At 67.0% G+C, this 198,352-nt stretch carries 175 protein-coding genes and 1 pseudogene; 96 read left to right on the forward strand and 80 right to left on the reverse strand.

Annotated features, from left to right (window positions below):
• Window positions 1-473 (forward strand): amidohydrolase family protein (locus AU192_RS23165; protein ID WP_242657006.1); only part of this gene is annotated, 473 nt, incomplete at its 5' end.
• Between the two features lie 18 nt (window positions 474-491).
• Here the strand turns inward: AU192_RS23165 and AU192_RS23170 are convergent.
• Entirely contained in the window at window positions 492-2,009 is a 1,518-nt protein-coding gene (locus tag AU192_RS23170; protein ID WP_174522699.1) for a class I adenylate-forming enzyme family protein, read from the reverse strand.
• A 106-nt stretch (window positions 2,010-2,115) separates the two neighbouring features.
• Between AU192_RS23170 and AU192_RS23175 the strand changes: the two genes are divergently transcribed.
• Window positions 2,116-2,982: an SDR family NAD(P)-dependent oxidoreductase gene (locus AU192_RS23175; protein WP_064399885.1), complete on the forward strand. Its 867-nt coding sequence runs from the start codon at window positions 2,116-2,118 to the stop codon at window positions 2,980-2,982.
• Window positions 2,983-2,985: 3 nt separating this feature from the next.
• Here AU192_RS23175 and AU192_RS23180 read toward each other — a convergent pair whose 3' ends face one another.
• A complete protein-coding gene (locus tag AU192_RS23180) occupies window positions 2,986-3,804 on the reverse strand; it encodes an enoyl-CoA hydratase/isomerase family protein (RefSeq protein ID WP_064399886.1) in 819 nt (272 codons plus the stop codon).
• A gap of 89 nt (window positions 3,805-3,893) precedes the next feature.
• On the opposite strand from AU192_RS23180, the gene AU192_RS23185 reads away from it, so the two are divergent.
• The 7 genes from AU192_RS23185 to AU192_RS23215 all read left to right on the forward strand — a co-directional run bounded on the left by AU192_RS23185 (window position 3,894) and on the right by AU192_RS23215 (window position 11,557).
• Complete coding sequence (locus AU192_RS23185; RefSeq protein ID WP_064399887.1) at window positions 3,894-5,153, forward strand: hotdog family protein; 1,260 nt, start codon at window positions 3,894-3,896, stop codon at window positions 5,151-5,153.
• A 6-nt stretch (window positions 5,154-5,159) separates the two neighbouring features.
• A complete protein-coding gene (locus tag AU192_RS23190) occupies window positions 5,160-5,966 on the forward strand; it encodes an enoyl-CoA hydratase/isomerase family protein (protein ID WP_064399888.1) in 807 nt (268 codons plus the stop codon).
• Window positions 5,963-7,210: an acyl-CoA dehydrogenase family protein gene (locus AU192_RS23195; protein ID WP_064399889.1), complete on the forward strand. Its 1,248-nt coding sequence runs from the start codon at window positions 5,963-5,965 to the stop codon at window positions 7,208-7,210. Before AU192_RS23190 ends, AU192_RS23195 begins: the two co-directional genes overlap by 4 nt.
• On the forward strand, window positions 7,207-8,019 hold the full coding sequence (locus tag AU192_RS23200) for an enoyl-CoA hydratase/isomerase family protein (RefSeq protein ID WP_064399890.1): 813 nt from the start codon (window positions 7,207-7,209) through the stop codon (window positions 8,017-8,019). Before AU192_RS23195 ends, AU192_RS23200 begins: the two co-directional genes overlap by 4 nt.
• Window positions 8,016-8,816, forward strand: coding sequence for an enoyl-CoA hydratase/isomerase family protein (locus tag AU192_RS23205; protein ID WP_064399891.1), 801 nt, complete (start codon window positions 8,016-8,018; stop codon window positions 8,814-8,816). The genes AU192_RS23200 and AU192_RS23205 overlap by 4 nt, the downstream gene beginning before the upstream one ends.
• Complete coding sequence (locus AU192_RS23210) at window positions 8,813-10,285, forward strand: class I adenylate-forming enzyme family protein (RefSeq protein ID WP_064399892.1); 1,473 nt, start codon at window positions 8,813-8,815, stop codon at window positions 10,283-10,285. Before AU192_RS23205 ends, AU192_RS23210 begins: the two co-directional genes overlap by 4 nt.
• 138 nt (window positions 10,286-10,423) lie before the next feature.
• Window positions 10,424-11,557 carry an amidohydrolase family protein gene (locus tag AU192_RS23215; protein ID WP_064400034.1) on the forward strand — a complete coding sequence of 378 codons (1,134 nt, stop codon included), beginning with the start codon at window positions 10,424-10,426 and terminating at the stop codon, window positions 11,555-11,557.
• Between the two features lie 21 nt (window positions 11,558-11,578).
• Here AU192_RS23215 and AU192_RS23220 read toward each other — a convergent pair whose 3' ends face one another.
• Genes AU192_RS23220 through AU192_RS23240 form a run of 5 tightly spaced genes read right to left on the reverse strand, consistent with a single transcriptional unit; the run spans window position 11,579 to window position 15,437 of the window.
• Window positions 11,579-12,130: a hypothetical protein gene (locus AU192_RS23220; protein WP_064399893.1), complete on the reverse strand. Its 552-nt coding sequence runs from the start codon at window positions 12,128-12,130 to the stop codon at window positions 11,579-11,581.
• Between the two features lie 13 nt (window positions 12,131-12,143).
• The gene (locus AU192_RS23225) at window positions 12,144-13,100 is read right to left on the reverse strand and encodes an LLM class flavin-dependent oxidoreductase (RefSeq protein ID WP_064399894.1); all 957 of its coding nucleotides are present in this window, start codon (window positions 13,098-13,100) and stop codon (window positions 12,144-12,146) included.
• Between the two features lie 8 nt (window positions 13,101-13,108).
• A complete protein-coding gene (locus AU192_RS23230; RefSeq protein ID WP_082695118.1) occupies window positions 13,109-13,942 on the reverse strand; it encodes an SDR family NAD(P)-dependent oxidoreductase in 834 nt (277 codons plus the stop codon).
• Window positions 13,939-14,340 carry a nuclear transport factor 2 family protein gene (locus AU192_RS23235; RefSeq protein WP_064399895.1) on the reverse strand — a complete coding sequence of 134 codons (402 nt, stop codon included), beginning with the start codon at window positions 14,338-14,340 and terminating at the stop codon, window positions 13,939-13,941. Before AU192_RS23235 ends, AU192_RS23230 begins: the two co-directional genes overlap by 4 nt.
• Window positions 14,337-15,437, reverse strand: coding sequence for a zinc-binding dehydrogenase (locus tag AU192_RS23240; RefSeq protein ID WP_064399896.1), 1,101 nt, complete (start codon window positions 15,435-15,437; stop codon window positions 14,337-14,339). Before AU192_RS23240 ends, AU192_RS23235 begins: the two co-directional genes overlap by 4 nt.
• Before the next feature lie 81 nt (window positions 15,438-15,518).
• Here AU192_RS23240 and AU192_RS23245 point away from each other — a divergent pair, with 81 nt between their 5' ends.
• Window positions 15,519-16,373 (forward strand): helix-turn-helix domain-containing protein, encoded by an 855-nt coding sequence (locus tag AU192_RS23245; RefSeq protein WP_242657007.1) that lies wholly within the window; start codon window positions 15,519-15,521, stop codon window positions 16,371-16,373.
• Here AU192_RS23245 and AU192_RS23250 read toward each other — a convergent pair.
• Genes AU192_RS23250 through AU192_RS23265 form a run of 4 tightly spaced genes read right to left on the reverse strand, consistent with a single transcriptional unit; the run spans window position 16,336 to window position 21,241 of the window.
• The gene (locus AU192_RS23250; protein WP_064399898.1) at window positions 16,336-17,871 is read right to left on the reverse strand and encodes a class I adenylate-forming enzyme family protein; all 1,536 of its coding nucleotides are present in this window, start codon (window positions 17,869-17,871) and stop codon (window positions 16,336-16,338) included. The genes AU192_RS23245 and AU192_RS23250 overlap by 38 nt on opposite strands.
• Window positions 17,871-19,070: an acyl-CoA dehydrogenase family protein gene (locus AU192_RS23255; protein ID WP_064399899.1), complete on the reverse strand. Its 1,200-nt coding sequence runs from the start codon at window positions 19,068-19,070 to the stop codon at window positions 17,871-17,873. Before AU192_RS23255 ends, AU192_RS23250 begins: the two co-directional genes overlap by 1 nt.
• Window positions 19,067-20,041, reverse strand: a complete 975-nt coding sequence (locus tag AU192_RS23260) for an acyl-CoA dehydrogenase family protein (protein WP_064399900.1) — start codon at window positions 20,039-20,041, stop codon at window positions 19,067-19,069. Before AU192_RS23260 ends, AU192_RS23255 begins: the two co-directional genes overlap by 4 nt.
• 6 nt (window positions 20,042-20,047) lie before the next feature.
• On the reverse strand, window positions 20,048-21,241 hold the full coding sequence (locus tag AU192_RS23265) for an amidohydrolase family protein (RefSeq protein WP_064399901.1): 1,194 nt from the start codon (window positions 21,239-21,241) through the stop codon (window positions 20,048-20,050).
• Window positions 21,242-21,443: 202 nt separating this feature from the next.
• Between AU192_RS23265 and AU192_RS23270 the strand changes: the two genes are divergently transcribed.
• Both AU192_RS23270 and AU192_RS23275 read left to right on the forward strand, forming a co-directional pair.
• Complete coding sequence (locus AU192_RS23270; protein WP_064399902.1) at window positions 21,444-22,562, forward strand: acyl-CoA dehydrogenase family protein; 1,119 nt, start codon at window positions 21,444-21,446, stop codon at window positions 22,560-22,562.
• Window positions 22,563-22,576: 14 nt separating this feature from the next.
• Window positions 22,577-23,473, forward strand: coding sequence for a TIGR03619 family F420-dependent LLM class oxidoreductase (locus AU192_RS23275; protein ID WP_064399903.1), 897 nt, complete (start codon window positions 22,577-22,579; stop codon window positions 23,471-23,473).
• Here AU192_RS23275 and AU192_RS23280 read toward each other — a convergent pair.
• Entirely contained in the window at window positions 23,463-23,900 is a 438-nt protein-coding gene (locus AU192_RS23280; RefSeq protein ID WP_064399904.1) for a nuclear transport factor 2 family protein, read from the reverse strand. The two genes, AU192_RS23275 and AU192_RS23280, sit on opposite strands and share 11 nt — an antisense overlap.
• Before the next feature lie 50 nt (window positions 23,901-23,950).
• Here AU192_RS23280 and AU192_RS23285 point away from each other — a divergent pair, with 50 nt between their 5' ends.
• The 3 genes from AU192_RS23285 to AU192_RS23295 all read left to right on the forward strand — a co-directional run bounded on the left by AU192_RS23285 (window position 23,951) and on the right by AU192_RS23295 (window position 26,338).
• Entirely contained in the window at window positions 23,951-24,583 is a 633-nt protein-coding gene (locus AU192_RS23285) for a cysteine hydrolase family protein (protein ID WP_064399905.1), read from the forward strand.
• Window positions 24,584-24,671: 88 nt separating this feature from the next.
• Complete coding sequence (locus AU192_RS23290) at window positions 24,672-25,868, forward strand: amidohydrolase family protein (RefSeq protein ID WP_064399906.1); 1,197 nt, start codon at window positions 24,672-24,674, stop codon at window positions 25,866-25,868.
• Window positions 25,865-26,338: a MaoC family dehydratase gene (locus AU192_RS23295; RefSeq protein ID WP_064399907.1), complete on the forward strand. Its 474-nt coding sequence runs from the start codon at window positions 25,865-25,867 to the stop codon at window positions 26,336-26,338. Before AU192_RS23290 ends, AU192_RS23295 begins: the two co-directional genes overlap by 4 nt.
• Before the next feature lie 113 nt (window positions 26,339-26,451).
• Here AU192_RS23295 and AU192_RS23300 read toward each other — a convergent pair whose 3' ends face one another.
• Entirely contained in the window at window positions 26,452-28,839 is a 2,388-nt protein-coding gene (locus AU192_RS23300) for a CaiB/BaiF CoA transferase family protein (RefSeq protein ID WP_064399908.1), read from the reverse strand.
• An 88-nt stretch (window positions 28,840-28,927) separates the two neighbouring features.
• Window positions 28,928-30,385, reverse strand: a complete 1,458-nt coding sequence (locus AU192_RS23305) for an aldehyde dehydrogenase family protein (RefSeq protein ID WP_064399909.1) — start codon at window positions 30,383-30,385, stop codon at window positions 28,928-28,930.
• A 278-nt stretch (window positions 30,386-30,663) separates the two neighbouring features.
• On the opposite strand from AU192_RS23305, the gene AU192_RS23310 reads away from it, so the two are divergent.
• The 9 genes from AU192_RS23310 to AU192_RS23350 all read left to right on the forward strand — a co-directional run bounded on the left by AU192_RS23310 (window position 30,664) and on the right by AU192_RS23350 (window position 38,061).
• Window positions 30,664-31,836 carry a cytochrome P450 gene (locus AU192_RS23310; RefSeq protein ID WP_064400036.1) on the forward strand — a complete coding sequence of 391 codons (1,173 nt, stop codon included), beginning with the start codon at window positions 30,664-30,666 and terminating at the stop codon, window positions 31,834-31,836.
• Window positions 31,836-33,017, forward strand: coding sequence for an acyl-CoA dehydrogenase family protein (locus AU192_RS23315; RefSeq protein ID WP_064399910.1), 1,182 nt, complete (start codon window positions 31,836-31,838; stop codon window positions 33,015-33,017). The genes AU192_RS23310 and AU192_RS23315 overlap by 1 nt, the downstream gene beginning before the upstream one ends.
• A gap of 15 nt (window positions 33,018-33,032) precedes the next feature.
• The gene (locus AU192_RS23320; protein WP_064399911.1) at window positions 33,033-33,590 is read left to right on the forward strand and encodes an FAS1-like dehydratase domain-containing protein; all 558 of its coding nucleotides are present in this window, start codon (window positions 33,033-33,035) and stop codon (window positions 33,588-33,590) included.
• A 3-nt stretch (window positions 33,591-33,593) separates the two neighbouring features.
• Window positions 33,594-34,007 (forward strand): Zn-ribbon domain-containing OB-fold protein, encoded by a 414-nt coding sequence (locus AU192_RS23325; protein ID WP_064399912.1) that lies wholly within the window; start codon window positions 33,594-33,596, stop codon window positions 34,005-34,007.
• A 17-nt stretch (window positions 34,008-34,024) separates the two neighbouring features.
• The gene (locus AU192_RS23330; RefSeq protein ID WP_064399913.1) at window positions 34,025-35,137 is read left to right on the forward strand and encodes an acyl-CoA dehydrogenase family protein; all 1,113 of its coding nucleotides are present in this window, start codon (window positions 34,025-34,027) and stop codon (window positions 35,135-35,137) included.
• Entirely contained in the window at window positions 35,134-35,586 is a 453-nt protein-coding gene (locus tag AU192_RS23335; RefSeq protein ID WP_064399914.1) for a MaoC family dehydratase, read from the forward strand. The genes AU192_RS23330 and AU192_RS23335 overlap by 4 nt, the downstream gene beginning before the upstream one ends.
• Window positions 35,583-36,755, forward strand: coding sequence for a lipid-transfer protein (locus tag AU192_RS23340; protein WP_064399915.1), 1,173 nt, complete (start codon window positions 35,583-35,585; stop codon window positions 36,753-36,755). The genes AU192_RS23335 and AU192_RS23340 overlap by 4 nt, the downstream gene beginning before the upstream one ends.
• A 29-nt stretch (window positions 36,756-36,784) precedes the next feature.
• Window positions 36,785-37,387: a TetR/AcrR family transcriptional regulator gene (locus AU192_RS23345; protein ID WP_064399916.1), complete on the forward strand. Its 603-nt coding sequence runs from the start codon at window positions 36,785-36,787 to the stop codon at window positions 37,385-37,387.
• Window positions 37,388-37,491: 104 nt separating this feature from the next.
• Entirely contained in the window at window positions 37,492-38,061 is a 570-nt protein-coding gene (locus AU192_RS23350) for a hypothetical protein (RefSeq protein WP_064399917.1), read from the forward strand.
• Between the two features lie 9 nt (window positions 38,062-38,070).
• Here the strand turns inward: AU192_RS23350 and AU192_RS23355 are convergent, their stop codons facing one another.
• From AU192_RS23355 to AU192_RS23365, 3 genes are all read right to left on the reverse strand, one after another.
• Window positions 38,071-39,300 (reverse strand): cytochrome P450, encoded by a 1,230-nt coding sequence (locus AU192_RS23355; RefSeq protein WP_064399918.1) that lies wholly within the window; start codon window positions 39,298-39,300, stop codon window positions 38,071-38,073.
• On the reverse strand, window positions 39,297-40,517 hold the full coding sequence (locus AU192_RS23360; protein ID WP_064399919.1) for a CaiB/BaiF CoA transferase family protein: 1,221 nt from the start codon (window positions 40,515-40,517) through the stop codon (window positions 39,297-39,299). Before AU192_RS23360 ends, AU192_RS23355 begins: the two co-directional genes overlap by 4 nt.
• A 72-nt stretch (window positions 40,518-40,589) precedes the next feature.
• Entirely contained in the window at window positions 40,590-41,120 is a 531-nt protein-coding gene (locus AU192_RS23365) for a nuclear transport factor 2 family protein (protein ID WP_064400037.1), read from the reverse strand.
• A 136-nt stretch (window positions 41,121-41,256) separates the two neighbouring features.
• On the opposite strand from AU192_RS23365, the gene AU192_RS23370 reads away from it, so the two are divergent.
• Window positions 41,257-42,867 carry a class I adenylate-forming enzyme family protein gene (locus tag AU192_RS23370; protein WP_064399920.1) on the forward strand — a complete coding sequence of 537 codons (1,611 nt, stop codon included), beginning with the start codon at window positions 41,257-41,259 and terminating at the stop codon, window positions 42,865-42,867.
• A gap of 172 nt (window positions 42,868-43,039) precedes the next feature.
• Window positions 43,040-44,119 (forward strand): NAD(P)H-dependent amine dehydrogenase family protein, encoded by a 1,080-nt coding sequence (locus tag AU192_RS23375; RefSeq protein ID WP_064399921.1) that lies wholly within the window; start codon window positions 43,040-43,042, stop codon window positions 44,117-44,119.
• Here the strand turns inward: AU192_RS23375 and AU192_RS23380 are convergent.
• A complete protein-coding gene (locus tag AU192_RS23380; RefSeq protein WP_064399922.1) occupies window positions 44,116-44,898 on the reverse strand; it encodes an SDR family NAD(P)-dependent oxidoreductase in 783 nt (260 codons plus the stop codon). The two genes, AU192_RS23375 and AU192_RS23380, sit on opposite strands and share 4 nt — an antisense overlap.
• Before the next feature lie 89 nt (window positions 44,899-44,987).
• On the opposite strand from AU192_RS23380, the gene AU192_RS23385 reads away from it, so the two are divergent.
• On the forward strand, window positions 44,988-45,800 hold the full coding sequence (locus AU192_RS23385) for a mycofactocin-coupled SDR family oxidoreductase (protein WP_064399923.1): 813 nt from the start codon (window positions 44,988-44,990) through the stop codon (window positions 45,798-45,800).
• Here the strand turns inward: AU192_RS23385 and AU192_RS23390 are convergent.
• From AU192_RS23390 to AU192_RS23400, 3 genes are read right to left on the reverse strand one after another with little or no spacing between them, the layout of a single operon-like run.
• Window positions 45,797-46,894: a dihydrodipicolinate reductase gene (locus AU192_RS23390; protein WP_109395598.1), complete on the reverse strand. Its 1,098-nt coding sequence runs from the start codon at window positions 46,892-46,894 to the stop codon at window positions 45,797-45,799. The two genes, AU192_RS23385 and AU192_RS23390, sit on opposite strands and share 4 nt — an antisense overlap.
• 60 nt (window positions 46,895-46,954) lie before the next feature.
• Complete coding sequence (locus AU192_RS23395; RefSeq protein WP_064399924.1) at window positions 46,955-48,019, reverse strand: spirocyclase AveC family protein; 1,065 nt, start codon at window positions 48,017-48,019, stop codon at window positions 46,955-46,957.
• A gap of 1 nt (window position 48,020) precedes the next feature.
• A complete protein-coding gene (locus AU192_RS23400) occupies window positions 48,021-49,247 on the reverse strand; it encodes a cytochrome P450 (protein WP_064399925.1) in 1,227 nt (408 codons plus the stop codon).
• 155 nt (window positions 49,248-49,402) lie between these two features.
• Between AU192_RS23400 and AU192_RS23405 the strand changes: the two genes are divergently transcribed.
• From AU192_RS23405 to AU192_RS23415, 4 genes are read left to right on the forward strand one after another with little or no spacing between them, the layout of a single operon-like run.
• Window positions 49,403-50,044: a hypothetical protein gene (locus AU192_RS23405; protein ID WP_064399926.1), complete on the forward strand. Its 642-nt coding sequence runs from the start codon at window positions 49,403-49,405 to the stop codon at window positions 50,042-50,044.
• Window positions 50,044-50,238, forward strand: coding sequence for a (2Fe-2S)-binding protein (locus AU192_RS25290; RefSeq protein WP_082693544.1), 195 nt, complete (start codon window positions 50,044-50,046; stop codon window positions 50,236-50,238). Before AU192_RS23405 ends, AU192_RS25290 begins: the two co-directional genes overlap by 1 nt.
• Window positions 50,235-50,993 (forward strand): SDR family oxidoreductase, encoded by a 759-nt coding sequence (locus tag AU192_RS23410; protein WP_064399927.1) that lies wholly within the window; start codon window positions 50,235-50,237, stop codon window positions 50,991-50,993. Before AU192_RS25290 ends, AU192_RS23410 begins: the two co-directional genes overlap by 4 nt.
• Before the next feature lie 13 nt (window positions 50,994-51,006).
• Window positions 51,007-51,810: an SDR family NAD(P)-dependent oxidoreductase gene (locus tag AU192_RS23415; RefSeq protein WP_064399928.1), complete on the forward strand. Its 804-nt coding sequence runs from the start codon at window positions 51,007-51,009 to the stop codon at window positions 51,808-51,810.
• 25 nt (window positions 51,811-51,835) lie between these two features.
• On the opposite strand, the gene AU192_RS23420 is transcribed toward AU192_RS23415, so the two are convergent.
• Window positions 51,836-52,678 (reverse strand): SDR family oxidoreductase, encoded by an 843-nt coding sequence (locus AU192_RS23420; RefSeq protein ID WP_064399929.1) that lies wholly within the window; start codon window positions 52,676-52,678, stop codon window positions 51,836-51,838.
• Between the two features lie 160 nt (window positions 52,679-52,838).
• Between AU192_RS23420 and AU192_RS23425 the strand changes: the two genes are divergently transcribed.
• On the forward strand, window positions 52,839-53,867 hold the full coding sequence (locus AU192_RS23425; protein ID WP_064400039.1) for an NAD(P)H-dependent amine dehydrogenase family protein: 1,029 nt from the start codon (window positions 52,839-52,841) through the stop codon (window positions 53,865-53,867).
• On the opposite strand, the gene AU192_RS23430 is transcribed toward AU192_RS23425, so the two are convergent.
• Together AU192_RS23430 and AU192_RS23435 are read right to left on the reverse strand one after the other, a co-directional pair.
• Window positions 53,864-54,916: an NAD(P)H-dependent amine dehydrogenase family protein gene (locus tag AU192_RS23430; RefSeq protein ID WP_064399930.1), complete on the reverse strand. Its 1,053-nt coding sequence runs from the start codon at window positions 54,914-54,916 to the stop codon at window positions 53,864-53,866. The two genes, AU192_RS23425 and AU192_RS23430, sit on opposite strands and share 4 nt — an antisense overlap.
• Window positions 54,917-54,927: 11 nt before the next feature.
• Window positions 54,928-56,166, reverse strand: a complete 1,239-nt coding sequence (locus tag AU192_RS23435) for a cytochrome P450 (RefSeq protein ID WP_064399931.1) — start codon at window positions 56,164-56,166, stop codon at window positions 54,928-54,930.
• Between the two features lie 125 nt (window positions 56,167-56,291).
• Between AU192_RS23435 and AU192_RS23440 the strand changes: the two genes are divergently transcribed.
• A complete protein-coding gene (locus tag AU192_RS23440) occupies window positions 56,292-57,380 on the forward strand; it encodes an NAD(P)H-dependent amine dehydrogenase family protein (protein ID WP_064399932.1) in 1,089 nt (362 codons plus the stop codon).
• Window positions 57,381-57,418: 38 nt separating this feature from the next.
• Here AU192_RS23440 and AU192_RS23445 read toward each other — a convergent pair whose 3' ends face one another.
• Window positions 57,419-58,564: an ABC transporter substrate-binding protein gene (locus AU192_RS23445; protein ID WP_064399933.1), complete on the reverse strand. Its 1,146-nt coding sequence runs from the start codon at window positions 58,562-58,564 to the stop codon at window positions 57,419-57,421.
• 39 nt (window positions 58,565-58,603) lie between these two features.
• On the opposite strand from AU192_RS23445, the gene AU192_RS23450 reads away from it, so the two are divergent.
• The 8 genes from AU192_RS23450 to AU192_RS23485 all read left to right on the forward strand — a co-directional run bounded on the left by AU192_RS23450 (window position 58,604) and on the right by AU192_RS23485 (window position 66,859).
• A complete protein-coding gene (locus AU192_RS23450; RefSeq protein ID WP_064399934.1) occupies window positions 58,604-59,236 on the forward strand; it encodes a TetR/AcrR family transcriptional regulator in 633 nt (210 codons plus the stop codon).
• A gap of 121 nt (window positions 59,237-59,357) precedes the next feature.
• A complete protein-coding gene (locus tag AU192_RS23455) occupies window positions 59,358-60,146 on the forward strand; it encodes an SDR family oxidoreductase (protein ID WP_064399935.1) in 789 nt (262 codons plus the stop codon).
• Window positions 60,147-60,173: 27 nt separating this feature from the next.
• A complete protein-coding gene (locus AU192_RS23460) occupies window positions 60,174-61,628 on the forward strand; it encodes an aldehyde dehydrogenase family protein (RefSeq protein WP_064400040.1) in 1,455 nt (484 codons plus the stop codon).
• Complete coding sequence (locus tag AU192_RS23465) at window positions 61,629-62,789, forward strand: NDMA-dependent alcohol dehydrogenase (protein WP_064399936.1); 1,161 nt, start codon at window positions 61,629-61,631, stop codon at window positions 62,787-62,789.
• Window positions 62,790-62,941: 152 nt separating this feature from the next.
• Window positions 62,942-64,600 (forward strand): PP2C family protein-serine/threonine phosphatase, encoded by a 1,659-nt coding sequence (locus AU192_RS23470; protein WP_064399937.1) that lies wholly within the window; start codon window positions 62,942-62,944, stop codon window positions 64,598-64,600.
• Window positions 64,597-65,682, forward strand: coding sequence for a cobalamin B12-binding domain-containing protein (locus AU192_RS23475; protein ID WP_064399938.1), 1,086 nt, complete (start codon window positions 64,597-64,599; stop codon window positions 65,680-65,682). Before AU192_RS23470 ends, AU192_RS23475 begins: the two co-directional genes overlap by 4 nt.
• Window positions 65,679-66,035, forward strand: a complete 357-nt coding sequence (locus tag AU192_RS23480; protein WP_064399939.1) for an STAS domain-containing protein — start codon at window positions 65,679-65,681, stop codon at window positions 66,033-66,035. The genes AU192_RS23475 and AU192_RS23480 overlap by 4 nt, the downstream gene beginning before the upstream one ends.
• 5 nt (window positions 66,036-66,040) lie before the next feature.
• Window positions 66,041-66,859 (forward strand): MOSC domain-containing protein, encoded by an 819-nt coding sequence (locus tag AU192_RS23485; protein ID WP_064399940.1) that lies wholly within the window; start codon window positions 66,041-66,043, stop codon window positions 66,857-66,859.
• Here AU192_RS23485 and AU192_RS23490 read toward each other — a convergent pair.
• On the reverse strand, window positions 66,816-67,700 hold the full coding sequence (locus AU192_RS23490; protein ID WP_064399941.1) for a LysR family transcriptional regulator ArgP: 885 nt from the start codon (window positions 67,698-67,700) through the stop codon (window positions 66,816-66,818). The two genes, AU192_RS23485 and AU192_RS23490, sit on opposite strands and share 44 nt — an antisense overlap.
• Before the next feature lie 70 nt (window positions 67,701-67,770).
• On the opposite strand from AU192_RS23490, the gene lysE reads away from it, so the two are divergent.
• From lysE to AU192_RS23540, 10 genes are all read left to right on the forward strand, one after another.
• Window positions 67,771-68,370 carry an L-lysine exporter gene (gene lysE, locus AU192_RS23495; protein ID WP_064399942.1) on the forward strand — a complete coding sequence of 200 codons (600 nt, stop codon included), beginning with the start codon at window positions 67,771-67,773 and terminating at the stop codon, window positions 68,368-68,370.
• 47 nt (window positions 68,371-68,417) lie between these two features.
• Window positions 68,418-69,227 (forward strand): SDR family oxidoreductase, encoded by an 810-nt coding sequence (locus AU192_RS23500; RefSeq protein ID WP_064399943.1) that lies wholly within the window; start codon window positions 68,418-68,420, stop codon window positions 69,225-69,227.
• Between the two features lie 169 nt (window positions 69,228-69,396).
• The gene (locus AU192_RS23505; RefSeq protein ID WP_064399944.1) at window positions 69,397-70,509 is read left to right on the forward strand and encodes a YeiH family protein; all 1,113 of its coding nucleotides are present in this window, start codon (window positions 69,397-69,399) and stop codon (window positions 70,507-70,509) included.
• 13 nt (window positions 70,510-70,522) lie between these two features.
• Window positions 70,523-71,440, forward strand: coding sequence for an ABC transporter substrate-binding protein (locus AU192_RS23510; RefSeq protein ID WP_064399945.1), 918 nt, complete (start codon window positions 70,523-70,525; stop codon window positions 71,438-71,440).
• 12 nt (window positions 71,441-71,452) lie between these two features.
• On the forward strand, window positions 71,453-72,136 hold the full coding sequence (locus AU192_RS23515; RefSeq protein WP_064399946.1) for a queuosine precursor transporter: 684 nt from the start codon (window positions 71,453-71,455) through the stop codon (window positions 72,134-72,136).
• Window positions 72,137-72,211: 75 nt separating this feature from the next.
• A complete protein-coding gene (locus AU192_RS23520; RefSeq protein WP_064399947.1) occupies window positions 72,212-72,892 on the forward strand; it encodes a 5-oxoprolinase subunit B family protein in 681 nt (226 codons plus the stop codon).
• Entirely contained in the window at window positions 72,889-73,776 is an 888-nt protein-coding gene (locus AU192_RS23525) for a 5-oxoprolinase/urea amidolyase family protein (protein ID WP_064399948.1), read from the forward strand. Before AU192_RS23520 ends, AU192_RS23525 begins: the two co-directional genes overlap by 4 nt.
• 26 nt (window positions 73,777-73,802) lie before the next feature.
• On the forward strand, window positions 73,803-74,372 hold the full coding sequence (locus tag AU192_RS23530; RefSeq protein ID WP_082695119.1) for a GNAT family N-acetyltransferase: 570 nt from the start codon (window positions 73,803-73,805) through the stop codon (window positions 74,370-74,372).
• 186 nt (window positions 74,373-74,558) lie between these two features.
• Window positions 74,559-75,707, forward strand: coding sequence for a uroporphyrinogen-III synthase (locus AU192_RS23535; protein ID WP_064399949.1), 1,149 nt, complete (start codon window positions 74,559-74,561; stop codon window positions 75,705-75,707).
• Entirely contained in the window at window positions 75,704-76,384 is a 681-nt protein-coding gene (locus AU192_RS23540; protein WP_064399950.1) for a sirohydrochlorin chelatase, read from the forward strand. Before AU192_RS23535 ends, AU192_RS23540 begins: the two co-directional genes overlap by 4 nt.
• An 85-nt stretch (window positions 76,385-76,469) precedes the next feature.
• Here AU192_RS23540 and nirD read toward each other — a convergent pair whose 3' ends face one another.
• Both nirD and nirB read right to left on the reverse strand, forming a co-directional pair.
• Entirely contained in the window at window positions 76,470-76,817 is a 348-nt protein-coding gene (nirD, locus tag AU192_RS23545) for a nitrite reductase small subunit NirD (RefSeq protein WP_064399951.1), read from the reverse strand.
• A complete protein-coding gene (nirB, locus tag AU192_RS23550; protein WP_064399952.1) occupies window positions 76,814-79,369 on the reverse strand; it encodes a nitrite reductase large subunit NirB in 2,556 nt (851 codons plus the stop codon). Before nirB ends, nirD begins: the two co-directional genes overlap by 4 nt.
• 209 nt (window positions 79,370-79,578) lie before the next feature.
• Here nirB and AU192_RS23555 point away from each other — a divergent pair, with 209 nt between their 5' ends.
• Complete coding sequence (locus tag AU192_RS23555) at window positions 79,579-80,013, forward strand: Hsp20/alpha crystallin family protein (RefSeq protein WP_064399953.1); 435 nt, start codon at window positions 79,579-79,581, stop codon at window positions 80,011-80,013.
• Window positions 80,014-80,064: 51 nt separating this feature from the next.
• Here the strand turns inward: AU192_RS23555 and AU192_RS23560 are convergent, their stop codons facing one another.
• Complete coding sequence (locus AU192_RS23560; protein WP_064399954.1) at window positions 80,065-80,358, reverse strand: hypothetical protein; 294 nt, start codon at window positions 80,356-80,358, stop codon at window positions 80,065-80,067.
• A gap of 10 nt (window positions 80,359-80,368) precedes the next feature.
• A complete protein-coding gene (locus AU192_RS23565; protein ID WP_064399955.1) occupies window positions 80,369-81,127 on the reverse strand; it encodes an isocitrate lyase/PEP mutase family protein in 759 nt (252 codons plus the stop codon).
• Between the two features lie 112 nt (window positions 81,128-81,239).
• On the opposite strand from AU192_RS23565, the gene AU192_RS23570 reads away from it, so the two are divergent.
• The 5 genes from AU192_RS23570 to AU192_RS25765 all read left to right on the forward strand — a co-directional run bounded on the left by AU192_RS23570 (window position 81,240) and on the right by AU192_RS25765 (window position 85,543).
• Window positions 81,240-81,533: a hypothetical protein gene (locus AU192_RS23570; RefSeq protein ID WP_064399956.1), complete on the forward strand. Its 294-nt coding sequence runs from the start codon at window positions 81,240-81,242 to the stop codon at window positions 81,531-81,533.
• A 45-nt stretch (window positions 81,534-81,578) separates the two neighbouring features.
• Entirely contained in the window at window positions 81,579-82,418 is an 840-nt protein-coding gene (locus AU192_RS23575) for a hypothetical protein (protein ID WP_064399957.1), read from the forward strand.
• Window positions 82,419-82,451: 33 nt separating this feature from the next.
• Window positions 82,452-84,368 carry a fumarate reductase/succinate dehydrogenase flavoprotein subunit gene (locus AU192_RS23580; RefSeq protein WP_064399958.1) on the forward strand — a complete coding sequence of 639 codons (1,917 nt, stop codon included), beginning with the start codon at window positions 82,452-82,454 and terminating at the stop codon, window positions 84,366-84,368.
• Window positions 84,365-85,117 carry a succinate dehydrogenase/fumarate reductase iron-sulfur subunit gene (locus tag AU192_RS23585; protein ID WP_064399959.1) on the forward strand — a complete coding sequence of 251 codons (753 nt, stop codon included), beginning with the start codon at window positions 84,365-84,367 and terminating at the stop codon, window positions 85,115-85,117. Before AU192_RS23580 ends, AU192_RS23585 begins: the two co-directional genes overlap by 4 nt.
• A gap of 264 nt (window positions 85,118-85,381) precedes the next feature.
• A complete protein-coding gene (locus tag AU192_RS25765; protein WP_090344556.1) occupies window positions 85,382-85,543 on the forward strand; it encodes a hypothetical protein in 162 nt (53 codons plus the stop codon).
• A gap of 53 nt (window positions 85,544-85,596) precedes the next feature.
• Here the strand turns inward: AU192_RS25765 and AU192_RS23590 are convergent, their stop codons facing one another.
• Window positions 85,597-86,085 (reverse strand): flavin reductase family protein, encoded by a 489-nt coding sequence (locus AU192_RS23590; protein WP_064399960.1) that lies wholly within the window; start codon window positions 86,083-86,085, stop codon window positions 85,597-85,599.
• A 183-nt stretch (window positions 86,086-86,268) separates the two neighbouring features.
• On the opposite strand from AU192_RS23590, the gene AU192_RS23595 reads away from it, so the two are divergent.
• A complete protein-coding gene (locus AU192_RS23595) occupies window positions 86,269-86,937 on the forward strand; it encodes a GAP family protein (RefSeq protein ID WP_064399961.1) in 669 nt (222 codons plus the stop codon).
• A gap of 14 nt (window positions 86,938-86,951) precedes the next feature.
• Here AU192_RS23595 and pe read toward each other — a convergent pair whose 3' ends face one another.
• From pe to AU192_RS23615, 4 genes are read right to left on the reverse strand one after another with little or no spacing between them, the layout of a single operon-like run.
• Window positions 86,952-88,085: an acyltransferase PE gene (gene pe, locus AU192_RS23600; RefSeq protein WP_064399962.1), complete on the reverse strand. Its 1,134-nt coding sequence runs from the start codon at window positions 88,083-88,085 to the stop codon at window positions 86,952-86,954.
• Window positions 88,082-89,794 carry an AMP-binding protein gene (locus tag AU192_RS23605; protein WP_064400042.1) on the reverse strand — a complete coding sequence of 571 codons (1,713 nt, stop codon included), beginning with the start codon at window positions 89,792-89,794 and terminating at the stop codon, window positions 88,082-88,084. Before AU192_RS23605 ends, pe begins: the two co-directional genes overlap by 4 nt.
• Window positions 89,795-89,820: 26 nt before the next feature.
• Window positions 89,821-92,829: an MMPL/RND family transporter gene (locus AU192_RS23610; protein ID WP_064399963.1), complete on the reverse strand. Its 3,009-nt coding sequence runs from the start codon at window positions 92,827-92,829 to the stop codon at window positions 89,821-89,823.
• Window positions 92,830-92,856: 27 nt separating this feature from the next.
• Window positions 92,857-94,278, reverse strand: a complete 1,422-nt coding sequence (locus AU192_RS23615) for a condensation domain-containing protein (protein ID WP_064399964.1) — start codon at window positions 94,276-94,278, stop codon at window positions 92,857-92,859.
• A gap of 170 nt (window positions 94,279-94,448) precedes the next feature.
• On the opposite strand from AU192_RS23615, the gene AU192_RS23620 reads away from it, so the two are divergent.
• Window positions 94,449-105,314: a type I polyketide synthase gene (locus AU192_RS23620; RefSeq protein ID WP_064399965.1), complete on the forward strand. Its 10,866-nt coding sequence runs from the start codon at window positions 94,449-94,451 to the stop codon at window positions 105,312-105,314.
• An 87-nt stretch (window positions 105,315-105,401) separates the two neighbouring features.
• Here AU192_RS23620 and AU192_RS23625 read toward each other — a convergent pair whose 3' ends face one another.
• A complete protein-coding gene (locus tag AU192_RS23625) occupies window positions 105,402-106,484 on the reverse strand; it encodes an NAD(P)H-dependent amine dehydrogenase family protein (protein ID WP_064399966.1) in 1,083 nt (360 codons plus the stop codon).
• 238 nt (window positions 106,485-106,722) lie between these two features.
• On the opposite strand from AU192_RS23625, the gene AU192_RS23630 reads away from it, so the two are divergent.
• Entirely contained in the window at window positions 106,723-108,558 is a 1,836-nt protein-coding gene (locus AU192_RS23630) for an acyl-CoA dehydrogenase (protein WP_064399967.1), read from the forward strand.
• 233 nt (window positions 108,559-108,791) lie between these two features.
• On the opposite strand, the gene AU192_RS23635 is transcribed toward AU192_RS23630, so the two are convergent.
• A complete protein-coding gene (locus AU192_RS23635; RefSeq protein ID WP_235629641.1) occupies window positions 108,792-109,724 on the reverse strand; it encodes a TIGR03564 family F420-dependent LLM class oxidoreductase in 933 nt (310 codons plus the stop codon).
• Window positions 109,725-109,792: 68 nt separating this feature from the next.
• On the opposite strand from AU192_RS23635, the gene AU192_RS23640 reads away from it, so the two are divergent.
• Window positions 109,793-110,908 (forward strand): TDT family transporter, encoded by a 1,116-nt coding sequence (locus AU192_RS23640; protein ID WP_064399969.1) that lies wholly within the window; start codon window positions 109,793-109,795, stop codon window positions 110,906-110,908.
• A 139-nt stretch (window positions 110,909-111,047) separates the two neighbouring features.
• Here the strand turns inward: AU192_RS23640 and AU192_RS23645 are convergent, their stop codons facing one another.
• Window positions 111,048-112,346 carry an acetyl-CoA C-acetyltransferase gene (locus AU192_RS23645; RefSeq protein WP_064399970.1) on the reverse strand — a complete coding sequence of 433 codons (1,299 nt, stop codon included), beginning with the start codon at window positions 112,344-112,346 and terminating at the stop codon, window positions 111,048-111,050.
• A gap of 46 nt (window positions 112,347-112,392) precedes the next feature.
• On the opposite strand from AU192_RS23645, the gene AU192_RS23650 reads away from it, so the two are divergent.
• Window positions 112,393-113,772 carry a 3-oxoacyl-ACP reductase gene (locus AU192_RS23650; RefSeq protein ID WP_064399971.1) on the forward strand — a complete coding sequence of 460 codons (1,380 nt, stop codon included), beginning with the start codon at window positions 112,393-112,395 and terminating at the stop codon, window positions 113,770-113,772.
• A 1-nt stretch (window position 113,773) separates the two neighbouring features.
• The gene (locus tag AU192_RS23655; protein ID WP_064399972.1) at window positions 113,774-114,625 is read left to right on the forward strand and encodes a MaoC/PaaZ C-terminal domain-containing protein; all 852 of its coding nucleotides are present in this window, start codon (window positions 113,774-113,776) and stop codon (window positions 114,623-114,625) included.
• Between the two features lie 20 nt (window positions 114,626-114,645).
• Here AU192_RS23655 and AU192_RS23660 read toward each other — a convergent pair whose 3' ends face one another.
• Window positions 114,646-115,290 (reverse strand): TetR/AcrR family transcriptional regulator, encoded by a 645-nt coding sequence (locus AU192_RS23660; RefSeq protein WP_064399973.1) that lies wholly within the window; start codon window positions 115,288-115,290, stop codon window positions 114,646-114,648.
• An 82-nt stretch (window positions 115,291-115,372) separates the two neighbouring features.
• Window positions 115,373-116,539, reverse strand: coding sequence for a glycoside hydrolase family 3 N-terminal domain-containing protein (locus AU192_RS23665; protein WP_165593344.1), 1,167 nt, complete (start codon window positions 116,537-116,539; stop codon window positions 115,373-115,375).
• 108 nt (window positions 116,540-116,647) lie between these two features.
• On the opposite strand from AU192_RS23665, the gene AU192_RS25295 reads away from it, so the two are divergent.
• Complete coding sequence (locus AU192_RS25295; RefSeq protein WP_066810839.1) at window positions 116,648-116,821, forward strand: DUF2613 domain-containing protein; 174 nt, start codon at window positions 116,648-116,650, stop codon at window positions 116,819-116,821.
• 43 nt (window positions 116,822-116,864) lie between these two features.
• Window positions 116,865-121,022: a DUF3367 domain-containing protein gene (locus tag AU192_RS23670; protein ID WP_423202731.1), complete on the forward strand. Its 4,158-nt coding sequence runs from the start codon at window positions 116,865-116,867 to the stop codon at window positions 121,020-121,022.
• On the opposite strand, the gene AU192_RS23675 is transcribed toward AU192_RS23670, so the two are convergent.
• The gene (locus AU192_RS23675; protein ID WP_064399976.1) at window positions 121,015-122,610 is read right to left on the reverse strand and encodes an MFS transporter; all 1,596 of its coding nucleotides are present in this window, start codon (window positions 122,608-122,610) and stop codon (window positions 121,015-121,017) included. The genes AU192_RS23670 and AU192_RS23675 overlap by 8 nt on opposite strands.
• Before the next feature lie 75 nt (window positions 122,611-122,685).
• Here AU192_RS23675 and AU192_RS23680 point away from each other — a divergent pair, with 75 nt between their 5' ends.
• A complete protein-coding gene (locus AU192_RS23680; RefSeq protein ID WP_064399977.1) occupies window positions 122,686-123,657 on the forward strand; it encodes a phosphotriesterase family protein in 972 nt (323 codons plus the stop codon).
• Between the two features lies 1 nt (window position 123,658).
• On the forward strand, window positions 123,659-125,128 hold the full coding sequence (locus AU192_RS23685) for an AMP-binding protein (protein WP_064399978.1): 1,470 nt from the start codon (window positions 123,659-123,661) through the stop codon (window positions 125,126-125,128).
• Here AU192_RS23685 and AU192_RS23690 read toward each other — a convergent pair.
• Window positions 125,097-126,209, reverse strand: coding sequence for an acyltransferase family protein (locus AU192_RS23690; RefSeq protein WP_064400043.1), 1,113 nt, complete (start codon window positions 126,207-126,209; stop codon window positions 125,097-125,099). The genes AU192_RS23685 and AU192_RS23690 overlap by 32 nt on opposite strands.
• A gap of 214 nt (window positions 126,210-126,423) precedes the next feature.
• Between AU192_RS23690 and pgfA the strand changes: the two genes are divergently transcribed.
• From pgfA to AU192_RS23705, 3 genes are read left to right on the forward strand one after another with little or no spacing between them, the layout of a single operon-like run.
• Window positions 126,424-127,620, forward strand: coding sequence for a cell envelope lipid trafficking protein PgfA (pgfA, locus tag AU192_RS23695; protein WP_064399979.1), 1,197 nt, complete (start codon window positions 126,424-126,426; stop codon window positions 127,618-127,620).
• Window positions 127,621-127,634: 14 nt separating this feature from the next.
• A complete protein-coding gene (locus AU192_RS23700; protein WP_207544982.1) occupies window positions 127,635-129,305 on the forward strand; it encodes an MmpA family trehalose lipid delivery protein in 1,671 nt (556 codons plus the stop codon).
• A 55-nt stretch (window positions 129,306-129,360) separates the two neighbouring features.
• On the forward strand, window positions 129,361-130,833 hold the full coding sequence (locus tag AU192_RS23705; protein WP_082695125.1) for a DUF222 domain-containing protein: 1,473 nt from the start codon (window positions 129,361-129,363) through the stop codon (window positions 130,831-130,833).
• 42 nt (window positions 130,834-130,875) lie between these two features.
• On the opposite strand, the gene AU192_RS23710 is transcribed toward AU192_RS23705, so the two are convergent.
• On the reverse strand, window positions 130,876-132,036 hold the full coding sequence (locus tag AU192_RS23710; protein ID WP_064400045.1) for a glycosyltransferase family 4 protein: 1,161 nt from the start codon (window positions 132,034-132,036) through the stop codon (window positions 130,876-130,878).
• 46 nt (window positions 132,037-132,082) lie between these two features.
• Here AU192_RS23710 and AU192_RS23715 point away from each other — a divergent pair, with 46 nt between their 5' ends.
• Entirely contained in the window at window positions 132,083-132,844 is a 762-nt protein-coding gene (locus tag AU192_RS23715) for a class I SAM-dependent methyltransferase (protein ID WP_064399980.1), read from the forward strand.
• 54 nt (window positions 132,845-132,898) lie between these two features.
• A complete protein-coding gene (locus tag AU192_RS23720) occupies window positions 132,899-134,374 on the forward strand; it encodes an aldehyde dehydrogenase (RefSeq protein ID WP_064399981.1) in 1,476 nt (491 codons plus the stop codon).
• Here AU192_RS23720 and AU192_RS23725 read toward each other — a convergent pair.
• Entirely contained in the window at window positions 134,371-136,206 is a 1,836-nt protein-coding gene (locus AU192_RS23725) for an acyl-CoA dehydrogenase (protein WP_064399982.1), read from the reverse strand. The two genes, AU192_RS23720 and AU192_RS23725, sit on opposite strands and share 4 nt — an antisense overlap.
• Before the next feature lie 257 nt (window positions 136,207-136,463).
• On the opposite strand from AU192_RS23725, the gene AU192_RS26180 reads away from it, so the two are divergent.
• Both AU192_RS26180 and AU192_RS23730 read left to right on the forward strand, forming a co-directional pair.
• On the forward strand, window positions 136,464-136,595 hold the full coding sequence (locus tag AU192_RS26180) for a hypothetical protein (protein ID WP_278183976.1): 132 nt from the start codon (window positions 136,464-136,466) through the stop codon (window positions 136,593-136,595).
• 74 nt (window positions 136,596-136,669) lie between these two features.
• Window positions 136,670-137,242 carry a TetR/AcrR family transcriptional regulator gene (locus AU192_RS23730; protein WP_064400046.1) on the forward strand — a complete coding sequence of 191 codons (573 nt, stop codon included), beginning with the start codon at window positions 136,670-136,672 and terminating at the stop codon, window positions 137,240-137,242.
• On the opposite strand, the gene AU192_RS23735 is transcribed toward AU192_RS23730, so the two are convergent.
• The 8 genes from AU192_RS23735 to AU192_RS23770 all read right to left on the reverse strand — a co-directional run bounded on the left by AU192_RS23735 (window position 137,218) and on the right by AU192_RS23770 (window position 143,857).
• A complete protein-coding gene (locus AU192_RS23735) occupies window positions 137,218-137,760 on the reverse strand; it encodes a dihydrofolate reductase family protein (protein WP_064399983.1) in 543 nt (180 codons plus the stop codon). The genes AU192_RS23730 and AU192_RS23735 overlap by 25 nt on opposite strands.
• Before the next feature lies 1 nt (window position 137,761).
• Window positions 137,762-138,682, reverse strand: coding sequence for a helix-turn-helix domain-containing protein (locus AU192_RS23740; RefSeq protein WP_423202732.1), 921 nt, complete (start codon window positions 138,680-138,682; stop codon window positions 137,762-137,764).
• A gap of 52 nt (window positions 138,683-138,734) precedes the next feature.
• The gene (locus tag AU192_RS23745; protein WP_064399984.1) at window positions 138,735-139,580 is read right to left on the reverse strand and encodes an arylamine N-acetyltransferase family protein; all 846 of its coding nucleotides are present in this window, start codon (window positions 139,578-139,580) and stop codon (window positions 138,735-138,737) included.
• Window positions 139,581-139,661: 81 nt separating this feature from the next.
• The gene (locus tag AU192_RS23750) at window positions 139,662-139,997 is read right to left on the reverse strand and encodes a DUF8129 domain-containing protein (protein WP_064399985.1); all 336 of its coding nucleotides are present in this window, start codon (window positions 139,995-139,997) and stop codon (window positions 139,662-139,664) included.
• A gap of 11 nt (window positions 139,998-140,008) precedes the next feature.
• Window positions 140,009-140,206 (reverse strand): hypothetical protein, encoded by a 198-nt coding sequence (locus AU192_RS23755; RefSeq protein WP_131805075.1) that lies wholly within the window; start codon window positions 140,204-140,206, stop codon window positions 140,009-140,011.
• A 46-nt stretch (window positions 140,207-140,252) separates the two neighbouring features.
• Window positions 140,253-141,035, reverse strand: coding sequence for a crotonase/enoyl-CoA hydratase family protein (locus AU192_RS23760; RefSeq protein ID WP_064399987.1), 783 nt, complete (start codon window positions 141,033-141,035; stop codon window positions 140,253-140,255).
• Window positions 141,036-141,056: 21 nt separating this feature from the next.
• Entirely contained in the window at window positions 141,057-142,553 is a 1,497-nt protein-coding gene (locus tag AU192_RS23765) for a protein kinase family protein (protein WP_133148057.1), read from the reverse strand.
• Window positions 142,554-142,651: 98 nt separating this feature from the next.
• Window positions 142,652-143,857, reverse strand: a complete 1,206-nt coding sequence (locus AU192_RS23770) for a serine/threonine-protein kinase (protein ID WP_064399989.1) — start codon at window positions 143,855-143,857, stop codon at window positions 142,652-142,654.
• Between the two features lie 108 nt (window positions 143,858-143,965).
• Here AU192_RS23770 and AU192_RS23775 point away from each other — a divergent pair, with 108 nt between their 5' ends.
• Together AU192_RS23775 and AU192_RS23780 are read left to right on the forward strand one after the other, a co-directional pair.
• Window positions 143,966-144,775: a lysophospholipid acyltransferase family protein gene (locus AU192_RS23775; protein WP_064399990.1), complete on the forward strand. Its 810-nt coding sequence runs from the start codon at window positions 143,966-143,968 to the stop codon at window positions 144,773-144,775.
• Window positions 144,776-144,817: 42 nt separating this feature from the next.
• Window positions 144,818-146,098: an alpha/beta hydrolase gene (locus AU192_RS23780; RefSeq protein WP_064399991.1), complete on the forward strand. Its 1,281-nt coding sequence runs from the start codon at window positions 144,818-144,820 to the stop codon at window positions 146,096-146,098.
• Between the two features lie 19 nt (window positions 146,099-146,117).
• On the opposite strand, the gene AU192_RS23785 is transcribed toward AU192_RS23780, so the two are convergent.
• Both AU192_RS23785 and AU192_RS23790 read right to left on the reverse strand, forming a co-directional pair.
• The gene (locus AU192_RS23785) at window positions 146,118-147,536 is read right to left on the reverse strand and encodes a WS/DGAT/MGAT family O-acyltransferase (RefSeq protein WP_064399992.1); all 1,419 of its coding nucleotides are present in this window, start codon (window positions 147,534-147,536) and stop codon (window positions 146,118-146,120) included.
• Window positions 147,537-147,562: 26 nt separating this feature from the next.
• On the reverse strand, window positions 147,563-148,786 hold the full coding sequence (locus tag AU192_RS23790) for an alpha/beta hydrolase (RefSeq protein ID WP_064399993.1): 1,224 nt from the start codon (window positions 148,784-148,786) through the stop codon (window positions 147,563-147,565).
• Window positions 148,787-148,935: 149 nt separating this feature from the next.
• Here AU192_RS23790 and AU192_RS23795 point away from each other — a divergent pair, with 149 nt between their 5' ends.
• Window positions 148,936-151,104, forward strand: a complete 2,169-nt coding sequence (locus AU192_RS23795; RefSeq protein ID WP_064399994.1) for an acyl-CoA dehydrogenase family protein — start codon at window positions 148,936-148,938, stop codon at window positions 151,102-151,104.
• Here the strand turns inward: AU192_RS23795 and AU192_RS23800 are convergent, their stop codons facing one another.
• The 4 genes from AU192_RS23800 to AU192_RS23815 are packed head-to-tail and all read right to left on the reverse strand — an operon-like array spanning window position 151,105 to window position 152,916.
• On the reverse strand, window positions 151,105-151,539 hold the full coding sequence (locus tag AU192_RS23800) for a hypothetical protein (RefSeq protein WP_064399995.1): 435 nt from the start codon (window positions 151,537-151,539) through the stop codon (window positions 151,105-151,107). It abuts the gene before it with no gap.
• Entirely contained in the window at window positions 151,536-152,228 is a 693-nt protein-coding gene (locus tag AU192_RS23805) for a helix-turn-helix transcriptional regulator (protein ID WP_341271767.1), read from the reverse strand. Before AU192_RS23805 ends, AU192_RS23800 begins: the two co-directional genes overlap by 4 nt.
• Window positions 152,195-152,386 carry a ferredoxin gene (locus tag AU192_RS23810; protein ID WP_064399996.1) on the reverse strand — a complete coding sequence of 64 codons (192 nt, stop codon included), beginning with the start codon at window positions 152,384-152,386 and terminating at the stop codon, window positions 152,195-152,197. The genes AU192_RS23805 and AU192_RS23810 overlap by 34 nt, the downstream gene beginning before the upstream one ends.
• A gap of 26 nt (window positions 152,387-152,412) precedes the next feature.
• Entirely contained in the window at window positions 152,413-152,916 is a 504-nt protein-coding gene (locus tag AU192_RS23815; RefSeq protein WP_064400049.1) for a hemerythrin domain-containing protein, read from the reverse strand.
• 100 nt (window positions 152,917-153,016) lie between these two features.
• On the opposite strand from AU192_RS23815, the gene AU192_RS23820 reads away from it, so the two are divergent.
• Window positions 153,017-153,919: an alpha/beta hydrolase gene (locus tag AU192_RS23820; RefSeq protein ID WP_064399997.1), complete on the forward strand. Its 903-nt coding sequence runs from the start codon at window positions 153,017-153,019 to the stop codon at window positions 153,917-153,919.
• A gap of 1 nt (window position 153,920) precedes the next feature.
• Here AU192_RS23820 and AU192_RS23825 read toward each other — a convergent pair whose 3' ends face one another.
• The 3 genes from AU192_RS23825 to AU192_RS23835 are packed head-to-tail and all read right to left on the reverse strand — an operon-like array spanning window position 153,921 to window position 157,384.
• Window positions 153,921-155,225 carry an amidohydrolase family protein gene (locus tag AU192_RS23825; protein ID WP_064399998.1) on the reverse strand — a complete coding sequence of 435 codons (1,305 nt, stop codon included), beginning with the start codon at window positions 155,223-155,225 and terminating at the stop codon, window positions 153,921-153,923.
• Entirely contained in the window at window positions 155,219-156,346 is a 1,128-nt protein-coding gene (locus AU192_RS23830) for a CoA transferase (protein ID WP_064399999.1), read from the reverse strand. The genes AU192_RS23825 and AU192_RS23830 overlap by 7 nt, the downstream gene beginning before the upstream one ends.
• A gap of 45 nt (window positions 156,347-156,391) precedes the next feature.
• Window positions 156,392-157,384, reverse strand: coding sequence for a MaoC family dehydratase (locus tag AU192_RS23835; protein ID WP_207544983.1), 993 nt, complete (start codon window positions 157,382-157,384; stop codon window positions 156,392-156,394).
• A gap of 31 nt (window positions 157,385-157,415) precedes the next feature.
• On the opposite strand from AU192_RS23835, the gene AU192_RS23840 reads away from it, so the two are divergent.
• Both AU192_RS23840 and AU192_RS23845 read left to right on the forward strand, forming a co-directional pair.
• Complete coding sequence (locus AU192_RS23840; protein WP_064400001.1) at window positions 157,416-158,564, forward strand: acyl-CoA dehydrogenase family protein; 1,149 nt, start codon at window positions 157,416-157,418, stop codon at window positions 158,562-158,564.
• Between the two features lie 3 nt (window positions 158,565-158,567).
• Window positions 158,568-159,305 carry a GntR family transcriptional regulator gene (locus AU192_RS23845; protein ID WP_064400002.1) on the forward strand — a complete coding sequence of 246 codons (738 nt, stop codon included), beginning with the start codon at window positions 158,568-158,570 and terminating at the stop codon, window positions 159,303-159,305.
• A gap of 52 nt (window positions 159,306-159,357) precedes the next feature.
• Here the strand turns inward: AU192_RS23845 and AU192_RS23850 are convergent, their stop codons facing one another.
• Together AU192_RS23850 and fadD4 are read right to left on the reverse strand one after the other, a co-directional pair.
• Window positions 159,358-160,242 carry an enoyl-CoA hydratase/isomerase family protein gene (locus AU192_RS23850; protein WP_064400003.1) on the reverse strand — a complete coding sequence of 295 codons (885 nt, stop codon included), beginning with the start codon at window positions 160,240-160,242 and terminating at the stop codon, window positions 159,358-159,360.
• Window positions 160,239-161,765 (reverse strand): fatty-acid--CoA ligase FadD4, encoded by a 1,527-nt coding sequence (gene fadD4, locus AU192_RS23855; RefSeq protein ID WP_064400004.1) that lies wholly within the window; start codon window positions 161,763-161,765, stop codon window positions 160,239-160,241. The genes AU192_RS23850 and fadD4 overlap by 4 nt, the downstream gene beginning before the upstream one ends.
• A gap of 114 nt (window positions 161,766-161,879) precedes the next feature.
• Here fadD4 and AU192_RS23860 point away from each other — a divergent pair, with 114 nt between their 5' ends.
• On the forward strand, window positions 161,880-164,537 hold the full coding sequence (locus AU192_RS23860) for an ATP-binding protein (protein WP_064400005.1): 2,658 nt from the start codon (window positions 161,880-161,882) through the stop codon (window positions 164,535-164,537).
• Between the two features lie 93 nt (window positions 164,538-164,630).
• Here AU192_RS23860 and AU192_RS23865 read toward each other — a convergent pair whose 3' ends face one another.
• The 3 genes from AU192_RS23865 to AU192_RS23875 form a co-directional block, all read right to left on the reverse strand.
• Complete coding sequence (locus AU192_RS23865) at window positions 164,631-166,454, reverse strand: phosphoenolpyruvate carboxykinase (GTP) (protein ID WP_064400006.1); 1,824 nt, start codon at window positions 166,452-166,454, stop codon at window positions 164,631-164,633.
• Between the two features lie 210 nt (window positions 166,455-166,664).
• Window positions 166,665-168,095 carry a hypothetical protein gene (locus AU192_RS23870; RefSeq protein ID WP_064400007.1) on the reverse strand — a complete coding sequence of 477 codons (1,431 nt, stop codon included), beginning with the start codon at window positions 168,093-168,095 and terminating at the stop codon, window positions 166,665-166,667.
• Window positions 168,092-169,099, reverse strand: coding sequence for a P-loop NTPase family protein (locus tag AU192_RS23875; RefSeq protein WP_242657009.1), 1,008 nt, complete (start codon window positions 169,097-169,099; stop codon window positions 168,092-168,094). The genes AU192_RS23870 and AU192_RS23875 overlap by 4 nt, the downstream gene beginning before the upstream one ends.
• Window positions 169,100-169,241: 142 nt before the next feature.
• On the opposite strand from AU192_RS23875, the gene trmB reads away from it, so the two are divergent.
• From trmB to AU192_RS23890, 3 genes are read left to right on the forward strand one after another with little or no spacing between them, the layout of a single operon-like run.
• A complete protein-coding gene (gene trmB / locus AU192_RS23880) occupies window positions 169,242-170,024 on the forward strand; it encodes a tRNA (guanosine(46)-N7)-methyltransferase TrmB (RefSeq protein ID WP_064400051.1) in 783 nt (260 codons plus the stop codon).
• Between the two features lie 52 nt (window positions 170,025-170,076).
• Window positions 170,077-170,775 (forward strand): NYN domain-containing protein, encoded by a 699-nt coding sequence (locus AU192_RS23885; RefSeq protein WP_064400008.1) that lies wholly within the window; start codon window positions 170,077-170,079, stop codon window positions 170,773-170,775.
• 50 nt (window positions 170,776-170,825) lie between these two features.
• Complete coding sequence (locus tag AU192_RS23890; protein ID WP_064400009.1) at window positions 170,826-174,209, forward strand: MMPL family transporter; 3,384 nt, start codon at window positions 170,826-170,828, stop codon at window positions 174,207-174,209.
• Between the two features lie 19 nt (window positions 174,210-174,228).
• On the opposite strand, the gene AU192_RS23895 is transcribed toward AU192_RS23890, so the two are convergent.
• Window positions 174,229-175,362, reverse strand: a complete 1,134-nt coding sequence (locus AU192_RS23895) for an AI-2E family transporter (protein WP_064400010.1) — start codon at window positions 175,360-175,362, stop codon at window positions 174,229-174,231.
• A gap of 75 nt (window positions 175,363-175,437) precedes the next feature.
• Here AU192_RS23895 and AU192_RS23900 point away from each other — a divergent pair, with 75 nt between their 5' ends.
• Genes AU192_RS23900 through AU192_RS23910 form a run of 3 tightly spaced genes read left to right on the forward strand, consistent with a single transcriptional unit; the run spans window position 175,438 to window position 178,098 of the window.
• Window positions 175,438-176,499 carry a lysylphosphatidylglycerol synthase transmembrane domain-containing protein gene (locus AU192_RS23900; protein ID WP_064400011.1) on the forward strand — a complete coding sequence of 354 codons (1,062 nt, stop codon included), beginning with the start codon at window positions 175,438-175,440 and terminating at the stop codon, window positions 176,497-176,499.
• Window positions 176,484-177,734, forward strand: a complete 1,251-nt coding sequence (locus tag AU192_RS23905; protein ID WP_064400012.1) for a M23 family metallopeptidase — start codon at window positions 176,484-176,486, stop codon at window positions 177,732-177,734. The genes AU192_RS23900 and AU192_RS23905 overlap by 16 nt, the downstream gene beginning before the upstream one ends.
• Complete coding sequence (locus AU192_RS23910; protein WP_064400013.1) at window positions 177,721-178,098, forward strand: DUF3054 domain-containing protein; 378 nt, start codon at window positions 177,721-177,723, stop codon at window positions 178,096-178,098. Before AU192_RS23905 ends, AU192_RS23910 begins: the two co-directional genes overlap by 14 nt.
• An 88-nt stretch (window positions 178,099-178,186) precedes the next feature.
• Here the strand turns inward: AU192_RS23910 and AU192_RS23915 are convergent, their stop codons facing one another.
• The gene (locus tag AU192_RS23915; RefSeq protein ID WP_064400014.1) at window positions 178,187-178,561 is read right to left on the reverse strand and encodes a heme-binding protein; all 375 of its coding nucleotides are present in this window, start codon (window positions 178,559-178,561) and stop codon (window positions 178,187-178,189) included.
• A 190-nt stretch (window positions 178,562-178,751) separates the two neighbouring features.
• Entirely contained in the window at window positions 178,752-179,327 is a 576-nt protein-coding gene (locus AU192_RS23920) for a hemophore (RefSeq protein WP_064400015.1), read from the reverse strand.
• A 338-nt stretch (window positions 179,328-179,665) separates the two neighbouring features.
• Here AU192_RS23920 and AU192_RS23925 point away from each other — a divergent pair, with 338 nt between their 5' ends.
• From AU192_RS23925 to AU192_RS23935, 3 genes are read left to right on the forward strand one after another with little or no spacing between them, the layout of a single operon-like run.
• Window positions 179,666-182,572, forward strand: coding sequence for an MMPL family transporter (locus AU192_RS23925; protein ID WP_064400016.1), 2,907 nt, complete (start codon window positions 179,666-179,668; stop codon window positions 182,570-182,572).
• The gene (locus AU192_RS23930) at window positions 182,569-183,090 is read left to right on the forward strand and encodes a hypothetical protein (RefSeq protein WP_064400017.1); all 522 of its coding nucleotides are present in this window, start codon (window positions 182,569-182,571) and stop codon (window positions 183,088-183,090) included. Before AU192_RS23925 ends, AU192_RS23930 begins: the two co-directional genes overlap by 4 nt.
• A 26-nt stretch (window positions 183,091-183,116) precedes the next feature.
• Complete coding sequence (locus AU192_RS23935; RefSeq protein ID WP_064400018.1) at window positions 183,117-183,512, forward strand: CoA-binding protein; 396 nt, start codon at window positions 183,117-183,119, stop codon at window positions 183,510-183,512.
• Window positions 183,513-183,517: 5 nt separating this feature from the next.
• Here the strand turns inward: AU192_RS23935 and AU192_RS23940 are convergent, their stop codons facing one another.
• Both AU192_RS23940 and AU192_RS23945 read right to left on the reverse strand, forming a co-directional pair.
• Window positions 183,518-184,207 (reverse strand): hypothetical protein, encoded by a 690-nt coding sequence (locus AU192_RS23940; protein WP_064400019.1) that lies wholly within the window; start codon window positions 184,205-184,207, stop codon window positions 183,518-183,520.
• On the reverse strand, window positions 184,204-184,794 hold the full coding sequence (locus tag AU192_RS23945; RefSeq protein WP_064400020.1) for a hypothetical protein: 591 nt from the start codon (window positions 184,792-184,794) through the stop codon (window positions 184,204-184,206). Before AU192_RS23945 ends, AU192_RS23940 begins: the two co-directional genes overlap by 4 nt.
• A 121-nt stretch (window positions 184,795-184,915) precedes the next feature.
• On the opposite strand from AU192_RS23945, the gene AU192_RS23950 reads away from it, so the two are divergent.
• Both AU192_RS23950 and AU192_RS23955 read left to right on the forward strand, forming a co-directional pair.
• Entirely contained in the window at window positions 184,916-186,229 is a 1,314-nt protein-coding gene (locus AU192_RS23950) for a glycosyltransferase (protein ID WP_064400021.1), read from the forward strand.
• Entirely contained in the window at window positions 186,226-188,229 is a 2,004-nt protein-coding gene (locus AU192_RS23955; RefSeq protein ID WP_064400022.1) for a M13 family metallopeptidase, read from the forward strand. The genes AU192_RS23950 and AU192_RS23955 overlap by 4 nt, the downstream gene beginning before the upstream one ends.
• A gap of 53 nt (window positions 188,230-188,282) precedes the next feature.
• Here AU192_RS23955 and AU192_RS23960 read toward each other — a convergent pair whose 3' ends face one another.
• Window positions 188,283-189,353, reverse strand: a complete 1,071-nt coding sequence (locus AU192_RS23960) for a L,D-transpeptidase (protein WP_064400023.1) — start codon at window positions 189,351-189,353, stop codon at window positions 188,283-188,285.
• A gap of 222 nt (window positions 189,354-189,575) precedes the next feature.
• On the opposite strand from AU192_RS23960, the gene AU192_RS23965 reads away from it, so the two are divergent.
• The gene (locus AU192_RS23965) at window positions 189,576-189,869 is read left to right on the forward strand and encodes an MTH1187 family thiamine-binding protein (protein ID WP_064400024.1); all 294 of its coding nucleotides are present in this window, start codon (window positions 189,576-189,578) and stop codon (window positions 189,867-189,869) included.
• On the opposite strand, the gene ricR is transcribed toward AU192_RS23965, so the two are convergent.
• Together ricR and AU192_RS23975 are read right to left on the reverse strand one after the other, a co-directional pair.
• A complete protein-coding gene (gene ricR, locus AU192_RS23970; protein ID WP_064400025.1) occupies window positions 189,866-190,156 on the reverse strand; it encodes a copper-sensing transcriptional repressor RicR in 291 nt (96 codons plus the stop codon). The two genes, AU192_RS23965 and ricR, sit on opposite strands and share 4 nt — an antisense overlap.
• A gap of 2 nt (window positions 190,157-190,158) precedes the next feature.
• Entirely contained in the window at window positions 190,159-190,776 is a 618-nt protein-coding gene (locus tag AU192_RS23975; protein ID WP_064400026.1) for a DUF305 domain-containing protein, read from the reverse strand.
• 80 nt (window positions 190,777-190,856) lie between these two features.
• Here AU192_RS23975 and ilvD point away from each other — a divergent pair, with 80 nt between their 5' ends.
• The gene (gene ilvD / locus AU192_RS23980) at window positions 190,857-192,587 is read left to right on the forward strand and encodes a dihydroxy-acid dehydratase (protein ID WP_064400027.1); all 1,731 of its coding nucleotides are present in this window, start codon (window positions 190,857-190,859) and stop codon (window positions 192,585-192,587) included.
• Between the two features lie 34 nt (window positions 192,588-192,621).
• Here the strand turns inward: ilvD and AU192_RS23985 are convergent, their stop codons facing one another.
• From AU192_RS23985 to AU192_RS24005, 5 genes are all read right to left on the reverse strand, one after another.
• The gene (locus tag AU192_RS23985; RefSeq protein WP_479724584.1) at window positions 192,622-193,143 is read right to left on the reverse strand and encodes an MBOE_33420 family protein; all 522 of its coding nucleotides are present in this window, start codon (window positions 193,141-193,143) and stop codon (window positions 192,622-192,624) included.
• Window positions 193,144-193,227: 84 nt separating this feature from the next.
• Window positions 193,228-193,635 (reverse strand): SRPBCC family protein, encoded by a 408-nt coding sequence (locus AU192_RS23990; RefSeq protein ID WP_064400028.1) that lies wholly within the window; start codon window positions 193,633-193,635, stop codon window positions 193,228-193,230.
• A 37-nt stretch (window positions 193,636-193,672) separates the two neighbouring features.
• A complete protein-coding gene (locus AU192_RS23995) occupies window positions 193,673-194,185 on the reverse strand; it encodes an MBOE_33420 family protein (RefSeq protein ID WP_064400029.1) in 513 nt (170 codons plus the stop codon).
• A gap of 25 nt (window positions 194,186-194,210) precedes the next feature.
• On the reverse strand, window positions 194,211-194,984 hold the full coding sequence (locus AU192_RS24000) for a DAPG hydrolase family protein (protein WP_064400030.1): 774 nt from the start codon (window positions 194,982-194,984) through the stop codon (window positions 194,211-194,213).
• 1 nt (window position 194,985) lies between these two features.
• The gene (locus tag AU192_RS24005) at window positions 194,986-196,323 is read right to left on the reverse strand and encodes an FAD-binding oxidoreductase (RefSeq protein WP_064400031.1); all 1,338 of its coding nucleotides are present in this window, start codon (window positions 196,321-196,323) and stop codon (window positions 194,986-194,988) included.
• Between the two features lie 66 nt (window positions 196,324-196,389).
• On the opposite strand from AU192_RS24005, the gene AU192_RS24010 reads away from it, so the two are divergent.
• Window positions 196,390-197,061, forward strand: coding sequence for an IclR family transcriptional regulator (locus tag AU192_RS24010; RefSeq protein ID WP_064400032.1), 672 nt, complete (start codon window positions 196,390-196,392; stop codon window positions 197,059-197,061).
• Here the strand turns inward: AU192_RS24010 and AU192_RS24015 are convergent, their stop codons facing one another.
• Window positions 197,062-197,727, reverse strand: coding sequence for an O-methyltransferase (locus AU192_RS24015; protein WP_064400033.1), 666 nt, complete (start codon window positions 197,725-197,727; stop codon window positions 197,062-197,064).
• A 301-nt stretch (window positions 197,728-198,028) separates the two neighbouring features.
• Between AU192_RS24015 and AU192_RS24020 the strand changes: the two are divergent.
• Window positions 198,029-198,352, forward strand: a pseudogene (locus tag AU192_RS24020) (type VII secretion target); the annotation flags it as partial.

The following is a 198,352-nucleotide window of genomic DNA, read 5'->3' on the forward strand; positions in this document are numbered from 1 at the left end:
CCGGCAGACTGTTCCTTCGGCATACCTGCATCCTCGTTTCCAAGGTCAGGAGCCTCCAACATTTCCAGGGCGATTCACACTTCTTGACCTGTTTCATCGCCGATCCGGTCGGGGTGGCCACCCGCGGCGCGATCGGGATCGACAATATCTGCTGGGAGGCCGACTACCCCCACAGCGACTCGATGTGGCCCGGCGCGCCCGAGCAGCTCGACGAGGTGCTCACCGCCAACAACGTGCCCGACGACGAGATCAACAAGATGACGTTTGAGAACGCGATGCGCTGGTATCACTGGGATCCGTTCACCCACATCACCCGCGAACAAGCCACCGTCGGCGCGCTACGCAAAGCCGCCGAAGGCCACGACGTCTCCATCCAAGCCCTATCCAAGAAGGAGAACACCGGCGGTGCGTCGGACTGGCAGGCTCAGATGAAGAAGGCCACCGCCAACGTCAGTGGCACAACCGGGGATTGACGAAAGGCGCCAGCGGTCTCAACTGGTAGCGGCGAGGCGGTCGGCGAGTACCCGCGGCCGACCCTTCGAACGCGCCTCGAGCGTATTGCGTTGCACCTTGCCGTTGGCGTTGAGGGGCAGGGGCTCGTCCCAGAACACCAACTCCTCGGGAAGCTTGTATTTCGGCATTCCGACACCGCCCAGAGCGCCCGCCACGTCGGCGAGCGACATCTCGACGCCGTCGTCGAGCACCATGGCCATCGCCAGCCGTTCGCCGGTGGTCGCGTCGGCAACCGAGTAAGCCGCACACTCTCGCACACCCGGAATCCGCGCCACCGCCTCCTCGACCTCCGCCGCGGGGATCTTCATCCCGTTGCGGATGACGATGTCCTTGATCCGCCCCACGATGCGCACGCGGTTGTCGATGACCTCGGCCACGTCACCGGTTCGGAACCAGTCACCGTCGAACGCGTTGGCGTCGTCCTCGGTGTCCGTGTAGCCGAGAAATGCATGCGGGCCCTTGATGCAGCACTCGGCCGGGTCCCCCGCCGACCCCACCCGCACGTCGACGTCCTGCAGCGTCACACCGTCATCCGCGTGACGCACCTCCCTGCTCTCCGTGCGCAGCCCCGACGTGCTGACCGGCACCTCCGACGATCCGTACGCCCGCATCACCACGATGCCGAAATCGTCCTCGACCCGTTCGACGATGCGCCGGTCGAGCATGGTGCCACCGAGATACACCGCCCGCAGCGGCACGACGCTCTCACGGGCGACCGCCTCGTCGAGCAGCCGGTCGAGCAGCCGGTCCGGACCGCCGTACCACGTTGCGCCGGAAGACAGCAGAAGATCGCAGGTGGCGGCCGGATCCCAGCGATCCTCGAGCACCACCGGCACGGCAAGCATGGGCCCGATGAACAGCGCCTGCAGCACACCGGTCACCGAGGCGAGCGGACTGATGAGGAAGATGCGGTCGTCCCCGCCGAGCCCGGCGGCGGCGATGTAGTTCGCCGACGCCTTGGCCAGCGTGCTCAGCGAATGGATGACGCCCTTGGGCCGCGACGTCGTGCCAGAGGTGTAGAGGACTAAGGACGGCTCGTCGGCGGGCCGCATCGGCCGACTGGGCGCCGGAGTGTCAGACGCAAGGGAGATGTCGATCCAGCTACAGGCATGGCGCAATGCCGGTTCACCTGCCGTCGGCCAGTCCGGCGCCACCCCGTACTCGGCACCGGTGCGCGCCACGATGTCGGCGACCTGGATGGGCCCCGCGCTGCGCGGCACGAGGAGCACCACCGCGTCGACTCGGACGGCGGCGTGCACCGCGACGACCGAGCCGATGTCGTTGCCCACCACGACCACCACCGGCGTCGCTGCGCCAACGCCGGCCTTCCGTAGTGCCTGCGACGCACGACCTACCCGTTCGTCGAGGTCGGCGTAGGTCAGCTCGGCACCGCGGGCAATGAGCGCCGGTCTCGTGGGAACCCGCTCGGCGGTGAACCGCACGACGTCGAGCGGCCGGTCCGACCAGAAACCGGCGGCCCGAAACTCCGATCGCAGTCCGTCCGCTCGCTGCTGCGCATGACGCAGTAGCGCGGTAGCCCCACTCATGCTCTCCTCCGATGCAAATGATGATTCTCTTCTGCGTAAATGTAACCTCTCAGGCATGCCGCTTATGACTTTCGAGGATCAGGTAGCCGTCGTCACCGGTGCGGGCGGGGGGCTCGGCCGCTGTCACGCACTCGAACTCGCCCGCCGAGGCGCCCGCGTCGTGGTCAATGACCTCGGCAGCGCGGTCGACGGAAGTGGTGCCTCGATCTCGGCCGCGCAGGCTGTGGTCGACGAGATCACCGCCGCCGGCGGCACCGCGATCGCCAATGGCGACTCCGTCGCGACCGAAGAGGGTGGTGCCGCGATTGTTTCCGCGGCGATAAACGCCTTCGGCCGACTCGACATCCTCATCAACAACGCGGGCATCCTGCGCGACGCGGCGTTCAAGAACATGACCGTCGAGCAGGTCGACGCGGTGCTCTCGGTCCACCTGGCAGGCGCCTTCAACGTCACTCGTGCCGCATGGCCCATCATGCGCGAGCAGAACTACGGGCGCATCGTCCAAACCACTTCTGGTACAGGGCTCTTCGGCAACTTCGGGCAGGCCAACTACGGCGCCGCAAAGATGGGCCTGGTCGGCATGATGCATGTCCTGGCGATTGAGGGGGCGCGAAACGGCATCGCCATCAACGCCGTCGCACCGATCGCACGCACCCGGATGACCGAGGACATCATGGGCGAAGCGGGCAAGGCGATGGACCCCGAACTCGTCACGCCGGTGGTCGTCTATCTGTCCCATCGCGACTGCGACCGCACAGCCCACATCTACTCGGTGGGTGCGGGCAAGGTTTCGCGGGTGTTCATCGGCGTCACGACGGGAATCGAGAACCGCGCGCTGACAGCGGAATCCGTGGCCGAGGCGATCGACGAAATCGACGATGCCACCACGTTCACGATTCGCGGAGGCCCCGTCGGCAGCTGACCGTCAGCGGCCCTGGAAGTTCGGCGGGCGACGCTCGGCGAACGACTTCAGGCCCTCCTGCAGATCGGCGGTCCGCGACACCACCTCCTGCGCCCAGGCCTCCTGCTCGAAGGCGCGGTCGCGGCCGGATTCCGACGACACGGACAGCAGGCGCTTGGTCAGCGCCAGCATGACGGTGGGGCCCGCCGCCAGTCGCCCGGCCAGTTCCTCGGCGACCGCGTCGGTTTCCTCTGGCGCGACAACGCGGTTGACCAGGCTGAGTCGCTCACAGGTCGCGGCGTCGACGGGTTCACCGAGCATCAGCAGTTCGGTAGCCTTACGCAGGCCCACGATTCTGGTCAGCAGGTGTATCGCGCCCGAGTCAGGCAGGATGCCGCGGTGCACGAAGGCCTCGACAAGCGTTGCCTCCATGGACATGATGACGAGGTCGCAGGCGAGCACCAGACTGCCACCCGCACCTGCGGCCGTTCCCTTGACCGCGGCGACCACAGGCTTGTCGCATTCCAAAATCGACGAGACCAGCCGCTGCCAACCCTTCTGCAGCATCCTGGCGATGTCGCCGGGCCTCTTGTCGGCGGGTGGCTGCGCCGAATGCGGCGACAGCCCGGCACCCGAACAGAAGTGCCGCTCCCCCGTCGCACGCAACAACACCGCGCGCACGGACGGGTCGTCACTGGCGCTGTCAAACGCCGCCGTCAATGCATCACGAGCACACGGAGACAAGGAGTTTCCGACATTCGGCCGATCGATCGTGATCCGGCAGACACCGTCCGACCCGACGTCGACCCGGATCCCCTGCTGCTCTTCGGCCATCTCCCACACCCCTGCGTTAACGACGTTTCCGGTTTTCGGGTATCTTAATTTCCGCCGACGTCCCACCGACGATATGGGCCGAACTGAGGAGGCGATGCGTGACCCAGTCCTCGGCTGCGGGCCAGATCACCAATGAGGGTCTGGCCAGGTTGCGCGCCACGATCGGCATCGCCGTTCCGCACACCCAGCCTCCGCATTACCTCCGGCCCAACGAGGACACCTTCCGCCACGTCGCCGAAGCCTACGGTGACGCCAACCCCCTGTGGGCCGATCCGGATTGCGCGGCGAAATCGGTGTGGGGCGAGTCGATCGCTCCGCCGGCGCTTGTCGGCGGGGACACCCTGATCGGCGAGGACGAGGTCACCGAACTCTCCGACGAGGACCGCGCCCTGACCAAGGGCGATCCGCTCCGCGGTGTGCACGCGTTCTATGCGTCCTCGGCACGCGAGTGGTGGGCGCCGCTGCGCGCCAACCACCGGGTGTTCCGGCGCAATGCCCTTGTCGCCGCGCTCGACAAGAGCAGCGAGTTCGCCGGCCGCGCCGTGCACGAATGGTCGGCGCAGGTGTTCCGCGACGACGAGGGCACCATCCTCGGCGGCCAGTACCGGAACATGATCCGCACCGAACGCAGCAAGGCCCGAGGCCGCAAGAAGTACGAGTCCGTCGATCTCAAGACGTGGACCGCCGACGAGATCGCCGAGATCGACGAGCGGTACGCCCGCGAGGCGCCACGGGGTGCGGAGCCGCGCTGGTGGGAGGACGTGACCGAGGGCGACGCGCTGGGCCCGCTGACCAAGGGACCGCTCACCGTCACCGACATGGTGTGCTGGCACGTCGGCATGGGCACGGGGATGTACGGCGTGCGGCCGCTGAAGCTGGCCTGGCGCAACCGTCAGCGCATTCCCCGCTTCTACACGCTCAACGAGCACGGTGTTCCCGACGTTCAGCAGCGCGTGCACTGGGATCCGAGCGCGGCGCGCAACGCGGGCAATCCGACGACGTTCGACTACGGCCGCATGCGCGAGACGTGGCTCATCCACCTGTGCACCGACTGGATGGGCGACGACGCCTGGCTGTGGAAGCTGGACTGCGAGTTCCGCTTGTTCAACTACGTCGGCGACCTGCACATGATCACGGGCGTCGTCACCCGCAAATACCTCGCTGAGGGAGACCGGCCGGCGGTCGACGTCGACCTCGCGGCGACCAATCACCGTGGCGAGGTCACCGCACCGGGCCACGCCACGATCCTGCTGCCGAGTAGGCAGCGCGGTCCCGTCCGCCTGCCCGATCCGCCGGGCGAAGCGACGAATCTGACCGATCTGCTGGCGGCCGTGTCGGCCCAGTTCGCGGAGCGATGAGCCTCCGTGACGTACGAGAGCGTTACCGGGCTTCGGGCCGAGCAGCAGGGCCCGGTCCTGTGTCTGACGTTCGACCGCGCCGACCGACGCAACGCCGTCAACGACACCATGCTCGACGCGATGGTCGGACATCTCGCCGCCGCAGGCACCGACGAGTCGGTTCGGGTCATCCGCATCGATGCCGAAGGACCGGACTTCTGCGCGGGTTCTGACCTGATCGCCAACAACGCGCGCTCGGATCGCAAACCCCGCGTGGGCAGCATCCAGCGTCGGCTGCCCCACAAGGCCAACAGGCTGATTCCACTGCTGCTCGAGACCCAGGTACCCGTCGTCGCGGTGGTCCGCGGCTGGGCGGCCGGCCTGGGTTTCCACATCGCGATGGCTTCGGACTTCTGCATCGCGGCCGAAGAAGCGCGGTTCTGGGAACCGTTCATGGCGCGCGGCTTCACGCCCGACAGCGGCGCGGCCTGGTTGCTACCGCGGCTCGTCGGGATGGTCCGCACCCGCCGGCTGCTGATGCTCGGCGAGGAGCTGTCCGGGACCATGGCCGCCGAGTGGGAGATTATCCACGGAGCCCATCCCGACGCCGAACTCGATGCTGCTGCAACCGAACTCGTTGACCGGCTGGCCGCTGCACCGACGGTGGCCTTCGGCCTCACCAAGTGGCTGCTCCACAGCGGTAACGGCCTGGATCTCGACCGTCACCTGCAGAACGAGGCGATGGCGCTCGAACTGTCCAGCCGCAGCGAGGATTTCAAGGAAGGCTTGGCGGCCTTCCGAGACAAGCGCGACGCAAAATTCCAGGGCCGATGACCCAGCTTCCGATCACGTCAGAGACGTCGGCGGCCGACGCCGTCAGCGTGGTGCGCGAGTGGGTGCAGGCCGAGGTACCTGCCAGTTGGCGAGCGGCCGCAGCCGAGGGGCCCGCCGCGTTGCGGTCCGTGCGCACGCCGCAGGACTACCGCGACTGGTATCCGACGTTCGCCCGCTCGGGTCTCGTGGCACCGACCTGGCAACCCGAACACGGCGGCCTGGGCATCGGTAACGACGTCGCGCGCGCGATCGAGGGCGTGCTCGCACCGCTGCGGTTGACCCGGCTGAACCCGTTGGGGCTCAACAACGCCGCCGCCGCGTTGTTCAGTCATGGAACCGAAGAGCAGCGACGCCGGTTCCTCCCGCCCATCGTCCGCAACGAGGAGAAATGGTGTCAACTCTTCAGTGAGCCCGGCGCGGGCTCCGACCTCGCGTCGCTGGCGACCCGCGCGGTGCGCGACGGGGACCAGTGGGTGGTGTCCGGCCAGAAGGTGTGGACCACCTGGGCCGACGAGGCGGACTTCGCGATCCTGCTCGCTCGTACCGACCCGGATCAGCCGAAACACAAAGGCATCACGTACTTCCTGCTCGACATGCACCAACCCGGCGTCGAGGTGCGGCCGCTGCGTCAGATCACCGGTGAGGCGGAGTTCAACGAGGTCTTCCTCGACGGCGCGCTGGTGCCGGATGCGCATCGGGTCGGGGAGGTAAACGACGGCTGGCGGGTCAGCGCGTCAACCCTGTCGAGTGAGCGCCAGATGGTGTCGGGATCGGGCTCCGGCGGCATGGGCCGCCTCGGCGGCTCCAGCGCAGAACGGCTGATCACACTCGCCCAGGAAACGGGGCGGTGGGACGACCCCGTCGTGCGGAACAAGATCATGCGGCTCTGGGCTCAGGAGCAGATCCGCGGCTGGACGAACGCCCGTGTCCGCGCGGCACTCTCGGCCGGCCAATCCCCCGGTGCTGCTTCCTCGATCGGCAAGGTCCACCAGGCCACACTCAACCAGCAGATCCAGGATCTCATGGTCGACCTGGTGGGCACCGCCGCAATGGCGTGGCCCGCCACCGACGACCCGGATGCGATGCCCCGCGAGGTGCAGGGCATGATGCGCAGCCTCGCCAACGGCACCGAAGGTGGCACGACCGACATCAACAAGAACATCCTCGGCGAGCGCGTACTCGGGCTGCCGAAAGAGCCGGACCCGTGGAAGGGAAAGCCCTGGAAGGAGATTCCGCGCTCGTGAGCGGCTACGAGCGACTGATCGCCGAGAAGTCCGACGGTATAGGGTGGCTCATCCTGAACCGTCCGGACGCCGGCAATGCATTCGATGCGCTGATGCTGGACGAACTCGAGGCCGCCTGGGGCCAGCTGGACGCCGACCCCGACGTGCACGTGATCGTCAACGTCGCGAACGGCAAGGCGTTCTGCACCGGGATGGATGTGGTCCAGGTCGCGCGCGACAAGAAGGCCATGCGACGCCATTCACGCCGCACGCGCGACGCCGAGCTGAAGATCTCCGCCTGGCACTGCGGTGTGTGGAAGCCGGTGATCGCCGCGGTGAACGGGGTGTGCGCGGGAGGTGGTCTGCATCTGGTCGCCGACGCGGACATCGTCATCGCTGCGGAGGAGGCGACGTTTGTCGACCCGCATGTCTCGGTGGGGCAGGCGGTCGCGTACGAGGCCATCACCCTGCTGCGGAAGTCGCCGATGGAGGCCATCACGCGGATGACGTTGAGCGGCAAGGGTGAGCGGATCTCGGCCCAGCGCGCATACGAGTTGGGTATCGTCTCGCAGGTCGTGGGCGCCGGCGAGCTGCGGGCGGCGGCCGCCGAGTTGGCGGCCGCGGTCGCGACCAACTCGCCCACCGCCATGCGGGCGACCAAGAAGGCGTTGTGGCATTCCCTGGAAGTCGGGCTGTCGGAGGCCAAGGCTGCGGCCGCATCGGAGATCTGGCGGTTGCGGAACCACCCCGACCATGCCGAGGGAGTACGCGCGTGGCGGGAAAAGCGCCCCGCTGACTGGCAACCGCTCGAACCGGTGGAGGCTCCGTGAGCTATCAGAGGTTGATCGTCGAACGCCACGGCCCCGTCGGTTGGATCATCAACAACCGGCCCGATCGACTCAACGCGTACGACGCGCTGATGCGCAAGGAATTCCCCGCTGCATGGGCCGAATTGGACGCCGCCCCCGACGTGCGGGTGATCGTGCACACCGGCAACGGCAGGGCCTTTCAGGTCGGCGCCGACGTGGACGATCTCGACGGCGAGGGGATCAAGCAGTATCAGGAGACCATGCAGACGCTGGACCTGAAGCTGACCGGCTGGCATTGCAATGTGGGCAAGCCCGTCATCACCGCGGTCAACGGGGTGTGCGCCGGGGGCGGACTGCACTGGGTCGCCGACGCCGACATCGTCATCGCGGCGTCGGATGCCACCTTCGTCGACCCGCACGTATCCATCGGTCAGGTCAGCGCTCTGGAGACGATCGCGCTCATGCGAAAGATGCCCGCCGAGGCGGTGTTACGGATGGCGCTGGTCGGCAGCCACGAACGACTTACCGCGCAGCGCGCCTATGAGCTCGGCATGATCAGCCAGATCGTCGATCCGCCCGACAAGCTTCGCGATGTCGCCCAGGAGCTCGCCGAGAAGGTCGCCAGAAACTCACCCGCCGCGATGCGGGCCACCAAACGCGCGCTCTGGGGAGCGCTCGAGCACGGGCTGACCGACGCTTGCCGTGAGGGGGCCAAGCACCTGACGTCGATGTGGGGCCATCCGGATCAGGACGAGGGTCCGAAAGCGTTCGCCGACAAGCGAACACCACGGTGGCTTCCCCTGGAGCCGGACTCGTGAGCCTCTCCGACCTGCTGGACGATCTGCCGGACATCGGGGTGCACACTCTGGCGGTCGACGTGTCTCGGGCAGAGCTGATCGCGAGTGCGGACCGCCTGGCGGCGGTTCTCACCGAAGGCGGGCTGACGACTGGTCAGGTGGTCGCGGCGATGCTGCCCAACGACGCCACCACGGTCGCGGCGCTGTTCGGTGTCTGGCGTTCCGGTGGTGTCTACACACCGCTCAATCCCAGAGCTGCCGACGCTGAGGTGGCCGCTCATCTCCAAACCCTCGAACCGGTCGCGGTGATCACGACGCCTGAACTGGCGGGCCGCTTCTCGGGGTTCGCGTTACCGGTCATCACCGCGTCGGGCCTGACGTGGTCGCTGATGCCACACTCCAACTCTGCGAACGACACTCGGCGCTACGACGCCGATGTGGCGCTTCTGCAGTTCACGTCGGGGACGACAGGTCCGCCGAAGCCGGTGCCGCTGCGCCACTCCACGGTGCTGGACCTGATCGACCGGCTGCTGGAGAAGCTCCGCGGACCGAAGCGTGCTCCCCGGAACGCGGCGCCGATGCCCAACCTGGTACCGCTCTCACTGTCCCTGTGGGCCGGTATCTACCAGGTGCTGTTCGCCTTTCGCGCGGGCTCCGGTGTCGTGCTGATGGACAAGTTCTCGGCCGCGGACTTCGCAGCGCTGGTGAAGCGCCACCAATTGCGATCCACGGTCTTGCCACCCGCCGCGTTGACAATGGTGCTCCACGACGATTCCGTCACCGACCTGTCCCCCCTGAAGATCGTCCGCTCCATCACCGCTCCCCTGTCTCCCGTCCACGCGGCCCGCTTCCGTGACAAGTTCGGGGTGCTCGTCCTGAACTCCTACGGCCAAACGGAACTCGGTGGCGAGGTCGTCGGATGGTCGGCCGCCGACGCCCGCGAATGGGGGGAGACGAAGCTCGGCTCTGTCGGACGACCACTTCCGGGCATCGACGTCATGATCGCCGACGACGAGGTGATGGTCCGCACGCCGACGACGGCTGCCCGCAGGATCGACCCCGCGTTCCTGGACAGGCTTACCGACGATGGGTGGTTCCACACCGGTGACCTCGGCTGGTTCGACGAGGACGGTTTCCTGTGGCTCGACGGGCGTGTCTCGGACATGATCAACCGTGGCGGGCTCAAGGTGTTCCCCGGCACCGTCGAAGAGGTGCTTCTGAGCGCCGACCGCGTGCGCGAGGCCGCTGTGGTGGGGGTCCCCGACGAACGACTCGGCGAGGTTCCGTGGGCATTCGTCGTGCGCTCCGACGATCGGGTCAGCGAGGATGAACTGATCTCGTGGTGTCGCGAGCGCCTGACCCCCTACCGGGTTCCCGTGCGGGTGGTATTCGTCGAGCGCCTGCCGCGCAACGACGTCGGCAAGGTCGTCAAGCGCGAACTCGCCGCGACCGTGCGGTGTTATACGCATGGCTCGGCGAGTCGCGGATGAAACCGCACACCCGGTGCCCCGGTATGGCCCCGTAGCAGACGGATACCGCCGTTTGCTATCTTGAGAATCACTGTTCTCGTTGAGGAGGTTCCGGTGGGCGACGCTGCTGCCTTTGAGGTGTGGGATGCCGACAACCACATGTACGAGACCATCGATGCCTACACGCGGTACCTGCCTGACATGTATTCGGAAGCGCTGAAGTTTGTCGACGTCAACGGCCGCAAGAAACTACAGATCCTCGGCGTCATCACCGAGACCATCCCCAATCCGACCTACGAGGTGATCCCGACCCCCGGCGCTTGGGCCGACTACTTCCGGGGGGTGAATCCGGAAGGCAAGACACTGAGGGAGCTCGCCGCGCCCATCCGATGTCCCGACGAGTTCCGTCGCCCCGACCTGCGTCTGGCGTTGATGGACCGTCAGGGCGTCGATGGCGCGGTGATGTTCCCCACCACCGCCGGCATGCTCGAGGAGCGGACGAAGTCCGACACGGAACTCACCCACGCGGTCACCCATGCGTTCAACCGCTGGCTGCTCGAGGACTGGACGTTCAACTACCACAACCGGATCTTTCCCGTGCCCGCCATCTCGCTCAACGATCCCGCACTGGGCGTGAAGGAGCTCGAATGGTGCCTCGACAACGGTGCCAGGACGGTACTGATTCGTCCGGCCCCGGTCCCGCGCGAAGACGGCACGTCGCGCTCAGCCGCTCTGCCCGAGTTCGATGACTTCTGGCGACTGGTCGAGTCGTCGGGCATCTCGGTGCAGATGCACAATTCGGATTCCGGCTATGAGCGCTACGTCGACGATTGGGAGGACCCAGCGGAGTTCAACGGATTCGCGCTGAGCAAGCTGCGAGGCTTCATCTACGAGGAGAGCCGCAACATCTTCGATACCCTCGCTGCCTTCATCGCTCACGGCGTGTTCGAGCGCTTTCCCGGGGTACGCATCGGGGTTATCGAGAACGGGGGCTCCTGGGCGCACCGCTTGTTGGACGTCTTCGACCGCGTGTACCACAAGCGGCCGAACGACTTCAGCGAGCATCCCAGCGACGTCTTCCGCAGGCATGTCTGGGTGAATCCGTTCCATGAGGAAGACATGTCGCACCTCATCGACATCCTCGGCGCCGACCGCGTGATGTTCGGTTCGGACTACCCACATCCCGAAGGCCTCGCGGAGCCCGCGGACTTCATCAACGAACTCGAGGGGTTGCCCGCCGCGACCACCGCCCGGGTGATGGGCGGCAATTTGAAGGAACTGATCGGCATCTAGTAAACGCGGCATCCCGGATGCTCAGCCGCCGACGCCACCCTCCCGCAGGAAGTTGACCGTGTACTGCTGACTGGTCAAACCCTTGGGATCGAGCCCGATGAGTCCCAGCAACTGTTCCCACTTATCGGGGTCGACGAACCAGTCCCAACGTGTGACTTCGCCCTTCTCGTTGACCCAGATGTAGTCCCACTCGCGCAGTGTCAACACCGACCCGTCGGGGAGCGTCCCCGCGTAGGTGTCGCAGGACGAAAAACCCCATTCTCCGACAACACATTCGAACGGACTGACGAGGCGATAATCCGGCATGTGATTCCACCACATTCGCCACTCCGCTGTGAGCATGTCTCCGTCGGGAGCGTACTTGGCCATGGCCGCCGCCACCTCGTCGGAGAACATCTCGGCCGCCGATTGGCGGGCGCCATCGTTGAAATGGGGGCTCATCATGACGTAATCGGGTGCGAAGACGAACTTCTCGCCGAAATTCACGTGGCGGCCGCGGTCGATGGGTTTCGCATAACCCTCCCATTTCTGGAAGGCGATCTCTTCGTTCAAGGCCGTGCGATCGCTGCTCATGTCTCCCTCTCCACTAGCCCAGCTCGGCGAATCTCTTGAAGTACGGCCACGCGATGGCCGGGGGTATTCCTCCGCAGAGCGGATTGATGTTGAACACCTCGCCTGCGGCCAGACGCTTTCGCGCTTCGTCGACTGACAGGATCACGTGCGTCGTCGACTGCGACCGCAACTCATCGACGGTTTTGGCAGTGGTGATATTCGCCGAGATGTTGTTGTCGGGATTCCACTCCGAGTACGCCATCGCATCGTGGAGAAGGTACTCACCGATCTCATCCCAGGCGGCGTCGACATCGTCGGCGACAAAGCAGTTGGTGGCGGCGTTGCGATCGGGGATCAGCATGAATCCCGGTTCGTAACCGTTCTCCCGGCATGCGCTTTCGTAGGCCTCCTGCATTCCCGGAACTCCACCATTGGCCAGCAGACCAAGACCGTTTCGGCCCGCGCGACGCGCGGCAGCGAGGCTGGCGCCGCCCCAACTCATCATGGGGCCCTCCGGTGTGCGGGGTCGTGGTGTCACCTTCATCCGGCGACCCTCGTACTCAACTTCCTCACCGGCCAACAAACGGCGTAACATGCCGAGTTTCTGATCAGCGATCTTTCCGCGCTCGGACAACGACAGACCAAAATGCTCGTACTCCTGCGCGCGGTAACCGATTCCGAACACGTAGGTCGCCCGCCCGGCGCTGATGTGGTCCAAGACCGCCATGTCTTCCGCCAGCCGCGCGACGTCGTAGAACGGAAGGAGAATCACCAAGTTCAGCATCAACTGCTCGGTACGCGCGGCGATCGCCGAGCCCAGCAGCAAGGGCGATGGTAGATAACCGTCGTCGGCACAGTGATGTTCGCACAACACCGCCGCTACGCAACCTCGAGTTTCCGCCCATTCCGCCATGTCGCAGGCTGCGGCGTACAACTCCGTCGGCGGGGCTCCCATCGAGGGTGCCCGCATGTCGAAGCGAAGGGTGAACATCTCGGTGGCTAACTTCCCTGGCGGTCGTCGGTACCCATGACTTCAGTGGACATCTGCATGATCAGTCGGACCACCTCGCTGCGTGACATGGACTTGAAGAGCTCAAAGGCCATCCGGACGTCATCGCCGGTAGCGATCGTCGGTCCGTTACCGAGGTTGGCGAACGCCTCGTCGACGACGCTTGCGGCGGTGACCGCGCCCTCGGGGACCTCGTCGACAGACGCCAGGCGACCGCGCTCGAACTCCAACTTTCGCAACGCCGGGGTGTCTGTCATGCCGAGGACCAGTCCAAGTACATCAACACCCTTGTCGTGCAACTCCGCCCACAAACCTTCGGTGAACACCATGTCGAAGGCTTTTGTTCCACCGTAAGCCACCATGTTTCGGCCACCTGCCAGCGCGGCCCCCGACGTGAAGTTCACGATGCCACCTCTGTGCCGCTCGACCATCTGGCCTGCGAAGTGGTGACACAACCGCATCAATACCAGGCAATTGCGTTGCAGTAGGTCTTCCGCTGCGGACACCGGATTAGCAAGGAAGGGCTGGTAATTGGGATCACCGCCAGCGCAGTACACGAGCATGCCAATCTCGAGATCATCGGTCGCCTCGATGATCCGTTGCGAAGCGTCAGGGTCAATCAGGTCGACTGCAAATGTCCGCGTCTCGGCATTGGTGCGCTCGCGAATGCCCGCAGCCACCTCGTCGAGTAGGTTTTGTCGACGAGCGACGAGCACGACGTTCACGCCCTCGCCCGCGAGCCGGTCGGCGAACAACGCCCCGACTCCGTCGGATGCGCCAACCAACAGCGCCCACGGCCCGTACTTCTGCGCGATGTCGGTCACGGCGCCGGCACCCCGGCGAGGCGAACCGAAGCGTAGGAGCGACGTGCAATACGCCAGCCGTCCGTCGTCCGGACCGCGTGGTCGTCGTAATAGCCGACGGGATTCGCGCCCGATCCGTCCTCAAGGAGGATCAGCGCGTCGACGTACGTACGAATCGTGGCCTTGTCGCCGTCGATGTCGACGACCTGATTGGACATGCGATGCATGGTTTGAGCCGCCATGACATGAGCGGCCTCCATGAACTCGGCGACCGCGGCGCCGCCCGTCCACTGACCGACCTCGCCGTAATCCACCTGCGCGTCGTCGGTGAAGACCTCAGTCAGCAGCGAGTATTGCTCCGTGTCGATCGCGGTCGCGTAGCGAATCGTCAACTCAACGAGGTCGTCTCGGTCACTCATCCGACATCTCCATTCGGATGCACCACAATCCGTGGCGGTCCGTCAGACCGGCGAGCTTCGTCGAGTGCATCGGGCACGTCATCAAGGCCGATGATTCTCCCGACGCTGGGCATCGGGTCGAGGCGTCCATCGACAACCGCATCGAGGACGCCGTACCAGTCCTCCGGCATCGGCCCACCGCCGAAACGCAGCGTCAATCCTTGGCGGGTTGCCTCGGTGATGTCCAGCGTGTCCCCCGTATACCAACCGCCTGCGCAATAGATGCGGGTGTAGAACTCCGCCTCCTTGACGAGCGAGTTGATTAGGCCCGGGGCTCCGACGCATTCGAACACCACCGCGGTGCCGGACATGTGGTGTTGCCGACGCACGTCGCGGAAGAGGTCGAACACAGACCCTTCGGCGGGATCATGTAATACATGAGCGCCGAAGCCCGAGCGCGCAAGTTCGCGGCGGTCCGCCTTGTAATCGGAGACGATGATCGGCTCGATGCCGCGAGCGGACAGCGCCGCGACCGCCGACAGGCCGATGGCGCCAGCGCCGACGACGATCGGGATCTCCCCGGGTTGAACATCGGCGACACGGACGTAGTACTCGCCGACAGCGAAGGCGTCGACGAGGGCGATTGCGTCACTGGACACGGACCCGTCGACGACCCTCGCGGTCGCCTCCGACACGACGAGAAGTTCGCCGAAGCTGCCCTGTGCCTCGGGATGCTGGCCGATGATGCGCAGGCCACCGGATCCGCCGTCCACCAACCGGATTGGCATGGAGGTCACCCGGGACCCGATCGGAAACGCGTCGCCACATCCGGGACCGTGTCCGATGACCTCGCCCACGAATTCGTGGCCCATGACGATGTCGCGGTCGGCGTCGTACAGCGACCGACCCGTCGGATCGTCGATCGCGAGTTCTGGACAGTCCATGAAATGAACATCGGACGCGCAGATCGCTGTGCTCAGCGTCTTCAACAGCAGGTCGTTCGGACCCGGGATCGGGTCGGCCGTCTCGCGAACGGTCAATTCGCCGGACCGCAATACGACTGCACGCAATGGACGCACCCTTCGCCGGCTGATAATCTCGAATATTCGAACGTACATTTTCGTATTTCAGAATTACCGTAGAATTCAGCCGAAAAGGAGTCAAGGGTGCAGGGGGCCGGTTCAGCTCCGACCGATCGGGTGCTCGACATCATCGAGACACTCAGCCGCACCGACGCTCGTGGAATGCGGTTCTCCGACGTCGTGCGACGCCTCAACCTTTCCCAGGGGACCGCTCATGCCATCCTCACGAGCCTTCAGAATCGCGGGTGGGTCACCCGCGATCCCGTATCCAAAGAGTTCACTCTCGGCCCGGCGATGGCCCTTATCGCGTCCCGCCTGGACGCCGAGCGTCCGACCGCCGCAGTCGCACGCAGCGCCATCCGGCGCCTCGCCGAGAAGACCGGCATGGCGGCCTCCGTCGTCGAGCGTATCGGAGACGACCTGGTTATCACCGCGTTCGAAAATCCGTCGAGTTCGCCCCCGGCGGCTCTTCCGAACGATCGGATCCCGTACGCGCCGCCCTTCGGCATTGCCTGTGCCGCTTGGGATTCCGCAGCGGAAAAGGAGGCATGGGTTCAACGCGGCGCAGCGGGTGATGCGTCTCTGGCCGAGCGGCTACGCGCGGCGCTGACGCACACCCGCGGCCGTGGTTACGACGTCGACTGGATGACTCCGGCGCTCGCGGAAGCAGTACACGCCATCGGCACCCTCTCGGATGACTCCGTACCGGGCAATTTGCGGTCGGTCGTCGACCAGCTCCGAGTCGAGTTCATCGCCACCAAGATGCTGCCCGATGAAAGCCTCCGCGGCGCGCACTCTGTCGCCACGATCTCGGCGCCTGTGCTCGACTCCAACTCCCGGGTCCGACTGATCTTGGGTGTGCACCCGCTACGTCGGATGACTATCAGCGAAACCCGCACCGCGGCCGAGCCGCTGCTGCACGAGATCGCCCGTGTCAGCGAGGAGCGAAGCGCGCACGCAACTCGTTCTTGAGAATCTTACCCGTGAGATTGCGTGGGAGTTCGTCGACGACCTCGAGCCGCTCAGGTGACTTGTGTTTACTCAAACCCAAGTCTTGGCAGTGCTTTTCGAGGTCGGACAGTGTGATGTCGGAGTTTGCCACGACGACCGCGCAGACCCGTTCGCCGGTGCGCGGATCGGGCACCCCGATGACTGCGACGTCCTCGACGGCAGGGTGGCTGGCCAAGACGCCCTCGATCTCCAGCGCAGAGATGTTCTCCGCGTTGCGGATGATGGCGTCCTTGATACGCCCGGTGATCGCGACGTTGCCGTCGTCGTCGATGCGGCCTCGGTCACCGCTGCGAAACCAGCCGTCGGCGTCGAAGGCGTCGGCGTCCAGTGACGCATCGACGTAGCCGAGGAAGCACTGGGGCCCCTTGAGGCACAATTCTCCTTCCTCGCCCACACCAACCTCGCGCTCGTTCTCGTCGACCACGCGGATCGAGACCCCCGGCACCGGCCGTCCGACGGTGTGGTCGAGAACCTCCGGTTCGCCGTCCGGCGGCGGCGACGTCACCACCGGAAACTCGGTCAGGCCCCACGAGTTCGCGATCCCCGCCACCGAAAGCGTCTCACGCACTTGGCGTCCCAGCTCGGGCGTGATCGGCGCGCCTCCCCCGACACACCCGCGCAGATCGGGGAAGAGCGGTTGGGGACCATGTTCCCGCTGCGCAGCCATGTAGGCGACGAAGAACGGGGTCGCCGAACCGAGCATCGTCGGGCGGTGCACGGCCACCGCCTTTGGAGTGGATACCGGATCGAAGGTGTCGAACAGGACCAGACGCATACCGGTCAGCAGGCTGGCGGCCAACATCGCGGCGCCGCCGATGTGCGAAACCGGAAACGCGATCGGGTTGATGTCGCTGTTCGAGGCGCCGAACATGCCCACCACCCCGGCCGAACCGGCGATCACCGAACGGTCACAGTGCCGAATACCTTTCGGCGCCGCGGTTGTGCCCGATGAGTAGTACACCCACCGCGCATCCTCAGCGTCCGTCGGCGGCGCCGGCAGCATCTCCGGATCACCCGACGGCAGGCGGAGTCCCCCGGTGATCGGCGCGCTGTGGTCGACGATCACGACCGTCATCGGCCGTTCGCGTATCAGCTCGTCGGCAAGCGCGACATGATCGAATCCGCGCCACACACCGGGAACGATGAAGACCTCGGCACCGAGCTGCGCAGTGACAAAACGGACTTCGCTCACGCGCCAGATCGGCAATACAGGGTTCTGGACCGCGCCGAGACGGGTCAGGGACACCATCACCACCATCGTCTCCAGGGTGGTCGGCAACTGCCACGTGACCACGGTGCCTCTGGTGACCCCACGTTCGAACAACGCGGCGGCGGTGCGCTCCGCCGCGTCGTGCAACTGGCTGTTCGTCAGGCTGCGACCGTAGTCGTCGACGAGTACGACGCGGTCGGGGTGGTTCTGGGCCGCCGCTTGGATCAAACCCCAATAGGTTTGCGCCATCAGTGAGTCGGTAGCAGGAGCCGTCGTTTGGCCAGGATGTTGCGCATCATCTCAGAGCTGCCACCGGACACGGTGTATGCACGGGACCACAGCCAGCATTCTTTCAGACGCTGTTTGGCAAGCGCCACATCCGGATCGGCGGCGACGGTGCACACCATCGTCGAGAGCTGCGCGCCGTAGGCCGAAACCCGGTGATACGTCTCGGCGAAACTGAGCTTGGCGATCGAACCGTCCCCCGTCTGCTCGTTGCCGGCCACCAGGCGTTCGACATGGTCGTCGATGAAGGCCTTCGCGACCTCGACCTCGACGGCCAATTCCGCGACCTGGTGCCGGACGTCGGCATGTTGCAGTGCCGGCATGTCGTCGATGCGACCGTGACGGGCCACCGTGACCAGATCGTCGATGAGAAGTTCGAGCAGGATCACGTTGCCGCCGATGCCGAACCGTTCGAAGTCCAGGCCCGTCATGATGATCGACCAGCCCTGGCCGGGCTCCCCGATCAGGCTGTCCGGAGGGATCGTCACATCATCGAAGAAGACCTCGTTGACCTCGATCGCCTCGTTGATCGTGCGGATCGGCCGGATCTCGATGCCCGGCGAGGCCAACGGCACGATGAATGCCGACAGCCCGCGATGACGCGACGACGTCGGGTCGGTGCGGATCAGGGCCAGGCCCATGTCGGCCCAGTGGCCGTCGGTGATCCACGTCTTCTGTCCATCGATGACCCATGACCCGTCGGGTCGCTGCGTGCCCTTACAGCGCACGGCGGCGATATCGCTGCCCGCATCGGGCTCGCTGAGCAGCTGGCACCAGACGTGCTCGCTGCTCCGGATCGGCGGCAGCAGAGCGGATTTCTGCTCATCGGAACCGAAATGCAGCAGCACATGGGCCGCCAGGTTGACCTGATCGACGGGGCGCGGAGCGCGGGCACGCAAGATCTCCTCGGAGACGATCCGATCGTGCAGTGGGTGGTGATCGGCACGGCCGCCGTATTCGACGGGCCAGTCCGCGCCGACGAATCCTGCGTCGAACAGCGAGGCGAACCAGGTGCGCAGCAAGGCTTCCTGTTCGCCGTTCTCCGGCGCCCGGTGTCCCTCTCGAGCCTCGAACGGTGGCGCATGTTCGGCGATATGTGCCCTGACGCGTTCTCGGAACTCGGCGAGCTCGGCCTCTGTGGGCCGAACATGCAGGGCGCTCACCAGCCGGCCCTGTCTGCGAACAGGGCGCGACTGGAGCGCGCCGTGCCGAGTAGACACGCGTTCGTGAACACTCGGCGCAGGTCATGGTGCAGCGGGTATTCCCAGGTGAAACCGATGCCACCGGACAGTTGCATGCACTCATCGACGGCCGCGGTGGTGTTCGCCGCGATGAAGGAATGCGCCGCGACGGACAGCGTGACCGCATCGCTCGTGGTGCTTTCCGCGGACAGCGCGCGGGCGGCCTTGGTGAGGATCGCGCGGGCCTTGGCTTCGAACACCAATAGCTCTACCAAACGGTGTTGTACCGCTTGGAAACTCGCGATCGGCGCACCGAAGGCGATCCGTTCCTTGAGATAGGTGACCAGTCGCTCGAAAGTTGCCGACAGTGCACCGAGCGAATCCGCACTGAGCAGGATCCTGGCCAGTGCGAGTAGTTGCTCCGCTCGTTCGGGTCCACCGACGGGCACGCTCTGTGCGCCGGAGAGGTCAACTCGCCACACCGGCCGGTTGACGTCCAACAACTCTTCGTCGGCTTCCCGCCGCAGGGTGTCCGCCGCCTCGAACAGCTCAATCCCGTTGCCACCAAACGTGACAATGATGTCCGCCGATTGGGCGCCCGACACTCGCGTGACATCAGCGGCTAGGGCGCAGGCCGCCGCACCGGTCCCGTCGAGCATCGCTGGCAACCACCGGTCACGCGCCTCGGACGGCGCCGAACTCAACGCCGCAGCAGCGATGACGCTGCCGAGCCAGTGCGTCGAGTTTCCCGACCGTCCGAGTTCCTCGGCGATGACCGTCGTCTCCACCGGACGCCACCCGCTGCCGCCGAGATCCTCGTCGACCAGCAGTCCCGTCCAGTCCATCGCTGCGAGGTCCTTGAGGGTGTCGTGGGTTTCGCACCCGGCCAGGAAGTCTCGCGCCGCGCCTCGTACCAGTTCGATGTCGACCGAGTCGTCGGCCTCGGGGCCCACCGGTGGTCAGCTCCGCAGCAGCAGCTGTTCGGCGTTGTCGCGCATGATGCGTCGCTTCGCCGCGCCGTCGAGCGGGTCGAGGAGTTTGAGGAAGTCCGCCGGTTCGGCCAGCCCCTCGGCGTGCGGGAAGTCCGAACCCATCACCAGCACGTCGTCGTAACCCAGGCTGGTGACGATGCCCGGGATGTCGTCCTCGGGGTATGGCACGACGCGGACGTGCTGTCGGAAGATGTTCGACGGCCGCTCGGTCAGCTTGCCTCCGATCCACGGGCCGTTGCGGCCCATGCCGCGGCTCTTGTCCATGTGCTTGAGGAAGAACGGCACCCATTCGGCGCCGTGCTCGGCGACCAACACATTTAGTTTCGGGAAGCGGCCGAACAGGTTGTCGAAGATCAACGCCGAGAGTGTGTCCTCGATCGGCCTCTGACCGTAGATGTTCATCCACTGCCACGCCGACATGTGCCAGGACGCAGGGTCGGGGTTGTGCCCCCAGGCAGGCGAGATCGCGTTGAAGTACCAGAACGGCATGATGTGGTACACGAGCACGCAGCCGGCCTCCTGCAGCCGCGCGTAGACCGGGTCGAAATACGGATCTCCCGGCGACCGCCCATAGGCGGGTCCGGTCGGCAACATCACGAACTTCGCGCCCTCCGCGATGATCGCCTCGGTCTCGGCGATCGCCGAATCGAGGTCGCGCAGGGACAACAGCGCGGTCGCGTAGATGTGGCCCTCGAAGTCGAAACCCCACTCGTCGTCGATCCAGCGGTTGAACGACCGCAGGTTCGCGTACAGCGCCGCTGTGTCGTCGACGTAGTGTTCGGCGGCCAGCGCCATCCCGCTCGGATAGATCACCATCCGTTCGACGTTCTGCTTGGCCATCACCGCGAGCCGCGCGGAACGTTCGATGTATTCCGGCTGCATAGGCTGCGGCTCATACGACTCCTCGGGGTTGCCCGACCCCATCTGGCGCAGCATCTCCTTCAGCGAACCGGGGCGGTACGCCACGTCCAGACCGAGGCCGCCCTCGCTGTTGAACGTCGCGACGCGGCGACCGGCGAGTATCACCTCGACGCCGTCGGCCCCCCGCACCGTCGTGATGGCGCGGTCCTTGAACTCCGCGGGTAGGTACCGGGTGAAGGCGTCGCGCGTCTCATAGCAGTGCGTGTCGCAGTCGAAAATGCCGTAATCAATGGTCGTCACCGCGCCGCTCCTTCGTGCGAGAATGCTTATTCTCTCTTTAGGGAAAAGATACTATCCTCGATCGGTAATGCCTATCCGGGGTTGCTTCGATCGAGTACCGCCGCCGTCGGACCCATCGCCCCGGCGACGGTCGCCGCGCCGGTGCGGAAGGGAAACATGACCGCAGCAACGGTATTCGGCGTCGTCGCGGTGGGAGGTCTGTATGTCCACCGCTGAGGCGGTCGATCACCGCGACCTGCGCGAAGCGGTCCGCGAGTTCCTCACCGCCAGGTCGCCGAGCAGCGCCGTCCGAGCAGCGATGGATTCTGCGCCCGGCTATGACGAGCGGGTTTGGCGCGAATTGACCGCCGACCTCGGCCTGGCCGCGATCGCCGTGCCCGAGGAGTTCGGAGGAGCGGGCGCGGGCCTGCCCGAACTCGCGGTCGTTTTCGAAGAGATGGGCGCGGCCCTGCTGTGCGCCCCGTTCTTCTCCACCGTGGCGCTCGCGATCCCGACGCTGCTCGCCAGCGGTGACGCGGCCGCGATGCGGGAGTACCTACCCCCGCTCGTCGACGGGTCGAGGATCGCCACCGTGATCTTCAACGGGAGCCTCGATCCATGGGACCCCGACGCCGTGACGCTGACGGCACGCACTGACGGCGGTCACAGCCGGATCGACGGAGTCGCCGAACGGGTCCTCGACGGTGACACGGCGAATACCGTTCTCGTTGCGGCAAATACGTCCGCAGGCATCTCGCTGTTCGCGGTGGACGGGACCGCCGACGGACTGGACCGCGACCCGTTGACGACGCTCGACCGGACACGCAAGATCGCCAAGCTGAGCTTCGACGGCGTCGCCGCGCGGCTCATCGGCACCGACGGCGCCGTCGCGGCCGCCCTCGAAAGCGCATACCGGGTCGCCGTCATCGCCGTGGCCTCAGAACAACTCGGAGCGGCGCAGCGCTGCCTCGATATGGCCGTGGGCTACGCGAAGGAACGCATCCAGTTCGGCCGTGCCATCGGCAGCTTCCAGGCGGTCAAACATCGGTGCGCAGACATGCTCGTGCAGGTCGAGGGGGCGCGATCGGCCGTGCGGCACGCCGCCGGACTGTCGGAGGGTGAGGACCAGGCGGTGGCGGCTTCGGTGGCCAAGATGGCCTGTTCGGAGGCGTTTCTTCAGGTTGCACTGGACAACATGCGGATCCACGGCGGCATTGGATTCACCTGGGAGCACGATGCACACCTCTACGTCCGTCGTGCGAAAGCCACCCAACTGATCTTCGGCACCCCCGACTACCACGCACAACGCCTGGCAGACCTCGTCACATCATCAAGCCACTAGCCGGAAGGAGAACCGTGACCGTTTCATATTCGCTCGAAATCCCCACTCAGCGGGTGGAGGAGGCATCGGAATTCGTCAATGCCGAAGCGATCGCCGAGATAGCGCGCGCCGCCGAGTCCAGCGGATTCGCCGCTGTACACGTCACCGACCACCCGGCACCCGATGCCAAGTGGCTCGACCACGGCGGCCACCACGCCCTTGATCCGTTCGTCGCGCTTTCGTTCGCCGCAGCGGCCACCACCGACGTGAAGCTGCTGACCAATGTCTACATCGCCGCCTATCGCAACCCCTTCCTGGGCGCGAAGTCGATTCAGAGCCTCGCCGTCCTGTCCGGCGGCCGCCTCATCCTCGGCACGGCCGCCGGCTATCTGAAACCGGAGTTCAAGGCGCTCGGAATCGATTTCGACGCTCGGGGTGCGCTGCTGGACGAGGCACTCGACGTCCTGACCCGGGTGATGACCGGTGATGACGTCGCCTACGAAGGGTCGTCGTTCGCCGCTCGCGGTGTGCGTCTGCGACCGGTGCCCGCGGCCCCGCCCATCTGGGTGGGGGGCAACAGCAAGCCCGCTGTGCGTCGCGCGGTGTCTCGCGCGCAGGGGTGGGCGCCGTTCAACACCTTCGGCTACGCGGCGGCGTCACGAACCGCGGAGATCTCCTCCCCCGAGGACCTCGAGGCCGCGATCGTGTGGGCCAAGAAATACGCTGCTGAAGTCGGTCGAACCGAGCCGCTGGACATCTGTTTCTCGGCGGGGAACCTGCTCGACGACAGCAAGTCCGCCGACGAACGACACGCCACTATCGCGAGGCTCGAAGGCATGGGCGTGACATGGCTGACCATCGCCCCTCAGGGCGCCGACCGCGCCGAGGTGATCGATCAAGCGCGGGCGTTCGCCAAGGAGTTCATCGCATAAGGCTTCCCGTTGCGAACCCGTCGACACTGATGCGCCTGTGCGTGAACAGCCATCGGGCGTCGCGGGGCACCAGGACGTCTCGGTACCGGCCCCAATGGTCGAGTCCAATGTCTGTGTGCACCGCGAAATAGCTGCTCACTTCGACGCGATCGCGCGCCACCTGCCCGAACCGGATACTCGATAGATGGTGGCGGACGTGAGACACCGCTGGGCGCGCGGTATCCGGCTCCCCGGCGATGGCGGCGCCGAGACCCGCTTCTATCGCCTCTGGGCCCTTCAGCGGCTCGTCACCACCGCTGAACTCGAGGACGCCGTAGGGCTCGAAGCACTGCGCCAGCGCACGGAGATCGAACCGATCCGTGGCCGCGGTGTAGTCGGATAGCGTCTGCCGAACCGACTCTCGAACCTCGAGCTCCCAGGTGTCCATTTCTCCTCCGATGTAAACACAGTTGCCGCTGCACGATAACGTGTGTTCTCATGCCGCAACCACGCCTGCAAGACCTCCTCGATCCCGCCACGACCGCGCTGGTCACCCAGGAGTGCCAGGGCGGAGTGATCGGTCCGCAAGCCGGTCTACCGATGCTCGCAGAAGAGGCACGCCGCGAGGCGATCCCGAACATTGCGAGACTGCTCGATGCAGCCCGCGCGGCCGGGGCGACAGTGGTGCATTGCCTGATTCAGAAGCGCCCCGACAACCGCGGTTCCAACACCAACGCCAGGCTGTTCATGGCAGGTAAGTCTTTCGCCGCAGACCTGACGCCCGGAAGCCCGGGCGCCTCCGTGCTGCCGGAACTGAATCAGGCACCTAGCGACATCGTCCTCACCCGCTTGCATGGCGTAGGGCCGATGACCGGCACGGACCTCGACTCGGTCCTACGGAACTTGAACATCAAAACCATTGTTGGTGTGGGTGTTTCGGTCAACATCGCCATCCCGAACTTTGTCATGGACGCCGTCAACCGGAGTTACCAGTTCGTGTTGCCGCGCGACGCCGTGAGCGGGTATCCGCGCGAGTACGCGGAGTCGGTCATCGACAACTCATTGGCGCTGCTCGCGACGGTGACCAACACCGATGACGTGATCCAGGCGTGGAAAGACCTCAGCGCCTGACCCCGTATGGATGTTGTCCAACACTGGTGATAACGTCATTTTCATAATCGTAAACGGTCATATCCGCTGCTCTTAGGAGGTCGGCCACATGTCACCCCGGTCCCTGCCGTACCCCGTCTTCGACATCGACAACCACATGTACGAGACGACCGACGCGCTCACCAAGTATCTGCCGAAACAGCACCGCGGCAAGGTCGGCTACGTCGAGGTCAACGGACGGCCGAAGCTCGTCGTCAAGGACCACATCAGCCACATGATCCCCAACCCCACGTTCGAACGCGTGGCTCGCCCGGGCAGCGCGGAGGACTACTTCCTCGGCAACAACCCCGAGGGGCTGAACTTCCGCGAGTTCGTCGGGGAGCCAATGGAAGTCATCCCGGCCTTCCAGGCGCCCGCACCCCGGCTCGAGCTGATGGATGAACTCGGCATCGATCAGTGCGTCATGTACCCCACGCTGGCCAGCCTCATCGAGGAACGCACCACCGACGACGTCGTCCTTACCCATGCGATCATCCACGCCCTGAACGAGTGGATGCACGAACACTGGACGTTCAACTACCAGGACCGGATCTTCGCCACGCCCGTCATCTGTCTGCCGCTGGTCGACGAGGCCATCCGTGAGTTCCGCTGGTGCCTCGAGCGCGGCATGAAGACCTTCCTCGTGCGGCCTGCCCCGGTGCCGAGCCGGTTCGGGGGTTCACGCTCGATGGGCCTACCGGAGTTCGACCCGTTCTGGCAGGAGGTCGTCGACGCCGGCATTCCCGTGACGTTCCACGCGGCAGACAGCGGCTACCAGAAGCACCTCATGGAATGGGAGGGCGGCGACGAGTACCTGTCGTTCAAGCCCAGCGCGCTGCGCGAGGTGGTGATGGGCTTCCGGGCGATGGAGGACACCCTGGCCGCCCTGATCTGCCACGGTGCGCTGTCCCGCTTCCCCGACCTGAAGGTCCTCGTGGTCGAGAACGGCAGCGGCTGGGTGCGAAACCTTCTGCGCCTGTTGGACAAGGCCTACCGGACGATGCCCAAGGAGTTCGACGAGCATCCTGTCGAGGTGTTCAAACGCAACGTCTACATCCACCCGTTTCTCGAGGACGACATCAAGGGAATCATCGAGATCATGGGTGAGGACCACGTGATGTTCGGCTCGGACTTCCCCCACCCCGAGGGCATCGGCGACCCGCTGAGCTTCATCGACCGCCTCGACGGCCTATCCGAGTCCGCCAAGGCAAAGATCATGGGCGGCAACGCCATCGAGCAACTGGGCCTCCAAAAGGTCCCGGCATGACGCAGACAACCGCTTCGCCGACGGAGTACGACGGGATCGCCGCTTTCGAAGAGCACGTTGGCGAGCATCTGGGGTACAGCGGATGGCGCCAGGTCACCCAGAGGGAGATCGACCTGTTCGCCGAGGCGACGGGTGACCACCAGTGGATCCACGTCGACGCGGAGAAGGCGGCGAATGGGCCCTACGGCAAGACGATCGCCCACGGCTATCTCACACTGTCGTTGGTGCCGATCCTCGTCCAACAGATCTACAAGGTGACCGGCTTGTCGATGCAGGTGAATTACGGCGTGGACAAACTACGGTTTCCGGCACCCGTTCCCGTCGACTCGCGCATCCGCGCGGGCGCAGCGCTGATCAAGGTGGACCGCACCAACAACGGCGCCAGGGCCACGGTGCGGGTCACCGTCGAGGTCGAGGGCTCCGACCGGCCGGCCTGCGTCGTCGACACCATCGCCGCGATGGTCGACTAGGTCGTCACTGCGCGCAGCTGGGCAGCCGCGATTGTGCGGTTTCGTACGGCTGACCCGGCGCGTCGCGTATCAAACCGCACAACCGGCAGAAGGCAGTTGCTCGCGCGGGGAAGTCAGGCGTTCAGGATCCGTTCGCCGATGACGCGCCGATGGCGCAGGGCCGAGATCTCCTCGCCGGTAAGGCCCAGTTCGCCGAGTACCTCGTCGTTGTGTTGCCCGAGAGTCGGTGACGGGGTGCGGTGGTGCCGCGACGGCCCCGGCGTGATCCGAAAAGGCCATCCGGGATACCGCTGCCGACCGGCGATCCGATGGTCCAGGTCTTCATAGAACCCGCGTGCGTCGAGCTGGTCGACGTCGTACATCCGGTCGGCGGTCATCAGTCGCTGCGCCGGCACGCCGCGTTGGAGCAACGCTTCGGCGAAATCGTCGGCCTGCCGCGTGGCCGTGCACTCCGCGATCACCTCGTCGAACTCCTCGTGGTGGCGCAACCGCGTCTCCGCCGACGCGAATCTCGGGTCGTCACGCAATTCAGGGCGGCCGATCGCGTCGGTCACGGCTGCCCAGTCAGCGTCGTCGCGCACCGAAAGCGCGACCCAATCATCCTCTCCCGCAGCGGCATAGACACCTTGTGCGTAACGGCGGTGCCGATTGCCCTCGCGTTCGCGCACACGTCCCGTCAAGGAATACTCGATAACGGGTTCGGCCGTCACCGCCGCGCCGACCTCGATCTGCGCCACCTCGATCAGCTGGCCCTCACCGGTTCGGCGCCGGTGTTCAAGCGCTGCGAGGAGCGCCACCGTGGCATGAACGCCTGCGATCGGGTCGGCCGGACCCTGCAGGTTGCACGGGGGTCCGTCGGCGTAGCCGGTCACCGCGGACATCCCGGCCAGCTGTTCGATGTTCAGGGCCCAGCCGACGTAGTCCCGCCATGGCCCTTCAAGGCCGAACCCGGGCATGCGAACCATGACTACACCCGGGTTGATCTGGACTAGTGAGTCGTAGTCCAACCCGAATTGTTCGACAACCCGCGGCGAGAAGTTCTCGATCACCACGTCAGCGTCGGCGGCGAGGCGCAATGCCAACTCCCGGCCGGCCTCGGTGCTGAGGTCGAGGGTGATGTCGCGCTTGTTGAGGTTCGTGCCCTGCCACAACGGCCCGATCTCGTACCAGTCGTCGCTGGTGCGCAGTAACGAACCCGAGTACCGGTGCCCGTCGGGACGCTGAACCGACTCCACCTTGACGACGTCGGCACCGAACGCGCCGAGATAACAGGTGAGATACGCCCCGGCCCAGAACGTGCTGAGATCAAAGACTTTCAGTCCCACGAACGGTTGCGATGCATCGCTTCCGGCTCCGGCCTTGCGCTGCTCCGGCGTCTCCCACCGGGTGACTCCCGTCGTCGCAAGAGTCGGGGCCGGCCGCGGCGCACCCACTGGCGTCCTCGACAACCGAAACGGCGCCCCTGGCCGTCGAAACCGCGCATCCTCCGGCCCACCGTCGACGAAGAAGCCGCGGTCGCGGTACTGCGGGCAGTCCTGGATCGACGAGCCGTCGTTGATGGGGGCGGCCGGAATCCGCATGGCCTGACTCAGCTCGACCAGATCGCCAACCGAGATCGAGTCCAGCCAGGGCTGCGCCTTCGCGAAGAATTCATCGCGCTCGGGCCCGCCCAACATGATCGCGAGCTGGTGTTCGCCGAATTCGGGGAGACCCATCATCGCGCAGACGTCCAGCCAGTGCTGTCCGGTCAGACAGTTGATGCCGATCCAGCCGTCAGCCGCGCGGACGATGCCCAACATCGGTGCGGCCTTCGAGTTGGTCGGCAGCCCCATGCTTTTCAGCCGCTCGGCCATCAGCATCGGATAGGGCAGCGTGCACAGCAACGACTCGAACGCCGAAACGTCGGCTTCCACGAGCCGACCCGGTCCGGCTCCCGCGATGCGTAGAGCGGTCAGCGCCGCGAGTGCCGCGTAGCCTGCCGCAATGTATTCGGGTATGCGCGCTCCGGCCTGCACGGGCGGTCGCCCAAACTCCCTGACATTCACCCACCCCGACGCCGCTTGCAGGGTCAGTGATGTCGACGGCCGGTCACGCCGGGGACCGTCCTGCCCATAGTCCGAGATCCTCACGACGGCGAGGCCGGGGTTGATCCGTTGCAACGAATCGCGATCTAGCCCCCAGTCGAAACGCTCGGCTGACCCAGCGGCCAGATCCTCGACCAGGAGGTCGGCCTTGGCGATCAGCTCGTGGGCTTGTTCGATACCAGCGGCTGTACTGAAATCCAGTGTCAAACCGTGCTTTCCGGCGTTGAGGTACTCAAACAACCCGCCGTGCTCCTGCGAACCCTCACAAAACGGCCCCCAGGCGCGCAGTGGATCACCCGTCGGCGGCTCGATCTTGCACACGTCGGCACCCAGGTCGGTCAGGAGCTTGGTGCAGTACGGCGCCGCGATGTCGCTGCCCAGTTCGACGACACGCAGTCCGGCCAGGGCTCCGCTCACGCCTCGACTCCTCCCCGCTGCGCTCCTCGCTGCGTTCCTCGTTCCTGCAATACTCGCTGCGATGCTCGCGCGTCGTCGCCTTTGGGGCTCACGCCGGAACCCCGATCGCCTTGGGCTCCATATACGCACGCAATCCCATGACGCCGCCCTCACGACCAATGCCGCTCTGTTTGAAACCGCCGAACGGAGCGTCGCCGGGGATCGTGCCGTTGATCGAGACCTGGCCCGTCCTGATGCGTCGTGCGATGCCGACGGCGCGTTCGATATCGGCGCCCCACACCGCACCGCCGAGCCCGTACGCCGAGTTGTTCGCCACGGCCACCGCCTCGTCGTCACCGTCATAGCGCAGAACGGTCAGCACCGGCCCGAACACCTCCTCCTGCGCAATGTACGAATCGGGGCTGGTGTCTGTCAGTATTGTCGGCTCGAAATAAAAGCCCTCCGAGTGGTTTTCGGGATGCCCGCCGCCCGCCACCACCTTCGCGCCATCGGACTCCGCCCGTCGGACGAAACCCTCCACGCGCTCGAGATGCTCCCTGCTGATCAGTGGCCCCATGTCCACCCCGTCGTCGGCGGGATTGCCGACTGTCACGGCACGCGCCAGATCGGCGAGCCGGGTGACGACCTCGTCGTGCAGTGCGGCGGGCACCACGAGCCGGCTGTTGAGGATGCACGCCTGCCCCGCGTGGAGCGTGCACCCTTCGAACAACAGCCGTTCCAGGAGCTCGTCGGTGACCTCGACATCGTCGAGCAGAACGGAGGCCGACTTGCCGCCGCATTCGAGCAGGATCCGTTTCATCGTGCTCGCCGCGCCCGACATCACCTCGCGGCCGACCGCGGAGCTGCCGGTGAAGCTCACCATGTCCACGCGCGGGTCCAGGGTCAGCGCCTTGCTCGCATCGATGCCGGTGGGAGTGACGACGTTGACGACGCCGGGCGGGATGTCGGTCTCGTCGTGGATGATCCGTGCCAGAGCCAAGCCGGCGAGCGGCGTCAGCGGTGACGGTTTCAACACGACGGTGTTGCCCGCGGCCAGCGCCGCACCCACTTTCATCACGTTGAGGGTGTGGGGGAAGTTCCACGGAGTTATGATCGCCACCACGCCGAGAGGTTCGTACCGCAGCAGTGTTGTGCCCGCCGCTCCCCATGCGTCCATCGGCGCCTCGGCCGGCTCGAGCGCGAGTTCCGCGGAGTGCCCCGCCATAAATGCGGGGCCGTCAACGTGGATCAGACGTTCGTTTGCTGTGCAGCCCCACTCGGTTTGGGCGAGCGCGTAGATCTCGTCGCCGTGGGCGAGCAGCGCGTCACTCAATTGCTGCAGGCACCGGGACCGCTCGTGCGGTGTCGCCGTCGCCCACGGCCCGGTGTCGAATGCGGTTCGCGCGGCGGCGATCGCCTGCTCGACCTGCGCCACCCTGGCGTCCGGCGCCGACGCGATGACAGCCTCCGTGGCCGGATCGACGACTGCATATCGGCCGCTTTCCGGTTTCACCCAACTGCCGTTGATGTAGAGGTCATAGTCGTCGACGAGGGTGGATGCGGCCATCAGATCACTGGACCTTCCTGCTTACGGCTGCGGGCCGTCGAGTCGTTACCCGGGGTATCGAAATACCCGACATCTACGCCTTGTGTGTACACCGGCGGGGCCCGCCCAGTCAACGTCCGAGGCGGTTGTCCTGCGGTGACGCACATTGACACGGTGATCTCGTGTGCTGTAGACACAGTTCAACCGGACATTTGCGTTTAATATGTCCGATGCCCGATGTGTTGAGGAGAGCCTGCGTGCCCACGGAATCGACGCCCCGACCCACCTCCGCTCACCCTCTGCACTCTCCGGACTTCTACGCCGGCGACCCGTACCCGGCCTACCGGGAATTGCGCGAAACGACTCCGGTGGTGTGGAACGACGTCACGAACTTCTGGGCGCTGACCAAATACGAAGACGTGCGCTTCGTCTCCGGGCATCCGATGTTGTTCTCGTCTACGCGTGGCATCACGATTCCGGATCCCAGCCAGCCCGAGCCCGTCCAAGAGGGCAACCTGATCTTCACCGATCCGCCGCGACACCGGCAGCTGCGCAAGCTCATCAACGCGGGGTTCACCCGGCGCCAAGTGTCGTTGCTGGAGCCCACGATCCGCAGCATCGTCGACGGCATAGTCAACGGCATCGACCCCTCCCGCGAGTACGAGTTCGCCGAAGAGATCGCGGCTCCACTACCCACCCGGATGATCGCCGAAATGCTCGGTGCCAAACCGGAAGACTGGGAGAAGTTCCGAACCTGGTCCGATGCCGCTGTCGGCACCGCCGACCCCGACATCGAGCTGGACCACCTCGTGGCGCTCGGTGAGCTGTACGAATACTTCACCAAACTGATCGAGGCCCGGCGCTCAGGCGAGGTAACCGGACAGGACGATCTGCTGAGCATCCTGGCCGCCGCCGAAGTCGACGGGGAACGCCTTACCGATGCCGATCTGCTCAACTTCTCATTTCTTCTTCTGGTGGCAGGCAACGAGACCACCCGCAACCTGATTGCGCTCGGTACGGCGGCGCTGCTGAATCATCCCGATCAGTTCGCACTGCTTCGTTCGGATCCGACGCTGCTGACCTGCGCGGTCGAGGAGATGCTTCGCTTCACCAGTCCGGTGACGCACATGGCGCGAAGAGCCACCGCCGACGTGGAGATCCGCGGGCAGAAGATTCAGGCCGGCGACACGGTGGTGATGCTGTACGGTGCGGCCAACCGCGATGAGGAGGTCTTCGGCCCCACGAGCGAGGGGTTCGACATCACCCGGAACCCGAACCCGCACATCGCCTTCGGCGCCGGGGAGCATGCGTGTCTCGGCGCTCAACTGGCAAGGCTCGAAGCCAGGATCATGTTCGAGGTGCTCTTCGGTGCCTATCCGAGCATTGAGCTCACCGGGGACGTGACCCGCCTGCGCGCCACGATGGTGCCGGGCGTCAAACGCATGCCGGTGCGCCTGAAAGCGAGCGTGTGATGGACTTCGACTACACCCCCGAACAGGAACGACTTCGGGCCGAGTTCCGGGAGCGCCTCGAGGCGGTGATGACCCCGGAGCGGCGTGCGGCGGTCTCCGGCCTGATGGAGGGCGGCGCGGCGATGACCGAGTGCAGGCGCGCGCTCGGCGAGGCCGGTCTGCTCGGTGTCGCTTGGCCGGTGGAGTACGGCGGACGCGGGCTGACCGCGCTGGAGCAGTACATCTTCAGCGAGGAGGCGCGCCGCGTGCATGCGCCGTTGCCGATGATCACGCTCAACACCGTCGGCCCCACCCTCATTCAATACGGCACCGAGGAACAGAAGCAGAAGTTCCTTCCCGCGATACTCAAGGGCACCGTTGACTTCGCGATCGGCTACTCCGAGCCAGGGGCGGGAAGCGATCTCGCCTCGTTGCGAACGACCGCGGTGCGTGACGGCAATGAGTTCGTCATCAACGGCTCGAAGATGTTCACCAGTGGAGCGGAGTTCGCCGACTACATCTGGCTGGCGGCGCGAACCGATCCAGAAGCCAAGAAACACAAGGGCATCACCGTGTTCATCGTGCCCACCGACTCGCCGGGGTTCTCGTGGAAACCCCTGCACACCATGCCGGGTGTGTCGACCTACTACACGTTCTACGACGATGTGCGAGTACCCGAGAGCGCGATCGTGCTCGGCGAGAACCAGGGCTGGAAGCTGGTGACCAACCAGCTGAACCTGGAGCGCGCCGCGCTCGGCAACCTCGGCGCGCTGGAACCGTTGTTCGCCAAGACCGTCGAATGGGCCAGGACCACGCCGCTCGACGACGGACGCGTCATCGACCAGCCGTGGGTCCAACAGGCCCTCGCGCGTGTCGAGGCGCAGGTCGCTGCCTACCGATTGTTGAACCTGCGGGTCAACAGCACCATGAGCTCCGGAGCACTCGGTATGGGAGAAGCTTCTGCGGCAAAGGTTTTCGGAACTGAACTCACTCAGCAGGTGGCCCGTGAGCTCCTCGACGTCGTCGGGCAGGCCGGCACCCGGAAGGGCTCCGACGCGCCTCTGAAGGGTGAACTGGAAAGCGCTTACCGCCTCGCCGTCATCAACACCTTCGGTGGCGGCGCAAACGAACTGCAACGAGACATCATCGCCATGGCGGGTCTCGGAATGCCACGCGCACCCCGCGATATGCGAGCGTCCTGAGAAAGGAATCCTCCAGTGACCGACACAGCGAAAGACGAACTGCGCGAGCGCCTCGACGCGCTCATCGGCAAGCCCACCGACGGTGTCGGCAAGCCGGTACGCGCGCCGGATCCGGTGAACGCCGCAATGATCCGGCACTGGGCGTACGCGCTGGGCGACATGAACCCGGCCTACCTGGACCCCGAGTTCGCAAAGAACTCCCGCTACGGCGACATCGTGTCACCGCCGGTGATGCTGCAGACCTGGACGATGCCACCACCGAAGCTGGCGGGCATCCACGAACGCGGCGGTGTGCCGATCGAGATGAAGGGTGAGAATCCCCTGCAGTTCCTCGCCGACGCCGGCTACACCGGCATCATCGCGACGAACTCCGAATTCGAGATCGAGCGCTATCCGCGAGTCGGCGATGAGATCACCTCCGAGACGGTCTTCGACTCGATCTCCGATGAGAAGAAGACGGCCATGGGCAACGGGTTCTTCGTCACATGGGTGACCACATACCGCGATCAGAACGGCGAAGTCGTCGGCCGCCAATGGTTTCGCACCCTGCGGTTCAAGACGGGCGGCGAGTGATCGATGGCCAGCAGACTCGCTCCCAGCATCAGTCCGGACACGGAGTTCTTCTGGTCAGGGCTCAAGGAGCAGGAGCTCCGCATCCAGCGCTGTACCGACTGCAAGACCTTCCGCGTTCCGCCGCGACCGATGTGCGGTAGCTGCCAGTCACTCAACTGGGACTACGTCGTGTCCAGCGGACGGGGCACGGTCTACAGCTTCGTGATGCCGAAGTACCCGCCGCTGCCCTTCCTCGAGTATCCCTACGTCGTCGCGCTGATCGAACTCGACGAAGGCGTTCGCATCGTGTCGAACCTGTGTGACATAGAGCCAGATGCGATCGAGATCGGAATGCCCGTCGAGGTCTTCTACGAGACCTTCGAGGCACTGCCCAGCGGGGAAGAGCTGGTCCTGCACCAATTTCGGCCGGCGCGCTGAACTAGAGGAAGCCACACATGGATTTCACCTTCACCGAGGAGCAGGAGACCGTCGCCAAGGTCGCCCGGCAGCTCTTCGAGCACCGCGCCACACCGGAGCATTTGACCGAGCTCGAAGCGGGCGAGGTGCGGCACGACGCTGCACTGTGGGCCGAGTTGGCGTCGGCGGACTTGCTCGGAATCGCGCTGCCCGAATCCGTCGGCGGTACCGGCGGTGGTTTCCTCGAGTTGGGTGTGCTGCTCAGCGAGGTCGGGTACAGCGTCGCGCCGGTCCCGGTGTACGCGACGCTCGTCCTCGGCGCCGATACCATTGCCCGGCACGGTGATTCGGAACTTCAGCGACGCTGGCTGCCGGGGGTGGTCGACGGCAGTACCCTGTTGACCGCGGCGCTGGCCGAACCGGGTAGCTCGGATCCGGCCGTACCGCGAACCATCGCGCAGGCCGACGGGCAGGGCTGGCGGCTCACCGGCGTCAAGGAGTTGGTGCCCGCGGCGCAGGTCGCGTCGGCCGTCGTCGTATCGGCCACGACGGACGACGGACCCGGCTTGTTCGTCGTCGAAACCGGCGGCAGCGGCGTGGAGGTGACGCCGGCGACCACGACCAACGGCGAGCCGTTTGCAGACATCGAATTGACCGATGCCATCGGGTCGCGGCTCACCGAGGGCGCCGATGCCGACATCGTCCGCGCGTTGTACAGCAGAGCTCTGGTGGGCTTGTGCGCGATGCAGGTCGGGGTCGCCGATCGTGCGCTGAAGTTGGCCGCGTCCTACACCAGCGAGCGTGAGCAGTTCGGCCGCCCGATCGGGTCGTTCCAGGCCGTGCAACAACGTCTGGCCGACGCGTTCATCGATACCGAAGCGATCCGCTGGACCACGTGGCACGCGGCCTGGCTGATCGCCGAAGGCAAGCCCGCGGAGCGCGAAGCGGCCATCGCCAAGTTCTGGGCCGCCGAGGCAGGCGCGCGGGTCACCGCGTCCGCTCAGCAGGTACACGGCGGCATGGGCATCGACGTCACTTACCCCCTGTCCCGCTACTTCCTGTGGGCCAAGCAGATTGAACTCGCGCTCGGATCGGCGTCACAGCAGCTGTCCCGGCTCGGCAACGCATTCGCGGAAGGACCAAACCAATGACCTCGACCCTGAAGCGCACCACCACACTCGCGTTCAACGACGTCAACGTCCGCGACCAGGTGACGCCGCTGGACGTTCCCGTCACCACCACGCTGATCGTCGCCGGTGCGATAGCGTCCCGTGACTACATGCCGGTGCACCACGACCGCGACTTCGCCAATTCCCAAGGCTCCAAAGACATCTTCCTCAACATCCTGACGACCAACGGGCTGTGTGTGAAGTTCTTGCATGACTGGGCAGGGCCCGAAGCCATGGTCAAGAAGCTGTCCATCCGGCTCGGCGTGCCCGCCTATCCGAACGACCCGCTGCGGTTCGAGGGCAGCGTCACCGACAAGTCCTCGGCGGACGACGAGGGGCTTATCGAGGTCACCTTCAAGGGCACCAACAGCCTGGGCGATCACGTCAAGGGCACGGCGGTGCTGAGCCTGCTCGAGGGAGTCGAGGCGTGACTAGGGACGGCATCGGCGGCAGGGCCGCGCTCGTCGGCATCGGTCAGACCGAATTCTCCAAGGAATCCGGCCGGACCGAGATGCAACTGGCCTGTGAAGCGGTCAAGGCGGCCATCGAAGATGCGGGCCTGAGCCCCAAGGACATCGACGGCATGGTGACGTTCTCCGTCGACGAGAACGAAGAGATCGAGGTCGCCCGCAACGTCGGCATCGAGAACCTTACCTTCTTCACCCGAGTACCGCACGGAGGCGGTGCCGCCGCGGGCACCGTGATGCAGGCCGCGATGGCGGTCGCGACGGGTGCGGCCGAGGCAGTGGTTTGCTACCGGGCTTTCAACGAGCGCTCCGGATTTCGGTTCGGCGGTGCCGGTCGCCAGCCAGGCGTCACCCCGCTGTGGATGGCCCCGTATGCCCCGTTCGGATTCATGACACCGGCCGCGTGGGTTGCCCTGCATGCTCAGCGCTACATGAGCACGTACGGCGTCACCAACGCCGACTTCGGCAAGATCTCCGTCATCGACCGCAAGCATGCGGCCAAGAATCCCGATGCCTGGTTCTACGAAAAGCCGATCACCCTCGAACAGCATCAGGAATCACGCTGGATCATCGAGCCGGTGTTGCGCCTGCTCGACTGCTGTCAGGAGAGCGACGGCGGAGTGGCGATGGTGGTGACCAGTGTCGAGCGGGCGCGCGATCTCGCCAAGCCGCCAGCCGTGATCACGGCGGCGGCCCAGGGCGCCGCATACGACGGCGAGGTCATGACCAGTTACTACCGTGACGACATCACCGGCCTGCCCGAGATGGGCGTGGTCGGTGACAAGCTCTGGCGCAACTCCGGATTGAAGCCCGACGACATCTCGACCGCATTCCTCTACGACCACTTCACCCCGTTCGTGTTCACTCAGCTCGAGGAACTCGGATTCTGTGCCCGAGGCGAGGCCAAGGACTTCGTGTCCGTCGACGAGCTCTCGCTGGGCGGCAGGATGCCCATCAACACCAACGGCGGACTGCTGGGCGAGGCCTATATCCACGGGATGAACGGCATCACCGAAGGCGTCCGCCAGATCCGCGGCACGTCATACAACCAGGTCAACGATGTCGAACATGTGCTAGTGACCTCGGGCACCGGCGTTCCGACCAGCGGCCTCATCCTCGCACCGGACCGCTGAGCGGTTAATGTCGTGCGGTGGCGTCTGACATGACCCAATCGGTGGAGGTAGACACCCGGGATGTCATCATCTCGGCCGCCTTCTCCTGCTTCCGCACGCGCGGGTTGGCCAAGACGACCATCGTCGACATCGCCCGCGCCGCCGACGTGTCGCGCAGCACCTTCTACGAGTACTTCCGGGATAAGGAGACGATCGTCGAAGCGTGCGCCGAGGCGGCGTCGCAACGGTTCTACCGCAACATGGCCAAGGCCATCGACCGCCACGGGGGCAGCACGCTGGAGGGACGGTTGACACGCGCCGCGGTCTTCGTCGCCCAGGCGCGTCGGGTGGTCGAACCCGAGGTCTACTTCGACGCGGCCGAAGTCAGCCTCATGATGACCAAGAACGCAGCCACGCTCCTGAAGGAATGCGCCGATTTCCTGACCCCTTACGTGACCGCGGCCAGGCTGACCGGCGAGGTCCGTTCGGACCTTGACGTGCCCTCGGCATGTGAGTGGTTCGCACGAATGTTGTTCTCACTGTTCACGACTCCGTCAGCAGTGATCGACATGCGCGACGACGACGCCGTGGCCGGATTCGTGCGCGCATACGCTGTGAACGGATTCGTCGACAGCAGTCGACGTCGCCGGTAGCGAGACCAGCCCATGGGTGAACCGGACGGATGCAACCTGATGAAAATCTGTATTCTCATAACTGAGTATTCCTGCTTCCGCCAGTACGCACCAGGAGGACCCAGGTGAAACCCACCGCGGCGACCGCAGCGCCGATGCCGACGTCGAGACGGGCGGCACACCGGCCGCCGGACCGGGACCACGCAGCGCCCTACAAGCTGGTCGTCCTCGCACCGGACGCGGTGGATGCGGTAGCGGCGGCCGGCGGGCTCGTCGTCGACGCGCTACGCGCCGGGTGGCTCGTCGACTTCTACCTCGAGACCGAGGCACACGCGCGGGCCGTCCGGATCCTCGGTGCCACAAGTCAACTCATGCCGAGTACCTTCGATGCCGAGTCACATCGCACGGACGCGGTGTTGTTCGCCGCAAGTATGTACCCGAAGCATCGCGAAGTGCGCCGCTTCATCGCGGACGCCACGCGGCGACACGGCGCGGACGTGGCTGCATGGGGCGGAACCTGGTCTGCTGCACCAGCTTCCTCCTCCGACATCGAACACCGTCTTAGCTCCGCGGCACGCGCGTTCAAGTACTACGCGCTGAAAGCAGCGGGCACGGAGGTGTCTGCGTGCACCAACGAAGCGTTCAACGGTGGTTTTCACCGTCTCACGGTGGTCGAACCGGCACTTCCGGCCTGAGGAACAGCTTCAGGAAAGCCGGCGCACCGGGACGTTGGAATAGCCGCACACGTTGGACATCGCCACTCGCCGAAGGCCGTCACGGTCGACCTCGTACTCGGGGATGAGGTCGAGCAGCGCATCGAGCGCGATGCGGCTTTCCATGCGCGCCAATGCGGCTCCGAGACAACTGTGCACGCCGTAACCGAAGGCAAGGTTGAAGCCCATCTTGCGGTCCCGGTCGATGTCGAGTCGGTCGGGGTTGTCGAACATCCGCTCGTCGCGCAGGGCGGACCCAGTCACGAGCAACACGGCGGCATCCTTCGGAATCGTGGTGCCGTAGTAGGCGACATCACGCGTCGCGGTGCGGACCTGATACTGCGACGGCGCTTCGTATCGCAGTAGTTCCTCGACCGCGGCGGGGATCTTGCTGCGGTCATCGCGAAGTTTGCGCCACTGATCGGGGAAGTCGGCGAACGCGACCACCGCATTTCCCACCAGTTTCGTGACCGTTTCCGCGCCGGCGCCTCCAAGCATCGTGGCGAAGCCGGTGATGTCGACGTCGGTGAGCTTCTCCACCACGCCGTCGCGCTCGATCGCGGTCTCGATGAGACGGCTGATCATGTCGTCCTGCGGCGCCGCCCGGCGCTGCTGCACGAGGTCGTAATAGTAGAGGCCGGTGTTCATCGAGGCTTCGTAGCCCTCTCTGGGAACGGCGATCTCACCGGGACGACGTTCGAGAAGGAGATCCAGCCACCGGCGGATCTGGTCGCGGTCTTCCTTCGGCACGCCGAGCATGGTCGTGATGACCTCATTCGGAAACAGCGCCGAGAAGTCAGCGACGACGTCGAACTGCGCCGGGTCCAGCGCTTCGATGCGTTCGTAAACCTTCGCGCGGACCATGTCTTCCAGCGCGGCGATCGCACGGGGGGTGAAGACGTTGCTGACCAGTCGCCGCATCTTTTGATGCTCCGGCGGATCCATCGAGATGATCACCTTCGGCACCGGGATGGCGTCGTCGTGAGCCTTGACCATGTCGAGAGTGGCGCCCTTGGCCGACGAGAAGGTCTCGTGGTCCTTCGTGGCGGGCGCCACGTCGTCGTAGCGCGTCAGCGCCCAGAAGTCCCACTTCTTGCTGTAATAGACCGGAGCCTCGTCGCGCAGGCGGCGGTAGGTGTCGTACGCGCCGTCGAAGAAGTCTTGCGAGAACGGGTCGAATTCGACGGGCCGTCCATCGACCTCGCTCGAGGGCGCATTCACAGGATCGCTCCAGACTCCTTGAGTTCTTCGATGGTGTCCCACTCGATCCCGGCGTCCATGAGGATTTCCTCGGTGTGCTGACCGTGCTCGGGCGCGCCACCGGGAGTAACCGACTGCTCGTTGAACTGAACGGGATTGGTGGGGAGCGCGAACGGCACGCCGTTTACCGTCTGGGTATGGGCCACATATCCGTTGGCTGTGACGGCGGGATCGTCGCAGAGTTCACCCGGGGTCTGCACAATGCCCCACGCGCCCGAGAGCGCTGCCAGAGTCTCCCGCCATTGCGCAAGCGTGCGCTCGGCGAACGCCTCGTCGAGCAGAGCGATGAGGCTGACCCGGTTCTCGAACCTTGATGCGGGGTCGGCGAATCGCGGGTCATCGATCAGTTCCGGAAGCCCGATCACGCGCATCGCCTCGGCGTAGAACTTGTCAAGTTGCAGCATCATCAGCTGGACGTAACGGCCGTCCTTGGTGCGGTACGTCCCCACCAGCGGGTTGGGGGCATCCGCGTGCCCGAACTTGGGAATCGCGCTGCCGCCGTGAATTTGGCTAACCGCCACGTCCGGGCTGAGGTTCCAGGCTGCAAGCCCGAGTAGGGATACGTCCACCACCGATCCCTCGCCGGTCGTCGCCTTCTTGTAGAGCGCCGCGGCGATACCGCCGGCGATAGTCATTCCGCCGAGAAGATCGCCGAAAGCAGGACGTGAGCGTACGAGCTCATCGGCGTCCTCGGTCAGGACGGTGGCAATGCCACCGCGCGCCCAGTAGGAGACACCGTCGTAACCCGGCTTGTCGGCGTCCGGGCCCTTGGGGCCGTGACCCGATCCCCGCACGTACACGATGCTCGGATTGACTCCCCGGATGTCGTCGACGTCGATGCCGAACTTCCGGCGGCGATCCGGCAGATAGCTGGTCAGAAACACATCGCAGGTCTTCGCCAGTGCGTGCACCACCTCCCGACCACCCGGCGTGCTCAGATCTACACCGATCGATTTCTTGCCGCGATTCGGGATCTCGATCATGTAGTTGACCGCGCCACCACCTTCGTCGACGATCCCCATGGTGACGAGCCCACGCTGTGGATCACCGCCGTCACGCGGCTCGACCTTGATGACTTCGGCACCCCACTCGGCGAGCACCGCACCTGCCGACGGCACGAATGTCCATGCGGCGACCTCGAGCACCCGAACTCCGCTGAGCACGTTATCGACGGAAATGTCGTCCTCCTACACGCGTTAACGGGCATTTTCAGATTTGAGAATCACACTATCGTGGGGCCTCCATGAGCGCTACGGCCGCCGGGACAGGCGCTCGGGAAGCGTCGGGTCACCGCTGTCCCAGAATGCGCGCCAAGTCGGCATCCGGTGTGGCATCTGTGTGCGGAGCGGTACATCAGCGGGCCACCGGATGAATTCCGGTCCGGGCCGCTCGGTCACGTCGACGGAGTACCAGGGATGTCCGCGTCGCTTGACGAAGTACCAGGCGCCGTCGCGGCGCTCGTACACGTCGTCGTAGCGCATCGTGATCACATACCACCCGTCGCCGTCCTCATGCTCGGCCCGGCAGTACGTCGACCCCGTGGCCTGGTCGGGATCGGTGAAATCGAATGTATGCCCGCAGATCAGGTGGATGCTGCGATAGAACCTGCGAAGCACCTCGTCGTACCACTGCCTGAGCGCCGCTCTACCGACGCCGTGCGACCCGGCGTGGACGTCGTCGACGAACAACGCCACCAGCGCATCGAGATCTCGCGCATCGAGTGCCATGGCGTAGCGGCTGGGCAGTTGGGCGATCTCGATGCTGGACTCGAGTCGACCCACCCGGTCGGACATCGACATGGCCGGAGTCTAATAGCCAGCGACATCCAGTGAGAACCAATATTCTCGTTTTCGGTGACAATGGCTATCCTGTTGGGGCCAGCCCGTCCCAGCACAGGACCGCTAAGGAATCCGCCTCGTGCCTTTCCCGACATTCACGCCCACGATTCCCGCCCTCGTCAGATCGTCCGCGGCGCGGTTCGGAGCCAAGCCGTTTCTCGTCTCGGATGGTCAGACGCTGACCTACGCCGACCTGGACCAGCAGTCCGCGCGGTTGGCGACGGCGCTGCTCGACGAGGGCTTCGGAAAGGGCGACCACGTCGGCATTCTGATGCCCAACAGCGTCGACTGGGCGGTCGCCTGGTTCGCGATCACGCGTATCGGCGCGGTCGCGGTGCCGCTGAACACGTTCTATAAGGCGTCTGAGCTGGCATGGACCGCCCGGCACGCCGATTTGCGCGCAATCCTCGCGCAGTCGAGCTTCCGTGGCCACAGCTTCGTCGACCGCCTCGAGGAGGCGCTACCCGGCCTCGCCGGCGGGGGCAGTCCCGGCAGGTTGGCCGTGTCGGGCGCGCCGTTTCTGCGCACGATCGCAGTGTGGGGACGCTGCGACCGGCCGTGGGCGACGACGTTACCGGTCGGCACCGGCGGGAGATACGATGCGGACTTTTTGGCCGAGGTCGAGGCGTGCGTGACGCCGGCCGACGACGCGATGATCATCTACACCTCAGGCAGCACCGGAGACCCGAAAGGCCCTGTGCACACGCACGGTACGTTGGTGCGTCACACGTACAACCTGACGTTCGACTACGGCGTCACGAACACCACGGTGATGTTCACGGCGATGCCGTTCTTCTGGGTCGGTGGCCTGATCACCGGCATCCATGCGGTGATCCACCACGGTGCGACGCTGGTAACCCAGCCGGCGTTCGACGCCGCTGACGCGCTGCAGTTGATCGAGCGTCATCGCGCGACCATCACGCTCGGATGGCCGCAGCAAGGCAAGTCGCTGGCCGAGCACCCGGACTTCGCGCGGCGCGACCTGCGCTCGGTGCAGCGCACCAGCATGCCCGCCATGGTGCCCCCCGAACGCCGGCCCAAGGGACCCAATGCGCTGGGGATGACCGAACTCTGCGGCAATCACATCGGCGTCGACCCGTATCCACCGCAGCCGGCCGATCGCTCGGTGACGGGCGGCTATTCGATCGAGGGGTTGTCGCATGTTCTCGTCGACCCAGAGACGGGAGACCCTGTCCCCCCGGGCAGCGACGGCGAAATCTGGGTCCGTGGCTACTCGCTCATGCAGCGGCTGTACAAGCGGGAGCGGGAGGACGTGTTCACTCGCGACGGCTACTACCGAACGGGCGACTGCGGGATTCAGTACGACGACGGCTGGATCACGTTCACCGGGAGGTTGGGCGATCTGATCAAAACCAGTGGCGGCACCAACGTCACACCGGGAGAGGTGGAATCGGCCCTGTCTGGGTGCGACGGCGTTCTCGAGGCGTATGTCGTCGGTGCCGAGGACGGCCACAACGGAACGATCGTGGCCGCGGCGGTGGTTCCGCGCGGCAACGCGCAGCTGGATGCCGAGGCTCTGCGGGCAGATGTCCGCAGCCGCCTGTCGGCATACAAGGTCCCGAAGTTCATTTGGGTCACCGACAAAGAGGCGCTGCCGTTCACTGCCACGGGCAAGGTCAAGAAGTCGGACCTCGCAAAGCAGCTCAGTGATCTCTTGTCCGAAAGGTAAGCGCGGCAGCGTCGGCGTTCGGCCTTGACACCGTGCGGCGCCCAGTAACTCTCGCGAAGATGGTCTTCCATTTTCGGAAACTTGCATTCTCGCTCCGGTACATTCGCGACGAGGCACTGTAACCGGGCCACCTCCCCGATCCCCGCTCTGGGATACCGAAGGAGTTCAATCCGTGACTGACAAGCCATTACGCGTCGCCGTCATATCCACCGGTTGGATCAGCAGCCTGTCGATCCGTGCGATCGTCCGACGGCCGCACCTGGACCTGGTCGGGGTGTGGGTACACAGCACCGAGAAGGTCGGACGCGACGCCGGCGAGATCGTCGGGTTGGGCCCGATCGGGGTGATCACCACTGGTGATCTCGACGACATCATCGCCGCCAGGCCCGATTGCGTGGTCTACGGCGCGGCCAGCCCGGAGATGGATGCCGCAGCGGTGCGCGACTACGTCCGTCTGCTCAATGCCGGGCTCAACGTGGTGACCACCAACACCCCGGGAATGATGTTCCCCGACAGATGGATCCCGCAGCTGGCCGATCAGGTCCGGGCCGCCGCGTTGTCCGGAGGAGCCACGATCTACACGTCGGGTATCGAACCCGGTTTCGCCGGCGACCAGCTCGCGGTGCTGCTGAGCACGCTGTCGAACACCATCCGATCCATCCGGGCGCAGGAGATCTTCGACTACTCGGCATACCCCAACCGGGACCTCATGATCGACGCCATGGGCTTCGGAAAGCCGCTCGATTTCACGCCTCTCCTCGAACTCGACGGGGCCCAACAGTTCGCCTGGGGGCCGCCCATCGGGTTGGTGGCCAGAGCTCTTGGTGTGGAGCTGGAGAAGGTCACCGAGTCCTACGAGCGGGTGCTCACCCCGCGAGATCTGCATGTCGCGTGTGGAACCATTCCCGCGGGAACCTGCGGCGCGGTGCGGGCCGAGACCTCCGGCATCGTCGACGGTCACCCCGTGATCACCATCGAGCACATCAATCGGATGGCGCCAGACCTGGCACCCGAGTGGGCCTCGGCGCCCAACGGCACCTACCGGCTGATCATCGACGGGCAACCCCACATCCGGTGTGACCTGAACCTCGGCACCGAGGACACGCCAGAGTCGGCCAACGCCAACGCGATGGAGGCGACCGCCATGCGGGTCGTCAACGCCATCCCCTACGTCGTCGACGCGGCACCGGGAATCGCCACGTCGCTGGATCTGCCGATCACGGCCCCCCGCAACGCGCTGGACTTCGGCTAGACCGTGAACATCGGTCCGCGGGGTGCGCCCCGCACCTCATTGCCTCCGTCGATCGCGAAGCTCTGCCCCGTCATCCAGCCGGATTCCGGTCCTGCCAGGTAGCGCACGCCGGGAGCGATGTCATCGGAGACACCCAACCTGCCCAGCGGTACCCGTTCCAGGAAGCTGCTCGTCAACTCCTCGAGGTGGATGTAGCCCTGAGTGGTGGCCGCTTCCGTCAAACCCGGACGTACCGCGTTGACTCGGATGCCGCGCGGGCCCAGCTCTGAGGCGGCGACACGAATGAACATCTCGAGCGCGGCCTTGCCCGCAGAGTAGTGACCCAGCCCCTCCATCGGAATCTTGGCGGATGTCGACGAGATGAATACGATCGAGCCGCCGTCCGTCATCAGCGGTGCCGAATAGCGCAACGCCAGAAAGTTCGAACGCAGGTTGCCCATCACGAAATTCGTGAAGGTTTCGAGGTCCTGTTCGACGAGCGGGCCAGTGCCGCCGCTGGCCACCGTGCCGATGACGATGTTCAACCGGCCGTTAACATCGTGGGCGGACTGTGCCGCCGCTTTCACGGTGTCCTCGTCTTCGGGGTCGCCCTTCTGCAGCACGATCTCCGCGTCCGGCGCGGCCTCATGAATTCGGTCGCGCGTCGCTTCGAGCCGCTTCATGGATCGCCCCAGCAAGTACAACGTCGCACCGTCGATCGCCAGCAGTCTGGCTGAGGCCTGGGCGATACCCGCCGATGCACCGAGAACGAACGCCGTCTGGCCGTCGAGAACACTCATGATCGGTGAAGCTATCACTTACGCAACGGACGCTCTCTAAAACCGTTAATCCGAATTCTCAGGTGCGGTAGCGTGCGCGTGTGCCAGACATGACCGACAAGGTCGCGCTCATCACTGGGGCGGCCCGCGGACAGGGCCGCGCTCATGCCGAGAGGCTCAGCGCCGATGGCGCCGACGTCATTCTCGTCGACATCGCCGGGCCGTTACCACCGAGTGTCCCCTACGATTCCGCTACCCCCGAGGATCTGGCCAAAACGGCGGAGATGGTGGAAACCAATGGCCGGCGGGCGGTGACGGCGGTCGTCGACACCCGAGATCACGACGGCCTCTGCGCGGCTGTCGATCACGCGGTCGCCGAGCTCGGGCGGTTGGATGTCATCGTCGCCAATGCGGGCATCTGTGTGCCGGCCGCGTGGGATCGGGTGGCGCCGAGTGACTTTCAGGACACCATCGACATCAACATCGTCGGTACCTGGAACACGGTAATGGCGGGGGCCAAACACATCATCGCCGGCGGTCGGGGTGGCTCTGTCATCCTCGTCAGCTCGGCGGCCGGCCTCACGGTGGAGCCGTTCATGATCGCCTACACGGCCAATAAGCACGCTGTTACGGCGCTGGCCCGTTCGTTCGCCGCCGAACTCGGCAAGTACCACATCCGAGTCAACAGCTTGCACCCCGGCTCGGTGGCGACGCCGATGGGAAGCGGTCGGATGATCGAGGCGATGGCCGAGGCGGCGAAGTCGAATCCGGCGCTGCGGCCCGGGTTCACAAAGCAACTCCTGCCGGACGCGATCACCACGCCCGAGGACATCGCCAGTGCGGTCGCGTGGTTGGCATCCGACGAGGCGAGATTCGTCACGGCCGCCGCCATTCCGGTGGATGTCGGCGTGACGGGCAGCTAAGCGGTGGACTGCCGGGTGACAACCGACGGCCCGGACAGAGGGCTGGAGATCACGCCCCGTGAGGATTCGACGACGCTCGGAAGGGCGTTCACCGCCGCGAGCGCCGTGGCTGCGACACCGGGGTTCACCCGGTCGTCGTCCGACTGTTCCAGGTGCAGTTCGAGGTTCATCTTGGGATTGCCGTTGATGCGGAACACCATTCCGCCTTGGCCTTCGCGCGCCGGCTTGGGCCAACGATCGGGCCACGGCGTGCTGCTGACCGTCGCGAAGTATTGAACCGCGACGGCAGGGCGGCCCCTGACGATCCCGGCGAGCTGCCACCGGTGCGCACAGATCGTTCCCTCCGGGATGACACCGAGCGCGGTCGCAAGGTCGGTCGGTGCGAGCAGCGTCTCCCAATCCAGCTCTATACCATCGAGTTCGAATCCGAGGATGTCGGCGATGTAGGTCACCACCGTGCTCCAGTCCTTGTTGACCTTCCCCGACGCGATTCGGACCGGCACATGGCCGTCGGGTTTACCGAATCCCATCGACTCATGGAGGACGTCCCATATCGGGTATGCCTTGTCGAGGTCGACCGCGTATTCGTCCATCCGGTACGAGTCGACTCGGCCCGCTCCGGTCAGCAGAGCCGTGGGGATGTTCAGGCTGATGAACCCCGGTTCGCTGCCGGTAGCATAGAACGTTGAATTGCCCTCAGCGGCGGCCTTTTCCAGTTCTTCTCGCCATGGCGCAGGTGCGGCCGGGGGATAGATCATCGGGATCAGCGAGAAGGTCACCACATTGATCCCGGCTCTGAGGTACGTGGCGATGTCCGCAATCGCCTCCTCTTCGCGTCGGACGGCGGTCGCGCAATAGGTCACGCAGTCGGGTTTCAGCGCGAGAACGGCCGATAGGTCATCGGTCGCACGTACTCCGACCGGTGGTGCACCGCACAGTTCTCCCGCGTCCATCCCGGCCTTTTCCGGTGACGACACCTTCACTCCGACGAGATCGAGCGAGGGGTCCTCGATGACCGCGCGCAACGCCTCCCTGCCGGTCAACCCGGTGCCGACGTGGACAACTCGATAGCGACGACCGGAGAAGTCGGTCACGGTGCTTTACCTCCTCACCCCTGCGGGGCAACAGTTCTCGTCATCGTGGGACTGACCATTTCAGCGGTAGAACGGTCCCGGCTTGCCGGCTTCCTCGAGATGACCGTACGGGTCGTACAGGTTCACATCCGGATACGGGTTCTGATCGAAGGAGGGCCGCGACAGACCTGCCTCCCGCAGCCCCGCCAACACGGCCAGGGGCACGGCGAACGACACCAGGCCCACCGTCACCGATACCAACAGCTGCCGAGTCAGCGTCACCTTCGAACGCCCCCGCCTCGCGGGCAACCAGCGTGCGAGACGGTTGATCAACACCAGTTCCCCACTCTCGTCTCGCACGCACATCACGGCAACCATGGCGAAGATCGGGGCGTCGTACACCGCCATGATCAAGGGAAAGTGGATGTGTCCGATGTGCAGCACCGGTCCGACTGCCTCTGTGTAGTAGAAGATTCCGGCTCGCATCCAGGTGAACTGGATGAGGCCGTTGATCGGGACGGCGATGATCGTCGCACCGATGAACACCCGCAGCAGCCTGCGGGGCGCCAACCAGCCGACGCGACGCATCAGCGGATCCAAAAGCCTGTCGTGCAGCTTCAGAAAGCCCAGACCGTTCAGCAGATAGTACGCGGCGTAACCACCCAGGAATGCCAGTGCCGGTTCGAGATTCGGTGAGATGTTCACGTACGGCCAGGACAGCGGGAAGTGCAACATGCGCGGATCGAATATCGCGAACGTCGCCCAGTTCGCCAATGGGTCCAGCGTCCCGGTGATCAGGCCGGCGAACGCGATGATGACCGCCCAGTGCACCTTTCGCTGCCGCCACGACAACCATGCCAGGACGGCGATCAGACCGATCGCCAACGGGATCGAGCTGATGGAGACGGCCAGCGGCCAGTTGTCGAAGCCGAGAAACGGCGGATACGGATCGGGGCCGGGATTCGGGTTCGCCTTCCTCGGGTCCCCGTGCAGACCCGTCTGAATGTTCGCGATCGTCACTATGGCGAACGCCAGGTAGGCGATGAAGAACAGCGACCATCCGATCCTGGCAGGCCACGGCGAGAGGGGTGCCTCAGCCGGTTCTCCGGGAGCGGAGTTGGGCGTGCGGTCAACGGTATTGGTCAACTCACACCGCCACCGGAAGCGTGGCCCACCCTCTGACGCTGGAGGTGTGAGCGCGTTTGGCCGCCCCGTAATCGACTTCCCAGTCGGGCCATCGGCTCAGCACCTCCTCGATCGCCACCCGCGCCTGCATCCGCGCGAGCGCGGCGCCGAGGCAGAAGTGAATTCCGCGACCGAACGACAGATGAGTGGCCTGCCGGTGAATGTCGAACCGGTCCGCGTCCGGGTACTGTCGCTCGTCCCGATTCGCCGAACCGTTGATCAGCAGCATCACCGACCCCTCGGCGACCGTCTGGCCATAGAATTCGACATCACTTGCGACATATCGTGCCTGTACAGGCGAGGGTGCCTCGTAGCGCACCACCTCCTCGATCGCCGCGGGGATGAGGCTGAAATCCGCCGCGAGTTCGCGGCGTTGGTCCGGGTGGTCGGACAGCAGTTGTCCGGCAAAGCCGATCAGCCGTGTCGTCGTTTCGTTTCCTGCGCCGACGAGCGTGCCGGCGTAGGTCAACACCTCTCCGCGCGTCAACCGCCTGCGGCTACCGTTCCGTTCTTCGATCTCGGCGTTGACCAGTTCGGTCATCAGATCGTCTGATGGGTGGTCGTAACGCCAGTCGATGAACTCCTCCAGCATCGAGCCTTGCCGAGTCAGCATGTCGTCGGCCGCATCGACGAGTTCGCCGTTTTTGAGTTCGAGAAGCCGGTCGGTGTTCTGACGGATGGCGATCTGCCTGTCCTCCGGTATGCCCAACAGGTATCCGATGGTGCGCATCGGCATCCATGCGCCGAGGTCGGCGATGAAGTCGAATGTCTCGGTGTTCTCGAGGGGCTCCAAGGCGTGCCGGCAGAACTCTCGCGCCAGCGGTTCGATAGCCGCCATGCGCCGTGGCGTGAATACACCCGACAACAGGCGACGATGGAAGTCGTGGATCGGGGGGTCCTCGAACAGGATGATGCCCGGCGGTACCTCGACGCCGTTGAGGATGATGTCGATGGTGGTGCCTTTGCCCGAGCGGTAGTCCTGCCAGTTGGCCAGCTCACGGGCGACGTCGGTGTACCTGCTCAGCGCGTAGAAGCCGTACTTGTCGTTGTGGTAGAGCGGCGCTTCGTCGCGGAGCCTCTTCCATACGGTGTAGGGATCGTCGTCGATGTCGAAGTCGAACGGGTCGTAGTACGGTTCAACATTCACCCTGTAGGTCACACCGTGAGAATAGGCTTTACCGAACGTCATTGTGGCGGATTTCTCCCTCCCCAGGCTCCGGACGGGCGCCGCCGAGCGCCCATGTCACCGCCGCCTACCGCCAGAAACACCCGTATGAGAATATGAATTCTCACATCGCGGACCCTCGGGTGCACCTGCGTAGAACGGGATCGAAGGAGGCGGCAATGGCCCCAGCCGCCGTTCGCAGCTTCACCTTCGCCGTCGAGTTCCGGATCGCCGAATCCGAGCGAGTGGGACCGGTGCTCGCGCAGCACGAGGAAAGTCTTCGCGATCTCGGCGCGCAGTATGCGTTCGTGTACGAGTCGGTGGTCGACCCCGGGAAGGTTCTGGTCGTCATCGGTATCCGAACCGAGCGGCCGCTGCTCGACCTGCTCCGCTCGCCGTACTTCTTCGAGTGGTTCGACGCGGTCGGCATCGAAGACCTTCCCGCGGTCTTCGCCGGTGAGGTCGTCGAGCGCTTCGACCTCGGCGAGCCACCCGCGCCGGGCACCGAGGTGGTGGTCGCCGCCGTCACCCGGGTCCGGAACGTCGAGGTCTTCATGGCTCGCGTGCGCGACTCACTTGCCGACTTCGCCCGTTCAGGGATTCGCCGGACACTCGTGTACCGCGCCTTCGACACCCCGCGCGAAGTGCTCTTTCTTCATCAGCTTGCGACCGCCCGTACCGCGTTGCAGTGGGTCGCGGACTCCGACATCGCTTCGGAGTGGCTGAAATCCGCCGGCGTCGGTGCTTATCCGCCGGTCTTCGTCGGGCGGTTCGTCCACGCGATGCGACTGGCCGAGACGGCCGGGACGGATCTGCACTGATGTATGTCTGCCTGTGTCTCGGCATAACGATCGAGGCGGTTTCCGATGCCGTCGCCTCGGGCGCCAAGACATCGCGGCAGGTATCGGACGCGTGCGGTGCCGGATCGGACTGCGGCAGGTGTCGACGAACGATCCGCTCGATCATCAAATCCGCGGAAGCGGAATCGGAATCCGGTAGGAGAAGCACGGCATGAGCGATCGACATTCCAACATCGAGGGCGCGCGGATGCTCGTGATCGGCGCATCCTCGGGTATCGGCCACGCACTCGCGCGCGCGGCTCACACCAGGGGCGCCCGTGTTGCGCTCGCGGCCAGACGCGTCGAGCTCCTGTCCGAACTGGCCGAAGAGCTCGACGGTTCCGCGCACGAGCTCGACGTCTCCGATCCACGCGCCATCGAGCGGGTCGTCGACGAGGTGGCCATGAAGTTCGGCCAGCTCGACGCGGTGGTATTCACCAGCGCCGTGGTGCCGTTCGCGTTGATCGAGCAGACCGACGTCACGACGTGGCTGCACGCCTACGCCGTCAACGCGGTAGGCGCATCGCATGTGCTGCGGGCGGCGCTCCCCCACCTCGCCGACGACGCGGTTGTACTCGTCGCGTCGAGCCACGACGTCGGCAGGCCACGCGCCGGCGTCGCGGCCTACCACGCCAGCAAGGCCGCCCTGGACGAAATCCTGCGCTCATGGCGGGCCGAGCATCCGGAACTGGCCGTCATCCGTGTCAGCGTCGGCCCGACGGACGGCACCGAGATCCTCCGCGGGGCAGACCGCGACCTACTGGCCGACCTCTACCGGGCCTGGGCACAGGAGGGTCAAATCCCGGCGAAGATGTCCGCCGTCAACGACGTGGCCAACGCCATGCTGTCGTTGATCGCCATGTCCCGCGCCAACCCCACGGTCGTGAGCGACATAGTGCATCTGGCCCCCCGCCTGAGCACAGGCCGATAGAAGGGATCCGTCAATGGATTTGGGCTTCGAAGGGGCGACCGCGGTCGTCACCGGCGGCAGCAAGGGGATGGGACTGGCGATCGCCGAAACGCTCGGCGTCGAAGGCGCGTCGGTGGCGATCATGGCGCGCGGACGTCAAGGCTTGGACGCGGCGACCGAACGGATTCGCGATGCCGGGGCGCCCGAGGTGCTCGCATTGAGCGTCGACATGGCCGACGCCACATCGATCGCGGCGGGATTCGCCACCGTCAACAACACCTGGCGTCGGCTCAACGTGCTCGTGCACACGGTGGGACCGGACGCGGGCGCCTTCGAAGAACTCGATGACGACGACTGGCACGCCGCTTTCGATATGGGCACGATGGCCGCGGTCCGGTCGGTGCGTGCGGCACTCCCGATGCTGCGCGCCGCCGAATGGGCCCGCATCGTCACGCTGTCTGCGCATTCGATCCAACGTCAGAGTCCCCGACTCGTCGCCTACACCGCAGCGAAGGCCGCCTTGTCGAGCTTCACGAAGAATCTCTCGAAAAGCCTTGGACCCAAGGGCATTCTCGTCAACTGCGTATGCCCGGGAACCATCGTGACCGCCAGTTTCACCGAGATCCTTCGAGATGTGCTGGCCGACGACGGACTGGACTCCGCCGATCCGCACGATGTGATGACGTGGGTGGAGCGGACCTACGGGCACCCCTGTGATCTCGGCCGGGCTGGGCTACCGGAGGAAATCGCCTCGGCAGCAACTTATCTGGCATCGCGCCGCAACGGCTATGTCACTGGTGCCACGGTCAATGTCGACGGCGGCTCGGACTTCATCTGAACATGCGAGCGCCTTTGTAGGACGATCAGCTGCTCTTCGACATCTCTGCGGCGGCCGTGTCGGCCCACTGCGCCTGGTGCCGGCCCATCGTCATGGCGCCATTCCAACCGCCGTCGGTCCACAGCACCTCACCGCCGACATAACTGAACCGCGGGCTGCCGAGACAGACCAGCGGCCAGGCTTGTTCCTCGGCAGTCGAATACCGTCCGATCGGTCCGACCGCCTGATCGACGGTCTCCTTGCCCATCAGATCCTGGAAGGCTGGCATCATCGCCGTCTCGGTGGGGCCCGGGTTGATGCAGTTGATACGGATACCGCGGCGGCCGAGTTCGGGATACCACCAGCCCACCCACGCATCGATGATGTATTTCGAGTAGGCGTAGCCGCTCCACGACCACAACTTCTCGTTGGCGGTCAGCCATTCGATGGCGGCCTCGAACCCCCTGGTCTCGAGCAGCCCGGTGATGACCTTGATGTGGTCCTGCCAGCCGATCGCGGCCGACGACGAAATCACGCTGATGGCCGACCCCTCGGGCATCTTCGGCACGAGCTGCTCGGCGAGGTGACGCGCCCCGACGAAGTTGACCAGAATCGTGTCCCATTCGCTGAAAGGCGGACCGGGCAGCCCGGCACAGCTGAAGAGCCCGTCGACGGGGCCGTCGATGGAAGCCGCGACCTCTTCGATGCTCCTTGCGTCGCGTAGATCGATCTGTAGCGCGCGGGCGACGGGAACGGTGGTCGGCTTGATGTCCAGGGCGGTGACCGTCGCACCGAGATCGACGAGGATTTGCGCGGTCGCCTGGCCCATGCCCGACGCCGCACCCGTTACGACCACCGACTTGCCCCGGTACCTCAGCACATCGTCCATGGCACGCTCCCGTCGAGAATTTCATTTACTGATTGTGAGAACCTACGTTATCACCGGTGTACTGTCGCACCGTGACGGTTTCGAAGGGGGCCGCCCTGTGACCGCCGGCAGGCGCCCATTGCGCATCATTCAGTGGGCCACCGGCGGGGTCGGCTCCGAGATGATCACCACCATCTTCGATCACCGACCCGACCTCGAGTTGGTCGGGGCCCGCGTGTATTCCGACGCCAAGAACGGGGTCGACATAGGGACGCTCGTCAACAGAGCTCCCATCGGCGTCACCGCCACCACGGATGTCGCCGCAATCCTCGCACTGGACGCCGACCTCGTCTTGTACGCACCGTCTTTCACCGACCTCGACGATGTGTGTGCGCTGCTCGAGAGCGGGAAGAACGTGGCAACGCCGTCGTTTCTGTTCCACCCTCGCCGCATTCCCGAGGCCGACCGGGACAAGGTCCTGACGGCGTGCGAGAAGGGCAACAGCACTATCCACGGCAGTGGCCTCAACCCAGGCAACCTGTCTGGTGTGCTCCCGCTGGCGCTGTCGGGCATGAGCCGCACGATCGAGCGCTTGACCCTCCAGGAGAGAGCTGATTGGACGCTGTGGGAGAGCACTGGAATCACGTTCGATGGAATGTGGTTCGGTCGACCGGTTGATGAGGTGACGCCCACGGCCAACGGTTACCTGAGCTTCCTGACGAAGCTGTTCGTCGAGCAGACCTGGTTCATCTCCGACAGCTTGAACGCGGACATCGACGACGTCTCGGTGACCCTGGAGACGGTGCCTGCGAGCAAGGACCTCAAGATCTTCGACCACGTGGTGCGGCAGGGCAGCACGGCCGGCCAGCGGTGGAATTTCATCGGCCATCGGAACGGTGAACCGCTGATCGAATTCGAAACGCTCTGGACCGTCGGCGGCGAGTATCCCGACCACTGGCCGCAACCGCTCGACGGCTGGACACTGACCATCGAGGGCGACCCGTCCATGCGCACGCACTTCTTTCCGCTGGCCAGCTTCTCGCGCGAGGCATCCATCGAGGAGCACGTCCGCGCCGGCCTCATCACGGTGGCGATGCAGGTCGTCAATGCCATCCCGGCGGTCTGCGCGGCCCCGGCGGGTTTCGCGACGATGGCGGACCTGCCACTCATCCGTAGCTACACAGGATTTGGAAACAGGCGCGAAAGCTAGTCGCTGCGGTTGGTCCAGTGCGCGACAAACGGCGCGATGCCCGACAGGTCATAAAGCCCCGGCTCAGCCGCGACGACCGTGGGTATGGCGTTGATCGCGTGCATCGCGGTGGCCAGGCAGCCCTGTTCGGCGTGGTCTTCACCGGGAGACCCGATTTCGAGGTGTATTCGCATGCTCGGCTCACCTTCGAAGGCCAGATCGTATCCAATCTCGTTCGGCCAGTGCGGGGCCAGATCGTCAGCCATGCGGGTGAGATGCTCGACCGATATCGTGGTCTCGCCGCAGTCGACGACCACGCCGAACCGCATGGCACCGACGGTGCCCGAGGGGATCTCGCCCGCGGCGACGGTCAACGCGCGCGGCGTCGTCACGACCTCACGGAAGCCCTCGACCGCGCGGATTCGCAGTCCGAGCGCCTGAGCGAGCACCGTCGCGCTGCCGATCCATGCGCTCGCCGCATACTCGGCGTTCGCGAGCAGCGGGGTGGTGTCGTCGGGTGCGTGCCCGAAACCCATGGCATTGAAGACCAGGTCGTGACTGGCGTAGGTGGAGTAGTTGAGCACTTCGCGGACTGTGATCCGGTTCGTCTGCTGGGTGAGCCGCGACAGGAGGGGCGCGATCGACTCGCCGAAGAAGCCCGGGTACAGGCCCACCCCGAGGAATGATGATCGGCCCGTTTCACAGGCATTTTCGATGTCGTCGGCCAGCGATTCGTGCAGTGAGCGCGGATGGACGAACCTGCTTCCCGTGGCGACAACATTCTTACCCGAAGCGAGCAGGTCACAGACATCGGCGAAGCAGCCCGGGGTGTCGGTCTCGACCTTGCCCATATAGAGCACGACGTCGGCATCGGTGGCGATGATGGCGTCGCGGTCGTCGCTGGTGACCACTCCGGCCTCACCGGCACCGCACAGCGTGCCCGCGTCGACACCGGCTTTCGCCGGATCGTAGACCCGAACACCGACGACAGAGAGATCCGGCCGCCCGATGATGTGGCGAAGCGCCATCATTCCCGTCACACCGGTCGCCCACTGAATTACTCGCGTCATACGGGTGCCCCTCAATTCCACACGACGTCGAGGCGAGAGGGCGAGCGGAACATCGTCCCGGTGATGTATGGCGCAGGCGCGTCGGGATCGAGCCGGAGTCCGGGCAATTCGTCGAACAAGGCGTTGAAGATCTTCGTGGTCTCGAGCCGAGCCAGATGCATGCCCAGGCAGACATGGGCCCCGTGCGCGAACCCGATGTGCGGCTTGCGTTCCCGGAAAATGTCGAACTCCTCCGGTTCGTCCCACCGCGTTTCGTCGTGGTTCGCGCTGCCGAGACTGAGCATCATCGTCGCGCCCGCGGGTACGTGAACCCCGCCGATCTCGGTGTCGCAGGTGACCTCGCGCATGAAATTGAGCAGCGGGGTTTCCCAGCGGATGCCTTCCTCGATCGCCTGCGGCAGCAGGCTGCGGTCGGCGCGCACCGCGTCGAGCTGATCAGGATGGGTGAGCAATGCGTAGGCCAGGCTGGCAGTCGAGCGTGACGTGGTCTCGGCGCCCGCGGGCAGTAGGTTGCGCATGAAACCGTAGATCTGTTCGTCGGACATCTTGACGCCGTTGATCTCCGCACCCGCGAGGATCGACACCATGTCATCCCTGGGCGCTTTCCGCTTCTCGGCCAGAATCCCGACGAAGTACTCCTTCATCTTCGCCGACGCCCGCATCGCGCGGTCCATGTCGGCGCGGAAGCCCAGCAGGTCGATCGCGAGTCGGTGGAAATGCAGCACATCGGAATCGGGCAAACCCAACAGGGCAGCGATCACACGTACCGGAATTGGCATGAACACCGCGTCGACCAGGTCGGCCCGCTTGGCGGCCTTGATCTTCGCGATGGTCTGGTCCACCAGCGGGCCGACGAGTTCGGTATCCCAACGCTTCATCGATGAGCGAGCGAAGGCGAACTCGTGCAGCTTGCGGTAAATCGCGTGTTCGGGATCCTGCATCTCGAGGATGGTGGGGCCCTGAAGTGGCCGTACCACGTCCTCGTAACACCGGGTGCTGAAGGTGATGTTGTCGGTGAAGATCGCCTTGACGGTGTCGAACGTGTACGCCGTGAAGGTCGGCGGGCCGTCTTCCGAATTGCCGATCATCCCCATCTCGGGCCACCCGGCATGCACCGGCGCCTGTGCCCGCAGCTCCTTGAGGAAGGGGTACGGCGTGGCGTCACCGTCGGCGCCCATGCCTGCGTTGAATTTGTCTTGAGCGTCTCGAATACTCTGCTCGAGATCTTCGACGCTCGCCGGCTCGAACATGCGACGACTCCTCACTGCGGATCGGCCGCTATCAACATACACCCTGGTGGTTGCCGACCTCCATCATGTACGTTTGGCCGGAGTCAAGCCAAAGCCTCAGCGAAAAACACACCAGGAGCGATCGATTGGTAACTCGAGTCGTCCAATGGGCCACGGGCGCCGTCGGTCGCGCTGCGCTCGCCGAACTCATTGAGAACCCTGATTTTCAATTGGCCGGCGTGCTGGTGTACGACCCGGCGAAGGCTGGACAGGACGCCGGGTCGCTGTGCGGCCTTCCGGCGACCACCGGCGTCCTCGCTACCACGGACAAGGACGAGATCTTCGGACTCGGTGCCGACGTCGTCATCCATGCCGCCAGCAAGGCCCATGCCGTTGACACCAACGCCGATGACATCTGCCGACTGCTTGCGGCGGGTACCGACGTCATCACGACGACGTCCTACAACCACCTGCCGACCTACGGCGCCGAGACCGAGGCCGCTTTCGTCGAAGCATCCCGGACGGGACAGTCCCGCTTCCACGCCGCGGGAGAGAACCCGGGATTCATGTTCGAACGCCTGGTGGCGACCGTGACGGGGCTGAGCAAGTCAATCGATCGAATCGACCTCTACGAAGCGACCGATGTCTCGGCGGTCAACAGCCGACCCATGCTCGTCGACCTGATGGGTATGGGCCGAGCACCCGAGGACGTCAGCGTCGACTCGCCGATCATCAAGAAGCTCGACATGGCGTATCGTCAGGCGCTCAACGCCACCGCCGACGTTCTCGGCGTCACGCTGTCGCACGTCGAGGTCTCCGTTGATGCCACCACGCTTCCGCACGACCTCGAGGTGACGGCTGGCACTATCGAGGCGGGAACGGTCGTCGGCCAACGGTTCTCATGGGTCGGACACTGGTCAGGCCGCCCACTGCTGGCCATCCACGAGGAATGGGTCCTCACGCGGGATCTGCCCCAGTGGGGGCTCACGCCGCTTGCCCCGGGAGAGAAGGCGCCGCTGATCCGCGCCGTCATCAAGGGCGAACCGAGTTTCGAGCTCGCGCTCGACGTCGGCTGGGACGGCAAGGTGCCCAACGGGCGGCACGCGCAACCGGGGCATCTGATGATCGCAATGGGCGCAGTCCGGGCGATCCCTTACGTGAGGGCCCAGCCGCCGGGGATCGTCACGGCACCGGTGTTCGGTGCGATCCAGCTGGGCAGCCAGCGCCGAAACTGAGCTTCTGGAGACACATTCGCGCCTCCGTCGCGCCCAGCTCAGTCTCGGCAGGCGCTCACCGCGCGTGCGATGGTGTCGCTCGGCGCCGTGTGGAATACGTGTCCGCTTCCGTCCGGTAGCACTCGGCGCGCGATCAGGTAATCGGAGCCCAGCCAACCCTGCCTGATGTAACGGCCGAATCGGAGGAAGGTCCCCGGGGCTCCGCTCGCCGACGGCACGAGCTTCACCTGCTCGATTCCGTGCTTGACACCTTCGCCGGTCAGCGGCCTCGCAGCCGCCAAGCCGCGGGCGATCACGGTCGCGACGTCGTGACACAGGCCCGGCATCGAGTGCGCCGGTCGGCGTCCGTAGCGCGCCTCGAACCGGTCGAGGAAGGCCTGTCCGACGCGGTTGCGCTCGTCGTAGCTGTCAAGACCGATCCAGCCGCGCAGGTGATGCATCCACTCGGCGTTGATGTGCGCCATCTCGAACGCCGTCGTGGTGTAGCGCGGCGGATCCCAGCCGGCACTCTCCAAGGCGTCCGAGAAGCCCCACAACCCGTGGCCGAAACCGACGTGCACCAGCGCATCGGGACCGGCCGCCCGCAGTTGGGCGACCACCGCCTCCTTGTCCGCTTCGACCTGAGGGATGGCCGCCGTGGCGACGACCTTCAATCCCGCTGCGGAATAAGCCTTCTCGGCGAACGCCAGATACTCCTTGCCGATGAGAGAGGCCTCATAAGCGATGGCGATGCGCGACCTTGCGTCGCCGAGCATCACCGCGGCAAGCATGACCGGCTCTTCGGGCATCGACCCGTTGTTGAGCGCGAACGTCCACTCCCCCAGCGCCTCCTCCGATCCCGACAGGATGAGATTCGGAACCTTGGCCACGCGGTCGGCGTGCGCGGACAGCGGCACCGCGTTATCGGAGACGTACGGGCCGAAGATGACCAGGCAGCCCTCGGCGACCAGCTCGTCGTAACCGCGTTCGACGGCATGGTAGGTGCCATTGGGCAGGCCGATGACGTCGCGCCGCACCACTTCGATCGGCCGATCGACAAGCCCGGCGGAGCCCGCTTCCTCGAACACCAGCCGCAACGTGTCCAGCGTATCGTCCTCGGTGCTGGACCTGGTCGGATAGTCGTTGAGCAGACCGACTTTCAGCGGGGCCACTGAACCGTATGCGCGGGCCTTTTCCTCTGCCATCCCCGCAACATACACAATGAATGTCGCTAGGATGACCCTATGGCCAAGCGTGGTGGCACCGAATCCGAACGACGCGCTCGCGGAGATCAAACCCGTCGTGACCTCGTCGACGCCGGTCGCGTCCTGTTCGTCGAGAAGGGCTACTTCAACACCAGCATCGGCGACTTGGTCACGACTTCTGGCGTCGGCACCCGCGGCGCCTTCTATCACCACTTCAAGGACAAGGCCGAGCTCTTCCGCGCGGTGTTCGAGGAGGTCGAACGAGACCTCACATTGCGTTCGCTGTCCTCCCCGCCGCGCGGCACGGATTCGTGGGAGCGGCTCTGCGCAGGTCTTCACGGCTTTCTCGAGTCTGCACTCGAACCCGAGGTGCAGCGCATCATGCTGGTTGACGGGCCTGTCGTCTTGGGCTGGCGGACACTTCGCGCGATCCAGGAGGACAACAGCATCGCGTTGATCAACGAGATGGTACGCAATGCCATCGCCGAAGGCAGCATCGACGATCTGCCCGTCGCCGAACTGACGCACATGCTCGTCGCATCGCTCGAGGAGGGCGCGCTTCTGGTGGCGCACGCGAAGAGCCCCGGCCGAGCACGCGGTCGTGCGGCACGGATTCTCGACCGGCTTCTGCTCAGCTTCGCTACGGAGCCGCGCAAGGTGGTCAGGCGGTAGCAGTGGTTGATTCGCGACTCGGGATGGTGGCCTACCGTATGGAAATGAGCGTTTTCATTTTTGATTATTGTTCTTCTACTGAGCTGATAATGTGGCTTCGCCCACGTCTGAAGGAGACCTAATGCCAGACGCGCCACCACTGCGAGTCGCCGTAGTTGGAGCGTCTGCGGGTCTGGGCCGGTGCATCGGTCTGGGCCTCGCGAAGGAGGGCGCCAAGGTTGCGTTCCTCGCTCGACGTCGTGACCGCCTCGAGAACGCCGCCAAGGAGGCGGGCAGCGGTGCGGTAGCCGTCGCGTGTGACGTCACGGACGCGGGCGCCTGCCAACGCGCGATGACAGCCGTCGTTGAACAATTCGGTGGTCTCGACGCCCTCGTCTACACGACCGGCGTCGGTGTTCTCGCCCCGCTGACCGAGGTGACAGCCGAGCAGTGGGCAAATCTCTTCGCCACCAACGTCACCGGCGCCTCACTCATTACCGCGGCGGCTGCACCTCACCTGGCCGCCAACGCCGGCTCGGCGGTGTACCTCTCGTCGCTCAGCGCTTCCTACTCCGCCCCATGGCCCCTGCTGGGTGCCTACGCGGTATCAAAGGCAGCGTTGGACAAACTGGTCGAGGCCTGGCGGATCGAACACCCCAACATCGGCTTCACCCGCCTGGCGGTCGGCGACTGCTTCGGCGGTGAAGGAGACTCCCAGACCGAGTTCAACAAGACCTGGGATCCGCAGGCGCTCGAGAACGCCATCCGGTTCTGGATGGACAACGGCTACATGCAGGGCGGTCTGGTGGAAGCCGATCACCTCGTTGACGTCGTGCACAACGTACTTCGTTGCGGAAACAGCAGTTTCATCCCATACCTGACATTGGCTCCCAGACCGTCGGGCGCGGTGGCCGAACTTCGACAGTGGTGAAGGACACTCGTGACACACGAATCGCGCATGCTCATCGACGGCAAGCTCGTCGAATCAGAAACAGGCCGGCAGTTCGACAACATCAACCCCGCGACCGAGGAGGTCCTCGGCGGCACCGCCGACGGCACCCGCGCCGACATGGAACGGGCGGTGGCGGCCGCCCGCCACGCGTTCGACCACACCGACTGGTCGCGAGACGGACAGGCCCGTGCCGCCGGACTGCGTCAACTGCAGGCGGCGCTCGAGGCCGAACGCGAGGAGATCCGCAGCGAGCTCATCGCGGAGGCCGGCTGCCCGCTGCTGAGCACGTTCGGACCACAGCTCGACGTGCCGCTCAAGGAAGCCCTGGGTTGGCCGGCCGATATGATCAGTCAGTTCCCCTGGAAACGAACACTTCCCGATAAGGATGCGTTCGGCATGGGGACCCTCGCTGCCCGTGAAGTGTGGAAGGAACCTGTCGGAGTCGTCGGCGTCGTCACGCCGTGGAACTTTCCGTTCGAGATCATCCTCAACAAGATCGGGCCGATTCTCGCCATGGGCAACACGATGGTGCTCAAGCCCGCTCCCGATACGCCCTGGAACGCCACCCGCATCGGCCGGATCATCGCCGAGCAGACCGACATTCCGCCTGGGGTGATCAACATCGTCACCTCGTCGGATCATCTGGTCGGCGAGGTGCTCTCGACCTCTCCCCTCGTCGACATGGTGGCCTTCACCGGGTCGACGGCGACCGGCCGGCGCATCATGAAGGCCGCCGCCGACACGGTCAAACCGACATTCCTCGAACTCGGCGGCAAGTCGGTGTACCTGGTGCTCGACGACGACGGCGACATCAGTGCATCGGTGGGCGGCAGCGCGTTCATATCCATGCATGCCGGACAAGGCTGCGCCATGCCGACCCGGTTGCTGGTGCCCCACAGTCGCTACGCCGAGGCGGTCGAGATCGTCAAGGTCGCCATGGAGAAGAACAAGTACGGTGACCCCACCGACCCCTCCGTGTTGCAAGGCCCTCAGGTTTCCAAGCGCCAGCAGGACCGGGTGATGGGCTATATCGAGAAGGGTAAGCAGGAAGGGGCAAGGGTCGTCACCGGCGGCAACGTTCCTTCGCACCTCGAGAAGGGTTTCTTCGTCGAGCCAACGGTTTTCGCCGACGTCGACAACCGGATGACGATCGCCCAAGAGGAGATTTTCGGCCCGGTGTTGTCGGTCATCGGATTCGACGACGACGACGATGCGGTGCGCATCGCCAACGACTCCATCTACGGCTTGTCGGGCGTGGTGTTCGCCAACGACCTGGACCGAGCCAAGTCGGTCGCGAGCCGGATCCGCACCGGGACCCTCGGAATCAACGGCGGCCTCTGGTATGGCGCAGACGCCCCCTTCGGCGGCTACAAGCAATCCGGTGTCGGTCGGCAATGCGGCATCGAAGGCCTCGAAATCTTTACCGAAACCAAGACTGTCGGCTGGCCGAAGGGGGCATAGATGAAATCACGTGCGGCCGTGTTGCGCGGCGTGGGCATCGATTGGGAAGTCACCGACATCGAACTGGACCCGCCCCGCGCCGGTGAGGTTCTGGTCAAGATGGCCTACGCCGGGATCTGCCATTCCGACGAACACTTCTACACCGGCGACAGCGTGCCCAGTCCGGAGATGGAAGAACTGATGCGGGCCTCCGGTGTGCCGGTGCCGGAGTGGTTCCCGATGCTCGGCGGGCACGAGGGAGCCGGCATCGTAGAAGACGTCGGTCCTGAGGTGAAGACGCTCAAACCCGGTGACCACGTGGCGGTCTCGTTTTTCCCCGCATGTGGCACCTGCCGCTGGTGCGTGACCGGGCACACCTATCTGTGCGACGTCGGCGCCGACATCTACAGCAAGGCCATGACCACCGACGGCACGTGCAGGCGCCACGTCGGCGACGAAGACCTGATGGCGATGATGCAGGTCGGCACGTTCTCCGAATTCGTGATCGCGTCCGAGCGCTCACTAGTCAAGATCAACGACTGGGTGCCGTTGGAAGCGGCTTCCCTCGTATCCTGCGGTGTCACAACAGGGTTCGGTTCCGGTTCGGTGGCGGCAGGAACCGAACCCGGCGACACCGTCGTGGTGGTGGGTGTGGGCGGTATCGGTATGAACGCCGTGCAGGGTGCGAAGGTCGCCGGCGCCAAGCACATCGTCGCCGTCGACCCGAACGAGTTCAAACGGGAGATCGCTCCCACCTTCGGCGCCACGCACACCGCCGTCGACGCTGGCGCGGCCCTGGAACTGGTCAAGGAGATCACCTGGGGCGTCATGGCAGACCGCGTCGTACTGACGCCGGGAGTGGTGCCAGCCGACCTGGTGATGGTGGCGCTGATGCTGCTGCGCAAGGGCGGCACCTGCGTGCTGACCGGCATGGCGAAGGTCAGCGACATGATGGTCCCGCTGAGCCTGCCCGACATGGTGAGTTCGTGTAAGACCCTCAAAGGGGTCCTCTACGGCGAGATGAATCCCCGCGAAGCCATGCCGAGGCTGCTGTCGATGTATGAGGCGGGCGCCATCAAGCTCGACGAGTTGATCACCCAGAAGTACAAGCTCGACGACATCAACGAGGCGATGAAGGACCTGCGCGCCGGCAGCAACATCCGCGGGGTCATCGCCTTTTAAGTACGCAGCCGCGACGGCGTTTCGGAACGACTCGCAGCGGTGCAGGGTAGAGTCGGTTTCATTCAGGGGCTGAGCCCACGCCTCGCAGTAAGTCTGCCTGCCTGCAGGGGTGTGATGCTTTCCAGTTCCGACGTGGCTTTCCACGGTGACCGATGACCAGCGACAGAAGCGTGAGAACCGAGGCGCCGGGTGGAGCAGCCGGCTGGCACTCTGTTCCTCACCCCGTGGTCATGGTCGACCGCGCGGGTGTCATACGCGGGCTGAGCGACTCCGCGCGCTCCCTCTTGCCAGACGCCGAGGTCGGGGCCAGATTCGTTGACACTGCGCCGCCGTGGTTGACGTGCGCGCATGTCCGATTTCTGCGAGACCAGGTGGTCGACGCCGCGCAGGCGTCGACCATGGGGGAGCTCACAGGACGCAATTTCGAGGCACGTCCCTCGGCGCTGCCCGGCGGCGAGGTCGCGTGGTGGCTGGTCGAAGACACCCACCGGACGCTGCGGAATGCGCAGGAGGAGCTGGCAAGGGAACGCGGGCGCGCTGCGCTTCTCGACGACGTCTCTGCGGTGCTGATGACATCGCTGAACTTCGAGCGCTGCATGGAGGCGACGGCGCAGATGGCGGAGCGTCATCTGGCGGACGCCGCGGTGGTCGTCGCACCCGTCAGGGGTGAGCGGATGCCTGTCGTCTGCAGCGGAGCCGACGGTGCCGCAGAACACCGCAGCGTGGAAGCCGACCCCGCCGAGGTGTCGGGCCTCAGCGAGGCGCTTCGCGGGTTCCCGCCGGTCCCGTCGCGCTGGATCGACCCCGCGTCTGTGCCCGACTGGTTGATTCCATCGCACTTCGTCGGGCAGGTCGGGTCGGTCCTGATCACGCCGCTGCCCGGCCACGGCGTTCCGGCCGGCGCGCTCGTGTTGTTGCGCCGCGGCTCGCACACGGCATTCAGCGAGAACGAGGAACGGTTCGCCCGGCTGTTCGCGACCCGCGCGGGTGCGGCGCTCTCCGCGGCGCGGCTGTATGCCGAACAGTCGGCGATCACCCGCACCCTGATGCACGAGCTGCTGCCCCCTACTCTGGCAGCAAACGAGGATTTCGAGCTCGCCGGCGGTTACCGTGCGTCAGCAGACCATGAGTTGGTCGGTGGCGACTTCTACGACGTCCATCCCGCCGTGGACGCCGACGGCGAAACCCTTGTTGTTCTCGGTGACGTCTGCGGCAAGGGCCTGGAGGCCGCGGTCCTCAGCGGCAAGATCCGCAACACGCTGCAGGCGCTCGCGCCCCTGGCCGACCAGCACGAAGCGGTTCTCAAGCTGCTCAACAGCGCGCTGCTGACCCCCGACAACAGCCGCTTCGCCACGGTGGTGCTCGCCTCCGTCGCGCACCGCGACGGTCAGTTGAAGTTGCGGCTGACCTGCGCCGGGCACCCACCCCCGCTGATCGTGCGGAACGACGGAACAGTGGAGCAGACGGACACCCGTGGCATGTTGGTCGGCGCGCTGCCGCAGTTCAAAGCGCGCTCGACCGAGGTCTCGCTGGCCCCCGGCGAGACGTGCCTGCTCTACACCGACGGTCTGTCCGAAGCCCGCGGCGGCCCACTCGGCCAGGAGGCCTTCGGCGAAGAACGCCTGATCGGCGCGTTGGCGCAATGCGCGGCGCTGCCCGCCGAAGCGGTCGTCGAGCGGATGATGATGCTCGCCTCGCAGTGGGTAACCGATCGGGAACACGACGACATGGCCGTCGTAGCCATCACGGCGCCGCGCCGGACACATCTCAGTGCGGTCGACGGCCACACTGCAGGCAGGTATATAGCGTGAGCGGATCGGACATCGGCGCGGGAACAGCCGCCGCCGATCCCGCAACGGTGCGTGAGCGACTGTGGCAAGCGGCGCTCGGCGGTGACGAGCAGACCGCGGTTGCGGCCGTCTTCGCAGCGGTGGACGCGGGAATGACGCCCGAGGATGCTCTGCTCGAGGTGATCGCGCCCGTTCAACGCAGGGTCGGCGCCGAATGGGCGGCCAACCGGATCACCGTCGCGCAGGAGCACGCGGCCACCGCGATCAACGATCGCGTCATCGCGGCTCTGTCGCAGCACCCCTCCGGCGAATCCACCGACGAGGCCGGGCGGGTCACCGTGGCCTGCGTGGACGGGGAATGGCACGCGCTACCGGCCCGGCTGCTCGCGGAAGTTCTGCGCCTGCGCGGCTGGCGGGTGGACTTCCTCGGCGCCCAGGTGCCGACGCCGCACCTGATCGCGCATCTGCATCAGCACGCGCCCGACGCGGTCGCGCTGTCGTGCTCGATCCCGACTCGCCTACCCGCCGCGCACGCCGCGATCACGGCGTGCCAGGCCGCGGGCGTCTCGGTGCTCGTCGGCGGCGCCGCGTTCGGCCCCGACGGCCGTTACGCACGGCTTCTCGGTGCCGACGCGTGGGCACCGGATGCCCGGGCCGCCGCGCAGTGCCTGCGCGCCGACATCGGTCGACTACGCCTCACCCCGAACCGGCAGGCGGCGGAGCAGCTACCGCACCTGGCCGACCAGGAGTACTCGATGATCAGCACCGCCAAACCGCAACTGGTCAAGTCGACCGTCGCCGAGTTGGAGAACCGCTTCCCCGCGATGCGGGACTACAGCGAGGCGCAGCGCGAACACACCACCGAGGACATCGCCCACATCGTCGACTTCCTCGCGACCGCCCTCTACATCGACGACCACGAGTTGTTCACCGGGTTCATCGTGTGGACGGCCGAGGTGCTCAGTTCCCGTGACGTACCGGCGGCCTCGCTGATTCCCGCACTAGAGTTGCTGTCCGCTCAGCTGCAAGACTTTCCCCGAGCTCAGCGCCACCTGGCCGCTGCGCGCATTGCCCTGGCCCCCGACACCACACCGATCGCATGACACTCACCTTGAAGTCCGACGTCACGATTCCCTCGGCACGCATCCACGTCGCCGGCGACCTCGACTACGGACACACCGCACCCCTCGTGGACGCCGTCTGCGAGCTGCTCGCCACCAACATTGGCGTGAAAGACCTGCACCTCGACTTCGCCCAGTTGGAGTTCCTCGACTCCACCGGACTGTCGGCGCTGCTGGTGATTCACCGAGAGGTGACACGCTCTGGTCTCAAGCTGCACCTCGACAACCGGCCACGACAGCTCGACCGCGTCCTGGAGATCACCGGCCTGCTCGAACATCTCACGTCGGGTGAAACCACCGCTCCCCAGCGCTCTGACGAAATCGAGATCGGTTGAGCGACATGGCCGGACGGGTTTCCGCGCTGCACCGCTACCCGGTGAAATCGATGCTCGGAGAAGTACGCGACCGGGTCCGGATCGGGCCGATGGGCGTCGACGGCGACCGCCGGTACGCCCTCATCGACGAGGAGACCGGACGAGTCGCCACCGCCAAGCACCCGCGGCGGTGGAGCACCCTGTTGCAGTGCGCGTCGACGACCGGCGAGGACGGTAGCGTCACGGTTACCCTGCCCGACGGGCGAAGTATGCCGGTCACCGAGGCGGCCGAGCCGCTGTCCGAACTGCTCGGGCGCACAGTGCATGTCGCCGACGAGCGGGCTGCCGGCGTAGTTCTCGAGCGGTCCGATCCGCTGGAGGTGCTCGCACACGGCATCGACGCCGAGTTCGATCCGGTGCTGCTCGAACTCGGGCAGGGTGCACCCGGCGGCGCGTTCGTCGACCACTCGCCGGTGCATCTGATCACCACTGCCACGCTCGACGCGATCGGCGTGGGCCCGGCTGAGGCGCTGCGGTACCGACCCAACGTCGTCATCGACGTCGGGTCCGAGCCCTTCGTCGAGAACGAATGGGTGGGAGCCCAAATCGAGCTCGGTGAGGCCACGCTACGCGTCACCCTGCCCACCCCACGCTGCGCCGTTCCGACACTGCGACATGGTGCGACCGAACGCCTTCCGGATGCCGTGCGGTACCTGCTGGACCACAATCGCGTCGACGTGCCGGGCTTCGGTAAGGCGCCGTGTGCGGGGGTCTACGCCGAGGTGGTCGCCGTCGGCACCGTCAGTACCGGCGATAAGGTGCGAGTACGCCCGCCGCAGCGGTGACCGCGTCGGTGACTCGGTCGACGATCGGACTATCCAGTTTCCAGCACTGCCAGAACAGCGGGACATCGAGATACGCCTTCGTGATCCGCACGAAGGCGCCGTCGTCCAAGTGGGGCCGGGCCAGTGCCTCGGGGAACATCCCCCACCCCAATCCGGCTTCGACCGCGGCTCCGAAGCCCTCCGCCGTCGGCACAAAATGCTGGGGACGGGATAGGTCGCGACGAAACACCTTGCGCACCAACATGTCCTGTAGAGCGTCGTCGCGGTTCCATGCCAGGGACGGCGCGTGGGCGGCCGCTGCAGCAGTGAAGCCGTCGAGCAGATACCGGTCGCGATACCCGGGACTGGCCACCGGTAGATAACGCATAACCCCCAGAGGCTGCACGCGGCATCCCGAGACCGGCGTGCGCTCGGTCGTCACCGCGCCCATTACCACGCCCTCTCGCAGCAGCCGCGCCGAGTGGTCCTGGTCTTCGATGCGGATGTCCAACAGCACATCGCCTAAGGGCGCGAACACGTCGGTGAACCAGGTGGCCATCGAATCGGCGTTGACCGCCATCGCGATTCGCGGAGCGACGCCACGTCCGCCTGCCATTTCCGCCAGTGCCTCGGCCTCCAACAACGCGGTCTGCGCCGCCAACCGCAACAGCGGTACGCCTGCCGTGGTTGCGCTGCAGGGCTTTTCGCGGACCACTAGCACCTGCCCGACCCGCTGTTCGAGCGCCTTGATGCGCTGACTGATCGCCGACGGCGTGACGTGCAACCGTGAGGCTGCCGCGTCGAACGAACCGTGCTCGATCACCGCGGCGAACGCCGCCAACTGCTGAGCGTCAACCGTCACATTAGTGATGCTAATGCAGCAGGAGAATCATTAGCTGTATTGATGCAAGGCCCAGCCCTACCGTCAAGCCATGACCTCTTCGCTGGTGATGGGTTTCTCGGCCTCGTTGGCGTTGATCGCCGCGATCGGTGCGCAGAACGCGTTCGTGCTCCGCCAGGGGATCCGCCGCGAGCACGTGCTGGCGGTCGCTGCGGTATGCACGGTGTCCGACGTCGTGTTGATCGCCGCGGGCATCGCCGGGTTCGGGGTGCTGATCCGCGCACACCCGGGCGCACTCGAGGTGGCCAGATTCGGCGGCGCGGCGTTCCTCGTCGGCTACGGCATCATCGCGGCGCGACGCGCCCTGCGGCCCTCCGCGCTGACCCCCTCCGAGGAAGGACCGTCCCGCCTGCTCGAGGTGCTGGTCACCTGCCTGGCACTGACCTGGTTGAACCCGCACGTCTATCTCGACACCGTGGTGCTTCTCGGCGCGCTGGCCAACGAACACCGCGACGGACGCTGGCTGTTCGGCGTCGGGGCGGTCACCGCCAGCGCGGTCTGGTTCTTCAGCCTGGGACTGGGCGCGCGCCGGTTGGCCGGGCTGTTCGCCACGCCGATGACGTGGCGTGTGCTCGACGGTGTGATCGCGGCCTCGATGATCGGACTCGGCCTGTCGTTGGCCTTCGCCTGACACAATCGCGGTGATGTCGCCGTCGAGGAAGCGGGTATGAAGAGGTGATGACGAAACCCTCCGCCTCAGGTAAATCCGTTTTCATCACTGGGGCCGCCGCCGGAATCGGGCGCGCCACTGCGCTGACGTTCGCCCGCAACGGATACGTCGTCGGTGGATACGACATCGACGAGATCGGGCTGAAATCGCTGGCCGACGACATCGAGCAGCTGGGCGGTGTCGTGCACACCGGCCATCTCGACGTCACCGACCCCGACGAGATGGCCGCGCGAGTGCGGGAGTTCGCCGAGGCCGCTGGTGACCGGCTCGACGTGATGATCAACAACGCGGGGATCCTGCGCGCCGGTCGTTTCGAGGAGATGGACATCGCGGGTCACCACAAGGAGATCGACATCAACGCCAAGGGCGTCGTCAACGGTCTGTATGCGGCGTTTCCCTACCTGCGAGAAACCCCGGGCTCGGTTGTCGTGAACCTGTCTTCCGCGTCGGCGATCTACGGTCAGGCCGAGCTGGCCAACTACAGCGCCACCAAGTTCTTCGTCCGCGGGATCACCGAGGCTCTCGACATCGAGTGGAACCGATACGGCATCCGGGTCATCGCGATGTGGCCGCTGTATGTGCAGACCGCGATGACCCACGACGTCAAGACCGGCACGACGGACTCGCTGGGCATCCGGCTGACCGCACAGGACATCGCCGACGCGATCCTCGAGGCCATCGAACCGTCGCGGCTGCGGCGGGCCATCCACCAGGTGCACTTCCCCGTCGGCAAGCAGACCAAGGTGATGACGATCGCCTCCCGGTTCTCGCCGGGCTGGCTGACCCGTTACGCGAACAAGAAGCTGTCGCATTCCTGACGCCCACCGGCATCTGTTGAGGTTCAAATCGGGCTGATCGCAACGGATGTCTCATACGCGGCGCACGACGTACGGTCCGGCGCATGAACGAGGACTGGCTCGCCGTCATTGTCGGCCTTTCGCTGCTTGCGCTCGTCCTGGTGGGCGCGATTCCGGGAAGCGTGATCCCGTGACCGAACAGACGACCACGACGAGAACAAAGTCTCCGTCTTCGGGGGCCGGTTACGCCGTCGCCGGGGTGCTCGTGGTGCTCGCGCTGGGCGCCGTCACGCGCTACCTGGAAGCGCAGGTGCCGCAGTGGGCCGACGGCACCGCCTTCGAGCGCGTCGCGAAGTCCATCGAATTCCCGGTCTACGCCATCGCTTTGGGCCTACTCGGCAACTTCGTGCTCTCACGCCTGGCCCTACGCGACGCGCTGTCGCGCGGCTTCCGCACCGAGTTCTTCATCAAGACCGGTCTGGTGCTGCTCGGTGCGTCGATCAACCTCAAGGTGCTCGTCACCGCGGCGGGCCCGGCCATCGTCCAGGCGCTGCTGTTGATCTCGATCGTCTTCGGCTTCACCTGGTGGCTGGGCGGTGTGCTGCGACTCGAGGACAAACTGCGTGCGCTGCTCGCGTCGGCGGTGTCGATCTGCGGGGTGAGCGCGGCCATCGCAGCGGCAGGTGCCGTGCAGGCCAAACGCGAGCAACTGGCCTACGCGGCGTCTCTGGTCATCGCGTTCGCGCTGCCGTCGATCTTCCTGTTGCCTTGGCTGGCAGACGTTTTCAACCTCTCCGACGCGGTGGCCGGCGCCTGGATCGGCGGAAACATCGACACCACCGCCGCCGTCGCCGCATCCGGCGCCATCGCCGGTGAGGACGCGCTACAGATCGCGACGATCGTCAAGACCACCCAGAACGCGCTGATCGGGGTCGTCGCAATCGCGCTGACCGCCTACTTCGCGCTGAAGGTGGAGCGCAAATCGGGCGCCGAGGCGCGGCCGTCGATCGGGCAGTTCTGGGAGCGCTTCCCCAAATTCGTGCTCGGCTTCGTCGTCGCGTCAATCGTGGGCACGCTGTATCTGGCGTCGGGCGGGGACAAGTCGGCGGTCAGCACGGTCAACGACCTGCGGACGTGGTTCCTGATCTTCGCGTTCGTCGCGATCGGCCTGGAGTTCTCCCTGAAGGGGCTGCGGGAGGCTGGTTGGCGACCGGTGGCGTTGTTCGCCTCGGCGACCGTGGTGAACATCGTCGTGGCACTGGGTCTGGCCGTCGTGTTGTTCGGGAACTTCCAGGTCGGTTAGCTACGCTCGCCGGGTGGCCACGGGGCTGAATCGACGAGGCTTCCTGACGATGACCGCCGGCGCGGCGCTCGTCACCGCCGGATTCACGGCCGGATGCGGTTCGGACAAACCTGGCACCGTGGCCAAGGACGGCTCGGTCACCGTCAAGCACGTCTTCGGCGAGACCAAGATCCCCGGTCCGCCCGCGCGGGTGGTCAGCGCCGGGTTGACCGAGCAGGACGACCTGCTCGCGCTCGGCGTCGTACCGGTCGCGGTGACCGACTGGTTCGGAGGCGAACCGTTCGCGGTATGGCCCTGGGCGCGAGCCAAACTCGGCTCTGCACAACCAGCCGTGCTCAGCCTCGCCGAGGGCATTCAGGTCGACCAGATCGCAGGGCTGAACCCCGACCTCATCGTCGCCACCAACGCCGGACTCGATTCGGACACCTACTCGAGGCTGTCGGAGATCGCGCCGACCGTCGCGCAGGCTGGTGCCGAGGCGTTCTTCGAGCCGTGGAAACAACAAGCCACCACCATCGGGCAGGCGGTGTTCAAACACGACGAGATGCAGGCGCTGCTCGTCGCCGTCGGCGACAAGTTCATCGCGGTCGCCGAAAGCAATCCCGGTTTCGCGGGCAAGACGGCGGCGCTACTGCACGGCCGGCTGGACAACGGAGAACCGAAAGCCGTGACGCCCGCATGGCGCACCGAGTTCCTCACCGCCATGGGTCTGAGCGTCACCGACGGACTCGGCGCCGACGTGTTGATCTGGGCCACCGAGTCCGACGAGGAACAGTCCGCGCTGCTGGCCGAGCCGAGGGTCGCCGAGCGCGGCACGGCGAACGTCTTCACGGGCAAGGAACTCGCGGGCGCGATCGCCTTCGCCTCACCGCTGTCCTACCCGCTGGTGGCCGACCAACTGCCGGCGCGCATCGCCCAAGCCCTCGCCTGAGAAGATTGCGCGGTGACCGCCGACATTGAGGCCGAGCACCGCGGGTTCGCGACCACGGGATCGGCCTACTACCCGACGCTGGTCGCGGTCTTCACCGGCTTGGTCCTGATATCCAATATCGCCGCTACTAAAGGCGTCGCGTTCGGGCCGCTGCTGACCGACGGTGGATTCCTCGTCTTCCCGCTCACCTACGTCATCGGTGATGTTTTGAGCGAGGTATACGGGTTCAAAGCCGCCCGGCGCGCGGTGATCATCGGCTTTTGCATGCAGGCGTTGGCGGTACTCGTGTTGTGGGCGACCGTGCACCTCCCTGCTGCGCCCGACTACACCAACCAGGAGGCGCTCGCCAGCACCGTCGCGTCCATCACCGGGTTGGCGACCGCCGGGCTGGCCGGCTTCCTCGTGGGACAGTTGGTCAACGCCTGGGTGGTGGTGCGTATCAAGGCACGCACCAAAGAGAAGCACCTGTGGGCCAGATTGCTTGGCTCGACAGTCGTCGGCCAGTTCGCGGACACGTTGGTGTTCTGTGCCATCGCCGCACCGATCATCGGATTCGGCGATATGCGCTCGTTCGTGGTGTACGCCGCTCTGGGATGGGTCTACAAGACCGCGGTGGAAGTGGTCGTGCTGCCCGTGACGTACCGGGTGATCGCCTTCATCAAGCGCCGCGAGCCGACGTATCGGCCCGCCGCTTGAGGCATCGCTAAAACTCCTCTGGCAAGGCTCATAGAGCAGGCGTATTGCAAGCTACTCGCGGGTAATTTCGCAGGTATGACCGTGACAGCCGAAATGGAACGTGACGTGCCGGACGCCGGCGCGATGCCGATCCGCGACTACGGGGATCGGGCGCTGTTGCTCGAGTTCGACACCACCGCCGAGGTGTTGGCGTGGAGCGAGGCGATCCGACGGGCCGATCTGCCCGGCGTCCTCGACATCGTCCCCGCCGCGCGAACCGTGTTGGTCAAGCTCGCCGAGCCCAGGTATCAGGCGCCGACGCGACAGCGTCTCGGCGGGTTGCGCATCGACGCCGATCCGGAGGCCGAGCTGATACCACCCGCCGGCGGCCGCGCCGACCTCACCATCGACGTCGTCTACGACGGACCCGATCTCGACGAGGTGGCCCGACTGACGGGGCTGACCCCTGACGACGTCATCGCCGCACACACCGGCAGCATGTGGCGGGTCGCGTTCGGCGGGTTCGCACCGGGCTTCGCCTATCTCGTCGGCGGTGACCGCAGGCTCGAGGTGCCGCGGCGATCCGAGCCGAGGACCAAGGTGCCTGCCGGCGCCGTGGGTCTGGCGGGCGAGTTCAGCGGTATCTATCCGCGCGAGTCGCCCGGCGGCTGGCAGCTGATCGGCCGCACCTCGGCGGTGCTGTGGGACATCAACCGAGACAGCCCGGCGCTGCTGACATCGGGCATGTGGGTCCAGTTCCGGGCGGTCGAGTCATGACGACGACGCTGGAGATCCTGCGCTCCGGACCGTTAGCTCTGGTCGAGGACCTGGGCCGGCCCGGCTTGGCGCATATGGGCGTGGGCCGCTCCGGCGCCGCCGACCGCAGCTCGCACACACTGGCCAACCGGCTGGTGGCCAACCCCGGCGATCGGGCCACCATCGAGGTGACGTTCGGCGGGCTGGCGGCGCGGGTGCACGGTGACGATATCGCCATCGCGGTCACCGGCGCCGACACCGATCCGACCGTCGACGGAGCGTTGTTCGGCACCAACAGCATCCACTACGCCCGCGACGGTGAGGTGATCTCGCTCGGTGCGCCGCGTGCCGGCCTTCGGACATATCTGGCGGTGCGCGGCGGCATCGACGTCGAACCGGTACTGGGCTCGCGGTCGTATGACGTGATGTCGGCGATCGGTCCGCAGCCGCTGCGGACAGGCGATGTGCTGCCCGTCGGCGAGCACACCGAGGACTTCCCCGAACTCGACCAGGCTCCCGTCGCGGCCATTGAGGACGACGTGCTCGAGTTGACTGTGGTGCCCGGCCCGCGCGACGACTGGTTCGTCGATCCGGATGTATTGATTCGCACGAACTGGCAGGCGACCAACAAGAGCGACCGCGTGGGCATGCGGTTGGTCGGCGGGCCGCTCGAGTATCGCTGGCCGGACCGGCAACTGTCGAGCGAGGGCGCCACAAGGGGCGCAATTCAGGTGCCGCCGAACGGTTTTCCCGTCATCCTCGGGCCGGATCACCCGGTCACGGGTGGGTACCCGGTGATCGGTGTGGTCGCCGACGAGGACATCGACAAGGTCGCTCAGGTGCGGCCCGGGCAAACGGTGCGGATGCATTGGTCGCGGCCGCGCCGACCGTTCGGGGACCGTTAGTCACACCGCGCTGGTAGAAAAGCAGTGTGCATGTTCAGGATCCGTATGCTCCCGTCGTGCGCATCCACAGCGCACGGCTGATCCATACCTCCGACCTCGACCCGGAGACGCGCGCGGACGCCAAGCGCATGGTGATCGACGCCTTCGAAGGCTCGTTCACCGACGTCGACTGGGAGCACTCGCTGGGCGGCATGCACGCGATGATCTTCGACCACGGAGCGCTGATCGCGCATGCGGCAGTGGTCCAACGGCGGCTGCTGTACCGCAAAACCGCGCTGCGGTGCGGTTACGTCGAAGCGGTCGCGGTGCGTGAGGACTGGCGCGGGCAAGGCCTGGCCCGCGCGGTGATGGACGCCGCAGAGCAGGTGATCCGCGGGGCGTATCAACTTGGGGCCCTCAGCGCGACGGAGGCCGGCAGGCCGATCTGCACGGCCCGCGGTTGGCTGCCGTGGCAGGGGCCGACGTCGGTGTTGGCGCCGGCCGGGTTGACCCGCACTCCCGACGACGACAACGCGCTGTTCGTGCTGCCGGTCAATGTGGAACTCGACACCAGCGCCGAGATCACCTGCGACTGGCGCGACGGCGACGTCTGGTGAGACTCACATCCGCACCGGGTGTGGGGTGAGGGGAAATTCACGGCGGGGTCACCGCACGGCATGTTGACGCAATAACGCCTCGTTAACGTCGGCTTTCATGACGTTCTGCAGGCTGCGGGCGGTGCCGACACGCCTCGGAAATGGCCAAGTAATCGCTTGGAAACATGCGCTGCCTACACAGGTTCCATGACTGAGCCGGACTGGGCGCCGCTGACCGGATTCCGGGTAGCCGTGACCTCCGCTCGGCGCGCCGACGAGCTGAGCGCGCTCCTGCGCCGCCGCGGTGCGACGGTGACCAGCGCGGCGGCGATCCAGATGGTGCCGTTGCCCGACGACGACGAGCTGCGCGCCCACACCGAAGGCCTGATCGACGTCCCGCCCGACATCGTGATCGCCACCACCGGCATCGGGTTCCGCGGCTGGGTCGCCGCGGCCGACGGCTGGGGGCTGGCCAACGACCTGACCGGCGCGCTCGCGAAGGCCCGCGTCGTGTCGCGCGGCCCCAAGGCGACCGGTGCGCTGCGCGCCGCCGGGCTGCCCGAGGAGTGGTCCCCCGACTCGGAGTCGTCACGCGAATTGCTGCACTACCTCGTTGAGGGCGGTATCGCCGGGCAGCGGATCGCGGTGCAGTTGCACGGAGCCACCGATGACTGGGACCCGTTTCCCGAGTTCCTCGACGAGTTGTGTGCCGCGGGTGCCGAGGTCGTGCCGATCCGGGTGTACCGGTGGCATCCGGCGCCACACAACGGTGACTTCGACCAACTGGTGGCCGGTATCGCCGACGAAAAGTTCGACGCGGTCAGCTTCACGTCGGCGCCCGCCGTCGCCTCGGTGCTGCTGCGGGCCAAGGAGATGGGCCTGGAGAACCAGGTGATCGCTGCCTTCCGCCGAGACGTGCACGCCATGTGCGTCGGCCCCGTGACCGCCCGGCCGCTGGTTCGGTTGGGTATACCGACGTCGGCTCCGGAGCGAATGCGGTTGGGGGCGTTGGCCCGTCACATCACCGATGAGCTGCCGCTGTTGTGTTCGCGCACCATTCGAGTGGCCGGGCACCTGCTCGAGATCCGCGGCACGTGCGTCCTGGTCGACGGTGTCGTCAAGCCGGTGTCACCGGCGGGCATGGCGACGATTCGCGCACTCGCCCACCGGCCGGGAGCGGTGGTGTCGCGCGCCGACCTGCTGCGGGCCCTTCCCGGCACCGGCACCGACACCCACGCCGTTGAAACGGCCGTCTTGCGGCTGCGAACGGCGTTGGGCGACAAGAACATCGTGTCGACCGTCGTCAAGCGCGGCTACCGCCTGGCCGTCGAGGACAACCTGGCGTACACGCCATGAGCTATCTACTGGTAGCGCACGGCACGCGTAAACAGAGCGGTGTCGCGTTGATCGGGAGCCTCGCCGACCGGGTGTCGACCGCGCTCGGCACCCCGGTCCACGTCGCGTTCGTCGACGTCCTCGGCCCGACACCGAGTGAGGTGTTGCAGACGTTGTCCGATCGGACCATCCTCGTGCCGGCATTTCTGGCGCGCGGGTATCACGTCAATGTCGACATCCCCGCACACGTCGCGGCCAGTGGACATCCCGGCGTGACCGTTGCCGAGGCACTTGGACCCAGCACCGCGTTGGCGCGTGTGCTCATGGATCGCTTAATCGAATGTGGCTGGCGTGCGGGCGATTCGGTGGTCCTCGCCGCAGCGGGCACGTCCGACCCCGGTGCGTTGTCGGATCTGCGACAGACGTCGGCGCTGTTGTCGGCGGTGATCGGTGAGCGGGTCGAACTGGCGTACGCCGCCACCGGTGAGCCGCGCGTCGCCGACGCGGTGGCGCGGCTACGTCGCAACGGCGCGAGGCGGGTGGTCGTGGCCTCGTACCTGTTGGCCGAGGGACTTTTTCAGGACCGGCTGCGCGACAGCGGTGCCGACGCGGTGGCCGACCCGCTGGGCACCCATCCCGCGATGGTGCGGTTGATCGCCAACCGGTTCCGCCGCGCCCGCGTTCCGCTGGCAGCCTGACTCACCGCCGCGAAATGGCATTCCAGCAGGTGTTCACTCGAACTTTCGCTGCTGGAATGCAATTTCGCGCAAAGACGGGTAGGGGTCAGCCGCGGACCTCGACGTGGCCGTCGGCGGTGACGCGCGTCGGGTAGACCGGCAGCGAGAACTCGGGATCGTCGAGGCACACGCCGTCATCGAGCGCGAAGGCCTGCTTCTTGATCGGGGACTGCACTGTCGGCCGGCCGCCGCGATCGCCGACGAGGCCGCGTGACATCACCGCAGCGCCCGAGAACGGATCGATATTGCCGACCGCATGCAGCGACCCGTCGTCCAGACGGAACAGCGCCGCCTGGCTGCCGTCGGCGAGTAGCACGCCCACGCCGCGGTTCGGGATCAGGAAGTCGTAGCGGCAGGCTGTTGTCCAGACCTGGATGTCGTTGAGAGTTGTCATCTTTGGGGCACCTTCGGCATTCCGATGGGGACGGGCACCTTGCGGCCGGACCGCTCGGTGAACTCGACTGTGGGGTCAGCGACGTCGGGGGCGTTGACGAAAGACACGAAGCGCGACAGCTTGTTCGGGTCGTCGAGCACGCCTTTCCATTCGCAGGCGTAGCCATCCACGTGGCGGGCCATCGCATCCTCGAATTCGGCGGCCAAGCCCAGGGAGTCGTTGCAGACGACATCGCGGAGATGGTCCAGTCCTCCGTCCATCGCCTCCAGCCACGGCGCAGTGCGCTGCAACCGGTCGGCGGTGCGGATGTAGAACATCAGGAACCGGTCGATGTACCGGATCAACGTCTCGTCGTCGAGGTCGCCGGCCAGCAGCTGCGCGTGCCGGGGCGACATGCCGCCGTTGCCGCAGACGTAAAGATTCCAACCCTGTTCGGTGGCGATGACGCCGACGTCTTTGCTCTGCGCCTCCGCGCATTCGCGCGCGCATCCCGACACCGCCATCTTGATCTTGTGTGGTGCGCGAAGCCCGCGGTAGCGCTTCTCGATTTCGACGGCCATGTCGACGGAGTCCTGTTGACCGTAGCGGCACCATGTGCTGCCGACGCAGCTCTTGACGGTGCGCAACGACTTGCCGTAGGCGTGCCCGGATTCCATGCCGCCGTCGACGAGCCGGCGCCAGATCTCGGGAAGCTGGTCGACGCGGGCGCCGAACATGTCGATGCGCTGCCCGCCGGTGATCTTGGTGTACAGGCCGAAGTCCCTGGCGATCTCGCCGATCAGGATCAGTTGCTCCGGTGTGATCTCGCCGCCCGGTGACCGTGGCACCACCGAGTAGCTGCCGTTTTTCTGGATGTTGGCCAGGAAGTGGTCGTTGGAGTCCTGCAGCGAGGCCTGCTCCCCGTCGAGGATGTGCTCGCTGCTCGTCGAGGCGAGAATCGAGGCCACCACCGGTTTGCAGATGTCGCAACCCTTTCCGGTGCCGAACCGCTCGATCAAACCGGAGAACGTGCGGATCTCGGTGGCGCTAATGATCTCGAACAACTCGGCGCGCGACTGCGAGAAGTGTTCGCACAGCGCCTTGGACTGTTCAACGCCCTCGGCCTCCAGCAGCTGCTTGAGCAGCGGCACGCACGAACCGCAGGAGGTGCCCGCGAGCGTGCACTTCTTCAGGCCGGGCACGTCGGCGCATCCGCCGCTGATGGCCTCCTTCAGGTCACCCTTGGTGACGTTGTTGCAGGAGCAGATCTGCGCGATGTCGGGCAGCGCGCCGACACCCAAACCCGGTGCGTCGCCGTCGGAGGCGGGTGCGATCAGCGACAGCGGGTCACCGGGCAGTTCGCTGGCTACCATCGGACGCAGCACACCGTAGGCCGACGCGTCGCCGACGAGGATTCCGCCCAACAGGGTCTTGGCGTCATCGGAGAGCACCAGCTTCGCGTAGGTCTGCTTGACCGGGTCATTGACCACGACGTTCAAGCAGTTGGGCGTGTGGCCCTGAGCATCGCCGAAGCTGGCCACGTCGACGCCGAGCAGCTTGAGCTTGGTCGACATGTCGGCTTCCGGGAACTCGGCGGCGCCACCGAGCAGGCGATCGGCCACCACCTCCGCGCTCGTATAGCCGGGGCCGACCAGCCCATAGCAGCGGCCCTCGATCGCGGCCACCTCGCCGATGGCGTAGATGTCGGGATCGCTTGTGACGCAGGATAGGTCGGTCAGCACACCGCCGCGCTGGGCAATCTCCAGGCCCGCTTCGCGGGCGAGTTCGTCGCGCGGGCGCACACCGGCGGCGAACACGATCAGGCCGGTGTCGATATGGCTTCCGTCGTTGAGGGACAACCGCACTGAGTCGTCTTGGTCGGATTTGCGCAGCGGCCGGTTGCGCTGTGCCGGCGCGATGGTCTCGGTGCCCACGCCGGTGTGCACCTCGATGCCCAGGCTCTTGACCATCCTGCTCAGCAGCGCGCCGCCTGCCTCGTCGAGCTGCGCGGCCATCAGGTGGGGCGCCATCTCGACGACGTGGGTCTTCAACCCGAACGCGCGCAGCGCATTCGCCGCTTCGAGGCCGAGCAGACCACCGCCGATCACCACACCGACGGGCGCCTTGGACGCGAGTGCCGTTTCGGCGCCTGCCCGGATCGCGTTGAGGTCGTCGAGGGTCCGATAGACGTGGCAGGCCGGCAGGTCGCGGCCCGGCACCGGCGGTACGAACGCATACGAACCGGTCGCCAACACCAAGGCGTCGTATGGAATCCGGGAACCCTCGGCGGTCAGCACCGCCTTGTCCGTCCGGTCGATCCCGGTGACCCGCGTGCCCAGCCGCAGCTCGACCAGCTCGTCATCCGGGTAGTCGTTGCCCGCGAGCGCCAACCGGCTGCGGTCCCAGTGTTCGGTGTACCCGGTGAGCCCGACCCGGTCGTAGGCGGCGTCGGCTTCCTCGGCGAGGATCGTCACCCGCCACTGGCCGTCGGCGTCACGGGACCGCAACGCCTCGACGAATCGGTGCCCGACCATGCCGTGGCCGACCACGACCACGTTCCTTGTTGACCGCATGCCGCCGACGCTAAGCAGCCGATATTGCCGCAATGTCGCCTCGTGTGAAGCAGCGATCACGGTGTGCTCACATCGACCCGCGGCCGCTGTGAGCCCGATGCTGCGGGTTCACTCGCGGCGAACGACCTAAAGGAATATGAGCGTAGGTGACTCAAGTTTTACTTGCTGAGAAACCGGCACAGTACCGGTTCGACAGCGAGGAGGCAGACATGAGCACATTGGCATTACGCACTCGTCCCACGTGGGATCTGGACCGGTGGGTACGCGACTTCTTCGGCCCCGCGACGGCTGAAAGCTGGGCCGCGGGGGCGTTCACCCCCGCCGCGGAAATCGTCAGGGAGGGCGACGACGCGCTCGTCCGCGTCGAGCTTCCGGGCCTAGACGTCGAAAAGGATGTGAACGTCGAGGTCGACAGGGGCTACCTCGTGATCCACGGCGAACGTCGCGACGAGCGGTCCGAAGATAAGGACGGTCGCACGCTGCGCGAAGTGCGTTACGGGTCGTTCCGTCGATCGTTCAAGCTCCCCGAGCACGTCACCGGCCAGGACATCAAGGCCGAGTACGACACTGGTGTGCTGACGGTGCGGATCCCCGGCGCCCACAAGGGCCGTCAGACGCAGCGCATCGCGATCGAAAACAAGTAAGCACCTCGATACGGCAGCCGGTGGAACTTCGGTTCCACCGGCTTCGTCGTCTCAACGCTCGGTTGTCGTGGGGGCCGCGCCGGTGGTGGTCGGCGGTGGCTCCGGGGCCCTGATCTCGGTCGTCTCCACGCTCGGCATCGTGTAGCTGGGGGTGGTCGTCGTCGTGGTGGTGTACGACAGCGGAATCGACGTCGCCGCCGGCGGCGGCACCGAAGCGGGCACCCTGGCCGCGTCCGAGGTGCGGACCACCGCGTAGATCAGGATCGCCACCAGGACCGCCGCGACCACGCCTGCAGCCATGATCAGTGACTGGTCGTCCTGCCAGTTCAGGTCGTCGTCAGCCATGTCTTTCGTCCTAGACCCAGCGCTGCAACAGTTCCTTGGCCTGTGCCGACAGCGCGCGCTGCAGGAACGGACCGAAGCTGACGCGCGCCACACCGAGCGGCCCGAACGACGCGGGGTCGTCCTGATCGGGCAGCCCGATCGCGTTCACCGGCAGAGGTAACTCGGATGTCAAGCGCCGCAACGTGTCCGGATCGTGACGGCCGACGGGGTAAAGCACGTCGGCCCCTGCCGCGGCGGCTTCGGTCAACCGCGCGATCGCACGATCCACACGGTCGGACTCGTCGCCGTCCTGGCGCAGGAACAGGTCCGTACGCGCGTTGATCACCACGTGCACGCCGGTCGCGTCCGCCGCCTCACGCAGCGCGCCGACGAGCTCGGCGTGCTCGGTGGCCGAGCGCAACCGGCCGTCCTCGCTGTGCACGGTGTCTTCGATGTTGAACCCGACACCGCCCGCCTCCAGCAGGCCGTCGATGAGCCGCGCGGGCGACTGGGCATAGCCGGACTCGAGGTCGACCGAGACCGGCACGTCGACGGCCGCGGTGATCTGCTTGACGCGGGCGATCACGTCGTCGAACGACATGCCCTCCTGGTCCGCTTTACCGACGGAATCGGCCAGCGGATGGCTTCCGACGGTGAGCGCAGCAAATCCTTCGTCGACCGCCAGCCGGGCCGACCAGACGTCCCAGACGGTCGGCAGGATCACCGGGTTCCCCGGTATGTGCAAGGCCAGCAGGGCGTCGGCCCGTTCTTTGAGGACTTGGTCGGGCATCGGGCCGTCTCCTTTTAGTTTGACGTGATCTGTCTCACGGTGCACTGCATGATGGAGCTAGCATCGGGTGTCGTACTGTGATGCCTGACACCCTTCAGCCCAAGGAGGTCAATTGTCCAGCACTACCGAACTTGCCGAGCTGCACGAGCTAATCGGAAGCCTGCGGCGGTGCGTGACATCGTTGGCGTCGAGGTACGGGGACACCCCCGCGACGCGTCGGATCGTCAACGACGCCGAACGCATCCTCAACGACATCGACCGTCTCGACATTGACGCCGAAGAGCTGGAGCTGGCCCGAGGCGTGGTGCACCACCACGCCGGAGACCGCATCCCGATCCCGGACACCCAGTACGACACCGAGTTCTGGCGCGGCGTCGATGACGAAGGGCTCGGCGGCGTCCGCTGACGCGGACCCCCGGGCACCGGGACAACTCAACACCGAAAGGCAACAGTGAGCGCACCCACCGCCGACCGCAAGGCGACCGGCGTCTTTTCGCCGAGCCGTGCCGAGATTCCGCAACGCACGCTGCGCACCGACCGGTGGTGGCAGTCACCGCTGATCGTGAACCTGGGCTTCGCGGCCTTCCTGATCTACGCCACGGTGCGGGCGTTCATGCAGAAGTGGTACTACGTCGCCGACTACCACTACCTGACGCCGTTCTACTCGCCGTGTCTGGCGAAGTGGAACGCCGCCGAGCAGTCCGGGTGTATCCCGGAGTCCAGCCACTTCGGCCAGTTCCTGCCCGATGTGTGGTGGCTGCCGTACGCGGCGGTGTCGCTGCCGTTCCTGCTGCTGTTCCGCTTGACCTGCTACTACTACCGCGGCGCCTACTACCGGTCGGTGTGGCAGTCGCCGACGGCTTGTGCGGTGCCGGAACCTCGGGCGCACTACACGGGCGAGACGCGGCTGCCGCTGATCATCCAGAACACCCACCGCTACTTCTTCTACATCGCCGTGCTCATCTCGCTGATCAACACCTACGACGCGATCGCGGCGTTCCACTCGCCCTCGGGCTTCGGATTCGGCTTGGGCAACGTGATTCTCGTCGGCAATGTGATCCTGCTGTGGACGTACACGGTGTCGTGCCACTCCTGCCGTCACGTCGCCGGCGGCCGCCTCAAGCACTTCTCCAAACATCCTGTGCGGTACTGGATGTGGACCCAGATCAGCAGGCTCAACGTGCGTCACAAGCAGTATGCGTGGATCACACTCGGCACGCTGATGCTGACCGACTTCTACATCATGTTGGTGGCCAGTGGTGCCATCTCTGACCTGAGATTCATTGGCTGAGCGCCTAATTCAATCGGTAGTGAGGTTTTCTTAATGGCGGAACTGGAACGGCACTCCTACGACGTCGTCGTGATCGGCGCCGGCGGTGCGGGTTTACGCGCGGTCATCGAGGCGCGCGAACGCGGCCTGAAGGTCGCGGTGATCACGAAGTCGTTGTTCGGCAAGGCCCATACGGTGATGGCCGAGGGCGGCTGCGCCGCGGCGATGGGCAACGCGAACCCGAAGGACAACTGGCAGGTCCACTTCAAGGACACCATGCGCGGCGGGAAGTTCCTCAACAACTGGCGCATGGCCGAGTTGCACGCCAAGGAAGCCCCGGACCGGGTGTGGGAGCTGGAGACCTACGGCGCGCTCTTCGACCGCACCAAGGACGGAAAGATCAGCCAGCGCAACTTCGGTGGGCACACCTATCCGCGGCTGGCGCACGTCGGTGACCGGACCGGCCTGGAGATCATCCGGACCCTGCAGCAGAAGATCGTCTCCCTGCAGCAGGAAGACAAGGAGGAGTTCGGCGACTACGAGGCCCGCATCCGCGTCTTCCACGAGTGCACCGTCACCGACCTCATCAAGGACGGCGATCGGATCGCGGGCGCGTTCGGCTACTACCGCGAAGGCGGCAACTTCGTCCTGTTCGAGACGCCGGCCGTGGTGTTGGCGACCGGTGGAATCGGCAAGTCCTACAAGGTGACGTCGAACTCCTGGGAGTACACCGGCGACGGCCACGCGCTGGCGCTGCGGGCGGGCGCGACGCTGATCAACATGGAGTTCGTCCAGTTCCACCCCACCGGCATGGTCTGGCCGCCCAGCGTCAAGGGCATCCTCGTCACCGAGGGTGTGCGCGGCGACGGCGGAGTGCTGAAGAACTCCGAGGGCAAGCGCTTCATGTTCGACTACATCCCGGCGGTGTTCAAAGGTCAGTACGCCGAGAGCATGGAGGAAGCCGACCAGTGGCTCAAGGACAACGACTCCGCGCGGCGCACCCCTGACCTGCTGCCCCGCGACGAGGTGGCCCGTGCGATCAACTCCGAGGTGAAGGCCGACCGCGGCACCCCGCACGGCGGCGTCTACCTCGACATCGCCTCGCGGCTGCCTGCCGAGGAGATCAAGCGGCGGTTGCCGTCGATGTACCACCAGTTCATGGAGCTGGCCGAAGTCGACATCACTAAGGAGCCCATGGAGGTCGGGCCGACGTGCCACTACGTCATGGGCGGCATCGAGGTCGACCCGGACACGGGCGCGGCCAAGACGCCGGGACTGTTCGCCGCGGGTGAGTGCTCGGGCGGCATGCACGGCTCGAACCGGCTGGGTGGCAACTCGCTGTCGGACCTGCTGGTGTTCGGCAGGCGGGCCGGCATGGGCGCGGCCGACTACGTGCGCGCGCTCGGTGAGCGCCCGACGGTGTCCGACGCGGCGGTCGAGGAATCGACCAAGTTGGCGCTGCATCCGTTCGAGGGCCCGTCCAACGGCGACAACGCCGAGAATCCGTACACCCTGCAGCTGGACCTGCAGGACACGATGAACAGCCTGGTCGGCATCATCCGTAAATCCGACGAGATCACCGAGGCCATCGACAAGCTCAAGGAGCTGCGCGAGCGGTACAAGCGGGTCCGAGTCGAGGGTGGCCGACATTTCAACCCGGGTTGGCACCTGGCCATCGACCTGCGCAACATGATCCTGGTCAGCGAGTGCATCGCCAAGGCCGCACTGGAGCGCACCGAAAGCCGCGGCGGGCACACCCGCGACGACTATCCGTCGATGGAATCCGAGTGGCGCAAGACGCTGCTGGTGTGCCGGGCCGAAGGTGAGACCGTGGTTCCCGACATCGACATCACCAAGCAGGACCAGGTGCCGATGCGCGACGACCTGCTGGAGCTGATCGACATCGAAGAGTTGGAGAAGTACTTCACCTCCGAAGAGCTCGCCAACCACTCGTCTAGGAGAGACGCATGAGCTACCAGGCAAAGATGCGAGTGTGGCGTGGCGACGACAACGCCGGCGCGCTGCAGGACTACTCGGTTGAGGTCAACGAGGGTGAGGTGGTGCTCGACATCATCCACCGGCTGCAGCAGACCCAGACCGGCGACCTGGCCGTGCGCTGGAACTGCAAGGCAGGCAAGTGCGGATCCTGCTCGGCGGAGATCAACGGCAGGCCCCGCCTGCTGTGCATGACGCGGATGTCGACCTTCGCCGAGAACGAGGTCATCACCGTGACTCCCCTGCGCACCTTTCCGGTGATCCGCGATCTGGTGACCGACGTGTCGTTCAACTATGAGAAGGCCAGGGAGATCCCGGCGTTCACGCCGCCGAAGGACCTGCAGCCCGGCGAATACCGAATGGCGCAGGAGGACGTCAATCGGTCACAGGAGTTCCGCAAGTGCATCGAGTGCTTCCTGTGCCAGAACGTCTGCCACGTGATCCGCGATCACGAGGAGAACAAAGAGGCGTTCGCCGGCCCGCGGTACCTGATGCGCCAGGCCGAACTCGACATGCATCCGCTCGACGTGCACGAGCGGCGCGCCGAGGACGCGCAGGAAGTGCATGGTCTGGGCTATTGCAACATCACCAAGTGCTGCACCGAGGTCTGCCCCGAACACATCAAGATCACCGACAATGCGCTGATCCCGATGAAGGAGAGGGCCGCCGACCGCAAGTACGACCCGGTGGTGTGGCTCGGCGACAAGCTCTTCCGGCGACGGTAGGAGCCGGAACAAACAGCTTGAGCCGGCGACGGTAGGAGCCGGAACAAACAGCTAGAGCCGGCGACGGTAGGAGCCGGAACAAACAGCTTGCGCCGGCGACGGTAGGAGCGGAACTTCACTAACGGGTTGATCGCATGCACGAGGTACTTGCGATCAACCCGTTAAGGCTCTCCGCCGTGAGCTGGCGACGGCAGGAGCCGTTGACGGGCACGATTCCGCAGGTACCCTGCGGGTAGCGGCCAATCAACGACGAAAGGTTGCATCGTGGCACTTCGACACCCGCATAGCATCAACGACATTCGCACTGCGATTCGCGAGCTCAGCACCCGCGCGGTCCTCGCCCGCAAGGAAGGCCGAGTCGCCGACGCCGACGAGCTGGAGCGACGGGTGGCCGGGTATCGCGAGGAGCTCAGCGCGCGGCCCTGATACGACGGCTTTGGTGCATCACCGATCGCTGAGCGACCGGTAGCGCCCCCAGATCAGCCGTTGCCGAGGCGACGGAACGTACTGCGGTGGAATACGATCGGCGCGACGTCGGCATGCACCGTGATATCGCAGACCCGAAGAATCACGATCGTGTGATCGCCGGCAGGGACGAGTTGCTCAATCACGCTTTCCAGCCATACCGCGGTGCCGTCGATGAAGACCGCGCCGGATTCTCGCGACACGGTGTGCAGGCCGGCGAAACGATCACCGGTCTTGGCGGCCAGCGTCCGCGCGGCTTCGTCGTGTGCCTCGCCGAGCACGCTGATCCCCAGTGACGGGACTGCCCTGAGCCTGGGCCAGGTCTCCGAGGAGTTCTGGACGCAGAACGACACCAGCGGCGGGTCGAGCGACACCGGAACGAACGTGCTCGCGGCGAGTCCGATACGGGTGCCTTCCAACTCCGCGGCGATCGCGATGACACCGGACGGGAAGTGCCCGAACGCTTCGCGAAGCGTCGCCGGGCTCAGATCAGTTGCGCTCATATCCCGTCCATCTTCACACGCGACCGCACGCGGCGGCCACGTCCGGCCCGCTGACCGGACCGTCGGACGTCGTGGACGCGGCACCCGTTAAGGGTCGGAATCGCCGTGAACACAACCGGTAACGTGACGCCCATGCTCGAGCCGCCCGCGGATGACCGGTAGGCCCGGGGACCGACGAAACGTATGTGGATTCCGCTTCTGGTGATGGCTGTTGCGGTCAGCCTGGAGCCGTTTCGGGTCGGCATGACTGTCCTGATGCTCAACCGCCCGCACCCGACCGGCCAGTTACTGGCCTTCCTCACCGGGGGTTTCGCGATGGGCACGGCCGTGGGCGTCGTCGTGTTGTTCGTGCTGCGCCCCGCGCTGGGGTCGGCTCGCTTCACCTTGCCCATGGTGCAGATCGTGGTCGGCGCGGTCCTGCTGCTAAACGCGGCGCTGGTGGTCACGGGTGTGTGGGCACGCGGCCGCGACGTGGCGGCTCTTGCCGAGGCCAGGGTCGGACCGCTCGCCGGCCGGGCGCGCCGAGTGCTCGAGGGCCGGTCGCTGTGGACGGCCGGAGTCGCCGGTCTCGGCATCGCGCTGCCGTCCGTCGACTACCTCGCCGCGCTGGCGCTGATCGTCGCCTCCGGCGCCGCCACCGCGGTCCAGTTGGGCGCCCTGATGCTGTTCAACCTGGTGGCATTCGCGCTCGTCGAGATCCCGCTGCTGTGCTACCTGGTGGCTCCGGACCGCACCCGCGCCGCATTGTCGGCGCTGTACGACTGGCTGCGGTCACAGGGCCGTCGCGGGATTGGCGCACTGCTCGCCGTGATCGGCTGCGCACTGCTCGGAGTCGGGCTTGCCGGCCTCTGAGGCGCCGGGCGCGGTCAGCCTTGCGGAGGGTTGTTCAGCACGTACTGCAGCCCGGAGAGCAGCTGCGAGACCGGGTCGGCGCCGCCACCGAACGCGGCCTGAGTGGCAGGGGCGGTGACCTCGGCGGGGTCATAACCGTTCACGGGGTCGACGGTGATCGGCGCGGTCAGCGGGTTGTCGTTTCGCGAGTAGCCGGCGTCGACGTACGGCTTGAGCACTGCGTCGAGCTCGATCAACGTGTCCTTGGGCACCCCGAGATATTTGAACGGCAGCACCAGCGGCAGATGCTCCTCGGGAATCATGAACGTCGTGGTCTTCGCACCGCGGGAGTTGACGGTCGTCCGGATGTTCTGCGGCGGCACCATGCTGGGATCGGTGAACGCGACCGCGGTGTGACCGGTCGCCAGCCCCACGATCGCGTTGGCCACGGAGATCCAGTTGTCCGGGCGATCGGGCCAGTCGGCGATGCTGTCGTACGCGGAAATGAACTGATATGTGTCGTACTGGCTTTCGACCGGCGGCGGGATGCGGTAGTCGAGCGACGGCACGACGCTGCCGACGGGGAACATCTGGGTCAGAAAGCTTTCGCCGAAGGCGTGCCGAGCCACCGGGTCCCCGTACATCGCGAAGCTCAGCTCGTTCGGCGGCGGGGCGGCGGGGTCGTATGCGAGCCGCGCCTGCACGTCGTTGAGCACCATCGCGCCCTCCGACAGACCGATCGCGGTTCCGCGCCCGCCCGCCTTGATGGCGTCGATGAGGTTCGGCGCGCCGACGTCGACCGATTCGCCGACGCTGGGCCCGTCGAGCCCGAGTCCGGGCACGTAGCGATCCCCCAACGCGCCGATACCGGGGAACAACCGCTCCAGGGTGTGCCCCTGCACCTGTCCGGCGGGGTAGTCGACGATCTGGCGGTCCAATCCAGGGAACCAGTCCGCGCCGGTACGCATGATGTATTCGTCGTACGGAATGCCGAGCACGTGTGCGCCACCCAGCGCGTACGCGCGACCGGGCGTGCCCAGAGGCGGTGGACCGTCGCCCGACGGGCCGGGCGGCGGGGGCGGCTCGTCGGCAGCCGCGATCCCGAGTCCCAGACAGCCTACGGCGCTGAGGGTTGTCAGTACAGCGCCGAGGGCGAGAATCCTCTTCATCTCACGTCCAATCGCGCGAATCGATTCTGCTGATATCGCTCGACGCAGGCGGCGCGCCGGATCTTGCCGCTCGTCGTCGTGGGGATCGAACCGGCTGAAACCAACACCACATCCTCGACGCTGAGGCCGTGCGCATTGGAAATCGCCGCCGTGACATCGCTTTTCAGCGTCTCGAGCCGCTCCCCCACACCTTCGGCCGAATCGGTCGGCTTCTTGAGTTCGATGACGGTGACCAGCCTCTCGCCACCGTCCGCCGAAACCGCGATCGCCGCGACCCGACCGCGGGTGATCTCCTGCACCGTCGCCTCGATGTCCTCGGGGTAGTGGTTACGGCCTCGGATGATCAACAGATCCTTGATGCGACCGACGATGAACAGCTCGCCACCGTAGACGAATCCGAGATCGCCGGTGGCCAGCCACGGCCCCTCCGGAGTACCCGCGGACGGGTCGACAAGCATTGCGCCGAAACAACTCTGCTCGTCCGGCGGCCTACCCCAGTAGCCGCCGGCGACGTTGTCGCCGTGTACCCAGATCTCGCCGACCTCGTCGGGCGCGCATTCTCGGCGGGTGTCGCTGTCGACGATGCGCACCAACGGCGACTGCGGCACCCGGTACCTGACCAGTTCCGCGCCCTTCCCGGCCGCGCAGGGCCGGACGCGGCGGGCGCCCAGTTCCTCGGCGTCGAATCCGACCGCAGCCAACGACTCGTCCCAGGTTCCCGCTGCGACGAAGACCGTCGCCTCGGCCAAACCGTATGCCGGGCGCAGCATATGGTCGCGAAAGTTGAAGTGCGCGAACCGGTCGACGAAACGTTCCAAGGTGGCCGGCTCGACCCGTTCGGCGCCGTTGATGATGCCCAGTACCCCGCCGAGGTCGAGTCCCGCCAAGTCGTCATCGGTGATCTTGCGGGCGGCCAGGTCGAATGCGAAGTTGGGTGCCCCCGAGAACGCGTGCGGGTTCTCGGCCAACGCTCGTACCCACCGGGCCGGCTTCTCCAGGAACGCGGTCGGGTGCGTCAATGCAGCGGAACGGCCGCTGAGGATCGGCAAGCCGACGCCCAGCATCAGTCCCATGTCGTGGTAAAAGGGCAGCCACGACACAAATGTGGCGTCCGGCGGCAGGGGCGACTGCGCGAAGAACTCCCGCATCAGCTGCTCGAAGTTGACCGTCAGATTGCGGTGCGAGATCTCCGCTCCCGTAGGCGATCTCGTCGATCCCGAACTGTATTGCAGATACGCGATGTTCGGTAGCTCAGCCGGTTCGGGGCCGCTACGCCCCTCGGCGTCGAGGTCCAGCGAGTCGATCTCGACCAGCTTCGGCACCATGTCCAGCGGCGATCCATCGATGAAATCGCCGACATAGCTCGCAGCGACCGAGGTCGTGAGGACGACGGCGGGCGCGGTGTCGGCGAGCACCGCACTCACCCGGTCATGTCCCGAACCGGGGTGCGGCAGCGGCAGCGGGACCGCGATGAACCCCGCCTGCATCGACCCCAGGAACGCCAGGATGTACTCGAAGCCCTGTGGGGCAAGGATCACCGCTCTGTCGCCGACCGACCCGTGCCGCCGTAGTTCGTGCGCGACATTCACGGTGCGTCGTGCCAGTTGCGACCACGTGAGGGTCTCCCGCACACCCGCGGGGTCGCGCGAGTATTCGGTGAAGGTGAAGGCGACGTCGTCGGGACGCAGGCTCGCACGCCCGTGCAGCATCGAAAGGATCGAGGAATCGGACGGTGTCACGAGATATCCGTATCAGCTCGGTGGGACGACAACGCGGGGGTGCGCGGCGGCGGCGGTTGTGTGGGCCACCAGTTCGCCCGCCCTATCAGTGTGGCGATGGCCGGGACGGTGATGGTGCGAACCACGAAGGTGTCCAGCAGGATTCCGACCCCGATGACGAATCCGCCTTGGATCACGATGCCGATGCTGGAGAACAGCAGGCCGGCCATCGACGCGGCGAAGATCAAACCGGCCGCGGTGATGACGCCGCCCGTCGAACCCAGGGTCCGGATCACGCCGTAACGCACACTGCTCGGCGACTCGTCACGCAACCGCGACACGAACAGCATGTTGTAGTCGGCGCCCACCGCAACCAGCACCACGAACGCCAACGGCGGTACGCTCCAATGTAATTCCTGCCCGAGGAGCACCTGGAACGCGAGCACCCCGATACCGATCGCCGCGAAGTACGACACCACCACCGACCCGACCAGGTACAGCGGCGCGATGATCGCGCGCAGCAACACCATCAACGTCAACAGCACGACGATCACGGTCGCGGCGATGATGAACCGGATGTCCTGCTGGTAGTAGTCACGCGTGTCGCGCAGCGCGGCGGGAAATCCGCCCATCGAGATCGTGGCGTCGGCCAACGCCGTGTTCGGTTGGGCTCCGCGGGCGATGTCATGGATCTGGTTCACCTGGTCCATCGCCTCGGGACTGAACGGGTTGAGCTCGGTCTGCACCAGGTATCGCACCGAGCGTCCGTCCGGCGAAATGTACGCCGCGGCTGCCTTTTTGAAGTCGGGCAGGTTCAGCACTTCCGGCGGGATGTTGAACCCGGCCTGTGACGGGTCCGCGGCGTTGCTGCGCATCGTCAACAGAAAGGTCGACGCCTCGTTCAGTCCGGCGGCGATCACCTTGACCTGTTTGACGAGTTCGTCCACGCCGCCCGCCACTTCCCGGCTCCCGGCGGCGAGGCGGTTCGCGCCGCGCTGCAGTTCGGTCATGCTGCGCTGTGCGCCGCCGGGTTGGTCCAACCCCATCGTGTTGACTGCCTTGGCGACGTTGGCCATCGCGGCGTTGAGCTTGCTGACCGCCGCGTTCAGCGTCTGGCGGTCCTCGACACCCTGGAGTTCCTGGGCCAGGCCGTTGATCTCGTCGAGGCTTCCGTTGTCCCGCGCGGCGACGAGCCGTTGGAACTGCATGCGGGTGTCGACACAGGAGGGGTTGGCGTCGCACACCGCGTTGCCCTGCAGCGCGGTCAGGACCGGTCCGATCCAGGCGAACAGATCCTTGACCGCCCGGAAGTTCACGCCCATGGAGTTGCCGAGCGCGTTGATGCTCGCGACCAACTTGGCCGTGGTTTCGACGTCGCGCACCAACTTGTCGCCGCCGTACTCGGTGCGCACGGAGGAGAACGTGTCGACGAGGTTCTGGATGCTCGGCGCGACCGCGTTGATCTGGGCTTGCACGTCGGCCAGGCTGTCGGCGAGCGTGTCGGCCCCGTCGGTGAGCCGGTTGAGATCACCGGTGCGCTGACCGATCTGAGCTGACCCGTCCGCCAGCCGGTCACCCACGATGCCCGCCTGGAAGGTCGCCCGGAACTCCATCGGCACTTCACCGAGCGGACGGGTGATACCGCTGACCAGCCCCACGTCGGGCAGTTGCGCGATGCGCGACGCCATCTGCTCGAGGTCGGCAAGCGCCCGCGGCGACCGAAGATCGTGTGGCGATTGGATCAGGATGTATTCGGGGATGGACTGTTTGATCGGGAAATGGCGTTCCAGCGCGGCGTACCCGACCGAACTCGGCGCCGAGGCGGGGACCACCTTGCGGTCGTCGTAGTTGTAGTCGGCGAACACCGCGATGCCTGCCAGCAGGCCCAGCACGAGCAGGCTGGCGACCAGGTGGGGCACCGGCCTGCGCACGATGCGCACACCGGAGCGCCGCCAGAACGGGGCGGTCAGTTCACGCCGGGGCTTGACCCAGCCGCGGGGCCCGGCCAGCACGAGGATGGCCGGGAGCAGGGTCACCCCCGCGAGGTAGGCGATGCCGATCCCGATCGCCGCCGACGCTCCGACGGTTTTGAAGACGCCCATCTGCGCGAAGCTCAGCATCAAAAACGTCAGGCCCACCGTCGCGGCAGACGCCGTGATGACCTTGCCGATCGAGGCCATCGCCGCCCTGACCGCCTGCTCGTAGTCGCCGCCCGAACGCAGATAGTCGTGGTAGCGGCTGATCAGGAAGACCGCGTAATCCGTTCCGGCGCCCGCCATGATCGCGCTGAGGAACACGATGGACTGGTTGGAGACGCCGGCCCCGGTCAGCTCCGAGAAACCCGCGACGACGGCTTGGGCGAGCAACAGCGACGATCCGATCGTCACCAGAGGCAGCAGCATCGTGACCACGTTGCGGTACACCAGCAGCAGCACGCCCAGAACCAGGACGGCGATCGCGATCTCGATCGGCAGGCGATCCTGTTCGCCCGCGACGGTGAGGTCGGCGACGGTGGCGGCCGGCCCGGTGATGTACGCGGTGACGGCGCTGCCCGCGACGTTCTGCTCGATCAGCTCTGCCACTCGGTTGAAGGAGTCGAACGCCCGCGGCGTACCCAACTCCCCCTCGAGGCTGACCGGCAGCACCCACGTCGTCTTGTCTTCACTTGTCAGGAACGGCCGAAGCTGTGGCGTGGCGACGAAGTCCTGCACCGACACGACGTCGGTGACGTTGTCGCGCAACGCGTCGACGAGCTTGCGGTAGGTGGCTTCGTCAGCGGGCGTCAGCCCGTTCTCGTTGATGAGCGCCACGAGCAGGAGGTCGTCGTTGGCGGTCTCACCGAATGCCTCGGCCATTTTCGCGGCGGTGACGGCCGACGGCGCGTCGGCGGGCAGGATCGCCAGCGGATGCTTCTGGGCCATCTCGCCCAGCGACGGGACCGTCAGCGGCAGCGCGACCACCATCGCGGCCCAGATGCCGATGACGATCCAGGGCCACCGCGCCACGAAATCGGCTAGCCGCCGCATACCGTCCTCATCTCGACCCGCCCCACGCTATGCGACGCGCCCCCACTGCCCGGTGTCGGCGACCAGAGCGGACACCGACCTCATCGTGTTCATGTACCGGGTTACGGATTTTTTGGCGACGGCATTGTCGGGATGCATGATCGCCATCACCGTGCCCTCGCCGTAGCGGAATATGTAGACGGTGAGTTGATAGGAGAATCGGCCGTCGGGGTAAATCCCGATGTTGTCGGCGAGCCCCATATCCGCGGCCGCCAGAACGGCATTCAGCGGTGCGGCGCCGGCGTGAAAGAAATTCGAGACGGGGAAATTCGGCTGCGGCCAATTGAGCCACGGCGCCAATTCCAGCACGCGGTAGAACGGCACCTTGGCCATGTTTAGATTCGAATCGAACGAGGCCTGCGCGGACCACGCGGCCTCGGCGAACGAGGCAGCTCCAACCGGCACCGTGATCGGGATCAGGCCGGTGAACCAGCCCTGTGTCATGAAGTTGTCGGTGGCCGCGCGGGAGTCCCGCGGGGTGAGGCCGTAGTAGGTCAGCGCACCGGTCAGCTCGTGCTCGACCTGGGCAAGGCAGGCGAACAGCCCGCCGACGAAGCGCGCGCCCGCCGACGCGCATGCGGCTTCGAAACGTTCGGTCTGCGCGGGGTTCATCAGGACTTCCGACGTCATGTCGCTGCTGGTGGCCTCCCGCGGATTGCCCAGCGGCAACGGAAATCCGGGAAACCCGCCGTCGTTGCTTTCTGCGAATTCGATCCATGCGCGCACTTCGGGTGAATCCACGGTCAATGCCGATGTGCGCTCACGCTCGCGGATGCAGAAATCGTCGAAGCTCCCCGGCTCGGGCAACGCCAGCGGCGCACCGCCTCCGCTCAGCGCCGAATACATTCCGTTGGCTTCCAGCATCGTCGTGCCGATCAATGTGGCGTCGCCGTGGATATGGTCCATCGCCGCGAAAAACGTGAAGTGGTCTTCGTGCTGGATGATCCCGAAGGTGAAACATGCCCATTCCAGCGGGCTCGGTATGTCGACGACGTGAGCGCGGATGTCGTCGACCGTCATCGCGCCGTGGTCGATCGGCACGAACTCGATGACGGCCGGATCGTCGAGGGCGTGGCGGACGAACTCGCCGCCAGGGGCGTGTTCGAACCAGCTGCGGAACGTGTCGTGGCGGCGCAGGTAGGCGTTCACCGCTTGATCCATGGCGGCGATGTCGCAGTGGCCTGCTACCTCGCAGCTCGCGATGATCTGCCGGGAGAAGTTGAGCCCTGCCGATGTCCGCTCGCAGTAGTTCCGGAGGTGCTGGCGCTGCATGTAACTGACCGGCACCGCGCTGACCGGCGCTTGCCGCGCCGTCTCGACGGCCGCTGGGGTCGGGCGCCACGAGGTGACGGTGCCGGGTTTGAGCGACCATTCATCTAGTGCGCCAACCGTGATCTTGCCGATGCGCAAACCGTATTCCTCCCAGCCTGCCGACTTCGGGCGGCACCACTCCTGGGGATCCCGGGAGCGAGACCCGCACGCAATAGTTGCACGTGCAATAGTGTTCGTCGAAGCCGATCTTGAGGCGCTACAGATGCAGCGCAGAGTGTAAATGAGACCGTCGATGCAGGAAGGACGGTATGGGACCCGCCGGACCGCGAATCGAGCCGACGCCCCGCTTTGCGATCATCGGGTACGCGGCGAGATTCCCCGGCGCGCGGGACGCCGACGAGTACTGGGACCTGCTGCGCGAAGGCCGTGACGCGATCTCCGATGTGCCCGCCGACCGCTGGGACGCCGACGACTTCTTCGACCCCGAGCCCGGGTCGCCGGGCAAGGTGGTCACCCGCCGCGCGGGATTCCTCGACGACGCGACCGGTTTCGACGCGCCCTTCTTCGGGATGTCCGCGCGCGAGGCCAGGATGGTGGACCCGCAGCACCGGCTCCTGCTCGAGACGGCCTGGCGCGCCGTGGAGCACTCGGGTATCGCGCCTACGACGCTGGCCGACACCGACACGGGCGTGTTCGTGGGCCTGGCCACCCACGACTACTTGGGCATGGTCTCCGATGAGCTGACGTACCCCGAGATCGAGGCCTATATGGCGATCGGGACGTCGAGCGCCGCCGCCGCGGGCCGCATCAGCTACCGGCTGGGCCTGCAGGGTCCGGCCGTCGCGGTCGATACCGCGTGCAGTTCGTCGCTGGTGGCCATCCATCAGGCGTGTCAGGCGCTGCGCCTGGGTGAATGCGACCTTGCGTTGGCCGGCGGGGCGAACGTGCTGCTGACCCCGGCCACCATGATCACGTTCTCCAACGCCCGCATGCTCGCACCCGACGGCCGGTGCAAAACCTTCGACGCGGCCGCCGACGGCTACGTGCGCGGTGAGGGCTGCGGCGTCATCGTCGTCAAGCGCCTCGAGGACGCGCTGCGCGACCGCGACCGGATCCGGGCCGTGATCCGCGGCAGCGCCGTCAATCAGGACGGCGCATCGGGCGGGTTGACGGTGCCCAACGGTGTCGCGCAGCAACGGGTCATCGCCGATGCGCTCAAACGTGCCGGCCTTCGGCCCGGCGACGTCGGATATCTGGAAGCGCACGGCACGGGGACGTCGTTGGGTGACCCGATCGAGGCGCAAGCCGCGGGCGCGGCGTTCGGCGCGGGGCGCGAACCCGGGCGGCCGCTGCTGATCGGGTCGGCCAAGACCAACATCGGTCACCTCGAGGCGGCCGCCGGGATCGCCGGCGTGCTCAAGGTCGTCCTGGCCCTCGAGCACGCGGCCCTGCCCAAGCACCTCAACTTCGAGAACCCGTCGCCGCACATCCCGTGGGACCGGCTCCCGGTGGAGGTCGTCACCGACACCATCCCGTGGCAACGCGGCGACAGGCCCCGGATCGCCGGGGTGAGTTCGTTCGGGTTCGCGGGCACCAACGCGCACGTGATCCTCGAGGAGGCGCCCGAGGTGCCAGCTGCCGCACCGGAGCAGCAGGCACCGACCGCACCGCAGTTCGGCATCCTTCCGCTGTCGGCGCGCACTCCCGCCGCGCTCAGGCAGACCGCCGACCGCGCCCGCGCCTGGATGAACGAGCACCCCCACGCCACGCTGGCCGACGTGTGCTTCACGGCGGGTACGGCCCGCGCGCACCTGGAGCACCGTGCCGCGCTGGTGGTCAACTCGACTGGCTCGGCCACCGATCTTCTCGGGGCGCTCGCCGAGGACCGCCCGGCGCCCGGTCTGGTACGCGGAGAGTCTCACGAGGCGCCCAAGACGGCTTGGTTGTTCACCGGCCAGGGCAGCCAGTACCCCGGGATGGCACGCGAGCTGTACGACACCGAACCGGTGTTCGCCGACACGATGCGGCGGTGCGCGGCGGCGGTCGCCGGCGTGCTCGAAAAGCCGTTGCTGGACGTCATTTTCGATGTCGAAAGCCCGCAGGCCGGCGAAACGCTGCGCCAGACGTCGTACGCACAGCCGGCGTTGTTCGCAGTCGAGATGGGTCTGGCCCGCCTCTGGCAGTCGTGGGGTCTTGAGCCCGACGTCGTGCTGGGCCACAGCGTCGGCCAGTATGCGGCGGCCTGCGTCGCGGGTGTGTTCAGCCTCGAGGACGGCGCGCGGCTGATGGCCGAACGCGGACGGCTCTTCGGCAGCCTGCCCGAGGGCGGCCGAATGGTCGCGGTGTTCGCCGCGGCCGAGCGGGTCGAGAAGCTGACCGACGACTTCCCCGCCCTGTCGGTGGCGGCCTTCAACGGCGCCAACACCGTGCTGTCGGGGCCCGCGGCGGGCCTGGAATCAGCCGTCGCCCGCCTGACGACCGACGGGGTCCGGTGCGATTGGCTCGACACCAGCCATGCATTCCACTCGGCGCTGCTGGATCCGATTCTCGACGAGTTCGAGTCATATGCGCAGCGGTTCACTTTCGCTGCCCCGCAACGAATCCTGATCGACAACCGGACCGGTGCCGCGCTCGGCAGGCGCGTCCAGCTCGACGGCGCCTACTGGCGCAGGCACGCACGCCAACCGGTCGAGTTCGCCAAGAGCGTGCGCACGCTCGCCGAGCTGAACTGCAAGATGCTGCTCGAGATCGGACCGCGGCCCGTGCTCACCGCCGCCGCTTTGGCGGCATGGCCCCACGCCGCCACCGCACCGAGGGTGATCGCGTCGCTGCGGCCCAACACCGCCGACCAGCGGCAGATCACCGAAGCACTCGCCGACGCCTACGTCTCGGGCCACCTGCCCGACTTCGATGCGCTTCGGCAACCGAACGCGCGCAAGGTCGACCTGCCGACCTATCCCTTCGAGCACCGCGAGTACTGGTTCCGAGACGACCGGCAACCCGTCGCCCGGCACCACAAGAACGAACGACCGGCTGCGGCATCGGAACGCACGGTGGGCCAACCCACAGAAGACCGTTACGAGATCCGTTGGGAGCAAGCGGCTGCGCCGTCGGCTTCCGAGCGCCAGGAGTGCGCGTGGATCGTCGTCACCGACGACGCGGCCGCCGCCCGCCCGCTGGTCGATGCCCTCACGAGCCGCGGCGAGAGACATCAGATCGTCGGCCTGCCGACGACCGACGCCGACGAGACGGAATTCGCGGGTACGGTGCGCGCCGCGAGTCGCGACGCCGCGGCGCTGCGCATCGTGCACATAGCCGCACTGGGCTCGCCGAAGGCGCCGTCCATGAGGTCGCTGCTGCGCATACAGCACCGCGTGCTCGGCGGGACACGGCGACTCCTCCGCGCCGCGGCCGTCGCTGAACCGCGGCCGTCGGTCTGGATCGTCACCCGCGGGGCGCAACGAGTCGCCGAAGCCGACACGATGGCTCCCGAACAGACATGCCTGTGGGGCTTCGGACGCGCCGCGTCGCTGGAACTGCCGCAGGTGTGGGGCGGCTTGGTCGACCTGGCGGAAGGCACGGCCGCCGAATGGTCAACGCTGCTGGAACGCATCGCCGCGTCCGCCGGTTCCGGCGCCAGGGACGATCAGCTTGCCATCCGCGAATCAGAGGTCTACGTACCGCGACTGGCTCGATGCGCGGCACGCGGTGCAATTTCGCATATCCGTTCTGATGCAACGTATCTCGTCTCGGGCGGCCTGGGCGCGATCGGGCTGGAGGTCGCCGCGTACCTCGCCGGGCAGGGCGCCAAGCACCTGGTGCTGACCAGCCGCCGCACACCCGACGACGCCACGCAGCACACCGTCGACACACTGGCCGCACGACACGATGCCGATGTCCGCGTCATCGCCGCCGATGTCGCCGACGCGCACGATGTGGCACGCCTGTTGGCCACCCTGGACGCCGAGCTACCGCCGTTGGCGGGCATCGTGCACGCCGCAGGTGAGATCGCCACGACGCCACTGGCCGACCTCGACGATGCCGAGATCGACCGCGTCTTCGCTGGGAAGGTCTGGGGCGCCTGGTATCTGAGTGAGGCAGCGGTCGATCTGCGCCTTGACTTCTTCATCACCACCTCCTCCATTGCCTCGGTGTGGGGCGGGTTCGGTCAGACTGCGTACGGCGCGGCCAACGCGTTCCTCGACGGGCTGGCGTGGCGGCTGCGCGAGCAGGGTGTCCCGGGGTTCAGCGTGAACTTCGGCCCGTGGTCGGCGGGAATGGCCGACGCGGAATCGCGTGCGCGCCTGGAACAGCGTGGGGTGCGCACACTTTCGCCTTCCGAGGCGCTGGCGGGCATGGCCGATGTGGTGGGGGCGTCCTCGGCGCAGGGAGTCGTGGCCAGGATCGACTGGGACCGTTTCCTGCCGCTCTACCAGCAGGCCGGCCGTCGCGGGTTCCTCGCGGAGATGGAGAGTGAGGCACCCGCCGCGGGGCCGGCGGTGCCGTCGTCGGGTACGACCGAGCTGGTCGAGCGGCTGACCAAAGCGCCTGTGCAGCAGCGTAAGCGGCTGCTGACCGACTACCTGCGTCACGCGGTCGCGGAGGTCACGCGCGTCGATGCCGCCGAGGTCCGCGAGGAGGCGGGATTCTTCGACCTGGGCCTGGACTCGCTGATGGCCGTCGAACTGCGCCGCCGCCTCGAACAGGGCGTCGGCAAGGAGATTCCGGTCACGCTGGTGATGGATCACCCGCGGATCTCCGACGCCGCCGACTACCTGCTCGGTGACGTGCTCGCCTTGAGCCGACAGGCCGGTCCGGAGCCTAGACCGGCGTCGGTCGTGCCGTCACGCACCGACGACTCGATCGCGATCGTCGCGGTGTCGTGCCGGTTCCCCGGCGCACCGAACCCGGAAGCGTTCTGGGAGCTGCTTTCCGGCGGGGTCGACGCGATCCGAGAGGTCCCCGAGGACCGGTTCGACATCGACGAGTTCTACGACCCCGACCCCGAGGCCGCCGGCAAGACGTACACACGCTTCGGCGGATTCCTCGACGGGATCGACGGATTCGACCCCGAGTTCTTCGGGATCTCACCGCGCGAGGCTCTCTGGATCGAGCCGCAGCAGCGGCTGATGCTCGAAACGGTGTGGGAGGGCCTCGAACGAGCGGGGTATGCCCCCGCCAGCCTGCGGGGCAGCCGGACCGGTGTCTTCGCGGGTGTTGCCGCCAACGAGTACGCCCATCTGCTGTCCTCGGAGTCGGTGGACAAGATCGAGCCGTACTTCATCACGGGCAATGCGCTCAACGCGATCTCCGGCCGCGTCGCCTTCGCCCTCGGGCTCGAGGGACCGGCGGTGGCCGTCGACACCGCATGCAGTTCTGCGCTGGTCGCCGTTCATCAGGCCGTGCAGGCGCTGCGCTCCGGCGACTGCGACATGGCACTGGCCGGCGGGGTGAACGTCCTGCTGAGCCCGGTCACGGTGATCGCTGCATCTCGCGCGCGGATGCTCTCCCCCGTCGGGCGGTGCAAGACCTTCGACGCCTCCGCCGACGGTTATGTGCGCAGCGAGGGCTGCGGCATCCTCGTGCTCAAAAGGCTGAGTGACGCCGAACGCGAAGGCGACCGCATCTGTGCGGTCATCCCCAGCAGCGCGGTCAACCAGGACGGTGCCTCAAGCGGTCTGACGGTGCCCAACGGGGGTGCGCAGCAACGGCTTATCGGTTCGGCGTTGGCCCGTGCGGGACTGACCGGCGGGGACGTCGACTATCTCGAGGCACACGGGACCGGCACGCCGTTGGGTGATCCGATCGAGGTGCAGGCGGCCGCGGCGGTTTACGGTGCCTCGCGCGACCCGGACCGTCCGCTGCTGATGGGCTCGGTGAAGACCAACATCGGCCACCTCGAGTCGGCGTCGGGAGCGGCGGGCTTGATCAAGGTCGTGTTGTCGCTTCAGCACGAGGCGATCCCGAAGAGCCTGCACTTCCAAGACCCTTCTCCGCACATCCCGTGGGACTCGCTGCCGGTGCAGGTCGTCGACGAGGCCAGGCCGTGGCAGACCAACGGCAGGCCGCGGCGCGCGGGCGTGAGCTCTTTCGGCTTCACAGGAACGAACGCCCATGTGATCGTCGAGGAGGCGCCGCCGTCGGCGACCGAGGACGAATATTCGTCGGAAGGCGCTGCGGTCGAACCGGCCGATGTCAGACAGTCGCTCAACGTGCTGCCGCTGTCCGCCCGCTCGCCCGACGCGCTGGTCGCACTGGCCCAGCGGTACCGCGATTGGCTCGACGCAAATCCGAAGGTCGATGTCGCCCACGTCTGTTACACCGCAGGCGTCGGGCGTTCGCACTTCGAGCATCGCGGTGCGTTGGTCGTCGACTCGGTGCAGAGCGCCGGTGAACTCCTTACCGACCTGAGCGAGAATCGTGTCCGACCGGGGGTTGTACGCGGTGAATGCACCGCCTCGCCGACCACCGCGTGGCTGTTCACCGGACAGGGCAGCCAGTACCCGGGGATGGCGCGCGAATTGTTCGAGTCCGAACCGGTTTTCGCCGACACCGTGAAACGCTGCGCGGAAGCGGTCGACGGGATGCTGCCCCGTCCGCTCCTCGACGTCCTGTTCGCCGCGGACCGGGAGACCGGACTTGTCCTGCGGCACACGTCGTACGCACAGCCGGCACTTTTCGCGGTCGAGATGGGACTGGCCCGGTTGTGGCAGTCGTGGGGCATCGAACCCGATGTGGTACTGGGGCACAGCGTGGGCCAGTACGCGGCGGCCTGCGTGGCCGGAGTGTTCGGCCTCGAGGACGGCGCCAGGCTGATCGCCGAGCGCGGCCGGTTGTTCGGCAGCCTGCCCGACGGCGGGCGCATGGCCGCGGTGTTCGCCGACGCCAAGCACGTCGAGGAAGTGGTCGGCGAGTTCCCGCGGGTTTCAGTCGCCGCGTACAACGGACCCAACACCGTGGTGTCGGGTCCCGGCGAGGACGTGGAGCAGATCGTCGACCGGTTCACCGACGACGGCATCCGCTGCACCGCGCTGGAGACCAGCCACGCCTTCCACTCCGAGCTGCTGGATCCCGTCCTCGACGAATTCCAGTCGTACGCGGCGCGTTTCGGGTTCGCCCCGCCGACGGTGCCGCTGGTCTGCAACCGCACCGGCGCCGTGCTCACGGGCCACGCCAACCTGGACGCGCAGTACTGGCGGCGACACTCGCGCCAGCCGGTCCAGTTCGCCGAAAGCGTGCGCACCGTGGCCGCGCTGGGCTGCTCGGTGCTGATGGAGATCGGCCCGCAACCGGTGCTGACCGGCGCGGCGGTACAGGTGTGGCCCGAGCACCTGGCGGCCCCCCGCCCGATCGTCTCGCTGCGCAAGGGCGTCGGCGATCGCCGCCAGATCGCCGACGCGCTGGCCGCGGCGTACGTCGGCGGCCTTCGGCCCGATTTCGCCGCGCTGCACCCCAGGGCCCGCCGCAGGCTGGAACTGCCCACCTACCCGTTCCAGCGCCGCCGGTTCTGGCCCAAGACGGCAGGCAGCGCGATCGAAGGTGCGGGCAGCGCCGCCACGTCTGGAATCTTGGGCAGTGCAAAAGATCTCGCCTCAGGCGACACCGTCTACACGAGCAGGTTGTCGGTGCGCTCGCAGCCGTGGTTGTCCGACCATGTCATCTACGGCACCGTCGTCGTGCCCGGCGCGACGTACGCCGCGATGGCGCTGACCGCGGTCGGCGCCCCGGCACGGGTCCGCGACGTCTTCTTCTACGAGCCGATCATCCTGCCCGAGAAGGCTTCTCGCGAAGTTCAGCTGACGCTGCGGCCCGGTGAAGGCTCAAGCGAAGGCGGTGACGAGTGGCGATTCCAGGTCCACAGCCGGCCGTACGGTGAGCGCGACGCCGAATGGTCGTTGAACGCCGACGGCACGGTCGCGAGCGGCCCGGGCAAGCACCCGCCGTCCGAAGCCGCGATCGACGAGGCGATCGAGCGCTGCAACCGCATGCGTCCGCAGGACCTGTTCGAGACCTTCGCGGACATGGAACTGGCATGGGGGCCGACCTGGTCGGGTTCCCTGAAGTCGGTGTGGCTCGGCGACGGTGAGGCCATCGGCGACATCGTCGTCGGCGACGAACTGGCCGAGCACCTGGGCAGCGAACCGATGCACCCGGTGCTGATGGACCTGTGCACCGGCGTCGCGTTCCCCGCCTTCCCAGCGCTGCTCGCGGCCGAACAGGGCGTCAACGACCTGTTCCTGCCGCTGCGCTACGGGCAGGTGACGCTGCACGAGAAGATGCCGCGACGGTTCTACTGCCGCGCCCGCTGGCACACCGGTGAACTCGACAGCGAAACACAGGTGTTCGACCTCGATTTCGTCAGTCGCGACGGCCGCCCACTCGGCGGGATTCGCGAGTTCACGGTGAAACGTGCGCCTCGTGAGGCGTTGCTGCGCGGCCTCGGCGGCGATGCCACCAGGCTGATGTACACCCTCGGCTGGCATGAGGTGCCGCTACCGGACACCGACGCGACAGCCCCCGGAGGCACGTGGCTGGTCGCGGGATTCGACGAACTGGCCGCGGCGGTGCCGGGTTGCATCGCCTACGACCGGCGGACCGATGCGCAACCGCTGGGCCGACTGCTGGCCGACGCGCACGGGCGCGGACTTCCATTCTCCGGTGTGGTGTGGCGCGCGACCGCGGCACCGCCCGACGAGTCGAGCGCCGATGCGGCCGCCCGAATCGAGCGCGACGTCGCCGATCTGCTCGACGGGGTGCACACCGTGCAGCGCGGTGAGGCGAAACTGCCGGGTGGAATGTGGATCGTCACCGAACGCGCCGTGGCCACCGAGTCGGGTGAACCCGTCGACCCGGTACAGGCGGCGCTGTGGGGCTTCGGCCGCACCGCGATCAACGAGGAACCGGCGCTGCGGTGCACACTGGTCGACTGCGACGGCTCACCCGAAGCTGTGCGGGCGGTCGCCGGTCTGCTGGCCTCGCCCGTCGGTGAGCCGGAACTGGCGCTACGGCAAGGGAAGTTGCTGGCGTCGCGCCTGCTGCCATGGTCGAGAAGCGGTCACCTCACGGTGCCGCGGTCGAGCGATTACGTCCTGGCCCCGACCGAGCGCGGCGCCATCGACAACCTGCGGCTGGTCCAGGCCGACGTACCGGCACCAGCCGAGGGTTTCGTGCAGGTCCGCGTGGAGGCAGCGGGCCTGAACTTCCGCGACGTGCTCAACGTTCTCGGCCTGTACCCCGGCGATCCCGGACCCATCGGCGGCGACTTCGCCGGTGTGATCACGCAATTGGGCGACGGCGTCGCAGGCCTGCAGGTGGGCCAACGCGTCTACGGCTTCATGCAGGGGGCGTTCGCCAGTCGGTTCAACGTCCCGGCCCAGCTGGTGGCGGCTGTTCCCGACGGACTGGACCCCGTCGCCGCGGCCACCATCCCCGCCGCGGCGCTCACGGCGCGGCTCGCATTCGACTGGGCCAAGCTGCGGCCCGGCGACCGCGTGCTCATCCACGCCGCCAGCGGTGGCGTGGGCCTGGCCGCCATCCAGATGGCGCAGCAGCACGGCGCCGTCGTCTTCGCGACGGCCAGCACCTACAAGCGCGCGACGCTGCGACAGATGGGTGTCGAGTATGTCTACGACTCGCGCACAACCGATTTCGCCGACCAAATCTTGGCTGACACCGAAGGTGCAGGCGTCGACGTGGTGCTCAACAGCCTGACCAACGAGGGCTTCATCGAAGCGACGGTGCGGGCCACCGCCCCCAACGGCCGCTTCGCCGAGATCGCCAAGCGCGACATCTGGACCCCTGAACAGATGGCGGCGGTTCGACCGGACATCGCCTACGAGATCGTCGCGCTCGACACCGTCACCTACCAGGAGCCCGAGCACATCCGCACGCTGCTGACCGAGGTGTCGCGTGGACTGGCCAGCGGGCAGTGGACACCGTTGCCCGCCGAGCTCTATCCGTTGACCGAGGCGAGGACCGCGTTCCGCCGCATGCAGCAGGCGCGCCACATCGGCAAGATCGTGCTGCAGATCCCGAATCCTCTGCAGCCGAGGCCCGATCGGAGTTATCTGATCACCGGCGGCCTCGGGGCGGTCGGGTTGCACACCGCGGCGTACCTGGCGCAACTCGGGGCCGGCGACATCGTGCTGACCAGCCGTCGCGAACCCGACGCCGATGCGCAGCGCGTGATCGACGAGATCACCGAACGCTACAAGTGCCGCGTCCACACCTTCGCGGGTGACGTCGGCGACGAGGCCGAGGTCGTCGGGCTGCTCGACCGGATCCGCGCGGAGTTGCCGCCGCTGGCCGGGGTGGCGCACCTGGCGGGGGTTCTCGATGATGCCCTGCTCAGCCAGCAGGATGTCGACCGATTCTGGACGACGCTGCGGCCCAAGGCTTTCGGTGCCTACCACCTGGACCGGTTGACGCGAGCCGACGAGCTGGACTTCTTCATCGTCTCCTCGTCGGTGTCCAGCATCTTCGGATCGCCCGGACAGGCCAACTACGCGACGGCCAATGCGCTGCTCGACGGTCTGGTCGCGCGGCGCCGCGCCGAGGGTTTGCCCGCCACCGCCGTCAACTTCGGACCGTGGGCCGAGGGCGGTATGGCGTCGTCGGAGGCCGTGCGCGCCAACCTCAACGCCCAAGGTCTGGCGCCGCTGCCCCCGTCGGCGGCACTCACCGCGCTCAGCGAGGTCGTGGCGAACGGCACCGGCCAGGCGACCGTCGTCAAGGCCAACTGGCAGCGGGCGGCGAAGCTGTTGGGTGCTGCCCGGCCGCCGATCCTGGATCTCGTGCTGCCTCGTCCCGAAGGTGAAACCGCCGGCGACAGCGAGCTACTGCGCCAGTTGCAGGAAATCCCGGTGCCGCAACGCGCGGCGTTCGTCACCGAGTTTCTGCAACGCGAGGTGCAGAGCTTCCTGCGGTTGGCCCAGCCGCCCGCGTCGACCAGCCGCTTCCTGGACCTCGGAACCGACTCGCTGATGGCGATCGAGCTGCGCAACCGGTTGCACAGTCAGTTCGGTGGCGCGTTCACCATCAACGCGACCGCGGTGTTCGACTATCCGACCATCGGCGGGCTGGCCGAGTACCTGGTCGGTCAGCTGCCGGATGCCGAGAGCGCGGAACCGCCAGGGTCGCAACCCGAGTCGACGGAGCCGTCCGAACCTCAGTAGCCGAGCGCATCTGTCGCCGATTTCTGCAGCAAGGCTGCAGGCGACTTTTTGCGACCATGGCGCAGAAATCGCGAGGGTAAGAGCGGGTCAATGGGCCCAGCGCTGCGCCTGCACCTCGGGCGGCAGCGTCGTCTGCAGCGGCGCGTCGAGCCCGTCGTAGATGCCCGGCTTCTGTTCGACGAGCCAGGCAAGCGCGCCGAGCAGCCGATTGGCGGCCGTGGTGTTGCCGCCGTCGGCGCGGGTGCCGCCGGGCACGTCGGCGCGCGTGGTGATGGTCAATCGTGGATCCCCGTCGATGATCACGCGGTGGTCGCCGACGCCCTCATCGGGATACGGCCAGTCCGGCGCACACGACGAGTGGATGCGGGTGATGTGATCGATGACGATGCGTTCGCGTCCGCCCGACTTGCCGATCACCTTCAACCAGAACGCGCCCTGGGTGCCTTTCTCGAACCGGCCCATCACCGTATCGACGGGCTCCTCCAGCGGGCGTCGTTCGACTTCCTCGGCGATCTCGTCGATCTCCATCCCGAGGGTGCGGCCCACCAGCCGAATGTTGCCGCCCCACACCATCGTTGGGATCGACGGAAGCAACATCATCGGGGTCTCGTCCATCGACCCCCCGAAACCACACGACACCTTCACCGCGAACGGCTGGTTGTAGGTGGAGTAGTCGAAGATCTCCTGGCAGTGGATGCTGTTGATCCTGGTGCACAGGCCGGCGGCGATCACGGCGAGCGCGTCGTTGCCCCAGCCCGGGTCGACGCCGCTGACGAGCAGCGTGCAGTTGCCTTCTTCGGCGGCGCGGGTGAGCCGGTCGACCCATTCAGGTGGCGCCGAACGCGGGTCGTAGAGCGAGTACAGCGACGGCGTCACCACATGCCTGCCCGCCCGCAGGCAGCGTTCGATGTCGGAGACGGCGTCGTCGGGTCGAATGTCGCCGGAAGCCATGTAGGCCACGGCATCACAGTCGGTGAGCGCCGCGTCGACGTCGGTGGTGGCAGTGACGCCGGTCGACCCGTCGAGTGCGGCGAACGCGGCGGCGTCCTTGCCCGCTTTGTCCGGCGATGAGGTGATGACGCCGGCCAGCGTCAAGCCCGGAAAGGCCGCCGCTGAGCGGATGGTCGCCACCCCCATGTTGCCCGTCCCCCAGACCGCGATGCGAAGCATCGCAACACCCTATCCGGGTTGGCGTGACCATTCTCACAATGGGCATCAACGCCTGGCCAGACACCTGTCAACTGCGGATTTCGGTTCCCCGACCAACCGGGCGGTTAGTTAGGTGCCGGAAATTGTTTCGAGGTGGTTTGAGTTGAAGTTACTGATGGGTATAGTTCGGGCAGTTACTGGTGGGTAACTTAAGCAAGAAGTACCCAACCAACAGTGGCCGTCTCACCGAGGAGGAACCGTGAGCCACTATAAGAGCAACGTTCGTGACCAGGTATTCAACCTGTTCGAGGTCTTCGGCGTTGACAAGGCGCTTGGCGAGGGTGACTACGCCGAACTGGACGTGGACACCGCCCGCGAGATGCTCGGCGAGATCGCCCGGTTGGCTGAGGGTCCGATCGCCGAGTCGTTCGCCGACGCGGACCGCAACCCGCCGACCTTCGACCCCAACACCCACTCGGTGACGCTGCCCGACTCGTTCAAGAAGTCGATGCGCGCGCTGCTCGAGGGTGGCTGGGACAAGGTCGGTCTCTCCGAGGAGCTCGGCGGCATGCCGATGCCCCGCGCGCTGCAGTGGGCGCTGATCGAGCACATTCTCGGCGCCAATCCCGCGGCCTACATGTACGCGATGGGCGCGGGTATGTGCGAGATCTTCTACAACAACGGCACCGACGAGCAGAAGAAGTGGGCCGTGCTGGCCGCCGAACGCGGCTGGGGCGCAACGATGGTGCTGACCGAGCCCGATGCGGGTTCCGACGTCGGCGCCGGCCGCACCAAGGCCGTGCAGCAGCCCGACGGCACCTGGCACATCGACGGGGTCAAGCGCTTCATCACTTCGGGCGACTCCGACGACCTGTTCGAGAACATCATGCACCTGGTGCTGGCCCGCCCCGAGGGCGCAGGCCCGGGCACCAAGGGCCTGTCACTGTTCTTCGTGCCGAAGTACCACTTCGACCCCGAGACCGGTGAGCCCGGCGAGCGCAACGGTGTCTTCGTCACCAACGTCGAGCACAAGATGGGCCTGAAGGTCTCGGCCACCTGTGAGCTGTCCCTGGGTCAGCACGGCACCCCGGCCGTGGGCTGGCTGGTCGGCGAGGTGCACGACGGCATCGCGCAGATGTTCGACGTCATCGAGCAGGCCCGAATGATGGTGGGCACCAAGGCCATCGCCACGCTGTCGACCGGCTACCTCAACGCGCTCGAGTACGCCAAGGAGCGTGTGCAGGGCGCCGACATGACGCAGATGACCGACAAGACGGCTCCGCGCGTGACCATCACGCACCACCCCGACGTGCGTCGTTCGCTGATGACCCAGAAGGCCTACGCCGAAGGTCTGCGCGCCCTGTACCTCTACACGGCGACCTACCAGGACGCCGCGGTGGCCAAGGCGGTGCACGAGATCGACGCCGAGCTGGCCGCGCGGGTCAACGACCTGATGCTGCCGATCGTCAAGGGGGTCGGCTCCGAGCAGGCCTACGCCAAGCTGACCGAGAGCCTGCAGACCCTCGGTGGATCGGGCTTCCTGCAGGACTACCCGATCGAGCAGTACATCCGTGACGCCAAGATCGACTCGCTCTACGAGGGCACCACGGCCATCCAGGCGCAGGACTTCTTCTTCCGCAAGATCGTCCGCGACAAGGGTGTGGCGCTGGCTCACGTGGCCGGCCAGATCGAGCAGTTCGTCAAGAACGAGTCGGGCAACGGCCGGCTCAAGGCCGAGCGTGCGCTGCTGGCGACCGCGCTGGAGGACGTCCAGGCGATGGCGGCCTCGCTCACCGGCTATCTGATGGCGGCGCAGGAGAACTCGACCGAGCTGTACAAGGTCGGCCTGGGTTCGGTGCGTTTCCTGATGAGCGTCGGCGACCTGGTCATCGGCTGGCTCCTGCAGCAGCACGCCGCGGTGGCCGTCGACAAGCTCGACGCGGGTGTGGCCGGTGACGACCGCGCCTTCTACGAGGGCAAGGTCGCAGTGGCGTCGTTCTTCGCGAAGAACTTCCTGCCGATGCTCACCAGCACGCGTCAGATCATCGAGAACCTCGACAACGAGGTGATGGAACTCAACGAGGCGGCCTTCTAAGAGCCTTCAGTCGCTTCGCAGAAACAAAACGCCCCCGGTCTCTTCCCGGGGGCGTTTTGCATCGGAATCAAGTTCACATTAGGGCGGGTTCGGGAGGACACCAGGTGCGTCACATCAGTCTCGCGCGGTCGGCTTTCAACCCTTGCCGACTCTTCGGAAAAGTCACTCCCGAACCCGTCGTGCGACCGATCGTACGCCCGTGATCTCGATCACACCAGTGCGAATTTTTCCGGTCAGGTGCCCCTGGACCGCAACAGCGCCCGGGTGCGCGCACGCGCCTCAGGATCCGAGTCGAAGACGCTGGCGACGAACTCGTCGACACCGGCAGCGCCCAGTTCGTCCAGCCGCTGCGACACCGACTCCTCGTCGCCGATGATCGCGGCGTCGGCGGGTTCTGCGTAGCCCTCGCGATCGAGCATGGCGCGGTACGACGGCAATTGTCCGTAGATGGCGAACTCCTCGGCGGCTGTGGCCCGCGCGCCGTCGACGTCGTCGGTGACGCTGATCGGCAATGACGCCACCACCCGAACCGAGTCCTCGTCGCGGCCCGCCTCCACTGCGGCCGTGCGCAGGGTCGGGACGACGTGGTCGGCCAGCGTCCTGGGACCCGTCATCCACGTCATCGTCCCGGCGCTGCGACGACCGGCCAGGCGCAGCATCTGCGGGCCGAGTGCTGCGAGGTAGACGTCGGGCCGCGGAGCGCCGGGCACCTTCAACGAGCCTCGGGTCGTCCAGAACTGCCCGGAGGCGTCGGCGGGCTCACCGGCCAGCAGGGGCAGCAGCGCGTCGAGGTACTCGCGCATCTGCCGCACCGGTTTGTCGTACGAAATGCCCCACACCCCTTCGGTCACCATGCGATGGCTCAACCCGATGCCCAGGGTGAAGCGGCCGCCCGCGATGGCGTTCAGCGTCAGCGCGCGCTGCGCCAGTTGGGTGGGGTGCTGCACCTGGATCGGGATCACCCCTGAGGCCACCTCGATGGTCTCGATTTCGCGAAACGCGACGGCCAGGATCGTCAGCAGGTCGGGGTCGTAGGGCAGCTGCGCCATCCACACCCGGCGGAATCCCTCGTCGCGCAACGACGTCAGCTTCGTCAAGACGCCGTCGAGCGGCGAGCGGCCGTCGGCGTCGGTGATGAGTCCGGTGAGGGCGACACTGATCTGCACCCCACCATCGAAGCACGACCGGCGGCGAGCCTTCCCGCGTGCCGGAGGCGGTCTGAACATACTGGGCCATGACGACCGAGTTGGCGCGGCTACAACACCTCGGACCCAACTGGTTCGCCTCCGTGATGGGCACCGGCATCGTCGCCACCGCCGGCGCCACGCTGCCCGTGCACGTCCCCGGCCTGCACGTGTTCTCGCGCGTGGTGTGGGTCTTCGCGGCGCTTCTGCTCGTGGTGCTCGGCATCGCGGTCAGCGTGCAACGGATCCGGCACCCGGTGGCGGCGCGTCGACATGTCCGCAATCCGCAGATGACGCACTTCTACGGTGCTGCGCCGATGGCGTTGCTGACCGTGGGCTCGGGCGCCCTGCTGATCGGCAAGGATCTGATCGGCGAGCGAGCAGCCGTCGACCTGGCGTGGGTGCTGTGGACGGCTGGCACCGTCGGGGGGCTGTTCACCGCGGCGACCATCCCGTTTCTGATGTTCACGCAGCTCAACGTCGAGCCCGACGCCGCGTTCGGTGGCTGGTTGATGCCGGTGGTGCCGCCGATGGTGTCGGCCGCCTCCGGTGCGCTGCTGATCCCGCACATGGATCCGGGCACCGGGCGGGCGACGATGCTCTACGGGTGCTACGCGATGTTCGGTCTGTCGTTGTTCGCGGCGCTGATCATCATCACGATGATCTGGAGCAGGCTGGCGCTGTACGGCACCTCGGGCACGGCGCGGGTGCCGACGCTGTGGATCGTGCTCGGCCCGCTCGGACAGGGCATCACCGCGGCCGGGCTGCTCGGTGCGCACGCCGGGGCATCGGTCTCGACTGAGCTGGCCGATGCCATGGACGTGTTCGCAGTGCTGTTCGGCGTACCGGTGTGGGGTTTCGCGGTGTTGTGGATCGTGCTGGCCACCGAACTGACCGTGCGCACGATGCGCCGTGGGATGCCGTTCGCGTTGACGTGGTGGAGCCTGACGTTTCCGGTCGGGACCTTCGTCACCGGAACGACGCAACTGGCGAACCACACCGGGCTGCCCGCGTTCCACGTCGCCGCCGCCATCGCCTACACCGGTCTGCTGGGGACGTGGGCACTGGTCGCGGTCCGCACGATGGGCGGCAGTTTCGGCGGTGCGCTGTTCGCGCCGGCGGCGGCCGGGCCGGTCAAGGCGAAGAAGGATCCTCCGCCGGCTTGAGGCCCGAAAAGTTAAGAGCCCCGTACTGCCGTCGGGTCGGGGGGTCAGACGGCAGCACGGAGCTATCAGGTGTATCGGCGCGTTTCCGGGGGGCGTTACACGCTGCCGTCAGTATTTTTTGGCGGTCCTGCCGGGCTGGTCAGGCTTCCAGAATGGCCGCCACACCCTGCCCGCCGGCGGCGCAGATCGAAATCAGCCCGCGCACCGATTGACCGGTCTCTTTCTTCTTCTCGGCCAGCTGCTTGGCCAACTGCGACACGATCCGCCCGCCGGTCGCGGCGAACGGATGACCGGCCGCGATCGACGACCCGTTGACGTTCAGCTTCGAGCGGTCGATCGAGCCGAGAGCCGCGTCGAGCCCGAGGCGCTCCTTGCAGTACTCCTCGGACTCCCACGCCTGCAGGTGCGCGAGCACCACCGACGCGAACGCCTCGTGGATTTCGTAGAAGTCGAAGTCCTGCAGGGTCAGGCCGTTGCGGGCCAGCAGCCGCGGCACCGCATAGGTCGGCGCCATCAGCAATCCGTCCTTGCCGTTGACGTAGTCCACCGCGGCGGTCTCTGCGTCCACGAAGTAGGCGAGCGGTTCGATACCGTGCGCCGAGGCCCACTCGTCGGTCGCCAGCAGCGCCACCGAGGCGCCGTCGGTCAGCGGCGTGGAGTTGCCCGCCGTCATCGTCGCGTCGCCGTTTCGGACACCGAATACCGGCTTGAGCTTGGCCAGCTTCTCGGCCGACGAGTCGGGGCGCAGGTTGTTGTCGCGGTACACGCCGAGGAACGGCGTGACCAGGTCGTCGAAGAAGCCGCGGTCGTAGGCGGCGGTCATGTTGCGGTGACTGGCGGCGGCCAACTCGTCCTGGTCGACGCGCTTGATGCCCATCTCCTTGGCGGTGACGGCGGCGTGCTCGCCCATCGACATGCCCGTACGGGGCTCGCTGTTGACCGGGATCTGGATGCCCACAGAGGCGGGTAGCTTGCCCACGAGCTTGAGCCGGTCGACGTTCGACTTCGCGCGGCGCAGACCGAGCAGCGTGCGGCGAAGGTCGTCGCCGAGCGCGATCGGCGCATCCGAAGCGGTGTCGACGCCGCCGGCCGCCGCGACCTCATAGCGACCCGCGGCGATGCCGTCGGCCGCGGAGATGGCCGCCTGCAGGCCCGTGCCGCACGCCTGCTGGATGTCGAACGCGGGCGTGTAGGACGAGAGGGCGCTGCCGAGCACGCATTCGCGGATCAGGTTGAAGTCGCGGCTGTGCTTGAGCACAGCACCGCCGATCACCGCGCCGAGCGTCTCTCCGTCGAGGTTGAAGCGCTCGATCAGGCCGCCCAGCGCGGCGGTGAACATGTCCTGGTTCGACGCATTGGCGTACGCGCCATCGGAGCGGGCGAAAGGAATTCTGTTGCCACCGAGGATGGCGACGCGTCGGCGGGTATCACTAGGCATGCACCCATAGTACCCACCCTTCTTACTCTGGAGTAAGTTCGTCCTCATGGCATCGGATCTGTACTCGCAAATCGTCCACTCGACGCCCGGATCGTTCCTCGCCAAGCAACTGGGCATCCCCCAGCCCGAGACGCTGCGCCGCTACAAGCCGGGTGATCCGCCGCTGGCGGGCACGCTACTGATCGGCGGCTCAGGCTCGATTGCCGGCTCAGCCGGCGGCGGCCGACTCGTCGATCCGCTCCGCACCGCGCTGGCCGACGACTACGACGTCGTCTCCGACAACCTGGGCGGTCGCTGGGCCGACTCGTTCGGCGGGCTGGTGTACGACGCGACCGGCATCACCGAGCCGACCGGCCTCAAGGGGCTCTACGAGTTCTTCACCCCGCTGCTGCGCAACCTCGGGCCCTCCGGTCGCGTCGTCGTCGTCGGCACCACACCTGAGCTAGCAGGCAGCGAGCATGAGCGCATCGCGCAGCGCGCGCTCGAGGGCTTCACCCGCTCGCTGGGCAAGGAGATGCGCCGCGGCGCGACGGTGAACCTCGTCTACGTCTCCCCCGACGCCAAGCCCGCCGCGACGGGTCTCGAGTCGACGATGCGGTTCCTGCTGTCGGGCAAGTCCGCCTACGTCGACGGACAGGTGTTCCGGATCGGCCCCGACGACGCGGCGCCGCCCGCGGACTGGGACCGTCCGCTGGACGGCAAGGTCGCGATCGTGACCGGCGCGGCCCGCGGTATCGGCGCGACGATCGCCGAGGTCTTCTCGCGCGACGGGGCCAAGGTGATCTGCATCGACGTCGAGGGGGCACAGGAAGCGCTCGGCGTGACGGCGACGAAGGTCGGGGGGACCGCGCTGGCCCTGGACGTGACCGCCGAGGACGCGGTCGACCGCATCACCGAGCATGTGCGCGACCACTACGACGGTCGCGTCGACATCCTGGTCAACAACGCGGGCATCACCCGCGACAAGCTGCTGGCCAACATGGACGAGGGGCGTTGGGATTCCGTTGTGGCGGTAAATCTCGTTGCGCCGCTTGCCCTTGCGGAGGGACTGGTGAACAACGGCGTGCTGGGCGAAGGCGGCCGGATCGTCGGCTTGTCGTCGATGGCCGGCATCGCGGGCAACCGCGGCCAGACGAACTACGCCGCGACCAAAGCCGGCATGATCGGGCTTACCGACAGCCTGTCTGAGGCTTACGCCGACAAGGGCGTCACGGTCAACGCGGTGGCCCCGGGCTTCATCGAGACCAAGATGACCGAGGCGATTCCGCTGGCCACCCGCGAGGTGGGTCGTCGGCTCAATTCGCTGTACCAGGGCGGCCAACCTGTCGATGTCGCCGAGACCATCGCCTACTTCGCCAGCCCCGCATCCAACGCCGTCACCGGCAATACGGTGCGGGTGTGCGGCCAGGCCTGGTTGGGGGCGTGACATGAGCCAACCGTCGGGTCTGATGAACCTGGCGCGCGCGGCGGCGGGCGCCTTGCCGTTCGTGCCGCGCGGCGAGACGCTGCCCGATCGCACGCTGACCGTCGAGGATTTGCGCATCGATCCCGAGAACGTGGCGGCCTACGCGTCGGTGACGGGTTTGCAGTTCGGGGACACGGTCCCGCTGACGTATCCGTTCGCGCTGACGTTCCCGACGTTGATGTCGTTGGTGACCGGGTTCGACTTCCCTTTCGCGGCAATGGGTTCGGTGCACATCGAGAACCACATCACCCAGTACCGTCCGATCGCGGTCACCGACTCCGTGTCGGTGACGGTGCACGCGGAGAATCTGCGTGAGCATCGGCGTGGTCTGCTGGTCGACATCGTGACCGATGTCAATGTCGGCAACGAGCAGGCGTGGCACCAGGTGACGACGTTTCTGCACCAGCAGCGAACGAGTCTGTCGGACGAGCCGAAGCCGCCGCCGCAGAAGCCGCCGAAACTCGGCCCGCCGAATGCGATGCTGCGCATCACTCCGGGGCAGATCCGGCACTACGCCTCGGTGGGCGGTGACCACAACCCGATCCACACCAACTCGGTCGCGGCCAAGCTGTTCGGTTTCCCGACGGTCATCGCGCACGGGATGTTCAGCGCGGCAGCAGTTCTGGCGAACATCGAGGGTCAGCTGCCGGACGCGGTCAAGTATTCGGTGAAGTTCGCCAAGCCGGTGGTGCTGCCCGCGAACGCCGGACTCTACGTCGACCGGGTGTCCGATGGGTGGGATCTCACGTTGCGCGACATGAAGAAACGCGAGCCCCACTTGTTCGGAACGGTGCGCTCGCTGCAGTCGGAGTGACTCTGCGCTGAGAGCGCCGGCTACTCCGACAATTGCGCCGCAGCCGCAGAGTGAACGGATGAGTCCGAATGTTCCGACGGGGTGCCCTTCAGTCCGCGCCAGAACAGGTTGATCATCAACTCGGCGGCCTCGTCCACGCCCGCGTCGCCGGTGCTGACCCGCGACGCCACTGCCTCACCGGCGCCGACCAGGGCAACGGCCATCATGTCGAAGTCGGTGTCGGGCTCGGGATTTCGGGTGCCCGAGCGCAGCAGTCTGCCAACCAAGTCGATGATGCGCTCGCGGCCTTCGCGCACGGTGTGGGCGAAGGCCTGCGAACTGGTCGCCTGGCTGTACAGCACCATCCACGACGCCCGGTTCGCGTCGATGTAGTTCAGGAACGCCAGGACCGCGTTGCGCAACAGGTCTTTCGGGCTCTGCTTGAAATCGATCTGGCTGCGCACCTCGTCGACGAACCGCGCCAGCTCACGATCCAGGCACGCCGCGAACAACTCCTCCTTGGAGCCGTAGTACAGGTACAGCATCGGTTTGGAGATCTGCGCCTCGGCGGCGATCGCGTCCATCGACGTCTCGTGGTAGCCGTTCACCGAGAAGATCTGCACGGCGGCATCCAGCATCTGCTGCTCGCGCACCGCGCGCGGCAACCGCTTGGTACCTCCGGCCATTCCACCAGGGTAAGCAATGCGCGCCACCAGGGCGTCAGCAGCGGGCGGTGGGTGGGAACTAGCAGCGGGCGGTGGGCGGGAATCAGCAGCGCGGGTTGGGCCCCTTCATTCCCGCCAGCCGCAGCACCGAGGCATCGACGCTGGACATCGACAGCTCACCGGCATCCAACGCCTTCTCCAGCCGGTCGAGCACGGCGGGCACCTCACCGGTACTCAGCCATAGCGCGACGTCGGCGCCCGCTTGGAGGCTTCGCAGCGCCGCCTCGGCCACCCCGAACCGGTCGGTGATGGCCCGCATACCGGACAGATCATCGGTGAACACCGGGCCGTTGAACGGCTGGCCGCCGTAGTTGCCCGACCGCAGCAGCGCGTAGGCCGCCGGGCTCAGGCTGGCTGGATCGCTGCCGGTCAGCCCGGGCACCTGTAGGTGACCGACCATCACTCCGACGGGCGCCTGGCTGGTCAGCGTCCGGTACGGCACCAGATCGGTGGTTTGCAGGTCGCCGATCGGTGGCGTCGTAACCCCGCCCGTGTGCGAGTCGCCCGAGGCGCGCCCATGGCCGGGGAAGTGTTTGAGCACCGGCATCACGCCGCCGTCGCGCAGGCCTCGGGCGTACGCGCCGGCGAAGTCGGTGACGACGGCCGGATCGGAGCCGAAGGACCGGTCACCGATGGCACCGCCCCCGTCGACGTCGACGACCGGCGCGAAGTCGACGGTGATACCAAGCCCGCGCATGGCCTGGCCCCGCTTGAGCGCGATGTTGTACACCTCGTCGGGCGTGCTGCTGGCCGCCAGCGAGGCGGGCGACGGTTGACTGCCGATGAGCCCGGCCAGCCGCGACACCTGGCCGCCCTCCTCATCGACGCTGACCGCGAGCGGTAGCGGGGTCGCCGATCCAGCGATGGCTGCCAGCGACCCGTCGGACAGCATCGACAGGTCGGTCCAACTGCCGACGAAGATCCCGCCGACATGGTGATTGTCGACGACCGCGCGTGCGTCGCCCGCGTTGGAGACGCCCACCATCAGCAGCTGGGCGAGCTTGTCGCGGGTCGACATGGACGACAGCAGCGATTCACCGGCTCCGCACGCGGGAGGCGCCGGCGCGGCCGGGGCCGCGGGCAGCGCGGTCGCCGCCTTGGTGATGGGCGCGGACGTCGGTGACGGCGCGGCTTCCTGCGCGGCAGGCGAGCACGCCATCAGCAATACGGGAGCGGCCGCGAGGGCACACAATGCGCGGGGCAAGGCCATGGGCCTCGACACTAACGGCTGTGGCGGCTCAGTTCTATCTCGTGGTCGGCGTGTGCGGCCAGAACATGGGTTCAGCTGCGCACATGGGCCGCGTGCTAGTTTTGCCGCATGGATCGGTTCCTCGTGCCCGCCGCCGCCAGCATCGTGGTCGGCCTGCTGTTGGGCGCGGCGGCCGTTTTCGGTGTGACGCTGATGGTGCAGCAGGACAACAAGCCTCCTCTGCAAGCGGGCGATCCGGCGTCTTCGGTGCTCAACAGGGTCGAGTACGGCGACCGCAGCTGAATCCCGGGCCGCCTCTGAGACGGCCCCGCTCTCCCGGCGCTGGTTGTGGGTGGCCGCTGCGGCGGCACTGGTCCTGACGTTCGCCCAGTCACCCGGACAGATCTCACCCGACACCAAGCTCGACCTGACCGCCAATCCGTTGCGGTTCCTCGCGCGCGCGTTCAACCTGTGGAACAGCGAGCTGCCCTTCGGCCAGGCCCAGAACCAGGCCTACGGGTATCTGTTCCCGCACGGCACCTTCTTTTTGATCGGCGACATCGCCGGGCTGCCCGGCTGGGTCACCCAGCGGCTGTGGTGGGCGTTGCTGCTGGTCGTCGGGTTCTGGGGTGTGCTGCGGGTGGCCGAGGCGCTCGGCATCGGCAGCCCGTCGTCGCGGGTGATCGCCGCGGTCGCCTACGCGCTGTCGCCGCGGGCGCTGACCACAATCGGCGCGATCTCGTCGGAGACGCTTCCGATGATGCTGGCGCCGTGGGTGCTGCTGCCCGTCATCTTGGTCATGCGGGGCGATCCGCGGGTACGGGTGCTGGCGATGCGCTCGGCGGTGGCGATCGCGTTGATGGGTGCGGTCAACGCGGTGGCCACACTCACCGGCTGCCTGTGCGCGGCCATCTGGCTGGCGTGTCACCGGCCCACCAAGTTGTGGCGGCGGTTCACGGCGTGGTGGGCGCTCGGTATGACGCTGGCGGTGCTGTGGTGGGCGGTCGCGCTGGTGATGCTGGGCCGGGTCAGCCCACCGTTCCTCGACTTCATCGAATCGTCCGGCGTCACTACGCGGTGGATGTCCCTGACCGAGATGTTGCGCGGCACCGACGCCTGGACCCCGTTCGTCGCGCCCAACGCGACGGCAGGCGCGTCCCTGGTGACCGGTTCGGTCGCCGTGCTGGCCACCACCCTGGTCGCCGCTGCGGGCCTAGCGGGGCTGGCGTTGAAGACGATGCCCGCTCGCGGTCGTCTGATCGTCATCCTGCTCACCGGTGTCACGCTGCTCGCCGTCGGCTATTCCGGCGGGTTGGGGTCCCCGGTCGCGCTGCAGGTTCAGGCGTTCCTCGACGCGTCGGGGACTCCGCTGCGCAACTTGCATAAGCTCGAACCCCTGCTGCGACTGCCCTTGACGCTGGGGTTGGCGCATCTGCTCGGCCGCATCCCGCTGCCGGGCAGCGCGCCGCGCGCGGAGTGGACGACCGCGCTGGCGCATCCCGAACGCGACAAGCGTGTCGCGGTGGGAATGGTGGTCCTGGTCGCGCTGGCGGCGGGCACGTCGCTGGTATGGACCGGACGGCTCACTCCGCCAGGCGCTTTCGACGCCATCCCGCAGTACTGGCACGACACCGCCGACTGGCTCGACGCGAACAACACCGGCGGCCGCGTCCTGGTGGCACCCGGCGCTCCGTTCGCCACCCAGGTGTGGGGCAACAGCCACGACGAGCCACTGCAGGTACTGGGCGAAAGCGCCTGGGGGGTACGCGATTCGATCCCGCTGACCCCGCCGCAGACCATCCGCGCGCTCGACTCCGTGCAGCGGTTGTTCGCCGCAGGCCGCCCATCCGCGGGTCTCGCTGACACCCTTGCCCGCCAGGGTATTTCGTATGTCGTGGTGCGCAACGACCTGGACCCGGAGTCATCCCGGTCGGCCCGGCCGTTGCTTGTGCACCGCGCGATCGACGGCTCACCGGGTCTGGAGAAGGTCGCCGAGTTCGGCGATCCGGTCGGCGCGGGCACCCTGGCCGGATTCGTCTCCGACAGCGGTCTGCGCCCGCGCTACCCAGCCGTCGAGATATACCGGGTCAACGCCGAAACCCCGGTGACGCCTTACCTCGTCGAGACCGACCGCATGGCGCGCGTCGACGGCGCACCCGAGGCGCTGCTACGGCTCGACGAGCGCCGCCGACTGCTCGACCGCCCGCCGCTGGGCCCGATGCTCTTGACCGCCGACGCCGAACGCGCGGGCGTGCCAACCCCGCTGGTCACCGTCACCGACACCCCGCTAGCGCGGGAAACCGACTACGGTCGCGTCGACGACCACTCATCGGCGATCCGCACTCCCGACGATCCGCGGCACACCCACAATCGGGTCATCGACTACCCTTCTCCTGGAACCGATCTGGTCTACGGGCAGTGGAACGGTGGCCGGGTGTCGGTGTCGAGTTCGGCCGCCGACTCCACCGCGCTCCCCCACGTCGCGCCGGCGGCGGGCCCGGCCGCGGCGGTTGACGCCGACCCGTCGACCAGTTGGGTTTCCAACTCGCTGCAGTCGGCGATCGGCCAGTGGATGCAGGTCGACTTCGATCACCCCGTGACCAACGCGACCATCACGGTCACGCCCAGCGCCACCGCGGTCGGCGCACAGATCCGCCGCATCGAGATCTCGACGGTGAACGGCACCAGCACCCTGCGGTTCGATGAGGCAGGCAAACCGCTCACCGCGGCACTGCCCTACGGCGAGTCGCCGTGGGTGCGGCTCACCGCGGTAGCCACCGACGACGGCTCACCCGGCGTGCAGTTCGGAATCACCGACCTCGCGGTCACCCAGTACGACGCGAACGGCTTCGCCCACCCCGTCAGCCTGCGCCACACCGTGGCCGTTCCCGGTCCACCCGCGGATTCTGCTGTGGCGCAGTGGGATCTGGGTTCGGAGTTGCTGGGACGATCTGGCTGCGCGCAGAGTCCGACCGGCTACCGGTGCGCCGCGTTGATGGCGCTGTCGGCCGAGGAGCCGGTGAACTTGAGCCGGACTCTGACGGTTCCGACGCCGATCGCGGTGACTCCGACGGTATGGGTGCGCGCCCGACAGGGTCCCCAGTTGGCCGACCTCATCAGCGCCCCCGGTACCGCCCGCGCGGTGGGCGAAGCCGATCCGATCGACGTGCTCGGCTCGGCCTACGCCGCCGCAGACGGCGATGCGGGCACCGCCTGGACCGCCCCGCAGCGGGTCGTGCAGCAGGGGACGCCGCCGACACTGACGCTGAAACTGCCGAAGCGGACCGAAGTTGCCGGCCTGCGGGTGACGCCGAGTTCGTCGGAGTTGCCCGCACGTCCGACGCTGGTGGCCGTCGACCTCGGCGACGGTCCGCAAATCCGTCCGGTGGCCGGCGATGCCGGCGCCCAGACCCTGGATCTCAAACCGAGAGCCACCGACACCGTGACGATCTCCCTTCTCGACTGGGACGACGTCATCGACCGCACGGCGCTCGGTTTCGACCAACTCAAACCCCCCGGCCTGGCCGAGGTGACCGCGCTCGACACCCGCGGCGAACCGATCGCGGCGGCCGACGCCGCGGCCAACCGGAACCGAACCATCGACATGCCGTGCGGCAAGGGCCCGGTCATCGGGGTCGCCGGCGAGTTCGTGCAGACCTCGCTCAGCACGACCGTCGGCGCCCTCCTCGACGGTGAACCCGTGGCGGCACGCCCGTGCCGGGCCGAGCCGATCCTGCTGCCCGAGGGCCAACAGGAGCTGGTCATCAGCCCCGGCGCGGCGTTCATCGTCGACGGCGCTCAGCTCGCCGGACCGCGCGCCGGTGAAATACGCGAGGCGCCAAGCGTTTCCGCGCAGACCGGGCAATGGAGCGCAGACCACCGCGAGGTGACCGTCGCACCGTCGTCGGCGTCCCGGGTCCTCGTGGTACCCGAAAGCATCAACCCCGGCTGGGTCGCCCACGACAGCGCCGGGTCACAGCTGACGCCGATCACGGTGAACGGCTGGCAGCAGGGCTGGGTGCTGCCGCCGGGTACGGCGGGCCCGGTCACGCTGAGCTTCCCGACGAATGTGCCCTACCGCGCCGGCCTGATCGGCGGGCTCGCGCTGCTGCCGGTGCTCGCACTGCTCGCTTTCCTGCCGATGCGCAGGCGCGCGGCGCAAGCCGAGCCGGTGCCGGTGTGGCGACCGCGCCCCGTCGCCGTCGGCGCCGCGGCGCTGGCCGTCGGTGCGGCGATCTCGGGGGTGGCGGGCTTGGCGGTGGTCGGCCTGGCGGTCGGCGTCCGTTGGCTGCTGCGCCACCGCGAAAAGCTCTGCGAGGCAGTCACGGTCGGCACCGCGGCCGGTGGGTTGATCCTGGCCGGTGCGGTGTTGAGTCAGTATCCGTGGCGTTCGGTCGACGGCTACATCGGGCATTCGTGGGGTGTGCAGCTACTGGCATTGGTCTCGGTGGCCGCGGTCGCGGCGTCGACCGTGCCGATTCGGACGGAGAAACGGCTCAGCTGACCGCGATCAGATGCTCGAGCTTGGGTTCGCCGACGACGTACTTGTCGACCTCCTGCTCGGCGATCAGGTCCTGGCCCGTCTGCCGGATGACGTGCTGGTGCAGGTGCTCGTACCACGACCGCACGACGAACGCTTCGACGAATGTGTTGGGGAATTCACCGCTACGGAACAACCGCCATTGCACGGCCCCGGTACGCTGCCGCGAACGCTTCACCCGGTCCATCGCCGCGACGAACGCCGCCTCGTTCTCCGATGCGACCCGGTATGTCTTGAGCACGAGGACCGGGCCGTCGGGCGGGGCGGGTTCGAACACGAGCGCCGGTTCCGGCCAGTGCCCCGACGGTTCGACGTCGAGGTTGCCGGTGCCCGGATGCAGCGGCCACCACAGCAGCGATACCGCGCACGCGGCGAGCAACCCGGCCGCGATCAGCAGCGCGGTGACGCTGTTGGTCGCGCCGGCCACCAGCCCCCAGACCAGCGAGCCGATCGCCTGTCCACCCATGAACACCAGCTGGTAGACCGACAGTCCGCGCGCCCGCACCCAGGCCGGAAGGCTCAGCTGCATGGACGCATTCAGGGTCGACAGGGTCAGCAACCACGACAGTCCGCCGACGATCATCGCGACGATCACCACGGCAAGCACCGGAACCAGCGCCAGCACCGCGGTGGCGAGCGCGAAACCGACCGCGCCCACCGTCAACAAGGCGTTGCGCCCGAACCGGACCTGCAGCCGGGACAACACCATCGCCCCGCACACCGCGCCGACACCCAGCGCGCCCAGCAGCACGCCGTAGCCCGCCGACGACAGGTGCAGTTGTCGATCGGCGATCACCGCAAGCAGCCCCCACAGCGCGCTGCCGGGAGCGATGAACAGCAGCGCCCGCAGCAGGATGCGCCGCACCACCGGCGAGCTGCGGATGTACCGTCCGCCCGCGCTCAGCGCCGACAACGGCCGCTCGGTCGGCAGCAACCGTTCCTCAACCGGCCGCCGCCAGGTGAACAGCACCACGACGATGCCGATGAACGAGACCGCGTTCAGCGCGAACACCGTCGTCGGCCCGGACAAGGCCACGAGCAGGCCGGCGATCGCGGGCCCGACCGCCCTGGCGCTGTTCAGGGCCAGGCTGGTCAGCGCCGCCGCAGCGGGAATCTGTTCGCGCGGAACGAGTTCGGGCTGGATGGCCTGCCACGCCGGCGCCGTCAGCGCCTGTCCGCAGCCGATCAGGAACAACAGGATCAGCAAAACCGCCGGCGTCGTCAACCCGACACCGGTCAAGATCGCCAGGATCGAGACGCCGGCCGCCATCGCCGACTGCGTGGCGATCAGCAGGCGTCGCCGGTCGACCAGATCGGCGACCACGCCGGAGGGCAGCGCCAACAGCATCACCGGCAACGTCGTCGCGGTCTGCACCAGAGGCACCAGCACCGCGGCGTCGGGATCGGCGACCAGCATCCACTGGGCGCCGACCGTCTGCATCCAGGTCCCGAGGTTCGACACTAGCTGCGCGATCCACAGCGCCCGGTACATCGGCGACCGCAGCGGCGCCCACGCCGACGGCGCGGTGCGGACGCTCGACGATGTCGCCATTCGGTTCTGGCCTTTCGCTATGAATCGAGTTTCAAGTACCCGATTGGTCGACCGCTATCTCGTAGCATCGGCCGCGTGCCGGTACTGAACACCGCCCGAGGACCGATCGACACCACCGACCTGGGCGTCACGCTCATGCATGAACACGTCTTCATCCAGTCCCTCGACATCTCGACCAACTATCCGGAGGTCTGGGGCGACGAGGCCCAACGGGAGGGCGACGCCGTCGTCCGCCTCAACGAGCTCAAATCGCGCGGGGTCGACAGCATCGTCGATCTCACGGTGATCGGAATGGGGCGCTACATTCCGCGTATCGAGCGTATCGCCGCGCAAACCGACATCAACATCATCGTCGCCACCGGCGTCTACACGTACAACGACGTCCCGATGTTCTTCCATTTCAGCGGGCCGGAGACCCCGCTCGGTGAGCCGATGGTCGACATGTTCGTCCGCGACATCACCACCGGTATCGCGGGCACCGGCGTGAAGGCGGCGGTCCTCAAGTGCGCGACCGACGAACCCGGCCTGACACCCGGGGTCGAGCGGGTGCTGCGCGCGGTGGCCCAGGCGCACCGGGAGACGGGCGTCCCGATCTCGACGCACACGCACGCCGCGACCAAGCGCGGCCTGGATCAGCAGCGCGTGTTCAGTGAGGAGGGCGTGGACCTCTCGCGCGTCGTCATCGGGCATTCCGGTGACAGCACCGATCTGGACTACCTGGAACAGTTGATCGACAACGGGTCCTACATCGGGATGGACCGGTTCGGGGTCGACGTGTTCCTCGGTTTCGAGGAGCGGGTGGACACCGTCGCGCGGATGTGCGAGCGCGGCCACGCCGACAAGATGGTGCTGTCGCACGACGCGTCCTGTTTCATCGACTGGCTTCCGGAAGGACTCGTCCCGCAGACCATGCCCAACTGGCACTACCTGCATATCCACAACGACGTGATCCCGGCCCTCAAGAAGCGAGGCGTCTCCGAGGAACAGCTCACGACGATGCTCGTCGACAACCCGCGCCGAATATTCGAGACCCGGGGCGCTTACTGACATGCCCGAACAGACTCCGCCGATCAGCACGCAGGTGTCACGGCTGGCCGAGGCCGAACCCGACGCGCCCGCCATCACGTGCGAAGGCGTCACCCTGACCCGAGGTGAGCTCGACGCGTCGACCAACCGGCTGGCCCGAGCCTACGCCGAACTTGGTGTGCGAGAAGGTGATTACGTCACCGTGGTGTTGCCGAACTCCATCGAGTGGGTGCAGGCGGTACTGGCGACGTGGAAGCTGGGTGCGATCCCCCAGCCGCTCTCTCCAAGGCTTCCCGATGCCGAACTGACTGGGCTGCTCGAACTGCGGCCCCGCGCCCTGGTCGTCGGCCGCGCCGACCCCACCGGCCGAATAGCAAGCGTGCCAGCGGGTTACGTGCCCGATGAAAGCCTCTCGGATGCAGCGTTACCCGAGAAGGTGTCGCCGGTGTTCAAGGCGATGGCATCGGGCGGCAGCACCGGCAGGCCCAAGCTGATCGAGGCGGGCAACGACAGCCGCTACCCGCCGATGGTGGGTTATCCCCTTGGGGCGCAAGAGGGTGACGTCAACCTGATCTCGGTGCCGATGAGCCACAACACCGGCTTCACGACCTTCGCGATCGGGCTTGTGCAGGGCCATCACCTGGTGATCATGCCGCGGTTCGAACCGCACGAGTTCCTTCGGCTCGTGACGGAGTATCGCGTGACGTTCCTGACCACGGTGCCGACGATCATGCAGCGCCTGATTCCGGTCTACCGGGCCGACCCCGACGCCTACGACCTGTCCTCGATCCGGCGGTTCTGGCATGTCGGGGCGCCGTGTCCACCCGCGGTCAAGCGCGCCTGGATCGAGATTCTGCAACCGGATGTGCTGTGGGAACTATACGGCGGCACCGAATTACAGGCGTTGACGTTCATCTCGGGAAGTCAATGGTTGGCCCATCCGGGGTCGGTCGGTGTCGTCGTCGCCGGCGAGATGAAGGTGCTCGACGACGACGGCAACGAGTGCCCGCCCGGGGTGGTCGGCGAGGTCTACATGCGGCCGTCGCCGGGCAGCAGACCCACCTACCGCTACGTCGGCGCGACGGCGGAATCCCGCGACGGCTGGGATTCGTTGGGCGACCTCGGGTACTTCGATGCCGACGGCTTCCTCTACCTCAGCGACCGGCGGGTGGACATGTTCACCGTCGGCGGCCGCAACGTCTATCCCGCCGAGATCGAGTCGGCGCTGTCCGAGCATCCGGCGGTGCTGTCGTGTCTGGTGGTCGGCGTCCCCGACGACGACCTCGGTCAGGTGCCGCATGCGCTGGTGCATGCCGAGGGTGGGCTCGACGCGGCGGCCGTCGTCGCGTTCCTGTCCGAGCGACTCGAACGCTACAAGGTGCCCCGCACAGTCGAGTTCACCGATGAGCCGCTGCGCGACGACGCGGGTAAAGCGCGCCGGTCAGCGGTCCGCGACGAGGTCATCTCGCGACGGGCTCAGGCACGCTGCTGACCGACGAGTCCAACGGCGGCACCGGGCGGGTATGGCGATACTCCCAGCGCCGCAACGCCGTTCGGCACGGTGACTCCACCAGCGCATAGCTGACCGCGGCGATCGCGAACCCGAACACGACCGTCAGCACCAGCACCACCGGCATGTGGCCGTTGAACGCGAACTCGCCGATGACCGGGAACACCATCGCGAGCGCGGCGAGGTGCCAGATGAACAGTCCGTAGGACCATCGCCCCAACGTCACCATCGTCGTGCTGCCCAGCACCCGGTGCGAGGTGTCGGGGCGGTCGAGCACGAGCGGCGCGAGCAGCGCACCGGCGACCACGGCGCCCATCGCGATCTTGACGACGAACTGGCTGACGGTGCCCGGCGTGAGGCCCTCGGGTCCGGCGATCGGGGAGGCGGCGACCAGGAACGCCGCGACCGCGATGACCGCCACCAGGAGGCGCCGCCGGGCCAGTCGGTGCGGCCATCCGACCGGCGTGACGGTCAACTCGGCGAGCAGCATGCCCGCGGCAAACCAGGAGAAGAAAGCCGGCGGCCAGTTCAGGTGGTTGACGCCGGCCGATGTCGCGATCGGCAGCACCGCCCACCCGAGGCTGACGAGCGCCGCGGCGGCGATGACGGGAATGCGCGCCCGCACCGGGACGCGTCGCACCAGGAGCGCGAGAAACGGCAACGCCATGTAGAACGCGACCTCGACCGACAGGCTCCACATCTGCGTCAGCCCGGCGGTGAGTGTCAGCGGCACATAGATCTGGGTCAGGGTGAGGTTGGCCAACCATACGGTCAGGTCCGCTTTGGCCTCCGGCAGCAGCGACAGGATCACCACGACCGCCACGAGGTATCCGGGCATGATGCGCACGATCCGGGAGCGCAGGTAGTGGCCGGTCGGTGGGGTCGGCCGCAGCCCGCGCGCTGCCGCGGCGTGCCCGCGCCACAGCAGAAAACCCGAGAGGGCGAAGAAGAGCGCCACCGCGAGATCGAACCGGCCGAACAGTCGTCCGCTGATCCCGCCGGTTTGCCCGGTCTGGAACGCCACGTGGGTGACGACGACGCCGACCGCGGCGCAGGCTCGCATGCCCTCCACCGCAGGCAGGAACCCGCGGGTTCCGCCCACCTGCTCCTCGCGCGTCTCGCCGGCCAACGCAACTGCCACGAAATCAGTGTGCCCGGTGAAGCCGAGGACGGTGACCACGGGTCGGCGGATGCGTCTGGAGCGACGACGACCTTAAATTGTGCTGTTAGGGTCAAACGGGTTTCTGCGGGCATACCGCAGGTGAAGGAGGCACGGTTTGAACCGCGCAGTGGCGCTGCGGATTGCGGCTTGCGGGATCTTGGGGCTGGGTGCCGCCCTGTTGATCGCCGCGCTGTTGCTGTCCACCTACACCCACAGCAAGATCGCCAAGATCCCGCTGGACCTCGATGCGACGCTGATCAGCGACGGCAGCGGCACGGCCTTCGACCCGGCATCGCTGAACAGCGAACGGTTCGTCGTCGACCGCGACGTGCCGATGGTTCAGCAGGAGCAGCTCACCGTCGAGTCCCCGTCGAACGCCGACGTGGTGACGCTTCAGGTGGGCTCCACGCTGCGCCGCACCGACAAACAGCAGGAGGCCGGCCTGCTGTTGGCGCTTGTCGACACGGTGACCGTCAACCGCAGCACCGCCGAGGCGGTGTCCAGCGAGAGCAATCCGGGCGGTGCGGTGCAGAAACCGCGCGCCATGGAGGACGACAAGCCGCCGACCAACATCGCGCTGCCGCACGAGGGACTGGCCTACCGGTTCCCGTTCGACACCGAGAAGAAGACCTACTCCGTCTTCGACCCGATCGCGCAGAAGGCGTTCGACGCCAACTACGACGGCGAAGAAGACGTCAACGGCCTGACCACCTACCGGTTCACCCAGAACGTCGGCTACGACTCCGACGGCAAGCTCGTCGAGCCGGTGAAGTACGCCTCGCTCTACGAAGACGACGCCGACAGCGAGGTCACCGCCCGCGCGGCGATGTGGGGTGTGCCCGGTGAGCCCGACGAGCCGATCACGATGTCGCGGTACTACGCCGCGCAGCGCACATTCTGGGTCGACCCGGTGTCGGGGACGATCGTCAAGAGGGACGAGCACGGCTACCACTACTACGCCCGCGAGCCGCTCAAGCCCGAGGTCACGTTCGTCGACTACAAGGTCGCGTTCAACGAGGAGACCGTCGAGTCCCAGGTCGCCAGCGCGGGCAACGAGCGCGACCGGGTCGCGCTGTGGGGCCGCATCCTGCCGATCACCTTCACCGCGATGGGGCTGGTGCTGCTGGTCGGCGGCGCGCTGCTCGGCTCGTTCAGCCTGCGCGCGGAGTCCGCGCTGATCGACCCCGGTCTCGACGAGGCCGACCACGGATTCTTCGACACCCAGGGCATCAAGGTGCCGGGCGCCGAAGCCAAGACCGAGAAGATCCCGACATCTCGACCGACCGACCTGCCCCCGGACAGACCGGTCTGATCGGGCGGTCGGTCGTGGGACCGGCCTACGCGTTGGTGCTCGCCCTCGTGGTGACGGCGCCGTTGTTCGCACCCGGGTATCTGCTGTTGCGCGACGCGGTGTCCACGCCGCGCTCGTATCTGTCCGATGCCGCGCTCGGGCTGTCCGAGGCGGCACCGCGGGCTCTTCCGCAGGACTTCTTCATGGCCGTCGTGTCCTCGGTGATCGACGGGGGCGTGGTGGCCAAGACGCTGCTCGTCGCGGGACTGTGGCTGGCGGGCTGGGGCGCGGCGCGGTTGGCTGCCGCGGTGGTTCCCGAGTCGGGGCTCGCCGGTCGATGCGTGGCGGTGACGGTCGCGATATGGAACCCGTATGTCGCCGAGCGGCTGCTGCAAGGGCACTGGAGCCTTCTCGTTGGCTACGGGTGCCTGCCGTGGGTCGCCACGACGGTGCTGCAGATGCGGGAGTCGGCGCGGTGGACCCCGTTGTGGGCGTTGGCCTTCTGGTTGGCACTGGCCGGGTTGACGCCCACCGGGCTGATGCTCGCGGCGACCGTCGCGCTCGTGTGCGTCGCCGCGCCCGGCGAAGGGTGGGGCCGGTGGCGGTGTGCGGGCGTGACGATGGCCATGACGGTCGTCGCGGCGCTGCCGTGGCTGGTCGCGGCGACGGTGTCGCGGTCGTTGGAGTCGTCGCAGGCCGACGGCGTCTTCGCGTTCGCCGCGCGCGCCGAACCGGGCCTCGGCACGCTGCTCAGCCTGGCCGGGCTGGGCGGAATCTGGAATGCTGATGCCGTACCACCCTCTCGCACAACGCTTTTGGCGATCGTGGGCACGGCGGTGTTGCTCGGCGTGGTCGCTCTCGGCTTACCGGTCGCGCTGCACCGACCGACGGCCGTACCGCTGATGGTCCTGGCCGGGTTCGCCGTCGTGGTGCCCGCGCTGATGGCCACCGGGCCCGGACTCGTCCTCGTCGAGGCGGCCGTCCGCGCCGTGCCCGGCCTGGGGGTGGTCCGCGACGCGCAGAAGTGGGTGGCGTTGGCGATGCCGGGCTATGTGGTTGCCGGCGCGGCGGCGGTGATCTTCGCCCGACGCTGGTTACCGACGGCGGCGACCGCGGCACTCTGCTGCGCCGCGCTCATCGCGACGTTGCCGGACTTGGCGTGGGGCGTGGGTGGCCGCGTCACCGCCGTGCAGTACCCGCCGGGATGGGCGAAGGTGGCCGCGATCATCAACGCCGACCCGCGGACGGTCGCGGTGATGCCGATGGGCAGCATGCGCCACTTCGAGTGGGCGGGTGAGGCTCCGGTGCTCGACCCGCTGCCCCGGTGGGTGCGTGCCGACGTGTTGACCACCGGCGATCTGCACATCGGCGAGCGGACGGTGTACGGGGAGGGGCAACGCGCGCGCGACGTCCAGGAGATCCTCGTCGAGAGCGCGGACCAGAACCTGCTCGCCGATGCCGGGGTCGGATGGGTCGTGGTCGAATCCGGCGCTCCGACAGAGCGTTTGCCGTTGCCCGTGGCCTACACCGACGAAGACCTCACCCTGTACCGGGTGGGCGGATCGTCGCCGCAGGCCGACGGTCGGACCGTGGTGCTGGCCGCACACTGGGCCTGGCTGGCGATGCTGCTCGGCGGTGCGGGCGCCCTGCTGGCGCGAAGCGTGCTCAAGTCGCCGCCGCGAGTCAAAGCACCTCACCGTCGATGACCTCGCCGTCGCCGGCGGAACAGAAATGTCGGTGGGCGATGGCATACTCGCACATATGTTCGATACGGCGAGCGACGCGGGGTTGGTCGACCTGATGGGCCAGGCGCAGCGCGCCAGCCGGGTCGAGATCGCGCGTCAGCTGTTGGCTATCGGGCACTTCAGCCTGCGCCGCGTTCCCGAATGTGACGGCGAGAACGACGACAAGGTGGTCGATGACTGGGAGGTCGTGGCTGCCGAGATCGGTGCCGAACTCGGCATCAGCCGCGGACGGGCCTCTTCCATGATGAGCTCGGGCCAGGCCCTGATCAAACGGCTTCCCAAGGTGGCGAAGGTGTTCGCGGCCGGTGAGATCGAGTGGCAGGTGGTCAACATGCTGATCTACCGCACCGACCTGATGGTCAGCGAGGACGCCTGCGCACTGATCGACGCGATCTTCGCCGACCGGGCCGCCCAGTGGAACCACCTGTCGTACAACAAGCTCGTCGAGGTCGTCGACTGGCTGGTCCTTCAGATCGACCCGGACGCGGTGCGCCGAGCCAAATCCCGTGATGACGACCGCCATTTCGATGTCATACCTGGCCAGTACGGAATGGCCGACATCGTCGCCTGCCTACGCGGGGTCGACGGGGTGGCTTTGAGTCAGCGACTCGACGCGCTGGCCGCCACGGTCTGCCGGGAGGATCCACGAACGCATCGCCAGCGCCGGGCGGACGCGATCGCGGCGGTGCTTGCCCATGAGGACGCGATGGCGTGCCTATGCGAACGACCTGACTGTCCCGCCGCAGGCAGGACGGCAACTACCGTTTTGGTCCATATGCTCGCCGAGCGGGGCACCGTCGAAGGCGCCGGCACGACACCGGGGTACGTATCCGGATTGGGTCCGGTTCCGGCGTCGACCGTCGCCGAGGTGGCGCGCCACGCCAAGCGGCGCCCCATTGAGATCCCCGACGACGCCGCACCCGAACCGCAGTACCGTCCCTCGACCGCGCTTGCCGATTTCGTTCGCTCCCGCGACCTGACCTGCCGGTGGATGAATTGCGACCGTCCCGCCTGGCGATCCGACATCGACCACACCGCGCCCTGGCCCCACGGGCCCACCCATCCGTCCAACAACGCCTGTTTCTGCCGGCTGCACCACCTGATGAAGACGTTCTACTGCGGACCCGGCGGCTGGATCGTGCGCCAACAACCCGACGGCGCCGTCATATTCACCAGCCCGACCGGGCGCATACACACCACTACTCCGTTCGGAGCGATGCTGTTTCCACAACTCGGCGCTTCCACCGGCACACTTCACCTGCCCGAGATGCCGGCACCGACACCGGGACGCGGGATCTGCATGCCCACCCGCCGACGCTCCCGCCGCCAGAACCGCGAGCGGCGCATCCAACGCGAACGCGCTCTCAACGCCACGATCCGAGCGGAAAACACCGCGCCGGCCGCCCAGACTTTCGGCAGCTTCTACCCGCTGGGCACGGGTCCGCCGACCGATCCGAGAGTTCTGCTGGACGATCCGCCACCGTTCTAGCACCCGAGGGGCACGGTTCGATGACGGTGAGCGTCGCGAAGGCTAGACCACGCCGCTGACGTACTGGCCGCGGTGCACCGCTTCCAGCAACGTGCGCATCGCCTCGGCGCTCTGCTGCCAGGAGAACTCACCGCAGCGGACATGTGCCTTGGCTCCGAGTTGCTCGCGCAGCACATGATCGGACAACAGTTCAGCCAAACCGTCGACCAGACCGTCGAAGTCGTCGACCAACATGCCGGTCACGCCGTCGACGATGGAGTCTGTCAGCCCACCGGACGACCGGTAGCCGATCGTGGGCACCGAATGCTGACCGGCCTCGATGACCGCCAGCGCCCAGCCCTCTTTGCGCGAGGGCAGCACGTGCACCCACGCCTCTTGCAGCACACGGTGTTTGGCCTCGTCATCGATGTGGCCGTGAAACGTCACCGCATCGGAGATGCCGAGCAGTGCGGCGTGTTCGACGAGCCGCTGCTCCCACCAGCCGCCACCGACCACGTCCAGCGTCAGCCCTGGCAAGCGCGGTCGCAGCGCGGCGACGGCCTCGAGTGCGTCCTCAATCTGCTTGTGCGGCACCAGACGTGACAGCACCACGACACGTGGGGCCGGCGCGCGCCTGGCGGTCAACGTCGACGCGGGCGCCTCGTCGAGCCCGTTGCGCACCACCGCGATCCGTCCGGGACGCACCCCCAACGCGGTCAGGTCGCGCGACGAGGGCAGGGACACCGTGACGTACTGGTTGCGGCGGTGCGCCCGCGGCGAGAGCTTCGACTCGACGAACCAGCCGATCCGGCCCTTCACGGGCCCGGCCACCGGCCACTGCTCGCGGTGGCAGTGGTGCACGAGTACGGCGACGCGCCGACCGTAGGCGAGTCGCGCCATGAACGGGATGCCGTTCTGGGTGTCGATCACCACGTCGGGCCGCACGCGCCGCAGCGGCCCGAGCCCGATGCGGGCCAACACCATCGCCAACCCCGCCCAGATGTAGACGGTATGGCGCCCGCCCCCACGGCTGACCCGTACTCCGTCGACGACCTCGCGACGCGCGGCCCCTGGGTAGCGCGCGGTGCGCAGCGTCACCTCGTAACCCGACGCGGCCAACTGGGCGCCGATGCGCTGCAGGTAGGCCTCGCTGCCGCCACCCTGTGGGTGGCCGGTGTCGCGCCAGCACAGCAGCAGCACCGATCGGAGCGGACGGGCAGACATCGGCAACAGCGTAGTCGGATCGCGACGCTGCGTAGTCTTCGGTTCCATGCCAGCCACGGACCGGTTCGCCGAGCGGGCGACGCTGTCGCGGTCGCTGCGCCTGCTCATGGAGTTCCGCTTCGAGCAGACCGACCCCGCCCGGTTCTACGGTGCGCTCGGCGAGGACACCGCCGAGATGGTCGCCGATCTGTGGCTGGCCGCGGATGGATCCACGCCGGCCGGTCGGACCGTGCTCGACGTCGGCGGCGGGCCTGGCTACTTCTCGGAGTCGTTCGCCGACAAAGGTTTTCGCTATATTGGCGTCGAGCCGGATCCGGCCGAGATGCATGCTGCACCCTGGACGGTGACGGCGAGCACCTATGTGCGGGCATCGGGCACGGCCCTGCCGTTCGCCGACGACAGCGTCGACATCTGTTTGTCGTCGAACGTGGCCGAGCATGTGCGCCAACCGTGGCGGATGGGCGCCGAGATGCTTCGGGTGACCCGGCCCGGTGGGCTGGTGGTGCTGTCGTACACGGTGTGGCTGGGCCCGTTCGGCGGGCATGAGACCGGGCTGTGGCACTACCTCGGCGGCGCCCGTGCCGCGCGCCGATACACCCGCAGGCAGGGCCATCCGCCGAAGAACAACTACGGTTCGTCACTGTTTGCGGTGTCGGCGGCCGACGGCCTGCAGTGGGCGGCGAGCACGGGTGCGTTGGTCGCCGCTTTCCCCCGCTACCACCCGAGATGGGCGTGGTCGCTGACGAAGGTACCGGTTGTGAGGGAGTTCCTGGTGAGCAACCTGGTGCTGGTTCTTCGGGCGCCGTGAGCGGCCGACTGCAACAGGTTCTACTTCGGCGGCTTCCTAGGTAGTGTGACGGTCATGACACAGAGCACCGCGTATCGCACCGAATGGGACCAGCTGTTCATCGGCGGCAAGTGGGTCGAGCCGGCCACCTCCGATGTGATCGAGGTGCACTCGCCCGCCACCGGCGAGTTGGTGGGCAAGGTGCCGCTGGCGTCGGCCGCCGATGTCGACGCGGCCTGCGCCGCCGCCCGCAAGGCGTTCGACGAGGGCCCTTGGCCGCACAAGTCGCCGCAGGAGCGGGCCGCGGTGCTGGCGGCGGCGGTGAAGCTGATGGAGGAACGCGGCGACGAGCTGAAGTTCCTGCTGGCCGCCGAGACCGGCCAGCCGCAGACCATCGTCGACATGATGCAGTACGGCGCGGCGATGTCGTCGTTCCAGTACTACGCGGGCGCGGCCGACAAGTTCCCGTGGAAGGAGATCCGCGACGGCATCTATGGGCAGACCATGGTCGTGCGCGAACCGATCGGCGTCGTCGGCGCCGTCACCGCGTGGAACGTGCCGTTCTTCCTGGCCGCCAACAAGCTCGGCCCCGCACTGCTGGCCGGCTGCACCGTCGTGCTCAAGCCGGCCGCCGAGACGCCGCTGTCGGTGTTCGCGATGGCCGAGATGTTCGCCGAGGCCGGTCTGCCCGACGGGGTGCTGTCGATCGTTCCCGGTGGCCCCGAGACCGGTCGCGCGCTGACCGCCAACGACCAGATCGACAAGTACACGTTCACCGGTAGCTCCGCGGTCGGCAAGGAGATCGCGAAGATCGCCGCCGAGAAGCTCAAGCCGTGCACGCTCGAGCTGGGCGGTAAGTCCGCCGCGATCATCCTCGAGGACGCCGACCTGGATTCCACCCTGCCGATGCTCGGGTTCTCGGGCGTGATGAACAGCGGGCAGGCCTGCGTCGCGCAGACGCGCATCCTGGCGCCCCGGTCGCGCTACGACGAGGTCGTGGAAAAGATCGCCAACTTCATCGGCGCGATGCCCGTCGGCCTGCCCGACGACCCGAACGCCGCAATCGGCCCGCTGATCTCTGAGAAGCAGCGCGACCGCGTCGAGTCCTACATCAAGAAGGGCGTCGACGAGGGTGCGCGCCTCGTCACCGGCGGTGGCCGCCCGGAGGGTCTGGACCACGGCTGGTTCGTGGAGCCGACCGTGTTCGCCGACGTCGACAACTCGATGACGATCGCCCAGGAGGAGATCTTCGGACCCGTGCTGGCGGTCATCCCCTACGAGACCGAAGAGGATGCGATCCGCATCGCCAACGATTCGGTGTACGGCTTGGCCGGCTCGGTGTGGACCACCGACAACAAGAAGGCGCTCGAGGTCGCGTCGAAGATCCGCACCGGCACCTACGCGGTCAACATGTACGCGTTCGATCCCGGCGCCCCGTTCGGCGGCTACAAGAACTCCGGCATCGGCCGCGAGAACGGTCCGGAGGGCATCGAGGCATACGTCGAGCACAAGAGCGTGCTGCTGCCGTTCGGCTACACCCCCGAGGACTAGAAAGCGTCTTCGGGCACGTCCATCGCGTCGAGGCCGATGGTCTCGATGATGCCGCGCGCAGAGGTCAACAGCGGCAGCACGTGCTCGGCGAAGAAGTTCGCCGCTGCGACCTTGCCGGTGTAGAACGCGCGGTCGCTGCCCGATACGTCGCCGTCCAGCGCGGCCAACGCGATCTCGGCCTGGTGCAACAACAGCCAGCCGATCACCAGGTCGCCGACGGCGAGCAGGAACGGCACCGAGGCCAGGCCGATGCGGTACAGCTCGCGCGGGTTCTCCTGCGCCGAGACCAGGTATCCGGTCAGGGCCGCGACCATCGCCTGCACGTCCTGCAGCGCGGTGGCCAGCCGGGCGCGACCGTCGGCGAGCTCTGCACGCGCGAGGTCACTGCGGACGAACTCCTCGATCTGACCGGCCAGGTGCGCCAGCGCGGCACCTTGGTCGCGGGCGATCTTGCGGAAGAAGAAGTCCTGCGCCTGGATGGCGGTGGTGCCCTCGTACAGGGAGTCGATCTTGGCGTCGCGGATGTATTGCTCGATCGGATAGTCCTGCAGGAAACCCGAACCGCCGAACGTCTGTAGGGATTCGGTCAGGCACTGGTATGCCCGTTCCGAACCCACACCTTTGACGATCGGCAGCAATAGATCGTTGACGCGGCCTGCCATCTCGGCGTCGGCTCCGGAGACGATCTGCGCGACGGGGGGATCCTGGTGGGCGGCGGTGTAGAGGTAGAGCGCGCGCAGCCCTTCGGCGTAGGACTTCTGCGTCAGCAGCGCCCGGCGCACATCCGGGTGATGCAGGATCGTCACCCGCGGCGCGGTCTTGTCGGTCATCTGGGTCATGTCCGCGCCCTGCACCCGGGTCTTGGCGTAGTCCAGCGCGTTGAGATAACCCGTCGACAACGTGGCGATCGCCTTGGTGCCCACCATCATTCGCGCGTATTCGATGACCTTGAACATCTGGGCGATGCCGTTGTGGGAGTCGTTGACCAGCCAGCCCACGGCGGGCACCCCGTGTTGACCGAAGGTCAGCTCGCACGTCGCCGACACCTTCAACCCCATCTTGTGCTCGACGTTGGTGACGAAAACGCCGTTGCGCTCGCCGAGTTCACCGGTCTCGGGGTCGAAGTGGAACTTCGGCACGAAGAACAGCGAGAGGCCCTTGGTGCCAGGTCCCGCGCCCTCGGGGCGGGCCAACACGAGATGCACGATGTTCTCGAACAGGTCGCCGGCGTCGCCGTTGGTGATGAACCTCTTCACCCCGTCGAGATGCCATGTGCCGTCGGGCTGTTGAACGGCCTTGGTGCGGCCGGCGCCGACGTCAGAACCGGCGTCGGGTTCGGTGAGGACCATCGTCGCGCACCAGTCGCGCTCCACCATCAGCGCGGCCCAGTGTCGCTGCTGTTCGTTGCCGATGTCGTAGAGGATGTCCGCCATCTTCGACCCGGCCTGGTAGATGAACACCGCCGGATTGCCGCCGAGGACGAACTCGTTGATCGCCCACTCCACGGCGGCCGGTGCCGCCACCCCGCCGATGTCCTCGGCCATCCCGACGCGGAACCACTCGCCTTGCTGCCAGGCCTTGAACGACTTCTTGAACGGCTCGGGCAGCGTCACCTCATGGGTGGCCGTATCGAATGTGGGCGGGCGCCGATCGGATTCGGCGAACGACTCGGCGAGCGGACCCTCGGCCTGCCGGGCCGCTTCGTCGAGCATCTGGCGCACCGAATCGCCGTCGAGCTCGCCGAACTCGCCGGTCGCCAGCGCCTTGTCGAGACCCAGCACCTCGAACAGGTTGAACTCGAGATCCCGCACGTTGCTTCTGTAGTGGCCCATCACGAGCGCCTTTCGTTCGCGTGGAGCCGAGCGTAGCCGTCCGATGGCGCCGCGACCTGCACTTCAGCTCAGGTGCCCGACTCCGATCGAATTATGGTCTATCTCATAATCGCGCCTGGCGGCTCGGCTGGGCTGACGCGGCCGGACGACCGTGTCTAGCTGGGCCGATCTAATCCCAGAGCTGTGATGTGGAATACATTGATTGCTCCTGGGTGTTGACCGTTTTATGCTGTTCGTCATAGCCAGGGAGGCACCCGATGTGGGTCATTGAAGTCAACGTCGCCGGATACCGGTTCACCCATCGGATGCACGACCGCCGGGTCTTCCGCTTCGGCCCCCGTACGCTCGGTTGGCGTCCGGCGCACCTGCCTCGCACGCCCGCAGCCTGATCGCCCCATTGGAGGTTGACCTGTCTTCCGTCGGGACGAAGACCGCCAACAAGCGCGGTTCGACGCGCACCAAGATGCTGGTCGCCGCGGTCGAGGTGTTGCGCGAGCGCGGCGCGGCAGGCGTCACGATCGACGAAGTGCTCGCCCGCAGCGGCGCGCCACGCGGGTCGGTGTACTACCACTTCCCCGCGGGCCGCAACCAGATCCTGCGAGAGGCCCTGAGCTACGCCGGTGACGCGATCACCAAGGAGATCGACGAAGCGGCCGCCAAGGGCGGAATGCATCTGGTCCGCAACTTCGTGGCGTTCTGGGAGGAACTGCTCGTCGAGAGCGACTTCGTGGCCGGCTGTCCGGTGGTGGCGGCGGCGATCGGTTCGGCTACCGAGGAACCGCAGTTGACCAGCGTGGCGGGCAGCATCTTCGGCCACTGGCGTGACGCGCTGACCCGTGCGTTCGTCTCCGACGGTTTCGACGAGTCCGACGCGGCCTCACTTGCGATCACCTGCATCGCGGCGCTAGAGGGCGCGGTGGTGCTGTGCCGGTCGACCCGCTCGGTCGACCCGCTCCACGATGTCTCGCAGCAGGTCGAATTCCTGATCAGGTCAAGGGATTTCATCCGCCGCTACGGCGTGCCCGACCGCAACTGAGCCGAGCGCCATCGCGCGCAGACGAAGTCTCTGTTCACCGCCGCCTCGACCAGTTCCCATTCCGAACGGATCGGCAGCACCGGCGAACCCGCGCCGAGCGAGCACGGCGCGTAGCTGACGATCATCTCGTCGATGAGGTCCGCCTCGACGAACTGTCGCGCGGCATCGCCGCCACCGACCACCCACACGTCCCTGTCCGCCGCGGCGGCGAGCAGTTTCGGATGCAGATCGGCGACGTTGCCGGCGAACGTGTGCACATCGTGTCCGCGCTCGACGATGTGCGATCGCCGCGTCAACACCCAGGATGGTTGCTCGTACATCCAGTCACCGGGATGGTTGCGCACGATCCATTCGTAGGTCGCCGAACCCATCACCACGGCGCCGATCGTGGCGATGAACTCGTCGTAGTGGAACGGTCCGTTCCGGTCGATGTCGCGCGATGTCAGCCAGTCCAGGCTTTCGTGTTCGTCGACGATGAACCCGTCCAAACTGGATGCCGTGTAATAGACCGTCGCCAAATCAGTTGCCCCTCATCCACTCCAACGGATCGCCCATGCGGACGTCGATGCCGTGGCGGGCCAGCATCGTTCGGGCCAGCCCCCGCCGGTGGGCTGCGTACTCCAACACGTGGGCGACGATGCCGTACAGCTGAAACGATTCGGGCGGATCGCACAGCGCGTCGATGACAATGTCCCCCATCCGACCGTCGGCGGCGTACTCGGAAACCATTGTCGTCCAGCGCTTTGCGATGTCGTCATGGTGTCGGGCCAGCTGCGCGGCGGTGGTGGTTTCTCCTCGGGTGGCCGAGCGGTCCGGGAAGTCGCGTCCTTCGATCGTGGCCAGCCACACCTGCTTGGTCCAGACGATCGCACCGAGCACCGCTCCGACGCTGGGTTCGGGACCGTCCCAGTCGAGGACCAGCTGGCCGGGCGAAATCTCCTCTCGCCATTGCTCTTTCGTCAGAGCACTCGCACGGTCGATCAGATACGCGGTGTCGGCGACGTCGTGCGCCACCATCAGTCGGAAGATGTCGGGCTCCTTCGCGTCCCCGGCGTTGTCGAGCCACAGCGAGTGCGGCGGGTGGAAGTGAAGGCCGTTGGGCGCGGTCACCCGAAACTCGACGTCGACGGCCCTCGACGGCGGCACACCGAAGGTGCGTCGGAAGGCGCGCGAGAACACCTCGACCGACGACCATCCTTCGTCGGCCGCGACGGCAGTCACGCGCTCACCCTGCTGCAGTCGCCATGCTGCGCGTTCGAGTATGATGCGGCGGCGCATCGCCGCGGGCGACTCGCCGGTCAGGCGGCGCACTTCCCGCGAGAAGTGGAATTCGGAGGCATGCGTGCTGCGGGCCATGCGGTCCACACCGCTGTTGTCGGCCGCGACGACCGCATCAAGCAGTTCGCGCAGGCGGTCGCGGCGCGATTCCGTGGTCACGATCACCGAGTATGGTCGCGCCGCGGGCGTAAGAACATGACGATTCCTGCTGCGTTCAGCTGTCTAGAACCTCGTGGACCCGGGCTTCGAAGTCGCGGTGGTCGCCGAGGTCGGTCAGGTCGATCCCGAAGCGGCCGGTCAGTTCGGCGAGGACGTCGGCGGCGGTGTCGAGGCGCACTCGTTCGGTGTCTCCCCCGCTGTGGATGGCCAGGTTACGGCCGCGCAGGTTCCACCGCGCGTCGTCGGTGACCAGCGCCACCGACAGACCGGTGACGAATCCCGACTCGGGAAACGTTGACACGTACCAACTTCCGACCTGCAGGTCGATCTGCGGCCGCGGGTGGGTCTCGAACGTGTACAGCTGCTGCCACTGTCCGCGGATCTCGGCCTCCATCAGGAAGCCCTCGGCGTGCTCACGCAGCCGGTAGGGCTCGTGGCGCGTCGCCTGCACGGGCCCGGCTTCGAGCCGGATCGGCGAGGTCAGCGTCTGCCCGCCGAATCCGACGTCGACCAACCACGGTCCATCGTCTGCCGGGACACGCACCGACAGCACCTGATGCGTCTGCGCGGGAAGTGCGCCCGACTGGTTCATCCACACCACCCGGCCCGCGAGCCGCTGCACGCCGTAGCCCAGCGCCTCGAGCACGTAACCCATCAGGCCGTTGTGCTCGTAGCAGTAACCGCCGCGGCGACGGCGCACGAGCTTGCGGGCCAGCGCGCCCGCACTGAGATCGACGACGGGAATGCCCAGGAGCGGGTCGAGGTTCTCGAACGGGATCGACCGGTTGTGCGCCGCCACCAGGGCGCGCAGGGTGGACAGCGTCGGTTCCGTCGAGCCGGTGTAGCCGATCCGGTCCAGGTAGGCCGCCACGTCGAGCGCGGCCGTCACGTCGGTTGCCATGCCCACATCTTGCGACCTCAACGGCCGTTCAGGTCAACCATTGCCCCGTGGCGGCGAGACTACGCGCGCCAGCGCGGGCACCTACGGCTTGCCGCGGGCCGGCGTCTGGTTGGCGACGCCGTGCCGAAGCGGGGTGTTGGCCTGCGCGGCCGTCGACTCCTGCACGGGCGAACCGCCCGCCGTACCGCTCACCTCGGGCGCGTTGTTCGGGTCACCGGACGACGGCTCGGCACCGTGGGTCAACTCCTTGAGCCGCGCGTGCAGCACCTCGAGCACCGGGATGCGGTTGCCGTGCGCGGTCTCGTGGTCGAACACCGCGCGCAGCGCGGGCTCGTCGAGCGCGCGGATGCGGTGCCGCAACTCGGTTAGCGGCAGCTGGTCGTAGTCGGTGATCGGCAAGTCGTCGCTCTGCGCCATGCGCTGTCTCCTTACAGGTGAGGTAGGCCGTCGGCCGGCGAGGGCATCGCTGTCCCCGGCCCGTCGGCGCGTCCGCGATAGCGGGCGATCACCGCGGCGACCGCTCCGATACCGGCGAGCGCCAGCGTCGGCCACATCGCGGCCTGCACCAACCACACTCGTCGCTGCACCTTGAAGATGCGCTTCTGCGCGTTCCGCGCTCGGGACAACGTTTCCACGTCTAACGGTTGCCCCGGGCGGCGGTTATGAAACCCGTTACGTTCCCGTCCACTTCGGCGCCCGCTTCTCGGCGAACGCGATCGCGCCTTCCTTGGCGTCGTTGGACATGAAGACCGGTCCGAAGATCTCGACCTGCTTCTTCCACATCTCCTGGGAGTTCCAGTCGCGCGACTCGACGATGATCCGCTTGGTCGCGGCCACCGCGAGCGGACCATTGGCGGTGATCTTCTCTGCGAAGGCGATCGCCGCCTCCAACGCCTGACCCGGTTCGGCGAGGACGTTGACCATGCCGAGGTCGTGAGCGCGCTGCGCGGACAGGCTCTCACCGGTCAACGCCAGTTCCATCGCGAGACCGTAGGGAAGCCGCTGCGGCAACCGCAGCAGTCCGCCGCCGCCGGCGACCAGCCCGCGCTTGACCTCGGGGATGCCGAACGCGGATTCCTTCGACGCCACGATCAGGTCGGTGGCCAGCGCCAGCTCGCAGCCACCGGCGAGACAGTAGCCCTCCACCGCGGCGATGAGCGGCTTGGCGGGCGGGCGCTCGGTGAAGCCCAGGCCGCGGCCCTCGATGGCCACGTTCTCGCCGCGCGCGAACGCCTTGAGGTCCATGCCTGCGCTGAACGAGCCGCCGGCTCCGGTCAGGATGCCCACCGACAGGCCGGCATCGCCGTCGAGTCGGTCCATGGCGTCGGCAAGGCCGCGGCTGACGTCGGCGTTCACCGCGTTGCGGGCCTGCGGGCGGTTGATGGTGATGATCAGGATGCGGTCGCGCTGTTCGACAAGTACGACGGGTTCAGTGTTGTCACTCACGCGGCTGATCGTAACGGTCCGCGGACGAGATCATGCGGGCGCTGCGGGCGCGTGCACGCCGATCTCGGCGATGGCCGCACGGTTCTGACCGTCTGCGGCGCCCAACTTCGTAATCCACACCACCACCCGCGCGACGGGCCGCGGGTCCGTCACGGGAATCCGCGTCACGCCGGGCTCCACGGGTGTGGCGGGCGTGAGCTCGAAGGTGTCGCTCAGCGCCTTCGGGTCCTCGGTCTTGTCGGTGCCGCGTACCTGGATCAGCGAGCCCGCGCTGTTCTGGTCGACGGTGACCGCGGTGATCGGCGTGGGTTCGCGCAACGAGAGGAGCAAGCCCACGCCGGGTTTGAATTTCGGGAACGGATCGGCGTCGTAGTAGCGGTCGGTCGACCATGCCGTCTCGGGCTTGGCGTCGATCGCCAATCCGGCATCGCCGGGGCTGTCCGGAGATCCGTCGGGGGAGAAGACCGTCGCCGCCTCCAACGGGATGCGGTCGCCGGGAGCCAGGCCGCGCACGGTCTTGGTCTGCTCGGGCGGTGGGGGCACCGCGGCCGTCGTCGGCACCAGCCCGAGCTTGTCCGCGTCCATCGCGACGTTGTCGTCGTTGGTCTCCAGTAGACCGTTGAGCGAGGAGCCCAGCGCCAGCATCCCCACCGCAACGATGGCCGCGGCGGCACCGAGGCCCGTGCGCAGGACGGTGCGGCGGGCCGCCTCCTTCTGTTCCTGGGGTCCGAAGTTGCGGAATTCGGCATAGCGTCCGGACTTGACAGTCGGCAGGGTCGGCATCACTCGGTGAGTCGACTCCATGTCAGACGCCGCAGCCTGCTCCAGCAATGTGAGAAGCGTTGCGGCGCTGTTGATTCCACCATTGTCCCGCAGGAGCGCCGAGGTTGTCGTAGAGATCAGGAAGGGGATCCGGGGATCGACTTCGGCCGGCTCTTCGGGTTGGGCCGCACCGTCCGGCCACTGGCCGAGCAGCAGCGTGTACAGGACGCAGCCGATCCCTCGGAGATCGGTCTGCGCGGTGGCCTCGGGAAGGATGGCGGGAAATGCCAGCACCACGTGTCCGTCGGCACCCACCCGCAACCGCGCGGGATCGTCGACCGACAGCACGAGGCCCGCACGGTGTGCCGCCTCGGCGGCCGCGGCCAACGCTCGCGTCATGGCGGCGACGGACTCCGGCGCCTGCCCCTCGTCAGCGACCTCACGGAGGCTCTGCCCGGGAAGCCAGTCGGACACCACGACACCGAAGGCTCCCGTGTGCATCACCTCGAGCACCGGCGCGATACCAGCTGTGTCGAGGCCACGAAGCCGGATCGTGCGCGCAAGGATCTCGTGGACGAACTCGTCGGGCAATTCCTTTGCAACGTCGACGACGGTCAGCGCGACATGCTGGCCCGAGGCGATGTCGAGCGCCTGCCAGAAATCCAGCAGCGGGCGCCTGCCGTGTGCGGCGAGCAGCCGGTAACGGCCCCCGATCGCCATGCCGGGAATCAGTCGTTGACTTGTCGCCATCGCTTCCGAACTCACTCGCCGTGGCGGTCCGCCCGACCGCAACAGTGCGGCGGGGACGCCAGCCGGCTCAATCGTCGACGGTGAGTAGCCGCGCGGCGCCCGGCTCAAACCCGTCAGTCACCCTTTTTACCGTTGCCGTTGCCCCGTCCGTTGCCATTGCCCGGGCCGCCCTTCTTCGGCGGCTTGGGCGGTTTGGGTTGCTCGAAGACGGGCACCGGTGGCGGCAACGGCGCGGCGGTGGTGGTCGGCGGGGGCGGTGGCGGCTGCGCCGGGGTGCTGGTGCTGACCTGTTGCGGCGGCGGTGTGGTCGACGACGGGTCCAGCGCCAACGCGAGGCCGGCGACGACGAACGCGACGAACCCCGCGGCCGCGAGCAGCAGCTTGCGCTCGCGGCTCATCGGCCGTCGCCGCGGTGCCGGAGCGACGAAGTAGTTGGCGGAGGGCGCCAGCGGTTCGGCGAGGATCTTCGTGGCGGGTCGTGGCGCCGCTGCGGGTGCCGGTCCGATCGAGGGCGCGCCCATCAGAGCGGCGCGCATGTGCTCGGCGCTGCCGAACCGCTGGCTCACGTCTCGGGCCATCGCCCGGTCGATCGTCGCGGCCAGCGCCGGGTCGATGTCGGGACGCACTGCGCTGATCGGAGGCGGCGGCGCGTCGAGGATGGCGTGCAGCAGGGCGGCGGGATTCTCCTGCGGGAACGGCCGCCGCCCGGTCAACGCCTCATAACCCATCACGCCAACGGCGTAGAGATCGTCGGCGACCGAGGCCGGTGCGCCGGCGACCCGCTCCGGGCTCATGTAGGCCATCGTGCCGACGATCTGGCCGGTCGCGGTGAGCGCGGAGCCCGCCGTCTTGGCGATGCCGAAGTCGGCGACCTTCATCGCACCGCTGTTCGGCGCGATCAGTACGTTGCCGGGCTTGATGTCACGGTGGACGATGCCCGCCGCATGCGCGCAGCCCAGCGCGCCGAGCACGTCGTGCAGCATCGAGCGGACACGCGGTGGCGGCATCGGCCCCGTCTCGATCTCGTCCTGCAGCGTCCGTCCCGGCAGGCGCTCCATGACGATGAACGGGCTGCCGTCATGCTCGCCGCTGTCGTGCACCGACACGATGTTGGGGTGGTTCAGCCCTGCCGCGGCGCGGGCCTCCTCCTCGAACCGTCGCCGCATATCGGTGTCGGTGGTGAACGCCGGATAGAGCAGCTTGATCGCCACGGGCCGGTGCAGCCGGGTGTCCCAGCCGTCGTGGACCTCGGCCATCCCGCCGCGACCGAGTACACCTCGTAGTTCGTAGCGGTCCGCAAGTAGGTCGCGGCCGTCCATGCGGATAAGGTAGCCGCACCCCCTTGAGCGCAAACGCTCGCCGTTTGTCCTGCACAGGGGCGCTCCGCTAAACTAGAACACGTTTCAGTTCCGATCAGAGGGGGTGCGGTGGCCACCGGAGACGCCGAGCCGTCGCAGCTCACAAAATGGGACCCGGGCCTGACCGAGCGCTTCTTCGCCGTCACCCGCCCGCTCCTCAAGCGCTACTTCCGCTCCGAGGTGCGCGGACTCGAGAACATTCCCGCGGGCGGTGCGCTGTTGGTGTCCAACCACTCCGGCGGCATGCTGCCGATGGACGTGCCGATCCTGGCGGCGGACTTCTACGAGCATCACGGCTACGACCGGCCGATCTACACGCTCAGCCACGACATGCTGATGGTCGGACCGACCGGTGAGTTCTTCCGCAAGATCGGCTACATCAGCGCCAACCACGAGAATGCCGACCGGGCACTGCGCTCCGGCGGCCTGGTCGTGGTGTTCCCCGGCGGTGACTACGACGTGTACCGGCCCACGTTTTCGGAGAACGTCATCGACTTCGGTGGGCGAACCGGCTACATCAAGGCCGCCCTCAACGCGGGTGTCCCGATCGTCCCGACCGTCGGCATCGGCGGCCAGGAGACCCAGATCTTCCTGTCGCGCGGCACCTGGTTGGCCGAGCGTCTCGGCCCGATCGCGCGCCTGGCGCGCACCAAGATCCTGCCGGTCTCATTCGGCTTCCCGTTCGGCCTGTCACTGGTGGTGCCGCCCAACATCCCGCTGCCGTCCAAGATCGTCATGCAGGTGTTGCCGCCGATCGACATCGTCGCCGAGTTCGGCGAGGACCCCGACATCGACGAGGTCGACGCCCACGTCCGCCGGGTGATGCAGCGGGCCCTCGACGAGCTGGCCACCGAGCGCCGGCTCCCGATCCTCGGCTGAGACTTGTTTTGGACAGCCGTCTGGGGGATATGACGGACCTCGATGACTAGACGCCGTTTTCCGCTGCTGCGCGCGGCGGCCGAACTCGCCAATGCCGCCAACGGTGTGCAGCCGCTCGGGCGCGAGGGCTACATCACGCTGCCGGTGTTCGCATTCGGCTGGCCGACCACCGAGGCCGCGCCGCTGTACCTGACCGGTTCGGTGCTGGACGCCATACGGCGCGGCCTGCGTGGGGATTTCCGTGGTGCGCGGGGCCGTATCGCGTTGGGGCTCACCGCGATCGCGTGGGCGTTGCTCAGCCTGATCATGTACCGCAACGTGACGTCGAAGCGGTATTTCGAGGAACCGCTGCGTGAGGCACTCGGCGACGACTACGAGCAGGTGGCCTCGATGTCGCAGCCCGGCAGGCGGCGTCGGCTCGCAAACGTCGGCGTCCCCCCGAACGAACTGCTGCGCCGCCGCTACGTCGAGCGGGCCAACACCGTCCAGTACGGCCCGCACGGCCGGGTCAACCGCGCCGACATCTGGCGGCGTGCCGACCTGCCGCGCGACGGCAAGGCGCCGGTGCTGCTGCAGGTGCCGGGGGGTGCGTGGGCGATCGGCATGCGCAGGCCGCAGGCCTATCCCTTGCTCAGCTACATGGCCGAGCGCGGCTGGGTGTGTGTGTCGATCGACTACCGCGTCAGCCCGCGGCACACCTGGCCCGCGCACATCATCGACGTCAAACGGGCCCTGGCCTGGATCAAGGAGAACATCGCCGACTACGGCGGGGACCCCGACTTCGTCGCGATCACCGGCGGCTCGGCGGGCGGGCACCTGTCCTCGCTGACCGCGCTGACCCCGGATGATCCGCAGTGGCAGCCGGGCTTCGAGGATGCCGACACGTCGGTGGCGGCCGCGGTCCCGATCTACGGACGCTACGACTGGGTGTCGGCACGAGGCTCCGGCCGCAAGGAGTTCATCGGTTTCCTGCAGAAGTTCGTCGTGAAGAAGCCCATCAGCGAGCACAAGCAGACCTACGTCGACGCTTCGGCGATCAAGCGTGTACGGCCCGACGCCCCACCGTTTTTCGTGCTTCACGGGCAGGACGACTCGATCATCCCGGTGCAGGAGGGACGCGATTTCGTCGAGGCGCTGCGCAAGGTGTCGACGTCCACCGTCGCCTACGCCGAAATCCCGCATGCCCAGCATGCATTCGACTTCTACGGGTCACCGCGGGCGCACTACACGGCGCAGGCCGTCGAACGTTTCCTGTCCTGGGTGCACGCGCAGCGCCATGCGCCGAGCGATGAGTTGCCGCAGGCTGAATCTGCGGGCGCGTAGCGTCTGAGCAGAAGCCGTCCTACTGCGCCATGGCGGACTCGACCACCGTCAGCTCACTCGAAAGCCCTGCGGCCCTGCGGATCTCGATGAATGCGGCGATCATGGCATCGGTCAGCTCGTGCGGGTCGTCGAGTGTCACGCCGTCGGACAGCACCGAGATGTTGAGCTGGTCGACGTAGCTCCACACCGTGATGTTCAACCCGCTGCCGGTGGTCAGCGGTCCGACGGAGTAGATCTCGGTGACCAGCGCGCCGCCCACCCGACCGGCTTGCCGCGGGCCGGGCACGTTGGAGATCGGCAGGTTCAACACCTTGTTCTGGCCGTCCTTTTCGGCCAGCCAGGAAAACAGCCGCTCGGCAGGGCGCGGCGGGAAGTACGCCGACCACCGGCTCACCAGCTCCGGGCCCATCAGGTGATGCGTTTCCTTGGCCTCCACCGCGGCATCGTGCACCGCCTGGACCCGCTGCAGCGGATCCTCGAGCTGGATGGGGACCGTCATCATGACACCGGTGAAGTAGTTGCCGGAGATTCGATCGGGAGAAAAGTCGAAACTGACTGGGACGGAAGCCAACAGCGCGTGGTCGGCCTGCCCGTCGTACTTCAGCGAGAGCTCCCGCAACGCGCCCGCCGAGATCGCGAGCACCATGTCGTTGATGGTGACGCCCAGATACTTTGCGGTCTCCTTGACGTCGGCGAGCGCCAGGGTGGCGGTGGCGAACTTGCGTTGCGCGTCGACGCGGTGATTCATGAACGATGGCGGCGGCGTGAACGGCCGGGTGAGCTCCGGCGAGAGCTTCTTCGCGCTCTTGCGCACGCGTTGCAGACCCTGCGCGGTATAGCGCATGACGCCCGGTAGCCGACCGATCTGGCGCATGTGGTCGGCGAACGCGGTCCGCACCAACTCCGCCTTGCCCGGCGGCGGATCCGTTGCGTACGAGTCACGCTCGGCCTGCGGGCCTTGCTGCAGATCCATCCCGCGGGCCAAAAGGTTCGCCGACGCGACCCCGTCGGCGAGGGCGTGGTGGATCTTGCCGAGCACCGCGATGCGTCCGTTGGCCAGACCCTCGATGAAATACATCTCCCATAGCGGCCTGCTGCGGTCCAGCGGCGTGCTGGCGATCTGGCCGATCGCTTCGTCGAGTTGCCTGCGACCACCTGGGCTGTCCACCCGCCAGTGCCGCACGTGGTACTCGAGGTCGACTTCGCAGTTCTCCCGCCACATCGGGTGGTGGAACTTGAACGGGATGTCGACGAGCTCGTATCGGAACGGGTCGAGTTTGTAGAGCCGCCCGTGGATGACGTGGCGGAACTCCTCGATGCCGAAGGGACGGTCACCCAACTCGGAAAGGTCGATCACCGCCAGCTTGAGCGTGTGCATGTGCACCGTCGGGGTTTCGGTGTACAGCAGGATCGCGTCCCAGCCGCTGAGCCTTCTCACGTCGCGACCCCTCCCTCCGGAGGAGCCTATATAACCTCTTTGGCCCCCACCAGCGTCCGGTTTCGGTGAATCTGGTTCAGAAACAATCCTATTGCCATCGCGGCTGAGCCGGTCCTGGCCCCGTCGGTCATGTCGAACGCGTGCCCGGCGCCGGGCAGTTCGACGTAACTGACCACCGACCGGGACACCGCGCGCAGCCGTTCGACGAACGAACGGGCCTGCGCCACCGGGATGACACTGTCGCCGGTGCCGTGGACGATCAGGAACGGCGGTGCCTCGGGATGCACCTGGGCGATCGGGGACGCCTTGCGGTAGACGTCCGGTCGCTTGGCGAGTTTGTGTCCCACGACGACGCGTTCGAGGAAATCCACGAAGCGCACCCGCTCGACGGTGGACTTGTCCTCCCAGTCGTAGCGACCGTAGATGCCCACCACCGCGTCCACCGAGGTGTCGGAGCCTTCCGGCAGCTCGGCCTGCAGCTCCGGATCGTTGGCGGTGAGTCCTGCCAGCGCTGAGAGGTGACCGCCCGCCGACGTGCCCGCGACCGCCACGAAGTCACGGTCACCGCCGAACTTGTCGACATTGGCGCGGGCCCACGCGATGGCGGTCTTCACGTCGTGAATATGGGCCGGCCACCGGTGGTGCGGCGCCACCCGGTAGTCGATCGACAGGCACACCCAGCCCTTCTCGGCGAGGTGGGACATCAACGCGTACCCCTGCAGGATCCGGTTGCCGTGCACCCACGCCCCGCCCGGCACGAAGATCAGCACCGGCGCCGGCTCGGCGGGCAACTCCTTGGGCCGCCACACGTCGAGCAGTTGTGAAGACCGAGGCCCGTACTGCACCGAGGTGCGGTACACGCTGCGCCGATGTTCCCGCAGCTTCCACAACGGCGGCGCCGACTCCGGCGCAGGCCAGTCGACGGCGAGGTCCTTGGCGTTGACCACACCCCCCAGCGCGGCCTCGGTGACGGCGTTGGTGCTGTCGCGCTCGGACTGCCTTAACTCGGCATCGCCCGGGCTAAGCCACGATTTGACCGTCGAACCGAGAAAATCGGGCAGGTGACGGAAACCCCATACGCCCACCGCGGTCACAGTGCCCAACGGTTCCAGGTGCTTTCCGATGACGGGCAGCGAAGCCGCGGCCACGCTCGTCGCCAGCATGTAGTCCGACGGTCCAGCGTTCAGCAACCATCGCGCACGTGTCCAGAATGTCGGACCTGGGTACCGGGCATCCGGTCGCACCGTCATTGCGCGACTGTACCGCGACGCATGTTCGGCACAAGTCATCTTTTCGAAGTGTCTACCGAAGACATTTCGGGATCTCGGTCGCCTATACCGTGACCTGCGCAGATGGTCTAGCGTGACTTGCCGACGGTCAACTTCGAAGAGGACGTTTTGTGAGTAAGTCAGCGCTTGCCATCACCGAAGAGCACGTCGACCTCGCCGATGCGGTGTTCGGCCAGCTCAACCGGGTCAACAGCCGGGCGGCGGCCCGATCGACGCTGGAGGGCGGCTCGTCGCATCCCGCCGAGATCTGGTCGGCCGCGGCGGGCCTGGGATGGACCGGCCTGGCCATTGCCGAGGAACACGGCGGGTCCGGCTTCGGGCTCGCGGAGTTGGCAGTCGTGCTCGAAGCCCAGGGACGCGAACTGTGCCCTGGCCCGTTCCTGCCCACTGTGGCCGCGGCTGTGGTGATCGCCCGGTGTGCCTCCGATTCGGCTCGTGCACAACTGCTTCCGGGTCTGGCCGACGGCAGCACAGTCGGTGCGCTCGCGGTCTCGGGCAATGTGACGGTCGGATCCGACCTGGTCGTGACCGGTGAGAGTCCCGCGGTCCTCGGCGCGCCGGACGCGCACCTGCTGGTCGTCGTCGCAGGTGAGGACGTCGTCGTCATCGATTCCGACGCCGAGGGCGTCACGATCACCCCGCTCGAATCGATGGACACCTCGCGCAGCCTCGGCTCGGTCGCGCTGAGCGGTGTGACGGTCACCGAGGAACGAGTGCTTCGCGGTGCGGCACGCAAGGCGCACACGGTCTTTCGCATCCTCGCGTCGGCCGAGGCGGTGGGCGTCAGCTGGGCCAGCATGGAGATGGCCGTCGAATACGCCAAGGTCCGTGAGCAGTTCGGCCGAACGATCGGGACATTCCAGGCCGTCAAGCACCACGCCGCCAACATGCTCGTCGCCGCCGAGGTCACGACGGCCGCGACATGGGACGCCGCCCGCGCCGACGACCTGGACAGCGCGTCGTTCGCCGCCGCAGTCGCCGCGTCACACGCCATCCGAACACAGATCTTCAATGCAGAGACCAACATTCAGCTACACGGCGGGATCGGCTTCACCTGGGAACACGATGCCCACCTGTATCTGCGGCGCGCAAGGACGCTCGCGGCGTTGATGGCCGAGGCCGGCGATCCGCTGCTCGACGTCGTCGAAGCGCAGCGCAGTGGCCAGGCGCGCGGCGCGACGTTCACGCTGCCGCCGGAAGCCGAGCAGTTTCGCGAGCAGGCGCGCGAGGCCGTCGCCACGCTGCGCTCCCTGCCCGCCGATCAGCAGCGCGACTTCCTCGTCGACTCCGGCTACCTGGTACCGCACTGGCCCAAACCGTGGGGACGGGCCGCCGACGTGCTCGAACAACTGGTCATCGAGGAGGAGTTCGCCGACGTCGAACGGCCCGACCTGGGCATCACCGGCTGGGTGACGCTGACCATCGCCCAGGCGGGCACCGACGACCAGCGGGAACGCTGGGTCGAACCGGTGCTGCGCGGCGAGGTGATGTGGTGTCAGCTGTTCTCCGAACCCGGCGCGGGCTCGGATGCCGCGGCCGTGCGGACGTCGGCCAAGAAGGTCGACGGCGGCTGGCGGGTGACCGGCCAGAAGGTGTGGACCAGCCTGGCCCACCAGTGCCAGTGGGGCCTGGCCACTGTGCGCACCGACCCCGACGCCCCCAAGCACGCCGGCGTGACGATGATGGCCATTGATATGAAAGCGCCTGGGGTGACGGTCAATCCGCTTCGCGGGCTGACCGGACACGCGCATTTCAACGAGGTGTTCTTCGACGACGTCTTCGTCCCGGACGCCGACGTGGTCGGCGACGTGAACAAGGGTTGGCTGGTGGCCCGCGCGACGCTGGGCAACGAGCGCATCTCGATCGGCGGCGGTTCGGGCGGCACCACCGGGTTCACCGCGGCCGATCTGGTGAAGCTGCTCGACAATGCGTCCCCCGAGACCCGCGCGACGTATCTGCGGCGGGCCGGCGAGGTGATCGCCGAGACGCACACGTTGCGGCTGTTGAACCTGCGGCGGGTGACCCGCGCGATCGCGGGTTCGGACCCCGGACCGGAGGGCAACGTCACCAAACTCCTGGTGGCCGAATCCGGACAGCGGATGACCGAATTGGCCATGGAGCTGGCCGGTTCCGCGGCCGTCGTCGGGCAGGCCCCGACGCTGACGCTGGCTTACCTCGGCAACCGGGCCATGACGATCGCCGGCGGCACCTCGGAGATCACCCGCAATACGATCGCCGAGCGCATCCTCGGCCTGCCGCGAGACCCGTTGCTGAAATAGTCAGACCAGCAACGTGATTCCGCCGACGATCAGCGCGACGACCTTCACGGCCTCCAGGGCGACGTAGACGTAGTGGATGCGTGACCGCCCGGCCGGGGCCGTTCCCGCCGGCGCCGACAGGACGGCATCGGAGCGCCGGTTCAATGCGGGACGGACCGCGATCAACTGAACAGCCAACGCGAGGATGGCTGCGCCGAGGGCGACGGTGGCACCGGTCGACGGTCGGTCCATCACGATGATGATCACCAGGACCACAGCCAGCGCGGCCTCGATGCTGTTGAGTGCGCGGAACACCAACCGGCCGATGCCGAGCCCGATCTGCAGGGAGACCCCCGGCGCCCGGAACTTCAGCGGGGCCTCGATGAACGAGATCGCGAGCACCATGCCGAGCCAGACGAACGTGAGCGCGGTTGCGATGGAGTGCGCGGCGGTCATGAAACTCTCCTTCTCGGTGTCAGATTCGCGATACAGAGACCGGGCTCGGCGAATGGGACCAGTGCTTCCACGGTGACCGGCGCGTCCCAGGCCGCCAGAGCCCCTTGCATCAGACCGAGATGCACGGGGCAGATGATGTCGCGGCGGGTGTCCGCCAGCTCAAGGAACGGGCAATTGTGCAATCCGATCTCATCGAGATCGTGGTTGCGCGAGCGCTTTTGCGGGGCGAACCCCATTTCGGCAAGGAGACCCGTGAGGCGCTCGAAGGCCTGATCCCGGTCCAGCGGCTGAACTTCACCGTTGGTGGCGGCCTCTTTCTTCGCCCACGCTTGGCCGGCAGCGACCGCACGTCGCTGCGGGTCGCGCTGGCGCGCCAATGCATCGGCGAGCACCCCGGCCAGCACGCGGTAGTCGCGGGGGCCGTCCGGGTCCATACCCGCTGTCGCGCGGAACATCAGCGGGGGCCGGCCCGGTTTCGTGCGGCCGGGCTTGATCATCTCGACCCGACCGCGCTCGAGCAGGGCCTCCAGATGGAAGCGTGCGGTGTTGGGATGGATCGACAGCCGCTCGGCCACGTCGAGCACGCTCAAGGGCGTCCCCGCGGCCCGTAGCGCCGTCAAAACCTCATCGCGCCGTGTCATCGACCGGAAGGTCCTCAGTCGTGGCGGGTGATCGCCGCGCGCGGGCATTCGTCGACGGCCTTGGCCGCGTGCGCCTCGAACTCGGGCGGCACCGGGTCGGCGATCACCACCGCGTAGTCGTCGTCGTCGAGTTCGAACACTTCGGGCGCAAATTTCACGCAGAGCGCATTGCCCTCACACCGATCGCGGTCCACTACGACACGCATAACGCCTCCTTGACTTGATCAGCGGTTCAGTTCTCATCGGCCGGACCGGACATTGCGCCCACACCACTGGCGTGCCGGCAGACCCATCCCTCGGGAGCGCGGCCCGTCTCGACGAACCGTGTCAATTCCGCGCGCATATGCGCGGTGAGATCAATGTCGATGTGCGGGTAGACAATCGGTTCCTCTTTGGAGTTGTGCTCGTGCAACTGATCCAGCAGTACGCCGCAAGCCGCCTCGATCCGGTCGGTGTCAGACGCTGCGAGCAGGCCGTCCAATGTGTCCATGGTCCGCCACAATTGGCCGTGCTCACGCATCATCACGAAGATCGGCATCACCATCCCGGCCTCTCGGATCGGCGGGAATACGATCACCTCTTCGAGGTAGATGTGGCGGCGCAGCTTTTCCAGCGCCCGGGTGAGCACTTCGGTTTCGAGGACGCCTGCCCGAAGCTTGCCCACGAAGTCCTCGATCGCGCGGTCGATCTCGCGGTGGTCATGCTCCAGGGCGACATAGGGGGCTGACTTGTGCATCACGGCTTCTCCTACCACGAGCTGCCGCTAGTTTATACAAATCCGTTTGTATAAACAATATGGCGCACCGCTTGGCCGCCGGTGACGTAATACTTGTCGGGTGCCGTTCACCGACTTCCATCCCGACCTGCGCCGCGCCGCCCGCCTCGCCCCCAAGCAGGTGATCACACCCGCGACGCTGCCGATCGTGCGCATGGTCACCCGGCGCATGTGGCGCAAAGTGCCCCGCGATGTCGAGGCGCTGACCCTGCCATCGGGAGTCGACGTCTGGCTGTACCGGCCGCCCGGGGCCACGGGAAAGGGCCCCGCGCTGTTGTGGATTCACGGCGGGGGTTATCTCATCGGCCATCCCGGCCAGGACAACGAGCTGTGCCGCCGGTTCGCCCGGCGTTTAGGGGTCACGGTGGCCTCCGTCGACTATAGGTTGGCGCCCGAATACGCCTACCCGGCCGCGGTGGAGGACTGCTATTCGGCGCTGAAGTGGTTGGTGGCGCTGCCGTCGGTGGACTCAAGCCGTGTCGCGATCGGGGGCGCCAGCGCAGGCGGCGGTTTGGCGGCCCAGTTGGCGCTGCTGGCGCGCGACCGCGGAGAGGTCACGCCATCGGCCCAGCTGTTGGTGTATCCGATGCTCGACGACCGCACCGTGGACCGCCGCGAACTGGACAACCCCGGGATTCGACTGTGGAACAAGTCGAGCAACAAGTTCGGCTGGTCGGCCTACCTCGGCGACGCCGATCCCGCCGTGGCCGTGCCCGCACGCAGGAACGACCTTGCCGGCTTGCCGCCCGCATGGATCGGTGTCGGAACGCTGGACCTCTTCCACGACGAGGATCTCGAGTACGCCGAACGGCTCAAGGCCGCCGGAGTGCCGTGCGACGTCGAGATCATCGAGGGGGCGTTCCACGGATTCGATGGTATCGCGCCTAAAGCCTCTGTCTCACAACAGTTCTTCGACAGTCAGTGCGCGATGCTGCAACGGGCGTTGGCGCCCGCGGCCGCCTGAGTCACCCGCGGTCGAACGCCACCTCGCCCGCGATCACGGTGGCGGCGACCATGTCCGAGGCCAGTGTCTCGAGCACGTCGCTCGGCGACGGCTCCAGCACCACCAAATCGCCCGGCTGGCCGGGCGCGACGGTTCGGCGCCGCAGCGGGTCATGGCCGGTACCGAAGAACATGCCGAGCGCTTCCGGCGCGGTGATGCGTTCGTCCGCGCCTAGCACCGCGCCGCTGCCGGTCATCCGTCGCACCGCGGCACGCATCGTCGCCCACGGGTCGCCCTCGCCGAACGGCATGTCGGTCGACAGCACGAGCGGCACACCCGCGCGCAACAGCGAACCGACGCGCCACAATTCATGGTGTTCGCCGGCGGGCACCTCGTCGAGGTACTGATCGCCACGCTCGGCGACGAAGTTCGGCTGCGTCACCACGGTCACGCCGCTCGCGGCAAGGGTCCCGATGCCGTCGTCGGGCACGACGGAAGCATGCTCGATGCGGTCCCCCGGATGCGTTCCGGTCGCCTGGAGCGCGGAGAGCGTGACGACGAGTTGCGCGGCGGTCACACAGTGCACGGCGACCGGTGCGCCCTCGCCGTGCCGTTCGGAGATCCACGAGGTGAGGCCGTCGAGGTCGAGGTCGGTATCGTGCAGAATCCGCTTGCCCGGTGCGAGGCACAACACACGCTGGGGCAGTTCCCCGCGGCGGTGGGCTTCCAAAAGCCGTACGATGTCGTCGATCTCGAGGTCGGGAGTGGCGTCGGTGACGCCCGTGACACCCAGGCCGCTGAGCCGCTCGCTCACCTCGCCCAGACCGGTCTCGTTGCGCTGCAGGGTATCCGACCAGGAGCGGTCGGCGCTGCGCAAGCGTCCGTCGGGGTGGTCGGCCATTCCCACACGGACCAGCCCCGCCGAATTCAGCGTCCACAGCACACCGCTGCGGTGTTGCACGCGGACCGGAACCGACGGCACCACCTCGTCGAGCACGGTGCGGTCGAGGGGACCCGCGACCGCCTCGTGATAGCCCACCGCCCTGACCCAGCCATCGGCGCCGGGCTTCGCGGTCGCCAACGCACGGGCCAGTTCCGCCCGGTTGTGCACCTCGGCAGGACCGACCCGCACCGACCCTAAAGCCGCTGCGGCGGAACGCAGATGAACATGGTGATCGTGCAGCCCCGGTATGACGGTGCGACCGGCGGCGTCATAGACCGGCTCGCCGCTAACAGGCGCCAGCTCCGGCTCGACGGCGACGATCTTTTCGGCCACCCGGATGTCGACGGAACGGCCGTCGAGCAGCGTCGCGCGCTGGATCAGCAAGACGCGAGCCGTCGCTGCTCGATCAGCTGCTCCACTTCCTCGTTGTCCGCCCCTAGCGGTTGCGCGGCTGTCGACAGTTGCGGCGCTGCGGCACAGGGCGATTGGTCGTTGCGCGGTAACTGCGCATAGGTGGCGGCGACCGCGGCCATCGACATCTCGATCAGCTCCCCTCCCCCGCTGCGCAACGACTGCGCGACGGCCAGCGCCGCCTCGAGCCCGGTCAGCGGGTCGGCGATCGCATCGCCGCAGAACTGCGGTTCGTCGGGCTCGCCACAGACCAGGCCGCCCGAAACGGCGGCGTCGTCACCGAACGCCACCCAATTGTCGCGGTCACCGTCGGTGCCGTGGCCCGTGACCCGTAGCCACACCCGGCCGTCACGCGGCGCCACGTCCGTCGGGGAGAGCCCGCGGCGAGCCAACGCCGCAGGTCGGGACGACTCGATCACAACGTCGGCGGCGGCCAGCAGCGCCCGCAAACCGGACGGTTCGTCGAAATCGACGCTGTAGGAGAGTTTTCCGGCGTTCATCCAGTCGAAGAACGCTCGCGGCCCGTGACGGGCGCCGTCGGGTCGTGCGGCGCTCTCCACCTTGACCACGGTCGCACCCGCCGACGAGAGCAACAGTCCACACAGCGGCCCGGCCCACATCGCGGACAGGTCCGCGACCAGGAGGTCAGCAGGGCCTCGCGTCGCTGTGGCCGCACCGAACGGGTACACCCGCGGGGCCTCGGGCGGAGTCTCGGCGAGGCCGGCCGCCGGCAGGCCGAGCAACCGGGCGCGCTCGGTCACGTCGGCCCAGTCGTTCTCGGCGACCCAGCCCTGCACGGCCTGCCATGGATCGTCGACCTCGTCAACCGATACCAGCGCGGGAACCGCGGCGATGTCGTCGGGCCTCGCCAACGTGAGGGCACACCAGCTGTCATGGCTGCGCATCAGGCGCGTCGCGCCGCCCGCCGACACCTGACCTGCAGGCGAAAGGCCCAGCAGCGCAGCGCGCCCGCCGATCAGCTCGGCGGCCTCGACCTCGACGCCGGTGAAGGTTTCGAAGGCGTCGGCTACCCGTCCGGCCCGGTCGAGCACGGCGGTGGGGACAGTCAACATCGTCGACGTCACGCTCCCCATTGTCGGCCAACTTCACAAGCGGGTGCCGCCGGGGGTGGGCGCAGCTCAGAATTGCAGCGCGGTGAAGCGCCAATCGAGCACGTTGCGGTCCTGGTCATCGACCGCATACACCACCGACCGCACCGTCAGCACGCCACCGCGACCGTCGGCGAGCGGCTCGGCCTTCTCGATGTCTACCTCGCTGTAGAGGGTGTCCCCTTCGTACACCGGCCCGGTGTGGTCGCAGGACTGCCAGCCGAGGACGGTGACAAGGTTGGGCAACAGCCGCGTCACCTGAGCCAGAGCCAGTCCGATCGTGTGGCCTCCGTAGACCAGCCGACGGTTGTTGACCCGCCAGTCGTGATGCGTCGCAGCGATGTTCAACGTCAGCCGGGCCAGCTCGGGTGCGCTGCTCACCACGTCGGCGGTGCTGTGCAGCACCGCCCCCGCGAGTCCGGGATCGAAGTGGGCCCCAGGTACCTTCGCGCGGTAGGCCTCGGCGTCCCAGTCCGAGGTCGGATCGGGTACGGGCGGGGTTTCAGCGCCGATCGTCGACAGGTCGTCGGCGTGCCCCGTCTCGCAGGCACCGTCGCGCAGCGGCAGCATCGCGCAGCGGTGAAAATCGAGCACCAGGCGGCCGAGCTCGTCGACGGTCGTCATCCGCAGCGCGGCCAATCCAGTCCGCGCCCGACCCGGCTTGACGGAGTTCTCCTTGAGTCCGACCACTTCGGTGCGGGTGAACAAGGTGTCGCCGATGACGGGGAACCGATGAAAGACCAAGCCGCGGTAGAACAGATTGGCCTTCACCCGCTGGGTGACGAGGGTGGTCTGGCCGATCGCGACGTCACAGACCAGGGCGGGATGCGCCAGCGGGCCGGTCGCACCGGTGACCGCGGCCGCCAATTCGCCGTCGAGCGCCAGCCGAAGACGATCGCCCACGATCGACTGATGCACCGCGGCCGCACCCGACGTCAACGTCATCGGCGGAGCGGTGTCGAAAACCTGCCCGACGTGCAGATCGTCGAAGTACGGGCCGCTCACGGGAGCCCACTCTGGCATTGGGCCGCACAAAGTGTCAATATGGCCGTACATGAACGAGGAAGAGACGATGCTGGTCGCCACCGTGCGGACCTTCATCGACCGCGAGGTCAAACCGCGAGTGCGCGACGTCGAACACGCCAACGAATATCCCGAGGCGTGGATCGAGCAGATGAAGCAGATCGGCATCTACGGTCTGGCGATCCCCGAACAGTACGGCGGTTCGCCGGTGTCGATGCCCTGCTACGTCGAGGTGACCCAGGAGCTGTCGCGCGGCTGGATGAGCCTGGCCGGGGCGATGGGCGGACACACGGTCGTCGCCAAGCTGTTGGTGTTGTTCGGCACCGAGGAGCAGAAGCGCCGCTACCTGCCCCCGATGGCGACCGGCGAGATCCGCGCCACGATGGCGCTGACCGAGCCGGGCGGCGGGTCCGATCTGCAGAACATGTCCACGACGGCGCTGCCTTCCAAAGGCGACGGCCTGACCATCAACGGATCGAAGACCTGGATCTCCAACGCGCGGCGCTCCGGGTTGATCGCGCTGTTGTGCAAGACCGATCCGGCGGCCACTCCGCGCCACAAGGGGATCTCGGTGGTGCTCGTCGAACAGGGCATGACGGGGCTGTCGGTGTCGCGGGACCTGCCCAAGCTCGGATACAAGGGCGTCGAATCGTGCGAGCTGATCTTCGAGGATTGCCGTGTGCCCGCGTCGGCGATCCTCGGCGGCGAACCCGGCAAGGGTTTCGCCCAGATGATGAAAGGGCTTGAGACGGGCCGTATTCAGGTCGCGTCACGAGCGCTCGGCGTGGCGACGGCCGCGTTGGAGGATGCGCTTCGGTACGCACAGGAGCGCGAGAGCTTCGGGCAACCCATCTGGAAGCACCAGTCCATCGGCAACTATCTGGCCGACATGGCCACCAAGCTCACGGCCGCCCGCCAGCTGACACGGTATGCCGCCGAGCGTTACGACAGCGGCGAACGCTGCGATATGGAGGCGGGGATGGCCAAGCTGTTCGCCTCCGAGGTCGCGATGGAGATCGCGCTCAACGCGGTCCGCATCCACGGCGGTTACGGCTATTCCACGGAGTACGACGTCGAAAGGTACTTCCGCGACGCGCCGCTGATGATCGTCGGCGAGGGCACCAACGAGATCCAGCGCAACGTCATCGCCTCGCAGTTGGTGGCACGAGGCGGCCTGTAGGCGATGAGGCCCGCGCCGGCGTACCAGACCCTGCGCGACCAGTTGCGCGAGCAGATCGCGGCCGGCCGCTACCGCGACGGAGCGCGGTTGCCGACGGAGTCGGAACTCGTTGCTGCTCATGGTCTGTCGAGACAGACTGTGCGCCGCGCGTTTCAGGACCTGGTGGCCGATGGTGTCGTGTACCGGGTGCCGGGTCGCGGGACGTACGCAAGCGGTTCGGGACGGCGCTACCTGCGCCAGTTCGGGTCGATCGAGGACCTGATGAGCCTGTCCGACGACACCACGATGGAGGTGCTCGGCGGACTGCGGCGTCGCGTGGACGTCGAGGCCGCCAGCAGGCTGCGACTCGACGACGACATCGTCTACACGGTGGTGTTCCGGCGGCTGCACGGCACCGACCCCGGGGTGCCGTTCGTACTGACCACGGTGCATCTGGCGCCGACAGTGGCAGCGGCGGTGGCGAACTCGGCGGACTTGGCCGACGGAGCGGTAGGGACGCAGACCGTCATCGGACTGCTCGAGCCGCATCTGAGTGCACCGATCATCGAAGCCGCACAGTCGATCACGGTCGCACCCGCCGATGCCGAGGTGGCAGACGCCGTCCTCTGCGAACCGGGGCATCCGATGTTGCGCGTCGATCGGTTGTACTCGGACGCCGAGAGCCGGCCGGTCGAATTGTCGGTCAGCCATTTCCTGCCCGAGCAGTACACCTACCGGGTGACGTTGCGCCGCTCGGGTTGATCAGCGATTTCGGTGCGCTACCAGTCGCGCAGCGATCGTTTGTGCACCCGACTCACACGAGGGCGTCGATGAGGCCCCACCGCAGCGCCGTCGGCGGATCGATGGTTCGGCCCGACAACACCAGATACGCTGTGCGCCAACGGCCGATCCGGCGAGTGATACTCACCGTTCCGCCTGCGCCGGGGATCAGCCCGAGGCTGAGTTCCGGCAACCCGAAAACGGCGCTCGGGCTCGACTCGATGTGGCCACAGAACGCCGCCATCTCCAATCCGCTGCCGAGCACCTGACCGTGCACTCGCGCGCGGCAGCGCTTGCCGAGGCGGTCGGTCAGCTCGGCCAGCACCAGCGCGGGGCTGTAGCGGGTGCGGGCGAAGTGTGCGCTCGCGGGATCGAGGAAACTCCCGAACTCGGCGAGATCCCCACCGCTGCAGAACGACGGCCCGTTGCCGGACAGGACCACCTCGGTGACCGACGGATCGACGCGGGCCACCTCCAGCGCCTCCAGCAGCGCGCCGCGGGCGTCGGTGGAGAACGCGTTGTGCCGCCGTACCCGGTTGAACCGCACATAGACGGTGTCGTCGATACGTTCGGCCACAACGGGATCGGGGATCTTGGGGACCTGCGAGGGCCCGCGCTCGTCGAGCCAACGCGCGAACTCCGGACCAGCCTGCAGCGTGGAGTACGCCAGCGACTCGGTGATGACGCCGCCGAACGCGGGGGCGGCCGGGTCGACGGCGCGAAGGACGTCGTCACAGATGCCCGCGGCGTGCGGCCACTGGGCGCACCGCTCCGTCACTTCGGCGAGGACGTCGGCCACCGAGGCCACGGTGACGACCCGGCGGTCATCGGATTCATTTTCCGACAGGGTGAATGTGGCGCCGTCGGTTGGCGATTCGATCGCCACGACGATGCCCGATGGCAACTCGACGTGTGTCACGAGTACTTCTTGATCAGCTCCTGCTTGAGCATCTTGCCGGTCTCCGTACGTGGCAGTTGGGCCTCGAACGAGATGGACCGCGGACATTTGTAGTGCGCCAGGCGTTCACGCAGCCATTCGAGCAGTTCCTCGGCGAACTCGTCGGTCGCGTCGGCGGGCTCGACGGTCTGCACCACACCCTTGACACGCTGGCCCATCTCTTCGTCGTCAACCCCGAAAACCGCCGCGTCCAACACCTTCGGATGGGTGATCAACAGGCTCTCGGCCTCCTGCGGGTAGATGTTCACCCCGCCGGAGATGATCATGTGGTGCTTGCGGTCGGTGAGGAACATGTAGCCGTCCTCGTCGAGATAGCCCACGTCGCCGACCGTCACCCACCCGTGCTTCTCACGCGACTCGGCCGTCTTCACCGGATCGTTGTGGTAGACGAAACTCATTGGGCCCATGTCGAAATAGATCTGACCGGGCTGTCCCGGCGGCAGTTCCTCGCCGTCCTCGCCGAGCACATGCGCCTCACCCAGCAGCGGCTTACCCACCGAGCCTGGGTGGTTGAGCCAGTCCTCGGCGGTGATGAAGGTGATGCCCGCGCCCTCGGAGGAGGAGTAGTACTCATCGATGACCGGACCCCACCAGTCGATCATCTGCTTCTTGATGTCGACCGGACAGGGCGCGGCGGCATGCACGACTCGGCGGATGGACGAGAGGTCATACGAATCGCGGATTTCGGCCGGGAGTTTGAGCATTCGGACGAACATGGCGGGCACGAACTGCCCGCTGGTGACCCCGTACTTCTGGATGGCTATCAACGCCTCCTCGGGATCGAACTTCCGCATGATCACCGTGGTGGCGCCCATGGCCTGCGCGGACATCGTCCACATACACGGCGCGGTGTGATACAGCGGCGCCGGGCTGAGATACACCGAATCACTGTCCATTTGGATGGCCATCAACAGGGCGGACAGCATGTTGCCGGCCTGCGAGGGGGAGACATGGGGCAGCTCGCGCCGAATCCCCTTGGGGCGTCCGGTGGTTCCCGACGAGTACTGCAGCAGGTCACCCTCGATCTCGTCGGGGATGGGTGTTTCCGGGTGCTCGGCGACGCATTCCGGATAGCGCTGCCAGCCGTCGAGGTTGTCGTCGGCGATGAGCAGCAGCTCCGGTAGTCCGTTGGGCAGGTGCTCTTCCAGCTCCTCGCAGACCTTGAGCATCGCCTGCGATCCGATGACTGCTTTGGCGCCACTGTTGTCGACGATGTAGGCCGCTTCGGCTGCGGTCAGGTGCGTGTTGATCACGGCGTAGTACAGACCGCTGCGCCGGGCCGCCCACATGACAACGTGCAGATGTTCGTTGTTCTCCATCAGGACAGCGACGGTGTCCCCTTCCACCAGCCCCGACTGCCGGAAGTGGCGGGCCAAGCGGTTGGCGCGCGCTTCGAGCTCGCCGAACGTCACCGTGGTGCCGCTGGGATGCATGATGACGGCGGGTTTGTCGGGCGTCGCCTCGGCATGTTCGCGGATCTGCATGGGCTGACTCTACGATGCACCGAGTTGACAGGTGTCAAGTGGTCGATTCTGTCCGTTCGCACCCCGGCCGCCTTAGCATGAACCCGCAGGATATGGGGGTGCGGCGGTGACCGGATGAATGGCGGGCTCCAAGCGCTACCCTCCGGGGTTGTCACCTTCCTGTTCACCGACATCGAAGGGTCGACCCGGCGTTGGGACGCCGACGCCGATGCGATGCGGCGCGCCCTGGCCACCCACGACGACACGATGCGCCGTGCGGTGCAGGCGCACGGCGGCTGGTTGTTCAAGCACACCGGTGACGGCATCTGTGCGGCGTTCTCCTCGCCACGGCAAGCAGTGGATGCGGCCGTCGACGCGCAGCGGTCGCTGAACCTGCCGGTGCGGATGGGCATCGCGACCGGCGAAGCCGAATGTCGGGAGGGCGACTATTTCGGCGCGGTGTGCAATCGCACCGCGCGGCTGATGGCGGCCGGCCACGGCGGCCAGCTCCTGATCGACCGGATGACGGCCGATCTCGTCTCCGGGGTCGACCTCGTCGCCCTCGGCCCACGGCGCCTACGTGACATCGCCAAGCCCGTCGACGTCTTCCAGGTCGTGGCGGAAGGACTGCGGTCGGAATTCCCGCCTCTCAGAACGCTTGACACGAGCCAGGGCAACCTGCGCCCGCCGGCGACCAGCTTCGTGGGCCGGGAATCCGAAGTGGCCGAGGTGGCCACCGCGTTGAAGTCGCATCGCCTGGTGACTCTCACGGGCGTCGGCGGCGTCGGTAAGACGCGCTTGGCACAGGAAGTCGCCGCCCGCCTGCAACCGGAGTTCCCGGATGGGGTGTGGATGATCGAGCTCGGCCCGGTCACCGATCCTGCGGCGGTACCCGAGGCGGTCGCCGCGGTCCTCGGTCTCAGCCAGCAGCCGGGGCTGAGCGTCGCAGACAGCGTGGCATCCGCGTTGGAGGGACGAGTACGGCTGCTGCTGTTCGACAACTGCGAGCATGTCCTCGACGCGGCGGCCGACATCATCGGCAGGATCCTCGATGCGACGGACAGCGTCACGGTACTCGTGACGAGTCGGGAAGGCCTGCGTCTCAAGGATGAACAACTGCGGCCGGTGCCTCCCCTCGACGTCCGGTCAAGCGGCCCGACGCTGTTCGTCGAGAGAGCGTCCGCGGATTCGCCGACGGTCACGCTCGAACCCGACGCCGACGCCGTCGTCGACATCTGCCGCCGACTCGACGGAATCCCGCTCGCGATCGAACTTGCGGCGTCACGGCTGATGTCGGTGACCGTGACGGAGCTACGCGACCATCTCGACGATCGGTTCCGGGTGCTGGTGGGCTCCCGGCGCGGCCTGGAACGTCATCAGACACTGCGCGCCGCCGTGCAGTGGTCCTACGATCTGCTCGACGATGACGAGAAGGACCTCCTGACCCGATGCTCGGTATTCGCAGGGGGATTCGACCTCGACGGCGCAGCGGCCGTGGCGCACACACACGACAAATTCGCGACCTTGGACCTACTCGAGTCGCTGGTCCGCAAGTCGCTGTTGATTGCCGACCAAGCCTCGGGCCGGACGCGGTTCTCGATGCTGGAGACGATCCGGCAATTCGCCGAGGAGCAGCTGGTGAGCTCGGGCGGAGCAGACGACGCCCGCGCCGCGCACGCCCGATACTTCGCCGGTCGCAGGCGCGATCTCATAGACATCTGGGACGGACCCCGGCAACGGGAGGCGCACACCTGGCTCGACACCGAACTTCCCAACCTGCGCAGCGCCTTTCGCTGGGCCAGCGACCACGCCGACCTCGATGCCGCGATCGACATCGTCGTACTCACGAGCTTCGTCGGTTACTGGGCCGAAATCTTCGAGGCCGTTTCGTGGGCGGAGGAAGTCCTCGAGCCGGCGCGCCAGATTGACCACCCGCAGCTGGCGATGCTCTACGTCGCAGCGGCACAGTGCTCGGTAGCGGGCAGGGTCGATGACTTCCTCCGCTATTCGCGCGCCGCCCTCGCCGCGATGGAGAGCGGTCGGTACGACCCGGTGCCGGACGCAATGGACGCCACCGTACTTGCGGGTTACATGATGCGAGACGCCGGGTGGTGCGTCGAGCGCTGCCGAACACTGATCGCGTCCGGTCCCGAAAACCGGCTCTACTCAAGGCAATCACTGGTGTTCGCGCTGGCGATCTCTGGTCGCGTCGATGAGGCGATCGCCGCGACCGAAGGACTACTCGCCGACGCGGAGGCCACCGGCAACCCTCATCTACGTTCAGCCGGACTCCTGGCATACGGATTCGCCTACCGGGACGTCGATCCCGATGCCGCATACGACGCCCACCGCGCGGGCTTGTCGATAGCACAGGACACCGGCAACCGGCAGATCGCGTCGATCCACGCGCTCAGCCTCGGGCGTATCGCCACGATGCGCGGAAACCCGGTGGAGGCGTGCGGGTTTCTCGCGCAAGCCATCCGGAACTATTTCGACTCGGGCAGCTTCTACATGATGTCGGCACCTGTCTTGCTACTCGCCAGCCTGCTCGGCCGGCTCGGGCATCACGAAACCGCCGCAACGATGGCCGGCTTCGTCGACGGGTCGGATGCCAGTTCGACGTACCCCGAGATCCACGACACCGTGGTCAGTCTGACCGAGACACTGGGCCGTGAGCGATACGGGTCGCTCGCCCGTCAGGGTCGGTCCATGACCAACGCGGCGATGGCCGGCTACGCCCTCGATGCCATCGACCAAGTCCAACGGTCTGAGCGGACGCCTACAGACACTTGAGCACGCTCACCCTGCGGTGAGCGTGCTCAAAGTGTCGCTTTTGTGCGGCGCGTCGTATGCAGACACGCGCTCTCGCGCAGCGAGCTGGGGAGGCTACTCGGCCTCGAGGCGGTGCTTGAGCGCGTCGAACTCGTCCTTGATGCCGGTGGGCAGCTTCTCGCCGACGAACTCGAACCACTCCTCGATGAGCGGCAGCTCCTGGCGCCACTCGTCGACGTTGACCTCGAGCGCGGCGTCCACATCGGCGGCGTCGACATCCAGACCCGACAGGTCGAGATCCTCAGCCTTGGGCACGATGCCGATCGGCGTGGTGCGGCCGCCCGCCTTCTGCTCGATGCGGTCGATGATCCACTTCATCACGCGGCTGTTCTCACCGAAGCCCGGCCACAGGAAGCGGCCGTCGTCGCCGCGGCGGAACCAGTTGACGAAGAAGATCTTCGGCATCTTCGACTCGTCGGACTGCTTGCCGATGTCGATCCAGTGCGCGAAGTAGTCGCCGACGTTGTAGCCCAGGAACGGCAGCATGGCCATCGGGTCGCGGCGGACGGTGCCGACCTTGCCCTCGGCGGCCGCAGTCTGCTCGGAGCCGAGCGTGGCACCGATGAACACGCCGTGCTGCCAGTCGCGGGCCTGCGTCACCAGCGGGACCGTGGTCTTGCGACGGCCGCCGAACAGGATCGCCGAGATCGGCACGCCCTGCGGGTCATCCCACTCCGGCGCCAGCGTCGGGCACTGCGAGATGGGGGTGCAGTAGCGCGAGTTCGGATGCGCGGCCTTCTCCTCGGAGTCCGGGGTCCAGTCGCGGCCCTTCCAGTCGATCAGGTGCTGCGGGTCGCCCTCGAGGCCTTCCCACCACACGTCGTTGTCGTCGGTCAGCGCGACGTTGGTGAACACGGTGTTGCCGGCCTCGATGGTCTTCATCGCGTTCGGGTTGGAGTCCCAGTTGGTACCGGGCGCGACACCGAAGAAGCCGAACTCCGGGTTGACCGCGTACAGGCGGCCGTCCTTGCCGAACCGCATCCAGGCGATGTCGTCACCGACGGTCTCGGCGCGCCAACCCGGCAGCGTGGGCTGCAGCATCGCGAGGTTGGTCTTACCGCACGCCGACGGGAACGCCGCGGCGACGAAGTACGCCTTGTTCTCCGGCGAGATCAGCTTGAGGATCAGCATGTGCTCGGCGAGCCAGCCCTCGTCGTGGGCGATCGCCGAGGCGATCCGCAGCGCGTAGCACTTCTTGCCCAGCAGCGCGTTACCGCCGTAACCCGAACCGTAGCTCCAGATCTCGCGGGTCTCCGGGAAGTGGGTGATGTACTTCGTGTCGTTGCACGGCCACGGCACGTCCTTCTGCCCCGGCTCCAGCGGCGCGCCGATCGAATGCAGCGCCTTGACGAAGAAGCCGTCGTCGCCGATCTTGTCCAGCGCGGCCTTACCCATCCGGGTCATCGTGCGCATCGACACCACGACGTACTCGGAGTCGGTGATCTCGACGCCCAGCTTGGGGTCTTCGGCACCGAGCGGACCCATGCAGAACGGGATGACGTACATGGTGCGGCCACGCATGCAGCCGCGGTACAGATCGGTCATGATGCCGCGCATCTCGGCGGGGTCTTTCCAGTTGTTGGTCGGACCGGCGTCGATTTCGCGCTCAGTGCAGATGAAGGTCCGCGATTCCACGCGGGCCACGTCGGACGGGTCGGACAGCGCGAGGTATGAGTTCGGCTTCTTCTTGTCGTCGAGCCTCTTGAAGGTGCCCGCCGCCACCAACTGATCGCACAGTCGGGCGTTCTCTTCGTCAGAACCGTCGGTGAAAACCACGCGGTCGGGCTGCGTCAGCTCGGCGACCTCTTGAACCCAAGCGAGCAGACCCTTGTGCTTCGTCGGTGCGGTGTCCAAACCCGGGATGGTCGCTGCGGTCATGAAAATCTCCTGTGTCTGTTGCTGCCAGGCCCCAAGGCTCCGTATGCGCCACCCAGACAGGGACAGGCGGCGCTGCGGTCTCCCTATACCGAGGTTATCGCGGGTGGGAAGCCCGCGGTGAATCGGGAGTGTGTCCGATCACTCACAGGAACGATTCAGAAGCCTGTTTCACAGGTGTTTTACGCATCGAGCGCCGTGAGTTGACGCGTGTCAACCGTACAAATCCGCGCGAACCGCGTCGAGTGCCCGCTGCAGCGACGGCAGCCTGCGGTCACGCTCGGCGGCGGCCCGTGCGGTCTCGAGCGCGTGCTGGCGCAGTTCGGCGTCGATCGCGGCGATCCGTTCCACAGCGGTGGCGGCCTCGCGTTCGTCCCGGGCGGCCAGCTCCGATGCCAGCGCGCTCTCGGCGGCCAGCACCCGCGTCGCCACACGTTCGTCGAGCGCGGCCTTGACCGTGCCGGTGACGTCGGTGAGCCAGCGGTCCAGTACCGCCCGGTCCTGCAGCACCCCGCGGATGCCGACCACCCACACGGTCAGCACCAGCCCCACCAGACCACCGGCCACCAGACCGGCAACGGTCAGACCGGGGGCCAGGCCGGTGAACAGTCGGGTGACCGCCAGCGCCACCCCCAGACCGAAGCCGGCGCCGAGGATCATCGTCAGCTGCGTCTCCAGCCGCCGCGACGCCAACCGCGGCGGGGCGATCTCGGGGACCACCGGCGCGTCGGACACCGCCGGAGCCGTCAATCCGACCTGGGCCGCCACGTCGGCGAGCTGCGCGGTGACGCCCTGCTCGACCTCTCTGACGACCACGCCGAGACGTTCCCGCACCCGCGATTCGAAGTCCCCGAGTGCCCTGCGGCCCAGCGCGGACGCGTACTCGGCGAGTTCGGCCCGCACCGACGTGCAGCGGTTACGCGCCAGGTACCCCAACTGGACACGGGCCTGCTGGATCTGGGTGCGCAGCGCGATGCTGCGTTCGGATTTCGCGACGCGCCGATTGCGCACGATGTCGTCGCGACTCTGGTGCAGCGCCGCGACGCGGGCGCGTCGGTGGGCGCCCTCGCCGTCGGCGCGGTATTGGCTTATCACCGACTCGAGCCGAGTCTCCCACGCCCGCAGGCGGTTCCGTCGTGCCAGCTCGGGGTCGGTCAGCCGCTGCCGGAGCAGGTCCACGAGTTCGTCGACGCGCGGCTCCCCCAGATCGGGTGCGGCCGCCGCCCCCACCCACGGCACGGGGGCGTAGCGCGGCGACCGGTCGGCCAGCATCGCGCGATCAGCGGCCAGCACCTCGCGCCAGTTGCGGTGCGTGTCGATCTTCGACACCACACCGACCACCAGATCGGTATGGCGTGAGACCAAATCGATGAGCTCACAGTCGGATTCGGTCAGCGGTGAGACCGCCGACACGACGAACACCACGGCGGCGGGCGCTTCGGACTGGGCGAGATCATCCGCCTCGACAAAGGTGTGCTCGGGCATCCGATCCCGAAGCGCCGCGGCCACGCTGGTGCTGCCCGCCAGCCAGGGACCCGTCACCAGCACGACGTCGCGGGCGCGCACCGCAGGCGGGGCGAGTCCGGGCTCGATGTCGGCGACCACCGCATCGGCCGACGCGAGTTGATCGGTGCCCGTCGTCATCGCGACCGCCCGAGCAGGCGAAGCGAACCGCGGCTGATGTCGGCGGCGCAGGCCCGGTGCAACGCGTTGACGGGACCGTTGCCGTACCGCCGCCACTGGGCGGCGCGGCGCAGATGAGCGTCCGCGTCGTCGCCCCGATCGACTCGCGCGCCTGCAGCCTCGACGACGTCCACCGCCGCCGTCATCGCCGCGAGGACGGCGTCGTCGGCCGCCAGCAGGTCGCCCAACCGTGGATCGTCCGATTGCGTTGCCAGCGCGCGTAACTGGGCCACCGCGGTATGCAACTTCCGATACCGCAGCGGTGCGCCCGCCGCACCGATGTGCCCGATGACCCGGTCGAGCTGGCTGAGCTTGCGCAGGTGGTTCGGCAGCGAATCGACGCTCGCGCCCCGGTCCAGCGCGAGCACCGCGTGGGCGATGCCGAACCGGTCCAGTACGGACAGCAGCCGCTTGCGCACCTCCCGCGGCAGCGGATGGGGCGCCTCCACGAACGCGTCGGTCGACGACACGTCGGCAGGCTCGGCGAGCAGAGTCCGCAGCGCGTCGAGCAGTTCGCCGGTCAGGTTCACGTCGGCGAGCAACGCCACCATCGGCACCGTCGGCAGCCCGGTCAAGGCCCGACACCGCGCGGCCCGGTGATACGCGTGCGCCATCGGCCCCGCCCCGCCGAAGCCGGTGAGGTCGGCCTTGTTCAGGACGACGACGGCGGGCCTGCCGGACTCGTCGAGAAACGCCCGGTCCTCGGGTTTGAGGGCTTCGGCGATCACCATCACGTCGACGTCGGCGACACCGTCGGGTGAGACCCCGACCCCCGCGGCAGTCAACGCCGCGGCCACCGTCGCGCGGCCGACGCCCTCGCGACCCCGCACCGCGACCCGCGTCGGCGCGCAGAGGCGCCGAACGATCGCCGTCAGCCGCGGATCGCGGCGCTCTTCCGAGATTTGCAGCAGCGCGTCGACGAAAATCTGGTGCCCTTCCCCTTGTCGTGGGCGCGGCGACCTCACCCCGGGTCCGCCTCCGACGATCGTGACACCTCGCACGGCGTCGCGGGAGCGGCCGTGCCTGCTCCTGGGGATAGCCGCCGATACCAGCCGAAGGCAACTGTTGGGTATCAATCTGTACCACGATGCGGGTACTCCACTGTCGATGAGCGACCATGGACGAATGCATCTGCCCGGGCCCGACGTCGCCGAGGGGTCGACTTCGGGACCCGAGGCTTCCCGTCCTCCGGCCGGCCAGCAGCACCGCTACCCCCGCGTCACGAGCTTCCGCACGCGCCGTACCACGTTGTCTGCCGCGCAGCAGGCCACGTGGAATCGGCTGTGGCCCGAGATCGGCATGCAGGCGCGCGACGGCGATGTCCCCGCTCCGTTGGTGGACACCGACGCGTGGTTCGGGCGGTCGGCACCCGTGGTGGTCGAGATCGGCTGCGGGGCCGGAACCTCGACGCTGGCGATGGCCAAGGCCGAGCCTGATCTCGACGTCGTCGCGGTCGAGGTGTACCGCCGGGGACTGGCCCAACTGCTGTCCGGCATCGAACGCGAGGGGGTGCCCAACATCCGGCTCGTGCGCGGCGACGGCGTCGACGTGCTGCAGCACATGTTCGGACCCGGCTCCCTGACCGGTGTGCGGGTCTTCTTCCCTGATCCGTGGCCCAAGGCGCGCCACCACAAACGTCGGCTGCTGCAGCCGGCCACCGTGGCGTTGATCGCCGACCGGCTGCGCCCCGGCGGTGTCCTGCACGCGGCGACGGACCACGCCGGGTATGCCGAGCAGATCGCCGAGGTCGGCGACGCGGAGCCGCGGCTTCGCCGGGTGAACCCGTCCGACGCGCTTCCGATCTCCGTCGAACGACCGGTCACCAAATACGAAGGCAAGGCGCAGCACGCCGGCAGCGCCGTCGCCGAACTGCTCTGGGAGAGAACGTGATGTGGGGGTACCGCCCGCTTGCGGGTAACGCGTACGGGGAGAGCAGACGATCATGAGCCTCACCGAGGACATCGGTCAGATCGAGGATGTGGCGCCACCCGAGACCCCGGCCCCGGCCGAGGCGACGGCCCGCGTACTGCTGGTCTGGGACGCGCCGAACCTCGACATGGGGCTCGGCTCGATCCTGGGCGGCAGGCCGACGGCCGCGCACCGGCCGCGCTTCGACGCGCTGGGCCGCTGGCTGCTGACGCGCACCGCCGAGCTGTCTCACGGGCGTCCGCAGGTGTCGCTGGAGCCGGAGGCCACGGTCTTCACCAACATCGCACCCGGCAGCGCCGACGTCGTCCGGCCGTGGGTGGAGGCGCTGCGCAACGTGGGGTTCGCGGTCTTCGCCAAGCCGAAGATCGACGAGGACAGCGACGTCGACAGCGACATGCTGGACCACATCGCGCTGCGCCGCGGCGAGGGTCTGGCCGGTCTGTTGCTGGCTTCGGCCGACGGGCAGGCCTTCAAACAACCGCTGGAAGACATCGCTCGTGACGGCATCCCCGTCCAGGTGCTCGGATTTCGCGAACATGCGAGTTGGGCGCTAGCGTCGGATACCTTGGAGTTCGTCGACCTGGAGGACATCCCTGGTGTTTTCCGGGAGCCGCTACCGCGAATCGGCCTCGATTCGCTGCCCGAGCAGGGGGCATGGTTGCAGCCGTTCCGGCCGCTGTCCTCGCTATTGACCTCGCGGGTCAACAACTGAACCGCTCAGGGGTCGCCATCGACTTCGAGAGAATCGAGTAAGGAGCTTACGTGTTCGCCTGGTGGGGTCGAACGGTGTACCGATATCGATACATCGTCATCGGCGTCATGGTCGCGCTCTGCCTCGGTGGCGGCATCTTCGGGATCAGTCTCGGCAATCACGTCACCCAGAGCGGCTTCTACGACGAAGGCAGCCAGTCGGTCCACGCATCGGTGGTGGCCGACGAGGCCTTCGGTCGCGACCGGACCAGCCACGTGGTGGCCATCCTCACCCCGCCCGACGGGCAGAAGGTCGACAACCCGCAGTGGCAGCGTGACGTCGTCGGCGAACTCGACACCTTTGTCAAGGACCATCCCGACCAGGTCGTGAGCTGGGTCGGCTGGCTGCGGGCGCCCGACGCCGCGAACGCGACCGTCCAGCAGATGAAGACCAGCGATCTGTCGAAGACGTTCGTGAGCATCCCCCTGCAGGGCAACACCGACGACGAGATCCTGAAGAACTACCAGACCGTCGAATCGGACCTGCAACAGCTCAACGACGGCCGCATCGAGTTGGCCGGCCTGAACCCGCTGGCCAGTGAACTGACCGGCAGCATCGGCGAGGACCAGCGGCGCGCCGAGGTCGCGGCCATCCCGCTGGTCTGTGTGGTGCTGTTCTTCGTCTTCGGTGGCGTCGTCGCCGCGGCCTTGCCCGGCCTCATCGGCGGTCTGACGATCGCCGGCGCGCTGGGCATCATGCGCCTGCTCGCGGAGTTCATGCCGGTGCACTTCTTCGCCCAGCCGGTGGTGACGCTGATGGGCCTCGGTATCGCCGTGGACTACGGCCTCTTCATGGTGAGCCGGTTCCGTGAGGAGATCGCCGAGGGCTACGACACCGAGGCTGCGGTCCGCCGCACCGTGATGACGTCGGGCCGCACCATCATGTTCTCGGCGGTCATCCTGGTGGCGTCGTCGGTGCCGCTGCTGCTGTTCCCGCAGGGCTTCCTGAAGTCGATCACCTACGCGATCATCGCCTCGGTCATGCTGGCCGCGATCCTGTCGGTGACGGTGCTGGCCGCCGCGCTGGCCCTGCTCGGACCCAACGTCGACGCGCTCGGTGTGCGCACGCTGCTGCGGTTCACCAAGCCCTATCCGGCCCCGTCGCCCGCGGAGACCACGGACCGCACCAACCCGCTGGCGATCGCTTCGATCCCGCTCGGTGTGCTCGTACCGTTCGCCGCGATCCCCGTCGGGCACATCGCAAGAGCGCAGATCCGACGGACCTACGACAAGGGCGCCAACTACGCCCTGATCGGCCTGGTGCTTGGTTATGTCGGTTCGTTCGCGTGGATCTTCGTCGGCCTGTTCTCCGCGAAGGACACCCTCGGCACGGGAATCTTCTGGCTGTTGATGGCCATCGCCGTGTTCGTTGCGGGCACCATCCTGGTGCTGTCGGCGGCGAGCATGAGCCCGCTGGTCCGCAAGCCGACGGTGTGGTGGCTGAACTGGCTGGCGGAGAAGACCCAGAAGACCAAGACACGCGCCGAGGTCGAGAAGGGCTTCTGGGGCAAGCTGGTCAACCGGGTGATGAAGCGGCCGATCGCGTTCGCCGCACCCATCGTCATCGTGATGATCCTGATGATCATCCCGCTGGGTCAGCTCTCGCTCGGCGGCATCAGCGAGAAGTACCTGCCGCCGGACAACGCCGTGCGCCAGGCGCAGGAGGCGTTCGACAAGTCGTTCCCCGGCTTCCGCACCGAACCCCTGACGCTGGTGATCGAGAACGAGAACGGCGAACCGGTCACCGATCAGCAGGTCGCCGAGATCCGCAGCAAGGCGTTGACGATCCCCGGTTTCATCCAACCCGAGGACGACCCGACCAAGATGTGGCAGCCGCGCCCGTATCAGGACGGCGGCTCGCAAGACCCCTCGGTCCGGGTGATCCAGAACGGCCTGGTGAACCGTAACGACGCGGCGAAGAAGGTCGAGGAACTTCGCGCTATCGTGCCCCCGCGCGGGTTGTCGATCTCTGTCGGTGGCACCCCGGCGTTGGAACAGGACAGCATTCACAGCCTGTTCGACAAGCTCCCGCTGATGGTGACCATCCTCATCGTCACGACGACGATCCTGATGTTCCTGGCTTTCGGATCGGTGGTGTTGCCGATCAAGGCCGCGGTGATGAGCGCGCTCACGTTGGGTTCGACGATGGGCGTGTTGACGTGGATGTTCGTCGTGGGGCACGGCTCCGGGCTGATGAACTACACGCCGCAGCCGCTGATGGCGCCGATGATCGGGTTGATCATCGCGGTCATCTGGGGTCTGTCGACCGACTACGAGGTGTTCCTGGTGTCGCGCATGGTCGAGGCTCGGGAGCGCGGTCTGTCCACCGCAGAAGCCATCCGCGTCGGCACCGCGACCACCGGCCGGTTGATCACCGGTGCGGCGTTGGTCCTCGCGGTGGTCGCCGGCGCGTTCGTGTTCTCCGACCTGGTGATGATGAAGTACCTGGCGTTCGGGTTGCTGATCGCGCTGCTGCTCGACGCCACCATCGTTCGTATGTTCCTGGTGCCGGCCGTGATGAAGCTTCTCGGCGACGACTGCTGGTGGGCGCCGCGGTGGATGAAGCGCATCCAGGAGCGCCTCGGCCTCGGCGAGACCGAGCTGCCCGACGAACGGAAGCGTCCCGCGGTGCGCGAGACCGTCGAGGACCCCGAGGCGTTGGTCGGTGCCGGCGCACCGCTGCCGCCTCGGCCGCGCCCGCCGCACGATCCGACGCACCCCGCCGTCTCGGGCCTGCGTCCCGGCGCGACCCGCGCGGCGCCGCAGCGGGTCCCCTCGGCCACCGGCACGACACGCATCCCCAGCACGACCACGCCGCCCGCCGCACCGGCGGACGAACCGCAGACCACACGGTTGTCGATCGCCAAGAACGCCGTGCGCAACGCGGTGAGCAACGCCGCCGCGACGGCGCGACAGGCCGCCCGACCACCGGCACCGCCCGCCCCCCCCCCCCCCGGACGCGGCGCCGCCGGCGCGGGTGGGGGCCGCCCGCCGCGGGAGGAACGCGAAATCGAGTCGTGGCTGGGCGAACTGCGCGGCACCGGCGCACCGCCCGCGCCGTCGGCGCCCGCCCCGCAACGGCCGTCGGCCGAACCCACCAGGGCGATGCCGACCGCGCCGGAAGGCAGGGGGCAACGCCCGCGAGTGGCGCCTCCCACGCCCGGCAACGAGCCGACCACGGCGATCCCGACACCCCGGTCACAACCGACCGAAACTGCGCGCGACCCCGAGCCGACGCAGGACCCCGACGCGACGACCGCCATCCCCACCCCGGGCAAGCAGGGCGACGACGCCGAGGCCGCGACAGAGAAGCTCAACACCCGCGAGGATGACGAGCGTCAGCGTCGCGGCGGCGTCAGCGCACAGGACCTGCTGCGGCGCGAAGGCCGACTCTAGAGAGCTTCGTCGCGAAAGTTCAGTCGACGTCGTCGCTTTCGGCCTTGACCAGCGGGCCCTCGTCGGCTTCGAGGGCTTCGGTCTCGGCGTCTGGATCTCGCGCCGTCAGCACCCGCACGGCGCTGTTGAGGAACGCCAACACCGGCACCGCCAGCAGCGCGCCCACGATTCCGGCCAGCACACCGCCGCCCGCGATCACCAGAACGATCGCGAGCGGATGAATCGACACGGCGCGGCCCATCACCAACGGCTGCAGGACGTGGCCTTCCAGCTGCTGTACCGCGATGACCAAACCGAGCGTGATCAACGCGTAGATGAAACCTTTGGCGATCAGCGCGACGACCACCGCGAGCGCACCGGCTACCACGGCGCCGACCAGCGGGATGAACGCGCCGAGGAACACCAGCGAGGCCAGCGGCAATGCCAGCGGCACACCCATGATCGCCAGGCCGGTGCCGATGCCGACGGCGTCGACGAGCGCGACGAGGAAGGTGGCCCGCACGTATCCGATCAACGAATGGAAGCCGGCCTTGCCCGCCTCACGCACCCGGTCACGAACGTGGACCGGGAAGATCTGGGTGACGAACGCGAAGATGTTGCGTCCGCCCTGCAGCAGGAAGATCAGCGTGAACAACACCAGCACGGCACCGGTCACGATCTCGGTGACCGTGCCCGCCGTCGACAGCGCGCCCGTCGTCACCCTTTCCTGATTGTTCTGAAGGGCCTCGATCGCGGCGTTTCCCGCGTTGTCGATCTGATCCCGACTCAGATGTAGGGGGCCGTCGATCAACCAGTTGCGCATACCGTCGATGCTGTGGCTGACCTGCTGGGTCAGCTCGGGAGCGCCCTCGATGAACTGGGTGACGACGAACGACATGATCCCGCCGACCACGGCGAACCCGCTGAGCAACATCAGCGCCACCGCCCCGGCCCGCGGCGCCCCACGCCGGTCGAGGAAGTCCACCGCCGGCATCAGCAGGGCCGCCAGGATCGTCGCCAGCGCGACCGGTACGACGATGATCTCCAGCCGCTTGAACACCCACAGCAGGGCGACGACGGCGGCGAGGATGACGAGCAGCCGCCACGACCAGGCTGCCCCTTTGCGAACGAGAGGTGAGACGGACTCGTCATCAACAGATGGGGCCCCAGGCATCCCGATAGCGTAACGGCCTGCCACTTGCAGCGACGGATCTCTCGAAACCGCAGCACCACGCCTTACCCTTACTCCGTGGCACACGACGCGCCTGCGAGTGCAGCCCACAGCCAAGGGCGCACCCTCCGCGGCAAGTACTGGTGGCTGCGGTGGGCCGTCCTCGCCGTAGCGGTCGTCGTGCTCAGCGTCGAACTCGGACTGGTGTGGGATCAGCTCGCCAAGGCCTGGCACAGCCTCTACACCGCACAGTGGTGGTGGGTGCTGGCGGCGGTGGGCACCGCGCTGGCGTCGATGCACTTCTTCGGCGACATCCAACGCAAGCTGTTGCGATCCGCGGGCGTGCCTGTGCGGCAATGGCGTTCGCAGGCCGCGTTCTACGCGGGCAACTCCCTGAGCACGACGCTTCCCGGCGGACCGGTGCTGTCGGCGACGTTCATCTACCGCCAGCAGCGGCTCTGGGGCGCAACGCCGGTCATCGCCTCCTGGCAGCTGGTGATGTCGGGCGCACTGCAGGTGATCAGCCTGGCGTTGCTGGGCTTGGGCAGCGCGTTCTTCCTCGGCGCCAAGCACAACCCGTTCTCGCTGATCTTCACGCTGGCCGGGTTCATCATGCTGATCGTGCTGGCGCAGGCGGTGGCCTCGCGACCCGATCTGCTCGACGGCATCGGAGTGCGGGTGCTGTCGTGGGTGAACTACGTGCGCGCCAAACCCGCTCACAACGGGCTGACCAAATGGCGCGAGACGCTGGCTCAGCTCGAGTCGGTCAAGCTGAGCAGGCGCCAGCTCGGCGTCGCGTCCACCTGGTCGATGTTCACGCTGGTCACCGGCGTGGGCACGCTGCTGTTCGCCTGTTACGCAGCCGGCGGGCGCCCGTCGTTGCTCGGGGTCATCGTGGCCTATGTCGCCGCCCGCGCGGTCGGCTCGATTCCCCTCATGCCGGGTGGGCTGCTGGTGGTGGAGGCGGTGTTGGTGCCCGGTCTGGTGTCGAGCGGAATGACACTGGCCTCAGCGATCTCGGCGATGCTGATCTACCGGCTCATCAGCTGGATCTTCATCGCCGCGATCGGATGGGTGGTGTTCTTCTTCATGTTCCGCACCGACACCGACGTCGACCCCGACGCATGCGACCGGCCGTAGCCGTTCTCGGCGTCGCGGCGCTGATCGCCGCTTGTTCACAGGGCACCGACCCTCCCGCCGCGACACCGCCTGCCGAATCGTCGCCCGAGACCACGACGGCATCGGCGGGGCAGGGTCCGCTGCGAGGTCCCGCCCCGTCGGTGGCCACCCCGATCGTCGGCGACGCCATCAGCCAGCCCGTGCCGGTGCTCGCCACCGACGGCAGGAGACATCTGGTGTACGAGGTCAGCCTGACCAACACGCTGCCGCACCCGGTGACCCTGAAATCGATCACCGTGCTGGACCGCGACGTCGACCTGCTCGACCTCGAAGGCGACCAATTGGCGCAGTGGACCCGGATCATCGGAACTCCAAGCTCCACAACGACAATCGGTCCCGCGCAGACGGCGCTCGTCTGGCTCGACGTCGCGCTCGACGAGGACGTGCAGACTCCGAACCGGCTGACACACGCCGTCGCGCTGTCGAATCCCGACCCGCAAGACCCACTTTTTCCCGCCGACCAGACCGTTGACATCGCCCCTGTCGAAGTTCAACCTCGCGAACCCGTCGTGATCCGGCCCCCGTTGAGGGGAGCCGGTTGGGTCGACGCAGGCGGATGCTGCGGCACCAGCGCCCACCGCACGGCGCTCAACCCGATCAACGGCCGCCTATGGGCCGCAGAACGATTCGCGATCGACTACGTCCAGCTCGACCCCGACGGACGCCTGATCACCGGCGACCCGTCGAAGCCCGAGAGCTTCGCCTTCTTCGGTGCCGACATCCACGCCGTCCGTGACGGACGGGTGGTCTCGGTGCTCGACGGCCTGCCCGAGCAGGTGCCCGGCCGCAACCCGACCGGCCTACCGCTGAACCAGTACGCCGGCAACCACGTCGTACAAGACCTCGGCGACGGGAACTATGCGCTGTACGCGCATATCAAGACCGGGACCGTCGCCGTCCAACCCGGTGACCGGCTGACTGCGGGACAGGTGATCGGAAAGGTCGGCAATACCGGCAACTCCACGGCGCCACACCTGCACTTCCACGTCATGAGCTCACCGGACCCGTTGGGCTCCAACGGATTGCCGTTCGTGTTCGACGACTTCCGGCTCGATGCCAGGCTCGTCGACGACGATGATGCCACCGGCACCCTATTCGAGGGTGCATCCGCGCAGCTTGCGCCTCAAGTCGCTTCTCGTGATGAAAAGACCGCCATGCCATTGGAACTGGACGTGATGACCTATGCCGATCGATAGCTCAGAACAGACCCGGACCGCCCTGACAGCGTTGGCCACCGACGTGGCCTGCCTCATCGTGTTCGCCGCGATCGGACGGCGCAGCCACGACGAGGGCCTGAATCTCATCGGTATCGCCGAGACCGCCTGGCCGTTCGTGTCGGGCGCCCTCGCCGGCTGGGTGCTGTCGCTCGGGTGGCGACGGCCGTATTCGCTGATCCCGACGGGCGTGGCAGTGTGGGTGTGCACCATCGTGCTGGGCATGCTGTTACGCAAGCTGACGTCCGCCGGTGTGGCGCCGAGCTTCATTGTGGTCGCCTCGATCTCGACCGCCGTGCTGCTACTCGGCTGGCGCGCGGCCATTCACGTCATGATCCGCCGCTGATACCTCCAGGAGATCGCCCGCAGACCCCGAGCCTTCCCGCCGCGGCAGAAGCGGGCGACGGCGGCCCGGGGGTCAGGCGGACGCCGGCCTAGCTGTCGGCGAGCCCGTCACCGTCGGTGTCGCCGCAGCGATTCTTGATGTCGACCAGCGGCTGGCGGATCCCCGTCAGGTCGGCCTTGATCTGAGGATTGGCGTTCAGGTACTCCTGCACCTTGCCCCGAACCTCTTCGCGCGGCAGGCCCTCGAGGCTGGTGAAGAACCAGTTGACGTCCGGATGGGTGAACAGGTACGCCGACGTCGACGCCGAGACGCCGGAGGCCACACCGGCGAGATCGGCCGCGGTGCAGTTGGGCGGCTCCGCGGCAGCGAGCGGCGCCGCACCGAGGAACATCGCACCGGCGATCGCGCCGGTGCCGACCGCGCCAGCAACCGCACGACGCGCAGAACGGGCCGAGAGAAACATGGGTGAGCTCCTTCATCGGAAGTGGGGTGGCCGTAACCATGGTGGTTAGCGACGTCTACCAACTGGGACCAACGAAGAAAAGCTAAGCAGAATGTCCGCAGACTTTCTTGCCTTGCGGTCAACGAGTCGCCGAAAACTCGAAATCCGCAGGTGAAAGTGCCCGCGGCGGGCGGCTATGCGTCGCTTCGGGTCAGGGCAGGCCCGCGATGGCCGACGACGGTGCGTGCGAGTTGCCCTGGGAAACCGGTGACGCCCCATGCGGTTGGGCCGTGGCCCCCGGCGCGGTCAGCGGCGGGGTCTTCGCGGTCGGCGCCTGCGCCGGCAAACCCGTCGGAAGACCTGCGCCTTGCTGCTGCGCGGCCTGCATCAGACCCATCACCTGGGGCAGCGTGAGCGGAAGTTTGCACTTACCCGACAGGCTGGCCAGCGGCTGCTGCAGCTGCTGCAAGTCCTCGGCGACCTCGGGGTTGGCGTCGAAGTACGCCTTCAGCGCGCCCAGCGACTGCGGCCCGGCCTGCTGTTTGGAGATCGTCGTCAACGCCTGGTTGGTCTGCGGGTGCGCGTCGAGGTAGTCACCGGTCGAGGTGGCGACGTCGCCGATCGTCCTGGCGACCTCGCTGGCGGCGCACGGGTCCTTGGCGGCGGTCGCCGACGGAGCAGACGACAGGGCCGGCAACACCAGCGCGACCGACACGGCCCCGCCCGCGACAGAGGCAGCGACGACGCCGACGACGCGGCGACGCATCAGCCCGGTGGTCGTTTTCATGACAACTCCTAACGATTCGCAGACGATCTCGACCGGTCCGCAAATGCTCTCGCGATGGACGGCAATCAGTCCCCGACGCCGAAAACGGCCGAGCCACATCCTGCCACCGGTCGCCTCACCCCCGCCAATCCAGCGGGGGCAACGGACTCGATGCGCAGGGTGGCGGTAACGCCGTTCGGCTTGGTCGCGAGAACGAATTGGGACATCGTGAGGCGTTGCTGGCGGATCGCTCAGGCACTATGGGAGCAGGCCGAAGGGACCGGCACCTTACCGCAGGTTGTTGTACGCTTCGGCTACGAAACGCCGGGGAGAAAGCGGGGGATCCAATCCAGCAATTCATGTTGCGCTTGAGTAGCAAACTGCGCAGATATCGCTGGGCGGTTTTCGCCGTATGGGTGCTCCTGCTCGTCCCGTCGATCTGGCTGGCGCTCAACCAGTCGAGCCACCTCACCGGTGGCGGCTTCGAGGTCGAAGGATCCCAGTCGCTGCGCGTGCAGCGCGAACTCGAAGAGTACTTCCCCGACCAGGGCGCCTCACCGCTGGCGCTGGTCGCCGCACCGCGCGCAGATGCCTCGTACGAGGACATGAACGCCGCGGTCGCACACCTGGAACGCCTGGCCGCCGAGGTGCCCAGCGTGAAGATCGCTCCGAACCCGCAACAGCCCCCGCCGCAGCCCGATCGGCCCTACGTCATCACCCTGCAGCTGGACTTCGACAACACCGGCGCGGTCGACGTCGCCAAACAACTGCGCCAGAAGGTCGGGATCGACGGCGAGGACCCCGGCGAGATCGAGAACGGCAGGGTCAAGCTGTACGTCATCGGCCAGGGCGCTCTGGGCGCGGCCGCGACGCAGGCCACCAAACACGACATCGCCCAGGCGGAGCGGTGGAACCTGCCGATCGTCCTGATCGTCCTGCTCGCGGTGTTCGGGTCGCTGGCCGCGGCGGCCGTGCCGCTGATGCTGGGCATCTGCACCGTCGTGGTGACGATGGGGATCGTCTACCTGTTGTCGATGTTCACCACGATGTCGGTGTTCGTGACGTCGACGGTGTCGATGTTCGGCATCGCGGTGGCGATCGACTACTCGCTGTTCATCCTCATGCGATTCCGCGAGGAACTGCGCGCCGGGCGCGAGCCGGAGCAGGCCGCCGACGCCGCAATGGCCACGTCGGGGCTGGCGGTGGTGTTGTCCGGGCTGACCGTGATCGCCTCGGTGACCGGGATCTACCTCATCCAGACGCCCGTGCTCGAGTCGATGGCCACCGGCGCCATCCTCGCGGTCGCGGTCGCGGTGCTCACCTCCACGACGCTGACACCGGCCGTGCTGGCGACATTCGGGCGGTCGGCGGCGCGACGCTCGTCGTACCTGCATTGGTCGAGACGCCCCGAAGCCACCCAGTCACGCTTCTGGACGCGCTGGACCGGCTGGGTGATGCGCAGGCCGTGGCTGTCGGCGATGGCCGCCGCCGCGCTGCTGATCGCCCTGGCCGCGCCCGCGTTCTCGATGATGCTCGGTAACAGCATGCAGCGTCAGTTCGAGCCGACCCACGAGATCCGCGGCGGCGTCAACGCCGCGGCCGAGGCGCTCGGCCCCGGAGCGCTCGGCCCGGTCCGGGTGCTGGTGGCCTTCCCCGACGGCAACGCGGCATCGGCGCCCGCCAAGGAACCGCTGCTCGACGCGATTCGCCAGCGCATGGCGCAGGGCCCGAACGTGGTGTCGGTCAGCCCGCCGTCGTTCGGCGAGGACTACCGGCACGCGCTGCTGTCGGCGGTGCTGTCGGTCGACCCCGAGGACATGGGCGCGCGCGAGACGGTCGACTGGATGCGCGCGGAGTTGCCGTCGACGCCCGGCACCGAGAACGTGCAGATCGACGTCGGCGGGCCAACCGCGCTGATCAAGGACTTCGACGACCGGGTCTCCGCCACTCAGCCCCTCGTGTTCCTCTTCGTGGCGTTGATCGCATTCCTGATGCTGCTCGTCGCGATCCGCTCGGTGGTCCTGGCGCTCAAGGGCGTCCTGATGACCGTGCTGTCGGTGGCCGCCGCCTACGGCAGCCTGGTGGCGGTGTTCCAGTGGGGCTGGCTCGAAGACCTGGGCTTCGACCGGATCTCGTCGCTGGACAGCACGATCCCGCCGCTGGTCCTGGCGATGACGTTCGGCCTGTCCATGGACTACGAGATCTTCCTGCTCACCCGAATCCGTGAGCGCTTCCTGCTGACCCGCAACACGCGCGACGCGGTGGCCTACGGCGTGAGCACCAGCGCGCGAACCATCACCAGCGCCGCACTCATCATGATCGCGGTGTTCATCGGGTTCGCGTTCGCGGGCATGCCGCTGGTCGCTCAGCTGGGGGTGGCCTGCGCGGTGGCGATCGCGGTCGACGCGACGGTGGTTCGGCTCGTCCTGGTGCCGGCTCTGATGGCCATGTTCGACGAGTGGAACTGGTGGCTGCCGCACTGGCTGGCCCGCATACTGCCGTCGGTGGATTTCGAGAAGCCCCTGCCCAAGGTGGACACCCCCGATCTCATCATCATCCCCGACGACCTCTCGTCGCTGGGACCGACGGGCTCCGAGCTGCGCACTGTCGTCAAGTCGGCGGCGAAGCTGAAAACCCTTGTACCGCAAGCTGTCACGGTCGCCGACCCGTTGGCCTTCAGCGGCTGCAGCCCGGACGCGCCGACCACGAAGATGCGCAGCATCGGGCGGCTCAACGCCGGGCACCGCGGTGGCGGCGGAGGTACCGCGTTGGCCACCGCCCCGCCCCCCGTGCATCCGGTGACGATGTGGCGGGGCCGGTTGGCGGTGGCCCTGGACGCGCTGGAGACCGCATCGGAGTGCGAGCACGCCACGATGGAGCGGCGCAGCCCGATGGAAACCACCAACGTCCAACTGCCGACCGGCGACCGGCTGCAGATCCCGACGGGCGCGGAGACGCTGCGGCTGAAGGGTTACCTCATCATGTGTCGCAACACCACGCGCGACTACGCGGAATTCGCCGATCTGGTCGAGTGCATGGACACGCGCACAGCGGCGGAAGTGTTGAGCACAATGGACCGGTACTACTCTGGATCACAGTCAAGAAAGCAGTGGGTGGCGACTCAGCTGGTGCGCCGACTGGCCGACCCTGCGCCTTCGGACGAGCACGACACCCGGATGTCCGGTCCGGAGGCGGAGGCCGAGTGGGCAAAAGTTCGAGAGCGCTGCCTTTCGGTGGCGGTCGCGATGCTGGAGGAGGCGAGGTGACGGTGACTCCCGACGTCCGGGATACCCGCCGCCGAGAGGCTGTCTCCGCGGAGCAGAGCCCGAGGCCGCCCGCGACGTCGTCCGCCGACGAGCGCCCGGTCGAATTCTGGCCGACCGCGGCCATCCGCGCGGCGCTGGAGACCGATGATCTCGCCGTCTGGCAACGCATCGTCGCGGCGATCAAGCGGGACCCGTTCGGCCGTACCGCGCGTCAGGTCGAGGAGGTCCTCGAGACCGCGCGGCCATACGGCGTGTCAAAGGCGCTGGCCGAGGTTCTCACCCGCACGCGCGAACACCTGGAGGCCAACGAGCGCGCGGAGGTGGCCCGTCACATCCAAGCGCTGTTGGAGCACTCCGGGCTGGGACACCAGGAGTTCGCATCGCGGATCGGTGTGCCCCCCGAGGAGTTCGCGTCGTTCCTCAGCGGCCAGACGAGCCCGTCGGCGGCGTTGATGGTGCGGATGAAGCGGCTGTCCGAGCGGTTCGCCCGGATGCGTTCGAGCCGGCCCCACGGTTGACGGACCCCGCTGGGTATACGCCGGGAATGGACCTCGAACAGATTCTGCGGCAGACCCGCTCGGTGGCGATCGTCGGCGCGTCGCCGAACCCCGACCGCGCCAGCCACGAGATCTGGACCTACCTCAAGGCCGCCGCCGACTACGACCTGTTTCTGGTCAATCCGACGGTCAGCGACATCGAGGGCACCCCGGTCTATCCGTCGCTGGCCGATCTGCCGGTCGTGCCCGACCTCGTCGACGTGTTCCGCAGGCGTGAGCACCTGCCGGAGGTGCTGCAGGACACCATCGCCGTCGGGGCCAAGGTGCTGTGGCTGCAACTCGGCCTGTGGGACGAGCAGGTCGCCCGTGACGGCGAGGCGGCTGGATTACAGGTCGTGATGGACCGCTGCATCAAGGTCGACCACGCCCGGCTGCTCCGCTAGCCCCTTCACCGCGCGTGGATCGGCGACACGTTGTCGACCAACCACCGGCCGTCGGTCTTTGACAACGTGACCCGCAGCGCCAGCACCGCGGTGTCCGCCGGCTTTCCCGGCGAACTCTGCGTGGCGTGCAGGATCACCGCGACGCTCGCGGCGTCCGGGCCGATCGCCTCGACGCCCGCCGAGACGGTACTCGCCTGGGCCGACACGTTGCGGTTCGCCAAATCCTTTGCCACCGTGGCGAACTCATTCTTGAACGCATCAGCGCGTTCCGGAGACATCATCGCCGCCGCCCGGTCGATCGACGCCGTCGGACTCTGCGGGGTGAACGTCGCCGACGCTTCGGCCACACTGCTGGCGATGCCGACGACCTCGGCGCTGTCGTTGCGCAGCGCGCGATCGGGCACCGTCCACTCCAGATAGCCGACGAGCACCGCAGCCACCACCGCCACCGTCGCGACAGCGACCACTCCCAGCCGCAGGCCAGGACCGTCGTCGTCGGTGCCGACCGTCACCGCATCGCGGCGCGCCAGCACCACGTTGACCACCACGCCTTGGACGATCAACAAGCACAGCACCGAGCAGACCGACACCCACCACAGCGGCCACGCCAGCGCGATGCCGATGTACACCAGCGCCGCGATCGCGGCCAGCGGAGGCGCCACGTCGAACGCGGCGACCCGCAAGACGTTCCTCATCGGATCGGCTCCAAGCGCGAGATCATCAGGTTGCCGTCCACATCGGAGACATCGAGCCGCAGATTCCAGCGCACGGTCCTTGGCTCTTTGCCGCCTACGTTCTCGCTGACCGATGTCGCCACCACCATGACGGTGTCGGTGCGCGACGCGAACTCCGAGATCTCGGGTTGGGGTCGGCGAGGCGGCGCCCCGTCCGGGCCGGGCGGCGGGTGATAGATCGACTCGACGGCGACCGAGTCGATCTGCCCGCTGGTGCGCGACTGCAGGGTCTGCACGAGCCTGCGGTACGGCTCGACGGCGGCGTCGAAGTCCGCGTTCAGTTGGCCGACGGTACCTTCGTGCAGCCGGATCATGTCAGCCTGCACGGTGTCCTTGTTCATGTTGATCAGCACGTTGGTCCAGTCGACCGCGGTCTGCATGACGCGGGCGCGGTAACGCAACTCGTCGGTGTGGTCGTGGTGCTGGGTCCAGATCAGGGCGGCCAGCGCTACCGCCACCACCGCGACCAGCCCCAGTACCGCCGATGCGATGCCGTACTTGGTGAAGACGGAACCGTCCTCGACTGCGGTGGGCTCGTCCTCGGGCATGCGCGTGAGGGTACCGGCCTGTGGGCCGAACGCCCGTGAGCGGTCAATGTCACACCCGCCGAATGCTGGGGATACGAGAAGACGGGTATGCAGGCTTGCGACCGCGAAGTGAAAGGGATGCGTGGCCCACTACCTGATTTCCGCCAGCCCGATCCCCGGGCATGTCATGCCACTGCTGCACGTCGGCGCCGACCTGCGAGAGCGCGGTCACCGCGTGACCGTGCTGACGGGCGCCGAACACGAAGATGCGGTCCTCGAGCGGGGGCTGGCTGCGCTGGAGCTGCCCGACGCGGCTCGGCCGAAGCGAGACGACAGCGGCTTGCGTGCTCTACCCGGGTTGCTCGACCGCTGGTATCGAGGGCGCGCCGAGATGCGCTCGGTGTTCATCGAGCCACTGGCTGCGCAGTATTGGTCGTTGCGTAAGGCGCTTCAGCGCGACCACTTCGACGCGGTGCTGTGCGATGTCGCCTTCACCGGCGCCCTGCCGCTGTTGACCGGCCACCGGCCCCGGCCGTGGATCCTGGTGTGCGGGGTCGGCCCGTTGACCCTGTCGAGCGCCGACGCGCCGCCGTTCGGGACCGCGTGGGCGCCGCGTTCGAACACCAACTACGAACCGATGACCTGGGTGACGCACCGGGTGCTGTTCGGCGACGTCCGTGCCGACTTGAACGCCGCGCTCGCCGCCGTCGGCGCCCCGCCGTCTCCGGTGTTCCTGACGGACTGGCCCGTGCTCGCCGACCGGCTTCTGCAGTTCACGGTGCCGTCGCTGGAGTATCCCCGCAGCGATCTGCCCGCGAACGTCTCCTACACCGGCCCGGTGATACCGAAACCCGCCGCTCAGAAGCAGGGACTGCCGTGGGATCCGGCCGGCGAATCGCGCACGGTCGTCCACGTCAGCCAGGGCACGTGGGACAACGATGACCTCGACGCGCTCGTCGTGCCCACGGTCGAGGCGCTCGCCGACCGCGAAGATCTGCTGGTGGTGGCGACGACCGGGCGCGAGGGGCGCACGACGCTTCCCGGCCCCGTGCCCGCCAACGCGCGCATCACCGACTTCCTGCCCTATGCCGAACTCCTGCCACACGTCGACGTGATGATCACCAACGGCGGATACGGCGGCGTGCATCAGGCGCTCTCGCATGGCATCCCCCTGATCGTCGCGGGCGGTTCGGCCGACAAACCGGAGGTCGCCGCCCGTGTGGGCTACGCGCGGGCCGGGATCAACCTGGGCACCTCACGGCCCGACCGCGCCGAGATCGTCGGCGCGCTCGACGCGGTCCTCGGCACCGGCGCCTACCGCGCCGCGGCGCGCCGGTTGAGCCGCGAGATCCGCGGGGAGAACGCCTTCGACCGCATCGCCGAGACGCTGGCGGGTCTGGCGGTGCCGCAGCGACCCGGGGAGCAGGCCGCGCGTTCTGGCACCCTGGTGGGGTGACGGTAGAAACAATCAGATCCGGCATCGACCTCAGCTACGTCGACGCCGACGCCCGCCCGCAAGACGACCTGTTCGGCCACGTGAACGGTCGCTGGCTGACCGAGTACGAGATGCCCGGCGACCGAGCCACCGACGGTGCGTTCCGCTTGCTGTACGACCGCGCCGAGGAACACGTGCGTGATCTGATCACCGAGGCGGCGGCGGCGAACGCGGAGACGGGCACCGACCAGCAGCGCATCGGCGATCTGTACGCCAGCTTCATGGACGAGCAGGCCGTCGCCGCGCGGGGTGTGCAACCGCTGCTCGAGGAATTGGCGGCGATCGACGCTGCCGACTCCCCCGAGTCGCTGGCGCGCGTGCTCGGCGCGTTGCAGCGCACCGGAATCGGCGGCGGAACCGGCGTCTACGTCGATACCGACTCCAAGGACTCGACGCGCTACCTGCTGCACCTGACCCAGTCGGGCCTGGGCCTGCCCGACGAGTCGTACTACCGCGACGAACAGCACGCCGAAATCCTCGCCGCATATCCGCAGCACATCACGGCGATGTTCGAGTTGGTGTACGGCGCAGGCGATCACGCCGAAACCGCCGCACGGATCGTGGCGTTGGAGACCAAGCTGGCCGCCGCGCACTGGGACGTCGTCAAGCGGCGCGACGCCGACCTCACCTACAACCTGCGCGCCTTCGCCGACCTGCCTACCGAAGCGCCGGGCTTCGACTGGTCCGGCTGGGTGTCCGGGCTGGGCACCGACGTTTTCGGGGACCGCAGCCGGCCGGACGAAGTCGTTGTGCGACAGCCCGACTACCTCACCGCGTTCGCCGCCGAGTGGTCCGGCGGGGACCTGGAGGACTGGAAGAGCTGGCTGCGGTGGCGCGTCATCCATGCCCGCGCCTTCCTGCTGACCGACGACCTCGTCGCCGAGGACTTCGCGTTCTACGGCCGCAGGCTCTCGGGCACCGAGCAGATCCGCGACCGGTGGAAGCGCGCGGTGTCGGTGGTGGAAGGGCTGCTGGGCGACGCGGTCGGAAAGCTCTACGTGGAGCGGCATTTCCCGCCGTACGCCAAGGAGCGGATGGACGAGCTCGTGGACAACGTCCGCGAGGCCTACCGCGTGAGCATCAACTCGCTGGAGTGGATGACGCCGCAGACGCGGGAGAAGGCGCTGGCCAAGCTGGACAAGTTCACGCCGAAGATCGGATATCCGAAGAAGTGGCGGGACTATTCGGGCCTGGTGATCGAGCGCGACGACCTCTACGGCAACTACCGTCGCGGCTACGCGTTCGAGTACGAGCGGGAGCTACGCAAGCTCGGCGGGCCCGTCGACCGCGACGAGTGGTTCATGACGCCACAGACCGTCAACGCCTACTACAACCCCGGCATGAACGAGATCGTCTTCCCCGCAGCGATTTTGCAGCCGCCCTTCTTCGACGCCGACGCCGACGACGCCGCCAATTATGGTGGTATCGGTGCGGTCATCGGCCACGAGATCGGGCACGGATTCGACGATCAGGGCGCCAAGTACGACGGTGACGGCAACCTGGTCGACTGGTGGACCGACGAGGACCGCACCGAGTTCGGCGCGCGCACAAAGAAGTTGATCGAGCAGTACGACGAGTACGTGCCCCGGCAGTTAGGAAACGGGCACTCCCCTGTTCCGCATGTGAACGGCGCGTTCACCGTCGGCGAGAACATCGGTGACCTCGGCGGGCTGTCGATCGCGCTGTTGGCCTACCGACTGTCGCTGAAGGGTGAGCCCGCGCCGGTCCTCGACGGGCTGACGGGCGAGCAGCGGGTGTTCTTCGGCTGGGCTCAGGTGTGGCGGACGAAATCGCGTGACGCCGAAGCGATCCGGCGTCTCGCGATCGACCCGCACTCACCGCCGGAGTTCCGCTGCAACGGCGTCATCCGCAATATGGATGCGTTCTACGAGGCGTTCGACGTCACCGAGGACGACGCGCTCTACCTGGAACCCGAACAGCGAGTACACATCTGGAACTAGGGATTTCGGTGTAGTTGGTCGCGCTCACCGCGACCAACTGCACCCAAACCGCCTTAGAACATCTGCCAGTCGGATGCGCCGTCGGGCTGGTTGTAGATACCGGTCGAGTTCTTGATCACCACGGCGTCACCGCTGCCGAAGTTGTCGAAGAACCACTTCGCGTTGGCCGGGCTCAGGTTGATACAGCCGTGGCTGACGTTGCTCTCGCCCTGAGAACCGACTGACCACGGGGCGCTGTGCACGAAGACGCCGCTGTTGTCGATGCGCACCGCGTCCTTCACCTTGAGCTTGTAGCCCTCGGGTGAGTCCACGGGCACGCCGTACGTCGACGAGTCCATCACGATGTCGGCGAACTTCTCCAGCACGTAATAGGTGCCGTTCTTGGTGTCGTGGCCCTTCTTGCCCATCGACACCGGGAACGTCTTCTCGAGTTCGCCGTTGCGGTGCACCTGCATCTGCAGCGTGTCGTTGTCGATAGTCGCGACGAGCTGTTCGGGCACGGTGAAGCTGGATTTGGTGCCCGAAGCGTCGATGTTGACCTTCGTGCCCGCGGGCCAGAAATCCTGTGGACGCCACCGCACCTGGGTGTCACTGGTCCAGTAGAACCGGCCGGGAACGGGCGGCACCGACGAGATGTGGATCGCGTCCTCGGCCATCTTGCGGTTGGCGATCGGCCGCTGGAAGTTGATGTAGATCGGCTTGGCGGCGCCGACGATCGAACCGTTGGTCGGGTTGAAGGACGGCGGCGCGAACACCGGTGCGCCGACATACGGCGTCGGATTCTGTCCGGCCGGGGTGCCCTCCGGAATCGGCTGCTGCTGAGCCAGCGGATCGGGCGGGGCGAAGAACGGGTTCGACGGCGGCGGAGGCGGCGGAGCCTCGGCAGCTGGGGCCGGCGGCGCCGGTGGCGCTGGTGCGGCGAACGGGTCCGCCGGTGGCGGCGGAGGCGGCGGGAATACCGGCGCGGGTGGCGGCGCCGCGGCGACGGCCGGATCGACCGGCGCCGGCGGTGGTGGCGGCGGAACACCCGGCTGAGCGAGTGCTGACGGGCTCGCGAGCATCCCCCCGACGACGCTCGCCGCCGCTATCGCAGTGAGCAGCCGACTGCGCTTTACCCTGCGCATACACAACCTCCCAGTCGCAGAACTCCAACCAGTGTGGCATAACGCCTCGGGCGTCCCCGGCCATTGGCGGGCCCCTTCATCTTGGGCAAACGCTCAATCCACACTCGTGACCTGCATTGTTCATCGGTCATGGGCGCTCACTGTTAACAACAGCTACCGGATCGCTCGGTCTGCCGGCAGCAGGCATGACTCGATCGGGCCTGCCGATGGCAGGCTGGTCGCATGATTGTGGCTTTCAGCGTGAGCCCGACAGGCGGCGACGACAGCGTGGGCGACGCGGTCGCCGACGCGGTCAAGGTGGTTCGCGAGTCGGGGCTTCCGAACGAGACCAACGCGATGTTCACCAACATCGAGGGCGACTGGGACGAGGTGATGGACGTCGTGAAGAGGGCCGTCGACGCGGTGGCCGCGGCCGCACCGCGGGTGAGCCTGGTGCTCAAGGCTGACATCCGCCCCGGCCACACCGATCAGCTGACGGCGAAGGTCAGGCGGATCGACGAGGCCCTGGGCGGCTAGGAGCGCACCAGCCGCGCGATGGCGGCGGAGGCCTCGGCCAGCTTCGTGTCGGCCTGGTCACCGCCTTCGGCGACCGCCTGGGCCACGCAGTGCCCGAGATGCTCGTCGAGCAGGCCGAGCGCGACCGATTGCAGCGCGCTGTTGACGGCGCTGATCTGGGTGAGCACGTCGATGCAGTACTTGTCGTCCTCGATCATCTTCGCGATGCCGCGAACCTGCCCCTCGATCCGACGCAACCTCTTGGCGTAGTTTTCCTTCTGTTGCGAATAGCCATGCGCCGTAGTCATCTTCAGCCCCTCAACATCTGATTCATCTGGTCGATCTCGGCCTGCTGCGTATCGACGATGGTCTGAGCCAACCGCTTGGCGTCGACGTTCTCGCCGTTGGCGAGTTCCGCGCGGGCCATGTCGATCGCACCCTGGTGGTGGGCGATCATCGACTGCAGCCACAGGGTGTCGAACTCGGGGCCCGAGAGTGTTTGAAGCTTGGCCATGGTGGTGTCGTCGACCATGCCCGGCATCGCGCCGCCGTGGCCCTCGTGCCCGCCCCGGCCGGTATCGGCGTCGGGGTTCTCCTGCCACTGGACGAGCAGCACCTGCATCGTGCGGATCTCGGGCTCCTGAGCCTTCGAGATCTGGTCGGCCAGCGCCTTCACCTCCGGATTCGTGGAACGGTCCGGAACCATCGCCGACAGTTCGACGGCCTGCTCGTGGTGCGGAATCATGTTCTTCGCAAACGCGACATCGTCGGCGTTGTAGCCGGCCGGTTGACCGCTGATCACCGGTTCGTCGGAATGCTCGTGGTCGGTGTGTCCGTCAGAGGCCGGGCTGCTGGTGCACGATGTGAGCAACATCGCGGTGGCGAGGGCGACCAGGATGGCGGTGAGGCGAGCGATCAGCGACGTCATGAACCCGATGGTACCGGATACCCCACCGGGGTATAGATAACGGTTTGGCCGGGGCAAAACACCGGAGGCATACTTGTTTGATGCCCTCAGAAACTCCCGGCACCGAAGCCCGCCGTCAGGCGGAGCCCGACATAAAGCCTCGCAGTCGCGACGTCACCGACGGCCTGGAGAAGGCCGCCGCCCGCGGGATGCTGCGCGCGGTTGGCATGGGCGACGACGACTGGGCCAAACCCCAGATCGGCGTCGGATCGTCGTGGAACGAGATCACGCCGTGCAACATGTCGCTGCAGCGACTCGCGCAGTCGGTCAAGGGCGGCGTGCACGCCGCCGGCGGCTTCCCGCTGGAGTTCGGGACCATCTCGGTGTCCGACGGCATCTCCATGGGCCACGAGGGCATGCATTTCTCGCTGGTGTCGCGCGAGGTTATCGCCGACAGCGTCGAGACCGTCGTGCAGGCCGAGCGCCTCGACGGCACCGTGCTGCTGGCCGGTTGCGACAAGTCGATCCCCGGCATGTTGATGGCAGCGGCGCGGCTGGATCTGGCGTCGGTGTTCTTCTACAACGGCTCGATCATGCCGGGCACGGCCAAGCTGACCGACGGGACCGAGAAGGAAGTCACGATCATCGACGCCTTCGAAGCGGTCGGAGCGTGCGCACGCGGGCTGATGTCGCGTGAGGACGTCGACATCATCGAGCGTGCCATCTGCCCGGGTGAGGGCGCCTGCGGCGGCATGTACACCGCCAACACCATGGCCTCAGCCGCCGAAGCTCTCGGAATGTCGTTGCCCGGCAGCGCATCTCCGGTGGCCATCGACAAGCGCCGCGACGACTTCGCCCGCCGCTCCGGTGAGGCCGTCGTCGAGATGCTGCGCCGCGGCATCACCGCCCGCGACATCCTGACCAAGGAGGCGTTCGAGAACGCGATCGCGGTCGTGATGGCGTTCGGCGGTTCGACCAACGCGGTGCTGCACCTGCTGGCGATCGCCAGCGAGGCCAACGTCAAGCTGACCCTGGAGGATTTCACGCGGGTCGGCCAGAAGGTGCCGCACTTGGCCGATGTGAAGCCGTTCGGCCGGCACGTGATGAAGCACGTCGACGAGATCGGCGGTGTGCCCGTCGTGATGCGCGCGCTGCTCGATGCCGGTCTGCTGCACGGCAATTGCCTGACGGTGACCGGTCAGACGATGGCCGAGAACCTGGCGCACATCGCTCCCCCGGACCCGGACGGCAAGGTGCTGCGGGCGATGAACAACCCGATCCACCCGACCGGCGGCATCACGATCCTGCACGGTTCGCTGGCGCCCGAGGGCGCGGTGGTGAAGTCGGCAGGCTTCGACTCGGACGTGTTCGAGGGCACAGCAAGGGTTTTCGAACGCGAGCGGGCGGCGCTGGACGCGCTGGAAGACGGGACGATCACACACGGCGACGTCGTCGTGATCCGGTACGAAGGCCCCAAGGGCGGGCCGGGGATGCGCGAGATGCTGGCGATCACCGGCGCGATCAAGGGCGCCGGTTTGGGCAAGGATGTGCTGTTGATGACCGACGGACGGTTCTCCGGCGGCACGACGGGCCTGTGTGTGGGCCATATCGCGCCGGAGGCCGTCGACGGTGGGCCGATCGCATTTGTCCGCGACGGTGACCGCATCCGGCTCGACGTCGCCAACGGCACTCTTGACATCCTCGTCGATCCCGCCGAGTTCGAGTCCCGCAAGGCCGGTTTCGAGCCGCTGCCACCGCGATACACGACCGGCGTGCTGGCCAAGTACACCAAGCTGGTCGGATCGGCAGCCGTCGGCGCGGTCTGCGGATAGCGCTGGCTTCACGAACGCTGGCTGCTCGAGTGCGCTATCGAGGCGGCGGAGGATCGGTCGGCGTCAGCGTGATGGGCAGCCAGTACGTGCCGGGCCCCTGGCCCGGGCATCCCGGTGCGGGCACGGTGAATGTGCGCTCACCGGAGAAGCTGCCGTCGCCGTTGGGCTTGAGCCAGTCCGAACGCTGCGTCGTCACGGTGCCGCCGCTTCCGTCGGGATTGCAGTAGAAGGGGTAGTCACCGGCGGACTCCCACCGGTCACCGTTCCACCGGTATTCGAATTGCGCTGGCGCGTTCGGGTCTTGGGAGATTTCCGTCTCCCTCAACCAGCGGGAGAGGCAGCCGTTGACGTCGCAGTGCGTGGTGAAGAGGCCGAGCTGGGTGGCCGGACCCGCCGAAGCCGGTGCACCGTTGAACGTCTGTCTCGCGTGATCGAGTAGAGCGTTGTAGTAGCCGTAGATCGGTACCGGCTCGGGGCGGTCGGCGATGGCCAGAGGTGCCAGTGCCACTGCGCTGCAGCCGAGGCCCACGGCGACGGACAATGCTTTCGACTTCACCGGAGCTCCTTCGACCGGAGCCCTCGGCGGACTGAGAACTCTAGGGGCTCTGGATAACACAGAGCAGCGTCGGATGTCGCGGAATCAGCGGGTTCGGCGCGCGGACGCTAGCCAGGCTATGCGCGGCAGGGCGATCGCACACACAGGAAGGTACGCGGTCGCCCACCACGGCACGCCGAACACGATTCGGGATCCGCCATTTTCAGCAATCACCTCATGGCGCGTTGCGCCGACGCCTGCGACCTTCCACGCCCAGCAGCGGCCGGGGCGGAATTCGGTGACGGTGAACGGCAGCGCCACACCGACCGGCGTGAACACCCTGCCTTGTGAGCCGAGGTGCATGGCGCCGCCCTCGTCCAGTTCGGCGCCCGACACGGTCGGACCCCACTTCGGCCACGTGTCGAGGTCGGTGATTACGTCCCACACGGCTTCGGGGGCAGCGTCGCTGAGTAATTCCACCGTCGGCATCCCGCGTCGGAATCCGAAGTCCATCTCTGGCTGATGCCCCGGTCGGTGGCGGGCTAAACGACTAGGTGGGCGGCGGATCGATCGGAGTCAGGGAGAAAGGCAGCCAGTGGGTGCCCGGACCTTCTCCCGAGCACCCGGCCCCCTCGATGACGAGGGTCCGCTCCCCGAAGAAGCTGCCGTCCGGGTTGGGCATCAGGTAGTCCGAGCGGGTGGCTTTCACGGCGCTGGTCGGGTCGTGGCGATCGCACATATAGGGATACTCACCGCTTGTCGACCAACGGTCGCCGGTCCACCGGTATTCGTAGACCGGCGGAGCCCCCGGGTTGCGGGCATGGTCGTCCTCGTTGTTCCAGCGCGCCACACACCCGTCGACGTCGCAACGAGTCGTCAACTCGACGGGTACGTTGATCGGGGTCATCGGCGTCGGCCGACCGTTGAACGTCTGCTTCGAGAAGTCGATGAAGACGTCGTAGAACCCGTACAGCGGCGGCGGTTCGGCGCGGTCCGCGTATGCGACGGGCGCCACGACCACGGCTGCGGCGGCAAAGACGGCTGCCGGCAACGTTTTCGACATAGGACTGGGTAGCACGTCGAGACGATCAGTGCCCGGAGAATCGATCGAAGAGTTCGGGCAGGAATCCGGCGAGGTGGTTCATCTCCTGCGCGCAGTGCACCATCAAGTCGCGCGGATCCGGAAGCTGTCGCGCCGCGACCGGACGAATTACCCTGTCAGTCAATCGATTACCGCGCCGAACGCCGACATGCCTGCCTCCCATCCAGAACCGCGAACGCATCTCGGCGCCGTCCGGTGTCCCGCGGACCTGGTGCACCAGCCAGCCGACATCGACAGGAATGTCGCCCGATCCGAGCCGCGCGCAGATCGCCACACCGTCGCTCAGGTCGCCCAGGCCCAGCTCGGACGGCTGCACGAACCGGATCGCAGGCCGGGTGAAGGACGAGCCGAGGTACTCCTCCACTAGAGATGTCCGACCGACGTACCCGCCTTCACCACCGCCGTCGTCCCACCGGGCGGACACGTGCGCGCGGGGATGCCACAGTTTGTAGCGGCGTGAATCGTGGCCGTGCCACCCGAACCACCAGTCCCACATGGCCGGTGTGACACCGGGCATGTCGGTGCGAACCGACACCTGAATGCCGCCGTCACGCAGAACGCCGTATCCGTTCTCGGTCTGTTGGTATCCGTCGACGCGCATCGCGACGAGATCGTCGAACGCCGGAAGTGTCGGCTCGGCCTGAGGGCCGTGCTCCAATGCCTCGACGACATGTCGTGGAAGGGCCGACATCTCGGGGTTGTAGAACGCCGCGAACTCGACGTCGATGTCATCATCGCGGTAACCGAGGTAGGACTTCATGTCACACCCTGCCCATCCAGCTGTGGAACCGCCCGTCGGGGTCGTACTGCGCGCGCACGCGGTCGAGGCGGGCCATCGCGTCGTCGGTGGCGAATCGGGCCGGTCGCTGTCCGAGGTTCTCGTCAGCGAGTTGGATGCCCGTGGCCAGATGCGCCATGGCCGCCATGTTCGAGCAGGCCCAGTCCGCGTAGCGATCGTCGTCAGCGGCGTCGCGCCACACCGTATACAAGGCGAGGTAGATGTCGTCCTCGAGGCTGTACGCCATGTCCTGGCGGGCCGGCGAAGGGCCCCAGTTCAACCACAGGAAGTGCGACGGGTGCGGGGGCAGGGTGTCGATGATGCGGCGGATCCCGGGCAGCAGGTCGTCCGCGGATGCCGACGTCCACATGTTGTCGGCGGCGTAGCGGTAGCCGGTCGGATAGTTGCTCATCACCCCCGCGTACCAAGTCGCGAGGTCGGCGGGCGCGTATGGGACCGCGACGACGGCCCGGTCGCGCACCGGGCAGGTATCGAGCAGCGCCAACGCTTGCGACGCTTCGTCTTCCGAATCCGCGAACACCGGTGACGCCATGACGATCCCGGGCTGCTCGATTCCGGCGCCGGGCACGCTTTTGGACGCGACGATCTGCAGCTCCACCCGTCGGTCGACGTCGGCGCTGATAGCCCTGGCCCACGTGAAGATCTCGTCAACAAACTCGATCGGATACACGTAGAGGCTGCTGCCGCAGATGGCAGGGCGCGCATACACCTTGAGGTGGAACGCGGTCACCACACCGAAGAATCCAGGCCCTGAACCTCGTGCGGCCCAGTACATCTCGGGGTGGCTGTCCGGACTGCAGTGAATCTGCTCTCCGTCGGCGGTCACCACATCCAGTCCGATGACGCTTTCGCATGCCGGTCCGAGAATGCGGCTGTTCCAGCCGTATCCGCCCTGCAGCAGGTATCCGCCGACGCACACGCCCTTGCAATGTCCGGCCGGGAAGAACAGGTTCTGTGCCTCCAGGTCCGCGGCCAGCAGGCTGCCGCCTTTTCCGGGCCCGACGACCGCGGTCATGCGCTCGGCGTCGATGCTGCAGTCGTTCAGGCGACTGACGTCGAGCAGCATGCCGCCGTCGCGCACGTGATTGCCTGCCCAACTGTGACCGCCCGAGCGGACGCCGACTTGGAGGTCGTGTGCAGCCGCATAGCGCAGCGCGGCGACGACGTCATCGACGTCTGCGGCTTGGACCACCACTTCGGGATAGCGGGCCGGGGTGCGCGCATTCCAGACGGTCGCGCGTCGGGCAGCCTCGTATCCGTCGTCGGAGCGGGTGAAGGAACGACCAGATGGGAGTGGCATCGGGGACCTCCTTGGTCCGTATACCGAATCTTTGTGAACCGGTATGCGGATCAATATAGTGAGGGCGTGACTCGTCCGGACCCAAATGAACGAACCGATGCGGGACGGGAAGACGGCATTCAGGTGCTGCGCCGCGCAGCAGCCGCCCTGGACGAGATCGCGGCGGCACCCGGCCGCCTGCGGCTGGTGGATCTAGGCGCTCAGCTGGGCCTGGCTAAGTCGACGGCGCGCCGACTGCTCGTCGGATTGGTGGAAGTCGGCTTCGCGGCGGTCGACGATCAGGGCCGGTTCTCGCTCGGGGATCGGCTGCTCGGCCTCGGAAGCGCCGACGTAGCGGGACTGGCAGCATTGTTCCGCCCGACGCTCGAGCAGGTCGCGACAACCACCGAGGAGACAGTCGATCTGTCGGTGCTGCGGGGCGGCGAGATGTTGTTCATCGACCAGCTGGAATCGGCCCATCGGCTGCGCGCGGTGTCGGCGGTCGGCATGCGCTTTCCGCTGGATTCGACGGCCAACGGCAAGGCGGCGACGGCGCTGTTGAACGGGTCGACCGAGGTGGCGTTCGACCGTGACGAGCACACCGTCGGGATTTCGGCCGCCGGTGTGGCCGGGCGTACCGCCGGCGGACACGTCGTCGCCATCTCGGTGCCCGCGCCGACCGAACGGTTCGCGACCCACGAGGATCGGATTGTCAGCGCGCTGACGTCCGCGGCCGCGACGGCGCCCTGGTCAAGATGACTATTCGACGATGCGGGCGACGGCGAAGCCGTCCCAGCCTTTGAGCCCGACGGTCTGGATCGCGGCGGTTTCCAGTTGCGGATGGTCGCCCATCATCTCGAGCATCTCGCGCACGGCGCGGGCTTGGGCGTCATCGGCTGCCGGCTCGAGTACACGGCCGAAACGAGCGATGTTGTCCACCACGATGATTGAGCCTGGCTTGCCAAGTTTGATGGCCCATTCGACGTAGGCGACGTTGTTCTCCTTGTCGGCGTCGATGAAGGCCAGATCGAAGACGTCGCCGCGGTCGGCCAGCATCGGCAGTGTGTCGAGGGCTGCGCCGACGATGATCTCGATGCGATCCTGTACGCCCGCGCGGACGAAGTTTTCCTTGGCGATGTCGGCATGCTTGGGGTCGTATTCCAAGGTGACGACGTGGCCGTCCGGCCCGACGCCGCGGGCGAGGTTGATGGTGCTGTAGCCGGCAAGGGTGCCGATCTCCAGGACGCGGGTGGCCGAGGACAGCGACGCCAATAGATAGAGAAGCTTGCCGTGTTGGCCGGACACCTCGATGGGAGGCATGCCCGCGGCGTTGCCGGACTCGCGCGCGGCGCGCAAGGCGTCGTCCTCGGTGTGCAGGATGCGGTTGAAAAGCTCGTCGAGCGTCTTCGAGTCGGGGTCGGACATCTGCGGAACGATAGCGGAAGCGCTTCTGGGCGGCGACGGGCGTAGTCGGGGTTTGCTGGTGGTGTGGCCGTGTCCGGTTGTGCGGTGACGGTTCGGGCCCAACGCGGCGCCGGTCGGTAACTCGTCGTGCGTGGCAGGGAGCCTCGAGGAAGGTGTCGGGCGTGGGAATATGCGGCAAAACGGGTGCTCGCGCGTGGTGAGAATTGGCGCGGTGGGTGGTGCTGGGGGTCGGGTAGCATTTGCCGGGTGACGCCTGAGGGGGCATGCCAACCGATCGGCGCGACGCTGATCCGTGCGCGGAATGACGATGACTGAGACGCTGCGAATCGACACCGACCTGGTGCTCGAAGCCGGTGAGCGGTTGCGTGCGGTCGCGGATGCCATCCCCGAGCCGCCGGCTTCGTTCAAGCCGGCGGGTGAAGATGCTTTGTCGACGGCGATCGCTGCCAAGGTGAATGAAGTGGTCGACCCGGCGATCGCGCGGCTGCCGGTCGTCAAGGCGGAGTTAGCGAAGTACGCGCAGAACGTCGTCAACGCCGCCAACACCTATGACTCGGTTGACCGGCAGATCGCCGAGGACATACGCAAGCGCGTCGAATCGATCAGTGATGCGGCCGGGGCGGGC

The sequence above is a fragment of the Mycobacterium lehmannii genome (genome assembly GCF_001499925.1).
In the GTDB taxonomy this organism is placed as follows: Bacteria; Actinomycetota; Actinomycetes; order Mycobacteriales; family Mycobacteriaceae; genus Mycobacterium; species Mycobacterium lehmannii.

Coding starts and splice junctions, on each gene's coding strand:
- AU192_RS23605 (WP_064400042.1), bottom strand. CDS start 89,794: ATGCTGCACGGGCGTGCGAGCCTGCGTCCCGACGACGTCGCCTTCACC.
- AU192_RS23235 (WP_064399895.1), bottom strand. CDS start 14,340: ATGAGTGACCGAGACGACCTCGTTGAGTTGACGATTCGCTACGCGACC.
- AU192_RS23990 (WP_064400028.1), bottom strand. CDS start 193,635: ATGGACTTCGGATTCCGACGCGGGATGCCGACGGTGGAATTACTCAGC.
- AU192_RS23285 (WP_064399905.1), top strand. CDS start 23,951: ATGCCGCAACCACGCCTGCAAGACCTCCTCGATCCCGCCACGACCGCG.
- AU192_RS23325 (WP_064399912.1), top strand. CDS start 33,594: ATGGCCAGCAGACTCGCTCCCAGCATCAGTCCGGACACGGAGTTCTTC.
- AU192_RS23455 (WP_064399935.1), top strand. CDS start 59,358: ATGCCAGACGCGCCACCACTGCGAGTCGCCGTAGTTGGAGCGTCTGCG.
- AU192_RS23415 (WP_064399928.1), top strand. CDS start 51,007: ATGGATTTGGGCTTCGAAGGGGCGACCGCGGTCGTCACCGGCGGCAGC.
- AU192_RS23745 (WP_064399984.1), bottom strand. CDS start 139,580: ATGGCAACCGACGTGACGGCCGCGCTCGACGTGGCGGCCTACCTGGAC.
- AU192_RS23945 (WP_064400020.1), bottom strand. CDS start 184,794: ATGCCCGAGGACGAGCCCACCGCAGTCGAGGACGGTTCCGTCTTCACC.
- AU192_RS23840 (WP_064400001.1), top strand. CDS start 157,416: ATGAACGAGGAAGAGACGATGCTGGTCGCCACCGTGCGGACCTTCATC.
- AU192_RS23460 (WP_064400040.1), top strand. CDS start 60,174: ATGCTCATCGACGGCAAGCTCGTCGAATCAGAAACAGGCCGGCAGTTC.
- AU192_RS23920 (WP_064400015.1), bottom strand. CDS start 179,327: ATGAAAACGACCACCGGGCTGATGCGTCGCCGCGTCGTCGGCGTCGTC.
- AU192_RS26180 (WP_278183976.1), top strand. CDS start 136,464: ATGTGGGTCATTGAAGTCAACGTCGCCGGATACCGGTTCACCCATCGG.
- AU192_RS23790 (WP_064399993.1), bottom strand. CDS start 148,786: ATGACGGTGCGACCGGATGCCCGGTACCCAGGTCCGACATTCTGGACA.
- AU192_RS23830 (WP_064399999.1), bottom strand. CDS start 156,346: ATGGGGAGCGTGACGTCGACGATGTTGACTGTCCCCACCGCCGTGCTC.
- AU192_RS23730 (WP_064400046.1), top strand. CDS start 136,670: ATGCTGGTCGCCGCGGTCGAGGTGTTGCGCGAGCGCGGCGCGGCAGGC.
- lysE (WP_064399942.1), top strand. CDS start 67,771: ATGACCTCTTCGCTGGTGATGGGTTTCTCGGCCTCGTTGGCGTTGATC.
- AU192_RS23595 (WP_064399961.1), top strand. CDS start 86,269: ATGTGGATTCCGCTTCTGGTGATGGCTGTTGCGGTCAGCCTGGAGCCG.
- AU192_RS23175 (WP_064399885.1), top strand. CDS start 2,116: ATGCCGCTTATGACTTTCGAGGATCAGGTAGCCGTCGTCACCGGTGCG.
- AU192_RS23445 (WP_064399933.1), bottom strand. CDS start 58,564: ATGGCAGAGGAAAAGGCCCGCGCATACGGTTCAGTGGCCCCGCTGAAA.
- AU192_RS23865 (WP_064400006.1), bottom strand. CDS start 166,454: ATGACCGCAGCGACCATCCCGGGTTTGGACACCGCACCGACGAAGCAC.
- AU192_RS23240 (WP_064399896.1), bottom strand. CDS start 15,437: ATGTACGTTCGAATATTCGAGATTATCAGCCGGCGAAGGGTGCGTCCA.
- AU192_RS23805 (WP_341271767.1), bottom strand. CDS start 152,228: ATGCCCGCGCGCGGCGATCACCCGCCACGACTGAGGACCTTCCGGTCG.
- AU192_RS23690 (WP_064400043.1), bottom strand. CDS start 126,209: ATGCGAGCCTGCGCCGCGGTCGGCGTCGTCGTCACCCACGTGGCGTTC.
- AU192_RS23410 (WP_064399927.1), top strand. CDS start 50,235: ATGAGCGATCGACATTCCAACATCGAGGGCGCGCGGATGCTCGTGATC.
- AU192_RS23330 (WP_064399913.1), top strand. CDS start 34,025: ATGGATTTCACCTTCACCGAGGAGCAGGAGACCGTCGCCAAGGTCGCC.
- AU192_RS23780 (WP_064399991.1), top strand. CDS start 144,818: ATGACTAGACGCCGTTTTCCGCTGCTGCGCGCGGCGGCCGAACTCGCC.
- AU192_RS23295 (WP_064399907.1), top strand. CDS start 25,865: ATGACGCAGACAACCGCTTCGCCGACGGAGTACGACGGGATCGCCGCT.
- AU192_RS23835 (WP_207544983.1), bottom strand. CDS start 157,384: ATGCCAGAGTGGGCTCCCGTGAGCGGCCCGTACTTCGACGATCTGCAC.
- AU192_RS23905 (WP_064400012.1), top strand. CDS start 176,484: ATGCGACCGGCCGTAGCCGTTCTCGGCGTCGCGGCGCTGATCGCCGCT.
- ilvD (WP_064400027.1), top strand. CDS start 190,857: ATGCCCTCAGAAACTCCCGGCACCGAAGCCCGCCGTCAGGCGGAGCCC.
- AU192_RS23215 (WP_064400034.1), top strand. CDS start 10,424: ATGTACGAGACCATCGATGCCTACACGCGGTACCTGCCTGACATGTAT.
- AU192_RS24015 (WP_064400033.1), bottom strand. CDS start 197,727: ATGTCCGACCCCGACTCGAAGACGCTCGACGAGCTTTTCAACCGCATC.
- AU192_RS23645 (WP_064399970.1), bottom strand. CDS start 112,346: ATGCCTAGTGATACCCGCCGACGCGTCGCCATCCTCGGTGGCAACAGA.
- AU192_RS23270 (WP_064399902.1), top strand. CDS start 21,444: ATGTCCACCGCTGAGGCGGTCGATCACCGCGACCTGCGCGAAGCGGTC.
- AU192_RS23565 (WP_064399955.1), bottom strand. CDS start 81,127: ATGCCCGACCAAGTCCTCAAAGAACGGGCCGACGCCCTGCTGGCCTTG.
- pe (WP_064399962.1), bottom strand. CDS start 88,085: ATGAAGAGGATTCTCGCCCTCGGCGCTGTACTGACAACCCTCAGCGCC.
- AU192_RS23480 (WP_064399939.1), top strand. CDS start 65,679: ATGACACTCACCTTGAAGTCCGACGTCACGATTCCCTCGGCACGCATC.
- AU192_RS23500 (WP_064399943.1), top strand. CDS start 68,418: ATGACGAAACCCTCCGCCTCAGGTAAATCCGTTTTCATCACTGGGGCC.
- AU192_RS23540 (WP_064399950.1), top strand. CDS start 75,704: ATGAGCTATCTACTGGTAGCGCACGGCACGCGTAAACAGAGCGGTGTC.
- AU192_RS23555 (WP_064399953.1), top strand. CDS start 79,579: ATGAGCACATTGGCATTACGCACTCGTCCCACGTGGGATCTGGACCGG.
- AU192_RS23870 (WP_064400007.1), bottom strand. CDS start 168,095: ATGACGACGGGCACCGATCAACTCGCGTCGGCCGATGCGGTGGTCGCC.
- AU192_RS25290 (WP_082693544.1), top strand. CDS start 50,044: ATGTATGTCTGCCTGTGTCTCGGCATAACGATCGAGGCGGTTTCCGAT.
- AU192_RS23560 (WP_064399954.1), bottom strand. CDS start 80,358: ATGGCTGACGACGACCTGAACTGGCAGGACGACCAGTCACTGATCATG.
- AU192_RS23860 (WP_064400005.1), top strand. CDS start 161,880: ATGAATGGCGGGCTCCAAGCGCTACCCTCCGGGGTTGTCACCTTCCTG.
- AU192_RS23305 (WP_064399909.1), bottom strand. CDS start 30,385: ATGGCCGCATCCACCCTCGTCGACGACTATGACCTCTACATCAACGGC.
- AU192_RS23405 (WP_064399926.1), top strand. CDS start 49,403: ATGGCCCCAGCCGCCGTTCGCAGCTTCACCTTCGCCGTCGAGTTCCGG.
- AU192_RS23995 (WP_064400029.1), bottom strand. CDS start 194,185: ATGTCGAAAACGTTGCCGGCAGCCGTCTTTGCCGCCGCAGCCGTGGTC.
- AU192_RS23470 (WP_064399937.1), top strand. CDS start 62,942: ATGACCAGCGACAGAAGCGTGAGAACCGAGGCGCCGGGTGGAGCAGCC.
- AU192_RS23335 (WP_064399914.1), top strand. CDS start 35,134: ATGACCTCGACCCTGAAGCGCACCACCACACTCGCGTTCAACGACGTC.
- AU192_RS23925 (WP_064400016.1), top strand. CDS start 179,666: ATGTTGCGCTTGAGTAGCAAACTGCGCAGATATCGCTGGGCGGTTTTC.
- AU192_RS23885 (WP_064400008.1), top strand. CDS start 170,077: ATGAGCCTCACCGAGGACATCGGTCAGATCGAGGATGTGGCGCCACCC.
- AU192_RS23715 (WP_064399980.1), top strand. CDS start 132,083: ATGCCAGCCACGGACCGGTTCGCCGAGCGGGCGACGCTGTCGCGGTCG.
- AU192_RS23640 (WP_064399969.1), top strand. CDS start 109,793: ATGACGACCGAGTTGGCGCGGCTACAACACCTCGGACCCAACTGGTTC.
- AU192_RS23620 (WP_064399965.1), top strand. CDS start 94,449: ATGGGACCCGCCGGACCGCGAATCGAGCCGACGCCCCGCTTTGCGATC.
- nirB (WP_064399952.1), bottom strand. CDS start 79,369: ATGCGGTCAACAAGGAACGTGGTCGTGGTCGGCCACGGCATGGTCGGG.
- AU192_RS23935 (WP_064400018.1), top strand. CDS start 183,117: ATGGACCTCGAACAGATTCTGCGGCAGACCCGCTCGGTGGCGATCGTC.
- AU192_RS23280 (WP_064399904.1), bottom strand. CDS start 23,900: ATGGACACCTGGGAGCTCGAGGTTCGAGAGTCGGTTCGGCAGACGCTA.
- AU192_RS23420 (WP_064399929.1), bottom strand. CDS start 52,678: ATGGACGATGTGCTGAGGTACCGGGGCAAGTCGGTGGTCGTAACGGGT.
- AU192_RS23655 (WP_064399972.1), top strand. CDS start 113,774: ATGAGCCAACCGTCGGGTCTGATGAACCTGGCGCGCGCGGCGGCGGGC.
- AU192_RS23380 (WP_064399922.1), bottom strand. CDS start 44,898: ATGAGTGTTCTCGACGGCCAGACGGCGTTCGTTCTCGGTGCATCGGCG.
- AU192_RS23400 (WP_064399925.1), bottom strand. CDS start 49,247: ATGACGTTCGGTAAAGCCTATTCTCACGGTGTGACCTACAGGGTGAAT.
- AU192_RS23815 (WP_064400049.1), bottom strand. CDS start 152,916: ATGCACAAGTCAGCCCCCTATGTCGCCCTGGAGCATGACCACCGCGAG.
- AU192_RS23345 (WP_064399916.1), top strand. CDS start 36,785: ATGACCCAATCGGTGGAGGTAGACACCCGGGATGTCATCATCTCGGCC.
- AU192_RS23225 (WP_064399894.1), bottom strand. CDS start 13,100: ATGTTCACCCTTCGCTTCGACATGCGGGCACCCTCGATGGGAGCCCCG.
- AU192_RS24005 (WP_064400031.1), bottom strand. CDS start 196,323: ATGCCACTCCCATCTGGTCGTTCCTTCACCCGCTCCGACGACGGATAC.
- AU192_RS23975 (WP_064400026.1), bottom strand. CDS start 190,776: ATGACGTCGCTGATCGCTCGCCTCACCGCCATCCTGGTCGCCCTCGCC.
- AU192_RS23800 (WP_064399995.1), bottom strand. CDS start 151,539: ATGACCGCCGCGCACTCCATCGCAACCGCGCTCACGTTCGTCTGGCTC.
- AU192_RS23720 (WP_064399981.1), top strand. CDS start 132,899: ATGACACAGAGCACCGCGTATCGCACCGAATGGGACCAGCTGTTCATC.
- AU192_RS23845 (WP_064400002.1), top strand. CDS start 158,568: ATGAGGCCCGCGCCGGCGTACCAGACCCTGCGCGACCAGTTGCGCGAG.
- fadD4 (WP_064400004.1), bottom strand. CDS start 161,765: ATGCAGATCCGCGAACATGCCGAGGCGACGCCCGACAAACCCGCCGTC.
- AU192_RS23450 (WP_064399934.1), top strand. CDS start 58,604: ATGGCCAAGCGTGGTGGCACCGAATCCGAACGACGCGCTCGCGGAGAT.
- AU192_RS23220 (WP_064399893.1), bottom strand. CDS start 12,130: ATGAGCAGCGATCGCACGGCCTTGAACGAAGAGATCGCCTTCCAGAAA.
- AU192_RS23685 (WP_064399978.1), top strand. CDS start 123,659: ATGCCCGAACAGACTCCGCCGATCAGCACGCAGGTGTCACGGCTGGCC.
- AU192_RS23750 (WP_064399985.1), bottom strand. CDS start 139,997: ATGGCGCAGAGCGACGACTTGCCGATCACCGACTACGACCAGCTGCCG.
- AU192_RS23430 (WP_064399930.1), bottom strand. CDS start 54,916: ATGACGCGAGTAATTCAGTGGGCGACCGGTGTGACGGGAATGATGGCG.
- AU192_RS23435 (WP_064399931.1), bottom strand. CDS start 56,166: ATGTTCGAGCCGGCGAGCGTCGAAGATCTCGAGCAGAGTATTCGAGAC.
- AU192_RS23465 (WP_064399936.1), top strand. CDS start 61,629: ATGAAATCACGTGCGGCCGTGTTGCGCGGCGTGGGCATCGATTGGGAA.
- AU192_RS23910 (WP_064400013.1), top strand. CDS start 177,721: ATGCCGATCGATAGCTCAGAACAGACCCGGACCGCCCTGACAGCGTTG.
- AU192_RS23590 (WP_064399960.1), bottom strand. CDS start 86,085: ATGAGCGCAACTGATCTGAGCCCGGCGACGCTTCGCGAAGCGTTCGGG.
- AU192_RS24000 (WP_064400030.1), bottom strand. CDS start 194,984: ATGAAGTCCTACCTCGGTTACCGCGATGATGACATCGACGTCGAGTTC.
- AU192_RS23580 (WP_064399958.1), top strand. CDS start 82,452: ATGGCGGAACTGGAACGGCACTCCTACGACGTCGTCGTGATCGGCGCC.
- AU192_RS25295 (WP_066810839.1), top strand. CDS start 116,648: ATGGATCGGTTCCTCGTGCCCGCCGCCGCCAGCATCGTGGTCGGCCTG.
- AU192_RS23810 (WP_064399996.1), bottom strand. CDS start 152,386: ATGCGTGTCGTAGTGGACCGCGATCGGTGTGAGGGCAATGCGCTCTGC.
- AU192_RS23675 (WP_064399976.1), bottom strand. CDS start 122,610: ATGGCGACATCGTCGAGCGTCCGCACCGCGCCGTCGGCGTGGGCGCCG.
- AU192_RS23665 (WP_165593344.1), bottom strand. CDS start 116,539: ATGGCCTTGCCCCGCGCATTGTGTGCCCTCGCGGCCGCTCCCGTATTG.
- AU192_RS23250 (WP_064399898.1), bottom strand. CDS start 17,871: ATGGCGCAAACCTATTGGGGTTTGATCCAAGCGGCGGCCCAGAACCAC.
- AU192_RS23710 (WP_064400045.1), bottom strand. CDS start 132,036: ATGTCTGCCCGTCCGCTCCGATCGGTGCTGCTGCTGTGCTGGCGCGAC.
- AU192_RS23290 (WP_064399906.1), top strand. CDS start 24,672: ATGTCACCCCGGTCCCTGCCGTACCCCGTCTTCGACATCGACAACCAC.
- AU192_RS23725 (WP_064399982.1), bottom strand. CDS start 136,206: ATGGGCCACTACAGAAGCAACGTGCGGGATCTCGAGTTCAACCTGTTC.
- AU192_RS23660 (WP_064399973.1), bottom strand. CDS start 115,290: ATGGCCGGAGGTACCAAGCGGTTGCCGCGCGCGGTGCGCGAGCAGCAG.
- AU192_RS23965 (WP_064400024.1), top strand. CDS start 189,576: ATGATTGTGGCTTTCAGCGTGAGCCCGACAGGCGGCGACGACAGCGTG.
- AU192_RS23585 (WP_064399959.1), top strand. CDS start 84,365: ATGAGCTACCAGGCAAAGATGCGAGTGTGGCGTGGCGACGACAACGCC.
- AU192_RS23705 (WP_082695125.1), top strand. CDS start 129,361: ATGTTCGATACGGCGAGCGACGCGGGGTTGGTCGACCTGATGGGCCAG.
- AU192_RS23770 (WP_064399989.1), bottom strand. CDS start 143,857: ATGGACGGCCGCGACCTACTTGCGGACCGCTACGAACTACGAGGTGTA.
- AU192_RS23485 (WP_064399940.1), top strand. CDS start 66,041: ATGGCCGGACGGGTTTCCGCGCTGCACCGCTACCCGGTGAAATCGATG.
- AU192_RS23195 (WP_064399889.1), top strand. CDS start 5,963: ATGACCCAGCTTCCGATCACGTCAGAGACGTCGGCGGCCGACGCCGTC.
- nirD (WP_064399951.1), bottom strand. CDS start 76,817: ATGACAACTCTCAACGACATCCAGGTCTGGACAACAGCCTGCCGCTAC.
- AU192_RS23895 (WP_064400010.1), bottom strand. CDS start 175,362: ATGCCTGGGGCCCCATCTGTTGATGACGAGTCCGTCTCACCTCTCGTT.
- AU192_RS23625 (WP_064399966.1), bottom strand. CDS start 106,484: ATGCTTCGCATCGCGGTCTGGGGGACGGGCAACATGGGGGTGGCGACC.
- AU192_RS23650 (WP_064399971.1), top strand. CDS start 112,393: ATGGCATCGGATCTGTACTCGCAAATCGTCCACTCGACGCCCGGATCG.
- AU192_RS23940 (WP_064400019.1), bottom strand. CDS start 184,207: ATGAGGAACGTCTTGCGGGTCGCCGCGTTCGACGTGGCGCCTCCGCTG.
- AU192_RS23915 (WP_064400014.1), bottom strand. CDS start 178,561: ATGTTTCTCTCGGCCCGTTCTGCGCGTCGTGCGGTTGCTGGCGCGGTC.
- AU192_RS23525 (WP_064399948.1), top strand. CDS start 72,889: ATGACGACGACGCTGGAGATCCTGCGCTCCGGACCGTTAGCTCTGGTC.
- AU192_RS23610 (WP_064399963.1), bottom strand. CDS start 92,829: ATGCGGCGGCTAGCCGATTTCGTGGCGCGGTGGCCCTGGATCGTCATC.
- trmB (WP_064400051.1), top strand. CDS start 169,242: ATGAGCGACCATGGACGAATGCATCTGCCCGGGCCCGACGTCGCCGAG.
- AU192_RS23315 (WP_064399910.1), top strand. CDS start 31,836: ATGGACTTCGACTACACCCCCGAACAGGAACGACTTCGGGCCGAGTTC.
- ricR (WP_064400025.1), bottom strand. CDS start 190,156: ATGACTACGGCGCATGGCTATTCGCAACAGAAGGAAAACTACGCCAAG.
- AU192_RS23960 (WP_064400023.1), bottom strand. CDS start 189,353: ATGCGCAGGGTAAAGCGCAGTCGGCTGCTCACTGCGATAGCGGCGGCG.
- AU192_RS23520 (WP_064399947.1), top strand. CDS start 72,212: ATGACCGTGACAGCCGAAATGGAACGTGACGTGCCGGACGCCGGCGCG.
- AU192_RS23385 (WP_064399923.1), top strand. CDS start 44,988: ATGACCGACAAGGTCGCGCTCATCACTGGGGCGGCCCGCGGACAGGGC.
- AU192_RS23425 (WP_064400039.1), top strand. CDS start 52,839: ATGATCACCACCATCTTCGATCACCGACCCGACCTCGAGTTGGTCGGG.
- AU192_RS23535 (WP_064399949.1), top strand. CDS start 74,559: ATGACTGAGCCGGACTGGGCGCCGCTGACCGGATTCCGGGTAGCCGTG.